Origin of the sequence: Streptomyces polygonati (genome assembly GCF_042650325.1) — a bacterium.
GTDB lineage: Bacteria > Actinomycetota > Actinomycetes > Streptomycetales > Streptomycetaceae > Actinacidiphila > Actinacidiphila polygonati.
The window spans coordinates 745,828-928,719 of the sequence record NZ_JBHSBB010000010.1; the positions used below are offsets into that span (position 1 = coordinate 745,828).

163 protein-coding genes, 4 tRNA genes, 1 rRNA gene and 5 pseudogenes are annotated in these 182,892 nt (G+C 71.0%); 57 read left to right on the forward strand and 116 right to left on the reverse strand.

The window, feature by feature from the left end; translation table 11 throughout:
* Positions 1-77 precede the first annotated feature (77 nt).
* The 9 genes from ACFO3J_RS16040 to ACFO3J_RS16080 form a co-directional block, all read right to left on the reverse strand.
* Positions 78-539: a DUF1707 and DUF4190 domain-containing protein gene (locus ACFO3J_RS16040; RefSeq protein WP_386430053.1), complete on the reverse strand. Its 462-nt coding sequence runs from the start codon at positions 537-539 to the stop codon at positions 78-80.
* A gap of 123 nt (positions 540-662) precedes the next feature.
* Positions 663-4,571, reverse strand: a complete 3,909-nt coding sequence (locus ACFO3J_RS16045; RefSeq protein ID WP_386430054.1) for a DNA-directed RNA polymerase subunit beta' — start codon at positions 4,569-4,571, stop codon at positions 663-665.
* A gap of 127 nt (positions 4,572-4,698) precedes the next feature.
* Entirely contained in the window at positions 4,699-8,184 is a 3,486-nt protein-coding gene (gene rpoB, locus ACFO3J_RS16050; RefSeq protein ID WP_386430055.1) for a DNA-directed RNA polymerase subunit beta, read from the reverse strand.
* Positions 8,185-8,775: 591 nt separating this feature from the next.
* The gene (rplL, locus tag ACFO3J_RS16055; RefSeq protein ID WP_386430056.1) at positions 8,776-9,159 is read right to left on the reverse strand and encodes a 50S ribosomal protein L7/L12; all 384 of its coding nucleotides are present in this window, start codon (positions 9,157-9,159) and stop codon (positions 8,776-8,778) included.
* Positions 9,160-9,243: 84 nt separating this feature from the next.
* Complete coding sequence (gene rplJ / locus ACFO3J_RS16060) at positions 9,244-9,810, reverse strand: 50S ribosomal protein L10 (RefSeq protein WP_386430057.1); 567 nt, start codon at positions 9,808-9,810, stop codon at positions 9,244-9,246.
* Between the two features lie 442 nt (positions 9,811-10,252).
* Entirely contained in the window at positions 10,253-10,978 is a 726-nt protein-coding gene (gene rplA, locus ACFO3J_RS16065; RefSeq protein WP_386430058.1) for a 50S ribosomal protein L1, read from the reverse strand.
* An 85-nt stretch (positions 10,979-11,063) separates the two neighbouring features.
* Positions 11,064-11,498: a 50S ribosomal protein L11 gene (gene rplK, locus ACFO3J_RS16070; RefSeq protein WP_386430059.1), complete on the reverse strand. Its 435-nt coding sequence runs from the start codon at positions 11,496-11,498 to the stop codon at positions 11,064-11,066.
* 87 nt (positions 11,499-11,585) lie between these two features.
* Positions 11,586-11,714 (reverse strand): hypothetical protein, encoded by a 129-nt coding sequence (locus tag ACFO3J_RS16075; protein WP_386430060.1) that lies wholly within the window; start codon positions 11,712-11,714, stop codon positions 11,586-11,588.
* 65 nt (positions 11,715-11,779) lie between these two features.
* Positions 11,780-11,926, reverse strand: a complete 147-nt coding sequence (locus tag ACFO3J_RS16080) for a DUF397 domain-containing protein (protein ID WP_386430061.1) — start codon at positions 11,924-11,926, stop codon at positions 11,780-11,782.
* A 163-nt stretch (positions 11,927-12,089) separates the two neighbouring features.
* Between ACFO3J_RS16080 and ACFO3J_RS16085 the strand changes: the two genes are divergently transcribed.
* The 3 genes from ACFO3J_RS16085 to ACFO3J_RS16095 all read left to right on the forward strand — a co-directional run bounded on the left by ACFO3J_RS16085 (position 12,090) and on the right by ACFO3J_RS16095 (position 14,159).
* Positions 12,090-12,401 carry a 4a-hydroxytetrahydrobiopterin dehydratase gene (locus tag ACFO3J_RS16085; RefSeq protein WP_386430062.1) on the forward strand — a complete coding sequence of 104 codons (312 nt, stop codon included), beginning with the start codon at positions 12,090-12,092 and terminating at the stop codon, positions 12,399-12,401.
* Between the two features lie 52 nt (positions 12,402-12,453).
* Positions 12,454-13,101, forward strand: a complete 648-nt coding sequence (gene tmk / locus ACFO3J_RS16090; RefSeq protein WP_386430063.1) for a dTMP kinase — start codon at positions 12,454-12,456, stop codon at positions 13,099-13,101.
* A 266-nt stretch (positions 13,102-13,367) separates the two neighbouring features.
* The gene (locus ACFO3J_RS16095) at positions 13,368-14,159 is read left to right on the forward strand and encodes an SGNH/GDSL hydrolase family protein (RefSeq protein WP_386430064.1); all 792 of its coding nucleotides are present in this window, start codon (positions 13,368-13,370) and stop codon (positions 14,157-14,159) included.
* 80 nt (positions 14,160-14,239) lie between these two features.
* Here the strand turns inward: ACFO3J_RS16095 and nusG are convergent, their stop codons facing one another.
* The 3 genes from nusG to ACFO3J_RS16110 all read right to left on the reverse strand — a co-directional run bounded on the left by nusG (position 14,240) and on the right by ACFO3J_RS16110 (position 15,700).
* Positions 14,240-15,166 (reverse strand): transcription termination/antitermination protein NusG, encoded by a 927-nt coding sequence (gene nusG, locus ACFO3J_RS16100; protein ID WP_386430065.1) that lies wholly within the window; start codon positions 15,164-15,166, stop codon positions 14,240-14,242.
* A 75-nt stretch (positions 15,167-15,241) separates the two neighbouring features.
* Positions 15,242-15,526, reverse strand: coding sequence for a preprotein translocase subunit SecE (gene secE / locus ACFO3J_RS16105; RefSeq protein ID WP_386430238.1), 285 nt, complete (start codon positions 15,524-15,526; stop codon positions 15,242-15,244).
* Positions 15,527-15,627: 101 nt separating this feature from the next.
* Positions 15,628-15,700, reverse strand: a tRNA-Trp gene (locus tag ACFO3J_RS16110).
* Between the two features lie 215 nt (positions 15,701-15,915).
* Here ACFO3J_RS16110 and ACFO3J_RS16115 point away from each other — a divergent pair.
* Together ACFO3J_RS16115 and ACFO3J_RS16120 are read left to right on the forward strand one after the other, a co-directional pair.
* A complete protein-coding gene (locus tag ACFO3J_RS16115; RefSeq protein ID WP_386430066.1) occupies positions 15,916-17,154 on the forward strand; it encodes a pyridoxal phosphate-dependent aminotransferase in 1,239 nt (412 codons plus the stop codon).
* Between the two features lie 90 nt (positions 17,155-17,244).
* Positions 17,245-18,315, forward strand: coding sequence for an adenosine deaminase (locus ACFO3J_RS16120; protein ID WP_386430067.1), 1,071 nt, complete (start codon positions 17,245-17,247; stop codon positions 18,313-18,315).
* On the opposite strand, the gene ACFO3J_RS16125 is transcribed toward ACFO3J_RS16120, so the two are convergent.
* The 7 genes from ACFO3J_RS16125 to ACFO3J_RS16155 all read right to left on the reverse strand — a co-directional run bounded on the left by ACFO3J_RS16125 (position 18,312) and on the right by ACFO3J_RS16155 (position 22,035).
* The gene (locus tag ACFO3J_RS16125; protein ID WP_386430068.1) at positions 18,312-19,367 is read right to left on the reverse strand and encodes a UDP-N-acetylmuramate dehydrogenase; all 1,056 of its coding nucleotides are present in this window, start codon (positions 19,365-19,367) and stop codon (positions 18,312-18,314) included. The genes ACFO3J_RS16120 and ACFO3J_RS16125 overlap by 4 nt on opposite strands.
* Positions 19,368-19,377: 10 nt before the next feature.
* Positions 19,378-20,190 (reverse strand): hemerythrin domain-containing protein, encoded by an 813-nt coding sequence (locus tag ACFO3J_RS16130; RefSeq protein WP_386430069.1) that lies wholly within the window; start codon positions 20,188-20,190, stop codon positions 19,378-19,380.
* 185 nt (positions 20,191-20,375) lie between these two features.
* Entirely contained in the window at positions 20,376-20,804 is a 429-nt protein-coding gene (locus tag ACFO3J_RS16135) for a MaoC family dehydratase (RefSeq protein ID WP_386430070.1), read from the reverse strand.
* Entirely contained in the window at positions 20,804-21,292 is a 489-nt protein-coding gene (locus tag ACFO3J_RS16140; RefSeq protein ID WP_386430071.1) for an FAS1-like dehydratase domain-containing protein, read from the reverse strand. Before ACFO3J_RS16140 ends, ACFO3J_RS16135 begins: the two co-directional genes overlap by 1 nt.
* 296 nt (positions 21,293-21,588) lie before the next feature.
* The gene (rpmG, locus tag ACFO3J_RS16145) at positions 21,589-21,753 is read right to left on the reverse strand and encodes a 50S ribosomal protein L33 (protein ID WP_004571794.1); all 165 of its coding nucleotides are present in this window, start codon (positions 21,751-21,753) and stop codon (positions 21,589-21,591) included.
* Between the two features lie 89 nt (positions 21,754-21,842).
* Positions 21,843-21,915, reverse strand: a tRNA-Met gene (locus ACFO3J_RS16150).
* Positions 21,916-21,962: 47 nt separating this feature from the next.
* Positions 21,963-22,035, reverse strand: a tRNA-Thr gene (locus tag ACFO3J_RS16155).
* Positions 22,036-22,534: 499 nt separating this feature from the next.
* On the opposite strand from ACFO3J_RS16155, the gene ACFO3J_RS16160 reads away from it, so the two are divergent.
* Both ACFO3J_RS16160 and ACFO3J_RS16165 read left to right on the forward strand, forming a co-directional pair.
* Positions 22,535-23,758, forward strand: a complete 1,224-nt coding sequence (locus ACFO3J_RS16160; protein ID WP_386430072.1) for an amidohydrolase family protein — start codon at positions 22,535-22,537, stop codon at positions 23,756-23,758.
* Positions 23,759-23,768: 10 nt separating this feature from the next.
* A complete protein-coding gene (locus ACFO3J_RS16165) occupies positions 23,769-24,431 on the forward strand; it encodes an NAD(P)H-binding protein (RefSeq protein ID WP_386430073.1) in 663 nt (220 codons plus the stop codon).
* Between the two features lie 22 nt (positions 24,432-24,453).
* Here ACFO3J_RS16165 and ACFO3J_RS16170 read toward each other — a convergent pair whose 3' ends face one another.
* From ACFO3J_RS16170 to ACFO3J_RS16195, 6 genes and pseudogenes are all read right to left on the reverse strand, one after another.
* Positions 24,454-25,623, reverse strand: a complete 1,170-nt coding sequence (locus ACFO3J_RS16170) for a DNA polymerase Y family protein (RefSeq protein WP_386430074.1) — start codon at positions 25,621-25,623, stop codon at positions 24,454-24,456.
* A complete protein-coding gene (locus tag ACFO3J_RS16175) occupies positions 25,620-29,150 on the reverse strand; it encodes a DNA polymerase III subunit alpha (protein WP_386430075.1) in 3,531 nt (1,176 codons plus the stop codon). Before ACFO3J_RS16175 ends, ACFO3J_RS16170 begins: the two co-directional genes overlap by 4 nt.
* 448 nt (positions 29,151-29,598) lie before the next feature.
* A complete protein-coding gene (locus ACFO3J_RS16180; RefSeq protein ID WP_386430076.1) occupies positions 29,599-30,021 on the reverse strand; it encodes a nitroreductase/quinone reductase family protein in 423 nt (140 codons plus the stop codon).
* A gap of 143 nt (positions 30,022-30,164) precedes the next feature.
* Positions 30,165-30,743 carry a hypothetical protein gene (locus ACFO3J_RS16185; protein ID WP_386430077.1) on the reverse strand — a complete coding sequence of 193 codons (579 nt, stop codon included), beginning with the start codon at positions 30,741-30,743 and terminating at the stop codon, positions 30,165-30,167.
* 129 nt (positions 30,744-30,872) lie between these two features.
* Positions 30,873-31,175 (reverse strand): annotated as a pseudogene (locus tag ACFO3J_RS16190) (transglutaminase domain-containing protein); the annotation flags it as partial.
* Between the two features lie 116 nt (positions 31,176-31,291).
* Entirely contained in the window at positions 31,292-32,503 is a 1,212-nt protein-coding gene (locus ACFO3J_RS16195; protein WP_386430078.1) for a helix-turn-helix domain-containing protein, read from the reverse strand.
* A gap of 189 nt (positions 32,504-32,692) precedes the next feature.
* Between ACFO3J_RS16195 and ACFO3J_RS16200 the strand changes: the two are divergent.
* A pseudogene (locus ACFO3J_RS16200) lies at positions 32,693-33,318 on the forward strand (FkbM family methyltransferase).
* A 69-nt stretch (positions 33,319-33,387) separates the two neighbouring features.
* Here the strand turns inward: ACFO3J_RS16200 and ACFO3J_RS16205 are convergent.
* The 3 genes and pseudogenes from ACFO3J_RS16205 to ACFO3J_RS16215 form a co-directional block, all read right to left on the reverse strand.
* Positions 33,388-34,530, reverse strand: a complete 1,143-nt coding sequence (locus tag ACFO3J_RS16205; RefSeq protein WP_386430079.1) for a DUF6236 family protein — start codon at positions 34,528-34,530, stop codon at positions 33,388-33,390.
* A 72-nt stretch (positions 34,531-34,602) separates the two neighbouring features.
* Positions 34,603-35,294, reverse strand: a pseudogene (locus tag ACFO3J_RS16210) (glycosyltransferase family 2 protein).
* Positions 35,295-35,302: 8 nt separating this feature from the next.
* Positions 35,303-36,091, reverse strand: coding sequence for a GntR family transcriptional regulator (locus ACFO3J_RS16215; RefSeq protein ID WP_386430080.1), 789 nt, complete (start codon positions 36,089-36,091; stop codon positions 35,303-35,305).
* A 270-nt stretch (positions 36,092-36,361) separates the two neighbouring features.
* Here ACFO3J_RS16215 and ACFO3J_RS16220 point away from each other — a divergent pair, with 270 nt between their 5' ends.
* Positions 36,362-36,985, forward strand: coding sequence for a DUF6082 family protein (locus ACFO3J_RS16220; RefSeq protein ID WP_386430239.1), 624 nt, complete (start codon positions 36,362-36,364; stop codon positions 36,983-36,985).
* Between the two features lie 104 nt (positions 36,986-37,089).
* Here the strand turns inward: ACFO3J_RS16220 and ACFO3J_RS16225 are convergent.
* The 14 genes from ACFO3J_RS16225 to ACFO3J_RS16290 all read right to left on the reverse strand — a co-directional run bounded on the left by ACFO3J_RS16225 (position 37,090) and on the right by ACFO3J_RS16290 (position 48,867).
* Positions 37,090-37,171, reverse strand: a tRNA-Tyr gene (locus tag ACFO3J_RS16225).
* A gap of 190 nt (positions 37,172-37,361) precedes the next feature.
* Entirely contained in the window at positions 37,362-37,820 is a 459-nt protein-coding gene (locus tag ACFO3J_RS16230) for a peroxiredoxin (RefSeq protein ID WP_386430081.1), read from the reverse strand.
* Positions 37,821-37,967: 147 nt separating this feature from the next.
* Positions 37,968-38,360: a YccF domain-containing protein gene (locus ACFO3J_RS16235; protein ID WP_386430082.1), complete on the reverse strand. Its 393-nt coding sequence runs from the start codon at positions 38,358-38,360 to the stop codon at positions 37,968-37,970.
* Positions 38,357-39,217 carry a zinc metalloprotease HtpX gene (gene htpX, locus ACFO3J_RS16240; protein WP_386430083.1) on the reverse strand — a complete coding sequence of 287 codons (861 nt, stop codon included), beginning with the start codon at positions 39,215-39,217 and terminating at the stop codon, positions 38,357-38,359. The genes ACFO3J_RS16235 and htpX overlap by 4 nt, the downstream gene beginning before the upstream one ends.
* Positions 39,218-39,340: 123 nt before the next feature.
* Positions 39,341-40,960: an NADH-quinone oxidoreductase subunit N gene (locus ACFO3J_RS16245; RefSeq protein WP_386430084.1), complete on the reverse strand. Its 1,620-nt coding sequence runs from the start codon at positions 40,958-40,960 to the stop codon at positions 39,341-39,343.
* Positions 40,960-42,525 carry a complex I subunit 4 family protein gene (locus ACFO3J_RS16250; RefSeq protein WP_386430085.1) on the reverse strand — a complete coding sequence of 522 codons (1,566 nt, stop codon included), beginning with the start codon at positions 42,523-42,525 and terminating at the stop codon, positions 40,960-40,962. Before ACFO3J_RS16250 ends, ACFO3J_RS16245 begins: the two co-directional genes overlap by 1 nt.
* Before the next feature lie 6 nt (positions 42,526-42,531).
* Complete coding sequence (locus ACFO3J_RS16255) at positions 42,532-44,520, reverse strand: NADH-quinone oxidoreductase subunit 5 family protein (protein ID WP_386430086.1); 1,989 nt, start codon at positions 44,518-44,520, stop codon at positions 42,532-42,534.
* Entirely contained in the window at positions 44,517-44,915 is a 399-nt protein-coding gene (gene nuoK / locus ACFO3J_RS16260; RefSeq protein WP_386430087.1) for an NADH-quinone oxidoreductase subunit NuoK, read from the reverse strand. The genes ACFO3J_RS16255 and nuoK (ACFO3J_RS16260) overlap by 4 nt, the downstream gene beginning before the upstream one ends.
* Positions 44,915-45,502, reverse strand: a complete 588-nt coding sequence (locus ACFO3J_RS16265) for an NADH-quinone oxidoreductase subunit J family protein (protein ID WP_386430088.1) — start codon at positions 45,500-45,502, stop codon at positions 44,915-44,917. Before ACFO3J_RS16265 ends, nuoK (ACFO3J_RS16260) begins: the two co-directional genes overlap by 1 nt.
* The gene (locus ACFO3J_RS16270) at positions 45,499-46,122 is read right to left on the reverse strand and encodes a NuoI/complex I 23 kDa subunit family protein (RefSeq protein WP_386430089.1); all 624 of its coding nucleotides are present in this window, start codon (positions 46,120-46,122) and stop codon (positions 45,499-45,501) included. Before ACFO3J_RS16270 ends, ACFO3J_RS16265 begins: the two co-directional genes overlap by 4 nt.
* A gap of 3 nt (positions 46,123-46,125) precedes the next feature.
* The gene (gene nuoH / locus ACFO3J_RS16275; protein WP_386430090.1) at positions 46,126-47,088 is read right to left on the reverse strand and encodes an NADH-quinone oxidoreductase subunit NuoH; all 963 of its coding nucleotides are present in this window, start codon (positions 47,086-47,088) and stop codon (positions 46,126-46,128) included.
* Positions 47,085-47,846 carry an NADH-quinone oxidoreductase subunit C gene (locus tag ACFO3J_RS16280; protein WP_386430091.1) on the reverse strand — a complete coding sequence of 254 codons (762 nt, stop codon included), beginning with the start codon at positions 47,844-47,846 and terminating at the stop codon, positions 47,085-47,087. The genes nuoH (ACFO3J_RS16275) and ACFO3J_RS16280 overlap by 4 nt, the downstream gene beginning before the upstream one ends.
* A complete protein-coding gene (locus tag ACFO3J_RS16285) occupies positions 47,843-48,487 on the reverse strand; it encodes an NADH-quinone oxidoreductase subunit B (protein ID WP_386430092.1) in 645 nt (214 codons plus the stop codon). The genes ACFO3J_RS16280 and ACFO3J_RS16285 overlap by 4 nt, the downstream gene beginning before the upstream one ends.
* Entirely contained in the window at positions 48,478-48,867 is a 390-nt protein-coding gene (locus ACFO3J_RS16290) for an NADH-quinone oxidoreductase subunit A (protein WP_386430093.1), read from the reverse strand. The genes ACFO3J_RS16285 and ACFO3J_RS16290 overlap by 10 nt, the downstream gene beginning before the upstream one ends.
* 314 nt (positions 48,868-49,181) lie before the next feature.
* Here ACFO3J_RS16290 and ACFO3J_RS16295 point away from each other — a divergent pair, with 314 nt between their 5' ends.
* Together ACFO3J_RS16295 and ACFO3J_RS16300 are read left to right on the forward strand one after the other, a co-directional pair.
* Positions 49,182-50,333 carry a sensor histidine kinase gene (locus ACFO3J_RS16295; RefSeq protein WP_386430240.1) on the forward strand — a complete coding sequence of 384 codons (1,152 nt, stop codon included), beginning with the start codon at positions 49,182-49,184 and terminating at the stop codon, positions 50,331-50,333.
* Between the two features lie 124 nt (positions 50,334-50,457).
* Positions 50,458-51,783, forward strand: a complete 1,326-nt coding sequence (locus ACFO3J_RS16300) for a sensor histidine kinase (RefSeq protein WP_386430094.1) — start codon at positions 50,458-50,460, stop codon at positions 51,781-51,783.
* Between the two features lie 66 nt (positions 51,784-51,849).
* Here the strand turns inward: ACFO3J_RS16300 and ACFO3J_RS16305 are convergent, their stop codons facing one another.
* Complete coding sequence (locus ACFO3J_RS16305) at positions 51,850-52,812, reverse strand: quinone oxidoreductase family protein (RefSeq protein ID WP_386430095.1); 963 nt, start codon at positions 52,810-52,812, stop codon at positions 51,850-51,852.
* Between the two features lie 146 nt (positions 52,813-52,958).
* Here ACFO3J_RS16305 and ACFO3J_RS16310 point away from each other — a divergent pair, with 146 nt between their 5' ends.
* The 3 genes from ACFO3J_RS16310 to ACFO3J_RS16320 all read left to right on the forward strand — a co-directional run bounded on the left by ACFO3J_RS16310 (position 52,959) and on the right by ACFO3J_RS16320 (position 56,901).
* Positions 52,959-53,618 (forward strand): LuxR C-terminal-related transcriptional regulator, encoded by a 660-nt coding sequence (locus tag ACFO3J_RS16310; RefSeq protein ID WP_386430096.1) that lies wholly within the window; start codon positions 52,959-52,961, stop codon positions 53,616-53,618.
* A gap of 234 nt (positions 53,619-53,852) precedes the next feature.
* Positions 53,853-55,847 carry a 2-oxoacid:acceptor oxidoreductase subunit alpha gene (locus ACFO3J_RS16315; RefSeq protein WP_386430097.1) on the forward strand — a complete coding sequence of 665 codons (1,995 nt, stop codon included), beginning with the start codon at positions 53,853-53,855 and terminating at the stop codon, positions 55,845-55,847.
* A complete protein-coding gene (locus ACFO3J_RS16320; protein ID WP_386430098.1) occupies positions 55,840-56,901 on the forward strand; it encodes a 2-oxoacid:ferredoxin oxidoreductase subunit beta in 1,062 nt (353 codons plus the stop codon). The genes ACFO3J_RS16315 and ACFO3J_RS16320 overlap by 8 nt, the downstream gene beginning before the upstream one ends.
* Before the next feature lie 91 nt (positions 56,902-56,992).
* On the opposite strand, the gene ACFO3J_RS16325 is transcribed toward ACFO3J_RS16320, so the two are convergent.
* Positions 56,993-57,379: a winged helix-turn-helix transcriptional regulator gene (locus tag ACFO3J_RS16325; RefSeq protein WP_386430099.1), complete on the reverse strand. Its 387-nt coding sequence runs from the start codon at positions 57,377-57,379 to the stop codon at positions 56,993-56,995.
* A 92-nt stretch (positions 57,380-57,471) separates the two neighbouring features.
* Between ACFO3J_RS16325 and ACFO3J_RS16330 the strand changes: the two genes are divergently transcribed.
* Both ACFO3J_RS16330 and rarD read left to right on the forward strand, forming a co-directional pair.
* Positions 57,472-58,332, forward strand: coding sequence for an SDR family oxidoreductase (locus ACFO3J_RS16330; RefSeq protein WP_386430100.1), 861 nt, complete (start codon positions 57,472-57,474; stop codon positions 58,330-58,332).
* Between the two features lie 134 nt (positions 58,333-58,466).
* On the forward strand, positions 58,467-59,474 hold the full coding sequence (gene rarD, locus ACFO3J_RS16335) for an EamA family transporter RarD (protein WP_386430241.1): 1,008 nt from the start codon (positions 58,467-58,469) through the stop codon (positions 59,472-59,474).
* Here the strand turns inward: rarD and ACFO3J_RS16340 are convergent.
* From ACFO3J_RS16340 to ACFO3J_RS16355, 4 genes are all read right to left on the reverse strand, one after another.
* Entirely contained in the window at positions 59,449-60,378 is a 930-nt protein-coding gene (locus ACFO3J_RS16340; RefSeq protein WP_386430101.1) for an ABC transporter permease, read from the reverse strand. The two genes, rarD and ACFO3J_RS16340, sit on opposite strands and share 26 nt — an antisense overlap.
* Positions 60,365-61,312 (reverse strand): ABC transporter ATP-binding protein, encoded by a 948-nt coding sequence (locus ACFO3J_RS16345; protein WP_386430102.1) that lies wholly within the window; start codon positions 61,310-61,312, stop codon positions 60,365-60,367. Before ACFO3J_RS16345 ends, ACFO3J_RS16340 begins: the two co-directional genes overlap by 14 nt.
* Positions 61,313-61,328: 16 nt before the next feature.
* Entirely contained in the window at positions 61,329-62,594 is a 1,266-nt protein-coding gene (locus ACFO3J_RS16350; RefSeq protein ID WP_386430103.1) for a LolA family protein, read from the reverse strand.
* 358 nt (positions 62,595-62,952) lie between these two features.
* Complete coding sequence (locus ACFO3J_RS16355; RefSeq protein ID WP_386430104.1) at positions 62,953-63,972, reverse strand: polyprenyl synthetase family protein; 1,020 nt, start codon at positions 63,970-63,972, stop codon at positions 62,953-62,955.
* A gap of 495 nt (positions 63,973-64,467) precedes the next feature.
* Between ACFO3J_RS16355 and egtA the strand changes: the two genes are divergently transcribed.
* From egtA to egtD, 4 genes and pseudogenes are all read left to right on the forward strand, one after another.
* Positions 64,468-65,712 carry an ergothioneine biosynthesis glutamate--cysteine ligase EgtA gene (gene egtA, locus ACFO3J_RS16360; protein WP_386430105.1) on the forward strand — a complete coding sequence of 415 codons (1,245 nt, stop codon included), beginning with the start codon at positions 64,468-64,470 and terminating at the stop codon, positions 65,710-65,712.
* 117 nt (positions 65,713-65,829) lie between these two features.
* Entirely contained in the window at positions 65,830-67,182 is a 1,353-nt protein-coding gene (egtB, locus tag ACFO3J_RS16365) for an ergothioneine biosynthesis protein EgtB (protein ID WP_386430106.1), read from the forward strand.
* Positions 67,182-67,826 (forward strand): annotated as a pseudogene (locus ACFO3J_RS16370) (hypothetical protein); the annotation flags it as partial. The gene egtB and the pseudogene ACFO3J_RS16370, both read left to right, overlap by 1 nt.
* 336 nt (positions 67,827-68,162) lie before the next feature.
* Positions 68,163-69,140 carry an L-histidine N(alpha)-methyltransferase gene (gene egtD / locus ACFO3J_RS16375; protein ID WP_386430242.1) on the forward strand — a complete coding sequence of 326 codons (978 nt, stop codon included), beginning with the start codon at positions 68,163-68,165 and terminating at the stop codon, positions 69,138-69,140.
* Between the two features lie 82 nt (positions 69,141-69,222).
* Here egtD and nuoN read toward each other — a convergent pair whose 3' ends face one another.
* The 14 genes from nuoN to ACFO3J_RS16445 all read right to left on the reverse strand — a co-directional run bounded on the left by nuoN (position 69,223) and on the right by ACFO3J_RS16445 (position 85,641).
* Positions 69,223-70,890, reverse strand: a complete 1,668-nt coding sequence (gene nuoN, locus ACFO3J_RS16380; protein WP_386430107.1) for an NADH-quinone oxidoreductase subunit NuoN — start codon at positions 70,888-70,890, stop codon at positions 69,223-69,225.
* Positions 70,887-72,482, reverse strand: a complete 1,596-nt coding sequence (locus tag ACFO3J_RS16385; protein WP_386430108.1) for an NADH-quinone oxidoreductase subunit M — start codon at positions 72,480-72,482, stop codon at positions 70,887-70,889. Before ACFO3J_RS16385 ends, nuoN begins: the two co-directional genes overlap by 4 nt.
* Before the next feature lie 6 nt (positions 72,483-72,488).
* Positions 72,489-74,435 (reverse strand): NADH-quinone oxidoreductase subunit L, encoded by a 1,947-nt coding sequence (gene nuoL / locus ACFO3J_RS16390; RefSeq protein ID WP_386430109.1) that lies wholly within the window; start codon positions 74,433-74,435, stop codon positions 72,489-72,491.
* A gap of 13 nt (positions 74,436-74,448) precedes the next feature.
* Positions 74,449-74,748 (reverse strand): NADH-quinone oxidoreductase subunit NuoK, encoded by a 300-nt coding sequence (gene nuoK, locus ACFO3J_RS16395; protein ID WP_386430110.1) that lies wholly within the window; start codon positions 74,746-74,748, stop codon positions 74,449-74,451.
* Positions 74,745-75,638, reverse strand: a complete 894-nt coding sequence (locus tag ACFO3J_RS16400) for an NADH-quinone oxidoreductase subunit J (RefSeq protein WP_386430243.1) — start codon at positions 75,636-75,638, stop codon at positions 74,745-74,747. The genes nuoK (ACFO3J_RS16395) and ACFO3J_RS16400 overlap by 4 nt, the downstream gene beginning before the upstream one ends.
* Complete coding sequence (gene nuoI / locus ACFO3J_RS16405) at positions 75,638-76,339, reverse strand: NADH-quinone oxidoreductase subunit NuoI (RefSeq protein WP_386430111.1); 702 nt, start codon at positions 76,337-76,339, stop codon at positions 75,638-75,640. Before nuoI ends, ACFO3J_RS16400 begins: the two co-directional genes overlap by 1 nt.
* The gene (nuoH, locus tag ACFO3J_RS16410; protein ID WP_386430112.1) at positions 76,332-77,711 is read right to left on the reverse strand and encodes an NADH-quinone oxidoreductase subunit NuoH; all 1,380 of its coding nucleotides are present in this window, start codon (positions 77,709-77,711) and stop codon (positions 76,332-76,334) included. The genes nuoI and nuoH (ACFO3J_RS16410) overlap by 8 nt, the downstream gene beginning before the upstream one ends.
* Before the next feature lie 85 nt (positions 77,712-77,796).
* Positions 77,797-80,271, reverse strand: coding sequence for an NADH-quinone oxidoreductase subunit G (locus ACFO3J_RS16415; protein ID WP_386430113.1), 2,475 nt, complete (start codon positions 80,269-80,271; stop codon positions 77,797-77,799).
* Entirely contained in the window at positions 80,268-81,602 is a 1,335-nt protein-coding gene (gene nuoF, locus ACFO3J_RS16420; protein WP_386430114.1) for an NADH-quinone oxidoreductase subunit NuoF, read from the reverse strand. Before nuoF ends, ACFO3J_RS16415 begins: the two co-directional genes overlap by 4 nt.
* Positions 81,602-82,492 (reverse strand): NADH-quinone oxidoreductase subunit NuoE, encoded by an 891-nt coding sequence (gene nuoE, locus ACFO3J_RS16425; protein WP_386430244.1) that lies wholly within the window; start codon positions 82,490-82,492, stop codon positions 81,602-81,604. The genes nuoF and nuoE overlap by 1 nt, the downstream gene beginning before the upstream one ends.
* 107 nt (positions 82,493-82,599) lie before the next feature.
* Positions 82,600-83,946: an NADH-quinone oxidoreductase subunit D gene (locus ACFO3J_RS16430; protein WP_386430115.1), complete on the reverse strand. Its 1,347-nt coding sequence runs from the start codon at positions 83,944-83,946 to the stop codon at positions 82,600-82,602.
* Positions 83,946-84,689: an NADH-quinone oxidoreductase subunit C gene (locus tag ACFO3J_RS16435; RefSeq protein ID WP_386430116.1), complete on the reverse strand. Its 744-nt coding sequence runs from the start codon at positions 84,687-84,689 to the stop codon at positions 83,946-83,948. The genes ACFO3J_RS16430 and ACFO3J_RS16435 overlap by 1 nt, the downstream gene beginning before the upstream one ends.
* The gene (locus tag ACFO3J_RS16440; protein ID WP_386430117.1) at positions 84,686-85,240 is read right to left on the reverse strand and encodes a NuoB/complex I 20 kDa subunit family protein; all 555 of its coding nucleotides are present in this window, start codon (positions 85,238-85,240) and stop codon (positions 84,686-84,688) included. Before ACFO3J_RS16440 ends, ACFO3J_RS16435 begins: the two co-directional genes overlap by 4 nt.
* 41 nt (positions 85,241-85,281) lie before the next feature.
* Entirely contained in the window at positions 85,282-85,641 is a 360-nt protein-coding gene (locus ACFO3J_RS16445) for an NADH-quinone oxidoreductase subunit A (protein ID WP_386430245.1), read from the reverse strand.
* A 726-nt stretch (positions 85,642-86,367) separates the two neighbouring features.
* On the opposite strand from ACFO3J_RS16445, the gene ACFO3J_RS16450 reads away from it, so the two are divergent.
* Complete coding sequence (locus ACFO3J_RS16450; RefSeq protein WP_386430118.1) at positions 86,368-87,168, forward strand: C40 family peptidase; 801 nt, start codon at positions 86,368-86,370, stop codon at positions 87,166-87,168.
* A 249-nt stretch (positions 87,169-87,417) separates the two neighbouring features.
* Here ACFO3J_RS16450 and ACFO3J_RS16455 read toward each other — a convergent pair whose 3' ends face one another.
* From ACFO3J_RS16455 to ACFO3J_RS16475, 5 genes are all read right to left on the reverse strand, one after another.
* Positions 87,418-88,707: a geranylgeranyl reductase family protein gene (locus ACFO3J_RS16455; protein ID WP_386430119.1), complete on the reverse strand. Its 1,290-nt coding sequence runs from the start codon at positions 88,705-88,707 to the stop codon at positions 87,418-87,420.
* Positions 88,708-88,886: 179 nt separating this feature from the next.
* Entirely contained in the window at positions 88,887-90,317 is a 1,431-nt protein-coding gene (locus tag ACFO3J_RS16460) for a hypothetical protein (RefSeq protein ID WP_386430120.1), read from the reverse strand.
* Between the two features lie 314 nt (positions 90,318-90,631).
* Complete coding sequence (locus ACFO3J_RS16465) at positions 90,632-91,339, reverse strand: demethylmenaquinone methyltransferase (protein ID WP_386430121.1); 708 nt, start codon at positions 91,337-91,339, stop codon at positions 90,632-90,634.
* 115 nt (positions 91,340-91,454) lie between these two features.
* Complete coding sequence (locus ACFO3J_RS16470; protein ID WP_386430122.1) at positions 91,455-92,183, reverse strand: 5-formyltetrahydrofolate cyclo-ligase; 729 nt, start codon at positions 92,181-92,183, stop codon at positions 91,455-91,457.
* Positions 92,184-92,196: 13 nt separating this feature from the next.
* Positions 92,197-93,363 carry a helix-turn-helix transcriptional regulator gene (locus ACFO3J_RS16475; protein WP_386430123.1) on the reverse strand — a complete coding sequence of 389 codons (1,167 nt, stop codon included), beginning with the start codon at positions 93,361-93,363 and terminating at the stop codon, positions 92,197-92,199.
* A 224-nt stretch (positions 93,364-93,587) separates the two neighbouring features.
* On the opposite strand from ACFO3J_RS16475, the gene ACFO3J_RS16480 reads away from it, so the two are divergent.
* Genes ACFO3J_RS16480 through ACFO3J_RS16495 form a run of 4 tightly spaced genes read left to right on the forward strand, consistent with a single transcriptional unit; the run spans position 93,588 to position 95,101 of the window.
* Positions 93,588-93,911 carry a hypothetical protein gene (locus tag ACFO3J_RS16480; RefSeq protein WP_386430124.1) on the forward strand — a complete coding sequence of 108 codons (324 nt, stop codon included), beginning with the start codon at positions 93,588-93,590 and terminating at the stop codon, positions 93,909-93,911.
* Positions 93,908-94,228 (forward strand): hypothetical protein, encoded by a 321-nt coding sequence (locus ACFO3J_RS16485; protein ID WP_386430125.1) that lies wholly within the window; start codon positions 93,908-93,910, stop codon positions 94,226-94,228. Before ACFO3J_RS16480 ends, ACFO3J_RS16485 begins: the two co-directional genes overlap by 4 nt.
* Entirely contained in the window at positions 94,225-94,776 is a 552-nt protein-coding gene (locus ACFO3J_RS16490) for an ATP-binding protein (RefSeq protein ID WP_386430126.1), read from the forward strand. The genes ACFO3J_RS16485 and ACFO3J_RS16490 overlap by 4 nt, the downstream gene beginning before the upstream one ends.
* A 49-nt stretch (positions 94,777-94,825) precedes the next feature.
* The gene (locus ACFO3J_RS16495; protein WP_386430127.1) at positions 94,826-95,101 is read left to right on the forward strand and encodes a hypothetical protein; all 276 of its coding nucleotides are present in this window, start codon (positions 94,826-94,828) and stop codon (positions 95,099-95,101) included.
* Between the two features lie 124 nt (positions 95,102-95,225).
* Here ACFO3J_RS16495 and ACFO3J_RS16500 read toward each other — a convergent pair whose 3' ends face one another.
* On the reverse strand, positions 95,226-95,924 hold the full coding sequence (locus ACFO3J_RS16500) for a hypothetical protein (protein ID WP_386430128.1): 699 nt from the start codon (positions 95,922-95,924) through the stop codon (positions 95,226-95,228).
* Between the two features lie 387 nt (positions 95,925-96,311).
* Between ACFO3J_RS16500 and ACFO3J_RS16505 the strand changes: the two genes are divergently transcribed.
* Entirely contained in the window at positions 96,312-96,587 is a 276-nt protein-coding gene (locus ACFO3J_RS16505) for a hypothetical protein (protein WP_386430129.1), read from the forward strand.
* Between the two features lie 475 nt (positions 96,588-97,062).
* Here ACFO3J_RS16505 and mqnC read toward each other — a convergent pair whose 3' ends face one another.
* The 3 genes from mqnC to ACFO3J_RS16520 form a co-directional block, all read right to left on the reverse strand.
* Positions 97,063-98,274, reverse strand: a complete 1,212-nt coding sequence (mqnC, locus tag ACFO3J_RS16510; protein ID WP_386430130.1) for a cyclic dehypoxanthinyl futalosine synthase — start codon at positions 98,272-98,274, stop codon at positions 97,063-97,065.
* A gap of 110 nt (positions 98,275-98,384) precedes the next feature.
* Entirely contained in the window at positions 98,385-98,681 is a 297-nt protein-coding gene (locus tag ACFO3J_RS16515; RefSeq protein WP_386430131.1) for a WXG100 family type VII secretion target, read from the reverse strand.
* Positions 98,682-98,828: 147 nt separating this feature from the next.
* The gene (locus ACFO3J_RS16520) at positions 98,829-99,722 is read right to left on the reverse strand and encodes a menaquinone biosynthetic enzyme MqnA/MqnD family protein (protein ID WP_386430132.1); all 894 of its coding nucleotides are present in this window, start codon (positions 99,720-99,722) and stop codon (positions 98,829-98,831) included.
* A gap of 403 nt (positions 99,723-100,125) precedes the next feature.
* Here ACFO3J_RS16520 and ACFO3J_RS16525 point away from each other — a divergent pair, with 403 nt between their 5' ends.
* Positions 100,126-100,329 (forward strand): cold-shock protein, encoded by a 204-nt coding sequence (locus tag ACFO3J_RS16525; protein ID WP_033177709.1) that lies wholly within the window; start codon positions 100,126-100,128, stop codon positions 100,327-100,329.
* Between the two features lie 102 nt (positions 100,330-100,431).
* Here the strand turns inward: ACFO3J_RS16525 and ACFO3J_RS16530 are convergent, their stop codons facing one another.
* Positions 100,432-101,727: an acetyl-CoA C-acetyltransferase gene (locus tag ACFO3J_RS16530; protein ID WP_386430133.1), complete on the reverse strand. Its 1,296-nt coding sequence runs from the start codon at positions 101,725-101,727 to the stop codon at positions 100,432-100,434.
* 189 nt (positions 101,728-101,916) lie between these two features.
* Between ACFO3J_RS16530 and ACFO3J_RS16535 the strand changes: the two genes are divergently transcribed.
* Both ACFO3J_RS16535 and ACFO3J_RS16540 read left to right on the forward strand, forming a co-directional pair.
* On the forward strand, positions 101,917-103,224 hold the full coding sequence (locus ACFO3J_RS16535; protein ID WP_386430134.1) for a 3-oxoacyl-ACP reductase: 1,308 nt from the start codon (positions 101,917-101,919) through the stop codon (positions 103,222-103,224).
* Positions 103,224-104,075: a MaoC family dehydratase gene (locus tag ACFO3J_RS16540; protein WP_386430135.1), complete on the forward strand. Its 852-nt coding sequence runs from the start codon at positions 103,224-103,226 to the stop codon at positions 104,073-104,075. Before ACFO3J_RS16535 ends, ACFO3J_RS16540 begins: the two co-directional genes overlap by 1 nt.
* On the opposite strand, the gene ACFO3J_RS16545 is transcribed toward ACFO3J_RS16540, so the two are convergent.
* From ACFO3J_RS16545 to ACFO3J_RS16570, 6 genes are all read right to left on the reverse strand, one after another.
* Complete coding sequence (locus ACFO3J_RS16545) at positions 104,047-104,631, reverse strand: TetR/AcrR family transcriptional regulator (protein WP_386430246.1); 585 nt, start codon at positions 104,629-104,631, stop codon at positions 104,047-104,049. The genes ACFO3J_RS16540 and ACFO3J_RS16545 overlap by 29 nt on opposite strands.
* A 155-nt stretch (positions 104,632-104,786) precedes the next feature.
* Entirely contained in the window at positions 104,787-105,140 is a 354-nt protein-coding gene (locus ACFO3J_RS16550; RefSeq protein WP_386430136.1) for a DUF4229 domain-containing protein, read from the reverse strand.
* Positions 105,141-105,209: 69 nt separating this feature from the next.
* The gene (locus ACFO3J_RS16555; protein WP_386430137.1) at positions 105,210-105,731 is read right to left on the reverse strand and encodes a GNAT family N-acetyltransferase; all 522 of its coding nucleotides are present in this window, start codon (positions 105,729-105,731) and stop codon (positions 105,210-105,212) included.
* Between the two features lie 117 nt (positions 105,732-105,848).
* Positions 105,849-107,012, reverse strand: coding sequence for an aminofutalosine synthase MqnE (gene mqnE / locus ACFO3J_RS16560; RefSeq protein WP_386430138.1), 1,164 nt, complete (start codon positions 107,010-107,012; stop codon positions 105,849-105,851).
* Between the two features lie 86 nt (positions 107,013-107,098).
* Positions 107,099-107,554 carry an Lrp/AsnC family transcriptional regulator gene (locus tag ACFO3J_RS16565; protein WP_386430139.1) on the reverse strand — a complete coding sequence of 152 codons (456 nt, stop codon included), beginning with the start codon at positions 107,552-107,554 and terminating at the stop codon, positions 107,099-107,101.
* 82 nt (positions 107,555-107,636) lie between these two features.
* Positions 107,637-108,380 carry a UbiX family flavin prenyltransferase gene (locus ACFO3J_RS16570; protein WP_386430140.1) on the reverse strand — a complete coding sequence of 248 codons (744 nt, stop codon included), beginning with the start codon at positions 108,378-108,380 and terminating at the stop codon, positions 107,637-107,639.
* Positions 108,381-108,608: 228 nt separating this feature from the next.
* Between ACFO3J_RS16570 and ACFO3J_RS16575 the strand changes: the two genes are divergently transcribed.
* On the forward strand, positions 108,609-109,169 hold the full coding sequence (locus ACFO3J_RS16575; RefSeq protein ID WP_386430247.1) for a rhomboid family intramembrane serine protease: 561 nt from the start codon (positions 108,609-108,611) through the stop codon (positions 109,167-109,169).
* A 208-nt stretch (positions 109,170-109,377) separates the two neighbouring features.
* Entirely contained in the window at positions 109,378-110,562 is a 1,185-nt protein-coding gene (locus tag ACFO3J_RS16580) for a hypothetical protein (protein ID WP_386430141.1), read from the forward strand.
* Between the two features lie 25 nt (positions 110,563-110,587).
* Here the strand turns inward: ACFO3J_RS16580 and mqnP are convergent, their stop codons facing one another.
* Positions 110,588-111,502, reverse strand: a complete 915-nt coding sequence (gene mqnP, locus ACFO3J_RS16585) for a menaquinone biosynthesis prenyltransferase MqnP (protein WP_386430248.1) — start codon at positions 111,500-111,502, stop codon at positions 110,588-110,590.
* Positions 111,502-112,959, reverse strand: a complete 1,458-nt coding sequence (locus ACFO3J_RS16590) for a menaquinone biosynthesis decarboxylase (RefSeq protein WP_386430142.1) — start codon at positions 112,957-112,959, stop codon at positions 111,502-111,504. The genes mqnP and ACFO3J_RS16590 overlap by 1 nt, the downstream gene beginning before the upstream one ends.
* 118 nt (positions 112,960-113,077) lie before the next feature.
* Here ACFO3J_RS16590 and ACFO3J_RS16595 point away from each other — a divergent pair, with 118 nt between their 5' ends.
* Positions 113,078-113,497 carry a PLD nuclease N-terminal domain-containing protein gene (locus ACFO3J_RS16595; protein WP_386430249.1) on the forward strand — a complete coding sequence of 140 codons (420 nt, stop codon included), beginning with the start codon at positions 113,078-113,080 and terminating at the stop codon, positions 113,495-113,497.
* Between the two features lie 50 nt (positions 113,498-113,547).
* On the opposite strand, the gene ccsB is transcribed toward ACFO3J_RS16595, so the two are convergent.
* From ccsB to hemL, 7 genes are all read right to left on the reverse strand, one after another.
* Complete coding sequence (gene ccsB, locus ACFO3J_RS16600; protein WP_386430143.1) at positions 113,548-114,648, reverse strand: c-type cytochrome biogenesis protein CcsB; 1,101 nt, start codon at positions 114,646-114,648, stop codon at positions 113,548-113,550.
* A complete protein-coding gene (gene resB / locus ACFO3J_RS16605; RefSeq protein WP_386430144.1) occupies positions 114,645-116,573 on the reverse strand; it encodes a cytochrome c biogenesis protein ResB in 1,929 nt (642 codons plus the stop codon). The genes ccsB and resB overlap by 4 nt, the downstream gene beginning before the upstream one ends.
* 3 nt (positions 116,574-116,576) lie before the next feature.
* Positions 116,577-117,377: a cytochrome c biogenesis CcdA family protein gene (locus ACFO3J_RS16610; protein WP_386430145.1), complete on the reverse strand. Its 801-nt coding sequence runs from the start codon at positions 117,375-117,377 to the stop codon at positions 116,577-116,579.
* A gap of 1 nt (position 117,378) precedes the next feature.
* Entirely contained in the window at positions 117,379-117,990 is a 612-nt protein-coding gene (locus tag ACFO3J_RS16615) for a TlpA family protein disulfide reductase (protein WP_386430146.1), read from the reverse strand.
* 93 nt (positions 117,991-118,083) lie between these two features.
* Positions 118,084-119,487, reverse strand: a complete 1,404-nt coding sequence (locus ACFO3J_RS16620) for a hypothetical protein (RefSeq protein WP_386430147.1) — start codon at positions 119,485-119,487, stop codon at positions 118,084-118,086.
* Between the two features lie 413 nt (positions 119,488-119,900).
* Entirely contained in the window at positions 119,901-120,596 is a 696-nt protein-coding gene (locus tag ACFO3J_RS16625) for a histidine phosphatase family protein (protein ID WP_386430148.1), read from the reverse strand.
* Complete coding sequence (gene hemL, locus ACFO3J_RS16630) at positions 120,593-121,900, reverse strand: glutamate-1-semialdehyde 2,1-aminomutase (protein ID WP_386430250.1); 1,308 nt, start codon at positions 121,898-121,900, stop codon at positions 120,593-120,595. Before hemL ends, ACFO3J_RS16625 begins: the two co-directional genes overlap by 4 nt.
* 475 nt (positions 121,901-122,375) lie before the next feature.
* Here hemL and ACFO3J_RS16635 point away from each other — a divergent pair.
* From ACFO3J_RS16635 to ACFO3J_RS16660, 6 genes and pseudogenes are all read left to right on the forward strand, one after another.
* Positions 122,376-122,822, forward strand: a pseudogene (locus tag ACFO3J_RS16635) (hypothetical protein); the annotation flags it as partial.
* Between the two features lie 288 nt (positions 122,823-123,110).
* Positions 123,111-123,314 (forward strand): cold-shock protein, encoded by a 204-nt coding sequence (locus tag ACFO3J_RS16640; protein WP_093735938.1) that lies wholly within the window; start codon positions 123,111-123,113, stop codon positions 123,312-123,314.
* 183 nt (positions 123,315-123,497) lie between these two features.
* Entirely contained in the window at positions 123,498-125,126 is a 1,629-nt protein-coding gene (locus ACFO3J_RS16645; RefSeq protein ID WP_386430149.1) for a DEAD/DEAH box helicase, read from the forward strand.
* Positions 125,127-125,329: 203 nt separating this feature from the next.
* Positions 125,330-126,421, forward strand: a complete 1,092-nt coding sequence (locus ACFO3J_RS16650; protein ID WP_386430150.1) for a fatty acid desaturase family protein — start codon at positions 125,330-125,332, stop codon at positions 126,419-126,421.
* A 147-nt stretch (positions 126,422-126,568) separates the two neighbouring features.
* Positions 126,569-126,808 (forward strand): SCO5918 family protein, encoded by a 240-nt coding sequence (locus ACFO3J_RS16655; RefSeq protein ID WP_386430151.1) that lies wholly within the window; start codon positions 126,569-126,571, stop codon positions 126,806-126,808.
* A gap of 209 nt (positions 126,809-127,017) precedes the next feature.
* Positions 127,018-127,281: a hypothetical protein gene (locus ACFO3J_RS16660; RefSeq protein ID WP_386430152.1), complete on the forward strand. Its 264-nt coding sequence runs from the start codon at positions 127,018-127,020 to the stop codon at positions 127,279-127,281.
* Positions 127,282-127,359: 78 nt separating this feature from the next.
* Here the strand turns inward: ACFO3J_RS16660 and ACFO3J_RS16665 are convergent, their stop codons facing one another.
* Positions 127,360-128,577 (reverse strand): acyltransferase family protein, encoded by a 1,218-nt coding sequence (locus ACFO3J_RS16665; protein WP_386430153.1) that lies wholly within the window; start codon positions 128,575-128,577, stop codon positions 127,360-127,362.
* Positions 128,578-129,042: 465 nt separating this feature from the next.
* Here ACFO3J_RS16665 and ACFO3J_RS16670 point away from each other — a divergent pair, with 465 nt between their 5' ends.
* From ACFO3J_RS16670 to ACFO3J_RS16685, 4 genes are all read left to right on the forward strand, one after another.
* Complete coding sequence (locus ACFO3J_RS16670; RefSeq protein WP_386430154.1) at positions 129,043-129,663, forward strand: cyclodeaminase/cyclohydrolase family protein; 621 nt, start codon at positions 129,043-129,045, stop codon at positions 129,661-129,663.
* Entirely contained in the window at positions 129,660-130,640 is a 981-nt protein-coding gene (locus ACFO3J_RS16675) for a bifunctional 5,10-methylenetetrahydrofolate dehydrogenase/5,10-methenyltetrahydrofolate cyclohydrolase (RefSeq protein WP_386430155.1), read from the forward strand. The genes ACFO3J_RS16670 and ACFO3J_RS16675 overlap by 4 nt, the downstream gene beginning before the upstream one ends.
* A 159-nt stretch (positions 130,641-130,799) precedes the next feature.
* Positions 130,800-131,570, forward strand: a complete 771-nt coding sequence (locus ACFO3J_RS16680; RefSeq protein ID WP_386430156.1) for an SDR family NAD(P)-dependent oxidoreductase — start codon at positions 130,800-130,802, stop codon at positions 131,568-131,570.
* Positions 131,571-131,718: 148 nt separating this feature from the next.
* Positions 131,719-132,498: a hypothetical protein gene (locus tag ACFO3J_RS16685; RefSeq protein WP_386430157.1), complete on the forward strand. Its 780-nt coding sequence runs from the start codon at positions 131,719-131,721 to the stop codon at positions 132,496-132,498.
* 15 nt (positions 132,499-132,513) lie between these two features.
* Here ACFO3J_RS16685 and ACFO3J_RS16690 read toward each other — a convergent pair whose 3' ends face one another.
* The 3 genes from ACFO3J_RS16690 to ACFO3J_RS16700 are packed head-to-tail and all read right to left on the reverse strand — an operon-like array spanning position 132,514 to position 135,379.
* The gene (locus ACFO3J_RS16690) at positions 132,514-133,170 is read right to left on the reverse strand and encodes a hypothetical protein (RefSeq protein ID WP_386430158.1); all 657 of its coding nucleotides are present in this window, start codon (positions 133,168-133,170) and stop codon (positions 132,514-132,516) included.
* Positions 133,167-134,693, reverse strand: coding sequence for an ATP-binding protein (locus tag ACFO3J_RS16695; RefSeq protein WP_386430159.1), 1,527 nt, complete (start codon positions 134,691-134,693; stop codon positions 133,167-133,169). Before ACFO3J_RS16695 ends, ACFO3J_RS16690 begins: the two co-directional genes overlap by 4 nt.
* The gene (locus ACFO3J_RS16700) at positions 134,690-135,379 is read right to left on the reverse strand and encodes a response regulator (protein WP_386430160.1); all 690 of its coding nucleotides are present in this window, start codon (positions 135,377-135,379) and stop codon (positions 134,690-134,692) included. The genes ACFO3J_RS16695 and ACFO3J_RS16700 overlap by 4 nt, the downstream gene beginning before the upstream one ends.
* A gap of 163 nt (positions 135,380-135,542) precedes the next feature.
* On the opposite strand from ACFO3J_RS16700, the gene ACFO3J_RS16705 reads away from it, so the two are divergent.
* The gene (locus tag ACFO3J_RS16705) at positions 135,543-136,469 is read left to right on the forward strand and encodes a DUF3152 domain-containing protein (RefSeq protein ID WP_386430161.1); all 927 of its coding nucleotides are present in this window, start codon (positions 135,543-135,545) and stop codon (positions 136,467-136,469) included.
* Positions 136,470-136,498: 29 nt separating this feature from the next.
* Here ACFO3J_RS16705 and ACFO3J_RS16710 read toward each other — a convergent pair whose 3' ends face one another.
* Both ACFO3J_RS16710 and ACFO3J_RS16715 read right to left on the reverse strand, forming a co-directional pair.
* Positions 136,499-137,272: a hypothetical protein gene (locus ACFO3J_RS16710; protein WP_386430162.1), complete on the reverse strand. Its 774-nt coding sequence runs from the start codon at positions 137,270-137,272 to the stop codon at positions 136,499-136,501.
* A gap of 18 nt (positions 137,273-137,290) precedes the next feature.
* Positions 137,291-138,523 (reverse strand): hypothetical protein, encoded by a 1,233-nt coding sequence (locus ACFO3J_RS16715; protein WP_386430163.1) that lies wholly within the window; start codon positions 138,521-138,523, stop codon positions 137,291-137,293.
* 329 nt (positions 138,524-138,852) lie between these two features.
* Here ACFO3J_RS16715 and ACFO3J_RS16720 point away from each other — a divergent pair, with 329 nt between their 5' ends.
* The 3 genes from ACFO3J_RS16720 (at position 138,853) to ACFO3J_RS16730 (ending at position 140,852) form a co-directional block, all read left to right on the forward strand.
* Positions 138,853-139,680, forward strand: coding sequence for a hypothetical protein (locus ACFO3J_RS16720; protein ID WP_386430164.1), 828 nt, complete (start codon positions 138,853-138,855; stop codon positions 139,678-139,680).
* Between the two features lie 317 nt (positions 139,681-139,997).
* A complete protein-coding gene (locus tag ACFO3J_RS16725) occupies positions 139,998-140,504 on the forward strand; it encodes a hypothetical protein (protein ID WP_386430165.1) in 507 nt (168 codons plus the stop codon).
* Positions 140,505-140,696: 192 nt separating this feature from the next.
* Positions 140,697-140,852: a hypothetical protein gene (locus tag ACFO3J_RS16730; protein ID WP_386430166.1), complete on the forward strand. Its 156-nt coding sequence runs from the start codon at positions 140,697-140,699 to the stop codon at positions 140,850-140,852.
* A gap of 25 nt (positions 140,853-140,877) precedes the next feature.
* Here the strand turns inward: ACFO3J_RS16730 and hemC (ACFO3J_RS16735) are convergent, their stop codons facing one another.
* Together hemC (ACFO3J_RS16735) and ACFO3J_RS16740 are read right to left on the reverse strand one after the other, a co-directional pair.
* Positions 140,878-141,849, reverse strand: coding sequence for a hydroxymethylbilane synthase (hemC, locus tag ACFO3J_RS16735; RefSeq protein ID WP_386430167.1), 972 nt, complete (start codon positions 141,847-141,849; stop codon positions 140,878-140,880).
* Positions 141,850-141,988: 139 nt separating this feature from the next.
* Entirely contained in the window at positions 141,989-143,182 is a 1,194-nt protein-coding gene (locus ACFO3J_RS16740) for an RtcB family protein (protein WP_386430168.1), read from the reverse strand.
* Positions 143,183-143,455: 273 nt separating this feature from the next.
* On the opposite strand from ACFO3J_RS16740, the gene ACFO3J_RS16745 reads away from it, so the two are divergent.
* The 3 genes from ACFO3J_RS16745 to ACFO3J_RS16755 all read left to right on the forward strand — a co-directional run bounded on the left by ACFO3J_RS16745 (position 143,456) and on the right by ACFO3J_RS16755 (position 147,167).
* Positions 143,456-144,328 carry a hypothetical protein gene (locus ACFO3J_RS16745; protein WP_386430169.1) on the forward strand — a complete coding sequence of 291 codons (873 nt, stop codon included), beginning with the start codon at positions 143,456-143,458 and terminating at the stop codon, positions 144,326-144,328.
* Positions 144,329-144,532: 204 nt separating this feature from the next.
* Positions 144,533-145,354, forward strand: a complete 822-nt coding sequence (locus tag ACFO3J_RS16750) for a DUF3558 domain-containing protein (RefSeq protein ID WP_386430170.1) — start codon at positions 144,533-144,535, stop codon at positions 145,352-145,354.
* A 214-nt stretch (positions 145,355-145,568) separates the two neighbouring features.
* On the forward strand, positions 145,569-147,167 hold the full coding sequence (locus ACFO3J_RS16755) for a DUF2637 domain-containing protein (protein ID WP_386430171.1): 1,599 nt from the start codon (positions 145,569-145,571) through the stop codon (positions 147,165-147,167).
* A gap of 296 nt (positions 147,168-147,463) precedes the next feature.
* On the opposite strand, the gene ACFO3J_RS16760 is transcribed toward ACFO3J_RS16755, so the two are convergent.
* Complete coding sequence (locus ACFO3J_RS16760) at positions 147,464-147,691, reverse strand: TetR family transcriptional regulator (protein ID WP_386430172.1); 228 nt, start codon at positions 147,689-147,691, stop codon at positions 147,464-147,466.
* A gap of 32 nt (positions 147,692-147,723) precedes the next feature.
* On the opposite strand from ACFO3J_RS16760, the gene ACFO3J_RS16765 reads away from it, so the two are divergent.
* The 3 genes from ACFO3J_RS16765 (at position 147,724) to ACFO3J_RS16775 (ending at position 153,813) form a co-directional block, all read left to right on the forward strand.
* Positions 147,724-148,740, forward strand: a complete 1,017-nt coding sequence (locus ACFO3J_RS16765) for an NAD(P)-dependent oxidoreductase (RefSeq protein ID WP_386430173.1) — start codon at positions 147,724-147,726, stop codon at positions 148,738-148,740.
* Between the two features lie 87 nt (positions 148,741-148,827).
* On the forward strand, positions 148,828-149,547 hold the full coding sequence (locus ACFO3J_RS16770; RefSeq protein WP_386430174.1) for an alpha/beta hydrolase: 720 nt from the start codon (positions 148,828-148,830) through the stop codon (positions 149,545-149,547).
* A 684-nt stretch (positions 149,548-150,231) separates the two neighbouring features.
* A complete protein-coding gene (locus tag ACFO3J_RS16775) occupies positions 150,232-153,813 on the forward strand; it encodes a discoidin domain-containing protein (protein WP_386430175.1) in 3,582 nt (1,193 codons plus the stop codon).
* Positions 153,814-153,942: 129 nt separating this feature from the next.
* Here the strand turns inward: ACFO3J_RS16775 and lysS are convergent, their stop codons facing one another.
* On the reverse strand, positions 153,943-155,703 hold the full coding sequence (gene lysS / locus ACFO3J_RS16780; protein ID WP_386430176.1) for a lysine--tRNA ligase: 1,761 nt from the start codon (positions 155,701-155,703) through the stop codon (positions 153,943-153,945).
* A 151-nt stretch (positions 155,704-155,854) separates the two neighbouring features.
* Between lysS and argS the strand changes: the two genes are divergently transcribed.
* Positions 155,855-157,624 (forward strand): arginine--tRNA ligase, encoded by a 1,770-nt coding sequence (gene argS / locus ACFO3J_RS16785; protein ID WP_386430177.1) that lies wholly within the window; start codon positions 155,855-155,857, stop codon positions 157,622-157,624.
* A gap of 102 nt (positions 157,625-157,726) precedes the next feature.
* On the forward strand, positions 157,727-158,557 hold the full coding sequence (locus tag ACFO3J_RS16790; RefSeq protein ID WP_386430178.1) for a DUF4253 domain-containing protein: 831 nt from the start codon (positions 157,727-157,729) through the stop codon (positions 158,555-158,557).
* A gap of 70 nt (positions 158,558-158,627) precedes the next feature.
* Here ACFO3J_RS16790 and ACFO3J_RS16795 read toward each other — a convergent pair whose 3' ends face one another.
* The 10 genes from ACFO3J_RS16795 to ACFO3J_RS16840 form a co-directional block, all read right to left on the reverse strand.
* A complete protein-coding gene (locus ACFO3J_RS16795) occupies positions 158,628-162,191 on the reverse strand; it encodes a choice-of-anchor D domain-containing protein (protein WP_386430179.1) in 3,564 nt (1,187 codons plus the stop codon).
* A 1,010-nt stretch (positions 162,192-163,201) separates the two neighbouring features.
* Positions 163,202-163,336, reverse strand: coding sequence for a hypothetical protein (locus ACFO3J_RS16800; protein ID WP_386430180.1), 135 nt, complete (start codon positions 163,334-163,336; stop codon positions 163,202-163,204).
* A 50-nt stretch (positions 163,337-163,386) separates the two neighbouring features.
* Entirely contained in the window at positions 163,387-163,935 is a 549-nt protein-coding gene (locus ACFO3J_RS16805; protein WP_386430181.1) for a hypothetical protein, read from the reverse strand.
* Positions 163,936-164,016: 81 nt separating this feature from the next.
* Complete coding sequence (gene hemB, locus ACFO3J_RS16810; protein WP_386430182.1) at positions 164,017-165,000, reverse strand: porphobilinogen synthase; 984 nt, start codon at positions 164,998-165,000, stop codon at positions 164,017-164,019.
* Positions 165,001-165,387: 387 nt separating this feature from the next.
* Positions 165,388-167,115, reverse strand: coding sequence for a bifunctional uroporphyrinogen-III C-methyltransferase/uroporphyrinogen-III synthase (locus ACFO3J_RS16815; RefSeq protein ID WP_386430183.1), 1,728 nt, complete (start codon positions 167,113-167,115; stop codon positions 165,388-165,390).
* The gene (hemC, locus tag ACFO3J_RS16820; protein ID WP_386430184.1) at positions 167,112-168,200 is read right to left on the reverse strand and encodes a hydroxymethylbilane synthase; all 1,089 of its coding nucleotides are present in this window, start codon (positions 168,198-168,200) and stop codon (positions 167,112-167,114) included. Before hemC (ACFO3J_RS16820) ends, ACFO3J_RS16815 begins: the two co-directional genes overlap by 4 nt.
* Positions 168,197-169,555 carry a glutamyl-tRNA reductase gene (locus ACFO3J_RS16825; protein ID WP_386430185.1) on the reverse strand — a complete coding sequence of 453 codons (1,359 nt, stop codon included), beginning with the start codon at positions 169,553-169,555 and terminating at the stop codon, positions 168,197-168,199. Before ACFO3J_RS16825 ends, hemC (ACFO3J_RS16820) begins: the two co-directional genes overlap by 4 nt.
* Complete coding sequence (locus ACFO3J_RS16830; protein ID WP_386430186.1) at positions 169,552-170,262, reverse strand: redox-sensing transcriptional repressor Rex; 711 nt, start codon at positions 170,260-170,262, stop codon at positions 169,552-169,554. Before ACFO3J_RS16830 ends, ACFO3J_RS16825 begins: the two co-directional genes overlap by 4 nt.
* Positions 170,263-170,393: 131 nt before the next feature.
* On the reverse strand, positions 170,394-171,122 hold the full coding sequence (locus tag ACFO3J_RS16835; RefSeq protein WP_386430187.1) for a 3'-5' exonuclease: 729 nt from the start codon (positions 171,120-171,122) through the stop codon (positions 170,394-170,396).
* A gap of 171 nt (positions 171,123-171,293) precedes the next feature.
* A complete protein-coding gene (locus ACFO3J_RS16840) occupies positions 171,294-171,581 on the reverse strand; it encodes a glutaredoxin family protein (protein WP_386430188.1) in 288 nt (95 codons plus the stop codon).
* A 74-nt stretch (positions 171,582-171,655) separates the two neighbouring features.
* Here ACFO3J_RS16840 and ACFO3J_RS16845 point away from each other — a divergent pair, with 74 nt between their 5' ends.
* The 3 genes from ACFO3J_RS16845 (at position 171,656) to ACFO3J_RS16855 (ending at position 175,392) form a co-directional block, all read left to right on the forward strand.
* The gene (locus ACFO3J_RS16845; protein ID WP_386430189.1) at positions 171,656-172,687 is read left to right on the forward strand and encodes an HAD family hydrolase; all 1,032 of its coding nucleotides are present in this window, start codon (positions 171,656-171,658) and stop codon (positions 172,685-172,687) included.
* Positions 172,688-173,043: 356 nt separating this feature from the next.
* Positions 173,044-173,856 (forward strand): ECF subfamily RNA polymerase sigma factor, BldN family, encoded by an 813-nt coding sequence (locus ACFO3J_RS16850; RefSeq protein ID WP_386430190.1) that lies wholly within the window; start codon positions 173,044-173,046, stop codon positions 173,854-173,856.
* A gap of 204 nt (positions 173,857-174,060) precedes the next feature.
* Positions 174,061-175,392 (forward strand): DUF5667 domain-containing protein, encoded by a 1,332-nt coding sequence (locus ACFO3J_RS16855; RefSeq protein WP_386430191.1) that lies wholly within the window; start codon positions 174,061-174,063, stop codon positions 175,390-175,392.
* Between the two features lie 84 nt (positions 175,393-175,476).
* Here ACFO3J_RS16855 and ACFO3J_RS16860 read toward each other — a convergent pair whose 3' ends face one another.
* The 9 genes from ACFO3J_RS16860 to rrf form a co-directional block, all read right to left on the reverse strand.
* Positions 175,477-176,625 carry a lysophospholipid acyltransferase family protein gene (locus ACFO3J_RS16860; RefSeq protein ID WP_386430192.1) on the reverse strand — a complete coding sequence of 383 codons (1,149 nt, stop codon included), beginning with the start codon at positions 176,623-176,625 and terminating at the stop codon, positions 175,477-175,479.
* A 52-nt stretch (positions 176,626-176,677) separates the two neighbouring features.
* On the reverse strand, positions 176,678-177,715 hold the full coding sequence (locus ACFO3J_RS16865; RefSeq protein WP_386430193.1) for an NAD-dependent epimerase/dehydratase family protein: 1,038 nt from the start codon (positions 177,713-177,715) through the stop codon (positions 176,678-176,680).
* A 208-nt stretch (positions 177,716-177,923) separates the two neighbouring features.
* The gene (locus ACFO3J_RS35960) at positions 177,924-178,139 is read right to left on the reverse strand and encodes a 30S ribosomal protein bS22 (RefSeq protein WP_449343646.1); all 216 of its coding nucleotides are present in this window, start codon (positions 178,137-178,139) and stop codon (positions 177,924-177,926) included.
* A gap of 20 nt (positions 178,140-178,159) precedes the next feature.
* On the reverse strand, positions 178,160-178,375 hold the full coding sequence (locus ACFO3J_RS16875; RefSeq protein ID WP_161302236.1) for a helix-turn-helix domain-containing protein: 216 nt from the start codon (positions 178,373-178,375) through the stop codon (positions 178,160-178,162).
* Positions 178,376-178,501: 126 nt separating this feature from the next.
* Complete coding sequence (locus ACFO3J_RS16880; RefSeq protein ID WP_386430194.1) at positions 178,502-179,335, reverse strand: phosphatase; 834 nt, start codon at positions 179,333-179,335, stop codon at positions 178,502-178,504.
* Between the two features lie 133 nt (positions 179,336-179,468).
* The gene (locus tag ACFO3J_RS16885) at positions 179,469-180,641 is read right to left on the reverse strand and encodes an acetoin utilization protein AcuC (protein ID WP_386430195.1); all 1,173 of its coding nucleotides are present in this window, start codon (positions 180,639-180,641) and stop codon (positions 179,469-179,471) included.
* A complete protein-coding gene (locus tag ACFO3J_RS16890; RefSeq protein WP_386430196.1) occupies positions 180,610-181,848 on the reverse strand; it encodes an MFS transporter in 1,239 nt (412 codons plus the stop codon). The genes ACFO3J_RS16885 and ACFO3J_RS16890 overlap by 32 nt, the downstream gene beginning before the upstream one ends.
* A 90-nt stretch (positions 181,849-181,938) precedes the next feature.
* Positions 181,939-182,580: an HAD family hydrolase gene (locus ACFO3J_RS16895; protein ID WP_386430197.1), complete on the reverse strand. Its 642-nt coding sequence runs from the start codon at positions 182,578-182,580 to the stop codon at positions 181,939-181,941.
* A 78-nt stretch (positions 182,581-182,658) separates the two neighbouring features.
* Positions 182,659-182,775, reverse strand: a 5S ribosomal RNA gene (gene rrf / locus ACFO3J_RS16900).
* Between the last annotated feature and the right edge of the window lie 117 nt (positions 182,776-182,892).

The following is a 182,892-nucleotide window of genomic DNA, read 5'->3' on the forward strand; positions in this document are numbered from 1 at the left end:
GGGGTGGCCGCCCGGCGCACCGCACTTCCTCGGACCGGCGGCATCGGACGAGCCGTCGGTGAACCAGCTGTCCGGCGTCACCAGATGGTGCCCACCACGAACGCGAACGCCCAGAAGGCGATCCCCAGATACCCGATCACCAGCCCGGCGGTCGCCGGACCGTCGCCCCGCTCACCGGTCCGCTTGATCTCCCGCTTGGCGATGTGGCCCAGCACGACCCCCACCACCGAACCCGTACCGCACAGGAAGCCGCCGACCAGCGAGGCCACCAGGGACCCGATCGCCTTGCTGTTGGTCTTGGGCGGCGGGGGCAGCGGCGAGGACGGGGGCGGCGGGTAGGGAGGGGCCGGGGAATCGGGCGCCCCGGCCGCCCTGGGGCGCGGGATGTCCCCGGTGAGGAGGTCCAACTCCTTGTACGTACGCGCCTCATAGGCGTGACCGACCCGGTCCTCGTACTCCTCCAGGCTCAAACGCCCTTGGGCGAAGGCGTCCTTGAGGACGCGCACCACCCGCTCACGGTCAGCATCACCGGCCAGCATCCCTTCATCATGCCGCAGGGCGGCCGTTCCCGGAGGGGAACGACCGCCCTGTGCTCACCGGTTGGCTTACCCGGGTCGCATGGTGGCTGAGACGCGCTCAGCCGGTGGCCTCAGCCAGTGACCTCAGCCGTTGTACGGGCCGTAGTCGTAGTCCTCCAGCGGGACCGCCTGGCCGGAGCCGGTGCCGAAGGGGCTGTAGTCGATGTCGTCGTAGCCGACGGCCGAGTACATCGCGGCCTTGGCCTCCTCGGTCGGCTCCACCCGGATGTTGCGGTAGCGGGACAGACCCGTACCGGCCGGGATGAGCTTGCCGATGATGACGTTCTCCTTCAGGCCCAGCAGCGAGTCGGACTTGGCGTGGATCGCCGCGTCCGTCAGCACCCGGGTGGTCTCCTGGAAGGAGGCCGCCGACAGCCACGACTCGGTGGCCAGCGACGCCTTGGTGATACCCATCAGCTGCGGCCGGCCGGAGGCGGGGTGACCGCCCTCGGTGACCACCCGGCGGTTCTCCTGCTCGAACCGGCCGCGCTCGACCAGCTCGCCGGGCAGCAGCTCCGCGTCACCCGACTCGATGATCGTCACCCGGCGCAGCATCTGCCGGATGATGATCTCGATGTGCTTGTCGTGGATCGACACACCCTGCGAGTTGTAGACCTTCTGCACTTCCTGCACCAGGTGGATCTGCACCTGGCGCTGGCCGAGGATCCGCAGCACGTCGTGCGGGTTGGTGGCGCCGTAGGTGAGCTTCTGGCCGACCTCCACGTGGTCGCCCTCGCCCACCTGGAGCTTGACGCGCTTGGAGATCGGGTAGGCGATCTCCTCGGCGCCGTCGTCCGGGGTGACGACGATCTTCTTGGTCTTCTCGGTCTCCTCGATCCGGACCCGGCCGGCCGCCTCGGAGATCGGGGCGACACCCTTCGGGACCCGGGCCTCGAAGAGCTCGACCACACGCGGCAGACCCTGCGTGATGTCGTCACCCGCCACACCACCGGTGTGGAAGGTACGCATGGTCAGCTGGGTGCCGGGCTCACCGATCGACTGGGCCGCGATGATGCCGACGGCCTCGCCGATGTCCACCAGCTTGCCGGTGGCCAGCGAGCGCCCGTAGCAGAAGGCGCAGGTGCCGACGGCCGACTCGCAGGTGAGGATCGAGCGGGTCTTGACCTCCTCGACCCCCAGCCGGACGAGCTGGTCGATCAGCACGTCGCCGAGGTCGACGTTGGCGGGCGCGACGACCTTGCCGTCCACCACCACGTCCTCGGCGAGCATCCGCGCGTACACGCTGGTCTCGACGTCGTCCGTCTTGCGCAGCGTGCCGTCGTCGTCCCGCTTGGCGATCCGCAGCTTCAGACCGCGCTCGGTGCCGCAGTCCTCCTCACGGATGATCACGTCCTGCGAGACGTCCACCAGACGACGGGTCAGGTAACCCGAGTCGGCGGTACGCAGCGCGGTGTCGGCCAGACCCTTACGGGCACCGTGGGTGGAGATGAAGTACTCCAGCACGGACAGGCCCTCACGGAAGGACGCCTTGATCGGCCGCGGGATGGTCTCGTTCTTGGCGTTCGAGACCAGACCGCGCATACCGGCGATCTGCCGCATCTGCATCATGTTTCCGCGGGCGCCCGAGTCGACCATCATGAAGATCGGGTTGGTCCGCGGGAAGTTGGCGTTCATCGCCACGGCGACCTCGTTGGTCGCCTTGGTCCAGATGCCGATCAGCTCGTCCGAGCGCTCCTGCTTGGTGATCAGACCGCGCTCGTACTGCTTCTGCACCTTCTCGTCCTGCGCCTCGTAGGAGGCGATGATCGCCTTCTTGGCCTCGGGCACGACGATGTCGGTGACGGCCACGGTGACACCCGAACGGGTGGCCCAGTGGAAGCCGGCCGCCTTCAGGTTGTCGAGCGTCGCCGCCACGATGACCTTCGGGTACCGCTCGGCGAGGTCGTTGACGATCTCGGAGAGCTGCTTCTTGCCGACCGGCTGGTCCACGAACGGGTAGTCCTCGGGCAGCAGCTCGTTGAAGAGCGCGCGGCCCAGCGTGGTGCGCAGCCGGAAGGAGTCGCCCAGCTGGTACGGGCGGCTGTCGGTGTCGCCCTCGGCGGGCTCCGGCGGGGTCCAGCCGCGCGGCGGCACGGTGCCGACCGGGAAGCGGATGTCGACCGGGGCCTGCATCGACAGCTCGCGGTTGTCGAACGCCATGATCGCCTCGGCGGTGGCGCCGAACGCCCTGCCCTCTCCGACGACCTCGCGCTCCTCGGAGTCCGTGGTCAGGAAGAACAGACCCAGCACCATGTCCTGGGTCGGCATGGTGACCGGACGGCCGTCGGCCGGCTTGAGGATGTTGTTCGAGGACAGCATCAGGATGCGGGCCTCGGCCTGCGCCTCGGCCGACAGCGGCAGGTGCACCGCCATCTGGTCGCCGTCGAAGTCCGCGTTGAAGGCGGTGCAGACCAGCGGGTGGATCTGGATGGCCTTGCCCTCGACCAGCTGCGGCTCGAAGGCCTGGATACCCAGGCGGTGCAGGGTCGGCGCGCGGTTCAGCAGCACCGGGTGCTCGGCGATGACCTCTTCCAGCACGTCGTACACGACCGTGCGGCCGCGCTCGACCATGCGCTTGGCCGACTTGATGTTCTGCGCGTGGTTGAGGTCCACCAGGCGCTTCATCACGAACGGCTTGAAGAGCTCCAGCGCCATCGCCTTGGGCAGACCGCACTGGTGCAGCTTGAGCTGCGGGCCGACCACGATCACCGAACGGGCGGAGTAGTCGACGCGCTTGCCGAGCAGGTTCTGGCGGAAGCGGCCCTGCTTGCCCTTGAGCATGTCGGACAGCGACTTCAGCGGACGGTTGCCGGGGCCCGTGACCGGGCGGCCGCGGCGGCCGTTGTCGAAGAGCGCGTCGACGGCCTCCTGGAGCATCCGCTTCTCGTTGTTCACGATGATCTCGGGCGCGCCGAGGTCCAGCAGCCGCTTCAGGCGGTTGTTGCGGTTGATCACCCGGCGGTACAGGTCGTTCAGGTCGGAGGTCGCGAAGCGGCCACCGTCCAGCTGCACCATCGGACGCAGGTCCGGCGGGATCACGGGTACGCAGTCCAGCACCATGCCACCGGGCTTGTTGGTGGTCTGCAGGAACGCCGAGACGACCTTGAGGCGCTTGAGCGCGCGGGTCTTCTTCTGGCCCTTGCCGGTGCGGATGATCTCGCGGAGGCGCTCGGCCTCCTCGTCCAGGTCGAAGGACTCCAGGCGCTTCTGCAGCGCCGCGGCACCCATCGAACCGGAGAAGTACGTACCGAAGCGGTCGCGCAGCTCGCGGTAGAGCAGCTCGTCGCCCTCCAGGTCCTGGACCTTGAGGTTCTTGAAGCGGGCCCACACCTCGTCGAGGCGGTCCAGCTCGCGCTGGGCGCGGTCGCGCAGCTGCTTCATCTCGCGCTCGGCGCCTTCGCGCACCTTGCGGCGCACATCGGCCTTGGCGCCCTCGTTCTCCAGCTCGCCGAGGTCGGCCTCCAGCTTCTTCTGGCGGGCCTCCACGTCGGAGTCACGGCGCTGCTCGACCTGGCTGCGCTCCACGGAGACCTGGGCCTCCAGCGACGGCAGGTCGCGGGTGCGGCGCTCCTCGTCCACCCAGGTGATCATGTACGCCGCGAAGTAGATGACCTTCTCCAGGTCCTTCGGGGCGAGATCCAGCAGGTAGCCGAGGCGGGACGGGACACCCTTGAAGTACCAGATGTGGGTGACCGGCGCGGCCAGCTCGATGTGGCCCATCCGCTCGCGGCGCACCTTGGCGCGAGTGACCTCGACGCCGCAGCGCTCGCAGATGATGCCCTTGAAGCGGACACGCTTGTACTTACCGCAGTAGCACTCCCAGTCCCGGGTGGGGCCGAAGATCTTCTCGCAGAAGAGCCCGTCCTTTTCCGGCTTGAGGGTGCGGTAGTTGATGGTCTCCGGCTTCTTGACTTCGCCGTGGGACCAGGTCCGGATGTCGTCCGCGGTGGCCAGGCCGATCCGCAGCTCATCGAAGAAGTTGACGTCGAGCACTGTGTCGTCAATCCCTCTCGGGTTGATTCTCAAAATGGTCTGGACGGGTCCTGGGGGTCCCCCCGGGCCGCGTCAGCGGCTCAGGGGGCGAGCGACGCCGGGCCCTGGGAGGCCCGGCGACAACCCGTCAGACCTCTTCGACGCTGCTCGGCTCACGCCGGGACAGGTCGATACCGAGTTCCTCCGCCGCGCGGAACACGTCCTCGTCCGTGTCCCGCATCTCGATGGACATACCGTCCGAGGACAGCACCTCCACATTGAGGCAGAGCGACTGCATTTCCTTGATGAGCACCTTGAAGGACTCGGGAATGCCGGGCTCGGGGATGTTCTCGCCCTTGACGATGGCCTCGTACACCTTCACGCGGCCGAGCACGTCGTCGGACTTGATGGTCAGCAGCTCCTGGAGGGCGTAAGCGGCGCCGTACGCTTCCAGCGCCCACACCTCCATCTCGCCGAACCGCTGTCCGCCGAACTGCGCCTTACCGCCCAGCGGCTGCTGGGTGATCATCGAGTACGGGCCGGTGGACCGGGCGTGCAGCTTGTCGTCCACCAGGTGGTGCAGCTTGAGGATGTACATGTAGCCGACCGAGATCGGCTCCGGGAACGGCTCGCCGGAGCGGCCGTCGAACATCCTGGCCTTGCCCGAGGGCAGCACCATCCGGTCGCCGTCGCGGTTGGGGACCGTGGCCTCGAAGAGGCCGGCGATCTCGTCCTCGCGGGCGCCGTCGAAGACCGGGGTCGCGACGTTGGTGTTGGGTTCGACCCGGCCGGCACCGATGACGTCCAGCCGCCTCGCCCACTCGTCGGCGATACCGGCGACGTCCCAGCCCTGCTTCGCCAGCCAGCCGAGGTGGATCTCCAGCACCTGGCCCGGGTTCATCCGGGACGGGACGCCGAGCGGGTTGAGGATGATGTCGACCGCGGTGCCGTCCTCCAGGAACGGCATGTCCTCGACCGGCAGGATCTTGGAGATGACGCCCTTGTTGCCGTGGCGGCCGGCCAGCTTGTCGCCGTCGGTGATCTTCCGCTTCTGCGCCACGTACACGCGCACCAGCTGGTTGACACCGGGCGGCAGCTCGTCGCCCTCCTCGCGGTCGAAGACGCGGACGCCGATGACCTTGCCGACCTCGCCGTGCGGCACCTTCAGCGAGGTGTCCCGCACTTCGCGGGCCTTCTCGCCGAAGATCGCGCGCAGCAGCCGCTCCTCCGGGGTCAGCTCGGTCTCGCCCTTGGGCGTGACCTTGCCGACCAGGATGTCGCCGGCCACCACATCGGCGCCGATCCGGATGATCCCGCGCTCGTCGAGGTCCGCGAGGACCTCCTCGGAGACGTTCGGGATGTCCCGGGTGATCTCCTCGGGGCCGAGCTTGGTGTCACGGGCGTCGACCTCGTGCTCCTCGATGTGGATCGAGGACAGGACGTCGTCCTGCACGAGGCGCTGCGACAGGATGATCGCGTCCTCGTAGTTGTGGCCCTCCCAGGGCATGAACGCCACCAGGAGGTTCTTGCCGAGGGCCATCTCGCCCTCTTCGGTGGACGGACCGTCGGCGAGCACCTGGGTGGCGACCACGCGGTCGCCCTCGTTCACCACGACCTTCTGGTTGAAGGAGGTGCCCTGGTTGGACCGGGAGAACTTGGCGACCCGGTAGGTGTTGTACGTGCCGTCGTCGTTGGTGACCGTGACGTAGTCCGCGGAGACCTCCTGGACCACACCGTCCTTCTCGGCCTTGATGACGTCACCGGCGTCGACCGCGCAGCGGTACTCCATGCCGGTGCCGACCAGCGGCGCCTCGGACTTGATCAGCGGTACGGCCTGGCGCATCATGTTCGATCCCATGAGCGCGCGGTTGGCGTCGTCGTGCTCCAGGAACGGGATCATCGCGGTGGCGACCGACACCATCTGGCGCGGCGAGACGTCCATGTAGTCCACGTCGTCGCCGGGGATGTAGTCGATCTCGCCGCCGCGGCGGCGGACCAGCACCCGGGACTCGGCGAACCGCAGGTCCTCGGTCAGCGGCGCGTTGGCCTGCGCGATGACGAAGCGGTCCTCCTCGTCGGCGGTCAGGTAGTCCACGTCGTCGGTGACGACACCCTCGATGACCTTGCGGTACGGGGTCTCGACGAAGCCGAACGCGTTGACCCGGCCGTAGGAGGCCAGCGAGCCGATCAGGCCGATGTTCGGGCCTTCCGGGGTCTCGATCGGACACATCCGCCCGTAGTGGGACGGGTGCACGTCGCGGACCTCGAAGCCGGCCCGCTCACGGGACAGACCGCCGGGGCCCAGCGCCGACAGGCGGCGCTTGTGGGTCAGGCCGGACAGCGGGTTCGTCTGGTCCATGAACTGGGACAGCTGGCTGGTGCCGAAGAACTCCTTGATGGAGGCGACGACCGGCCGGATGTTGATCAGGGTCTGCGGCGTGATCGCCTCGACGTCCTGGGTCGTCATCCGCTCGCGGACCACGCGCTCCATCCGGGCCAGGCCGGTACGCACCTGGTTCTGGATGAGCTCGCCGACGTTGCGCAGGCGGCGGTTGCCGAAGTGGTCGATGTCGTCGACCTCGACCACGATCTGCGAGCCGTTGTGGCCCGAGGTCTCGGTCTCCCCGGCGTGCAGCTTGACCAGGTACTTGATGGTGGCGGTGATGTCGTCGGTGGTGAGCACGCCGGCGTCCAGCGGGGCCTCGCCGCCGAGCTTCTTGTTGACCTTGTAGCGGCCGACCTTGGCCAGGTCGTAGCGCTTGGGGTTGAAGTAGAGGTTCTCCAGCAGGGTCTGGGCGGCCTCCTTGGTCGGCGGCTCGCCCGGGCGCAGCTTGCGGTAGATGTCCAGCAGCGCGTCGTCCTGGCCCTGGGTGTGGTCCTTCTCCAGGGTGGCGCGCATCGACTCGTACTCGCCGAACTCCTCCAGGATCTGCTCGGTGCTCCAGCCGAGCGCCTTGAGCAGCACGGTGACCGACTGCTTGCGCTTGCGGTCGATGCGGACACCGACCATGTCGCGCTTGTCGATCTCCATCTCCAGCCAGGCACCCCGGGACGGGATGATCTTGGCGGAGAAGATGTCCTTGTCGGACGTCTTGTCGATCTGGCTGTCGAAGTAGACGCCCGGCGAGCGGACCAGCTGCGACACGACGACACGCTCGGTGCCGTTGATGCAGAAGGTGCCCTTGTTGGTCATCAGGGGGAAGTCGCCCATGAAGACCGTCTGGGACTTGATCTCGCCGGTCTCGTTGTTGGTGAACTCGGCGGTGACGAAGAGCGGCGCACCGTAGGTGAAGTCGCGCTCCTTGCACTCGTCCAGCGAGTTCTTCGGCGGCTCGAAGCGGTGGTCACGGAAAGTGAGCGACATCGACCCGGAGAAGTCCTCGATCGGAGAGATCTCCTCGAAGATCTCCTCCAGACCGGACTTCCTGGGGACATCCTGCCCACTGTCAAGGGCCGCCTCGACCCGGGCCTTCCACGCGGCGTTCCCGAGCAGCCAGTCAAAGCTCTCGGTCTGGAGCGCGAGGAGGTTCGGAACTTCGAGCGGTTCACGGATCTTCGCGAAAGAAATGCGCAGCGGTGCGGTGCTTGCGCCGTTGTTCGAGTTGGTAGTCGAGGCGTTGCGCGAGGCGGCCAAGAGGGGGTCCTTCCGAGGGCTCGGACTCACTACGCGCGTACCGGTCCACCCCTGAGCTGAAGAGAAATCCCTGATGACAGGCCTCTTCAGTGTCGCTCAGATACGGGCATGCTCCTGGTGACGGGCCAGGCAGCAGCTAACAGGCAGCGCAAAGGGTCAGTGTAGCCACTTGGCCCACTGATGTCCAGAGCTGAGATTCGGAGTACCGAATCGTCGCCCCCTCGTCTACCTCGCGGGGTCCGGCCCTCGGAGCCCGGACCCGCTGTCCGTCACGCTGCATAGCCATGCATTCCCGCTTGGGCGTCGATCCATGCATCCGACCCGGATCGATCTCCGGGACACCGCGGGACGCGTACGCCGACGCAGCGGGCGCGTCCTGAGAATTGCGCGATGCGCCGCCCACGTCAAGGCCCCAGCCTCGCGTAGATCGAAAACGGCCGAGGGCGGCCACCCTTTCGAGTGGCCGCCCTCGGCGGGTGGAGCAGAGCCGGCGCGGGCATCCGGACCTGGCGGGGCCGGATGTCGCTGCCGGGCGTCGAGCGGAGTGGAGCCGGGACCGCCCGAGGTGTCGCTTGGGTGCTGTGCGAGGTGTTACTTGACCTCGACGGAGGCGCCGGCCGCCGCGAGGGCGTCCTTGGCCTTCTCCGCGGCTTCCTTGGTGGCCTTCTCCAGAACGGCCTTCGGAGCGCCGTCCACGAGGTCCTTGGCTTCCTTCAGACCCAGCGAGGTCAGCTCACGCACGACCTTGATGACCTGGATCTTCTTCTCGCCGGCACCCGTGAGGATGACGTCGAACTCGTCCTGCTCCTCGGGGGCCTCGACGGCGGCGGCAGCGCCACCGGCGGCGGCGACCGCGACCGGGGCGGCGGCGGTGACGTCGAACTTCTCCTCGAAGGCCTTCAGGAACTCGGAGAGCTCGATGAGGGTGAGGTTCTCGAACTGCTCGAGCAGTTCGGCCTGGCTGAGCTTCGCCATGATGGCGGTCCTTCCACTAATTCGGCTGGTGCCGGATGTACATGTCGGCGGGCGTACTCGGTGCCCGCTGGACCGTCGAGCCGGTTACTCCGACTCGGCAGCCTCGGCGGGAGCCGGCGTACCGGCACCGCCCTGCTCGTCGGCCAACTTGACCCGAAGCGCCTCGGTGGTGCGGGCGAACTTCGAGGGAAGCGCCTGGAAGAGCGCGGCAGCCTGGGACTGCTTGCCCTTTATGGCGCCCGCCAGCTTGGCGAGCAGAACCTCGCGGGACTCGAGGTCCGCGAGCTTCTTGATCTCGTCGGCGGACAGCGCCTTACCGTCAAGGACACCGCCCTTGATGACGAGAGCGGGATTGTCCTTGGCGAAGTCACGCAGACCCTTCGCCGCCTCGACCGGGTCACCGGCGACGAAGGCGACGGCCGACGGACCCGCGAACAGGTCGTCGAGCGTGCTGATCCCGGCCTCGTTGGCCGCGATCTTGGTCAGCGTGTTCTTCACCACGGCGTACGTGACGTTCTCACCGAGTGCACGGCGCAGCGTCTTGAGCTGCGCCACGGTGAGACCGCGGTACTCGGTCAGCATCGCGGCGTTCGAGGTACGGAACTTGTCCGTCAACTCGGCAACCGCGGCAGCCTTGTCGGGCCTCGCCATGAGTCTCGGCCTCCTTCCGGGTGATTGCGGACCGCCCGGCGTTGAAGGAGGAGACATCCGAAAATGATCGAATGGCAGCGAAATGCGAAACGCCCCGGCGCGGGCGCACGGGGCGGAGCTCGACGGACGCGTTCGCACGCTTCCGGAGATCGTTCTCGGTCACCTGCGCGGGCCGTCCGCAGTCAGCGGATCCTTCGGCCACCCCACCCCCTGCGGGGCACGGCGACAACCAGCGGTCTATGGCTTCTCCGGCAGCGTACGGGACCGGTCCCCCACCGGGCAAATCGCCTCCGGCGGGGCGGGCGGCGGCGCGGGCGGCCGCGAAGCCGCTCGCGAACGGCGAGGACCCCGCCCCCGGTTCGCGGGGCGGGGTCCTGAACCATACGACCGCGGGTATGACCAGTCGGACGGACAGGTCGGACGGCCGGGTCGGACGGGTGGGTCAGACGGACGCCGGGTCTTCTTCGACCAGGAGGTTACGGGTGCGGTTGGGGTCGACCTGGATGCCGGGGCCCATGGTGGTGGAGACCGCCGCCTTCCGTACGTAACGGCCCTTCGACGCGGACGGCTTGATCCGCAGGATCTCGTCCAGCGCCGCCGCGTAGTTCTCCACCAGCTGGGTCTCGTCGAACGACACCTTGCCGATGATGAAGTGCAGGTTCGAGTGCTTGTCGACGCGGAACTCGATCTTGCCGCCCTTGATCTCGGTGACCGCCTTCGCCACGTCGGGCGTCACGGTGCCGGTCTTCGGGTTCGGCATCAGACCACGCGGGCCGAGCACGCGGCCGAGGCGGCCGACCTTGCCCATCAGGTCCGGGGTGGCGACGACGGCGTCGAAGTCCAGCCGGCCCTTCGCCACCTCGTCGATCAGTTCGTCGGAGCCGACGATGTCGGCTCCCGCGGCTTCCGCGGCCGCGGCACGGTCACCGGTCGCGAAGACCAGGACCCGGGCGGTCTTGCCGGTGCCGTGCGGGAGGTTCACGGTGCCACGGACCATCTGGTCGGCCTTGCGCGGGTCGACACCCAGGCGGAAGGCGACCTCGACGGTCGAGTCGAACTTGGTGGTCGCGGTCTCCTTGGCGATGCGAACGGCCTCCAGGGGCGCGTACAGGCGCTCCTGGTCGATCTTGGCGTCCGCAGCGCGGAGGGATTTGCTGCGCTTGCTCACGTTCTGCTCCTGTAAGTGGATGGAGTCGTGGTGCGGGCCGAGCAGGCCCTGCCACAGGGGGTGCCGCAGGGGCTGGTACGGGGCGTCAGCCCTCGACCGTGATGCCCATCGAACGAGCCGTACCCGCGATGATCTTCTCCGCGGCGTCCAGGTCGTTCGCGTTCAGGTCGGGGAGCTTCGTGGTGGCGATGTCCCGCACCTGGGCGCGCGTCAGCTTCGCGACCTTCTTGACGTGCGGCTCGCCGGAGCCCTTGTCCACACCCGCGGCCTTCAGGATCAGCTTGGCGGCCGGCGGCGTCTTGGTGATGAAGGTGAAGCTGCGGTCGTCGTAGACCGTGATCTCCACCGGGATCACCATGCCGCGCTGCGACTCGGTGGCCGCGTTGTACGCCTTGCAGAATTCCATGATGTTCACGCCGTGCTGACCCAGCGCGGGTCCGACCGGCGGAGCCGGGTTGGCCGCACCGGCGTTGATCTGGAGCTTGATCAGCCCCGTGATCTTCTTCTTCTTGGGAGGCATTGCTCTCTCCGGGTCCTGTTGAGAGTGTTCGTGCCTGCGAGCAGGCATACCGCACCACTTTAGCGGGTATCGCGCCCCGGGCCGAAATCAGTGGGCCGAGCCCTCCGGCCGGCTGATGCGCTTGGCGGGAGCGAGCGAGCCGGCCACGGCGTCGATGGTGTGCGGGATGGGGCGGACCCGCGGACCCGGCGTCGGATGTTCGGGCTGGGCTGTCACAGTGCTCTCCCTCTCGGCTTGAAGGGTTCGGATGTCCTCGCCCGATACTGCCGGCCGCAGCGGGATCACACGGCGAAGCGTCCTTCGCGGACGGCGGCCACGAACGCGGCGAACGACTCCGCCGGGATCACCAGGGCCGGGCCGGAGCCCCGCTTCGTCCGCTCCCGCAAGCCCCGCGTCCGGGGCGTCCACGGCGATGCCTTCACTCCCACGGGCCAGCTCATCCCGTCCGGCAGCGGAAACCACCTCCCCTACGGGCATCCGGCCACCTCGTGGTTCCCCGCCGCGCGGAGCGTGGTCGAACCGACCCGTCGCTCCCCGGTCACCCTTAGTGTCGTACGTGCCTGACCAGCCCGCCGACAAGGAGATCCCCGCATGGCCACCGCGCCGCTCACCCGCGCCGAACTCGACCAGGCGCTGACCGGACTACCCGGCTGGACGGTCAAGGAAGGCTTCCTCACCGCCAACTTCAAGGCCGCCCGCGCCGACCTCCCGGGCCTCTACGCCGCCGTCGCCGCCGCCGAGGACGAAGCCGACCATCACGCCGCCATCCGCATCCTCTACGGCACGATCAGCTTCGCCCTCAACACCCACGACGCCGACGGCGCGATCACCGCCGAGGACACCGCCCTGGCCACCCGCATCACCACCCTCGCCACCACCCACGGCGCCCGACCGGCCGGCTGACGGCAGCGTGCGCGACGCCCTGCGGTCCGCGGGAGCAGCGGGGGCGGCGGCATTGAACCGGCGGGGTCGCTTCATCACCCTCGACGGGCCGGGCGGTGTCGGCAAGTCCAGCACGGTCGCGGCCCTGGCCGCCCTGCTCGCCGACGAGGGTGAAGCGGTCCTCCCCACGGCCGAACCCACCGACTCCGATCTCGGCCAATTCGTGCGCGGCCACGCCGACCGGATCGGTGGCCGGGCACTGGCCTGCCTGATCGCCGCCGACCGGTACGACCACCTGGAGCGTGAGATCCTGCCGCAGCTCGCGGCCGGCCGCACCGTGGTGTGCGACCGCTATCTGGCGTCCAGCCTTGTGGTCCAGCGGCTCGACGGTGTGCCGGAGGAGTACCTGCTGGATCTCCATGCCGGCGTCCTGCTTCCGGACCTGGCCGTGGTGCTCACCGCCGCCCCGGAAACGATCGCGGCGCGCATCGCCCGCCGGGGCGCCCGTCACCGGTTCGAGCGAGATCCCGACATCCCGCGCCGGGAGACCGCACTGTACGAACGGGCCGTGGTGATCCTGCGTGGGTGGGGCGTGGAGGTCCTGGTCGTCGACGCCGAGGTGTCACCACCGCAGGTGATCGCCGACCGGATCGCCGCGTACCGGCCGGGTGGAGCCGGTCAGGTCCCCCCGCGGGTCGTGCCCGGGAGGGGGAATTCGTGACGCCGCCAATCCGCGGAAGGGTTCCTGACCCCGGTGGTGGCGCTGCGGACGCTCAATCCCGACGCGGCGAAGGTGCTTGACGAGCGGGTCTCGGTCGTGACCGGGCGGTCGCTGGCCTGAGTGCGGTCCCGGGGCGCCCGCGAAGGGCCAGACCCGAAGAAAAATCTACACGCGTTGTTCCTGGCATGGACACCACCTCTTGGTGATGCTACGTAATCAACTGGTCACAATTCAGTGGCAGCGATCCTGCCCGACCAGGAGGTTCCGTGAGACTCACCAGGTCACTGTCAGCGCTCGGCGCGCTGGTGTCCGCCTTCGCCCTCGCCGTCGTCGCCACCGGCCCGGCCCAAGCGGCCGGGGTGTCGTACGTCGCGCTCGGGGATTCGTACTCGGCCGGGAACGGCGCCGGGAACTACATCAGTTCGAGTGGCGACTGCCACCGCAGCAACAGCGCGTACCCCGCACTGTGGGCCGCCGCCCACGGGCCCTCGTCGTTCGCCTTCGCCGCCTGTTCGGGGGCCGTGACGACCGATGTCACCAACAGCCAGCTCGGCTCGCTGAGCGCGTCCACCACCCTGGTCACCGTGACCATCGGCGGCAACGACGCGGGCTTCACGGATGTGATCACCACATGCGTGACCGGTTCCGACAGCACCTGCGTCAACCGGGTCAACACCGCCGAGAACTACGTACGCAGCACCCTGCCCGGCCGGCTCGACACGGTCTACAACGCGATCCGCGCCAAGGCCCCGTCAGCGCGGGTCGTGGTCCTGGGGTATCCGGACCTCTACACCCTGAATGTCTTCTGCATCGGCATGAGCGCCACCAAGCACCAGAAGATCGATGAGGCCGCCGACCTGATCGACACCACCACCGCCGCCCGCGCCTCGGCCCACGGCTTCGTCTTCGGCGACGTCCGCAGCACCTTCCGCGGTCATGAACTCTGCTCCGGCGACGACTACCTCCACGACCTCGCCCTCCCCACCTGGGAGTCCTACCACCCCACCGCCCTCGGCCACTCGGCCGGCTACCTCCCCGTCCTGAACGCCGACGACTGACCGGCCGCCGATCAGGCATGAACACGCGAAAGCCCCCGCCGTCGGCGGGGGCTTTCGCGACACCTGGAAGGCGGAAGGGCTCAGTTCTTCTGGATCTGGTCGAAGCTGAGCTCGACCGGGGTCTCGCGGCCGAAGATCTCCACCAGGCCCTTGACCTTCTTGGAGTCCGGGTTGATCTCGTTGATCGTCGCCTGGAGGGTGGCGAAGGGGCCGTCGGTGACGGTGACCGAGTCGCCGACCTCGAAGTCCAGCACCTGGACCTCGACCTTGCGCGGCTGGGCCGTGCCGTCGGCGATCGCGGCCGCCTCGGCCGCGGCTTCCACCTCGGGGGCGAGCATCTTGACGATCTCGTCCAGGGTCAGCGGGTACGGGTCGTAGGCGTTGCCGACGAAGCCGGTGACACCGGGGGTGTTGCGGACGACGCCCCAGGACTCGTTGGTCAGATCCATGCGGACCAGGACGTAACCGGGCAGTTTGTTCTGCCGGATCGTCTTGCGGTCGCCGTTCTTGATCTGGACGACTTCTTCCTGGGGGACCTCGGCCTGGTAGACGTACTCCTCGACGTTCAGCGAGACGGCGCGCTGCTCCAGATTGGACTTCACGCGGTTCTCGTAGCCGGCGTAGGTGTGGATCACATACCACTCGCCGGGCAGGGTCCGCAGCTCCTCGCGGAAGGCGGCCACCGCGTCGACCGGCTCGGCCACGGCGGCTTCTTCGCCGACCTCGCCGGCCTCGCCCGTCTCGGCGTCCTCGACGTCGTCCTCGGAGGCGGCGGCGACAACGGCAGCAGCGGCCTCTTCATCCGATTCGTCTTCGTCAGCAGCCGCCGCGGAAGCCTCGTCCTCGGACTGAACGGCCTCCTCCTCGGAGGACTCGCCCGCGGCCAGGTCGGCAGCCTCTGCCTGGTCGATGTCGGCGTCGGCACCCTCGACGATGTCGAGCGCGGTGTCGTCGCCCTCGGCAGAATCGTCTTCGGCGGCGGCGTCGTACACGTTCGGGTCGGACACGGTGGCTGCTCTTCCTGACTATTCAGAGGGTGGGACACAGGCGGGCGCGCAGAAGATCCGCACCCGCCGCGGGGATCAGCCGAAGACGTTCGCGACGAGCTTCGAGAAACCCCAGTCAACCACGCTCACGAACGCGATGATGACCACGACGAAGACAATCACCACAGTGGTGTACGTCGTCAGGTCATTGCGGTTCGGCCAGACGACCTTGCGCAGCTCAGCCACGATCTGGCGGTAGAACAACGCCAGACGTCCGAGAGGACCCTTCTTTCCGCGCTTACCGCCGCGGCGGGACTTCTTCTCGGTCTCCTGGTCGTCCTGAGTCGTGCCAGGCTCAGGAACACCGATGGAGTCCGTGATCTCGGTCACTCGTCATCACCTGACTCCGGTCGTGTGCCATTCCGCGCCCGTCGCGCGGTACGGCGAGTGCTTACAGCCCACGCCCTGACGGACGTGTGGAGCAGGGCCGGAGGGACTTGAACCCGCAACCGCTGGTTTTGGAGACCAGTGCTCTACCAATTGAGCTACGACCCTATGCTGACACTCCCAACGTACCTCAGTCCTGCTGCCGGGAGGGCCACCGGACGTTGAGTGTACGTGGTTCGGCGCTCCCCGTCGAACGTCTTGCACAGGGTGACCGGCCGACGGCCCGCCGGCGGCCCACCAGCCGCGCAACGGCTCGGCAATCCGCCGGTAATCCCCGGCAAACACCAGTGCCGGTGCCGCCCCCGGTCTGGGAGCATGCAGTCATGAGCGCAGCTACTCCCTCCGTACCGTCTGCCACCGAGCGGCGGGTGTCGGCCCGCGTCGGGTCGATCTCCGAGTCCGCGACCCTGGCCGTGGACGCCAAGGCCAAGGCCCTGAAGGCCGCCGGGCGTCCGGTGATCGGCTTCGGCGCCGGCGAGCCCGACTTCCCGACGCCCGACTACATCGTCGAGGCCGCTGTCGAGGCCTGCCGCAACCCGAAGTACCACCGCTACACGCCGGCCGGCGGCCTGCCGGAGCTGAAGGCGGCCATCGCGGCCAAGACGCTCCGCGACTCCGGCTACGAGGTGGACGCCTCCCAGGTGCTGGTGACCAACGGCGGCAAGCAGGCGATCTACGAGGCCTTCGCCGCGATCCTCGACCCGGGCGACGAGGTGATCGTCCCGGCCCCGTACTGGACCACCTACCCCGAGTCGATCCGGCTGGCGGGCGGGGTCCCGGTCGAGGTGGTGGCCGACGAGACCACCGGCTACCGGGTGTCGGTCGCGCAGCTGGAGGCGGCCCGCACCGAGCGCACCAAGGTCCTGCTCTTCGTCTCGCCGTCCAACCCGACCGGCGCGGTCTACAGCGAGGCCGACACCGAGGCGATCGGCCGCTGGGCGGTCGAGCACGGCCTGTGGGTGCTCACCGACGAGATCTACGAGCACCTGGTCTACGGCGACGCGACGTTCACCTCGCTGCCGGCGATCATCCCCGAGCTGCGGGACAAGTGCGTGGTGGTCAACGGCGTCGCCAAGACCTACGCGATGACCGGCTGGCGGGTGGGGTGGATCGTCGGCCCGAAGGACGTGGTGAAGGCCGCGACCAACCTCCAGTCGCACGCCACCTCGAACGTCTCCAATGTGGCGCAGGTAGCCGCGCTGGCCGCCGTCTCCGGGGATCTGGCGGCCGTCGCCGAGATGCGCGCCGCCTTCGACCGCCGCCGGCAGACCATCGTGCGGATGCTCAACGAGATCGAGGGCGTCGTCTGCCCGGTCCCCGAGGGCGCGTTCTACGTCTACCCGTCGGTGAAGGCGCTGCTCGGCAAGGAGATCCGCGGCAAGCGCCCGGCGGACTCGGTGGAGCTGGCCGCGCTGATCCTGGACGAGGCCGAGGTCGCGGTGGTGCCCGGTGAGGCGTTCGGCACACCCGGCTATCTGCGGCTGAGCTACGCGCTGGGTGACGACGACCTGGTGGAAGGCGTCGCGCGGCTGCAGAAGCTGCTCGGCGAGGCCACCGCGTAAGGCGTTCCGGCGCCCGTTCGCGTATTCGGGCAAGCCCCCGTTCGGAGAAACTGGTACCGGACGGGGGCCGTCGTATAGCAGGATCCTGGAATGGCACGAGAAGTACCCGAGGTACGCGGCCCGGCGCGGGAGATCCGCCGGCTGCCCAAGGCACATCTGCATCTGCACTTCACCGGCTCCATGCGTCCCAGCACCTTGCTGGAGCTGGCCGACAGACACGGAGTGCATCTGCCCGAAGCGCTGACCTCGGGCGAGCCCCCGAAACTCCGGGCCACCGACGAGCGCGGCTGGTTCCGCTTCCAGCGGCTCTACGACATCGCCCGGTCCTGCCTGCGCACCCCGGAGGACATCCAGCGGCTGGTCCGCGAGGCCGCCGAGGAAGAGGCGGCGGACGGCTCCGGCTGGCTGGAGATCCAGGTCGACCCGACCTCCTACGCGCCCCGGCTCGGCGGTCTGATCCCGACGCTGGAGATCATCCTGGACGCGGTGCGCAGCGCCTCCCGGGACACCGGGGTGGGCATGGCCGTGGTGGTGGCCGCCAACCGGATGAAGCACCCGCTGGACGCCCGTACGCTGGCCCGGCTCGCGGTCCGCTACGCCGACCAGGGCGTGGTCGGCTTCGGGCTGTCCAACGACGAACGCCGGGGCCTGGCACGGGACTTCGACCGGGCTTTCGCCATCGCCCGGGAGGGCGGCCTGCTCGCCGCCCCGCACGGCGGTGAACTCGCCGGCCCGGCCAGCGTCCGCGACTGCCTGGACGACCTGCACGCCGAAAGGGTCGGCCACGGCGTACGCGCCGCCGAGGACCCGCGCCTGCTGCGCCGGCTGGCCGAGTCCGGGGTGACCTGCGAGGTCTGCCCGGCCTCCAATGTCGCCCTCGGCGTCTACGACAAGCCCGAGGACGTCCCGCTGCGCACCCTCTACGAGGCCGGCGTCCCGATGGCCCTGGGCGCCGACGACCCGCTGCTCTTCGGCTCGCGGCTGGCCGCCCAGTACGAGATCGCCCGCCGCGTCCACGCCTTCACCGACCCCGAACTGGCCGAACTGGCCCGCCAGTCAGTCCGCGGCTCCCGGGCCCCGGCGGAGCTGCGCGAGCGGATGCTGGACGGGATCGACGCGTGGGTGTCGTCCGACGGGACTGCCGGGCAGCCCGCCGCCTAGAGCTCGACGCCGACCATCACCGGCTCGTTGACCAGTGTCACCCCGAAGGCCTCGTACACCCCGTCGCGCACCTCGCGCGCCAGGGTCAGCAGATCCTCGGTGGTGGCGCGGCCCCGGTTGGTCAGCGCCAGCGTGTGCTTGGTGGAGATCCGGGCCGGGCCGGTGCCGTAGCCCTTGCCGAAGCCGGCCTTGTCGATCAGCCAGGCGGCCGACGTCTTCGTACGGTCCTGGCCGGCCGGATACGCGGGCGGCTCCGTCCCCGCGCCGAGCCGGGTCCGCACCCGGCCCAGGAAGGCGTCGTACTCGGCGGCGGTCAGCACCGGGTTGGTGAAGAAGGAGCCGGCCGACCAGGTGTCGTGATCGCTCTCGTCCAGCACCATGCCCTTGCCGCGCCGCAGCGCCAGCACCGTGTCGCGGGCCCGGCCCAGCGGCACCCGGTCGCCGGGCTCCACTCCCAGGGCGCGGGCGGTCTCGCCGTACTTCACCGGTCCGGACAGCCCCCCGGCGTCCTCCAGCTCGAAGCGGACCCGCAGCACCACGAAGCGGCCGGCCACCTCCTTGAAGCGGCTGCTGCGGTAGGAGAACCCGCAGTCGGCGTTGCCGAGGGTGACGACCTCGTCCCGCTCCCGGTCGTACGCGACGACCTCGGTGATCGTGCCCGCCACTTCCTGCCCGTAGGCCCCCACGTTCTGGATCGGCGTGGCCCCGGCCGACCCCGGGATCCCGGCCAGGCACTCGACCCCGGCCAGCCCGGCGCCCACCGTCGCGGCGACCACCCGGGCCCAGGTCTCGCCCGCCGCCACCTCGACCCGGGCGCCGTCCAGCGTGATGCCCCGGCTGGCCACGCGTACGGCGGTGCCTTCGAACCCCTGGTCGGCGACCACCAGATTGCTTCCCCCGCCGACCACCAGCACGGGCTCGCCCCGGCCTTGGGCCTGCCGCACCGCGGCCACCACTTCGTCGTCCGTCCCGGCGGTCACCAGCCGCCGCGCGGGGCCCCCGAGGCGGAAGGTGGTCAGCGGCGCGAGGGGGGCGTTCTCCAGTACATCCACAGGCGTCAGCCTACGTTTCCCGCCCGCCCCGGCCGCGCCCGGTGGCGCCCCGCCGGCGTACGGCGGGTGCCGCCTCCCGGTCGTCCGTGCTTCCAGCGGCGGCGTCCGGCGGTACGGAGTGGGGTCTGTACGGGCGCGCCGCCGTCAGTTCGCTGCTGCGGGGCGGGGTCGGGGTGCCGTGGACCCGCTCGGCGTGCGCCGCGTAGACCTGCGGGGCCTGCTCCCGGACGGCCGACCGGAGCTCCGGCGGCAGACGGACCAGGGCGATCTCCACCACCTCGGGATCGCCCTCGTACATCAGCATGCCGAAGCCGAGCGGCATGCGTTCCGCGTCGGCCTCGGCCACGCCCTTGCGGACGATCTCGCTCCACTCCGCGGCCGGGATGTTCCGTTCCATCAGCGGGACGAGGTGGGCCTCCTCGGTGCCCAGGTGCTCCTGCAGCGCCGGGACCAGCTGATCGAGGACCCGGGCCAGCGCCTTGCCGGAGTCCGCGGTGGGGCCGCGGCGCCAGGTCGCCAGCGCCGCGTCCAGTTCCTGCGAGAGGCGGTCGACCTCGTCGTTCTGGCCTTCCATCACCTGGACCACGGGGATGACGTCGTCGGCGCAGCGGTCGAGGAGCAGCGGCCAGACGAACGTGTCCTGGCCGGCCCGGTGGAGGCGCAGGTCGGTGTTCAGCCCGGCGATATGGCCGCCGACGATCTCCGCCCGCTCCCGGTCGCCCTCGGCGGTGCCGCGCACCAGCCCGGGCATGAGGGCGAACTCCCGCCAGAACATGTCGTGCAGCATGTACAGCTCACGGCCGTCGAACATCGCTTCAGCCATCGTCCATTGCCCTCTGCTACGGCCCGGTGCGTCCTGTGCGTCCTGTGCGTCTGACAGGACACCCTATGCCGGTCGTGCCGACAAACCGGGACAGAACGCAGCGGTCGGGCGAGCGGGATTCTTACGTACCGTGATGGACGACGGCTCTGGGCGAGGAGGCTTTCAGCCGGGCGGCGGCCGCCGGGTCAGGCCAGTTGGACGACCGCGCGGGCCATGCCCAGGACCTTCTGTCCCTCACTGGTCGCGATGAGGTCCACCCGGACGCGGTTGTCGTCCAGCAGGGCGGCGATCTTGGCGGTCACCTCGATGAGCGCACCCTGATCATCGTTCGGTACGACCACCGGCTTGGTGAAGCGGACGCCGTACTCCACGACCGCGGCCGGATCGCCCGCCCAGTCGGTGACGACCCGGATCGCGGAGGCCATGGTGAACATGCCGTGCGCGATGACGTCGGGCAGGCCGACCTCGCGGGCGAACTTCTCGTTCCAGTGAATCGGGTTGAAGTCGCCGGAGGCACCCGCGTACTGGACGAGGGTGGCGCGGGTCACCGGGAAGGAGCGCGGCGGCAGTTGGGTGCCGGGCTGGACGTCCTCGTAAGCGATCGTGGCCGCCATCACGCTTCTCCCTCTGCTGCCGCGACGGGTTCGGGGGCCGGCTCGTCCGCCGCGCGGGCGACCAGCTTCGTCATGGCGGTGACCACGTGCTCGCCGGACACGTCGTGGACCTCGCCGCGGATCTCCAGCACGTCGTTGCCGGCCAGTGACTTGATCGTCTGGATCGTGGAGGTCACGGTGAGCCGGTCGCCGGCCCGTACCGGGCGGGTGTACGCGAACTTCTGGTCGCCGTGCACCACCCGGCTGTAGTCCAGGCCCAGTTCCGGGTCGGAGATCACCACACCGGCCGCTTTGTAGGTGATCGTAAAAGCGAAGGTGGGCGGCGCGATCACATCCGGGTAACCCAGTGCCTTGGCGGCGTCGGGATCCGTATACACGGGGTTGTCGTCACCGATCGCCTCGGCGAATTCGCGGATCTTCTCCCGGCCCACCTCATAGGGGTCGGTGGGCGGATAACTCCGCCCCACGAAGGACTGGTCCAGGGCCATCGGCACCTCCGGTGCGGAAACGACTGCGGTACGGAAACGTCGGAACGGCGGGTCGGATCTTAACGCTTCCGGGCCTACGGGGACCTGCCGGGCCGCTGACGCAGCGCTGACCCGCGGGGGCGGGGCCACCCCGGACATGCCGAGAGGCCGCCCCCGGCGGTGACACGGGAACGGCCTCACGGCATGTCGGAATTCGGCCTGTCTACGGCCCTGTGCGTACGGTCACGGCGGTCACGGCGTGGTGCTGTGCTGTGGGCTGTGACGTACGGCTTTGGCTTGCGTGGGGACGGGGAGCGTCAGCGCGTCTCGCGGTGCGCGGTGTGCGCGTTGCAACGCGGGCAGTGCTTCTTCATCTCAAGACGGTCCGGGTCGTTACGCCGGTTCTTCTTGGTGATGTAGTTCCGCTCCTTGCACTCCACGCAGGCCAGCGTGATCTTCGGGCGGACGTCGGTGGCGGCCACGTGAGTGCTCCTTGACGAACGGGACGGGTGTTATGAACACATGGATAGTAGCCGACTGAGGGACCGATCCCACAATCGGCTACGGAGAGTAGCGGCGACCGGACTTGAACCGGTGACACAGCGATTATGAGCCGCTTGCTCTACCGACTGAGCTACGCCGCTGCGATGAACAGGCCCCCGCCGTGAACGGCGGGGAACCGATCCATCAGAGCCCCAATACGGAATCGAACCGTAGACCTTCTCCTTACCATGGAGACGCTCTACCGACTGAGCTATTGGGGCGAGCGAGGAAGACATTACACGCTTCGCTGCCATACGTGAAATCCGTTCCCCCCACCCAAGAGGGCGCCCGGGGCGGCCTCTTCCCCCCTCCCCCGGGCTCCGCCCGGCCCCGACCCGGGGCCTCCCCGCGCCTCTCCCGCCCTGACGGCCGACCCACGGCTCCGGCACCGCCTCGCCCCCGTACGGCAGTCCTCCCCGCCACCCCTGCCGGGCAGCGGCCGGGAGCCTCGCGGCGGCCTGCGGGCAGTTCGGCACCGCCGACATCCGCCGTCGTGCCTCCCGGCGCCGCGGCGGAAAACGGGGACCCGGGCCGCGTCCCCCGAGACCGGGGGCAGATGCGGACCCGGCGGGTCCTGCGGGCGGGCGCGTCGGGAGGGCGAAACCCGGGCGGTACTACTAATTGGGGGTAGCGGGTCAGGCGGGGTGGGGAGCCGTAGGCTCTGACGTGCGAGATCTTGGCTCCCCCCAGCGTCCGCCTTGCCCGCATCGGAGGAGCGCGATGACCGACAGCCCTCGGGAGACCGCCGCGGAGACCGCCACGTTGCTGCTGTGCGGCGCGCGGCTGATCGATGGGCGGGTCGTGGACGTGCGGTTGAGCGGGCCGCGGATCGAGGCGGTCGGGACCGCGGGGAGCCTGGCCGCGGGGGTGGCGGCCGGGGACGGGACACGGATCGACCTGCGGGGCTATCTGCTGCTGCCCGCGCCCGCCGAGCCGCACGCGCATCTCGACCAGGCGCTGACCGCGGGCGGGCCGCCCTCCGGGGACGTGGAGGACGTCCAGCGCCGCGCCACCGAGGGCGCGCTGCTCCAACTCGGCCACGGGGCCACCGTGGTGCGCAGCCATGTGCGGATCGGCGACGTACAGGGACTGCGCTCGCTGGAAGCGGTCCTCCAGGCCCGGCGCGCGCTGCGCGGCCTGGTGGAGGTGCAGACCGTCGCCGTACCGCGCCTGCTGACCGGCGTCGCGGGCGCCGACGGTTCGGCGATGCTGCGGGACGCGCTGAAGATGGGCGCCGGCGCGGTCGGCGGGTGCCCGGAGCTGGACCCGGACCCGAGCGGCTATACGGAAGTGGCCCTCTCGCTGGCCGCCGAGTTCGGCGTCCCCGTCGACCTGCACACCGCCGCCGACGACCCGGCCCGGCTGGCCCGGCTGGCCGCGATGGCGGGCGGGATGCGGCCGGGCGTCGCCCTCGGCCCCTGCCACGGCCTGCGCTCGCTGCCCGCGACCGCCGCCGCCTCGGCCGCGGCGCGACTGGCCGCGGCCGGCATCTCGGTGGTGGCGCTGCCGCAGGGCGGCTGCTGCGTACTGGACCGGGGCGGCACGGCGCCGGTGCGCGCGCTGCGTTCGGCCGGTGTGCGGGTCGCGGCCGGCAGCGGCGCGCTCGGCGACCTCACCAACCCGGTGGGCCGGGGCGACCCGCTGGAGGCCGCCTTCCTGCTGGCCTCGCACGGCGAGTGCTGCCCCCTGCGGGCGTACGACCTGATCAGCTGCGAGGCACGCGCGGTGATGGGCCTGCCGGAGGTCCGGGTCGAGGCCGGCTTCCCGGCCGAACTGCTCGCCGTGCGCGGCGAGAGCCTGCCCGGCGTGCTGTCCCTCGCGTACAGCCGGATCGTGATCCACCGCGGCCGGGTGGTGTCCCGGACCAGCGCGGTGCGCGAGTACTGCGACTCCGCCACCGAAGCCGTCCTCGACCTCCCACGCCAGTCGCCCCGCGAGGCGTAGCGTCACCCGTATGCGTACGGTTATCGCGGGCGGACACGGACAGATCGCGCTACGGCTGGAGCGGTTGCTCGCCGGGCGCGGTGACGAAGCGGTCGGGCTGATCCGGAACCCGGCACAGGCCGACGACGTGCGGGCGGTGGGCGCCGAGCCCGTCGTCCTCGACCTGGAGGCCGCGTCGGTCGACGAGGTGGCGTCGGTGCTGCGCGGCGCGGACGCGGCGGTCTTCGCGGCCGGCGCGGGTCCGGGCAGCGGCGCGGAGCGCAAGATCACTGTGGACCGCGACGCGGCCGTACTGCTCGCGGACGCCGCCGAGCTGGCGGCCGTACGGCGTTTCCTGATCGTCTCCTCCAGGGGAGCCGACGCCGACGCCACCGGCCCCGACGAGGTCTACACCGCCTACCGCCGGGCCAAGGGCGCGGCTGACGACGCGATCCGGGCCCGTAGCGCCGGCCTGGACTGGACGATCCTGCGCCCGGGCGCCCTCACCGACGCCGCCGGCACCGGCCGGGTCGATCTCGCGCCCGACACCGGCCGCGGCTCGGTCCCCCGCGAGGACGTGGCCGCCGTCCTGGTGGCCCTGCTCGACGCCCCCGGCACCGCCGGCCTCGTGCTCGAACTCGTCTCGGGCGACATCACGGTCGACGAGGCCGTCCAGCGCGCGGGCGTGCGGTAACGGGGCGCGGGACCAAGAGGGTTCACCGCTGCGTCCCCTCCTCGGCGGGCCGGGCGGCGGCCAGCGTCGCGGGATGGACGGCGTCCGGGCCGAAGCGGCGGCGGGCGCGGTCGGCGGCTGCTTCGGCGGCGCGGGCGCGGGCGTCATCGGGGTCGAGGCGGAGTTGGTGGTGGGCGTCGGCGACCGGCCTCAATTCGTCGGCGCGGAGCGTGTAGGCGCGTACGCGGGCCCGTTGCAGCCCCAGCGCGGTCAGCAGGCCGAGCGCGGTGGCGGCGAGCACGGGTGAGTGGCCGGTGGCTTCGGCCAGCGCGCGGGTGCGGGTGCTGGAACTGCGGTCGGCGTAGCGGACGGTGAGGGTGAGCCGGCCGGTGACCTGCCCCTCGGTCCGCAGGCGTTGACCGATCCGCTCGGCCAGGCCCAGGACGGCGCGGTGGTGCTGCTCCGGGTCCAGGCAGTCCCGGTCGAGTACGAGATCGGCGGTCGTATGGGCCGCGGGTGCCCGCGGGGTGACCGGGCGGGGGTCGTGGCCGCGGGCGCGTTCGGCCAGCAGCCGGGCCGGGCCGACGCCGAGCAGGCGCTGGAGGGTCGCCGCGGGGAGGTCGGCGACCTGGCCGATGGTGTGCAGACCGTATGTGCTGAGGATGGTGGCGGTGGCCCGGCCGATCCCGGGCAGCGCGGTGACCGGCCGGGGCCGCAGCCAGGCGGCCATGTCAGCCGGTTCGGTGGGGATCCGGGTGGTCTCCCCCGGGGCGGAACTGGCCGCGGCCATGGCGGCCAGCATCCGGTTGCCCGCGAGCCCCGCGCTGCTGTCGATGCCGTACAGGGCCATCAGCCGCATCTTCGCCGTCTGGACCAGGTCGTAGGGACCGAGGTCGAAGTAGCGGAGCGCCGAGGTCAGGTCGAGCTGAACCGCGTCGGGCGGAAAGGCCTGGACGTGCGGGGTGATGCCGCCCAGCAGCTCCAGCGCGTCGGCGTACCGCTCGCCGCCGAGGGCACCGCGCACTCCGGGGGAGCCGGGCGGGCCACCGCGCAGGTGCAGGTGCAGATGCGCGATGTGCCGCGGGCGGGTGCCGGCGTTCCGAGCGCCGGTGCCGGTGCCGGTGCCGGTCAGGCTGCCGGACCCGGACCCGGACCCGGTCGAGGCTCCGGTCGGGCTCCCGGCCCCGGCCCCGGTCCGGCCCCCGGGCGTCATCCCGCGCTCCCCTGGCTGCGATGCCCGAGCTTCTTCAGGTCGGCGGCGCGGGTGCCGGCCGGCTGGAGGTCGGCGTACGGGTGGAGGCGGGCGCCGCTGGTGCCGTTTTCGAGGGTGCGGTGCGGCGGCTGGGCCGGGGTCGGGTGCGGGTGGCCGGCGCCGAGCAGTTTCAGCGCGGCCTCGGGGCCGTCGTCGCGGCGAGCGGCGGCGATCTCGTCCAGGTCCCAGGCCATGCTGCCGACGACGGTCCGCCGGGTGCCACGGACCTGGACGGTGCCGCGGACCAGCAGCAGCCCGGAGTGGAAGACCGTATGCGCGCAGTTCTCGTGCGAATCCTCGAAGAACGCCAGGTCCACCATGCCCGAGCCGTCCTCCAGGGTGACGAAGATGACGCGCTTGCCGCTGGCGATCGGCGGGGTCTGGGTCGAGGCGCGCACCCCGGCCACCAGCACCTGCTGCCCGGCGTTGAAGGCGCCCAGGTGGGCGGCGTCGATCGCGCCGATCTCCCGCAGCAGCCGGTGGTGGTGCTCCATGAGATGGCGGGAGACATCGATGCCGAGGGTGTTCAGCTCCGCGCTGAGGCCTTCGCGGCCGGTCATCTCCGGCAGCCCGCTCGGCTCCGCCCCGCCCACCGCGCCCGCCTCGATGGGCAGTTGGCCGCGGCCCGCGCTACGGACCCGGGACTGGCGATGCAGCTCGGCGATCTGCAGCAGCAGGTCCCGCCGGGTCAGCCGGCCGTCGTGCAACTGCGCCATCGCGCCGATCTGGGCGAGGCGTTCGGCGATCGGCCGGCTGGGACGGGCCCGCTGCCAGAAGTCCGACAGCGATCCGTACGGCTGCCCGGCCTCGATCCGCGCGCACTCGTCCTCGCTGATGCCGTGCACCCCGGCCAGCGCCAGCCGTACCCCCCACTGGTCCCCGTCGGCCCGTTCCACGATGTGCTCGGTCCTCGAGCGGTTGACGTCCACCGGCAGCAGGGGGACCCCGCGCCGCCGGGCGTCGGAGACGATGACCCGCTTGGGCCACATCCCCGGGTCGTGCTCCAGCAGTCCGGCCAGCAGGAAAGCCGGGAAGTGCGCCTTCAGCCAGGCCGACTGGAGGGCCGGGACGGCGAAGGCGACCGCGTGCGCCCGGCAGAAGCCGTACGCGCCGAAGGACTCCACCGTCGCCCACACCTCGTCGCGGACCCGCTGGTCGTAGCCGCGGGCGGCGGTCGCGCGATGGAACCAGGCCTTGATCTCCGGCAGCTTCCCCCGGTCGCCGAGCAGCCGCCGGCCGACCTCGGCCCGGTCCCGGTCGCACCCGGTCATCACATGCAGCGTCTCGATGATCTGCTCGTGCCAGATGGTGACCCCGTAGGTGTCGAACAGCACCGGCGCCAGGTCCGGATGCGCGTAGTGCGGATCGCCGCCGTGCCGGGCCGCGATATAGCGCTCGGGCATGCCGCCCGCCACCGGGCCGGGGCGGAAGAGGCTGATGTCGGCGATGACGTCCTGCACGTCCCGGGGCTGCATCCGCGACAGCAGATCCTGCTGGCCGGGCGATTCCAGCTGGAACATGCCGATCGTCTGGCTCTCCTGGATGAGCTTGAACGCGAACACGTCGTCCAGCGGCACCTGCTGTCCGTCGTCCAGGTCGATACGGTCGCCGGTCACCCGTTCGATCTCGGCGACGGCGTGGGCCATCGCGGACTGCATCCGTACCGCCAGCACGTCCAGTTTGATGTTGCCCAGCGCCTCGATCTCCTCCTTGGCCGCCATCGCCATCGGGTAGTCGCCCTGGGGGGTGGGCTGCACCGGCAGGCGGTCCAGCAGGGTCGCGTCGCTGATGACCACACCGCAGGGGTGCATGGCCATGCCGTGGACGAGGGAGTCGAGCCCTTCGGCCAGCTCCCACAGCGGGCCGTACTTCCCGGCCTCGGCGGCGAGCTGCTTGAGTTCGGGCAGTTCGGCGAGCGCGCCGGTGATGTCGCAGGCCCGCAGGTGCGGGAAGCTCTTGGCGATCCGGTCCACCTCGTCCGGCGCGATGCCCAGTGCCAGGCCGGTGTCGCGCAGCGCCCTGCGGGCCCGGTACGTCTCCGGCATCGCGGTGACCGCGACCCGCTCCTTGCCGAACCGGCGGAAGATCGCGTCGTAGCACTCCAGCCGCCGGGCCGACTCCACATCGATGTCGATGTCCGGCAGGCTCTTGCGCAGCGGGCTGAGGAAGCGTTCGAACAGCAGGCGGTGGTCGAGCGGGTTGGCGGTGGCGATGCCCAGCGCGTGGCAGACCATCGAGCCGGCGCCGGAGCCGCGGGCCGCGACCCGGATGCCCAGCTCCCGGATGTCGGCGACGACCTGGCCGACGGCGAGGAAGTACGAGTCGTAGTCCAGTCCGGAGATGACCTTCAGCTCGTCCGCCAGCCGGTCCTGGGCGCTCCGGTCGCCGTCCAGACCGCGCCGGACCAGGCCGGCCGCGCACCGCTCCCGCAGCAGCCGCGCGGCCCCGCCCGGCGCGGCGCCGACGACCTCCGGCTCCGGGAAGTGCCGGGTGCCCAGGCCGAGGTCGGCCGCCGGGTCGAGGCGGCAGCCGGCCGCGGTGGCGGCGGTGTCGGCGAGCAGCCGGGCGGCCCTTCGCCGGTCCGCTCCGGCGCATTCAGCGACCTCCTGGGCGACCAGGGCCATGTCCTGCCCGGGTTTGAGCCAGCGCTGCCCGCTGTCCAGCCGGCGCGGGTCGATCGGCCGCAGCAGCCGGGCGGCGTCCAGCACGTCGGCGAGCCGGTGCTGGCCGGGGTCGGCGTAGCGGACGGCGTTGGTCAGTACGGCGGTGGTACGGGTCCGGTCGGCCAGCGCGAGGGTACGGGCGGCGAGGCGGAGGGAGCCGGGGGTGGTGCCGGTGGGGGTGGCGGGGCTGGTGCCGGGGGCGGGGCGGGTGCTTGGGGCTGGGCCTGGGCTTGAGTCGGGGCCGGAGCCGGGCTGACCGTGGCGGACCACCTCCAGCCGTACCCCGTCACCGAAGATCTCCCGCCAGGGGGCGAGGAGCCGGACCGCGAGGTCCTCCCGGCCGGCCGCCAGCGCCCGTACCGGCTCCGAGAGCGGGCCGAGCAGTACGGTCAGCCCGCGGCCGCCGTGCTCGCGCAGCGCCTGCCACGGCACCTGGACGGGGGCGGCGTTGCTCGCGGTGCCCACATGGGCGGCGCTGGTGATCCGGCACAGCCGCGCCCAGCCCTCCCGGTCCTGGGCGAGCAGCACGAACCGCAGCGGCGGCTCGACGACATACGCGCCGCCGCGTACCGGCGTCTTCAACCGCTGCTCCGGCGGCAGCGGCGCCAGCGCCTCGACCGCCAGATCGATGCCGAAGACCGGGCGTACCCCTGTCTCCGCGCACGCCTGCGCGAACCGCACGGCCCCGGTGACGGTGTCCCGGTCGGTGAGCGCCAGCGCTTCCATCCCCCGCTCGGCGGCCCGCCGCGCGAGCTGCTCGGGGTGCGCGGCGCCGTACCGCTCGGAGTAACCGGACGCGACATGCAGATGGGCGAAGCCCGCCATGCCGCACCTCCATCACTCCACCCCGATCCGCCGTGCTCCGGCCTGTTCCGGCCCGTTCCAGCCAGCCGCCCGATACGTTTCCTCGTACGTTCGTTCGATTAGCTTAGCGCGGTAGACGCAGGTCAGCGAGCTGATAGCGGGCGCGTCCCCTCGCGCGAGGCGTCGAACGGGCGACCCGGACAGGTGCTTACCGGCCATCTCCGTGGCCGCACAGCGGACTTGGTTCCGGGAGGGGTCACGGGCTCGTCGCGATGAGATGCGTCACGTCGCGGAGGGGCGCGGGAGGGGGTGTGCGGGGGCGCGGGAGGGGTCGCGGCCGGGCCGAGGGCGCCGCATCCAGACGGGCTGCCGACGCGGGCGCGGAACGTCCGGGGCATACGTCGGGGACATACGTCGGGGGCGCACGCCTGAGACGTACGCCCCCGGGAAAAACCGGGAAAAAGAGCGCTCAGCTGTCCACACGGGTCAGCACGATGACCGGGACACGACGCTGCCCGGCGCGCCGCTGGAAGTCCGCGAGGTACGGCATACGCCCCAGCTGCTCGGCCCAGAGCCGCTCCCGCTCCGCGCCCTCGGATTCCGCCGCCGTCACCGCGTACGCCTCGGTCCCCACCTCGACCTGGGCCGACGGATCGGCCAGCAGGTTGTAATACCACCCCGGATGGTTCTCCCTGCCGCCATTGGCCGCGAAGACCACCAACCGCGCCCCGTCTTCGAGATACGTCATCGGCATTGTGCGCGATTCGCCGCTACGCGCACCGGTCGTGGTGAGCAACAGCAGGGGCGTGCCCTCGAAGTCCCCGCCCACGACACCGCCGGCCGAGCGGAACTCGTCTATCACTAACTGATTGCGTCGCAGTCGCTCCGACATGTCCTCAATCCTCCCAAAATTTGCCAACTCCCCCTGTGTGCAGGGGAGTCGGCTCCCTGCTCAGGCTCCGGTACGGCGAACGTACCGGGCCGCGACGAGAGCGTGGAGATAGAAGGGGAGCGCGGACCGGCCCGCAGCGGAACCTAGGCCGCCTGCCCGTGGGCACGTCCGTGGGCCTGCCCGTGGTCGAGGCCGTTCAGCCGACGGTCCACCCGGGTCAGCCGGGCCTGGCTGCGGCGGCGGTTCCACAGCAGGAAGGCCAGGAACGCCAGGCCACCGACCAGCCAGCACAGACCGGCGACCGGATGACCGGCGACGAACCACAGAACCGCGCTGCCCACGACGATCACGAACAGCGCCGCGAAGGCCATGACCGCGCGCCGCACATCGTGGAGCTTGCCGAGCTGCCACCGCACCAACTGCCCCATCAGCCGCCGCTGTTCTGGATCCTCGGGCACCTCGCCGCGCCGCGCCTGCCGCGACAGCCTCGGCAGATCCTTGGCGTCCACCCCGGTGGACCGGCTCACCCGCCGCCGTCCCATCACGGCGGCGAGGGCCATGAACCCCCCGTAGAAGACCGCCGAAATCACCGCCGCCACCACACCGTCATGCGCGAGCAGCCGGAACCCCAGCCACAACACCCCGGCGAACAGGGCCGTCACCCACCACGAGTTCAGTAACCGCCGTCCCTTGCCCGCCTGCTCTTCCTCACCCGTGCCCATACCGTCATCTCCCACCGGTCAAGGGCATCCGGTCGACGCCCTCCCGAATCGGCTACCCGGCCCCGGTCCAACAACTCGATGGGCTCGGCCTGTTGGCGTGGGTGCCGGATTCCGTGCCGGCCGGGAGCTCTAGCGGCCCGCCGAGCGACGCCCGAGAACCGGCTCGGCCAGCAGCCGGGCCGTCCCGCAGAGCGTCTGGCCATGGCGGGCGAAGAGTTCGTCGCGCGAGCCGAAGTGGCCCAGATCGGCCAGGACATAGGCGGACAGATCGCAGGGGGCACCCCCGGCGGCACAGACCGTCGCCCCGTCCCAGTCGACCGCCGTCCTGGCCAGCGCCTCGAACAGCGTCTCCGCACCGGCATTGGTGAAGCCCCCGCCGGGCGCCTCGCTCAACTCATCAAGCCCACCGAAGAGTTCCGAGACCGACACCCACGGTGCCACAGCGTTGGCCACGCCCCGGGCCGTCGCTACGGCGCCGGGGTCCTACTGGCCAGACTTACGAAGCGCTGAGTGCGACAACAGTGACGCAGCGTCCCACTTTCGCGACGCTAATCGGCGACGCCCAGGAACTCGGCCAACGGCCGCAGCCCCGGCGGGTGGTTGGGGAGCGCCCACAGGTCGCGCACGATGGCGACGGCCAGGGTGTCGTGCTGCATCCAGGCGGGCGCGACCCGGCGCAGTGATTCCAGCGTCTTGACGGCCCCGAGCGCGTCCCCGATGTCCGAGTGCGCGCGCGCCACGTCGAGCAGCAGCCACGTACGCCACGAGGGCGGTGTGTCCTTGGACAGCCGCATGCCCTTGGCCAGGGTCAAGGCGTCGGCGGAGTGGCCGTACTGGACGGCCAGGCGGACGCGTTCGATGCGGACCGAGGACGGGCTGAAGACGCTGATCATGCGGTTGTCGCTGCCGGCAGGCAGCTTGGAGACCCGGGCGGCCTCCGCCTCGGCCGTTTCCATCATCGCCGCCGCCCGGTCGTAGTCGCCGCTTCTCGCGGCTGACGTGGCGGCGCTCATGGTCAGGCCGCCCCACACCTTGAGCCCGTCGGCCGTGGCCGTGTGATCGGCTTTCCTCATGTCGTCGGCAGCAGTGAGCGCGATGGCCAGCGCGTCGTCCAGGCGGCCCTGCCGTTGGTAAGTCCACGCCATCGAATTGACGATCATGGGCACGAGCAGCGGATCGGCGGACTCTTCGGCAACGCTTATCGCGCGCTCCAGGCTTGTCAGCGCCAGGTCCGTCTTGCCCATGCGCACGGCAACGTGCCCACCGAGCTGCAGTGCCTTCCCCAGGGCCGCGAAACCGGCTTCACGCTCGTCGTCGCCGCCGGAGACCGAGGCGGAACGGGCCTGGGAGATCAGATCGGGCAGCGCCTTCATCACGGCGTCGAACTCGGCCGCGTGATACTGCGTCCAGCCGTCCGCGATCCGATCCCGCAGACCACCCAGGGAGAAGTCCTGACCGGTGGAAGCTGGCAGCGGCCCCCAGAGCACAGGCATGATCGCTCGACGCACGGCGACGAAACGCGGCCCGTCGTTCTCACCCGAGGCGACGGCCGGCGGATCACCGAGAAGCGTAGTCAGCTCCACGCCCAGTCCGTTCGCCAACGCGTGCAGGGTGGGCAGCCGCGCCGAATGCTTCCGCCCCTGCTCAAGCTGACGGATCACGTCAACGGACACATCCGAACGCTCCGCCAGTTCCTCTTGCGTGAGGTCGGCCAAGCGACGCAACCGCCGCAGCGTCCGCCCCAGATGTTCGCTTGCCACGTCATCACCGTACGCCCCGGTCCATACGCCGAGTGTGCGGCGAACACCGGCGGACGGGACCGGATCATCTCCGCTGTCCCGCTTTCGGCGAGGGGCCGACAGGCTCAGGCTCGGGAAACGCGCGGTGTTACGGTGCGCGTGGCGGCGGGCAGAGAGGTGGTCGGATGGGCAACCCTCGGGCGGTGGTATGTGCGGAGCGCGCCGGGCGCGTTCGCCAGGGCGCCCTTGGCCGACCTCCTGAACTCGCGCCTACGGGACAAGCCGCGCCGCCTGGTCACCGAGTCGGCCGTCGGGCCCCGGTTCGCTGTCGATACGCAAGACCTGATCCAGCGGTACGTGTACCTGTTCGGCGTGTGGGAACCGCGGATGACGCAGTGGCTACGGCGACGGCTGCGGCCCGGAGACACCTTCATTGACGTCGGGGCGAACATCGGATACCTCAGCGTGCTGGCCTCACAGCTCGTCGGCCCGAGGGCAGGGTCGTCGCGAAGGCGCGGGTCATCAAAGTCGACGGCGAAGGCGCCTAGGGCAGTGTCGTACGGGGCATAGCACCGCTGCTCGGCAGGCTGCGGTCGGACGCGGAGATCACCGTAGAGGTGACACCGGAACGTATCACCCAATTGGGCGACTCGGTGGACGAGTTGCTGGACACCATGCGCGGCGTCGGCTTCCACCTCTACCGGCTCGCCGATGAATACGCCGCCGCGAGCAACCCCACCGCGCTGAACGGCACCTCAGCCCCCCGCTGGTGTGGCCCGGCCACCGGCGAGAGCGACCTCATCTTCTCGCGGATCGACGCCGAGACGCTGCCGTAAGCCTCCATCGGTGCCCAGACACGCCGTAAGGCCGCACACAGGGCTGAGCCTTCGATTCCTGCACAGTACTCAGGGACGAAATCCTGCACGGTTGAACTCTTTACTCGCGGAGAGCAAATAGGCCGCGGGCGAATTGGCGCGCCGCCCACGGCGCTCTCTGACCGCATGATAGAGATACGGTACGACGGTCAGGACCGTTGCAGCAGTGGCGAGTTCGAGGTGTCCTCCTGCCGCCGCGGCAGCTCCGAGGGCCGTGCCGGACGCAGTTCCCAGGTCCACCTTCACCTGCAGTACGCCGACCGTCGACTCAATGCCGAAAGCGCGCAGCGCACCGCGCAATTCGTCGAGGTGGCGCTTGGTGGTCCTCTCGTACAGCGCTTGCAGATGCGCCTGGGCAACAACAGGGTTCTCCACCTCCGCGACCTGCGCCAGCTCGGCGGCCAAGGATTCCACATGTTCTTGGAAGGCCGCGAGTTCGGCCGAGTGCCGTCTTCTGAATTCGAGGAGGCGCGAGACAGGAACGGCGGCGATCCCTTGCGGTCGGATGGCCGCAGCGAGTGCCAGGTGCATGTACGCGGACTGCGCTTCCTGGATGGGGAGGTAAGGACTCCGCCCATGCAGCAAGCTCGCGAGGCGATCCAGGGCTCCGACGGCATAATGCATCGACGGCTCATCGGTGACCGGCGACATCGCATTGCTTCGCGCCATGGCATCGGCCAATGCCGCCATATAGACGGAGCCAACCTTCGGATGCATTCCCAGCCATGGGCCCGCATCGCGTCGCTCGACGGCAAGTCCCGCCCGGACGAGATCCTCCCGCAGGGCCTGGCTAATTTTGCTGAAACTACCAGCATATACCCAAAACAGAGAGCTGTGCGGAAAGGGTGAATGCCAATTCGGTGGCATCCGGTAGAGCCCGACGTCAGGGTCAGAACCGAGAAACCTAGCTGCGTCATAGACACTGCGAAGGGGAGCCAATTCGCCGAATTCGCCGGCATCCGCGCCCGGCCCGACCAGAATCCGAGAGAAGGCATTCGCGACGGTGTCCAAATCGGCTCTGCTCGGCTGTATATCCAACAGCAGATCGGACTCCTCGCGGACTTGCCGCACCAACTCGCCGTCGAGATCCCCGACTCCCTTGGGACGAACCCGCGCGATCCTGTCCCAGGTCAGCAGTGCGAGCTTGAACCAATCGTCATCCTGAAAATGCATCCAGGGGTAGTACAAAGCTATGCGCGACATTTCTCCTCCGCCCGTCGAGTCGGCAACATCGGGCTCGCACGCTCATCCTGGCAGGGAAGGGCCTGCCGGGGTGCTGGCTAGCGGAAGCCCGAGATCGGTGACTCGGGTCAAGAAGGTCGGTGCCGCCTGCCGCGGCGCCTCTGCACGAGCTTCGATTATCGCCATACGGGCCACCCGTTCGGCTTGGTCGATGTGGTCGGACTGGGCGGTCGCCTGGCCCTCCCACTTCCGGTACAGGAGGCCGTATTCGCGGGTGAAGTAGCCCCGCGCGACGGCGTTGAGGGCCAGGAGGAGGCCGGTGTCCTCCGAAGCTGGCAGGGCCATCCAGCCGCCGAGGGCGAGGAGGAGGTCGCGGCGGACGAAGAGGGTGGCCGGGTGGACCTGGGCGCGGAAGTTGTTGGCCTTCCAGAAGGCGACGACCGCTCCCTTCTAGATCGGGCCGTCCTGCGGGTCCTGGTCGAAGCTCGCCGTGGAGCCGTCCGGGAGCAAATCCAGGACGCGGGAGGTCGCCCACCCGAGGGCGGGGTCGGCTTCCAGGAGGGCCAGGTCGCGGGCGAGGGCGCCCGGGGTCAACTGGTCGTCGGCGTCGAGGACTTTGATGTAGGGGCCGGCCGCGTACGCGAGGGCCATCGTGCGGGCTCCTGCGCGTAGAGGGACTTGTACGCGTCCGCGAGGAAGGGCGCGGCGGGCGGGTGGACGGCGGTGATGACGTCGATGCGGCGCGGGGCCGGTATGCCGGAGGTCACCACCTGTCGAGCCGGGTGGTGTAGAGCATCTCGGTGCGGTCGCCCGGCAGGATCAACACGGAATGCTCGACCGGGCGGTCGTCGGTGTCGTACGCGGTCTTGCGGACCACTAGGACCGCCGAGCCGGCCGGCATCGCCAGTTCCTCCGCCTCCTCCACGGTCGGCGGGCGGGCAGCGACGAATTCCTCCATGCGGTCCAACTCGATGCCGATGGAGAAGAGTTGGCTCTGCGTACCGCCGGGGTACGGCTCCTTGCCCTCGTCCAGGAGGTCCGGATTCACGGCGACCATCTCGCGGACGAGGTAGGACCGTACAAGGGTGAAGGGCGCCGGCTCCGCGCGGTAGCGGGTGCGGTAGACCCGCTCCACCAGAGCCGTACCGACCGGGACGCCGAGCGCCTTCGCGACCTCCGGCTCGGCAGCCACCTCACGATAGGCGGCACGGAAGACGAGGTCGCTCTGGTCCAGCCCGCTGTCGTGCTCGGCGGCCCCGGTCCGCGCCCGGTCCGACTCGGCATCGCGCGCCCGGCCCTTCTCCCACTGATGGCGCAGGTTGGTACGCAGCACAGGAGTACGCGGCCGGCGGACGAAATTGCCGCGCCCGTGCAGCTTCTCGATCAACCGCTCCGCCTGCAAGACACCCAGCGCCTGGCGGATCGTCGGCAGACTCTTGGCGTACTCCTCCACCAGCGTCGTCTCGGCCGGCAGACGGTCGCCCGGGCTCAACTCACCCGCACTGACGCGCCGCCGCAGATCGTCAGCGATACGTTCGTACGCCTTGGCCATCGGGGCTCACCATCCTGATCATCGGGCGACCCCAGCGTACAAGTCCTCAAGAGGACCGAACGAGCACGGACGCCCTGCCGCATCGGCGAGTCGCGCCCAGGCGGTATTGGCAACGGTTGAGGCCACCTGTGGACAAGGCCGAGCCGAACACCGGAACGGGTCGAAGCGAGTTCCGCGTCGATACGGTCGAGAGCCGTAGCGACGCGGAGTGGGGGCCAGGTGTTACGAACAGCGAGGGCAAGGATCGGCAAGGTCGGGGTCTACGTGGCAGTGAGCGGGCTGCTCTTCGCCGCGCTGATCGTCGCCACTCCCTTTCTCCTCCAGGCGGTCAGTCCTGGAGATGCCAACTGGGGGAAGCTCAGCGAAATCAGTCAGGCTTACGGCGCCGTGTCAGTACCGCTGTCAGCAGCGGCACTGGCGGGTGTAGTCGCCTCATTGGCGTACCAAGCCCGTCAGACGCGCATAGCCCAGGAGGATGCCCATCGCAGCACCCACAGGGAGTTGATCCTGCTCGCACTCGCCAGTCCGGCCCTACGCCCCTGCTGGGAGCCCCCATTCGTCCCCATGACGTCCGCGGAGTGGGAACGCATCGCCTTCACCAACCTGATCATGAGCGGCTGGGAGAACGCCTTCCGACTTGGTTCGCTCAGCGACGACCAACTCCGTCTCACCCTGAGGGGGCACTTCTCGGGAGCGCCGGCCCGTATGCACTGGGCCAACGCACGCGACTCATGGATCGAGCTGGTTGAGCACGGCACCGACCGTCGCGCACGTGACTTCGCGAGGATCACCGAGGAGTGCTTCCAAGCCGCCGTACTGGCGGGTCCAGGAGTGCAAGCCGCCGACTACTTCATCCCGGAACCGACCAACGGTGCCGGAGGAGGGGGAAGCTGAGGCGCTCGGCGCCGGATCAAGTCCCGCGCGCAGCCTTCCGCCCAAAACAACCGAAGAGGGCCCCTGACCCGCGCGAGCGCGGGTCAGGGGCCCTCTTCGAGGTGTGGCGGCACGTGGATTCGAACCACGGTAGGCAGAGCCGACGGATTTACAGTCCGTTCCCATTGGCCACTCGGGCATACCGCCATGGGGTTGACGCCGGGAGGCCCCGCTGGGGGCGGGGGGTCTTGGCGACGGGGTAAACGATACCTGATCCGGAGGGGTGGTTCGCCACTGGATTGATCAGAGGTGATCAGGGTTGAGGGCGGCGGGGGAACTCCGGGGGCCGCGTCCGGAGGGGGCGGAGGCGCCCCGGGGTTCCCCGGCCGTCCGGGGGTTACGCGCTCTGCAGTTCCTTCACCACCGACAGCGCCTGGTCCACGTGGTCGTTGAACTTGAGCATCGCGGAGAAGGTGTGCCGGATGACGCCCTCCTGGTCGATGACGAAGGTGATCCGGCCGGGGACCACGCCGAGCGTGGTGGCGCCGTACTGCTTGCGCACGGCCTTGTCGGTGTCGGCCAGCAGGATGAAAGGCAGTTCGTGGCGGCCGGCGAACTTCTCGTGGGAGGCGACCGTGTCCGAGCTGACGCCGATCACCTCCGCGCCGGCCTCGGTGAAGGTCTCATAGCTGTCGCGGAAGCTGCACGCTTCGATGGTGCAGCCCTTGGTGTTGTCCTTGGGGTAGAAGTAGAGGACTACTACCTTTTGTGTCAGTCTGTCGCTGAGTGTCACGGGTGCCCCCGACTGATCGGGGAGCGTGAAGTCCGGTGCCTTGTCGCCAACCTGCAGGCTCATCGCCATCTCCTTGGCTCGACTCACGTGTGGACTGCCCACGTCGTCGGCCATCCTGCCGCACCACCGCTGACCAGAGGCGGACAGGCACCTCTCAGTGCTCTCAACGGGCAGTTGAAGCAAGGCTGTTGCTCAGCGGAGGAAGGACCCTCAGCGGACCGCGAACGGCTCGTCCGTCGGCACGATCTCCTTGCCCAGCGGCATCAGCGACAGCGGGATCAGCTTGAAGTTCGCGATGCCGAAGGGGATGCCGATGATCGTCAGGCACATCAGGACGCCGGTGACGATGTGGCCCAGCGCCAGCCACCAGCCGGCCAGCACCACCCAGAGCACATTGCCGATGAAGGAGCCGGTGCCCGCGTCCGGGCGGTCGACCGCCCGGTAACCGAAGGGCCAGAGCGCGTAGATCCCGATCCGGAAGGCGGCGATGCCGAACGGGATGCCGATGATGGTGATGCACAGCAGCGCGCCGGCGAAGAAGTACGCCAGGCACAGCCACAGACCGCTCAGCAGCAGCCAGATGACGTTCAGGATCGTTCTCATCGTGAACCGCCTGCCATCTCTTGAAGGCGCGAGATGCGCTCCGCCATGGGGGGGTGGGTCGAGAACAGTTTGGACACGTCGCCGGCCCGGAAGGGGTTGACGATCATCATATGGCTGGCGGTCTCCAGCTGCGGCTTGGGCTCCAGCGGCAGCTGCCTGCTGCCGGCGTCGAGCTTGTGCAGCGCGGAGGCCAGGGCCAGCGGGTCACCGGTGAGGCGGGCTCCTGAGGCGTCGGCCTCGTACTCGCGGGAGCGGGAGACGGCGAGCTGGATGAGGGAGGCGGCCAGCGGGCCGAGGATCAGCAGCATGAGCACGCCGATGATGCCGGGGCCGTCGTCGTCGTCGGAACGGCCGATCGGGATCAGCCAGGCGAAGTTCGCCAGGAAGACGATCACCGAGGCGAGCGCGCCGGCCACCGAGGAGATCAGGATGTCGCGGTTGTAGACGTGGCTCAGCTCGTGGCCCAGCACACCGCGCAGCTCGCGTTCGTCGAGTATGCCCAGGATGCCCTGGGTGCAGCAGACGGCGGCGTTGCGCGGGTTGCGGCCGGTCGCGAAGGCGTTGGGCGCGTCGGTGGGCGAGATGTAGAGCCGGGGCATGGGCTGCCGGGCGGCGGTCGACAGCTCGCGCACGATCCGGTAGAGGACGGGCGCCTCGAACTCGCTGACCGGGCGGGCGTGCATCGCGCGCAGGGCCAGCTTGTCGCTGTTCCAGTACGCGTACGCGTTGGTGCCCAGGGCGATGACGAGCGCCACGATGAGCCCGGTCCGGCCGAAGAAACTGCCGATGAGCAGGATGAGTGCCGACAGCCCGCCGAGGAGTACGGCGGTCTTCAGCCCGTTGTGCCGGCGGTGCACGGTGCGCCCTCCAAAGTGTGCGTCAGGGGGAACCTCCCCCTTCAGGAGAACCTCCTACCCAGGGCAACGCCACCTGAGCGCCCCTGGTTCCCTGCCGCGCACGCAGCGCGACCGTCCCTGTCGTTACAGCAGCGTGCCCTGGGCATAGCGCAGCACGATCTGGGGCGCCCCGGACAGCGCGATGCCCGCCACGGCGGTGAGCGCGATGGCCGCTGCCAGGCCGATGGGCGTACGGACCGGCGCCACGATCCCCGCGGGTGCGCCCGCGACGACCCGGGCCCCGCCCCCGCCGGCCGCCGCCCCGCTGCCCTCGCCGCGGGCGAACAGCAGCGCGGTCCACCGCAGGTAGTACACGAGGGCGATGACGACGTTGACCGCCATGATCACCGCGAGCCACCCGTGCCGCGCCCCGACCGCCGACGAGAAGACCGCGACCTTGGCGAACAGCCCGATCACGCCGGGCGGCAGCCCGGCCAGGCAGAGCAGGAAGAAGCCGAGCGCGAGCGCGGACAGCGGGCGGGACGCGTACAGGCCGCGGTAGTCGGTGATACGGCCGCGGGGGGCGGTACGGGTCACGAGCGCGGCCACCGCGAAGGCGCCGAGGTTCACCACGCCGTACATCAGGGCGTACGCCACGGTGGTGCCGATGGTGTGCGCCGGGTCGTCGGTGGAGGACGCGGCGGCCAGCGGGACGAGCAGATAGCCGGCCTGGCCGACGGAGGACCAGGCGAGCAGGCGTACGGCGCCGCGGTCGCTGTCCGGCCGCTGGCGTAGTGCCCCTACGTTACCGACGGTCATCGTCAGCGCGGCCAGGACACCCGTCACCGGGCCCCATACGTCCTGGTACGGCCGGAAGGCGATGACGGTGATCAGGATCAGCCCGGAGAAGCCGGCCGCCTTGCCGACCACCGACAGATAGGCGGCGACCGGCAGCGGCGCGCCCGCGTAGGTGTCGGGCACCCAGAAGTGGAAGGGGGCGGCGGCCAGCTTGAAGGCGAAGCCGACCAGGGTGAGGGCGACCCCGACCTTGGCGAGGTGGTCGAGCTGGCCGGCGGGGATGCCGCCGCCGAGGCCGGGGGGCGGGTGAGCCAGGCCCGCGGCGACCCCGGACAGGTTCAGGGTGCCGGTGGCGGCGTACACGAAGCTGATGCCGAGCAGGGAGACGGCGGTCGCGGTCACGGAGGACAGGAAGAACTTCAGCGAGGCTTCGCCGGCCAGCTTGTCACCGCGGCGCAGGGCGACCAGCGCGAAGGCGGGCAGGGTGGTGACCTCCAGCGCGACGAGGAGGGTGGCCAGGTCGCGGGAGGCGGGCAGCAGGGCGGCGCCGGCGGCCGAGGACAGCAGCAGGAACCAGTACTCACCGGACGGCGGGCCCTCGCCGCTGTCGGCGGTCTCCCCGGTCCCGGCCCTCTCGGCGGTCTCGGCGGTCTCGCTGGCGAGCGACAGCAGCGCGGTGAGCAGTGCCCCGCCGAGCACCAGCACCTGGATGACGAGCGCGAAGTGATCGGCGGCGTAGGAACAGTGTGTACCGCCGGTCTGACAGAAGGTGGCGCGGTGACCGTCCCGCAGCGGGATCAGGGTCAGGCCGGCGGCCAGGAAGCCGGCGACGGTGATCCAGCCGAGCAGGGCCTTGCGGCCTTGCGGCAGGAAGAGGTCGGCGATCAGCACCGCCACCGCCAGCGCGGCCGGGATCACCACCGGGGTCAGGGCCGTCCAGTCGACGGACTGCACGAGGGACGGCATCAATTGCCTCCGAGCAGGGAGCGTACGGCCGGGTCGGTGAGCCCGAGCAGGACGGCGGGCCACAGGCCGGCCACGACGGTGAGCGCCGCCAGCGGCGTCCAGGCGACGAATTCGTAGCCGCGTACGTCCACGAGCTGGGCTTGGGCGTGGACGCCGGCCCGGTCGCCCATGCAGACCCGGCGCACGACGGTGAGCAGATAGCCGGCGGTGAGCAGGGTGCCGAAGGCCGCGACGGCGGTGAAGACGAGGAAGGGCGCCCGGGACAGGCCGTCCGCGGGTTTGAACGCGCCGAACATCGCCAGCATCTCGCCCCAGAACCCGGCCAGGCCGGGCAGGCCGAGCGAGGCGACGGCGCCGAAGGCGATCAGGCCGCCCAGGCGCGGGGCTCGGCCGTAGAGGGCGGCGCCGGTGCGGCCGGCCAGCTGGTCGAGGTCGGTGGAGCCGTGGCGGTCCTTGACCGCGCCGACCAGGAAGAAGAGCAGGCCGGTGATCAGGCCGTGGGCGATGTTGGCGAACAGGGCGCCGTTGACCCCGGTGGGGCTCATGGAGGCGATGCCGAGCAGCACGAAGCCCATGTGGCCGACCGAGGAGTAGGCGATGAGGCGCTTCAGGTCGCCGCCGTTGCCCTGCCGGGCGAGCGCGAGGCAGGCCAGCGAGCCATAGACGATGCCGACGACGGCGAGGGCGCCGAGATACGGGGCGAAGGCGTGCATGCCCTCCGGCGCCATCGGGAGCGCGATCCGGACCAGGCCGTACGTGCCCATCTTCAGCAGTACCCCGGCCAGCAGGACCGATCCGACGGTCGGGGCGGCGGTGTGGGCGTCCGGCAGCCAGCTGTGCAGCGGCCACATCGGGGCCTTCACCGCCAGGCCGAGACCGATGGCCAGCACCGCGATGATCTGCGTGGAGTGACCGAGCGATGACCCATTGTCAGTGGCGAGTGTCACCATGTCGAATGTGCCCGCTTTCACCCCGATGAGCAGCAGGCCGAGCAGCATGATCACCGAACCGAGGACGGTGTAAACGATGAAGCGCAGCGCCGACCGCTCGCGGTCCCCGCCGCCCCAGCGGGCGATGAGGAAGTACATCGGGATGAGGACCATCTCGAAGGCCAGGAAGAACAGCATCAGGTCGAGCACGGAGAAGGTGGCCAGCGTGCCCGATTCCAGCAGCAGGAGCAGGGCGACGAAGGCCTTGGGGCTGGGGCCCGCAGGCATCCGGAAGTAGGAGTAGAGCGCGCACAGGAAGGTCAGCAGCGCGCTCAGTACGAGAAGGGGGAGCGAGATGCCGTCGATGCCGAGGTGGAGGTGGATCCGCAGCGCGGGGATCCAGTTGAGGTCGGTGGTGGCCTGCATCTTCGCCGGGTGGTCGTGGTCGAAGCCGGCCGCGAGCGCGATCGCGAGGATCAGTACGGCGCCGGTGACGGTCACTCCGTGGCGGAGTACGGCCTGGTCGGGGTCGCGCCCGCGCAGGCCGGGAGGGGGCGGCAGCAGGGCGCCGACCGCGCCGAGCAGCGGCAGCACCACGATCGCCGCCAGGATGTACTGGAGTGCGGTGTCGTTCACGGGATCTCACGCTCCGACGGCGACGAGGACGGCGAGTACGACCGCACCGGCCAGCAGCGCGCTGAGGTAGGTCTGGACGTTTCCGGTCTGGGCCTTGCGGACGGCCGCGCCGAGCAGCCGCGGCACTCCGGCCACGCCGCGCACCGAGTTCTCCACGACCTCGCGGTCCAGCAGCCGGACCAGCTCGGCGGCGGCCAGCACCGGGCGGACGAACAGCGCGCCGTAGAGGGCGTCGAGGTGGAAGCCGCGGGCGGCGTGCCGGTGCAGTGGGCCGAGCAGCAGCCGGCCGGGGTCGCCCGGGTCGTCGGCGTCGGCGATGTCGCCGTAGACGGCCTGGTGGCTGGCCATGGCCTCGATCTCGACGAGTTCGGGTTCGGCTCCGGCGGGTTCGGCGGAGACCGCGCCCATGGGGACGGCCCGGCGGGTGGCGGTGGCCGCCTTCCAGGCGCCGTAGGTGATCAGCACGCCCACCAGGGCGAGTCCGCCACCGAGTACGGAGGTGATGAGGGTCGGCGCGAGCGGCGCGTGGCCGAACCAGTCGGGGAGCCGGCGGTAGGCGAGGCCGCCGAAGGCGATGGTGGGGACGGCCAGCACCCACAGCACGGCGGTCATCGCGGCGGGCTGCCGGCCGTGGTCGGCGACCTCGGGGCCGCTGCCGCGGAAGGCGAGCAGGAACAGGCGGGCGGCGTAGGCCGCGGTGAGGAGGGCGGCGGCCAGACCGGACACGAGGACGGTCCAGCCGACACCGGGCGGGATGTGGGCGGCGTGCCCGGCCGAGGCGTGCTCGGCGGCGCGCAGCACGGACTCCTTGGAGAAGAAGCCGGACAGCGGGGGGAGGGCGGCCAGCGCGGCCAGCGCGATGCCCATCGTCCACATGGCGTCGGGCGCGCGCTTGCCGAGCGAGCCCATGCGGGACATGGCGGTCAGTGAGTTGGTGCCCGAGGCGTGGATGACGACGCCGGCGCCCAGGAAGAGCAGTGCCTTGAAGGCGCCGTGGGACAGGAGGTGGAAGACGGCGGCGTCGCGGTTGCCGACAGCCAGCGCGCCGGCCATGTAGCCGAGTTGGCCGATGGTGGAGTACGCCAGCACCCGCTTGATGTCGTCCTGCGCGAGGGCGGCCAGCGCCGAGCCGATCATGGTGACGGCGGCCATCGCGGCGAGGACGGTGAGGGCGGCGGCGGACGCGGTGAACACCGGCAGCAGCCTGGCCACCAGGTAGATGCCGGCCGCGACCATCGTGGCGGCGTGGATCAGCGCGGAGACCGGGGTGGGGCCGGCCATCGCGTCCGGCAGCCAGCTGTGCAGCGGGAACTGCGCGGACTTGCCGGCCACTCCGGCGAGCAGCAGCAGGGCGATGAGGGTGGGGTGGTGGAGTCGGCCGTGTCCGGCGGCGGTGAGGATGCCGCTGATCCGGAAGGTGTGGGCGTCGGCGGCGAGGGCGAACACACCGATCAGGAAGGGGACGTCGCCGAGCTTGGTGACCAGGAACGCCTTGATGGAGGCCGCCCGGGCGACCTCGTTCTCCCACTCGTGCCCGACCAGGAAGTAGGAGCAGATGCCCATCACCTCCCAGCCGACCAGCAGCACCATCAGGTCGCCGGAGTAGACCACCAGGAACATCGCGGCGGTGAACAGGGAGACCAGCGCCGCGTAGGACGGATAGCGGGGGTCGTGGCGCAGATAGGAGAGCGAGTAGAGCTGCACACAGGTGGCGACGAGGCCGACGAGGACGGCGATCAGGACCGAGAAGCCGTCCAGGTGCAGGGCGAGGTCGATGGGCACCGAGCCGGTGGGGGTGAGCCGGTGGGCGGCGTCGGTGGGCGCTCCGGTGCCCTGCCGGGCGGCGACGATCGCGGCCAGCGCGAAGGCGGTGGCGGTGGGCAGGACGGCCAGCGGTCGTACGAAGCCGGGTGCGCGCCGGCCGAGCAGCAGGCCGGCCGCCGCGCCCAGGAACGGCAGGAGGGGTACGAGCACGGCCAGGGCGGTCAGGGTCACGCGGTGGCCTCTGCCTTCTCGTCGTCGGCCGCCGGGCGGGGCACGCGGGCGGTCCCGGCCGGGGCTTCGGGTGCGCCGCCGGACTCCCCGGGGTCGGCCAGGCCGGTGAGGCGGTCGATGTCGGAGCTGCCGCGGTTGCGGTACACGAGCAGCACGATCGCCAGGCCGAGCCCGATCTCGGCGGCGGCGATGGTGATGGTGAACAAGGTGAGCGCCTGGCCGGCGTGCAGGCTGTCGCGCAGCCAGACGTCGAAGGCCACCAGGTTGAGGTTGACGGCGTTGAGCATCAGCTCGACGGACATCAGGACGAGGATCGCGTTGCGGCGGGCGAGGACGCCGTAGACGCCGACGCAGAACAGGAGGGCGGCGAGGACGGCGGGGTAGGCGAGGTGCATCAGTTCTCCTTGCCGGTGCCGGGACCCGTCGTGGCCGCGGACCTGGTGTCGTCGCGGCGCGAGAGGACGATCGCGCCGACCAGGGCGGCCAGCAGCAGCACCGACAGGGCCTCGAAGGGCAGCACCCAGTGCCGGAAGAGGCTCTCGCCGGTGACGCGGGAGGAGCCCTGGACCACGCCGTGCAGATCGATCCAGGTGGACCGGAAGGCGTCCACGACCACCCACACCAAGGTGGCCGCGGCGACGACCGCCACCGCGAGGGCGACCGGGCGGTTCTCCGAATTCGCGTCCGGCGAGCGGCCGATGGGCGCCTTGGTCAGCATCAGGCCGAACAGCAGCAGGACGACGACCGAGCCGACGTAGATCAGCACCTGCACCCACGCGATGAACTCGGCGGTGAGCAGCAGGTATTCGACCGCCAGGCCGCCGAGCGCGACGACCAGCCACAGGGCGGCGTGCACCAGTTGGCGGGTGGTGACGGTCAGGATCGCGGCGCCGAGGATGGCGAGGCCGATCAGCACGAAGGTGATCTCGACCCCGGTCGGGGAGAGGAAGCCGGGATGGTGGGCGGCGGCACCGAGGTTCATGCCTGGCCCTCCCCCGGCCCGCCGGACTCCCCCGGCCCACCCGGGCCGCCCGGGCCGCCCGGCTCAGCGGACTCCCCCGGCTCGGCCGGCGCCTCCGCGCGGGCCGCCAGCGTCTTCTGGGCGGACTTGCGGGCCGCCGCGATCTCCTTGGGCTCCTCCGCCGCCGGGTCGAGCGCCGGCGGGGCGGGCACCGTCCACATCCAGTCGCGCAGCTTGTCGCGTTCGTGGGTCAGGTCGAGGATGTCGGTCTCGGCGTACTCGAACTCCGGTGACCAGAAGAGCGCGTCGAAGGGGCACACCTCGATGCAGATACCGCAGTACATGCACAGCGAGAAGTCGATCGCGAAGCGGTCCAGCACATTGCGGCTGCGCTCGCGCCCGCCGGCAGCGGCGGCCGGCACGGTCTCCTTGTGGGAGTCGATGTAAATGCACCAGTCGGGGCACTCGCGGGCACACAGCATGCAGACCGTGCAGTTCTCCTCGAACAGCGCGATCACCCCGCGGGTACGCGGCGCGAGGTCGGGCTGCGCCTGCGGGTACTGCGCGGTGACGGAACGCTTCGTCATCGTGCGCAGCGTGACGGCCAGGCCCTTGGCCAGACCGGATCCGGGGATGGCCATGGCTTAGGAGATCACCACCTTGACGACGCCGGTCAGGGCGATCTGGGCGAGGGAGATCGGGATGAGCACGGTCCAGGCGAGTTTCATCAACTGGTCCTCACGCAGCCGCGGATAGCTGACCCGCAGCCAGATCACCACGAAGGCGAGCGCGGCGGCCTTCAGCAGCGTCCACAGCCAGCCGACGCTGCCGGACCACGGTCCGTGCCAGCCGCCGAGGAAGAGCACGGTGGTCAGCCCGCACAGCACCACGATCCCGGCGTATTCGGAGAGCAGGAAGAGCGCGAAGCGCAGCCCGGTGTACTCGGTGTAGGCGCCGAAGATGATCTCGGAGTCGGCCACCGGCATGTCGAACGGCGGGCGTTGGAGCTCGGCGAGCCCGGCGGTGAAGAAGACCAGGGCGCCCATCAGCTGCCACAGCGTCCACCACCAGTGGTATTCGCGGACGATCCCGGGCAGCGAGAGCGTGCCGGCCGCCATCGCCACCGAGGCGGCGGCGAGCAGCATCGGCAGTTCGTACGCCATCAGTTGGGCCGCGGTGCGCAGTCCGCCGAGCAGCGAGAACTTGTTGGCCGACGCCCAGCCGGCCATCAGCGAGCCGAGGACGCCGACGCCCATCACGGCCAGCACGAAGATCAGTCCGGCGTCCAGCGCCTCGCCGACGAAGCCGTGCGGGCCGACCGGGATGGCGATCAGTACCAGCAGATACGGCAGCAGGGCGACGGCGGGCGCGAGTTGGAAGATCCGGCGGTCGGCGTCCGCCGGGACGATGTCCTCCTTCTGGGCGAACTTCACCCCGTCCGCGACGAGTTGGGCCCAGCCGTGGAAGCCGCCGGCGTACATCGGCCCGAGCCGGCCCTGCATGTGGGCCATCACCTTGTGCTCGGCCTGCCCCACCAGCAGCGGCAGCACCAGGAACGCGACGAGGACGGCGACCAGCCGCAGCAGGATGTCGAAGGTGTCGCTCACGGGGTGTCGCCTCCCTCGGCGGGCGATTCGGGCGGTCCGGCCGATTCGGACGGTCCGGCCGGTTCGGACGGGTCGGTGGTCTTCTCCCAGGGCGCGTCGGCGGTGGTCCCGCGCGGGGCGCGGGCCGGGCGGGCGGGCCGCTCCGTCCGGTCCGGGCGGGCGGCTCGGGACGGGCGGGCCGGCGCCGGTGCCAACTGGCCCTTGAGCGGCCCCCATTCATTGGGGCCGGGCACGCCCGGCGGCAGCATCTGGCGCCGCTTGGGGCCGCCGTCGTGCGACTCGCCCGGCTCCTTCGCGCCCGGCCACGCCTTGGCGACCCGGGCGGCCAGCACGAAGTCCTTCCGCAGCGGATGGCCCTCGAACTCGTCGGGCAGCAGCAGCGGCGCCAAGTGCGGGTGGCCGGTGAAGCCGACGCCGAACATCTCGTACGTCTCCCGCTCGTGCCAGGCCGCGCCCGCGAACACCCCGGTGGCGGTGGGCAGTTCGGCGGCGTCGTATGGCACCGTGGTCCGCAGCAGCAGCCGGCGCGGCCCGCCGTCCAGCCGCGCCACATGGGCGCACACCTGGAAGCCGGTGCCGGGTTCGTCGACCGCGCTCAGCCAGTCGAAGAAGGTGCAGCCCAGCTCGTCGCGGGCGGTGGTCAGCGCCGCGATCCAGGAAGCCGGCGGCACATCGACGGTCAGCAGGTCGTACGCCTCCAGCGCGACCGCGCCCGTACCGAAGAGCGTCTCCGCCTCGTCCGGCAGCCATCCGGTCACGGCCGGGCCTCCGGCGGCGGGACGAGTCCGCTGGTCAGCGCGGCGGCGGACGGACGGCCCGCGGCGGCCCCGGTACCGGCCGGCGCGGTGGCGTAGCGCTCCCCCAGCGACTCCCTGGCGATCTTCTCCTGGAGCTTGAGGATGCCCTGGAGCAGTGCCTCGGGGCGCGGCGGGCAGCCGGGGACGTAGACGTCGACCGGGATGATCTGGTCGACGCCCTTGGTCACCGAGTACGAGTCCCAGTAGGGGCCGCCGCAGTTGGAGCAGGCGCCGAAGGAGATGACGTACTTCGGCTCGGGCATCTGCTCGTAGAGGCGCTTGACGGCGGGCGCCATCTTGTCGGTGACGGTGCCGGAGACCACCATCAGGTCGGCCTGCCGGGGTCCGGGGGCGAAGGGGATCACGCCGAGCCGGATGAAGTCGTGCCGGGACATGGACGCGGCGATGAACTCGATGGCGCAGCACGCCAGTCCGAAGTTGAAGACCCACAGGCTGTAGCGGCGGCCCCAGTTGAGGACCACCTTCATCGGCTCCGGCGCCAGCCTGGCCAGCGGACCCAGCCGGCGTGGCTCGGGCAGCAGTTGGGAGCCGCCGGCATCGGAGCCGGCGCCCTGGCCGGTCCCCGCGGTGGTCAGGTCCATTCGAGTACGCCCTTCTTCCAGGCGTAGAGCAGTCCGACCGCCAGGAATCCGATGAAGACGAACATCTCCACCAGCGTGGTGCCGCCGAAGCCCGGCGCGGCGAAGATCGTGGCCCACGGGAAGAGATAGATCGCGTCGACGGCGAAGATCACATAGAGGAAGGAGTACACGTAGTAGCGGACCTGGGTGTGCGCCCAGCCCTCGCCGACCGGGTCGACCCCGCACTCGTAGGTGAGCATCTTCTCCCGCGTCGGCACGACGGGCCGCAGCAGCCGGCCGGCCGCGAAGGCGACCGTTACGAAGAGCACACCGACGACCGCGACCAGGCCGACGACCGAGTAGCCGTGGAAGTAGTCCACGTCCGTCCGCCCCTCATTCATCGTTGACCGGTGGTGTCCAGCGACCCGGGAGGATCTTTAGACGATTTATACGGAGGGAGTCTAGGCCCTGGCTTCACCCACGCATCCCCTGTCCCCTCCCTGTTCGCGGACCCGCGGGCATACCGGGGGATAACCCCACCCCACCCCGACAGCCCACCCCATGGCGGACCCCGCCCCGGGCCCGGCAGGCTGGGAGGATGAACACCACGCCCGCGCCCGGCTCCCCCGGCTCCCCCGGCTCGACCGGTTCCCCAGGCTCCCCCGGCTCCCCCGTCACCGCGGCGCCCGAACCGCTGCCGCCCGCCCGGTTCGCGATGTTCAGCGCGGTGACCTGGAAGGAGATCGCCCATCTGCTGCTGAATCTGGTCGAGGCGATCGTCGGCTTCGTCTACGTCGTGACCACGGTGAGCCTGGGAGCGGGCCTGTCGGTGACCGTGATCGGCCTGCCGCTGCTGGCGCTGGGGCTGATGGGCTGCCGCGGGCTGGGCCGCCTGGAGCGGCGGCGGGCCCGGGCGCTGCTAGGGGTCCAGGTGGACGATCCGCGCCCGCCGCGGCCGGTCGGACCGGGCTTCCTGCCGTGGCTGTGGGCGGGGGTGAAGGACCCGGTGGCCTGGCGGCACGCGCTGTACTTCGCGATCCGGCTGCCGTGGGGAATCGTGACCTTCACGGTGACTTTGGTCTCGCTGTTCGTGCTGTGGCCGGTGCTGCCGTATCTGTCCCGGGGCATGGCGAACGTGGACCGGTCGATGGTGCGCGGCCTGCTCCAGCCGTCCGACGAGCTGGAACTGCGGATCGCGGAGCTGGAGTCGGACCGCGGGGTGGTGGTGGACACCGCCGCCGCCGACCTGCGCCGGATCGAGCGCGATCTGCACGACGGCGCGCAGGCCCGGCTGGTGGCCCTCGCAATGGATCTCGGGCTGGCCAGGGAGAAGCTGCTGGAGGACCCGGAGGCGGCGGCCAGGATGGTCGGCGAGGCGCACGGCGAGGTGAAGGTCGCCCTCCAGGAGCTGCGCGACCTGGCCCGGGGCATCCATCCGGCGATCCTCACCGACCGGGGCCTGGACGCGGCCCTGTCGTCGGTGGCCGCGCGCTGCACGGTGCCGGTCGCGGTGACCGTGGAGCTGCCGGCCCGGCCGGCCGAGGCGATCGAGGGGATCGCCTACTTCACCGTCTCCGAGCTGCTGCAGAACGTCAGCAAGCACAGCGGGGCCCGGCGGGCCTCGGTGGACGTCTGGCGGGCCGGGGACCGGCTGATGATCCAGGTGGAGGACGACGGCCGGGGCGGCGCGGACCTCGCCACGGGGTCTGGGCTGGCGGGGCTGGCGGAGCGGCTGGACTCGGTGGACGGGCTGTTCGTGGTCAGCTCCCCGGTCGGTGGCCCGACCACGGTGACGGCCGAACTCCCCTGGCGCGACCGGGACTTCCGCAAGGCCGACCCCGTGAAGCAGAGGCAGAGGCGGCGGTAGAGGTAGGGGTAACCCCACCCCAGGGACGCCGATCCGCACCATGGGATCCCCCGCGCCGGGGCGCCACGCTGTCGGTAGGACGAGCGGTGCGGAGACGAGCAGTGCGGAAAGGACGGTCCCGACCATGGCGTACGGCATTCCGATCGAGGAGCGCGCGCACCGGCTGCCGACGGCGCTGCGTGCGCCGTTCCAGGCGCGCACCTGGCGCGAGTTGGCCTATCTGCTGCTGAATCTGCCGATGGGCATCGCCGGCTTCGTATGGACGGTGACGACGCTGTCGCTCGGCGCCGGGCTGCTGATCACCTTCGTCGGGCTGCCGGTGCTGGTGCTCGCGCTCGGCGGCTGCCGGGCGGTCGGCTCCGTGGAGCGGTCCAGGGCCCGGGCGCTGCTGTGGCTGGAGATCGAGGACCCGGCCCCGGTCCGCGGCGGCGGTGGCCGGGGACCGCTCGCCCGGCTGGGCGGCCAGCTCGGCAGCGGCGTCAACTGGCGGCACGCCGTCTACTGCCTGCTGCACTTCCCGTGGGGCGTCTTCAGCTTCAGCGTGGCGGTGAGCTTCTTCACCTACGGCTGGGGTCTGCTGACCTACCCGCTGTGGCGGTGGGTCTTCCCGGTCTACGCCGGGCAGCCGGGCCTGCAGATCTACGGAAGCGGCAGCGGCGCCGACCGGCACGGCTGGTGGCTGCACACCCCGCAGGACATGGCGCTGTCCGTCGTGGTCGGCGCGCTGCTGGTGCTGGCGCTGCCCTGGGTCGTACGCGGCATGGCGCAGGTGGACCGGCTGCTGGTCTCCGGGCTGCTGGGCCCGTCGCCGCTGGACACCCGGGTCACCGAGCTGGAGTCGGACCGCGGGGTGGTGGTGGACACCGCCGCCGCCAACCTGCGCCGGATCGAGCGCGATCTGCACGACGGCGCGCAGGCCCGGCTGGTGGCCCTCGCGATGGACCTCGGCATGGCGAAGGAGAAGCTGCTGGAGGACCCGGAGGTGGGCGCGGCGATGGTGGAGGAGGCGCACGGCGAGGTGAAGATCGCGCTCCAGGAGCTGCGCGACCTGGCCCGGGGCATCCATCCGGCGATCCTCACCGACCGGGGCCTGGACGCGGCCCTGTCCGCGGTGGCGGCACGCTGCACCGTACCGGTGTCGGTGACCGTCGAGCTGCCGGCCCGGCCGGTGCCGGCCATCGAGGGGATCGCCTACTTCACCGTCTCCGAGCTGCTGCAGAACATCAGCAAGCACAGTGGCGCTTCGCGCGCGGCGGTGGACGTGTGGCGGGTGGAGGACCGCATGATGCTGCATGTCTCCGACAACGGCCGGGGCGGCGCGTCGCTGGCGGCGGGTTCCGGCCTGGCGGGCCTGGCCGAACGCCTCGACTCGGTCGACGGCGTCCTCGTCCTGGACTCCCCGCTGGGCGGCCCCACCCGCGTCTCGGCGGAACTCCCCTGGCGCGCGTAGGGCCCCGCGGGCCCCGCCCCCGGGTGCGGGCGGGCCGACGCGCCGCGCGGGCCCGCCGCCCCGGCGCTACTCCTGGTCGACGCGCAGCAGCGTCTTTCCGATGTTGAGGCCCGCCTGGAGCGTCTCGTGTGCCTCGGCGGCGGCGGCGAGGGGGAGTTCCGTGGTGATGTCGAGGCGGATCGCTCCGGAGGCCAGCAGGGACAGGGCGGACAGGGCGTGCGAGCGGACCAGGGAGGGGGCGCGGCAGGCGAGGTCGGCGATGTCGTAGCCGGTCAGGGAGCGGTTGTGGGCGCGGAAGGAGAGGACGGGCAGGCTCAGATCGGGTCGGCGGGCGGCCTCGCCGTAGACCGCGAGGCGGCCGAAGGGGGCCAGCACGGACAGACTGGCCTGCCGGACCGGCCCGCCGATCGGGTCGAGGACGACATCGACCTCGGAGACATGGGCGGCGAAGCCGTCCCGCAGATGGACCGCGTCGTAGCCGAAGCGCTTGGCGTAGTCGGCCTTGGCGGCCGAGCTGATCGTGCCGTGCACGGCGGCGGCGCCCAGCGCGCGGGCGATCTGGGCGGCCACCGAGCCGACCCCGCCGGCCGCCGCGTGGATGAGGACGGTGTCACCGGGGGTCAGCCGGGCCGCCCCGGCGAGTACGCCGTAGGCGGTGGTCAGGGTGAGCGCCGCGCCGCCGCCGTCGCGTACGGAGATCCCGTCCAGCGGGTAGGCGAAGGCGGCGGGCGCGACCGCGTACTGCGCGTAGCCGCCGCCGTCCGGCAGATACGCGGCCACCGGATCGCCGTGGGTCAGGCCGGTGACGCCCGGTCCGATCCCGGCCACCTCGCCGGAGACCTCCAGTCCCGGCACCTCGATACCGTCCACCGCGCCGAGGTCGCCGAGCCGGTGCTGCATCTCACCGTGGTTCACGCCGGCGTAGGCGACGCGGATCAGGATCTGGCCGGGCCCCGGCTCCGGCACCGCGAGCTCCACCGGCCGCAGCACCTCGGGGCCGCCGTTGACGTCGAAACCGACCGCGCGCACACGTTCTCCTCTTCCCCGGGGCGCCCACCTCGACCGGCGGGCGCAACCTTGCCCACCGGCACCGTATTCCCCATTCCCCCGCCGATGCTGGAATGCTGGGGAGGACGAACAGCGAAATCGGGGGCTGCGGAACGGTGGAGGACAGCGTGCGGGTGGTCATCGCCGAGGACTCGGTACTGCTTCGGGACGGCCTGACCCGGCTGCTGACCGACCGGGGCCACGACGTGGTGGCCGGGGTGGGCGACGCGGTGGGCCTGCTGAAGGCGGTCGACGAGCTGGCGGCCCAGGGGGCACCGCCGGACGTGGTGGTGGCCGATGTGCGGATGCCGCCGACGCACACCGACGAGGGCGTGCGCGCGGCCGTACAGCTGCGGCGCGACCATCCGGCGGTCGGCGTGCTCGTGCTGTCGCAGTACGTGGAGGAGCAGTACGCCACCGAGCTGCTGGCCGGCTCCAGCCGCGGCGTCGGCTATCTGCTCAAGGACCGGGTGGCCGATGTCCGGGAGTTCGTGGACGCGGTGGTGCGGGTCGCCCAGGGCGGCACCGCGCTGGACCCCGAGGTCGTCGCCCAGCTGCTGGGCCGCAGCCGCAAGCAGGACGTGCTGGCCGGGCTGACCCCGCGCGAGCGCGAGGTGCTGGGGCTGATGGCGGAGGGCCGGACGAACTCGGCGGTGGCCAAGCAGCTGGTGGTCAGCGACGGCGCGGTCGAGAAGCACGTGAGCAACATCTTCCTGAAGCTGGGCCTGGCCCCGAGTGACGGGGATCACCGCCGTGTGCTGGCGGTACTGACGTACCTGAACTCGTAGCGCGGCCGACGGCTCGTCCCTCGTCCCGTCCCACGTCCCGTCCCGCTGCTGTCCCGCTGCCGCCGGCGGGCCGTCCGCGCAGGTCGGCGGCCTGCTCCGGGGGACCTCGCGGCGGGTCCGGAGGCGGGGCTTCCGCACGGCCACGGACATCCACATTCCGGGACGTACGGGGAAGGCCACCCTTACCGACGTACCATGACCGGTGAGTCGCCGCCCCGAGGGAGGTCCGTTTCCGTGACCAGCCAGGTCAGCAGCCCCACCAGCGCGGACGCAGGTCAGCCGCCTGTCACCGCAGACGTTCAGGGCGAACAGCGCAATCCGGCCAAGGAGACGAAACGGCTCGACCGGGTGATCATCCGGTTCGCCGGTGACTCCGGTGACGGGATGCAGTTGACCGGGGACCGCTTCACCTCGGAGACCGCGTCGTTCGGCAACGATCTGTCCACCCTCCCGAACTTCCCGGCCGAGATCCGCGCACCCGCGGGGACCCTGCCCGGGGTGTCGTCCTTCCAGCTGCACTTCGCCGACCACGACATCCTCACGCCCGGCGACGCCCCGGACGTGCTGGTGGCGATGAATCCGGCGGCGCTGAAGGCGAATCTCGGGGACATGCCCCGGGGCGCGGAGATCATCGTCAACACCGACGAGTTCACCAAGCGCGCCATGGCGAAGGTGGGCTGGTCGGCCAGTCCCCTGGAGGACGGGGCGCTGGCCGCGTACGCGGTGCACCCGGTGCCGCTGACGACGCTGACGGTGGAGGCGCTCAAGGACTCCGGGCTGGCCCGCAAGGACGCCGAGCGGGCGAAGAACATGTTCGCGCTCGGCCTGCTGTCCTGGATGTACCACCGGCCCACGGACGGCACCGAGGCCTTCCTGCGCAAGAAGTTCGCCAAGAAGCCGGACATCGCCGAGGCGAACATCATCGCCTTCCGGGCCGGCTGGAACTTCGGCGAGACCACCGAGGACTTCGCGGTCTCCTACGAGGTACGGCCGGCCTCGTCCGCCTTCCCGGCCGGCCGCTACCGGAACATCTCGGGGAATCTGGCCCTGTCCTACGGCCTGATCGCCGCGGCCACCCAGAGCGAGCTGCCGCTGTTCCTGGGCTCCTACCCGATCACCCCGGCCTCCGACATCCTGCACGAACTGTCGAAGCACAAGAACTTCGGCGTCCGCACCTTCCAGGCTGAGGACGAGATCGCCGCGATCGGCGCCGCCCTGGGAGCCGCCTTCGGCGGCTCGCTGGCGGTGACGACCACCTCGGGACCCGGGCTGGCGCTGAAGTCGGAGACGATCGGTCTGGCGGTCAGCCTGGAGCTGCCGCTGCTGATCGTGGACATCCAGCGCGGCGGGCCGTCCACCGGTCTGCCGACGAAGACCGAGCAGGCCGACCTGCTCCAGGCGATGTACGGGCGCAACGGCGAGTCGCCGGTGCCGGTCGTCGCGCCGGCCACCGCCGCCGACTGCTTCACCGTCGCGCTGGAGGCGGCCCGGATCGCGGTGACCTACCGCACCCCGGTGCTGCTGCTGTCGGACGGCTATCTGGCGAACGGCTCCGAGCCGTGGCGGATCCCGGACACCTCGGAGCTGCCGGACCTGCGGGTGAGTTTCGCCTCAGGTCCCAACCACACCGCCGAGGACGGCACCGAGTCCTTCTGGCCCTATCTGCGCGACCCGCAGACGCTGGCGCGGCCGTGGGCGGTGCCGGGCACCGCGGGTCTCGAACACCGGATCGGCGGGATCGAGAAGCAGGACGGCACCGGCAACATCAGCTACGACCCGGCCAACCACGACTTCATGGTCCGCACCCGGCAGGCCAAGATCGACGGCATCGAGGTGCCGGACCTGGCGGTGGACGACCCGGACGGATCGGCCGGCACCCTGGTGCTGGGCTGGGGTTCGACCTACGGCCCGATCGCCGCGGCCGTACGGCGGATCAGGGGCGAGGGCGGCAAGGTCGCGCAGGCGCACCTGCGGCATCTGAACCCCTTCCCCGCCAACCTCGGCACCGTGCTGGCGGCCTACGACCGGGTGATCGTGCCGGAGATGAACCTCGGGCAACTCGCCCAATTGCTGCGGGCCAGATATCTGGTGGACGCTGTCTCGTACAACCAGGTCACCGGACTGCCGTTCAAGGCCGAGCAGTTGGCCACGGCCATCACCGAACTGAGCGCGGGCGTCGGCGAAGACGTCCCTGGTGTGGGAGGGGTTGAGGATCGTGGGGATGTCTGAGGCGCTCGCTCTGGTGCCGAAAGCGACGGCCCAGCAGAGCATGAAGGACTTCAAGTCCGACCAGGAGGTGCGCTGGTGTCCGGGCTGCGGGGACTACGCGGTGCTCGCCGCCGTCCAGTCCTTCATGCCCGAGCTCGGACTGGCCCGGGAGAACGTGGTGTTCGTCTCGGGGATCGGCTGCTCCAGCCGCTTCCCGTACTACATGAACACCTACGGCATGCACTCCATCCACGGCCGCGCCCCGGCGATCGCCACCGGACTCGCCGCGTCGCGGCGGGACTTGAGCGTGTGGGTGGTCACCGGCGACGGTGACGCGCTGTCCATCGGCGGCAACCACCTGATCCACGCGCTGCGCCGCAACGTCAACTTGAAGATCCTGCTGTTCAACAACCGGATCTACGGGCTGACCAAGGGTCAGTACAGCCCCACGTCCGAGATCGGCAAGATCACCAAGTCCACGCCGATGGGCTCGCTGGACGCGCCCTTCAACCCGATCTCGCTGGCGCTGGGCGCGGAGGCGTCCTTCGTGGCCCGCACCATCGACTCGGACCGCAAGCACCTGCAGAGCGTGCTGCGGGCCGCGGCGGCCCACGAGGGCACCGCGCTGGTGGAGATCTACCAGAACTGCAACATCTTCAACGACGGCGCCTTCGACACCCTGAAGGACAAGGACACCGCGCTGGAGGCGCTGATCCGGCTGGAGCACGGGCAGCCGATCCGCTTCGGCGCGCCGGCCGACGACGGGCTGGGCGGCAAGGGCGTCGTCCGCGACCCGGCCACCGGCGATCTGGTGGTCGTCGACATCGCGACCGAGGGCACCGACGGTGTCCTCGTCCACGACGCGCACGCCGCCAGCCCGACCAACGCCTTCGCCCTGTCCCGGCTCGCCGACGCCGACACGCTCCACCACACGCCGATCGGCGTGCTGCGGGACGTGGCGCGGCCGGTCTACGACACGGACATGGCCGAGCAGCTGGAGCAGGCCGCGGCGCGGCAGGGCAAGGGCGACCTGGGGTCGCTGCTGGCCGGCAGCGACACCTGGACGGTGGACTGAGCCGCAGCCCTCGCAGCGGTAGCGGTAGCGGTGCCCGGCCCGGGCTTCCCGGACCGGGCACCGGCGCGTCCGGGACCTCTACCAGGGCAGGCTAGCCAGGCGTCCGCGCGTCGTACTCCTCGCGGGCGGCCAGCACCTGCGGTACGTGCTCCTCGGTCCAGCCGGCCAGCGCCCGGACCTGGCGGGCGGCCTGCTCGCCGAGCGGAGTGAGGTCGTAGTCGACATGCGGCGGGATGACCGGGCGGGCATGGCGGCCCACGAAACCGTCCCGCTCCAGGGTGCGGAGCGTCTGGGTGAGCATCTTCTCGCTCACCGCGATCTCGCTGACCTCGCTGATCTCCCGGCGCAGCTCGCCGAACCGGCGGCCGCCCTCCAGCAGCGCGGACAGGACGAGCACGCCCCAGCGGCTGGTCAGATGCTCCAGGACGGCCCGCTCCGGGCAGCTCACCCTCGGGGCGGCCTGCGTGCTTACCTTCATGTACGTACCCTACTCGAAGGTGGGTACTATCCTCTGGTTAGTGTGCGGGTTACGGTGGCAAGCCGTAGACCACCGCACCGTATGGAGCAGATATGAGCATCGTCGTCACCGGAGCCACCGGGCAGCTGGGCCGCCTGGTCATCGCGGACCTGCTGGCCCGCGGGACCGCGCCCGCGGAGATCGCCGCGGTGGTGCGGGACGCCGGCAAGGCCGCCGACCTCGCCGCCTCGGGCGTCGAACTGCGGGAGGCCGACTACAGCCGGCCGGAGACGCTGAAGGACGCCTTCCGGGCCGGTGACCGGGTGCTGTTCGTCTCGGGCAACGAGGTGGGCCTGCGGATCCCGCAGCACACCGCGGTGGTGGAGGCGGCCACCGCCGCCCAGGTCGCGCTGATCGTGTACACCGGGATCCTCGGCGGGCCGGACGCTGATCTCATACTGGCCGAGGAGCACAAGGCGACGGAGAAGCTGATCCTCGCCTCGAAGCTGCCCCATGTCTTCCTGCGCAACGGCTGGTACACCGAGGTCTACACCCAGAGTCTCGGCACGGTGCTGGAGCACGGCGCGGTGGTCGGCGCCGCGGGCGACGGCCGGATCGCCTCGGCCGCCCGCGCCGACTACGCCGCCGCGGCCGCGGCCGTGCTGACCTCGGAGGGCCACGAGGGCCGGGCCTACGAACTGAGCGGCGACGTGGCCTGGAGTCTGGCCGAGTACGCGGCGGTCGTCGGCGAGCTGACCGGCCGGGAGATCGCGTACCGCAATGTGAGCCCGCAGGAATACCTGGCGGTGCTGCTCGGCGCCGGCCTGCCGGAGGACTTCGCCGCCGTGCTGGTGGACGTGGACCGGGCCATCGGGCAGGGCCTGCTGGCCGGGACCAGCGGCGACCTCGCCCGGCTGATCGGCCGTCCGACCACGCCGGTGCGGGAGACGGTGGCCGCCGCGCTCAAGGGCTGACGGGGGTCGACTCCCCGGTCGCTCCGGCCGGCCTGTCATGACTGTCCTGTGGAACGGACATGACAGGCCGACCGGACCCCGCTACCGTCGGACCGGTCAGGGCACGGCCGGCGGTGGGCGAGGGGGGACCGGGGATGGGCGAGGAGCGCAGGGGTCTGGTGTACGGCTTCGCGGCCTACGGCCTGTGGGGCGCGTTCCCGCTCTACTGGCCGCTGTTGAAGCCGGCCGGCGCGATGGAGATCCTGGCCCACCGGATGGTGTGGTCGCTGATCGTGGTCGCCGTGATCCTGCTGGTGCGGCGGCGCTGGGCCTGGCTGGGCGAGCTGGTCCGGCAGCCGAAGCGCCTCGGCCTGGTCGCGACGGCGGCGGCCCTGGTGTCGGTCAACTGGGGCATGTACATATGGGGCGTCAATTCCGGCCATGTGGTCGAGACCGCCCTCGGTTACTTCATCAACCCGCTGGTGACGATCGCGCTGGGCGTCCTGGTGCTGCACGAGCGGCTGCGCCCCGTGCAGTGGGTGGCGGTGGGCATCGGCGCCGTCTCGGTGGCGGTGCTCACCATCGGCTACGGCCGGCTGCCCTGGATCGCGCTCACCCTCGCCTTCTCCTTCGGCGGCTACGGCCTGGTCAAGAAGAAGATCGCGATGGGCGGCCTGGAATCACTGGCCGCCGAGACCTCGGTGCAGTTCCTCCCGGCCCTGGCCTTCCTCCTCGTCCTCGGCGCCCGCGGTGACTCCACCTTCACCCACCACGGCCCCGGCCACGCCGCCCTGCTCGCCGCCTGCGGCCTGGTCACCGCCATCCCGCTGATCTTCTTCGGCATGGCCGCGACCCGCCTCCCGCTCAGCACCATCGGCCTGATGCAGTACACCGCCCCGATCCTCCAGTTCCTGCTCGGCATCCTCTACTTCCACGAGCACATGCCCGCCGAACGCTGGGCCGGCTTCCTCCTGGTCTGGTCCGCCCTCGTCCTCCTCACCTGGGACGCCCTCCGCACCGCCCACCGCACCCACGCCGCCCTGGCAGCGGCGGCGGCGACCCCCGCGCCGGAGTCACCGCCGGCGGCGCCCGGACCAGCAGCGACCGAGGCGGCGGCGGCCGACGCGGCGCCCTCGCTTACGCCCCGACGTCCCGGGTGGTGAAGCGGGCCCAGGCGGCGGAGCCGAAGACGGCCGCGTAGGTGGCCTGGAGGGCGAGGTTCTTGGTGATGGCGGGCCATGGGACGGGGTCGCGGAGGATGTCGGCGAAGCTCAGCCAGTAGTGGGTGAAGAGGTAGGGCTGGACGGCGTGGAGCTGGGGGATGTTGTCGATGATCTGGAGGGTGATGAGGAGGCCGACCGTGGCGGCCATCGCGCCGATCGCGCTGTCGGTGAGGGTGGAGACGAAAAGGCCGAGGGCGGCCAGGCCGATGAGGGAGGCGGCGACCAGGAGGGCGATGAGCAGGGCGCGGAGGATGCCGGCGGACAGCGGGATGGTGGTGCCGGACAGGGTGGTGACGGGGCCGACGGGGAAGAGGGCGGAGCCCACGACGAGGCCGGACAGGGCCACCACGAGGGTGCCGGCCAGGCAGAAGACGAGGACCGCGGCGAATTTGGCCAGCAGCAGGCGGGTGCGGCCGGCCGGGGCGACCAGGAGATAGCGCAGGGTGCCGGTGGCGGCCTCGCCGGCCACCGCGTCGCCGGCCACGACGCCGATCGCCATCGGCAGGAAGAACGGCAGGGTGGCGGCGAGCGAGGCGAAGGTCAGGAACAGGCCATTGTTGCTGACCTGTTGGAGGAAGGCGGGGCCGTCACCGCCGCGGCCGGCCGAGCCGCCGTCGCCGGTCTCGACGCGGACCGCGACGCCGACCAGCAGCGGGACGCAGGCCAGGACCGCCAGCAGCGCCAGGGTGCGCCAGCGGCGGAAGACGGTGACCAGCTCGGACCGGAACAGGCCGAGCGTCCACCACAGCCGCGGGGTCCGTGCGGCGGTGCCGGCCCCGGCGGTACGGGGCTGTTCGCCGTCCGGCGCGGCGGCCGCGGCCGGTTCGAGTTCAGCCCGCGACATCGAAGCCCTCCCCGGTCAGGGCGACGAACGCGTCCTCCAGCGAGGCCCGTTCGAGGCCGAAGGCCCGGACCCGCACCCCGGCCGCGACCAGGGCCGCGTTCAGCTCGGCCAGGTCCGGCGGGTCCTCGGGCAGGGCGCCGGAAACGCGTTCGCCGACCGTGCTCAGATCCCGTACGCCGTGGGCCGCCAGCACCTGGGCCGCCCGCTCCGGGTCCGGGGTGCCGACCGCGAGCCGGCCGCGGGCGCCGGTGGACAGCTCGGCGACCGGGCCCTGGGTGATCAGCCGGCCGCGGGCCATCACGGCCGCGTGCGTGCAGACCTGCTCGATCTCGTCCAGCAGGTGCGAGGACAGGAAGACCGTGGTGCCGTCGGCGGCCAGTTCCCGGACCAGCGCGCGGATCTCCCGCATGCCCTGCGGGTCGAGGCCGTTGGTCGGCTCGTCCAGCACCAGCAGCTCGCGGGGCTGGAGCAGGGCGGCGGCCAGGCCGAGCCGCTGCTTCATGCCCAGCGAGTACGCCTTCGCCTTCTTGGCCGCGGCCCCCGTCAGTCCCACCCGGTCCAGCGCCGCCCCCACCCGGGCCTGCCGGGTGCGGGGGTCGGCGGTGGGGTCGGCGGAGTCGTAGCGCACCAGATTGTCGCGGCCGGACAGGAAGCCGTAGAGCGCCGGGCCCTCGATGAGCGCGCCGACCCTGGGGAGCACGGACCGGGCCGCGCCCGGCATCGGGAGGCCGAGCACGCGCGCGCTGCCCGCGGTCGGCGTGATCAGGCCCATCAGCATCCGGATCGTGGTCGTCTTCCCCGAGCCATTGGGTCCGAGGAAGCCAAAGACGCTGCCGCGCGGCACCCGCAGGTCCAGACCGTCCACGGCGGGAGTGCCGCGATAGCGCTTGGCCAGCCCGCGGGTCTCGATCACCACCTCGCCGTGCGTGTCCATCCGGCTCGCGTGCCCCCTACTTGGCGGTGTCGGCGGCGTTGGCCGCGTCGGTCAGCGCGGATTCCGTGACCGCGCCCGCGTAGAGCGTGCCGTCGTCGGTCAGCAGGGCGTTGACCAGGCGGGTGTGGAAGAGCGTGCCGGTGCCGTAGGAGCCGCTCACCTTGGTGCCGAAGCTGTCGAGCATCGACTGGGCGTCGGAGTCCTCGCCGCCCTTGGCGGGGAAGGACTTCGCGGTCGGGGACTTCGCGGCGCCGGACGGCAGGCCGCTCCCGGTCCTGATCACCGCGATCGAGTCCCAGCCCTTGCCGATGACATCGGGCGCGACATCGGGCGCGGCCTCGGCGAAGCCGGTGCCATGGCCGGATTGCGCCTTGCCGTTCGTCCCGCCTTCCGTCACCTTCACGCCCTTGCCGGGGGTGAAGGCGAAGGTGCTCGCGGCCGGCGCGGCGAAGCTCACCTTGGTGAAGCCGATGTCGAAGATGGCCTTGCCGCCGCCCTTGGGGCTGAGGGTGAACCGCAGCGGCACCCCCGTCCCGGCGTCCACCGCGATCCGGATGGCGCCGACGGTGGTGGTGTCCGCGTGCTGCGGGGTGATCAGCAGCTGATAGGCGCTGTGCCCGGCGACCCGGGCGGTGCCGTCCACGGTGATCGAGGCGGTGCCCTCGGCGGCCTTGAGGGCCTGCTGGGCGGCGGCCTGCGGGGTGGCGGGGAAGTCCTGCGGCTTTACGGTCCCGGCACCGGACCGCTGCGGGAGCGTCTGGTGATACGCCTGGTCGGACTCGCTGTCGTAGGCCCACAGCTGGTTTCCGTTGTGGATGACGCTGTATTCGGCGGCCGGCTCGATCAGGGACAGCTTCTGCCGGTCGGGGCCGTCGGCCGCCACATGCAGCTGGTGCGAGCCGATGAGCAGTTGGGTGATCTGGCTCTGCGGCGCGGCCGGTGAGCCGCCGGAGCCGAGGCCGGGCACACCGGAGGGCGCGGCGCCGCCGAGCAGACTGCCGCCGCCGGACAGCGCCGAGGGCAGACCGAGGTCGGCGGTGACCTTGACCGATCCGTCCACCGTCCGGGTGTCGGAGCCGGCGATCTTCGTCAGCAGCTGCTGCGCAGTGATCGAGGGGAGGGACGGGTCACCGGCGTCGGCCAGCGCCGGTACGAGGCTGATGGTGGCCACGGCGACGCCCGCCACCGCGACCGGCACGGCGTAACGTGCGGCCCTGCGCCTGCGGCCGGGTCCGCGCCCGGGCTCGTCGGCTTCCGGTCGTGCCGGTTGGATCGGTGCCATTGCGTTTCCTCCGTCATCAGCGGCGGTCGGCTGCCTCGCACGTGTCCACTCTCCGGGCCCATTGTCGCCCGGTCCGCCGTGGAGTGGTGTCCCCCATCCCATCAAACCGGCCGGTGCGGCACATCAGCCGACGGACCCAACCGAATGTACGCCCGGGGGATGACAGACCCCGAGGCCGTACGCGCCCGGGAGCAGGGTCGGGGCAGGGTTCCGCCCCGGATGCCCCCCGAGCGGGGCACGGCGGCCCCCCACCGGGTCTCAGGGCGTCCCGTGGAGGCTCGGTCGAGCCGTACGGCGTCACGGGGCTTCAGGGCGCTTCACGGCGTCTCACGGCGCGTCAGGAACCCCGGACGCCGGCTCAGGCGGTGCGGTGCACCACCGCGTCGCAGAGCCCGGCCAGCGCGTACTTGGCCGGATTGTCCGGCAGCGGCGCCAGTGCCGCCCGGGCCTCGTCGGCGTAGCGCACGGTGTCGCGGCGGGCCTGCTCCAGGGCGGGGTGGGCGCGCAGCAGTTCCAGCGCCTCGGCGTGCAGCGCGTCGTCGGTGAGATCGCCGTCCAGCAGCTCGTTGAGGCGGCGGTGGTCGGCCGGCACGCCGCCGGCGGCCTGCGCGTACAGGCGGCGGACGTGCAGCACCGGCAGGGTGGGGATGCCCTCCCGCAGGTCGGTGCCGGGCGTCTTGCCGGTCTCGTGGCCGTCGCCGGCGATGTCGAGTACGTCGTCGGCGAGTTGGAAGGCGGCGCCGATCCGCTCGCCGTACTGGGTGAGGATGTCGACCACCGGCTCGCCGGCGCCGGACATCATCGCGCCGAACCGCCCGGAGACCGCCATCAGCGAGCTGGTCTTGCCCGCGATGACCTCCAGGTAGTGGTCCAGCGGGTCGCGGCCGTCGCGCGGGCCGACGGTTTCCATGATCTGCCCGGTGACCAGCCGCTCGAAGGACTCGGCCTGGACCCGCACCGCCTCCGGCCCGAGGTCGGCCAGGATGTGCGAGGCGCGGGAGAAGAGGAAGTCGCCGGTCAGCACGGCCACCGAGTTGCCCCAGCGGGAGTTGGCGCTGGGGACGCCGCGGCGTACGTCGGCCTCGTCCATCACGTCGTCGTGGTAGAGGGTCGCCAGGTGCGTCAGCTCGACCACCACGGCGGAGGGCACGATCTTGGGCGCGTGCGGGTCGCCGAACTGGGCCCCGAGCATCACCAGGAGCGGCCGGAAGCGCTTGCCGCCGGCCTTGAGCAGATGCCGGGCCGTCTCGGTGATGAAGGGCACGTCGCTCTTGGTGGCCTCCAGCAGACCTTCCTCCACGGCCGCGAGACCGGCCTGGATGTCGGCCTCGAGGGCCTCGTCCCACACGCTCAGCCCGAAGGGCCCGACGACGGTCACGAGGGGTACTCCTGTCGCTGATCTGGCATCTGGCGAGGTTCATGCGCGTTCATATGACGATCCGGACGACGATCCTGCTGGCGATCCCGCCGGCCGTCCCGCTGACGATCCGGCGAAGATCTGGTGGCTCTGAGCTGTGTACGGAGGTCGCGCGGCTTACACCGGCAGCGTAGCCGGTCGACTGTGGATCACCGCCGGGGCATCGCCCTACACCAGGCCGTGGACGATCACCCCGCGTATAATCCCGATTACCTTATTTACCCGCTATGTCTCAGCCGAAAGGATGGCAGATGCGCCAGAACGGACGGCAGGGGATTGACCGCCGGAAGCGCGGGAATGATCCGGCTGGTTCGAACGCTTGACCCAGAACCGTTCACTATTCCGTAAGACCTTCCCGTAAGGGCGCCAACTAGACTCACCCCCGCACGATGTGACATGTCCTCGTTTCGGGAACGGAGACCCCGGGTCCCGAGCAGCCAGAGAGGAGGTGGACCGATGGCAGCGAACCTGCTGGAGGATGAGGCCGAAGCCCATGTGCGCGGCGTCTGTTTCAAGACCGGCCCGCCCGAACGGACGGGCGTGGAGTTGGAGTGGCTGGTCCAGGACCGCTCCGACCCGCATGAACTGATCTCCGTCGACCGGCTGGACGCGGCTCTCGCGCCGGTCGAGGCCCCGGGCGCACTGCCCCGGGGAGGCAGGCTCACCCGTGAGCCGGGCGGCCAGGTGGAGCTGAGCTCCCCGCCCGCCCCCACCCTCGCCGCATGTGTGGCGGCGACGGCGGAGGACCTCGCCGTACTGCGGCGGGCCGTGGAAAGCGCCGGTCTGGTCCTTGTCGGCCACGGTCTCGACCCCTATCGCGAACCGCCCCGTGTGCTCGACCATCCCCGCTACCGGGCGATGGAGCGCTTCTTCGACCGCGCTGGCCCCTGGGGCCGCACCATGATGCGGCGTACCGCCTCCCTCCAGGTCAATCTGGACTGCGGCGACGACACCGACGGCGTATCCGGCCACCGCTACCGCTGGGACCTGGTCCACCGGCTGGGCCCGGTGCTGGTCGCCGCCTTCGCCAACTCCCCGCTGAGCTTCGGCGGGCCCACCGGCTGGGTGTCCACCCGGCAGGCCAACTGGGCGCGGATGGACCCCGGGCGCACCCGCCAGCCCGGCTACGACCCCGACCCCGGCGCCTCCTGGGCGCGGTACGCGCTGGACGCCGAGCTGCTGTGCGTGCCGGGCGAGGAGTCCGAGGACTGGACCGCGCCGCCGGGGCTGACCTTCCGCGGCTGGCTGCGGGGGGCACCGGGGCTGCGGGCGCCCACCGCCGCGGATCTGGACTACCACCTGAGCACGCTGTTCCCGCCGGTGCGACCACGCGGCTGGCTGGAACTGCGGATGATCGACGCGCAGAACGACGACGACTGGATCGTGGTGACCGCCCTGACGGCGGCCCTGCTGGACGACCCGGTCGCCGCCGACGCGGCCTACGCGGCGACCGAGCCGCTGTGCCAGGACGGGGAGCCGATCCCCTCCGACGAGATATGGCGGCGCGCCGCCCGGATCGGCCCCGCCGACCCGGATCTCGCCAAGGCCGCCCGGACCTGCTTCGCCGCGGCCGAGAGCGCGCTGGCGCGCTCCGGAGCGCCCGCGGCCCTGACCGGTGCGCTGACCGATTTCGCCGACCGCTATCCCGACCGCGGCCGATGCCCGGCCCATGACCTGTTGGACGCGCTCAGCCGCGCTTGATCCTCCGGAAGGCATGTCGTGAACCACCCTCACAGCCTGAGCAACAGTGCTGCCCCGAATGGCGCCACTTCTGACGCTTCCGTCCCTTCAGCATCCCCCGACTCCTCAGCCCCGGCCGTGACCGGTCCGGCCGGCCACCCGTTCGACGCGCCGACCGCCGCCCGGGCGGCGCTGGAGACCGCCCGGCGCCGGACCATGGCGCTGACCGATCCGGTCACCGACGCCGATCTGATCGCCCAGCACTCCCCGCTGATGTCCCCGCTGGTCTGGGACCTGGCCCACATAGGCAACCAGGAGGAGCTGTGGCTGGTCCGCGAGGCCGGCCGCCGCCCGGGGCTGCGTCCCGACCTCGACACCCTCTACGACGCCTTCCAGCACCCGCGCGCCGACCGCCCCGCGCTGCCGCTGCTCGGCCCGGCCGAGGCGCGCGACTACGTCAAGGCGGTCCGCGCCGAGACCTGGGAGGTGCTCGACGCCACCGACACCTCCGCCGACCGGCCGGAGCGCCTGCTGGCCGACGGCTTCGTGTTCGGCATGCTCGCCCAGCACGAGCAGCAGCACGACGAGACGATGCTGGCCACCCATCAGCTCCGCACCGGCCCGGCCGTGCTGGACGCGCCCGCGCCGCCGCCCGCGCCGGCCGACGCGGCCACGCTGCCGCGCGAGGTCCTGGTCCCGGCCGGCCGCTTCACCATGGGCACCAGCACCGAGCCGTGGGCGCTGGACAATGAGCGGCCGGGGCATGAGGTGGACGTCGCCGCCTTCTGGCTGGACACCGTGCCGGTCACCAACGGCGCCTACCAGGAGTTCATAGCCGCCGGGGGCTACCGCGACCCGCGCTGGTGGACGCCCGAGGGGTGGCGGCACGTCCAGCAGACCGGTCTGGAGGCCCCGCTGTTCTGGTCCCGGGACACCGGGGGCGGCTGGACCCGGCGGCGTTTCGGCCATGTCGAAGCGGTGCCCGCCGAGGAGCCGGTGCTGCACGTGTGCTGGTACGAGGCGGACGCGTACGCCCGCTGGGCCGGCCGGCGGCTGCCGACCGAGGCGGAATGGGAGAAGGCGGCCCGGTACGACCCGGCGACCGGCCGGTCCCGGCGCTATCCCTGGGGCGACGCCGAGCCCGGCCCCGAGCACGCCAACCTCGGCTCGCGCCACCTCCAGCCCTCCCCCGCGGGCAGCTACCCGGCCGGTGCGGCGCCCAGCGGGGCCCGGCAGCTGATCGGCGACGTCTGGGAGTGGACGTCCTCGGACTTCGACCCCTACCCGGGCTTCGCCCCCTTCCCCTACAAGGAGTACTCCGACGTCTTCTTCGGCCCGGACTACAAGGTGCTGCGCGGCGGCGCCTTCGGGGTCGACCCGGTGGCATGCCGGGGCACCTTCCGCAACTGGGACTACCCCATCCGGCGGCAGATCTTCGCCGGCTTCCGCACCGCGCGGGACGCCTCCGGCGAGGACGGCGGTCGGGCCTGATGTGCCGCCACCTCGCCTATCTGGGCCCGCCGGTGCCGCTGAGCCGGGTGCTCACCGAGCCGGCCCACAGCCTGTACGAGCAGTCGTGGCGGCCGGCCAGGCAGCGGTACGGGACGGTGAACGCGGACGGCTTCGGGGTCGGCTGGTACCCGGAGGAGGCGCCGCCGGACACCACAGCGGCTGCGGGCACGGGCGCGGGAGCGGCGGCCCCGGAGCACGTCGCGGACCGGGCCCCGGCCCCCCTCCCGGACGAGGGCGAGGCCGGGTTCCCGCTGCCCGGCCGCTACCGCCGGGCGGTCCCCATCTGGGCGGACGCCAACTTCCCCGAGCTGGCCCGGACGATCCGCAGCGGCGCGGTGCTGGCCGCCGTCCGCTCGGCCACCGCCGGCACCACCCAGGACGAGTCGGCGGCGGCCCCCTTCCGGGACGGCCGCTGGCTGTTCAGCCACAACGGCGCGGTCCCGGACTGGACACGGCTGCCCACCGCCCTCACCGCAGCCGAGGTGCTGGACCTGGAGACGCACAGTGACTCCGCGCTGCTGTGGGCGTTGATCACCCGGCGGCTGCGGCAGGGCGAGTCACCGGGCGGCGCCCTGTCCGCGGTGGTCCGCGAGGTCGCGGCGGCCCGGCCGGCCGCGCGGCTGAATCTGCTGCTCACCGACGGCCGTACGATCGCCGCCACCGCGTGGGGGGACACCTTGTGGTATCGGACCGGGCCCGGTACGACGCTGGTCGCCTCCGAGCCGGACGGTGCCGCCGACCGGGTGACGGCCCCGGCGACCGATCGCGCGGCGGACGACGCGACGGCCGCCGAAACGACGGGCACCATGACCAGGGGGGTGGCCGGTGACCTGACCGACCCCGCGTCCCAGGGCGTGTGGCGGGAAGTCCCCGACCACTCGCTGCTGCTGGCCACCACGGCCGGCGTACGGATCATCCCGCTGCGCTCCCCGCGCCCCCACCGCAAGGAACCGCGCCCCATGAACGAGAGCCGCCTCACCCTCGACGACCGACTGCCCGCCGACTACTTCAGCAGCACGCTGCGCGCCGATGTGCTGCGCGGCCTGACCACCACCCCGCGCACCCTGCCGCCGAAGTGGTTCTACGACAAGCGCGGCAGCGACCTCTTCGAGCAGATCACCCGGTTGCCGGAGTACTACCCGACCCGGGCCGAACAGGAGATCCTCACCCGCCGCGCCCCGGAGATCGCCACCCTCACCCGGGCGGCCACCCTGATCGAGCTGGGCTCCGGCTCCTCGCGCAAGACCCGGCTGCTGCTCGACGCCCTCACCGCCGGCGGCACACTGCGCCGGTACGCGCCCCTCGACGTCAGCGCCAGCGCCCTGGCGGAGGCCGGGCGGGCGATCTGCCGCGACTACCCGGACCTGGAGGTCGCGGCCACCGTCGCCGACTTCGAGACCGACCTCGCGCTGTCCGACGAACCCGGCCCGCGCCTGCTGGCCTTCCTCGGCAGCACGATCGGCAACTTCGACGCCGATCAGCGCATCGCCTTCTACCGCACCCTGTCGCGCGCCCTCAGCGGCGACGACATGCTGCTGCTCGGCGCCGACCTGGTCAAGGACCGGGACGTCCTGGTCCGCGCCTACGACGACGCGGCCGGTGTCACCGCCGAGTTCAACAAGAACGTCCTGCACGTGCTCAACCGCGAACTCGGCGCCGACTTCGACCCGGACGCCTTCGACCATGTGGCCGTATGGAACGCCGACTTCGAACGCGTCGAGATGCGGCTGCGCGCCCGCGCCGCCCAGACCGCCAAGATCCGCGACCTCGACCTCACCGTCGACTTCGCCCCCGGCGAGGATCTGCGCACCGAGATCTCCTGCAAATTCCGCCGCGAAACCCTCACCGCCGAACTCCGCGAGGGCGGCTTCACCCTCCGCCACTGGTGGACCGACCCCGCCACCCGCTTCGCCCTCCTGCTGGCGGTGCCCAACTAGACGGACTGCCCGGGGCCTCCTCCGGGAAGGGAGGAGGCCCCGGGCAGTGCGGTCGTGCGCGGGAGGGACCGGCGGACACCGCCTAGCGGACGAAGACGCTCGCCTTGTCCGCCAGGTCGAGGAAATACTGCGGGGCCAGGCCCAGCACCAGGGTGACGGCGACGCCTATGGCGATGGCCGTCGAGGTGAGGGGGCTGGGGACCGCGACCGAGGGGCCGTCGGCCTTCGGCTCGCTGAAGAACATCAGGACGATCACGCGGATGTAGAAGAAGGCCGCGACCGCCGAGGAGATCACGCCGACGATGACCAGCGGCATCGCCCCGCCCTGCGCCGCCGCCTTGAAGACCGCGAACTTCCCGGCGAAGCCGGAGGTCAGCGGGATACCGGCGAAGGCCAGCAGGAAGACCGCGAAGACCGCGGCGACCAGCGGGGAGCGGCGGCCGAGGCCCGCCCAGCGGGACAGGTGGGTGGCCTCGCCGTTCGCGTCGCGGACCAGTGTCACCACCGCGAAGGCGCCCAGCGTCACGAAGGAGTACGCCGCCAGGTAGAACAGCACAGACGAGACGCCGTCCGGGCTGGTGGCGATGACACCCGCCAGGATGAAGCCGGCGTGGGCGATCGAGGAGTACGCCAGCAGCCGCTTGACGTCGGTCTGGGTCACCGCGATGATCGCGCCGGCCAGCATGGTGAGGATGGCGACCGCCCACATGACGGGCCGCCAGTCCCAGCGCATGCCGGGCAGCACCACGTACAGCAGCCGCAGCAGCGCGCCGAACGCGGCGACCTTGGTGGCGGCGGCCATGAAGCCGGTCACCGGAGTCGGGGCGCCCTGGTAGACGTCGGGCGTCCACATGTGGAAGGGGACCGCGCCGACCTTGAAGAGCAGGCCCATCACGACCATCGCCAGGCCGATCAGCAGCAGCGCGTCGTTGCCGGTGGTGTTGCTCAGGGCCGGCGTCATCTTGGCGGTGCCGTCGATCACCGAGGAGATGGTGGAGTACGACACCGAGCCGGCGTAGCCGTAGAGCAGCGCGATGCCGAACAGCAGGAACGCCGAGGAGAAGGCGCCGAGCAGGAAGTACTTGACGGCCGCTTCCTGGGACATCAGCCGGTTGCGCCGGGCCAGCGCGCACAGGATGTAGAGCGGCAGCGAGAAGACCTCAAGGGCGACGAAGAGGGTCAGCAGGTCGTTCGCGGCCGGGAAGACCAGCATGCCGCCGACCGCGAAGAGCAGCAGCGGGAAGACCTCGGTGGACGCGAAACCGGCCCGGACGGCCGCCTTCTCGTGCTCACCGCCGGGTACCGCCGAGCCCTGCGCGGCGAAGGAGTCGACGTGCCGGCCGTGCGCCTTCGGGTCGAGCCGGCGCTCGGCGAAGGTGAAGACCGCCACGATCGCCACCAGCAGGATCGTGCCCTGGAGGAAGAGCGCGGGCCCGTCCACCGCGACCGCGCCCATCGCCGCGATGTGCGCCTTGGTGGTGCCGTAGCCCTTCTCGGCCAGCGCGACCACCGCCGCGAAGGCGGCGGCCAGGCCGACCACCGCGAGCACCACCTGGGCGGTGTAGCGGGACTTCCTCGGCAGGAACGCCTCGAAGAGGATGCCGAGCATGGCCACCCCGAGGACGATCAGGACCGGGGAGAGCTGGGCGTACTCGATCTTCGGAGCCGGGATCTTGTCCGTCACGGGGGCCGCCGTCGTCCACAGGCTGTGGACGACGCTCCCCGGGGCGGCGGATGCGGGTGCGCTCACTTCTTCGCCTCCAGCGCGGGCTTGGGGTCGGTCTTGTGCACGTCGGAGAGCGTGTGCTGGACGGACGGGTTGACGATGTCCGTCACCGGTTTCGGGTACACGCCGAGGAAGAACAGCAGCGCGATCAGCGGTGCCACCACCAGGACTTCACGTGCCCTGAGGTCCGCCATGCCCTCGATGCCGGCCTTTATCGGACCGGTCATCGTCCGCTGGTAGAGCACCAGGACGTACAGGGCGGCCAGCACGATGCCGAGCGTGGCGATGATGCCCAGCACCGGATAGCGGCTGAAGGTGCCGACCAGGACGAGGAACTCACTGACGAACGGCGCCAGTCCCGGCAGCGACAAGGTCGCCAGACCGCCGATCATGAAGGTGCCGGCCAGCACCGGGGCCACCTTCTGCACACCGCCGAAGTCCGCGATGAGCCGCGAACCGCGCCGGGTGATCAGGAAGCCGGCCACCAGCATCAGCGCGGCCGTGGAGATGCCGTGGTTGACCATGTAGAGCGTGGCGCCGCTCTGGCCCTGGCTGGTCATCGCGAAGATGCCCAGCACGATGAAGCCGAAGTGCGACACCGACGCGTAGGCGATCAGCCGCTTGATGTCCCGCTGGCCGACGGCGAGCAGCGCTCCGTAGACGATGCTGATCACCGCCAGCACCAGGATCACCGGTGTCGCCCACTTGGACGCCTCCGGGAAGAGCTGGAGGCAGAAGCGCAGCATCGCGAAGGTGCCGACCTTGTCGACCACCGCGGTGATCAGTACGGCCACCGGCGCCGTCGACTCGCCCATCGCGTTGGGCAGCCAGGTGTGCAGCGGCCACAGCGGGGCCTTCACCGCGAAGGCGAAGAAGAAGCCCAGGAACAGCCAGCGTTCGGTGGAGGTCGCGAGCGTCAGCTTGCCCGAGGCTCGCGCCGACAGGATCTCCTGGAGGGAGAAGGTGCCGGTGCCGAGCTGCTTGGCGGTGGCGGCGTAGAGGCCGATGATCGCGGCCAGCATGATCAGACCGCCGGCCAGGTTGTACAGCAGGAACTTGACCGCCGCGTACGACCGCTGCCGGGCCGCCTCCTCCTCGCCGCCCGCGTGCGCGCGGTCGCCGAAGCCGCCGATGAGGAAGTACATCGGGATCAGCATGGCTTCGAAGAAGATGTAGAAGAGGAAGACGTCGGTGGACTCGAAGGAGAGCACCACCATCGCCTCGACCAGCAGGATCAGCGCGAAGAAGCCCTGGGTGGGGCGCCAGCGGCGGTTCGGGTCGACGTCCTCCAGCGGGTCGGCGTCATGCCAGCCGGCCAGCATCACGAACGGGATGAGCAGCGCGGTGAGCGCGACCATCACGACCGCGATGCCGTCGACCCCGAGGTCGTAGCGCAGACCGAAGCTCTTCACCCAGGCGTGCGACTCGGCGAACTGGTAGCGGTCGCCGCCGGGGTGGAAGCGGATCATGGTGACGACCGCCAGCACCAGGGTGCCCAGCGAGAACAGCAGCGCCGTGTACTTGGCGGCGCCCCGCCGTGCGGCCGGCACCGCCGCGGTGACGACCGCGCCGACCGCCGGGAGGGCGGCCGTCACAGTGAGGATGGGGAACGACATGAGCTATCAGACCGCCCTCATGAGAAGAGTCGCGGCGACCAGCACCGCGGTGCCGCCGAGCATCGAGACGGCGTACGACCGTACGTAGCCGTTCTGCAGCTTGCGGAGGCGGCCGGAGAGGCCGCCGACCGTGGCGGCGGTGCCGTTGACGACGCCGTCGACCAGGGAGTGGTCGAGGTAGACCAGCGAGCGGGTGAGGTGCTCGCCGCCGCGGACCAGCACGACGTGGTTGAAGTCGTCCTGGAGCAGGTCCTTGCGGGCGGCCCGGGTGAGCAGGCTGCCGCGCGGCGCGACCGCGGGGACGGCCCGTCGCCCGTACATCAGCCAGGCGATCCCGACCCCGACGACCAGCACCACCATGGTGGCGGCGGTGACCGTGCCGGCGCTGACCGGCGAGTCGCCCTCGGTGTGCCCGGTGACCGGCTCCAGCCACTTCACGAAGGAGCTGTTGACGCTGAACAGGGCGCCGGCGAAGACCGATCCGAGGGCCAGCACGATCATCGGGATCGTCATCGAGGCGGGCGACTCGTGCGGGTGCGGGGCGCTGTGGGCGTCGCCGGCCGCGGCCGGTTCGGCGCCGGGTGCGTCGGGCGACGGCGTCTCGGCCCAGCGCTCCTTGCCGAAGAACGTCATCAGCATCACCCGGGTCATGTAGAACGCGGTGATCGCCGCGCCCAGCAGGCCCGCCGCGCCGAGGATCCAGCCCTCGGTGCCGCCCTTGGCGAAGGCGGCCTCGATGATCTTGTCCTTGGAGAAGAAGCCCGACAGGCCGGGGAAGCCGATGATCGCCAGATAGCCGAGGCCGAAGGTGATGAAGGTGACCGGCATGTACTTGCGCAGGCCGCCGTACCGCCGCATGTCGACCTCGTCGTTCATGCCGTGCATCACCGAGCCGGCGCCGAGGAACAGCCCGGCCTTGAAGAAGCCGTGGGTGACCAGGTGCATGATCGCGAAGACATAGCCGATCGGGCCGAGCCCGGCCGCCATGATCATGTAGCCGATCTGCGACATCGTCGAGCCGGCCAGCGCCTTCTTGATGTCGTCCTTGGCGCAACCGACGATGGCACCGTAGAGGAGCGTGACCGCGCCGACGGTGACGACCGCGGTCTGCGCGTCCGGCGCCGCGTTGAAGATCGCGCCGGACCTGGTGATGAGGTAGACGCCCGCGGTCACCATGGTGGCGGCGTGGATCAGGGCCGAGACCGGGGTCGGGCCCTCCATCGCGTCGCCGAGCCAGGACTGCAGCGGCACCTGCGCCGACTTGCCGCAGGCGGCGAGCAGCAGCATGAAGCCGATACCGGTGATGGTCGCGTGCTGCGAGCCGGCCGCGTCGGCCGCCCGCGGCAGTACGTCCCCGAAGGCGAACGAGCCGAAGGTGGTGAACATCAGCATGATGGCCACCGACAGCCCGATGTCGCCGACCCGGTTGACCAGGAAGGCCTTCTTCGCCGCGGTCGCCGCGCTGGGCTTGTGCTGCCAGAAGCCGATCAGCAGGTACGAGGCCAGGCCGACACCCTCCCAGCCCGCGTACAGCAGCAGGTAGTTGTCGGCCAGCACCAGCAGCAGCATCGCCGCGAGGAAGAGGTTGAGGTAGCCGAAGAACCGGCGGCGCCGCTCGTCCTCCTTCATGTAGCCGATCGAGTAGATGTGGATCAGCGTGCCCACACCGGTGATCAGCAGCACGAACGTCATCGACAGCTGGTCCAGCTGGAAGCCGACGTCGGCCCGGAAGCCCTCCACGGGCACCCAGGTGAACAGGTGCGCGTGCAGGGCGCGGGCGTCGGTGGCCTTGCCGAGCATGTCGGTGAACAGGATGGCGCCGAACACGAAGGACAGCAGGGCCAGCGCGGTGCCGAGCAGATGGCCGACGCGGTCGAGACGGCGACCGCCGGTCAGCAGCACGGCCGCGCCCAGCAGCGGTGCCGCGACCACCAGTCCGATCAGGGTTTCCACTGTCGCAGCCCCTCTACAGCTTCATCAGATTGGCGTCGTCGACCGAGGCCGAGTGGCGCGAACGGAAGATCGACACGATGATCGCCAGCCCCACCACGACCTCGGCCGCGGCGACCACCATCGTGAAGAAGGCGATCACCTGGCCGTCGAGGTTGCCGTGCAGCCGGGAGAAGGTGACGAACGCCAGGTTGCAGGCGTTCAGCATCAACTCGATGCACATGAAGACCACGATCGCGTTCTTCCGGATCAGTACTCCGGCCGCGCCGATGGTGAACAGCAGCGCTGCCAGGTAGAGATAGTTGGCCGGATTCACTTGGCACCCTCCTCGGCCCGTTCGGCGGCCCGTGAAGCGGCCCGTTCGGCGGCCCGTGCGTCCAGGTCGAGCGCCGGGTGGTCCGGCTCCCGCTCCAGCCACTCGCCGGAGCGCTGCTCCAGGGCGGCCAGCCGGCGCATCGCGTCGCCGGACACATCGCGGATCTGGCCGCGGCCGCGCAGCGTGGAGCTGACCGACAGCTCGGAGATCGAGCCGTCCGGCAGTAGCGCCGGGATGTCGACCGCGTTGTGCCGGGCGTAGGTGCCGGGCGCGGGCAGCGGGGTGACCTGCTGGCCGGACCGCACCCGGGCCTCGGACAGCTCGCGCTGGGTGCTGCGCTCCTCGGTGCGTTCCCGGTGGGTGAGCACCATCGCGCCGACCGCCGCGGTGATCAGCAGGGCGCCGGTGATCTCGAACGCCCAGACGTACTGGGTGAAGATCAGCTTGGCGAGTCCCTGCACATTGCCGCCGGCCGCGGCGTCCGCCTGGCCGGTCCCGGTGAAGGAGTGCAGCGAGGCGTTGGAGATACCGGCGATCAGCAGGATGCCGAAGCCGAGGCCGCACAGCGCGGCCATCCAGCGCTGCCCCTTGAGGGTCTCCTTGAGGGAGTCGGCCGCGGTGATGCCGACCAGCATGACCACGAACAGGAACAGCATCATGATCGCGCCGGTGTAGACGACGATCTGGACGATGCCCAGGAAGTAGGCGCCCTGGGCGAGGTAGAACACCGCCAGCACGATCATCGTGCCGGCCAGCGACAGCGCGCTGTGCACCGACTTCTTCATCAGTACGGTGCCGAGCGCGCCGATGACGGCGACCGTGCCGAGCACCCAGAACTGGACGGCTTCTCCGGTGGAGGTCTGCGAGGCGGCCGCGGCCGCGAGCTGCATCATGCCTCCACCCCCGATCCGGCGGGAACGGAGCCGCCGGGGGCGACCGGCCCGGCCGGCTCCGACCGCCCGTCCGGGCCGGCGGGCACCTGGGCGTCACCGTCGGCACCGGGCACCGGAACCGCGAAGGCGGCCGCGGCTTCCTCCGGCTGCTCGCCCTTGGACAGCGCCACCTGCCGCACCGTGCCCGGCGCCGCCTCGGTGACCGCGCCGCGGTAGTAGTCGCCGTCGTCCATGCCCGGGAAGATCGAGTGCGGCGAGTCGACCATGCCCTCTTCGAGCCCGGAGAGCAGCTGCTCCTTGGTGAAGATCAGCGACTCGCGGCTGCTGTCGGCGAGTTCGTACTCATTGGTCATCGTGAGCGCCCGGGTCGGGCACGCCTCGATGCACAGGCCGCACAGGATGCAGCGGGCGTAGTTGATCTGGTAGACGCGGCCGTAGCGCTCACCCGGGGAGTAGCGCTCCTCCTCGGTGTTGTCCGCGCCCTCCACGTAGATCGCGTCGGCCGGGCAGGCCCAGGCGCACAACTCGCAGCCGATGCACTTCTCCAGGCCGTCCGGGTGCCGGTTGAGCTGGTGGCGCCCGTGGAAGCGTGGTGCGGTCGGCTTCTTGTACTCCGGGTACTGCTCGGTGAGCCGCTTCTTGAACATGGCCTTGAAGGTCACGCCGAAGCCTGCGACCGGGCCGAGGAACTCAGGCATCGCCGTCCTCCTTCTTCTCCGTCTGGGCGGCATCCGGGTCGGATGGACCGGCCGCGCCCACGAGTTGGGGCTGCGCCCGGCTGGGGCGCCGGGGCACCCGCTCCGCCTCCTGTCCCGGCAGCGGCGGTACGGGGTAGCCGCCGGCCATCGGGTCGAACCGCTCCGGGGGCGCGAGCGCGCCGCCTTCGGCCCTCCGCTTCTGCTCGCCGTCCCGGAACAGGTCCACGAGCAGCGAGATCAGCAGCAGCGCGAGGACCGCGCCGCCGATGTAGAGGACGATCCTGGTGAAGTCGTAATTCTCGTTGCGCATCGCGCGGACGGCGGCGACCAGCATCAGCCAGACCATCGAGACCGGGATGAGCACCTTCCAGCCGAGCTTCATCAGCTGGTCGTAGCGGACCCGGGGCAGGGTGCCGCGCAGCCAGATGAAGAAGAACAGCAGCAGCTGGACCTTGATGACGAACCAGAGCATCGGCCACCAGCCGTGGTTCGCGCCCTCCCAGAAGGTGGACACCGGCCAGGGCGCGCGCCAGCCGCCGAGGAAGAGGGTGGTGGCGACCGCCGAGACGGTCACCATGTTGACGTACTCGGCGAGCATGAACAGCGCGAACTTGATCGAGCTGTACTCGGTGTTGAAGCCGCCGACCAGGTCGCCCTCGGACTCGGGCATGTCGAAGGGGGCGCGGTTGGTCTCGCCGATCATCGTGAAGATGTAGACCAGGAACGACACCGGCAGCAGGATGACGTACCAGCGGTCGTGCTGCGCCGCGACGATGGTCGAGGTCGACATCGAGCCGGAGTAGAGGAACACCGCCGCGAAGGACAGGCCCATCGCGATCTCGTAGGAGATCATCTGCGCCGACGCGCGCAGGCCGCCGAGCAGCGGGTACGTGGAGCCGGACGACCAGCCGGCCAGCACGATGCCGTAGATGCCGACCGAGGCCGTGGCCAGGATGAAGAGGATGCCGATCGGCAGGTCGGTGAGCTGCAAGGCGGTGCGCTGGCCGAAGATGGAGACCTCGTTGTCGGCCGGGCCGAACGGGATGACCGCGAAGGACATGAAGGCGGGGATCGCCGCGATGACCGGCGCGAGGATGAACACCACCTTGTCCGCGCGCTTGACGGTGAGGTCTTCCTTGAGCATCAGCTTGATGCCGTCGGCCAGCGACTGGAGCATGCCCCAGGGGCCGTGCCGGTTGGGGCCGATGCGCAGCTGCATCCAGGCGACGACCTTGCGCTCCCACACGATGGAGAACAGCACGGTCAGCATCGCGAAGGCGAAGCAGAAGACGGCCTTGATGACGATCAGCCACCAGGTGTCGTTCCCGAAGAACGACAGGTTCTCGGTGGTGGCCGCGAGCGATGCGCTCATGACTGTGCCTCCGCACCCTTTTCCGCCGTAGCGGAGATCAACCGCGCCGGAGCGGTCCGGCGCTGCCGGACCGGCGTCAGGCCGTTCATTCGGCCCCCTCCGAGCTGATCGTGACGACCTGCCCGGAGCGGACGCCGGTGTCCGAGGTGACGCCGCCGCCAACGGAGTTGAGCGGCACCCAGACCACCCGGTCCGGCATCGGGGTGACCGCCAGCGGCAGCGTGACCGTGCCGGCCGGGCCGGTGACCCGCACCCGCTCGCCGTCGGAGACGCCCGCCTCGGCGGCGGTCGCGGCCGACAGCCGGGCCACCGCGGCGTGCCGGGTGGCGGTCAGCGCGTCGTCGCCCTCCTGGAGCCGGCCCTGGTCGAGCAGCAGCCGGTGGCCGGCGAGCACCGCCTGACCGGACTCGGGCCGCGGCAGGGGCACGGAACTCCCGGCCGGCCCGCCGGCGTACGTGCCCGACCAGCCGGACAGCCGGTCGAGTTCGGCGCGGGCCTGCCGTACGTCGGACAGGCCGAGCGATACGTCGAGGGCGTCGGCGAGCATCGTCAGCACCCGGGCGTCCGGCAGCTGGTGCCGGGTGGTGGCCTGGTCCGGCTTGATGGCGGCGTCGAACGGCCGCATCCTGCCCTCCCAGTTGAGGAAGGCGCCGGACTTCTCGGCGACCGCGGCGACCGGGAGCACCACGTCGGCGCGCTCGGTGACCTCGCTGGGCCGCTGCTCCAGGCTGACCAGGAAGCCCACCGCGTCCAGCGCCCGGCGGGCCAGGGCCGGGTCGGGCAGGTCGGCGACCTCGACACCGCCGACGACCAGCGCGGACAGCTCACCGGACGCCGCCGCCTCGATGATCTGGCCGGTGTCGCGGCCGGACCGGACCGGCAGCGCGGCCAGGCCCCAGACCCGGGCCACCTCGTCGCGGGCCCGCGGGTCGGTGATCGGCCGGCCGCCGGGCAGCAGCCCGGGCAGCGCGCCGGCCTCGACCGCGCCGCGTTCGCCGGCCCGGCGCGGAATCCAGGCCAGCCGGGCGCCGGTGGCGGTCGCCAGCCGGACCGCGGCGGTCAGTCCGCCGGGTACGGCGGCCAGCCGCTCGCCGACCAGGATGACCGAGCCTTCGGCGCGCAGCGCCTCGGCGGCCAGCCGGCCGGCCTCGTCCAGGCCGACTCCGCCGGCCAGCGCGTCCAGCCACTCCGGTTCGGTGCCGGGGGCGGCGGGCAGCAGGATGCCGCCCGCCTTGTCCAGGCCGCGGCTGGCGTGAGTGGCGAGCGCGTAGGTCTGCTGCTTGAACTTGCGGTTCGCCTTGCGCAGCCGCAGGAAGACCCCGGGGGCCTCCTCCTCGGCCTCGAGTCCGGCCAGCAGCACGGTCGGTGCCTTCTCCAGCAGCCGGTTGGTCACCCCCGAACCATCCAAGTCCACGCCGCGGCCGGCCACCCTGGCGGCCAGGAAGTCGGCCTCCTCGGCGGAGTGGGCGCGGGCGCGGAAGTCCACGTCGTTGGTGCCGAGCACCACCCGGGCGAACTTGGCGTAGGCGTAGGAGTCCTCGACGATGAGCCGGCCACCGGTCAGCACCGCGGCCCGGCCCCGCGCCGCGGCCAGCCCGGCCGCGGCGGCGGCCAGCGCCTCCGGCCAGGAGGCGGCGACCAGGTCACCGTCGGCGTCGCGGATCAGCGGGTGGCTGATCCGCTCCGGGCGCTGGGCGTAGCGGAAACCGAAGCGGCCCTTGTCGCACAGCCACTCCTCGTTGACCTCCGGGTCGTTGCCCGCCAGCCGGCGCAGCACCTTGCCGCGGCGGTGGTCGGTCCGGGTGGCGCAGCCGCCGGCGCAGTGCTCGCACACCGACGGCGAGGAGACCAGGTCGAACGGCCGGGAGCGGAACCGGTAGGCGGCGGAGGTGAGCGCGCCGACCGGGCAGATCTGGATGGTGTTGCCGGAGAAGTACGACTCGAAGGGGTCGCCCTCACCGATGCCGACCTGCTGCAGGGTCCCGCGCTCCAGCAACTCGATCATCGGGTCCCCGGCCACCTGGTTGCTGAACCGGGTGCAGCGCGCGCACAGCACGCACCGCTCGCGGTCCAGCAGCACCTGCGCCGAGATCGGCACCGGCTTCTCGTAGGTGCGCTTGCGGCCCTCGAACCGGGAGTCGGGGTCGCCGACCTGCATCGCCTGGTTCTGCAGCGGGCATTCGCCGCCCTTGTCGCAGACCGGGCAGTCCAGCGGATGGTTGATCAGCAGCAGCTCCATCACGCCGCGCTGCGCCTTCTCGGCGACCGGCGAGGAGAGCTGGGTGGAGATCACCATGCCGTCGGTGCAGGTGATGGTGCAGGAGGCGACGGGCTTGCGCTGCCCCTCGATCTCGACGATGCACTGGCGGCAGGCGCCCACCGGGTCGAGCAGCGGGTGGTCGCAGAACCGCGGCACTTCGATGCCGAGCATCTCGGCGGCCCGGATGACCAGGGTGCCCTTGGGGACGGAGATCGCGATGCCGTCGATGGTGACCGCGATCAGGTCTTCCGGGGGGACCGCCGCTCCCCCCGAGGAGGGTGCGTCCGTAGTGATGGTCACGCGTGGGCCTCCGTACGGGACTTGTCGGCCCAGACGGTGGAGCGGGCCGGGTCGAAGGGGCAGCCCTTGCCCTCGATGTGCTCCTCGTACTCCGCGCGGAAGTACTTCAGGGAGGAGAAGATCGGTGCGGCGGCGCCGTCGCCCAGCGCGCAGAAGGACTTGCCGTTGATGTTGTCGGCGATGTCGTTGAGCTTGTCGAGATCCTCGGGCCGGCCCTTGCCGGCCTCGATGTCGCGGAGCAACTGGACCAGCCAGTAGGTGCCTTCACGGCAGGGTGTGCACTTGCCGCACGACTCGTGGGCGTAGAACTCGGTCCAGCGGGTGACGGCCCGCACCACGCAGGTCGTCTCGTCGAAGCACTGGAGCGCCTTGGTGCCGAGCATCGAGCCGGCCGCGCCGACCCCCTCGTAGTCCAGCGGTACGTCGAGGTGCTCGTCGGTGAACATCGGGGTGGAGGAGCCGCCGGGTGTCCAGAACTTCAGCCGGTGGCCGGGGCGCATCCCGCCGCTGAGGTCGAGGAGCTGCCGCAACGTGATGCCGAGCGGGCCCTCGTACTGGCCGGGGCTGGCGACATGGCCGGACAGCGAGTAGAGCGTGAACCCCGGGGACTTCTCGCTGCCCATCGACTTGAACCAGTCCTTGCCGCGCTGGATGATCGCGGGAACCGAGGCGATGGATTCGACGTTGTTCACCACGGTGGGGCAGGCGTAGAGGCCCTCCACGGCGGGGAAGGGCGGCCGGAGCCTCGGCTGGCCGCGCCGGCCCTCCAGGGAGTCCAGCAGCGCGGTCTCCTCACCGCAGATGTACGCGCCGGCCCCGGCGTGCACGGTGAGTTCGAGGTCGAAGCCGCTGCCCTGGATGTTCTTGCCGAGGTAGCCGGCTTCGTAGGCCTCGCGCACCGCTTCGTGCAGCCGGCGCAGCACGGGCACGACCTCACCGCGGAGGTAGATGAAGGCATGGCTGGAGCGGATCGCGTAGCAGGCGATCACCATGCCCTCGATCAGCGCGTGCGGGTTGGCGAAGAGCAGCGGGATGTCCTTGCAGGTCCCGGGCTCGGACTCGTCGGCGTTGACCACCAGGTAGTGCGGCTTGCCGTCGCCCTGCGGGATGAACTGCCACTTCATCCCGGTGGGGAAGCCCGCGCCGCCGCGACCGCGCAGCCCGGAGTCCTTCACATACGCGATCAGGTCGTCGGGGGCCATCGCGAGGGCCTTGGTCAGGCCCTCATAGCCCTCGTGCCTGCGGTAGGTGTCCAGCGTCCATGACTTCGGGTCGTCCCAGAACGCCGACAGTACGGGCGCGAGCAGCTTCTCGGCCGGTTCGACGGTCATCACTCGCCCTTCCCCTCATTGGCGTTGCCACCGGCGGTGCCCTGCGCGTTGTCGGCGACCGGGTCGGCCGGGTGGGCCGGGTCGGACACGGCGGTCTGCGCCGGTGCGTCGTGCGAGCTGGCGTGCTGCGCCGGGGACGGCGAGGTCGGGGTGTCGTACGTCCCCGGGCCGTCGTCGTGCGGGCCCTGCCGGTCGGATTCGGCGCGCTGGCCGACCACCCGGCCCGAGGCCGTCTCGGCGCGGTGCAGCTTCAGGCCCGCCAGCGAGGCCGGTCCGGCGCCGCCGGTCGCCTCGACCGCGCCCTCGCGCCGGTCCGGGAAGCCGGCCAGGATGCGGGAGGTCTCCTTGTACGTGCACAGCGGCGCGCCCCGGGTGGGACGGACCTCCTGACCGGCGATCAGGTCGTCCACCAGCTGCCGGGCCGACTGCGGGGTCTGGTTGTCGAAGAACTCCCAGTTGACCATCACCACGGGGGCGTAGTCGCAGGCCGCGTTGCACTCGATGTGTTCGAGGGTGACCTTGCCGTCCTCGGTGGTCTCGTTGTTGCCGACGCCGAGGTGCTGCTTGAGCTCGTCGAAGATCGCGTCGCCGCCCATGACCGCGCACAGCGTGTTGGTGCAGACCCCGACCTGGTACTGGCCGGAGGGCTTGCGCCGGTACATCGAGTAGAAGGTCGACACCGCGGTGACCTCGGCGGTGGTGAGGTCCAGCAGCTCGGCGCAGAAGCGGACGCCGGTGCGGGAGACGAAGCCCTCCTCGGACTGCACCAGGTGCAGCAGCGGCAGCAGCGCGCTGCGCGAGCCGGGGTAGCGGGCGATCACCTCCTTGGCGTCGGCCTCCAGCCGGGCCCGCACCTCGGGCGGGAAGTCCGGCGCGGGCAGCGAGGGGATGCCCAGCGCGGTCGGGCCGGCCGGGGTCATCGGGAGCGCCGGAGGCACGGGGCTCACCGGGCTCGCCGGATCCACGGGGGACGTCCCCCGGGCGACAGACGTGTCCGTCATCGGTCGACACCTCCCATCACGGGGTCGATGGACGCCACCGCGACGATGACGTCGGCGATCTGGCCGCCTTCGCACATCGCGGCCATGGTCTGCAGGTTGGTGAAGGAGGGGTCGCGGAAGTGGACCCGGTAGGGCCGGGTGCCGCCGTCGCTGACCGCGTGCACCCCCAGCTCGCCCTTGGCGGATTCCACCGCGACATAGGCCTGGCCGGGCGGCACCCGGAAGCCCTCGGTGACCAGCTTGAAGTGGTGGATCAGGGCCTCCATCGAGGTGCCCATGATCTTCTTGATGTGGTCCAGCGAGTTGCCCAGACCGTCCGGGCCGAGCGCGAGCTGCGCGGGCCAGGCGATCTTCTTGTCCTCGACCATCACCGGGCCGGGCGCCAGCCGGTCCAGGCACTGCTCGACGATCCGCAGGCTCTCGTGCATCTCGGCCAGCCGGACCACGAAGCGGCCGTACGAGTCGCAGGTGTCGGCGGTCGGCACCTCGAACTCGTAGTTCTCGTAGCCGCAGTACGGCTCCGCCTTGCGCAGGTCGTACGGCAGTCCGGCGGCGCGCAGGATCGGTCCGGTGGCGCCCAGCGACATGCAGCCGGTCAGGTCGAGATAACCGACGTCCTGCATGCGGGCCTTGAAGATGGGGTTGCCGGTGGCGAGCTTGTCGTACTCCGGCAGGTTCTTGCGGAACTTCTTCACGAACTCCCGCACCTGGTCGACCGCGCCGGGCGGCAGGTCCTGGGCGAGGCCGCCGACCCGGACATAGGCGTGGTTCATCCGCAGTCCGGTGATCAGCTCGAAGATGTCGAGGATCATCTCGCGGTCGCGGAAGCCGTAGATCATGATCGTGGTGGCGCCCAGCTCCATACCGCCGGTGGCGATGCACACCAGGTGGGAGGAGATCCGGTTGAGCTCCATCAGCAGCACGCGGATGATGGTGGCCCGGTCCGGCACCTGGTCGGTGATGCCGAGCAGCTTCTCGACCGCCAGGCAGTACGCCGTCTCGTTGAACAGCGGCGTCAGGTAGTCCATCCGGGTCACGAAGGTGGAGCCCTGGACCCAGGTCCGGTACTCCATGTTCTTCTCGATGCCGGTGTGCAGATAGCCGATGCCGGAGCGGGCCTCGGTGACCGTCTCGCCGTCGATCTCCAGGATCAGCCGCAGCACGCCGTGCGTGGACGGGTGCTGCGGGCCCATGTTGACGATGATCCGCTCGTCGTCGGCGCGGCCGACCGACTCGGCCAGCTCGTCCCAGTCGCCGCCGGTGACGGTGAAGACCCGGCCCTCGGTGGTCTCCCGCTCCTCGGCCTGGGCGGGTGCGTGGGGAGTGCTCTGTGTGCTGCTCATCAGCTGTACGACCTCCGCTGGTCGGGAGCCGGGATCTGGGCGCCCTTGTACTCGACGGGGATGCCGCCGAGCGGGTAGTCCTTGCGCTGCGGATGGCCGGGCCAGTCGTCCGGCATCATGATCCGGGTCAGTGCCGGGTGGCCGTCGAAGACGATCCCGAAGAAGTCGTACGTCTCGCGCTCGTGCCAGTCGTTGGTCGGGTAGACCGGGACGAGCGAGGGGATGTGCGGGTCGCTGTCGGCGGCGCTGACCTCGATCCGGATCACCCGGGTGTGGGTGATCGAGCGCAGGTGGTAGACGGCGTGCAACTCGCGGCCCTGGTCCGCGGGGTAGTGCACCCCGCTGACCCCGGTACACAGCTCGAAGCGCAGCGCGGGGTCGTCGCGGAGCGTCTTCGCGACCTGGACCAGGTGCTCGCGGGCGATGTGGAAGGTCAGCTCGCCGCGGTCGACGACGGTCTTCTCGATCGCCTCGGCCGGCGGCAGGCCCTGTTCCTCCAGGGCGCCCTCCAGCTCGTCGGCGATCTCGTCGAAGACGCCGCCGTAGGGGCGGCTGCTGGCGCCGGGCAGCCGGACAGTACGGACCAGGCCGCCGTAACCGGAGGTGTCGCCCGCGCCTGACGTGTCGGCGCCGCCGAACATGCCGCGCCGGACGCCGATGACTTCGCCGGCGCTTTCGCTGCGCTGGCCGGGCAGCGTCTCGCCGCCCGGCGCCGCCGGGGTGTCGGGTGTGGACTCGCTCACCGCAGCAGCCCCTTCATCTCAATGGTGGGGAGCGCCTTGAGGGCCGCCTCCTCCGCTTCGCGGGCGGCCTCCACGCGGTTCACGCCGAGCTTGCCGTGCTGGATCTTCTCGTGCAGCTTGAGAATCGCGTCGAGCAGCATCTCCGGCCGCGGCGGACAGCCGGGCAGATAGATGTCGACGGGCACGATGTGGTCGACGCCCTGCACGATCGCGTAGTTGTTGAACATCCCGCCGCTCGACGCGCAGACGCCCATCGAGATGACCCACTTGGGATTCGGCATCTGGTCGTAGACCTGCCGCAGCACCGGGGCCATCTTCTGGCTCACCCGGCCCGCCACGATCATCAGGTCGGCCTGCCGCGGCGAGCCGCGGAAGACCTCCATGCCGAACCGGGCCATGTCGTAGCGCCCGGCGCCGGTGGTCATCATCTCGATGGCGCAGCAGGCGAGGCCGAAGGTGGCCGGAAAGACCGACGCCTTACGTACCCATCCCGCGGCGGTCTCCACCGATGTGAGCAGGAATCCGCTCGGCAGTTTCTCTTCGATACCCATGCGTTGGCTCCTGGTCCCCTTCGGTCCCTAGTCCCAGTCCCCTAGTCCCATTCCAGCCCGCCACGGCGCCATACGTAGGCGTATGCGACGAAGACGGTGAGCACGAAGAGGAGCATCTCCACGAGCCCGAACATCCCCAGGCGGTCGAAGGTGACGGCCCAGGGATAGAGGAAGACGATCTCGATGTCGAAGACGATGAAGAGCATCGCCGTCAGGTAGTACTTGATCGGGAAGCGGCCGCCGCCGGCCGGCTGCGGTGTCGGCTCGATGCCGCACTCGTACGCTTCCAACTTGGCCCGGTTGTACCGTTTCGGCCCGATGATCGAGGCCATGAAAACGGAGAAGATCGCGAAGCCGGCCGCGATGACTCCCAGCACGAGGATGGGCGCGTATGCGTTCACCGTCCCCCGCTCCTTCCAGTCGACAATGACTGACATGTACGGACCGTGATTTGGGAGCTGCCCTGCGCCACGGAAGTGCAAAGATCGCGTTATGTGAGGCAGTTCACAAGCCCAAGTCGCCTGCATCCTATGCCTCCCGGTCTGTGATCTGCGACACGGGGTGCGGCCAGACCTTTGTGATCTCCACCACCCGGGAGACGATCATGTCGTCGGATGAGCGGCGAAGTGGTGGCGGATGCGGCCCATCCGATCACTTCACGCCATAAGCCCAGGTATTACCGCTGGTCAACCGGCCTGTCGCACTATCAAGCGGTGCGGCGCCGAGGCAAATTGGCATCGGACGAATCGTCGTGATAGCGCGCGCCGAGCCGGCCGCGGAAGGCGTTCGAGCCCCTCGGGAGGCGCGTGAAACCGTGCACGAGCGCATAGGTGACCAGGGCCATGAAAACGGCGCAAAGCACCCGCCAAGCAAGATCGTAAAACGGGCAATTGGGCCGTGAGCACGTCAAGTGTGTCGCATCCCACCTTTGTTGAACGGAACCATCCGTTCCTGATAGCCAAGAGCGCATGTCCCAGAACCAGCTCCGGACGCATACGTCCGATTCGCCCAGCCATACCCGCCGCCGACGGCACGCGGCGCCCAGTGGCCCCACATGGGTCCGCCGGGCCGGACTCGTCGGCGGTGTCGTCAGCGCGCTCGCTCTCTGCGGCGCGGCCGCTCCGGCCATGGCCGACAACACGCGCACCTCCACGACCACCGACACGGCGTCGACGGCCTCAGCGGCCCCGGCGTCCACCCGCACGATCGCGGAGGGCGCCCAACAGGCCGCCGCCGCCTTCGAGCAGGACGCCGTCAACGCTTCGCTGACCGCCGCGCGGGAGCAGGCCGCCGCGGACGCGGCCGCCAGCGCCGCCGCGACCAAGAAGGCCGACGACGCCAGGGCGGCGGCCGCCAGGAAGGCCGCCCGGCTCGCCAAGGAGCGTGCCGCGGCCGCGAAGGCCGCCGCGGCGAAGGCAGCGGCCGCGGCGGCGGCCGCGCAGGCGGCGCCCGTCGTGGCGGCCCCGGTCGCCACCGCCACCGCGTCGTCCACCGCCACCGCCACCACGACGGCCGCTCCGGCCGCCCCGGCCGCCACGCCCACGGCGACCCCGTCCGTGACCCCGGCGTCCTCCAGCAAGGCCGACCAGCTGATCGCCTTCCTCAAGGCCCAGATCGGCAAGCCCTACGTCTGGGGCGCCACCGGTCCCGACTCGTACGACTGCTCCGGCCTCACCCAGGCCGCGTTCGCCTCGATCGGCATCACGATCCCGCGGACCTCCGAGGAGCAGTCCACCTTCGGCACCCCGGTGTCCCTCAACGCCCTCCAGCCCGGTGACCTCATCTTCTGGGGCGGCGAGGGCAGCGCCTTCCACGTCGGCGTCTTCATAGGCGACGGCCAGTACCTGGACGCCGCCAACCCCTCCACCCCGGTCGGCATCAAGAACCTGGTCGACTACGAGCCCGACTGGGCGGTCAGGGCCTTCTGAGCCCCGCCCGGCGGGCCACCCCCAGCCCGCCGAGCCCGCCCCGCGGTGCCGAACCGCCTCCGGCGGGCCGGCCCTGAGCCGCCTTCCCGACGCGCAGGCACCGCAATGAGCGGAAGGCCGCCGCCACCCCGACCCGGGGAACGACGGCGGTCTTCCGCCCGATATACGGCTTCCGTGCCCGGTGTCAGGTGTCCGGTGTCCGGCTGGCGGCGCTCGGGCCGGTGCTCGGCCTGGAGTTCAGACCGGCGCTCAGGCCCGCGGGGTGATTTTGGTGAGGCCGTTGATGATGCGGTCCATCGCGTCGCCGCCGGTGGGGTCGGTGAGGTTGGCGAGGAGTTTGAGGGCGAAGCGCATCAGCATGGGGTGGGTGAGGCCGCGCTGGCTGCAGAGTTGGAGGACCTTGGGGTTGCCGATGAGTTTCACGAAGGCGCGGCCGAGGGTGTAGTAGCCGCCGTAGGTGTCCTTGAGGATGCGGGAGTAGTTGGCCAGGGCCAGTTCGCGCTGGGGGGCGGTGGCGCGGGCGTGGGCCTGGGTGATGACGTCGGCGGCGAGCTGGCCGGACTCCATGGCGTAGGCGATGCCCTCGCCGTTGAAGGGGTTGACCAGGCCGCCCGCGTCGCCGACCAGCAGCAGGCCGCGGGTGTAGTGCGGCTGGCGGTTGAAGGCCATCGGGAGGGCGGCGCCGCGGATGGGCTGGGTCATGTTCTCCGGGGTGAAGCCCCAGTCCTCGGGCATCGAGCCGACCCACGCCTTGAGCACCTCGCGCCAGTCCAGCTCGCGGAAGGCCGCGGAGGAGTTGAGGATGCCCAGGCCCACATTGGACGTACCGTCGCCGAGGCCGAAGATCCAGCCGTAGCCGGGCAGTTGGCGTGCCTGCGGGCCTCGCCGGTCCCACAGCTCCAGCCAGGACTCCAGGTAGTCGTCCTCGTGCCGCGGCGAGGTGAAGTACGTCCGGACCGCGACGCCCATCGGCCGGTCCTCCCGGCGGTGGAGGCCCATCGCCAGCGACAGCCGGGTGGAGTTGCCGTCGGCGGCGACCACCAGCGGCGCGTAGAAGGCGGCCGGCGTCTTCTCCTCGCCGAGCTTGGCCTGGACGCCGGTGATCCGGCCGGTGCGCTCCTCGATGATCGGGGCGCCCACGTTGCAGCGCTCGTAGAGCCGCGCGCCCGCCTTCACCGCCTGCTGGGCGAGGAGTTCGTCGAAGTCCTCGCGCCTGCGGACCAGGCCGTAGTTGGGGTAGGCGGCCAGTTCCGGCCAGTCCATCTCCAGGCGCAGCCCGCCGCTGATGATCCGCAGGCCCTTGTTGCGCAGCCAGCCGGCTTCCTCGGAGATGTCGATGCCCATGGAGACGAGCTGCTTGGTGGCGCGCGGCGTGAGGCCGTCCCCGCACACCTTCTCGCGCGGGAACGCGGTCTTCTCCAGCAGCAGGACGTCGAGTCCGGCCTTCGCCAGGTAGTACGCGGTCGTCGAACCGGCGGGCCCGGCGCCGACGACGATCACATCGGCGCTGCGCTCGGACAGGGCGGCGGAGTCGGTCACGGTGGGGCTCTCCCGTTTCGGCGAGGGGGCGGTGCAGTCGCTGGTCCTGGCCGCTGGCGGTGCACAGCGGTGGGACCGAGTCTATGAGGCCGGGGGCGCGGGTGCGGCGGCGGCTCTCGGGAGACATCGGACGGCGCCCGCCGTGCCGGTCCGGGAACGGCCGCGCGGGCGGCCGGCCCTCAGCGCCGCTTGGGCGGTTTGCCCGGCCGGTCCCGCCCGTCCGGCCCGCTCAGCCGGGGCGGCTGGACGATCCCGAGGTCGATGACGGCCGGCTCGGCGGGCAACGCGGGCGGGGCCGGGGGCTGGTGGGGCGGGGGCGCCGGGGGTGGGGTCGGCGGTACGTCGCCGGTCGGCCCCCCGACCGGCGATACGTCAGCTGACCGCCCGCCAGGCACCGCCCGCCACAGATACGGCGCGACGAGCACCCCGCCGAACGACCACAGCGCCCCGAACAGCAGCGCCTCCGGCAGGCCGGACGCCAGCCTCATGTGCCCGACCCCGGCGGCGAGGGCCACCGTGCCGGAGTCGCCGCCCGCCGTGAAGCCGCCGACCGCGACCAGCAGCAGGAACAGCGCGGTGAACGCGCCCGCCACCATGAACCGCTCCCGCCGGTCCCGGGACCGGCGTACCGCCAAAAACCCGATGAGCAGCGCGCACAGCAGCCCGCCCGCCAGCGCCCCGGCCACCGCCCAGCGTCCCCAGACTCGGTCCAGTTCCGACAGGCCGAAGGAGAGGTGGAACGCGTCGCCCGAGGGGAGGTGCTGGGTCATCCTGACGGGCACGCCCCAGCCGAGTCCGAGGCCGGACACCCCCAGGTTGAGCACCATGAGCCCGGCGAGCGCCACATCCCAGCCGGTCAGCTGGCCGTAGTGCGCCAGCACGATCACGAACACGACGGCGCCGGCGAAGGCGACGCACAGCAGCAGGGCCGTCACCGCCGTACGCACCGCCCGTACGACGGTTTCCAGCACCGGCCGCGCGGTCAGCCAGGCCCGCACCTCGGGGCCGCACAGAACGAGCAGCGCGGCGGCCAGGCTGATCAGCAGCGCACCGACGGTCACCGCGAACGGCCCGCTGCCGATGTCGTCCACCCCGATGCTCGGCTGCCCGGACAGCGCGAGCGCGAGCGCGCCGGCCCCGGCGGTCAGCGCGACCCGCACCGCCGCCTCGGGGCCGCGCTGCCGGCGGCGTACGGCGAGCAGCACTACGGTCAGCAGACCGATCCAGAGCAGGGTGACGGTCAGCGGCAGCAGGGTGTAGGTCTCGGTGACGCTGCTGGCCGGCGGGAAGTGCCCGTCGTCGCCGAAGACGGTGCCGCCGCCCGCGTCGTCACCGTCGAAGCCGCCCCCGAAACCGGTGAGATCGAAGTTCTCGCTGATGCTCAGTGAGCCGCCGAGCCCCCGGACGAGCAGCGCGAGCGCCACCCGGGTGCGGATGCCGAAACCGGCGCCGGACCACTGCCCGGCGGCCCCGGTCCAGGCCCCGATCACCAGCGCGAGCGCGGCCACGCCGAGCGCGGGGACGACGGCCGTCCACTCCCAGGGGCCGGTGACGACGCGGCGCGCGAAGAGGACGGCGGACGCCCCGATCGGCTCGGGCGGCGCCGTCAAGTGCACGGTCGGCGGGGCGGATGGCGGGGGCGGCGGCGCGGGGGGCGGAGCGGATTCGGCTGCGAATACGGCTGCGGATACGGCTGCGGATACGGCTGCGGCGCTCGCGGCCGTCGCGCCGATATCGCCTGTCTCACCTGTCTCGCCGACGAGTCGCGCACCGCAGCGCGGACAGGAACGTATGCCCGCCGTCTCGGCGACCTGTTTCCCGCACGCGGGGCAGTGGGACACGGGCACCTCCGGGGCAGGCCGGGGGATGCCGTCCTCCCCTCGGAAACGCAGCTTAGAGCCGTAATTCCCGTACCGTGCCCGCGCTATGCCGGCTTCTGGGCCGGCTTCGTACCCCGGTGCAGGGCGACGATCCCGCCGGTCAGATTCCGCCAGGCCACCGCGGACCAGCCCGCGCCCTGCAACCGGCGGGCCAGCGCCGCCTGGTCGGGCCAGGCACGGATCGACTCGGCGAGGTAGACATACGCGTCCGGGTTGCTGCTCACCTTCTCGGCGAGCGGCGGCAGCGCACGCATCAGGTACTCGGTGTAGACGGTCCGCAGCGGGCGCAGCGTCGGATGGCTGAACTCGCAGATGACCAGCCGCCCGCCGGGCTTGGCGACCCGCCGCATCTCGCGCATCGCGGCGTCGGTGTCGTGGACGTTGCGCAGCGCGAAGGAGATGGTCACCGCGTCGAACACGCCGTCCGCGAACGGCAGTCGCGTCGCGTCCCCGGCGGTCAGCGGCAGCTCGGGGTGGCGCTTCTTGCCCTCCTTGAGCATGCCGAGCGAGAAGTCGCACGGCACGACCTCGGCGCCGGCCGCCGCGAACGGCAGCGAGGAGGTCCCGGTGCCCGCCCCCAGATCCAGCACCCGCTCCCCCGCCCGCACATCCAGCGCCTGCGCGACGGCCCGCCGCCACAGCCGCGCCTGCCCCAGCGACAGCACGTCGTTCGTCAGGTCGTACTTCGCCGCCACGCCGTCGAACATCGCGGCGACATCCTGCGGCTGCTTTTCCAATGAGGCCCGGGTCACGCCCTCACCCTATGCGTCGCCCGGACGCGCCCGCACCGGGACGCCGCGCCGCATTCTCCGTGCGGCCGCCGCCGCGTGGGCGCGATCGGCCGCGGCTCGGCGGACCGTGCATGTCCTACGAGCGTCTCCGCGACGCCTGCCGCGCCGCCAGTACCGGAATAGCGGCGATCTTCTCCGCCGTGAGATCGCTCCACACCAAGCCCCGCGGGCGGCGCCGGCCGGTGCACAGGATCACCTCGTCGGGAGTGACGATGACATCCACGCTGAAGTCGTGCTCGGTCTCGGGGATGTCTTCATCGACGACCTGGAGGCCGTGAACCGGTGCGACGATCACCGTGTCGTCCGTCACCAGGCCGGCCTCGATCAGCAGCGCCACCTCAAGGTCGGAGTATCCGGCCCCCTTGCCGATGCGGACGCCCGATCGGTTCACGGCGACGCTGCCGCACACCACCACGTCGACAGGTCGCATCGTCCCGACACCGAGCCGACGGGCGACCTGAGCCGCGCCCCTCTTGTCGGCGGCCTCCTCGGCGGACACGGTCAACGTATTCGGGTCGATCTCGTAGAACGGCTCCATGCTCGCCATCCTCGGCACGGCCATGTAGAGGAGTTTGCCGTCCTCCAGAGCGCGGATACGTACGGGAAGCTGCGCCCAGTCGGGGTTGGCCTTGACCGTGGCTGCCCGCTGCCAGAGGTCGAGCCCGGCCAGCCGCTCTGCCGCCCGGTCGTTGCCGTAGAAACCGGGGATCTTGCCGTAGGAGTCGTCGGGCGCGCCGCCTCCCGCTATGAGACGCCGCCAGACGCGGTCGCGGACAGCCTGCTTGGCCTCATCGATGTCGCTCACGTATCCACCCGTCCTAGATCGCTGCCATCAGGGCGAGCAGACGATCGTTGATGTCCTGCGCCCACGGTTCGTTACGCCACTGCCGAAGCGCCCGACCAGCGGAGAAGGCCAGGTTGAGTCCGCCGCCCCCGCGTGTCAGTTCCACCGCGTCGATGGTGCGGTGCATGGTGCTGGCCGCTTCGTCGAGCTTGCCCTGCCGGATGAGGGCCAGTGTCAGGTTGCCGAGCGCGATGGCCTGACTCTTCTTCTTGGATGCCAGTGCTCGAGTGGTCACGCGCAGGATCGGCTCGGCCCGCTCCGGTAGGTCAAGGAACAGGTAACACGATCCCACCAGCCGGTTGTACTCATTGACCGTGTAGTACGGCGCGGCCACATCGTCCGTGCTCACCCGGTCGAACTGCGCCTCCGCCTTCCTGAGGGCGTCCTCGCACTCCTTGACCGCCCCGGTCATGGCGTGCCCCTCGGCAACGTGGAGCAGGGACAAACCGGTGAGTGACGGGCTGGCGAGCTTGGCCAGTCCGGCTGCCTGCTCGGCGAGCATGACACCGCGGGCCGGGTTCTTCTCGCCGTAGAGCGCCACGTAGCTCATCCGCAGGGTGGCGTAGGACGCCGTCGACGGGTCACGGGCATGGTGCGCGGCGCCGACCGCTTCCGCGAAGTAGGAGAGTGGTGCCTGGTGGTCGCGTCTTTGGCTGACATCCCAGATCAATTGGCCCATGATCGTCGCCGAGTCGGCCTCTACGTCGTAGAGCGCTCGACGGACACGCGGGTCGGAGGCGTTCTCCCGGAGGAACTTCACCTGACCGTGGACGTGTCCGGCTGGGCCGAGCAGGCTGGTGGACGACGCTCGGTCATAGGACTCGTCGAGCTGGCGGAGCCGCTCGTGAAGGTAGGCGACCACCACCAGATCGACCGAGCCGGGGTGTTCCAGCGCATAGTTCACACGTTCGCTCTGCTGCGCCTGGATGATCGTCACGTCATCGAGGACGGCTTGGAGTTCCTCGCCACTGATTCTCAGAGCACGGGCGAGCTTCGGTCGTAACCAGGCCTGCGGTTCGGTCTCGGCGCTTTCCCAGCGGCCGACGGTGGAACGCTCGACGCCAAGGTGTTCGGCCAAGCCCTCCTGTGTGAAGCCTGCCGACTTTCGCCGCTTGGTGAACCGCATGCGCTTGGCGGGCATCGCCCATCCCTCCGACTGACATGGGGGCGGGAATCAGCCTAGTGGCTGCGGCAACGCTCGCGCAGGCCAGGCAATCGAATGCGGCACAGATGCGTCATCCGTGCCGCACTCCTGCTGTGGGTTTTCGAAGATCGAGGCGCTTACCTGCTTACCGGACCCACTGGCGACTCCAGGTGCGGTCGCTCGTCATCGGTCGACCCGCGAGGGCTCAAGAGGAGGAATGGATGCCATCTGGAATGTACGGCTACATGAGGCTGGCTGCCGATAGCGGTGGGAGCGACGAAGGCGCGGCGATCAAAGAGGAGTTGACCGCGTACGCCACACGTGAGGGTTTCACGCTGACTCAACTGTTCGTCGAACAAGTGCGAGCCGGCGCACCGGCGTTCGACTGTTTGGCGACCGCTCTCCAGCGGGGCGGTGTGCACGACGTCATCGTGCCGTCCCTATGGCACTTCGCTCAGCTGCCCGGCCTGCAAATGGCTATGCGTGACCACATCGAGAAGGAGATCGGGGCGCGGATCTGGATCGTCCAAGGGGTGCAGCCGTGACCATCGGAAAACCCTTGATCTATGGATACATGCGCGCGTACGACGTGACACCGGATGTGGAGGTCATGCGGGAAGAGCTGCACCTGTTCCGCTGGGCACAGGCCCGGGGCTACGACCTCGTAGCCGTCTACCAGGAGGTCGAGGAAGGCAGTATCGATGTCCTGACCGAACTGGTCGAAGAGCTGAGGCGCACCGGCAGTCGGGCCGTACTGGTGCCGTCCATCGAGCATTTCGGCACCAGCCACCCGCTCCAGGACAACTTGTGGGCACACGTCGTGCACAACGCCCGCGCCGAGGTGCACGAGGTGAACCAGTGAAGACACCGCCGCCCCCGAGAACCCGCGTCGTCTCCGGCATCCGCCTGGCCGCGGTCCTCACCGCAGTCGGTCTGTCCCGGTCCTTCATCCGGCACACCCTCACCAACTGGCAGCTCGGCGAACAGATCGACGTTGCCGAACTGGTGGTCTCGGAGCTCGTCACCAACGCCGTCAAGAGCACAGGCAATACAGACCAACAACGGCAGCGGGAGGACATCAGCGCGCACCAACTCATCGGGGTGCAGCTACGCATGATGAACACCTGTCTCTACGTCGAAGTCTGGGACAGCGCTGATGGCTCACCCGTCATCCCGGAGCAGAGCCCGGATTCCGAAGGTGGCCGCGGACTCTTCCTGGTGGAATCGCTCTGCACGCGATGGGACATCTCCCGTCCCGCGGCCGGCGGAAAAATCGTCTGGGCCGAACTCCCCCTGACGGCGCCAGTGGCCTGCAACGAATTGGAACCGGTGGACATCGCGCTCATGCAACAAGTTTTGGACGCAACCTGCTTGGCGCATCGCGACAGGATCGAGACGGTAGCGGTATGACGATCCGCAGCAGCAGTGAAACAGCCCGCACCCACATCGCATCGACGGGGTGCTGAAGGGCATGATCTGCCTGGACTACGGCGGCAAGGCAACGGCACCGTTCCCGCGGCGTCTGGTGGGACTGACCGACCCGAAGCTCGGTGGCAACGTGCTGAGCCGTATGGGCTACGACCAACTCGTCCACCAGACGCTGGAGGGACGAAGGTCCGAGGAACTGAGCGCCGAACTCCACGGCGTCCTCCGAGCACTGAAGACTCCGAGCCACCAACCTGAAACGAAGGCCGGTCGATGCCGGGAAGGCGAGCGTCCACGGAGACCCGGATGAGGTCGGCCAAAGCCAGGCCGTCGAGGGCCTACGCGCGAAGGGGCTTCCCGATGGAGAGGGGAGCCCCCGGGTTTTACTGGAGGTAGCAGACCGGCCAACTGATGCATACGATATTGCCCTGCGGTCACATTGCTAAAGCCGATCCTAATAACTGCCCTAATACCTCGATGATTTTCTTATCACCCTCCTGCAAATCACCCGGGGCCATTGCGTCTATTGCCAATATCCCGTAGGCTTCGTGGTTGATCGAAGGCGCGACAGCAGCCGCAATGAAAGTTTTGTATGTGTTACTGTCTGGTTGAAGTGCGGGCGCCTCGCTAGTCAGATCAGCTACGAAGAGCGGTCTACGAGAATCCATGTGACCTAGGAGCCGATCGCCTCGCTGCGTTCCCTCTTCAAACTTTGTCTGCGGCGTCTCCTGGCGCCCGATCCACATACCAGGACGACATTTCAATACACGACTTCCTGCCGCACCCTCAAGTTCCAAGAAACAGACACGCGAGGCGGCGGGCCCGACGAGGCGAGCCGCAGTAATGACGACATGCGTCATCTGCTTCTTTAACTCTTTGCGTTCCTGGATAGCCGTAGTTACGGTGATCGCACCGAGTACCTCGATGATCGGGACCAGCATCTCCTGCAAGAGATTGCGCTGGGAGGCGGCAGCCGCGTCCACGAGTCGCTTCCCGACGAGGGCACCACGCGCCGACATGAAGATCAGCGTCAAGGTTGCTCCTGCGCCGATGGTCATCACGACCCAGAAGACCCACCCCAGTTCGTACTCCCCGGCCATCGCGGCCGCAGCGTAGGCCAGGACGTTTAACACGCCTGCGGCTGCCGTACCTCGGCTGATCCCCCACCCACGTATCGCCATGACGGCGCAGGTTAGCACTCGGTGAACTGCTTAGAAAATAATCCGACCAAAAGTTGCATAACGATGTTGTAAGAAGGGAACTTCTTCCAAGTTGGCCCGAAGTCCCGCCTGCCCGTGATAGCCATAGCCGCAGCCACGTTCGTGATCAAGGAACGCAAGATCGTTTACCCTGGCGCCGGGATCCGTCTCGGCCGCCCCGAGCAAGGCCAGATTCGGCCAACTGTAGAATTGGTTGACTAAATGTCCACCTTCGCGTTACGATGGAATAGTTTTTGGGAATAATAAACGAAGTACGAGAAAGGCAAATAGATAGCCGAAAGTACACCAAGGGGGAATGCAATGGAACGCAAAGGATTGCCTGAAATCGTTACCGATACACGTGACGACGGGCCAACGGACGTCGAGGTCTTAATGGCCGAGTTCAGGCAAGACCCGCAGGCCTACATGGAGAAGCGAGCCCAGCTCTTACGCGGCGACAGGTTATACGAGCAAGCACGTGAGCAAGTTCTCGCTGAGCAAAAAGAGGCCGTTCGTGCCTACGGCAGGCGGGCACTTCAACTTGTCTTACATCCGTTTTCTCACGGGCGAGAGAACGACAATACCTCGGCAACCTAGGAAATCGTCGCGCGAGTGACTCTCCGCGCGCAGGCTAGGGCACTACCAGAAGCTCTTGGGCTGACCCGAGGGCTTCTTGGTGTCTTTGACGCTTATATGTATGCCAGCGCGCTAATCGAGATAAATCTCGCAGCTCTCCTCCGTCGGCATTGCCACGATTCTCAAGAGCTCCAATGGAACGTTCAATCCCCAGCCAGCTAAGGTCGATGAGTCGTCCATCCAGCACCACGCGCCTTCCGCGGGGCGGGACTCAGTCAGGCAGACTAAAGAAGGTAACTCGAAATTGAAGGCGGGCCACCAGCCGCAGGTGAGCTCGGCCACCAGCGCATCAATGTCGACCAGCGTGGGCCGGAACCGGCCCACGCTCACATTGCTCGCGACGGCAATGGGGTGGACCGATGTCGGCCGAGCCGGCGCAGGTGCTCACGAGGTACCACCGCACGCCAAGTTGGCCGTTGGCCGCCAGCAGTGGCGGTCAGCGGGCTTCGAGGATCTTCAGCTCCGGGTGCGCCGTGCCGCCCTCGATCGCGGTTGAGGAGAGGTGGGAGACGACGTGGTCGTCGACCGGGTCGTTGGCCGGGTCGTCGTGGACGATCAGGTGTTCGTAGGTGGTCGCCCGCTGGGCGGGGACGCGGCCGGCCGCGCGGATGAGGTGGATGAGTTCCATCCGGTTGGAGCGGTGTCTGGCGCCGGCCGAGGAGACGACGTTCTCCTCCAGCATGACGGAGCCGAGGTCGTCCGCGCCGTAGTGGAGGGAGAGTTGGCCGACCTCCTTGCCGGTGGTCAGCCAGGAGCCCTGGATGTGGGCGACGTTGTCGAGGAAGAGGCGGGCGATGGCGATCAGCCGCAGGTACTCGAAGAGGGTGGCCTGGGTCTGGCCCTTGAGGTGGTTGTTCTCGGGCTGGTAGGTGTACGGGATGAACGCCCGGAAGCCGCCGGTGCGGTCCTGTACGTCGCGGATCATCCGCAGGTGCTCGATCCGCTCGGCGTTGGTCTCGCCGGTGCCCATCAGCATGGTGGAGGTGGACTCGACACCGAGGCCGTGCGCGGTCTCCATGATCTCCAGCCAGCGCTCGCCGGACTCCTTGAGCGGCGCGATGGCCTTGCGGGGCCTGGCCGGCAGCAGCTCGGCGCCGGCGCCGGCGAAGGAGTCGAGCCCGGCCGCGTGGATCCGGCGGATCGCCTCCTCCGCGCTCACCCCGGAGATCCGCGACATGTGCTCGACCTCGGACGCGCCCAGCGAGTGGATCACCAGCTGCGGAAACTCCCGCTTGATCGCGGCGAAGTGCTCTTCGTAGTACTCGACGCCGTAGTCCGGGTGGTGCCCGCCCTGGAACATGATCTGGGTGCCGCCCAGTTCGACCGTCTCGGCGCAGCGCCGCAGAATGTCGTCGAGGCCGCGGCTCCAGCCCTTGTCGGTGTCCTTGGGGGCGGCGTAGAACGCGCAGAACTTGCACGCCGTCACACAGACGTTCGTGTAGTTGATGTTGCGTTCGATGATGTACGTGGCGATGTGCTCGGTGCCGGCGTAGCGGCGGCGGCGCACCGCGTCGGCGGCGGCGCCCAGCGCGTGCAGCGGGGCCGAGCGGTAGAGGTCCAGCGCCTCCTCCGGGGTCACCCGGCCGCCGTGGGCGGCGCGTTCGAGGACGGTTGCGATGTCGCTCGACGGGGAGGTCGGGGAAGTCACCGGGGCGGTCCCTTCGGAGGGGTCAGGTCGGACTCGGCCAGCCTACGCCTGCCGGTCCGCCGCCCCGGGGAAGGGACCGCCCCGGTGCCGCGCGCCCGAGGACGTGCGGATCAGCCGCCGAGGCCCTTGGCCAGCTGCTCGTCCGCCTGCTGGAAGGCGTCGGCCGCGGCCTCCAGGAAGTGGGCCATGCCGTCGATGCCCTCGATGGTCTTGGTGGCACCGGCGTTGAACTCGGTGTACGACTGGTCGAACTGCTTCGACGAGCGGTCCGTCACATAGCCGCCGTTCACCAGGTCCTGCACGAACTTCTGCAGCGTGTGCAGCTTCTCGGTGATCTCGTGCTGGCCGGTGCGCAGCTTGGTGGCCGCGTCCCTCATGTCCTGGTACGTGACGTTGACATTAGCCATGGCGGCTCAAGCCTCCCGTTGAACATGCCGCAGGGCCGACCCCCGTGGCGCCTGAGTTGCAGCCGGCTGCGACGGTCTGCAGACCCCTCAACCTACCGGGCCCGGCACCCTCGGGTCAGCCCGAGGCCGGGAGCGGGTGACGGGACGTCAGGCGACCGGTCGCGGCGGGAGCAGGTCCACGCGGGCCGGAGGGGGGAAGCCGACGCGGCGGGCGAATTCGGCGATGCCGGTGAGTTGGTCGGGGCCGAGGGAGAAGTCGAGGGTGGTGAAGTAGCGGCGCAGCAGGTCCTCGTCGAAGGCCTCCCAGCGGGCCGCCTGCTCGGCGACCTTGGCGACCTCTTCGAGGGAGAGGTCGCGGGAGGCGAGGAAGGCGCGGTGGACGTCGTGGACGGCTTCGGGGTGGGCGGCGAGGTAGTCGCGGCGCACCGCCCAGATGGCGAAGACGAAGGGGAGGCCGGTCCAGTCCTTCCACATCTGGCCGAGGTCGTGGACCTCCAGGCCGAGGCGGGGGGCCTCGTGCAGGGACGCGCGCAGGGCCGCGTCGCCGATCAGGACGGCGGCCTGGGCCTCCTGCATCATCAGCGAGAGGTCGGGCGGGCAGCGGTAGTAGTCCGGCGAGACACCGTAGCGCTCGGTGAGCAGCAGTTCCGCCAGCCGGACCGAGGTGCGGCTGGTGGAGCCGAGGGCGACGCGCTGGCCGTCGAGCTGCTTCAGCGGGACCTGGCTGACGATCACGCAGGACATCACCGGGCCGTCGCAGCCCACCGCGATGTCCGGCAGGGCAACCAGTTCGTCGGCGTGCTTCAGGTACTCCATGAGGGTGACCGGGCCGATGTCCAGGTCACCGTCCACCAGCTGGGCACTGAGCTTCTCCGGGGTGTCCTTGGTGAGCTCCAGGTCGAGCAGCGCGCCGGTTCTGGCAAGGCCCCAGTAGAGGGGGACGCAGTTCAGGAACTGGATGTGGCCCACCCGGGGGCGGACCGGGCCGCTTACCTCTCCGCTTACGCCGCCGATAACGTCACCACGCGCAGATGTGTCCATATGCCGGACGCTACTCCTGGGTTCGGCCGAAGCCGCGCCGGGGTGGCGGTGGCACGCCGTATGGCCTTTATCACCCGATGTCCACGCCTGTCCCGCGCGGGTTCACCACCAGGTCCGCCGGCGGGCCCGCCGGACACGCCCCCGCGGCCCCCCGCCTGCGCGGCGACCGTCCGGGCGGCGGTCGGGAGGCGGTCCGGCAGGCCGTGGCGCGACCCGGGAAAGAGAGATCTTCATGCCCTTCCCCGGCCCAGACCGCACATGCTAGGCTCATCGCAAGTTGCAGTTTGGTTTCCTTGCAGTACTAAAGCCTGCGGAGCATGTAACCCGCAGGCTTTTGTAATTTTCAGACTTCGCAGTTGCAGGTTCTGGAGCAGGGCAACCCTTTGGGCCCAAGGAGGGCTTTATGGCTACCGGAACCGTGAAGTGGTTCAACGCTGAAAAGGGCTTCGGCTTCATCGCCCAGGACGGCGGCGGCCCGGATGTCTTCGTTCACTACTCCGCGATCAACGCCTCCGGCTTCCGCTCCCTTGAGGAGAACCAGCCGGTGACCTTCGACGTCACCCAGGGCCCGAAGGGCCCCCAGGCGGAGAACGTCACCCCGAACTAGTTCCCGCTAGTCCGGTTTTCCACGGCGCGGTCGCGCCCAGAACCTGCAGTACCAAGGGGCCCCGCACACCTAGCGGGGCCCCTGCCTCTTTGTCCCCCCTGCTCAGAAGCGTTCGAGCACCGCGGTCACGCCCTGGCCGCCCGCCGCGCAGATGGAGATCAGGCCCCGGCCCGGCGCGTCCCGCTCCGCCAGCAGGTGGGCGAGGGTCGCCACGATCCGGGCGCCGGTGGCGGCGAAGGGGTGGCCGGTGGCGAGTGAGGAGCCGGCCACATTGAGCCGGGTCCGGTCGATGACGCCCAGCGGGGCGTCCAGGCCGAGGCGCCGGGCGCAGTAGTCCTTGTCCTCCCAGGCCGCGAGGGTGGCCAGCACCTGGGACGCGAACGCCTCGTGGATCTCGTAGAGGTCGAAGCGGGACACGTCCGGGGGCAGGCCGGCGCGGGCCAGCATCCGGGGTACGGCGTAGGCGGGCGCCATCAGCAGGCCGTCGGAGCGGGGGCCGCCGGACACATAGTCGACGGCGGCGGTCTCGTACGCGGTCAGGAACGCCAGCGGGGTCAGACCGCGGGCGGCGGCCCACTCCTCGCTCGCCAGCAGGACGACAGCGGCGCCGTCGGTGAGCGGGGTGGAGTTGCCGGCCGTCATGGTGCCGTCCGGGCCGCCGTAGACGGGGGCCAGCCGGGCCAGCTGGTCGGCCGTCGAGTCCGGCCGGAGGTTCTGGTCGCGCTCCAGGCCGCGGTAGGGGGTGACCAGCGGGGCGAAGAAGCCGCGGTCGTAGGCGGCGCCGAGGCGCTGGTGGCTGGCGGCGGCCAGTTCGTCCTGGGCCCGGCGGGTGATGCCCCACTCGGCGGCGGTGAGGGCCGCGTGCTCGCCCATGGACAGGCCGGTACGCGGTTCGGCGTTGCGCGGGATGTCCGGCACCAGGTGCCGGGGCCGTACGGCGGCCAGCGCGCGCAGCCGGGCGCCCGGCGATTTGGCACGGCGGGCGGCCAGCAGGGTGCGGCGCAGTTCGTCGTTGACGCCGAGCGGCGCGTCGCTGGTGGTGTCGGCGCCGCCCGCGACACCGCAGTCGATGACGCCGAGCGCGATCTTGGCGGCGACCGCGAAGACCGACTGGAGACCGGTGGCGCAGGCCTGCTGAAGGTCGTAGGCCGGGGTGGCCGGGTCCAGTACGGAGCCGAGCACGGTCTCGCGGGCGAGGTTGAAGTCGCGGCTGTGCTTGAGGACCGCCCCGGCCACGAACTCGCCGACGGTCTCCCCCGCCAGCCCGGTCCGCGCGGCCAGGCCGTCCAGCGCGGCGGTGAGCATGTCCTGGTTGGACGCGGTGGCGTAGGGCCCGTCGGAGCGTGCGAAGGGAATCCGGTTCCCGGCGATGACGGCGACACGGCGGACAGACTGCATGCGGTTCCCTCCGGGGGAGTTGCGGTGACGGCGGGCCGGACGACGGGCGGGAGCGGGAGCAGGGGCGGTGGCCAACCCCGGGGCCGGGCCCCGAGCCAAGCCCCGGGCCGTGGCCGGGTCTTGGCCGGAACCGCACCGCACCAGTAGCCTTACCGCCGGTAAACTTACTCCAGGGTAAGGAGAAGGCCAATGGCCGATCGCTACCTGCGCCTCACCGGCACGGCCCCCGGCCGCTTCCTCACCCGGCGGCTCGGACTGCCCCAGCCCGCCCCACTGCGCCGCTGGTCGGCCGAACGGCCCTCACTCGACGGGCCGGTCCTGCGGCTGACGGCGGGCGAGCCGGCACCGGACCGGCCGGACTCACCGCACTCACCGGCGCCGTACGCGGCGGTCGTGCTGGACGCGACCGGCATCGCGGAGCCGGCCGGGCTGCGGGCCGTGCACACCTCGCTGCACCCGCTGACAGCCGGGCTCGCGCCGTCCGGCCGGGTGGTGGTGCTCGGGACCCGGCCGGGCGACGGCGACCTGCACCGGGCCGCCGCCCAGCAGGCATTGGAGGGCTTCGTCCGCTCGCTCGGCAAAAAGATCGGCCGGGGCAGGACCGTACAGCTCGTACGGCTCGCGCCGGGGGCCGCGCCGGATTCGACGCTCGACTTCCTGCTGTCGCCGAAGTCGGCCTATGTGTCCGGGCAGGTCATCGAGGTGGGTCCGGCGCCCGGGCAGCCGCCACCGGGCGACCGGCGGCGTACCGCGCTGGTCACCGGGGCCGCGCGCGGCATCGGGGAGGCGGTGGCCGCCGCCCTCGCCAGGGACGGGGCGCATGTGGTGTGCCTGGACGTCCCGTCGGCCGGGGACGCGCTCGGCGCGGTCGCCGCCCGGCTCGGCGGCACCGCCCTGGCGCTGGACATCACGGCGGCGGACGCCGGCGAGCGGATCGCGGCGGCCGTGGCGGGGCTCGGCAGGGGTCACGACAGCGGTCTCGGCGGGGGCCTCGACGTGCTGGTGCACAACGCCGGCATCACCCGCGACCGCCGGCTGTCCCGGATGGACGGCGACCGCTGGGACGCGGTGCTGGAGGTCAACCTCGGCAGTGTGCTGCGCACCACCGGGCACCTGCTCGCGGCCGGAGCGCTCAACGACCACGGGCGGATCGTGGCCACCGCGTCCATCGCCGGCATCGCGGGCAACGCCGGACAGACCAACTACGCGGCTTCCAAGGCCGGGATCATCGGCTTCGTACGGGCCCTCGCGGCGGACGAGGCGCTGCGCGAGCGCGGTGTCACCGTCAACGCGGTCGCGCCCGGCTTCATCGAGACGGACATGACGGCGGCGGTCCCGCTGTTCATCCGCGAGGCGGGCCGGCGGCTGAACTCACTCGGGCAGGGCGGCCTGCCGGTGGACGTGGCCGAGACGGTGGCGTGGCTGGCCTCACCGGCGTCCGGCGGGATCAGCGGGCAGGTCGTCCGGGTGTGCGGCCAGTCGCTGCTGGGGGCGTGATGGCGCTTCTCCTCACGCTGGCCCGGGGCGCGGTGGCCGGGGTCGGCAAGCGGCCCGCCGCCTTCCGGGGCGAGTTGCCGGAGCTGCGGCTGTCCCGGCCGGGGGTGCGGATCGACGCGGCGCGGCTGGCGGCCTACGCGGAGGTGTGCGGCTTCGCCGATCCGGGGAGCGGCGTGCTCCCGCTGACCTATCCGCACATCCTCGGCTTTCCGCTGGCCGCGCGGATCATGGCCGCCCGGGCGTTTCCGCTGCCGCTGGCCGGGCTGGTGCACACCGGGACCACCATCTCCGCCCGGGGGGCGCTGCGGGTCACCGACCGGCCCGAACTGAGCGTCCGCACCGAGGGGTTGCGGGCGCACCGGCGCGGTACGGAAGTGGTGCTGGTGACGCGCGCCCGGCTGGGCGGCGAGGTGGTGTGGGAGGACCGCAGTACGTATCTGGCCCGGCACCGGGTGGCGGACGGGGCCGGGGCGCGGGCAGCGGAACGGCCGGCGGGCGGGGAAACCGCCGGGGAGCTGCCCGAACGCGAGGTGTGGCCGCTGCCCGCCGATCTCGGGCGGCGCCACGCCCGGGTCTCCGGCGACTGGAACCCGATCCACCTCTACGCCTGGACGGCCCGCCCGCTGGGTTTCCGCCGTCCCATCGTGCACGGCATGTGGACGCTGGCGCGCTGCGTCGCGGTGCGGCCCGAGGTCAGGTATGTCTCCGTCGAGTTCCGCCGCCCGGTGCCGCTGCCCGCCACCGTGCACTACGCCGCGCAGGGGCCGGACTTCGCGCTGCGCGGGCCGGACGGGGTGGTCCATCTCGTCGGGCGGGCGGGTCTCACGGCGTCCAGTGCTCGCCGCGCATGAGGTTGGCCAGGCCGGACCAGGCGAAGTTCATCAGCGTCGCGGCGTTCTCCCGCCCCGACCGCTCCGACCCGCTCCCCCACCCCGCCAGCGACTCCGCCGCCCCCACCAGCGCGTGTGCCAGCGCGGCCACCTCGCAGCCCGCCGGTATCGGATCGGCGCGGTCCGTGTCCCGCGCCGCCGCGGCGATCTGCGCGGTGACGAACTCCACGATCTCGGCCCGCATCAGCGCGACCTCGGCGGCGAAGGGCTCGCCGACCGTTCGGGCCTGGGTGTGCAGGAGGGTCCAGCCGTCGGGGTGGGCGGCGGTGTGCTCGAAGAAGCCGAGCAGGCCGCTCCACAGCTGGCGGTCGGCGGGGGCGCCGGGCTCGACGGCGGCCCGGATCGCGGCGGTCAGCGCGTCGGCCTCACGCCGGATGCAGGCGGTGAAGAGCTCGTCCTTGGAGTTCAGATAGAGGTAGACCAGCGGTTTGCTGACCCCGGCGGCCTCCGCGATCTCGTCCATGGACGCCGACCGGTAACCGCGCCGGGCGAACGTCGCCACCGCCGCGTCCAGCATCTGCCGCTCGCGTACCGCCCGCGGCACCCTCTTCGTCTGCGCCTTCACCGGCTGTGCTCCCCTCGTCCCCCAGCACAACGCCCCGCACGGGAAGGGGCGTTCCCGTGCGGGGCGTCGAGCTGCGACCGGAACAGGGGCCGGGACCGGGCCGCCGGTCAGGCGGTGTGCGGCTCGCTCTCCTGGACGGAGGCGGGGGCGGAGGCCGCGGCAGAGGTGGAAGCGGCGGCTGCGCGGGCCGCGTCGTCCGCCTCGTCCTCCTGGCCGACGCTCTCCGCGAAGTTCAGCCGGGTGCGGTCCACCCGCGCCGACACCTTGGCGGCGGCCTCCTCGCGGGCTCCCCGCAGCAGCACCCAGCTCAGCGGCGCGGAGACGATCAGCGCGAGCAGCGCGACCCACAGGTAGTTGGAGTCACCGAGCCCGGCCGGCAGGAGGTGCAGCCGTACCAGTCCCCAGATGACACCGAAGCAGGCGACGATGAGGCCGAAGCGCAGTGCGGTGTAACGGAACATGGATCCAGTGAAGCACGCGCCGAAGTGGATCTGTCGGCCACCCCTGCCACGCCCCGGGCCCGCCGGACGTCAGAGCGTGAGCAGCATATGGATGTCGTCGCGGTCGTCGCCGGGTGACACCCGGATCGCGCCGGGCACCCGGCCGACCTCTTTGTAGCCGCAGGTGGCGTAGAAGAGATCCACGCCCGTGCCGCCCCGGCAGGTCAGCCGGATCGCCTCGATGCCGTGAAAGGTGCGGGCCGCCTGCTCGACGGCGGCCATGAGCGTCCGGCCGTAGCCGCGGCCCTGGCGGCCGGGGTGCACCATCACCGTGTAGAGCCACAGCCAGTGGGTCATCAGCCGGTGGGTGTTGTACGTGAGGAAGGCGGTCGCGGCGATCCGTCCGTCCTCGTCCCGCCCGACCAGCAGCCGGCGCCGCCCGGCCCGGACGGCCGCGAGGGCCTCGTCCAGGTCGGGGCGGATGTCGTCGACATCGACCGGCGGCACGAAGCCGACGGCACCCCCCGCGTTGGACACATCGGTCCACAACGCGAGGATGCCGTCCCTCAACTCGTCGTCGAGCACCGGGTCCAGCTGGCAGGTAAGACTCATATGTCCATGTTAGCCATTACCCAGCCGCTGGGTGGAGTAACGAGTATCGCACCCGGTGTCACCCTTGTCACACCGGTGACTCATCACACCAGTGTCTCGTCGCACCGGCGACCCCCATCACACCCGCATCGGCTGCGGCGACTCCCGCCGGTTCTCGTCCGGGCCCCGGTACTCGCGGATGATCTCGTACCGGGTGTTCCGCTCGACCGGCCGGAAGCCCGCGTCGCGGATCAGGTCCAGGATGTCGTCCCTGGTGAGCTTGTTGGGCGTGCCGTAGTCGTCGGCGTCGTGGGTGATCTTGTACTCGACCACCGAGCCGTCCATGTCGTCGGCGCCGTGGTTGAGCGCGAGCTGCGCGGTGGACAGGCCGTGCATCACCCAGAACACCTTCACATGCGGCACGTTGTCGAACAGCAGCCGGGAGACCGCGAAGGTCTTCAGCGCCTCGGCGCCGGTCGCCATGGTCGTCCGCGCCTGGAGGGTGTTGCGGATCTTGCCGTCCTTCATGTCCACGAAGTCGTGCTGGTAGCGCAGCGGGATGAAGACCTGGAAACCGCCGGTCTCGTCCTGGAGTTCGCGCAGCCGCAGCACGTGGTCCACCCGGTGCCGGGGCTCCTCGATGTGGCCGTAGAGCATGGTGCAGGGCGTCTTGAGGCCCTTCTCGTGCGCCAGCCGGTGGATCCGGGACCAGTCCTCCCAGTGGGTGCGGTGGTCCACGATGTGCTGCCGGACCTCCCAGTCGAAGATCTCCGCGCCGCCGCCGGTCAGCGATTCCAGGCCCGCGTCGATCAGCTCGTCCAGGATCTCGGAGGCGGACAGCCCGGAGATGGTCTCGAAGTGGTGGATCTCGGTGGCGGTGAAGGCCTTGAGCGAGACCTGCGGCAGCGCCTCCTTGAGCGCCTTCAGCGAGCGCGGGTAGTAGCGCCACGGCAGGCTCGGGTGCAGGCCGTTGACGATGTGCAGCTCGGTGAGGCTGTCCGCCTCCATCGCCTGGGCCAGCTTGACGGCCTCCTCGATGCGCATGGTGTACGCGTCCTTCTCGCCCGGCTTGCGCTGGAAGGAGCAGTACGCGCACGACGCCGTGCACACATTCGTCATGTTCAGGTGCCGGTTGACGTTGAAGTGGACGACGTCACCGTTCTTCCGGGTGCGCACCAGGTGGGCGAGGCCGCCCAGCCATGCCAGGTCGTCGGAGTCGTAGAGGGCGATGCCGTCCTCCCGGGTCAGCCGCTCGCCGGCGTGGACCTTCTCCTCCAGCTCGCGCTTGAGCCCAGCGTCCATGTGTCTCCTCCTACGAGTCCTGCGCGTCCTACGCGTCCTACGCGGTTCCTACGCGGTGGTCCTGCGAGGGCCGTTCGACCTTACGCTCAGGCCTCTTCCGGGAGCTGGCCGACCCGGTTCTCCCACTTGGTGGACAGCACGATCGTGGTGCGCGTCCTGGCCACGCCCATGGTCCCGGACAGCCGGCGGATGGTGTGCTCCAGGCCGTCCACGTCACCGACCCGCACCTTGAGCATGTACGAGTCGTCGCCCGCGATGAACCAGCAGTCCTCGATCTCGTCCAGGTCGCGCAGCCGGTGGGCCACTTCCTCGTGGTCGGCGGCGTCGGACAACTGGAGGCCGACCAGGGCGGTGACGCCCAGGCCGAGGGCGGCGGGCGCGACGGTGGCGCGGTAGCCGGTGATCACTCCGGCCTGTTCCAGACGGTTGATGCGGTCGGTGACGCTCGGGCCCGACAGACCCACCAGCCGGCCCAGCTCCGCGTACGAGGCGCGGCCGTTCTCCCGCAACGCCTGGATGAGCTGTCTGTCCACCGCGTCCATCAGAATGGACCCTCCCGTTCGTGCCGTGACTGCGCTGTCCGGACAAGAATCTAAGGCATGAACGGGCCCGCGCCCTGCGCATCTACTCTTCCGGCGCCGGATCGGTCCCTTCCCGGGTCTCCCGTGCGGCCTCCGGCGGGGTCTCGCGCGCCGCCCCGCCCAGCTCGCCCCGCCAGCGCCGGTAGAGCTTGTGCGGCACCCCGGCCGCGTCCAGTGCCCGGCCGGCCACGAAGTCCACCAGGTCCTGGATGTGGGCGGCGCCGGCGTAGAAGGCGGGCGAGGCCGGCAGCACCACCGCCCCCGCGTCGTCCAGCGCGACCAGGTGCCGCAGGGTCTGCCCGCTCAGCGGCGTCTCGCGCACCGCGACCACCAGCGGGCGGCGCTCCTTGAGCGTCACCGAGGCCGCCCGTTGCAGCAAATCCTTGGACAGCCCGAGGGCCACCCCGGCCACGCACGCGGTGCTGGCCGGGACGATCAGCATGCCCTTGGCCGGATACGAGCCCGACGAAGGCCCGGCGGCCAGGTCGCCGGCCGCCCAGTGCCGTACCGCCGACAGGTCGAGCAGGCCCGGCTGGAAGGCGTCGGGGCTGCCGTCTGCGCCGCGGGCCAGCCAGCGGGTGAGGTCGGCCCGCCAGTGCGCGTCGCGGAAGGGGGCGCCGGTCTCGTCCAGCAGGGTCAGCCGGGCGGCCCGGCTGACCACCAGGTCCACCTGCTCGCCGGCGTGCAGCAGGGCGCGCAGCACCGAGGCGGCGTAGGGGGTGCCCGAGGCACCGGACACGCCCACGATCCACGGCCTGCGCTGGCTCCGTTCCGGGGTCCCGTTCACGCGGTCGAGCGTAACCGCAGCCCTGGTGGGTAGCGTGACCAGGCAGTCCGCGCGGGAACCGGCACGGGCGCCGGACACGTTGTCCACCATGGAGGACCACGGGACCACAGGGGGGTTTCGGTGACGTACGGATCGGCCGAGCGGCGGGCCGCGCGGCCCAGGACGGGCCTGTCGGACACTTTGCTGACGCCGCTGCGCAGCGGACTGCGCAGCGGGAGCCGGGTGACCATGGCCGCGGCGCTGATGGTGTCGTGGGTCGCGCTGCTGTGGCTGCTGGAGGCGATCGACGTCCTGACCGGGCGCAGCCTGGACTCGCTGGGCATCGTGCCGCGCCAGCCGAGCCAGCTGCTGGACATCGTGCCGTCGGCGTTCACCCACTTCGGGTTCGCGCATGTGGCCTCCAACAGCCTGCCGCTGCTGGTGCTGGGCTTCATAGCCGCCCTGCGCGGCATAGGCCGCTTCCTCGCGGTCGCCTTCACCGTCATCGTCATCGCGGGGCTCGGCGTGTGGCTGATCGCCCCGGCGCACACCAACACCGCGGGCGCGTCCGGCCTGATCTTCGGACTGTTCGGCTATCTGCTGGTCCGCGGTTTCGTCGACCGGCGGGCGATGGACATCGTGGTCGGGCTGATCGTCGGGGTGCTCTACGGGTCGATCCTGTGGGGCGTGCTGCCCACCGCGACCGGTGTGTCCTGGCAGGGCCATCTCTTCGGTCTGGTGGGCGGCGTGGCGGCGGCCTTCCTGTTCCGCGAGCGGCAGCGGACGGCGGCGATCTCCCCGGGGCCCTGACCGGCCGCCCCGTCGTACGGACGAACGACCCAGCGAGAAGGTTGCTTCCGGGTTCCGGCAGTCAAGGCCGGGCGAACTGGCCATGAAATCACGGCGAGTTCATACAACCCTCACAGCTATTCTCACGTCATAGGTCATATCGTCTTGCTTTTCATACGACAGGGGAGTCGTCATCATCACCAAGCGCAAGGGCCTCGCCGCCGCCGGAGTGCTGGCCCTGATCACCGCCGGCTCCGCCGCCTGCGGAGTCGCCCAGGCCACCCCCGCGGGCAAGGTCCAGAACGCCTTCACCAAGCTGTCCGACCAGAAGTCGTTGACGCTCGGTGTCTCCTTCGGTGGCTCCGCCGACCAGATCTACACCTACTTCAAGGGTGAGGACGACTTCACCCGGGCCGACGCGCAGCTGCTGGCGAACCTGCGCGCGACGTACGCCTTCAGCTCCGACCAGCCGATCGGCCACCTCAAGTCCGGTGACAAGAGCGCCACGTTCGGCTTCGCGGTGTCCGACGACGCCGCCGCCAAGCAGCAGCTGATCGAGGTCCGCTCGATCGGCGGCAAACTGTATCTGCGGGCCGATCTCAAGGCGGTCTCCAAGCTGGCCTCCTCCGCCGACAGCGGCAGTGGCGACAGCGGCGACTCGCTGGGCCTGAACGAACTGCTGGACGAGGGCGACCAGCTGCCCGCCTCGATGGGAGCGTTCAAGGCCGCCCTCAAGGGCGACTGGATCAGCATCGACCCGACCGCGTTCGAGAGCCTCGCCAAGACCTTCGGCGCCGACGCCGGCCTCCCCACCAGCAACCCGCAGCTGGACGCCAAGACGCAGACCCAGGTGCTGACCGGGCTGCGGAACGCGGTCGCGCACAACGCGAAGTTCAAGGACCTCGGCAACCGCGACGGCGCCGACCACATCCAGCTGACCGTCCCGGCCCGGCCGTTCGCCAAGGAACTGACCACCAGTCTGGCCCCGGTGCTCAAGAAGGTCCCCGGCTACAAGCAGTCCGACGTGGACAAGGGGCTCAAGGACGTACCGAACCGTACGGTCAGCGCCGACCTGGCCATCAAGGACGGCACGATCTCCGCCGTCACCGTCGACCTGGCCCAGTTGGACGACCAGCCGCACACCGGCCAGCTCCCGCTCACACTGAGCCTGGCCGGCGGCACCGCCGCGGTGGCGGTGCCGTCCGGAGCGGTGGAACTCAAGCCGAAGGATCTGCTCGGCCTGATCACCGCCGACATGCCGAAGCTGGGCAGCGCCGATTCGTCGTCCGGTTCCGGCACCGATTCGTCCGGCTCCGGCGGTGACTCCTCGTCCAGCTCCTCCGCCGCGCCGAGCCTGACCGATCTGCAGAAGAGCCTGAAGACCCAGAAGCAGTTCGTCCCCAGCGGTCAGTAGCCCGGCCGCGGGCGCGGCCCGGGGCTCAGGCCCCGAGGCCGCGCTGGATCAGGTCGCACAGCGCGAAGACAAAGAGCGTGATGCCGATCACGCCGTTCACCGTGAAGAACGCCCGGTTCAGCCGGCTCAGGTCGTGCGGCTTGACGATCGAGTGCTCGTAGAGGAAGGCGCCGGCCACCACGGCCAGGCCCACCCACCAGAACACCCCGGTGTGCGTGGCCAGCCCGTACCAGACCAGCAGCCCGGTGGTGATCGCGTGGCAGACCCGGGCGCCGTAGAGCGCGGCGGGGATGCCGAAGCGGGCCGGCACCGAGCGGACGCCGTGCGCCCGGTCGGCGGCGACATCCTGGCAGCCGAAGATCAGGTCGAAGCCGCCGATCCACACCCCGACCGCCACACCCAGGATCACCGCGTCCCACGACCAGGAGCCGGTGACGGCCAGCCAGGCCCCGATCGGGCCCATCGCCTGCGCCAGCCCGAGGATGGCGTGCGGGAAGTGGGTGAACCGCTTGCCGTACGGATAGACCACCATCGGCACCACCGCGACCGGCGCCAGCGCCAGGCACAGCGGGTTGAGCAGCGCGGCGGCCCCCAGGAACACCACCACGGCGACCAGCGCGCCGGTCCACGCCGACCGTACCGACAGCGCCCCGGTGACGAGTTCACGCTTGGCGGTGCGCGGATTGCGGGCGTCGATCTCCCGGTCGATGATGCGGTTGCAGGCCATCGCGAAGGTCCGCAGGCCGACCATCGCCACCGTGATCAGCAGCAGTTCGACCCAGCGCACATCTCCGTCGTGCCGGAACATCGCGGTCAGCGCGGCGATGTACGCGAAGGGCAGCGCGAAGACCGAGTGCTCGATCATCACCAGCCGCAGGAAGGCCCGCACCCGGCTGTCGGGCCGGGGCTCGGACTCGAAAAGGTCCGCCGTCGTGGCGATCACAGGCCGTACTCCTTCCAGCGCTTCGTCACCAGATCATGCGTTTCCGGGTCGGAGAGCACCATCTCCGGCCAGCCGCCGTCGCGGGTGTAGCCCTCCTCGGGCAGCTTACGGGTCGCGTCGATCCCGGCCTTGCCGCCCCAGAACTGCTGGTACGACGAGTGGTCCAGGTGGTCGACCGGGCCCTCCACGACGGTCAGGTCACGGGCGTAGTCGGTGTTGCCCAGCGCCCGCCAGGCGACCTCGTGCAGGTCGTGCACATCGCAGTCGGCGTCGACCACCACGACCAGCTTGGTCAGCGACATCATGTGCGCGCCCCAGACCGCGTGCATGGTCTTCTGCGCGTGCTTGGGGTACTTCTTGTCGATCGAGACGATCGCGCAGTTGTGGAAGCCGCCGGCCTCGGGCAGGTGGTAGTCCACGATGTCCGGCACGATGACCTTCAGCAGCGGCAGGAAGAACCGCTCGGTGGCCCGGCCCAGCGGCCCGTCCTCGGTCGGCGGCCGGCCCACCACGATGGACTGGAACAGCGGGCGCCGGCGCATCGTCACGCAGTCGATGGTGAGGGCCGGGAAGGGCTCCTGCGGGGTGTAGAAGCCGGTGTGGTCGCCGAACGGCCCCTCCGGCAGCATCGTGCCCGGCTCCAGCCAGCCCTCCAGCACCACTTCGGCGGCGGCCGGGACCTGGAGCGGCACCGTCCGGCAGTCCACCATCTCCACCCGCTTGCCCTGGATGAAACCGGCGAACAGATACTCGTCGATGTCGCCGGGCAGCGGCGCGGTGGAGGCGTACGTCACGGCGGGCGGGCAGCCGAAGGCGATCGCGACCGGCAGCCGTTCGCCGCGCCGCTGGGCCACCTGGTAGTGGTTGCGGCTGTCCTTGTGGATCTGCCAGTGCATGCCGATGGTGCGGCGGTCGTGCCGCTGCAACCGGTAGAGGCCGAGGTTGCGCACGCCGCTCTCGGGGTCCTTGGTGTGGGTCAGCCCCAGGTTGAAGAAGGACCCGCCGTCCTGCGGCCAGGTGAACAGCGCCGGCAGCCGGTCCAGGTCGACATCGTCCCCGGTGAGCACGACCTCGTGGACCGGCGCGTCGCCGGACTTCACCTTCTTCGGCGGCAGGTGCGTCATCCCGGCGAGCTTGCCGAAGGCCTCCCGCACACCGACGAAGCCGTGCGGCAGCTCCGGCTTGAGCAGCCCGGCGATCTTGTCGCTGATGTCGCCGTACGAACGCAGGCCCAGCGACTTGAGCAGGCGGCGGTCGGTGCCGTAGACGTTCATCGCCAGCGGGGCGATCGAGCCGCGGACGTTCTCGAAGAGCAGCGCGGGGCCGCCGGCCTTGTTGACCCGGTCGGTGATCTCACCGACCTCCAGATACGGGTCCACCTCGGCGGTGACCCGCCGCAGGTCGCCGTCCTTCTCCAGGGCCCGCAGGAACGAGCGGAGATCGTCGTAAGCCATGGGCCCCAGTGTTCCATCCCGAGGTCCCCGATCCAGCCCTCGGGGCCCGCGCCTCGGCGGCGCTGGATAACCTGGACGGGGTCAAGAGTTGGTGAACGCGGGGGACGTGGGGGAACTGATGCTGCACTATCTGCTGTACCTGGTGCTCATCGCACTGTGGATCTACACCTTCGTGGACTGCCTGGGCACTCCGGAGCGCGAGGTACGGGGTCCGAAGGTGGTGTGGGTGCTGATCATCCTGTTCTTCGGGGAGATCATGGTCGGCCCGATCGCCTGGCTGGTGGCGGGCAAGCGGCGGGTCGCGCTCTCCTACCCGCAGTCGGCGTACGGGCGCACCGGCGAGCCGGGAGCCGCCGCCGCTCCCGCCGGAGCCGGGGCGGGCGCGGGCGCCGGAGCGGGTCCGGGGGCCGGGGCCGAACCGCCGGAGCCGCCGCGGAAGTTCGTCGCCCCGGACGACAACCCGGAGTTCCTGCGCTCGCTGAGCGAGCTGATCAAGCAGAAGCGCGAGGACGGCACCGCGCCGTCCGACGGCGAGTAGGCCCCGGGGACCGGTGCGCGCGGCCCCCGGGCCCCCGGGCTCCTTCGGGGTCAGACCCCGGCGTAGGAGTGCTTGCCGGTGACGAAGATGTTCACGCCGTAGTAGTTGAACAGGAAGCACGCGAAGGCGATCAGCGCCAGATACGCGGCCTTGCGGCCCTTCCAGCCGGCGGTGGCGCGGGCGTGCAGATAACCGGCGTACGCGACCCAGGTGATGAACGACCAGGTCTCCTTGGGGTCCCACTCCCAGTAGTGGCCCCACGCCGCCTGCGCCCAGATGGCGCCGGCGATGATGGTGAACGTCCACAGCGGGAAGACCAGCGCGTTCATCCGGTAGGCGAACTTGTCCAGGCTCGCCGCTGACGGCAGCCGCCGCATGACGTCGCCCCAGCGGTTGTCCTGCGCGCGGCCGGCGGTCAGCGCCAGCTCGTAGTGGTCGCGGAACAGGTAGAGCAGGGTGCCGACGGCGGCCAGGTAGAAGATCGCACCGGAGATGATCGCGCAGGAGACGTGGATCCACAGCCAGTACGAGTGCAGCGCGGGCACCAGCTGCTCGCTGGAGGTGTAGAGCACCGACAGGGCCAGGCCCAGGTCGAGCAGCACCGTGGTGGTGAGGAACAGCCCGATCCAGCGGACGTCCTTCTTCAGCGCCAGCAGCAGCAGGTACACACCGACGGCGACCGCGCCGAAGGTGGTGGAGAACTCGTACATGTTGCCCCACGGGGCGCGTCCCACCGACGCGGCGCGGAAGACCACGCCGGCCACGTGCAGCACCCAGGCCAGCGCGGTGAAGGAGACCGCGATCCGGCCGTACAGGTCGCCCTTCTCGGTGCCGCCGGCCGCGCCGGGGCCGTCCGCGATGCCCCGGTCACTGGCCGAGGCGCGGGTGATGACGGCTGGGCGCTCGATGGTGGTGGTGCCGCCGTCGCGCCGGGTGACCTGCACGGTCACCGGGGCGGCGCCGGCCGCCCCGGTCCGCTCGGCGGCCTCGGCGATGAGGGCGGCGGACTGCACGGCGACCTTGCTGCGCCCGCCGAAGACCCACTCCGCCAGGTGGGCGAGGAAGGCCAGCGCGTAGACGAACATCGCCGAACGGACCAGGTAGTTGCTGTAGTTCGCGAAGTTCTCGTTGACCGCGGCCGCGATGTTCACGCGCGGGCTCCTTCGTCGTCTGTCTGATGCCTGGGTGCTTCGGAATCTTCGGGTGCCGCCGGGGCGGCGGGTGCCCCGGGATCGCCGGGCGTGGCGAGGGTATCGGGCGTCCCGGACGGATCGGACACCGCGGGGTCCCCGGAGTGCTCGGCGTGCTCGGAGTCCTCGGGGTGCTCGGAGTCCTCGGGGTGCTCGGCGTCCGCAGGTTCTGCCGTAGTGGCCGCGTCCGGCTCCGGCTCCGGCTCCGGCTTAGGCGGGTCGCTCGGCTTGGCGGGGGCGTCCGGCTGGAGCTGCATGCCGAGGTCGCCCAGCTCGTCGGCGATCCGGGCGGACTCGCTGCGGCCGAGGCCGCCCAGCTCCACCAGCGTGCTGCCGTCGGCGGCGGTGGCCGCGCGGACCCAGATCCGGCGCCGCTGGATGAACAGCGAGCCCATCAGGCCGAGGATCGCGCAGAAGGCACTGACCAGGGCCAGCTCATTGCCCGACTGGTGGGAGATGGAGAAGCTGGCCCAGGTCTTGACGCCGTCGAAGGTGAGGGTGCCCGCGCCCCCCGGCAGGTCGAAGGAGGCGCCCGGCTTGAGGACGACGCCGTTGACGCCGGTCCCGGTGTTCAGCTGGTACTGCTTCATGTGCGCCGTGTCGAGCTGGTAGACGTTCTGCGGGATGCCGGAGTCGAGGCCGAGGTCGCCGTGGTAAGCGTTCAGCCACAGCAGCGGCTGCACCAGCTCGGGGAAGACGGAGAACGGACCGCGGGTGGTGTCGCCGGTCGGTGTGAAGTAGCCCTTGAAGGCGAGCTGGTCCGGCTTGCCGTTCTTGCCGACGGCGTCCGGGACCTTGACCACGCCGGTGGAGGTCAGGTTGGTGTCCTGCGGCAGGAAGGGCACCGGCCCCTGGTAAGCGACATTGCCCTGGCCGTCCTTGACGGTGACCACCGGCGCGTAGCCGTGCGAGATCAGGTAGATCTTCTCGCCGCCCAGGTTCAGCGGGTGGTTGACCGAGATGGAGCCCTTGACCGGCTTGCCCTCGGCGCCGTTCCAGTAGGTGATGTTCGCCTGGAACTTCAGCGCGGTGCCCTTCTCCGGCCCGGAGGTCGAGTACTGCTGGTCGAAGCTGTTCAGGGTGAAGCCGAACGGCTTGAGGTCGTCGGCGCCGTAGAGGGTGCCGCCGCTGAAGTCGTCGTACTGCGTCAGATTGTTGGTGAAGCCGTCGCCCTGGACGATCAGCTTGCCGCCCTCGGCCTTCTCCAGCGAGGTCAGCGCGAAGCCGATCAGCAGCCCGAACAGCGCCACATGGAAGAGCAGGTTGCCGGTCTCGCGCAGATAGCCCTTCTCGCCGGCCACCGAGGTGCCAGTGACGCTGGTACGGAACCGGCGGCCGCGCAGCGCCTTGCGGGCCGCCTCGGTCACCTGCTCGGGGCTCGCGTCGGTGCGCCAGGTGCTGTACGCCGGCAGCCGGGTCAGATGGCGCGGGGCGGCCGGCGGCTTGGACCGCAGCTGCCCGACGAACTGCCAGCTGCGCGGGATGATGCAGCCCGACAGCGAGACGAACAGCAGGATGTAGATCGCCGAGAACCACGGCGAGCTGTAGACGTGGAACATGCCCAGCCGCTCGTACAGCGGGCTGACCGTCGGGTGCGCCTTGGTGAAGGCGGCGACCTTCAGCTCGTCGGAACGCTGCGGGATCAGCGAGCCGGGGATCGCGGCCAGCGACAGCAGGAAGAGCAGGATCAGGGCGACCCGCATCGAGGTGAGCTGCCGCCACATCCAGCGCAGCCAGCCGAGTACGCCCATCGCGGGGACCCGGGACAGGCTGTCCACCGGCTGGGTGCTCAACTGCGCGCCGGCCGCGCCGAGTCCCTCTTCGGTACGGTCCGGCTCCGCTTCGGCGGTACGGACGTCGCCGTCCGTCTTCTGGGTGGTGCTCATGGGTCAGACCCCTGGGGTGAAGCTGCTCGACCAGATCTGCATCTGGTAGGTGATGTGGTCCCATACGCCGGTGACGAGCAGTACGCCGACCGCGACGAGCATGCCGCCGCCGACCCGCACGACCCACGCGTAGTGGCGTTTGACCCACGTGAAGGCGCCCAGCGTACGGCGGAAGGCTATGGCCACCACGATGAAGGGGACGCCCAGACCGAAGCAGTAGAAGGCCATCAGCAGGGCGCCGCGCCCGGCGCTGGCGTCGCTGACCGCCAGCGAGTTCACCGCGGCGAGGGTCGGCCCCATGCAGGGCGTCCAGCCGAGCCCGAACAGCACGCCCAGCAGCGGCGCCCCGGCCAGGCCCATGGCCGGTTTGAAGTGGAAGCGGAACTCGCGGTTGGTGACACCGCCGACCAGACCCATGAAGGCCAGGCCCAGCACGATGGTGAGGCTGCCGAAGATCTTGGTGAGGAGTTGCCGGTGGACCTGGAGCTCCCAGCCGAAGCTGCCGAACAGGGCGCCGGTGGAGACGAACACGGCGCTGAAGCCGAGTACGAACAGCGAGGCGCCGACCACCATCCGGCCGCGTTTGGCGTCCCCCAGGTCGGTCCCGGTGACGCCGGTCACATACGACATGTAGCCGGGGACCAGCGGCAGCACGCACGGGGAGAAGAAGGAGATCAGGCCGGCGAACATCGCGATCGGTATGGCGGCCAGCAGCGCTCCGGTGAGCACGGTCTGGTTGGCGTCCACCGCGAGGAGGGTCTGGCTGGGGTCGGCCGCGAGGACGGCCAGCGGGCCGGCTGCCACGTCACTTCTCCGCGGCGACCGGGTCGACGATCTCGTGCAGCTCGCTCTCGCTGAGCGCCTTCAGCGCGCGCACCGCGACCCGGCCCTGGCGGTCGATGACCAGGGTGGCCGGCAGGCTCTGCGGGTTCAGACTGCCCTTGGGGAAGCGCAGGATCAGCTTGCCGTACGGGTCGAACAGGCTCGGGTAGGTGATGTGGAAGGTCTTGTCGAACCGGGCGGCGTTGGAGACGTCCAGGTCGCGGGTGTTGATACCGAGGAACTGCACGCCCTTGGCCTGGTCGGCTGCGGCGACCGCGGCCAGGTTGGGGGCCTCGGCGCGGCAGGGCGCGCACCAGGAGCCCCAGATGTTGACCACGACGACCTTGCCCTTGTACTGCGCGAGGCTGACCTGGCTGCCGGCCACCGTCTTGCCCGAGATGTCCGGGGCGGCCTGGCGGTCGGCGGCCTTCACCGCGGTGATCTCGCCATTGCCGCCGACGAAGTTGGAACTCCCCGAGGAGGATCCGGATGAGCTGGCGGAGCAGGCGGCGGCCGCCAGCGCCAGGGCCACCGTTCCGGCCAGTACCGCGGCGGTGCGGAACGGGCGGCGTCGGAGGGCGCGCGTAGGACTCATGTGAAAAGTTTCGCATGGGCCTTCCGGCGATCTTTCCCGCCCCCCGACGCCCACACCAAAAGCGGCAATCGCCCCAAGTAAGGACCAGCGGGGTCAGGTGGTGGAGCCGACGGTGCCGAGGGCGGGGCTGATGCCGGTGTCGCCGCCGGTGCCGCCGCCGGTGCCGGTGCCGGTGCCCGGGTCGCCGCCGGTGCCGGGAGCGGGATCGGGAGCGGTGTCGCCGGCCCCGGCTCCGGCGGCCGCCGGGTCCGGCGCGAGGAACTCGCTCCAGCCGCCGGGCGGCTGCTCGCCGACCTGGAGCTGGCGCAGCCGGTCCAGCACCGCCGGGTCCTGCGCGTCCAACCAGTCCACGAACTGGCGGAAGCTGACCAGCCGCACGTCTTTCTGGCCGAGCGAGGCGATGTGCTTGAACGCCTCCTCGACGGCGTCCATGTAGATCCCGCCGTTCCACTGCTCGAAGTGGTTGCCGATGAACAGCGGCGCCCGGTTGGTCTCGTAGGCCCGCTGGAAGCCGGCGATGTAGGAGGCGGCGGCCTGGCTGCGCCAGTACGGGTAGTTGCGGGGGTCGGAGGAGGTGGCGCTGTGCGACTGGTTGGCCAGCATGTTGTAGTCCATCGACAGCACCTCGAAGCGGTGGCCGGGGAACGGGATGAGCTGGAGCGGCAGGTCCCAGATGTCGTCGCGCTTGGCCGGCCAGGTCTGGTTGCCGCCCGGCGAGCTGGCGTCGTAGCGCCAGCCGAGCGCTTTGGCGGTGGGCAGCAGGTTGTCCTGGCCGAGCAGGCAGGGGGTGCGGCCGCCGACCAGTTCCCGCTCGTAGTCGAAGGGCAGCGGGTCGTGCTCGTACCAGCCGGTAGTGGTCTTCCAGGAGGTGACGAAACGTTTCGCCTGGTCGATCTCGCTCTGCCAGTCGGCGGGGGTCCAGCGGGCGACGCTGCCGGGGCCGGTGCAGAAGTGGCCGTTGAAGTGGGTGCCGATCTCGTGGCCGTCGAGCCAGGCGTGGCGGATGCTGTCCAGGGTCATCTTGAGGTGTTCGTCGGCGAGGTAGCCGATGTCGCTGGCGCCGGGGGCGCCGTGCGGCGGGTTGTACGACAGCTTCTTGGCCTCCGGCAGCAGGTAGAGGCCGGACAGGAAGAAGGTCATATGGGCGCCGTGGTCGGCGGCGAGCTTGAGGAAGCGGGGGAACAGGCCGGTGCCGACCTCGCCGGCGCCGTCCCAGGAGAAGATCACGAACTGTGGGGGCGCCTGGCCCGGCTCCAGCCGGTCGACGACCGGCTGGTTCGGCTGGGTGCCGGTGTCGGCGGTGGAGCCGTCCCCGATCAGGGTGACCATCCGCTCCGGTTCGCGGTGGGCGCTGCCCCCCGACTTCTCCCCGGTCTTCCGCGCCCGGGGAGGCGGCTCCGCCTTGACCCCGCCGTCCGCCCCGCACCCGGCCACCGCGACCCCGGCGGCAGCCCCGGCGGCGGTGGTCAGCAGGGTCCTTCGGCTCACGGCGCTCATATCTGGTCCCCGTCCTTCGGCGTCCCCGGAACTCACCTGCGGATGAGGGCAACCCGGGCGAAAACGGCCACCCACCTCGCGGTTCAGAGGTTCCTCGCTGCCGCTGGCCTACCGGGGATCTCCGGCGAACGCCCCCTGAACGGCCCATAAGTATCACTGGTTCGGTGGGCTCCCGCTCCGCGCGGCCCCTGCCCCCGAGCCGCCCCGCCCAGCCCCTCCCGGCCGTCCCCCGGCCACCGGCCGGTGGCCGGCTGAGCGCGCAGTTCCCCGCGCCCCTACGGGGCTCGGTTCCCCTGCCGCCCGAGCGGAACCATGCCCCGAAAGGGGCGCGGGGAACTGCGCGACCAGCCACGACGCACCCGCAGCCCGGCGACCGGCGGGGCGCCCCGGGGAATCGGTTGGGCGCCGCGGGCTTACGCTCCGAAGGACCCCGGCGACGGCTTCGTCCCCGCCCGCAAGTGCGCCGGGACGAGGTCGATCGCCGGCTCGGTGTAGGCGATGGAGACGATGCGGTCACCCTCGTAGGTGAAAGACGTGAGGCTCGCCAGGGTGCACTGGCGCTTGCGGGGGTCGTGCCAGAGGCGCCGGTGCTCGGCGAAGGACCGCATGATCCAGATCGGGAGCTGGTGGCTGACGCAGACCGCCTCGTGACCGCGGGCGGCGTCGCGGGCCGCGGCCAGGGCGGCCGACATCCGGACGACCTGGTCGACGTAGGGCTCGCCCCAGCTCGGCCGGAAGGGGTTTACCAGGTACTTCCAGTTCGCCGGCTTGCGCAGCGCCCCGTCGCCGACCCCGAAGGTCTTGCCCTGGAAGACGTTCGCCGCCTCGATCAGGCGCTCGTCGGTGGCCAGCTCCAGGCCGTGGGACGCGGCGATCGGCGTCGCCGTCTCCTGCGCCCGCTCCAGCGGCGACGCGACCACGTAGCGGATGTCCCGCCCGGCCAGGTGTCCGGCCACCCGGTCGGCCATCTCCCGGCCCAGCTCGGACAGGTGGAATCCGGGGCTGCGCCCGTACAGCACCCCCTCGGGGTTGTGCACCTCGCCGTGCCGCATCACATGCACCACGGTCAGTTCCGTACCGGCCGCAGCGCCGGAGGTCTCCTCGCTCATGCCTGGGCCTCCGCCGCGGCGCGGGCGGCGGCGGGCAGGGCGGCGGCGATCCGCGCCACCGCCCGCTCGTCGTGGGCGGTGGAGACGAACCAGGACTCGAAGGCGGACGGCGGCAGATAGACGCCCTGCGCCAGCATCGCGTGGAAGAAGCCGGTGAAGCGGTACGCCTCCTGCCGGCGTGCCCCGTCGAAGTCGTGGACCGGCTCGTCGGTGAAGAAGACCGAGAACATGTTGCCCGCCGCCTGGACCCGGTGAGCGACGCCCTCCTTGGTGAGCGCCTCCGCGACCAGCCCCTGGATCTCCGCCGAGACGGCGTTCACCTTCGCGTACGCGTCGTGGTCCAGCAGCCGCAGCTGCGCGAGTCCCGCCGCGGTGGCGACCGGGTTCCCGGACAGCGTGCCGGCCTGGTAGACGGGGCCGACCGGGGCCAGCAGCCCCATCACGTCGGCCCGGCCGCCGAACGCGGCGGCCGGGAAGCCGCCGCCCATCACCTTGCCGAAGGTCATCAGATCGGGGCGCACCCCGTCGATCCCGTACCAACCCGACGCGCTGACCCGGAAGCCGGTCATCACCTCGTCGGAGATGTAGAGCGCGCCGTCCTCCCGGCACAGCCGGGCGAGTTCGGCGTTGAAGCCCTCGCGGGGCGGGACGACGCCCATGTTGCCGGGCGAGGCCTCGGTGATGAGGCAGGCGATCTGGCCGGGGTGCGCCCGGAACGCCGCGCGCACCGCCTCGATGTCGTTGTACGGCAGCACGATCGTGTCGCCGGCCTGCGCGCCCGTCACCCCAGGGGTGTCCGGCAACCCGAACGTGGCCACCCCGGAACCCGCCGCCACCAGAAGGGCGTCCACATGGCCGTGGTAACACCCCGCGAACTTCACCACTTTGGCCCGGCCGGTGAAGCCGCGGGCCAGCCGGATCGCCGACATGGTGGCCTCGGTGCCGGAGGACACCAGCCGTACCCGCTCCAGGGGTTCGACCCTGGCCACCATCTCCTCAGCCAGCGCCACCTCGCCTTCGCCGGGCGTACCGAAGGACGTGCCGCGGGACACCGCCGACTGGACGGCCGCGATCACCTCGGGGTGCGCGTGCCCGAGGATCATCGGCCCCCAGGAGCAGACGAGATCGACATACTCACGTCCGTCCGCGTCGGTCAGATACGCACCGGCACCGGACACCATGAACCGGGGCGTACCACCCACGGCGCGGAACGCGCGCACCGGAGAGTTCACCCCTCCTGGTGTCACGGCCGCCGCGCGGTCGAAGAGTTCCTGGGACACTGGTGCCTCGTACGCATAGCTCACGGGATCGCTCACACACACATGCTCTCAAACAGCGGGCGTTGCGCCGCAACGTCTCAACACCGCATCTGACACGATGATCGGGTTGCATGGTTGGGGCAGCGGATGGTCGGGTAGTGGAATGCAGCAGCGTGGTGGCGAACCGGGCGACAGCCCGGGCGATCACGACCCCGAACGCGCCCGCCCCACCGGCAGACGCCGCCGCTCGCCGCATGATCCACTCACACCTGAACACCGCAGTCCGGAAGAACGCGATCAAGAACACCACGAGCAACACGAACCTCGCGCGGAGCGCGAAAGCCCGGCGGACGACCGCACGCCGGACCAGCGGGGTTCACCGCAGCACCGACCGGAACAGCACGGTCCGGAGCACCGCAGTACCGAACAACACCGCACCACCGAGCAGCACCGCAGCACCGGGCAGCACCGTCCGGAACACCGCAGACCAGAACACCGATCGACCGCAGAGGGCAGGAGCAGGGGTGGCCGAGTGGGGGTGACCTACAAGTACTTCGGTGCGCCCGACGGTGCCACCGCGGCGCGCGTCCCGATCTCCATGCGGCCCGAGGAACTGGGTGGCGACGAACTCGGTCAGGGCATGTACACCAAGGTCAAGCCGGAGACGATGGCCGCCATGGTGCTGACCGGCATCGAGGGCATAGCCCCTTCCAAGGTCCCCCCGCTGGAGCTCGTCGTGCTGCATCCCGACTACGCGGTCGTCCGGCTGCCCGCCTCGGTGGTGGAGCCGCTGCGCACCGCCGACGAGGAGTCGCTCGGCGCGGCCGCGTTCATCTGGTCCACCGTGCCGGACCGCCGCGGCCCGCGCGACGCCTTCGTGATCTACCGGATGCTCCACGAGTGGCAGGATTTCGCCCGCCGCTGCGAGGAGTCGGGCCACCAGCTCTACTGCCTGGTCTGGCCCTGACGGACGGCCGGCCCCGCCGCGCGCCGGGGCCTTTTCGCCCGGTTTACGTATGGCGGATCACCGCAACGTCGGGTACACGCAGATCAGCCACCGCCGGCCCGTCCCGTGGTGCCATGTGCTAAAGTTGCATGAGTTGCAGTTTTGGTACCCATGAACTCTGTGTGCGCCTGACGGGATGTGACCCTCGGGCGCATTTTTGTTTTTCCGGCTTCCGGATGGGGTCAAGGCAGCGACGCCATACCCGTAAAGTGCGGGCTTGGAATCTGCCCCTATCAAGAGGAGTCACATATGGCTACTGGCACCGTGAAATGGTTCAACGCGGAAAAGGGTTTCGGCTTCATCGAGCAGGACGGCGGCGGCGCTGACGTCTTCGCCCACTACTCGAACATAGCCACCCAGGGCTACCGCGAGCTCCAGGAAGGCCAGAAGGTGACGTTCGACGTCACGCAGGGCCAGAAGGGCCCGCAGGCGGAGAACATCGTCCCCTCCTGATCCTGGGGAAGCACGACCGGCTGGGTCCCGCACTCTCGGGCGCGGGGCCCGGCTTTTCTGCTGCTCCCAGTGAATTGGTTTTCCCTTCATTCATCTGTCCGGCTCGTTCTGCGAGTCTCCGCCCCAGCTGCACGCTGCGGAGTCTTTTCCGGCACGCGCCGCCTTCGAGGAAAGACTCCGCACATGAATGGCAAAGGCCGACGCACCTCATCGCGTCAATTCCCCCGTTCGACGTCGGCGTCGGGTTCCCCCCGCCGCCCGGCGCCCGCTCGCGGCGGCCGGCCGGCCGCCCAGCAGGGCGAATTCGCGCTGCCGGTGAGTACGACGCCGTCACTGCCCGCGGTCGAGTCCTTCGCGGACCTCGACATGCCCGCGCCGCTGCTGGCCGAGCTGACCCGCCAGGGCGTCACCGTGCCGTTCCCGATCCAGGGGGCCACGCTGCCGAACTCGCTGGCGGGACGGGACGTGCTGGGCCGCGGCCGTACCGGCTCCGGCAAGACGCTCGCCTTCGGGCTGGCCATGCTGGCCCGGACCGCCGGGCAGCGCGCCGAGCCCCGGCAGCCGCTGGCGCTGGTGCTGGTCCCCACCCGGGAACTGGCCCAGCAGGTCACCGACGCCCTGACGCCGTACGCCAGGCCGCTGCGGCTGCGGATGACCACCGTCGTCGGCGGTATGTCGATCGGCCGCCAGGCGGGCGCGCTGCGCGAGGGCGTCGAAGTGGTCGTCGCCACTCCGGGCCGGCTGCGCGACCTGGTCGAGCGCGGCGACTGCCGGCTGGACCAGGTGGCCATCACGGTGCTGGACGAGGCCGACCAGATGGCCGACATGGGCTTCATGCCGCAGGTCACCGCCGTGCTCAAGCAGGTGCTTCCCGGCGGCCAGCGGATGCTGTTCTCGGCCACCTTGGACCGCAACGTCGACAAGCTGGTCCGGCTGTTCCTCACCGACCCGGTGGTCCACTCGGTGGACCCGTCGGCCGGCACCATCACGACCATGGAGCACCACGTGCTGCATGTGTCCAACGACGACAAGCGCGCCGCCACCATCCGTATCGCCGCCCGGGACGGCCGGGTGATCCTGTTCATGGACAGCAAGCGCGCGGTGGACCGGCTGACCCGCGATCTGCTGGCCGGCGGGGTCCGCGCGGCGGCGCTGCACGGCGGGAAGTCCCAGCCGCAGCGCAACCGCACCCTGGCGCAGTTCAAGAGCGGCGATGTGACGGCGCTGGTGGCCACCAATGTGGCGGCCCGCGGCATCCACATCGACGACCTCGACCTGGTGGTGAACGTCGATCCGCCGGCCGACCACAAGGACTACCTGCACCGCGGCGGCCGTACCGCCCGCGCCGGGGCGTCCGGCAGCGTCGTGACGCTGGTGCTGCCCGATCAGCGCCGTGACATGGACCGGCTGATGGTCGACGCCGGGATCGCCCCGCGTACCGCCCAGGTGCACTCGGCGGACCCGGAGCTGGCCCGGATCACCGGCGCCCGGGTGCCTTCGGGCATCCCGGTCACCATCGCGGTGCCGGTACCGGCCGCGCACCCCGGAACCGGGACGCCGGCGGCCGGCCGCGGCAGGCGCGGACGGCGGCGTGCCGCGGCGCCCGGCACCGGCGGACCGCGCGTACCGGGCTCGGGTTCCGGCTCGGGTACGGGCGGCGGCACCGGCAAGGGTTCCGGCGCGGGCTCGGGTTCGAGCGCCGGCCGCGGCGGTTCGGGCGGCCGGACGGCCGGATCGGGCAGCGGCAGCGGCAGCGGCGGCGGCCGGGCGGCCCGCCCGGAGCGCTCGCCGTACCGCAGGCACGCCGCATAAGGGGCAACGGGGGAAAGATCATTCCCAGCGGCGAGTCTCTTCAAACGAGACTCACGCAGATCACACCCCGTGCCAGGTACGCTGGCAGCGCCGAGGACATCTAGCATGCCGGACCATAGACGGTGTCATCCTGCGGCGAGTGGATACACCGGGTCCACGCGCCCGGGGACGGGCCCAGTGCCATGACCAGTGACTCCGCGATCATGCCCGCATCATCCCCGCCAACGCCCGGGTCGCTGCCCGCGGCGTTGGTGGACTCCTGCGACGGAACTCTCGCCGGGACACCGGCCGACGCCGGCAGCGACTTCGCGCGACTGGCCAAGCGAGTGGCCACCTCCGGACTGCTGAAGCGGCGGCCCGGCTACTACACGGCGCGGATCGGCGGCATAGCTTTCCTGTACGCCGCCACCTGGGCCGGATTCGCGCTGATCGGCAGCTCCTGGTGGCAGCTGATCACCGCGGGCGTGCTGGGCGTGCTCTTCGCCCAGATCGCGCTCGTCGCGCACGACATCGCGCACCGGCAGGTCTTCCGGCTGCGCCGCCCCAGCGAGATGGCCGGCCGGATCGCCGGAAACCTCTGCGTGGGCATGAGCTACGGCTGGTGGCAGGACAAGCACACCCGGCACCACGCCAACCCGAACCACGAAGAGCTGGACCCCGACGTCAACCCCGACATCCTGCTCTGGTCGACCGATCAGGCGCGGGAGGCGCGCGGCGTCGCGAAGTTCATCGGCGGCAGCCAGGCGTACCTCTTCTTCCCGCTGCTGACGCTGGAAGGCATGAATCTGCACGTGGCCGGCGTCCGGGCGCTGTTCCGCCCGGCGTTCAAGCAGCGCGGCCTGGAAGCGGCCCTGCTGGGCCTCCATGTCGCCGGGTACCTGACGATCCTGCTGCTGGTGCTCTCCCCCCTCCAGGCGCTGGTCTTCATAGCCGTGCACCAGGGACTGTTCGGCGTCTACATGGGCTGCACCTTCGCGCCGAACCACAAGGGCATGCCCACCATGAAGGGCGACGACCGTCCGGACTTCCTGCGCCGGCAGGTGCTGACCTCCCGCAACGTCCGCGGCGGCCTGTTCACCGACCTCGCGCTGGGCGGCCTCAACTACCAGATCGAGCACCACCTGTTCCCGAGCATGCCCACCCCGCACCTGCGCCGCGCCCGCCCGATCGTGCAGGCGTACTGCGCCGAGCTGGGAATCTCGTACGCCGAGTCCAGCCTGATCTCCTCCTACGCCCAGGCGCTGCGCCACCTGCACCGCGTGGGCGCACCGCTGCGCGCGGCTCCGTCGGCCTGATTCCGACCTGAGCCCGGCTGCGGCTCCACCGGCCCGGACCCCGCCGGGAGCCGCCCCGCCCGCGCCCTTTCCGGCTGTCACCACCGCCGCGAACGTGAGAGTGTGGCACCTCCGGCTCCACCCCTCCGTCCCCCTTGCTGAGGCATGATGCGCGTCACCATCGCTCGCCGACACTTCTACTTCCACCGGAACGAGGTGGAGGAGGCGATGAACGGTGTCACTCCCGAGCCCGTCACGGGGGTATCGGTTGAGATCGGTGGTGTGAGCTACCCGATCATGCAGGTGGGCGCGGTGATCACCCGCCAGGACCGTCGGGACTTCAGCTCGGGTGAAGTGCAGCGGGCGATGGCGGCGCTGGGGTTCCCCTGCCGGACGACCGTGGAGTGAGCGGGCGGGTGGCCGGTTGAGCCTGGGGTGCCGCGTTCTCGCCGGAACGAGCCCCGCACCCCGGCCACCCGGGTCCCGCCCGCCCGCCGTGCGACGGGAGTACGGTGGCCCCACCGATGGCTTCCCGCACCCCGGTGTCCCTGCCGGGGTCGCCCTCGGTGAAGCACCGACGCCGGGCGGCTACCGACCGCCCGGGAAGAGACCGCGTGATGACCGAGAAGACACCGTTCCCCGAATCGCTGCCCTCTCCCGGGCTGGCCGAGGTCCGTATCACCGCCGACTCCCCGGAGACCGCGCGCCAGGTCGCCGCGGCTCTCGGCCGCCTCTTCGACGCGCCCGAGCAGAGCAGCCAGCCCGCCGGCCCCGACGGCAGCGGCACCTGCCTGCTCATCACGGTGGACACCACCCGCGCCGCGGGCCAGCAGCAGCCCTTCCGCCCCCACTTGGTGCCCGACGCCCGCCACAGCCCCTGACGAGGCTCCTCCGCCGTACGAGTACGACGGCCGCGTCAGAGGTCGTCCGCGTCAGGTCTCCGCGTTGCCGGCCCTGCCCTACGAGGCCGCTTTCTCCTTGTGCGACGGCATCGGGCCGAGCTGGACGAAGGCCTTGGTGAGGCCGCGCTTGAGCAGCTGGGACACCGGCCGCTCGATCAGCCGGTGGATCAGGTAGGCGATCAGCAGTCCCGAGGCGAGCAGCCCGGCGACGAGCACCCGCGCGTCGAAGCGGTCGCGCAGCTCATGGATGGCGATCGTGCCGGCGACGTAGTGGATCAGGTAGAAGGGGTACGTGAGGGATCCGGCGGTGGCCAGCCACTTCCACTGGAAGCGGTCGGTGAAGCCGAGCGCGACGCACACCATGAAGACGATGAACAGGCTGTAGATCACCACCGCGCCGCGATAGCTGGAGACGTGCTCCACCTGGTCGATCCGGCGGCCGAGTTCGTCCTGCGCCATCAGCCAGGACAGCGCGAGTATGCCGAACAGCAGCAGGTCGGGACCGAAGCGGTACATCAGGAACAGCGCCAGTCCGGCGATGAAGTACCAGGCGCCGTCCGGGTCGGCGAGCGTCACCAGGAACGGGAAGCCGGACACCGGGGCGATCATCGCGAGCGCCCCCCACACACAGCAGAAGAGCACGACCCTGCGGTAGGTGAGCCCGACGGCGACGACCACCAGGAAGATCAGGTAGAAGCGCAGCTCGGACCACAGTGTCCAGTAGACGCCGTCCACGTTGGGTATGTTCGAACCGGACTGCAGCATCGAGAGGTTGAAGAGCGCCTCGCGCGTCTTGGGCTTCGCCCACACCCCGGGGAAGGCGGTCACCACCGCGGTGGTGAACACCACGCCGACCCAGTACGCGGGGTAGAGCCGGATCACCCGGGAGACGAAGAAGTCGCGCGGCCGGCGTCCCCAGCAGGACATGCAGATCACGAAGCCGCTGATGACGAAGAAGATCTCGACGCCTATCCAGCCGTAGGCGGCGAACCGGAAGACGCTCGGCATGATGTGGGACACCGGGCGGTCCCATATGAGGTTGTGCGGCGAGTTCACCCGGTGGGTGCCCGCGTAGTGGTGCAGGGCGACCAGGACCGCGGCGAACAGCCGCAGCGCGTCGATGATGTACAGCCGCGCGCGCTTGGGCCGGGCGGGCGCCGGGGACACCGGGTCCGCCGCCACCGGCTCGGGGAGCGCCGCGGCCGGCGGTGCGATGGTGGGCGCGGACGCCTCCCAGGACGCCGTCCTGACCGCCGCGCGTTCGGTGACCGTCACCGGGGCTCCCGCCCCGCTCACGGTCTCCCGGGCCGGCGCGGCCGCCGGAGTCGAGGGGAGAAGTCCGCTGCCCCCGGGTATGGATACGGGGCCGACCGGCCAGTCGTCCGCCCCGCCCCTCTCCGCATGCCTCATGTGCCGTCCTCGTCAGTAAGCGGCGGTGCGGGCCTGCTGTGTCTCCCCCGACGGAGCCGCCATCCCCCAAGAAAGCATCAAACTACGGTAATCGTTCGAGAGCGAACCGGACAGAAGCCCGCATTCGAACAGGGTTAACGGAGACTTGACCTTAGGAACACTTTTTCCGCGCGTCAAGTTCATCCGGAGTTCACCCGCGCTCCATCGCGAACGTCGGTTTTCGGCCAGCGGGGCGCCTGCGTGACCGGGACCGATCGCCCCTAGGATCGGGGCGGACACGGGGCCGCCGCGAGCCGGCGCCCCGCAGGGACACGGCACGGAAGGCAGCCTGTGCACGACCACACGATCAGCGGCTATCTGGAACGTCTCGCGGCCCGCGAACCCGCTCCCGGCGGCGGCGCGGCGGCGGCCCTGCACGCGGCCCAGGGCGCCGCCCTGGTCGGCATGGTCGCCCGCTACACCACCGGCGAGAAGTACGCCGAGCAGGCCGGGGAGGTCGCCGAGATCATCGTCGAGAGCGATCAACTGCGCTGGCGGGCGGTGGAGTTGGCAGCCGATGACGCGCTGGCCTTCACCGCGGTGACCGACGCGTACCGGCTGCCGCGCGCCGACGACGAGCAGAAGGCGGCCCGCTCCCTGGCCATCGCGAGGGCACTGGCCGGCGCGGCCCGCCCGCCGGCCGCGGTGATCACCGTGGCGACCCGGGTCGTCGCGCTGGCCGAGACCCTGCTGCCCTACGGCAACCCCAATGTGGTCACCGACATCGCCGCCGCCACCGAGGCGGCCCGCGCGGCGGCCACCACCGCCAGAATCAATGTCGAGATCAACCTCGGCGGCATCAAGGACGAGGCGGTACGCACCGAATTGACCGCCTCGGTCGCCGGTGTGGACGAGCTGGCGGCCCGGGCCGAAGCGGTCACCGCCGCGGTACGGACGAGGATCGCGCGATGACCGGAGACGGGATCGCCTCCGGCGTCGCGGCCTCCGGGCCGTCCGGACACCTGGGCGGTACGGCCGGCGCCGGCGCCGCTCCTCCCCCGGCCCGCGCCCTCACCGGCGCCGCCCGCGCCGCCGAACTGCGCGCCGAGGTCGCCGCGTTGGCCGCCTCTCTCACCGAACGCGGGACGACGCCCCGGCTGGCGGTGCTCGTCGCGACCGAGGACGAGTCGACGGCCTGGTACGTACGGTCCATCGCCCGCGCCGCCACGAAGACCGGGATCGTCTGCGACACCGTGACGCTGCCGCCGACCGCGTCGCCGGACCGGATCGCGGAACTGCTCGCCGAGCTGAGCGCCGACCCGGCCGTGCACGGGGTGATCCTCCAGACACCGCTGCCGCCGGGCGCGGTCGCCGCCGAACTGGCCGCCGCCATCGCGCCGGACAAGGACGTGGACGGCGCGAACCCGCTGAGCCTGGGCCGGCTGGCCGCCGGACGGCCGGCCTTCGCCCCGGCCACGGCGGCGGCCGTGGTGGAACTGCTGGACGCCCACGGGATCGAGCTGCTCGGCCGTACGGTCGCGGTCGTCGGCCGGTCCACGGTGGTCGGCAAGCCGCTGGCCCATCTGCTGCTGGACCGGGACGCCACCGTCACCGTCTGCCATTCCCGTACGGCCGACCTGGCCGCCGCCACCCGGCACGCGGACATCGTGGTCGCCGCCGCCGGGCGGCCCGGGCTGATCACCGCGGCGCACATCGGGGAGGGCGCGGTGGTGGTGGACGTCGGCACCAACCCGACACCGGAGGGCGGGCTGACCGGCGACGTGGACGCGGAATCGGTGGCCCCGAAGGCGGGCGCGCTGTCGCCGGTGCCGGGCGGGGTGGGGCCGATCACCACGGCGCTGCTGCTGCGGCACACGGTACGGGCGGCCGAGCGGGCGGCGGGCGCGGCCACTGGACCGGAACCGGGAGCGGGACCGGGCCTGACCTGACCTGACCTGACCTGACCTGAGCTGACCTGACGGAGCACCGGAACCGGACACCGGGCGGGCGCACCGGCCGCATATGCTGCACCGAGCGTCTCGTCAGCAGTCACGTCAGCCCGAGGACCGGCCGGTCACCGCAGGTCCCGCCACGAAAGGCAGCCGCGCATGAGCCCCCGCCCCCGTACCGCAGTGGTCACCGGAGCGAGCAGCGGCATCGGCGCCGCGACCGCCCGCCGGCTGGCCGACGCCGGCTTCCATGTGATCCTCGCCGCCCGCCGGGTGGAGCGGCTCGACGCGCTGGCCAAGGAACTCACCGCCGCGGGCGGCACCGTGACGGTGTATCCGCTGGACGTCACCGACCGCGCCGCCGTGGACGCCTTCGCCGCCGCGCTCGACGTGCACTCGCCGATCCATGTCCTGGTCAACAACGCGGGCGGCGCGCTGGGCACCGACCCGGTCGCCATCGCCGACCCGGCCGACTGGCGGACGATGTACGAGGTCAACGTCATCGGTGTCCTCAATGTCACCCAGGCCCTGCTCCCCGCGCTGACCGCCTCCGGCGACGGCACGGTCGTGGTGCTCTCGTCCACCGCGGGGCTCGGCACCTACGAAGGCGGAGGCGGCTATGTGGCGGCCAAGCACGGCGCCCACGCCATCGCCGAGACGCTGCGCCTGGAACTCAACGGCCAGCCGGTGCGGATCATCGAGATCGCGCCCGGCATGGTGCGGACCGACGAGTTCTCGCTCAACCGCTTCCACGGCGACGCCGAGCGCGCCGCCGCCGTCTACGCGGGCGTGGCCGAACCGCTGACCGCCGACGACGTCGCCGACACCGTCTCCTGGGCCGTCACCCGGCCCTCCCACGTCAATGTGGACCTGCTGGTGCTGCGCCCGCGCGCCCAGGCCAGCAACACCAAGGTCCACCGCGAGCTGTGAACGGTCGCCCGGCGCGGACCCTCCCCGTCACCCGGGACCGGCCGGGCGCCGCGGAGCCGGCGGATAGCCGCCCGCGCTTCCCGCACGCCCGCGACGGGCGGCCGACCTCGCCGTAAGGTGTTCGCACGATACGGCGGGGGGAGCCAGGGTGATCACCGAACCGGAGATGTGGGACGAGCCCGGGGCGGTCGGTCCCGGTGGGCCGCTGGGCGGCTCCGAACACCCGCTCCCAATCGAGGGGTTGGCCGGGGGGTTCACCGAACGCCGGCCGTGGTGGTGGGCACTCGGCGGGGTCCTCGGCGCCTCCGCGGTCTGGGCCGCCGTCCTGCACGGCACCGGCTACGGCCACCGTCCGGCTCCCGACCTGCACGGCTACCACCTGATCGACAGCCCCTGCGGCGGCTTCAACCTCAAGGCCCTCACCGACGCGGTGCACAGCACCAGTTACCAGGCGTCCCCCACGGACCTGCGCCGGGGCCCCGCGCTGGACTCGGCCGCCTGCACCCTGACCACCGTCGCCTCCGCGGGCAACGGCTGGACGAGCACGTACACCGTCACCGTCGGCGTCGAACTGCACAAGAAGACCGATCCCCGGGTCGAGTTCGAGGACCGCAACCACCTGGAGTCGGCCAGTCTGAGCGCCGAGGAGCCGGGCACCCTCGTCGTCGGCACGTCCCCGCCCGACAAGGTCACGTCGGTGGCCGGTCTGGGCGACAGCGCGTATCTGCTCACGGCCGGCAACAGCGACCAGACCCTCACGGTGCTGCACGGCGGCGCGGTCTTCTCCCTCCAGCTCAGCCGGTACAGCAACTGGAACGGCCCCGGCATCCCGCCGACCGACGCCGAGCTCTTCCGGCCCACGCCTGTCGACCTCGGTCCGGCCCTGCGGGCCGCCATGCGGCACCTGATGGGCGTGCTGTCGTCCTGAGTCGGGGGCGGGTCCTCACCCGGGAGGGCAGTCCAGGGCCATCTGGGTCCGGGCCCACCCGGCGCCGCTGATCCGGACCACCAGCACACCGGCGCCGCCGCCGGGATACGGAGCGCCGGGGGACGAGCCGGACACCTCGGGCGGCACGGTCGGCACGGGCCCGGCCGGCACGGACCGACCGATGCCGGACCGCTTGGCGGCCAGTCTTTTGGCCGTCGACGGCTCCGCGCGGTACGCCGCCGCGACCGTGCAGGTCAGCTGCCGGACGGCCAGTGGAGTGAGCGGGGCGACGCCCGCGGGGAGTTCGACCAGCACGGTGCCCGAGACGTCCTTCACCGCCGGTGGGGACGGCAGCCGGGGCAGCTGGGTGCGGACGTCGGCCACCTCGGTCGCGGTGGGGCCCTTGAACACCTGGTCGACGGCGAGGGCGACATCGGGCGCGCCGCCGCGCGGCACCGCCACCAGGGCGCCGTCGCCGGACAGGAAGTAGAGGAGCGTCCCCGGCGGCATCCCGGTCGCCGGTTCACCGGCCTGGATGACGTCGGAGGGCGGCACCCCGCAGGCCGACAGCGCGCATACGGCCAGCAGACCCGCGAGCAGAGCCGGTCGGCGCCCGCCCTTCACCACCATGTTCACCAGCGCCTTCACCAGCGCCTTCACCACCGTGTTCACGACCGGCCCCCCGGGTCGGCCCGCCGGCCCGCGCCGGATTCGCCGTGGTGGCGCAGCGGGAACTCGACGGTGAAGACCGAGCCGCCCCCGGGCCGGTTCCGGGCCCGGATCAGCCCCCCGTGCAGCGCCACGTTCTCGGCGGTGATGGCGAGCCCCAGTCCGCTGCTCTCGCTGCGGGTCCGGGTGGTGTCCGCCTTGTAGAAGCGCTCGAAGATGTGCGGCATGTCCGCCTCCGTGATCCCGGGGCCGCTGTCGGCCACCTCGATGACGGCCCAGGCCCCCCTTCCCCGTCCGCCGGCCGCGCCGACCGACACCAGCACCGGCGGCGCGCCGTGCCGCAGCGCGTTGCCCACCAGATTGGCCACGACCACGTCGAGCCGGCGCGGGTCCACCCGGGCCCGCAGCGCGCCGGGCGGCGGCAGGTCGGTCTCCACCCGGTCCAGCCAGCCGCGCGAGGCCAGGGTGCGTTGGACGCACTCGGCCATGTCGATCTCGTCGAGGTTGAGTTCGGCGGCGCCCGCGTCGAAGCGCGATATCTCCATCAGGTCGTTCACCAGCGTGGTCAGCCGGACGGTCTCCTCGCTGATCAGCCTCACCGCGTCGGCGGTCACCCGGTCCAGGTGCGGCGCCTCGTCGTCGAGGACGTCGGTGACCGCCGACATCGCGGCCAGCGGCGTCCGCAGTTCGTGGGAGACGTCCGCGACGAAGCGCCGGGCCTGGGCCTCCAGCCGGCGCAGTTCCGTCACCGACCGCTCCAGCGCGGCCGCCGTCTCGTTGAACGACCGGGACAGATCGGCCAGTTCGTCGGAGCCGTTGACGGCGAGCCGGATGTCCAGGTGCCCTTCGGCCATCCGCCGGGTCGCGCGGCGCAGCGCCCGTACCGGACGCAGCACACCGCTGGCGGCGAGCAGTGCCAGCAGCACCGCGACGCACAGCGCCGACAAGGTGGCGTGCTCGATGGCGGTGATCATCGCCCGGACGTACGCCTGCTCGGTGCTCTGCGGCACCACCAGATAGAGGGCGAGCCCGGACAGCGGGAAGTACGAGCCGTCCCCGGTCCGGTAGGTGACCGGCAGCCCGACGACGAGGACCGGGCGGCCGCCGCTGTTCACCCGCTGGAAGACGGCGGCGGGCTGGGTGCCGACCGCGTGGAGCAGCGCCGGGGTCAGCTCGGGGAAGGTGTCGCGCGGGGTGGAGCTGGCACGCCGGCCGCCGTAGGTCGCCAGCACCCGCCAGCCCTGCGACTGGCTGGAGCGCGCCACCTGGTCCACGAGCTGTTGCAATGCGGCCTGGTCCGGCTCCGGGGCGACGCTCTGCGCGAGGGTGTCGACGCTGCTGCGGAATTCCTTGATCACCGCGTCCTGGCTCTGCTGGAGTACCCCGGTCCTGGCCTCCCGGAAGGCCAGGGCGCCGGTGCTCAGCGCGCTGACCATGGCGACGAGGGCGAAGGCGACGACGAGGCGGAAGCGCAGGCCGCGCAGGGCGAGCAGGGCCTTGGCCAGGAAGGCGGAGCGGGGCTTCACGAGGAATGGAAGCGGTAACCGAAGCCGCGTACGGTCTGGATGTAGCGGGGGTCCCCGCCCAGTTCCCCGAGCTTGCCCCGCAGCCGCTTCACGCAGGCGTCCACCAGGCGGATGTCGCCGTGGTAGCTGTGCTCCCAGACCGCCTCCAGCAGTTGCTGGCGGCTCAGCACCCGGCCCGGGGCGGCCGACAGCGTCAGCAGCAGCCGGAGTTCGGAGGGCGCGAGGGCGACCCTCTCGCCGCGGTGGGTCACCAGCAGGCCGGCCCGGTCGATGGTCAGCTCGCCGTGCGACTCCGCGCGGGGCCGGGCGACATCGGAGGCCGCCGGTTGCAGCCTGCGCAGCACCGCCCTTATGCGGGCGTCGAGCACCCGGGCCTGCACCGGCTTGACCACGTAGTCGTCCGCCCCGGCCTCCAGCCCGACGACCACGTCGATGTCGTCGCCCCTGGCGGTGACCATGATGATCGGGACCTGGTCCCGCTCCCTGATCCGCCGGCACACGTCGAGGCCGGCTATGCCGGGCAGCATCAGATCGAGCACGACGACGTCCGGCTGGAAGGAACGCAGCCGTTCCAGCCCCTCCTCGCCGGTGGCCGCCGCCGCGACCTCGTGCCCCTGGTGCCGCAACGCCATCTCGACACCCCTGCGTATCGCGGGGTCGTCTTCGACGAGCAGGACTCGGGACATGGGGTCAGTATGCGCGAGGGGTCCGCGTGGGCGGCCCGAGGACCGCGGCCGGCCGGCAGCCGTTACAGAAGGATCACACAAGGGCTGGTGAGCGGGCCGCCGTTACGGTTTCGTGATCTCGCGGGCCAGCGGCGATCACCTGGGGAACGCAGCCTGAGCTGCCATGCACTCGGCCAAGAAGCGAAAATCCGTACGGGCTGCCCATGCCGGAACCGGCCGCGGCCCAGCCTCCCGGTCCTCCCACCGCGAGGACCGCCCACGCGCCCGGTACCGGGCGCTGCTGATCGCAGCGCTGGCGGTGGCCGGCCTGCTCGGCTCGGTGCTCGTCTTCCTGAACGGCGGCACGACCGGCGCGTCGAGCGGCGCCGGCGACGCCATGACGCGGATGGAGGTGCGGGCGCCGGCCGGGACACCGGCGGGGACGGGGACGCCGACGCGCGTACCGGACGGGAAGCCGAGCGTGACGCCGGGCGGGAAGCCGCACGCGGCCCCGACGCCCGGCGTCACCAAACCGGGTACGGGCTCGGCGGCGGCCGGCACCGGCCGCTTCATCACGGCCGCCGCGTCCGGCAAACCCGTGGGCACCGGCGCGATCCGCCGCTACAAGGTCCAGGTCGAGCAGGGCAGCGGTGTCCCGGCCACCACCGCCGCCGACGAGATCTCCGGCATCCTCGCCGACCCGCGCGGCTGGACCGCCGACGGCCACGACGCCTTCCAGCTGGTCTCGTCCGGGCCCTACGACTTCGAGATCAAGATCGCCACCCCGCCGACCGTGGACCGTATCTGCGGAGCCGCCGGCCTCCACACCCACGGCGAGGTCAACTGCGACGTCGGTGACCAGGTGATCGTCAACCTCAAGCGCTGGAACACCGGTTCACCCGAATTCCCCGGCCCCCTGCACGACTACCGCGCCCTCATCATCAATCACGAGGTCGGCCACCGCATCGGCCACGGCCACGAGGGCTGCCCCGGCCCCGGCCGCCCGGCCCCCGCGATGATGCAGCAGATCGACGGCCTCCACGGCTGCACCGCCAACGCCTGGCCGTACGACTCCCACGGCACCTACCTCGGCGGCCCTCCGGTGCCGTGAGCGCGTGTCCGCACCGCGCCCGGCCGACGCTAGGTGAAGATCGCCAGCGGCCGGATGTCGAGCGTCTCGCTCTCCGGGTGCCAGGCGCCGACCTTGCCCAGGCACAGCGCCGGGAAGGCGTCGACCGGCTCGCGCAGGCCGGCGGTGCGGCAGGACACCCGGACGCGGGCGGTGGCCTGGGGGCCGTAGGGCGTGGTGAAGACGGTGAGGTCCGAGGCCGGGGTTGGGGCGGGGTGCGGGCCGGCCTCGCGGACGAAGTCCGCGGTGAGCAGCACGAACCACTCGCCGGTGCCGCTGAGCCGGGTGGGCCGCCCTCGGTCGTGCTGGGCGCGGACCTTGTCCAGGGCCGCGTTGCGCCGTACGGTCCCGCGCCGCAGGTTCGCGTGCACGATCGCGTCGGCCCGCTCCAGACCGTCCACGAGCAGGCCGATCACGGTGATCGGCTCGTCGGCCGCCTCGATGTACTTGGTGACGACCTCACGGCTGCTGTCGAAGGTCGCCTCGGGTGAGACGAGCGGCAGCGTCGCCAGGATCCGCCCGGTCAGACCAGTCCTGGTGCGCTGCTCGACCTCCTTGCGCAGCGCCACCTCGTACCGGTTCATCTGGAACTGGTCCATGATCGTCCGGTCGTCGAGATAGAGGCAGGTGCGGCCGTTCACCAGCATCTCGGAGGGCCGGGTGCGGCGGCGGCGCCCGGCGATCCGCAGCCCGAGCAGCCAGAGGGCGGCCAGCGCGGTCGCCAGCCACACCGTCATCCAGGGCCAGTTGACGGCCCACCACAGGCGGTCGCTCAGGACAGGCACGGATCACACCTCGCGGGATCAGTCGGCCACGGTCGGGCACGGTTTGACGGCGGCGATCATGTCCTCCAGCACGCCCCAGGGCGGCATCTTCGCCTCCGTCAAGTCGTTGACGTACGTGTTGGGAGAGGGGATGTGCCGGCTGTCGAGATACCGGTCCAGCGCCTGGGAATTGTCGTCGGGCAGGATCTGGTATCCCAGTTCGGTCGCCCGGCGGCGCAGCTCGGGGTCCTTCCCGAGCAGCGTTCCGAGCCGGTCGGCCTTGCGGTCCAGTGCGATGAAGTGGGGTTGCGACCGGCTCGGGGACTTCGGATAGAGCAGGACGCGTTCGGTGTCGACACCGCCGTGCGCGGCCTGGTAGCCGGCCTGATAGGCGAGGTACTGGTGCTCGTAGAGCACGGCGATCGGGTCGGTGCTGGGCCCGTGCGCGCTGGTGTAGGAGCTGTACAGGTCGTCGCTCGGGCTCTGCTGGAGCAGCAGCCCTTTGATACGCCTCGCCACGTCCGGGACCTCGTCCTCGGTCGGCGGGCGGTTGTCGTTGGCGGCGAAGGCGACCAGACTCAGGTAGCTGTCGGCCGAGTTGGAGTCGCAGATGTCGGAGGTCTGCGCCACCACGGCGTTGCCGTTGGGCAGTCCGTGGCGGGCGACGCCGAGATCGTTCCAACTCGGGCTGTCCGCGGTCCGTTTGAGGAACTTCGACATGTCGATGGTGTAGTAGAGCTGCGGCTGCCCGGGGGCGGCGGGCTGGGGGACGGCGATCCCCTGGTCGACGAGCGTTTCGGCGTACTCGCGGAAGCTGGCGAGCACCAGCGGGCTCTCGAAGGGCTGGGAGCTGTTCTCGTACAGGCCCTGGTGGTGCCGGTGGTCCCAGATCAGATCCGAGGCGGGCTTGCCCGAGGGGAAGACGAAGTCGAGGCCTTCGAGGCTGCCGGTCGCCACCTGGCGTGAGCCGGCCAAGGACACCTCCACCCGCAGTCCGTGCTTGCGCAGGATCCGGACGACCTGCGGGTCCTCGAAGAAGTCGCCGATCGAGGCGAGGCGTCCGTGCAGGGTGGTGACCTGCTGGAAGGGCAGCAGCAGCTTCCCGCTCACCGCGATCACCGTGCCGGACGCGAGTACGGCGAGTACGGCCGTGATGGTGCTGGCCCGCCGAAGCAGCGACCTGAGCCAGTGGCGCGGGCGAACGGCTCTCAGGATGGGCTCGCTCGTCCCCCTCGGGACCGGACCGCCGCGCGCCGTTTCCGGGTCGCTCACGCGTCCCCTCCCCCCTGGGCCTCGCACGTCGAACGGACAGAGTGCCGCAGCCGGATGGAGCGGGAGTGGACGGGGTGGAGAGGTTCGGTGAATCCGTCGCGAGCCTCGACCGCGCGGGCCGCGCGACCCGCCAACGGCTCGCGGCCGGCGGGACTTTGCGGTCCGCGAGCGGCCCCGGAACACTGGTCCGAAGCCGTCCGGCGGGGGGCCGGGCAGACCCCTGGTCCGGCCTCCCCGTACCGCACCCTGGACAAGCTCCGGTACGGCGACTCCCGTAGGACAACCCCCTGGGCAACTCCCGCAGGGCAACGAACTCCGGAGGACCACGGATGCCTTCCCCACCTGACGACGCCACAGCCGAGCGGATGCGCCGGGCGCACCGGAAGGCGGAATCCGCTCTCCTGGTCGGCGTGGAAGGCGCCGCCGAGACCTGGGGCCGGGGCGGGCGCAGCCTCAGCCGCCCGGCGGCCGGGGACCAGTGGCTCCGCGTGCTGGCGGCGTCGGGCCCGTCGGACAACGAGGACACCGCGTACTGGGACGGCTCCGAGGCCGCGGAGAGCGCGATCCCGGCCAGTGTCCCGCGCCCCCGGCTGAAGAGTTCCTACGACTGGCTGGAGGAGGACTTCGCCTACCGGGCCGAACTGTACGAACGCGTCCACGAACACCCGCTGAGCGGTGGCGCGTTGCCGCCCGCCGACCTGCGCCTCCCCGACAGCTGGTGGACCTCGCTGCGCACCGCCCTGTCCGAGGTCGCGGCGACACCGACCGAACGCGTGGCCATCCGCCAGCCGCGCCTCGACCGGGCGATGCCCAAGTACCTCGGGGCCGAGCTGGACACCTGGGCCCCCGAGTGGTCCACCGCGCACGCCGACATCCAGTGGTCCCACCTCACCGGCCCCGGCCTGTGCATCCTCGGCTGGGAGCGCTGGGGCCTGGCGCCGGCCGGATACGACGCGGCCTGCCTCTACATCTCCAGCCTCACCGTCCCCCGGCTCGCCGAGCGCGTCCGGCGGACCTTCGCCGACGTACTCGACTCGCCAGCCGGCCGCTTCTCCCAACTCGCGGCGGCCAGCGAGTACTTGCAGGGTATGGAACGCGGCAACAACCTGGAACTGCGCGGGCCGCTGCGCCGCCAGGTCGCCCTGCTTCTCAGCTAGGCCCTGACCGGGGGGTGGGCGCCCGGGCGGGCCCCGCGCGTCGGGGCGGGGCGTCGGATGGGGTGCACCGCGAGGCGGCGGGGGCGCCGGTTGCCGCGGGGGCCGGTGGTCCCTGGTCGTCGCGGACCCGGGAGGACCGCCCGCCCCGCGCCCGCGCCGTTTCCGGGGCGAAGTCCGCCGAGCGCGCCCGGTTCCGGTCCGGCGGGGCGGGATTCTCCCTGTGCCTCGACCCTGACCAGCCGCGGCCGAGGGTCCGTACGGACACGGACTTCGAGACGACGACCGCACCCTTCACGATCGGCGAACCCGTCCTACGCGTGGCCGTCATCGAACTGCCGGACGGCGCCCACCAGTTCGTCCTCACCATCCACCACGCCATCGCGGACGGCACCAGCGCGATGGCCCTGCTCGCGCAGGTGTGGGAGAGCTGCGCCGCCCGGACCACCGGCCGCCGGCCGGACCTTCCACCGCCGGCCCAGGGGCTCCCCGACCCGGTGGAGGACCACTTCCTGGCCCGGCTCGCGCCGGCCGACATCGACTCCTACCTGGCCCGGCGTGCCACCCGGATGCGGGCCCTGTCCCCGCTGGGCGTCCCCGCCCGGGAAGCCGGTCGGGAGGGCGACCGCCCGGAGACCGGGGTGCACCTCCTCGGGATCGAACTGACCAGCGCTCAGAGCCCGCGGCTCATGCTGATCCCGGGCGTGCCGGGTCCGGGCTGCTTTTCCCCATCGCCGACGGCGGTGCGCGGACCGGCGGCAGCCTGTTCAGGCCGTTCGATTGCCCGTCGGACTTGCGCTACCGATCGGATGATTACTTATCGGTAAGGCTGGCGGAAGCCTCCGGGCGTCCTATCGTGATGTCATCATTCTGAAATTATCAGAATGATCTGATCACTCAGGCGCCGGTTCACCCGGGCCGTTCCGCCTGACGAGCGGCCAGCAGGAGATGTCGTTCACATGGGCATGTCTGACAATGATCGAAAACCTGCGCACCATCCGGAAGACCCACCGTCCCCGTTGCCCCTCCCATCACCTCCCGAGCAGCTCCGTCCCGCCATCGAAGTCCACGTCCAGGGCATGCTGCACCTCAGCATCGACTACTTACCGCCCTGGCTCGTCTATCTGGCATCCAACGCGGTCTCGGCGCTCGGAGCCTGGCTGCTGAGCCGCTAGCCCGCCCGGCGGCCGCCCCCGCGTGTCAGTGCGGGATGCCCGCGATGATCTCGCGTGCGCCCTGGCGCAACAGCTCGGCGGAGACCCGCGCCCCCAGGGTCTCCGGGCCGTCGCTGCCCTCGTCCCGAAGCTGGGCGCGGACGAGTGCGGAACCGTCGTGGGAGAAGACCATGCCCCGCAGGCTGAGCCGGCCGTCCGGGTCGGTCACGCAGTAGCCGGCGATCGGGCTGTTGCAGTGCCCCCGCAGACCCCGGAGCATCACGCGCTCGGCGGTGACCTCGGTCGTCGTCCGCTCGTGGTCCAGCCGGCCGAGCAGCTCCACCACCGGGCCGTCGTCCTGCCGGCACTCCAGACCGAGAACACCGGCGCCGACCGCCGGAAGCATCTCGTCGACGGTGAAGACCTGGCGGCCGCGGTGGGACAGCTCCAGTCGCTCCAGACCGGAGGTCGCCAGGATCATGGCGTCCAGCCTGGTGTCGACCTGCTTCCTGCCGTCCAGCTTCTCGATCCGCGTGCCCACCGCTCCGCGTACCCGAACGATGTCGAGGTCCGGACGCACCCGGTTGACCTGGGCCTTGCGGCGGACCGCCGAGGTGGCCACCACGGCGCCGGACGAGAGGTCATCGAGCGTGCGCAGCTCGGAACCCTCGGGGAACAACAGCACGTCCCGCACGTCGTCGCGCGGCAGATGAGCGGCGAAGACCAGTCCCTGCGGCACAGGAATGTCGCCGGGGACGTCCTTGACGCAGTGGACGGCCATGTCCACATCGCCGCGCTGGACCATGGCGTCGATCTGCTTGACGAACAGGCCCTTGCCGCCGAGCCGGGACAGGTCCCCCTGCCACAGGTCGGCCTCGGTGGTGACCGGTACCAGTTCGACCTGGAGGCCGGGCTGCTCCGCGCGCAGCAGGCCCGCCACCATGGTGGCCTGGGCGAGCGCCATCGGCGAGCTGCGGGTGCCGATCCGTACGGTCCGGCCGGCCGGGAAGTTGCTCATGGGGTCCTCTCGTTCCAGGCCTTACGGTAGAGCGTCGATCCGGGACGCCGGAAAACGGCCCCCGGCCGGCTAGCGGTGACGAGCCGCGCCGGGAACCCCCGGCGCGGCACCCGTAAGGCCGCCAACACCGCCCGCCCGCTCACCCCTTGACGCAGACGACCTGCTTGAGCTTGGCGACGACCTCCACCAAGTCCTGCTGCTGCTCGATCACCTTGCCGATCGGCTTGTACGCGCCCGGGATCTCGTCCACCACGCCCGCGTCCTTGCGGCACTCGACGCCGCGGGTCTGGTCCTCCAGGTCGCGGACACCGAACTTGCGCTTGGCCGCGGACCGCGACATCTTGCGGCCGGCGCCGTGGGAGGCGGAGTTGAAAGCCGAGGCGTTGCCCAGGCCGCGGACGATGTAGGACTCCGTGCCCATGGAGCCGGGGATGATGCCCAGTTCTCCCGAGCCCGCGCTGATCGCGCCCTTGCGGGTCACCAGCAGGTCCATGTCGTCGTAGCGCTCCTCGGAGACGTAGTTGTGGTGGCAGGAGATGACCGGGTCGAACGCTGGGCGGGCCTTGGGGAGTTCATGGCGGACGACGTTCTGGAGGAGGGCCATCATGATGGCGCGGTTGTGCTTGGCGTACTCCTGGGCCCAGAAGAGGTCGTTGCGGTAGGCGGCCATCTGGGGGGTGTCGGAGATGAAGACGGCCAGGTCGCGGTCGACCAGGCCCTGGTTGTGCGGGAGCTTCTGGGCCTGGCCGATGTGGTGGTCGGCGAGTTCCTTGCCGATGTTGCGCGAGCCGGAGTGCAGCATCAGCCAGACGGAGTCGTCCGTGTCGAGGCAGACCTCCACGAAGTGGTTGCCGGAGCCGAGGGTGCCCATCTGCTGGGCGGCGCGATCCTCGCGCCACTTCACGGACTCGGCCAGGCCGTCGAAGCGGGACCAGAAGTCGGTCCAGGCGGCCGTCGGGAAGCCGTGCAGGCGGGCGGCGTCCACTGGGTCGTCGTGGCGGCCGCGGCCGACCGGGATGGCCTGCTCGATCTTCGAACGGAGCCGGGAGAGATCGGCCGGCAGATCGTCGGCGCGCAGCGAGGTCCGCACCGCGCTCATACCGCAGCCGATGTCGACGCCGACCGCGGCCGGGCAGACCGCGCCGTGCATGGCGATGACCGAGCCGACCGTGGCGCCCTTCCCGTAATGGACGTCGGGCATGACGGCCAGGCCCTTGATCCAGGGCAGCGAGGAGACATTGCGGAGCTGCCGCATCGCCTCGCCCTCGACCGTGGCCGGGTCGGCCCACATGCGGATCGGCACCCGGACGCCGGGCACCTCGGTGTACGACATGACGATCCCCCGAAGATCGGAACAAATGGAAAGAAGAGGAAGAAGGGGAAGCAGGGAAAACGCGGACCGCGGGACGCCGGAACGACCGTGCGGGCCGAACGGCGGCCCGGTCACCCGTTAATCCGCCCCGGCGGGCGGTTTCCACCGGACGTGCGGTAGACATTGTGTCCAGGGCTCGCTCACACGCGCCAAGGGTTTACCGGCGGACCGCCACGTCCGGGTGAATCCGGCCCATGAGCAGGCAAAGCACAGGACGAGGAAGGGGCCCGCCCAGTGCGGTCTACGCGAAGGCTGCCCGTCTCCGTCGGTGCGGCGGCCGGCGTTGTCGCGCTCACTCTCGCCGCGCTCGGCGGCTGCACGGCCGACAACGCGGACCACGGCCTGGTGACCGAGAGCAAGTCGGCGTCGGTCGACGACGGGACCGCCTCCCCGATGCCCCCGGGCAAGTACCAGACGCTGCCGCAGCCCTGCGTCGCGGTGAGTTCGGACGAGCTGAAGAAGCTGATCCCGGGCGCGACGGACTACGCGGGCAAGGAGTCGCTGACCTACGACACCGGCCGCCGGGTGGGCTGCACCTGGCAGGGCGCGACCTCCGACGGCACCACCCGCAAGCTGAGCATCGACATCGAACGCGTGGTGTCGTACGACCCCGGGATGAGCGACGAGGAGCAGGCCGAGAAGGACTTCGACCAGCGGGCGGCGGCGGCCGCGATCCAGCTGATGCCGACCGGTACGCCCGGCGGTACGGCCACGACGCCGCCGGCGCCCCCGAACTCGCCGACCGCGCCGACCCCCAACGCCGAGGGCCCCAGCGCCTCGGCGAGCGGCACCGCCACGATCACCGGCGGCGGCACCGCGACGGGCACCGGCTCGGACGGCAACAGCCCGGACGTACGGCCCCGCGAACTCGGAAACCTGGGCGACGACGCCTTCATCAACGACGTGCTCAAGACCCCGGCGAGCCCGGCCACCTCGGCGACCGGGCCGCGCCGGGACGTGACCCTGGTCTTCCGCACCGCGAACGTGGTGGTGAGCGTCACGTACACCCAGTCCAGCCCCCGTGGCGGCGGCGACCCGGACAGCTCCGACCTGCAAAAAGACGCCCAGCAGGTGGCCGGCCAGCTGGAGAGCAGGATCGAGAACTAGGGCCGGGCCCGTGCCGGGGACCCCGTAGGGTGGATGGCCGGTCCGTACGGCCGGAGCCGTACGGAGGGGATGACCGGGTTCGCACGGACTCACACGGACTCGTACGAACCCGCGCGGGCCGCGCCGCCGCCCGCGACCGCCGGCCCCCGCACCCGCACCCGAATACCGCTGAACAGACAACCCGACCAAAGGATCCCGGGACCCATGGAACGACGTCGACGCACCGCCCCGCGCCTGGCCGGGCTGATCGCCTGCGCGGCCGTGCCCGCGATGCTGCTCGCCGGATGCTCTTCGGGCTCCGGCGGCGGCTCCGGCTCGGGCAGCGCCTCGCAGGACGGAGCCGGCGGCTCCGCGAGTACGACACGGGGCACGCCCACCCCGACTCTCGCCCCCGCGAGGTTCGGCACGCTGCCCGCCTCCTGCAAGACGCTGACGAAGGCGACCGTCACCGCCCTCGTACCCAAGGCGAAGGCCTCCGGCGGCACCGAGTCGCAGTCCTCCGAAGCGGGCCTGCGCGGCGGCTGCTCCTGGACCGGGAACGGCAAGGACGGCTATCAGTACCGCTGGCTGTCGGTCACCCTGCAGCGCTTCGCGTCCTCCACCGAGTTGGGCGGCGCCGAGGACCAGGCGAAGAAGCGGTACACCGAACAGGTCGCCCAACTGGGGGCGGCCAAGGGCTTCACCACCGCCGACGTCGCCGGCCTGGGCGACCAGGCGAGCTCGGTGGCCGGCAAGGCGACCGCCGCCCAGGTGACCTCGCAGAACGACACGGTGGTGGCCCGTACCGGCAATGTCGTCCTCATCGTCGAGTTCGACGGCGCCGGCTTCGAGGGCAAGAAGAACCCGACCGCGTCCGTGATGGCCAGCGGCGCGCTGCGGGCCGCGAAGGACGCGGTGGCCTCGGTCGGGGCGGCGAACGCCACCGCGGGCGCCGCGCCCGGCCCGACCGGCGGCCCCGCCACGAAGGGCACGACCAGCGGCTCGACCAAGGCTGCCTCCAGCGGCTCGGGCGGCCTGTCCGGATAGCATGGCCCCGTCGAACACGCTCGAACAGGGTCGAACGGGACCGAGTGGACACCCCGGCCCGCGCAACTCATAAATAACTGCCGGGACTTCCGGCCCTCCCACCCGCTATCCGTACATATGTCCGACGAACAGGTGCCCACGGCTTCACCGCCGTGTGGCAGTCTGGGGCGGCCAGTTACCGGGGGCAGGAGCAGAGCGGCAGGAGGGGTCGCGGGTGGCCGCGATACAATTGACCCGGACGCACCGGATATTGATCGCCATCGTCGTAGCGGGCGCGGTGGTCATCGCGGGGATCGGCTTCGCCGGTTCTTACGCGGCCGTGCGCGCGCTGGCGCTGCACAAGGGGTTCGGCTGGTTCGCGAACGTCTTCCCGATCGGCGTGGACGCCGGCATCGTCGTGCTGCTCGCGCTCGACCTGCTGCTGACCTGGCTGCGCATCCCCTTCCCGCTGCTGCGGCAGACCGCGTGGCTGCTGACCGCGGCCACCATCGCCTTCAACGGCGCCGCCGCCTGGCCGGACCCGCTCGGCGTGGGCATGCACGCGATCATCCCGGTGCTCTTCGTGGTCGCGGTCGAGGCCGCCCGGCACGCCATCGGCCGCATCGCCGACCTCACCGCCGACAAGCACATGGAAGGCGTCCGCCTCACCCGCTGGCTGCTGGCTCCGGTGCCGACCTTCAAGCTGTGGCGGCGGATGAAGCTGTGGGAACTGCGGTCGTACGAGGAGGTCATCCGGCGCGAGCAGGACCGGCTGGTCTATCGGGCACGGCTGCGGGCGCGCTACGGCGTCGCGTGGCGCCGCAGGGCCCCGATCGAGGCGATCATGCCGTTGCGGCTGGCCAAGTACGGGGTGCCGTTGTCGGAGACGGCGGACGCGGGGCTTGAGGCGGCCGGGATCGAGATCGGCTCGCCCGTGAAGCAGTTGGAGGCGGTGACCGCCGAGCCGATCGTGGCGGCCGCACCGGGCGCACCGGCCGAGGTGGCGAACGCGGCCGAGGCGGAGCCGGAACCGGCGGCGGAGGCCGCGCCGACGCCCGCCCCCGCACCGGCACCGGCACCGGCCCCCGCGCCCGTAGCGGCGCCGGAACCCGAATCCGCCCCGGTCCCCACCCACCAGCAGGGCTTCGACCCCGCGTTCCTCCAGCAACAGCAGGCCTACGAGCAGCAGTTGTACGAACGCCGGGTCTATGAGCAGCAGCTGTACGAGCAGCAGCCGCCGTACGAGGAGCCCGGACAGGAAACCGTCAGCCCCTGGTTCGCGGCGCAGCAGGTCCAGCAGGCCCAGTCCCACCCGTACTTCCCGCAGCAGCAGTTCGAGCCCGAGCCGCAGCAGCAGCAGGTGCCGGTGCAGCAGGTACAGCAACAACCGCAGCGGCAGGAGCCGTTGAGGGTCCCCACCGGCCCCAACCGCAGCCGCCCGCTGGGCACCGCCGGCCTGAACGGCACCGCCCCGAACGGCTTCAACACCCGCCCCGCCCAGCAGTTCCGCGAGCCCCCGCAGGCGGCGCAGCCGGAGCCGCAGCAGCCCCAGGCGCCGACCCAAGTCGCTTCCCCCGCGCCGGACTTCGAGTCCGAGACCTACCCCGCCGCCGGCCTCAACCTCCCCGACGGCATCTCGGTGGACGAGGCCTACTTCGCCGCCTACCGCCAATACGTCCGCGAACGCGGCGACTTCCCGGGCGTCCGCCAACTCGCCCGCGCCCTCCAGGACGCGTACGGGGGCACCGCCCCCGAGGAACGCCAACTGATCACCGCAATCCGCGAGTTGCGCTACCGCTTCAACTCCGAGCAGGAGTCCGAGCACATCCCCTAGCCGGGAAGGCACCCGGAAGGCGACGGACGCGCCGTGACGGGCCCGGCCGACCCCGGGCCGCGCGTGCGCTGTGGCCGATCGTGCGGTTCCCCGCGCCCCTTGGGGCGTGTGCCCTCGTGCCCAAAAGTAGTTGGGCGGAGGCGGCGGGGCTGCTGGCTGGTCGGGCGCCGCACGGGAGGGGGGTGCGCACCGCTCATCGCGGAACGATGCCGTTGGGCGCCCTTGAGGGATCGTTCCGGGCCGGACAATCAGAAGACGGGCGCCCCGCCGCGGGCCGTTACGGTGGGGCAGGCCGGTCATGGCGCCGTACCTTCAGCGCGGTACAGCGTGGCCAAGCCGACTTTCGCCTCGCGCGCGATCGCCACCATAGGAATGTCGATGCCCTTCGCCGCGAAGAGGTGCCGCGCCGTGTCGAGGATACGGTGACGGTTTTCCCGGGCATCGGCGCGCAGGAACGTCTCCGCCGGCGAAAGCCGAGTGCGACCCCCCCCCATACCAGGAGTGCGGAATTCAGCGATGCCCACAGCAGTCTTTATCGGAGCCGGTCCCGGCCTCGGTGCCGACGGGTCCCTCGTCCGCAGGCCGGGAGCCGACCGGATCGCCCGCGCCGTTTCCGCATTCTGCCCACCTCCCGGAAAGCAGCACGGTCCGCATCGACGTACAGTGGTCGAGGAGCGTCGAGGAGGAGGAAACCCCACCCGGTGTCCGACCCCAGGAGTTCGCTATGGCCAAAGTAGGTTTCGTAGGTCTTGGGGACATGGGTTCCCGTATGGTGCCCCATCTGTTGCGCGCCGGTCATGAGGCGGTCGTCTTCGACATTCTGCCGGAACGCATTCACGACATGGCCGCTTTGGGGGCTGTCGCGGCGGACAGCCCGGCTGCCGTCGCACGCGAGACGGATGTGGTGATCAGTTCGGTCATGTCGGACGACATACCGGCGGCGCACTGGGAACAGGACGGCATTCTCGCCGGAATGCGTCCCGGTTCGGTCCTCGCGGTCCTGTCGACGACGACTCCGGAGATGCTGCGCGCTGTCGCGTCGCGCCTGCCCGACGGGGCCGGTCTGGTGGACGCTCCCCTGATCGGCGGGGTGCGCTACGCGTCGGAAGCCAAGCTGACCGTGCTGCTCGCGGGCCCCGACGACGCGATGAACCTGACCGAACCGGTCCTCGCGACGTTCGGGGACGTGGTGCGGGTGGGGCCCCTCGGATCCGGCGTGGCCTACAAGCTGATCACCAATGTGATCGTCATGGCGGCCGAGGCCGGGTTGCGTGAAGCCCTCGACCTGGCCGACACGCTCAACTGCTCGTACGACACCACGCTCGACCTGCTCGCCCGGGGCCCGATGGCCGCCGTCGTGAAGCGCGCCGCGGACCGGGACAACCCGCGCGCCATCCGGGCATCGGCCGTTGACTTCGATGTGCTGCTCTCCGCGGGCGGAGAGGACCTGCTGCCGATCTCGGCAGCCGGACGCCGTCGCCTCTGGGCGGCGGTCGAAGCGGCTTCCCCGCCCCCCGTCTTCTTCGACCTGACCACCCACGCCACCGCCCTTCCCCCGTACCGCGCCGCGTGACAGTGCCGCTCGGCGGTGCGGGCGTGCCCCCGCAGGCCGGGCGGCGGTTGTCGGCGTGATCGCCACATAATCCCAGGAGGTAGTGCGATGTCCGCAGCGGACCGACCCACCGTCGTACTGGTACACGGCGCGTTCGCGGACGCGTCCGGCTTCGCCGGCGTCATCCGCGAACTGACCGCGACCGGCGTCAAAGTCATGGCGGCGCCGAACCCGCTGCGCGGCCTGGCCAGTGACGCGGCCGCGGTGCGCGCGGTGGCGGGCGCGGTCGACGGACCCGTGGTGCTGGTGGGCCACTCCTACGGTGGCGCCGTCATCGGCCAGGCGTCGGTCGGCCTCGACAACGCTGTGGGGCTGGTCCACCTCGCGGCGTTCAGCCTTGACGTGGACGACAGCTGTGCCTCTGTGCAGGCCCCCTTCCCGGACTCCCTGCTGGCCGAGACCGCGCAGCCCACCCCGTACGACGCCCCCGGCGCGGCGGGCGGTCCCGACCTCTTCATCGAGGCCGAGCGGTTCCGTGAGACGTTCTGCGGTGATGTCCCCGTCGACCTGGCACACGTCCTGTGCGCGTCCCAGCGACCCCTCGCGGCCGTCGCGTTCACCGAGAAGGCGACGGGTGCGGGCTGGCGGACGCTGCCGTGCTGGTACCAGCTCTCGCGGCACGACATGGCCATCAATCCCGAGGCACAGCGCTTCATGGCCGACCGGATGGGGGCGGTCACCGAGGAGATCGACGGCTCCCACACGGCCTTCATCGCGCAACCGGTACGCACCGCGCAGTTCATCCGGGCCGCGCTCGCCAAGGTGTAGCTCCGCTGCGGTTCCCCCGCCGAAGCGGCCGGCCGGGGAACCGTTCGATGCCCCGGGGCGGCGTGTCCTCCTGGCCCGCGGGGAAGACGTCGGGGCGGCGGTGGTCCAAAGCCGCCGCCCCTCGGTCATTCCGGCGGACGCCGGACACCCCGGACAGACGCGATGCGAGCCGGCGTGGCGGCATCCCGGCGCGGTGCCGTGCCGACGCCGCGAGACGGGTGCAGGTCACAACCGGGTGGACGTGCGTCCCGGCGGTCCGCTGCCGCGGGTCTCGGCGGGAACGGACCCGAGGCCGGAGGACTCACCCCCTGACGCGTCTTCCCGGACGCGGCTCGCTCCTCCGCCCCGCTGATCGGCACCAGCGGTTCCCCGGCTGCGTCCAACCGGCCACGGCGCCGACCACGAGCGCCGCCGGGCCGCGCCGGACGCGGCCGTACGCCGGGCCTTCCGGCCCCTTGCCCCCGGGCGCAAAGCACCGCCCCGCCGCCGCTGCCCGCCCCCCGGCGGTGCGTCCGCCGGGCCCCGGAAAAGCCCGACCGCCGCCGCACGGCGACACCCAGCAAACGCACAGGAACCTGCCGCAGACGGATTGACAGCACTCACAGCATCCAACAGACTCCCGGGAGAGCGCTCTCCCAATGTGATCCCGCGTGATCTCACACACCCCCCACCGTGGAGATGCCCATGAGCCTGTTGTCTCTGCTGCTCCGCAACACCCGAAGGCGCAGACCACTCGTCGCCGCGGGTGTCGCGGCGGCCCTTGTCCTCGGCGGTGCCATCGGTTCCACCTCCGGCACCGCGCACGCGGCCGACACCCTGCTGTCGCAGGGCAAGACGGCCACCGCTTCCTCCGTGGAGAACGCCGGGACCCCGGCCTCCGCGGCGGTGGACGGCGACGCCGGCACCCGCTGGTCCAGTGCCGCCGCCGATCCGCAGTGGCTCCAGGTCGACCTCGGGGCGACCGACACCATCAGCTCGGTCACCCTCAACTGGGAGACCGCGTACGGCACCGCTTTCAAGATCCAGACCTCCACCAACGCCACGACCTGGACCGACATTTACTCCACCACCACCGGCACCGGCGGCGTACAGAACCTTTCCGTAAACGGTTCCGGGCGCTATGTCCGGTTGTATGGCACCGCCCGGGGCACCGGATACGGCTACTCGCTGTGGGAGTTCCAGGTCTACGGCTCCACAGCCGGGTCAACCGCCGGCGGTACGACGGGCGGTACGAGCCCCGGCGCCTGCGGGACGACCAACGCGGCGCTGAACAAGACCGCCACCGCCTCCTCCGTGGAGAACGCCGGGACCCCGGCCTCCGCGGCCGTGGACGGCAACGCCGGCACCCGCTGGTCCAGCGCGGCCACCGACCCGCAGTGGCTCCAGGTCGACCTCGGCAGCGCGCAGACCATCTGCCAGGTGGGCCTGACCTGGGAGGCCGCCTACGGCACGGCGTTCAAGATCCAGACGTCCAACGACGCCGCGGCCTGGACCGACATCTACTCCACCACCACCGGCACCGGCGGCACCCAGAACCTCACCGTCACCGGCACCGGCCGCTACATCCGGCTGTACGGCACCGCCCGGGCCAACGGCTACGGCTACTCGCTGTGGGAGTTCCAGGTCTTCACCACCGGCACCACCACCGGCGGCGGTAGCGGCGGCACCACCGGCGGCACCACCACCCCGCCGCCCGGCGGCGGCGACTTCTCCGGCACGGTGATCTCGGCGTACAAGCAGGTGTCCGCGTCCTCCTACGAAGGCGCCAACGCACCCGCCGCCGCGCTGGACGGCCGTACCAACACCCGCTGGTCCAGCCTCTACACGGACAACCAGTGGATCCAGGTGGACCTGGGCAACATCGGGACCATCAGCGGCATCGTGCTCAACTGGGAGTCGGCGTACGGCAGCGGCTACCACATCGACGTCTCCGACAACGGCACCGCCTGGACGCCGATCTACACCACCACGACCGGCAAGGGCGGCATCGAGAAGCTGCCCGCGACCGGCAAGGGCCGCTATGTCCGGCTGACCGGCACCGCCCGGGCCAGCGGCTACGGCTACTCGCTGTGGGAGTTCCAGGTCTACGGCACGGTGGACACCAGCACCGCGACGCCGCCGATGCTCTCCGGCCCGACCAAGGCACCGGCCACGCTGAACCAGTTCCAGCTGTCCGCGCCCGCCGACAAGGCGATGGTCACCAACACCCGGCGTCCCGCGCTGTCCTGGGCGGCCGTCGCGGGAGCCGCGCACTACGAGGTGTGGCTCAACATCAGCCGCACCGACTACGACTTCACCGCCTCGGGCAATCTCCTCGACCTCTACACCAAGGTCGCCGAGCCCACCGGCACCACCTACACGCCGAGTTGGGACATCACCGACCGGTGGACGTACAAGTGGTTCGTGGTCTCGGTGAGCGGATCGGGCGCCAAGACCACCTCCAACATCCGTACGTTCAGCCTCTACCTGCCCGATGTCGAGCAGGTGGCCGACGGCGTCAACGTCATCAACGGCGCCCGGGACCTGAACAAGGACGGTTCGATCGAGCCGTACGAGGACTGGCGGCTGCCGGTCGACACACGGGTGAGCGATCTCCTCGGGCGGATGACGCTGGAGGAGAAGGCCTACCAGATGTTCTACAACGTCCAGCAATACCCCATGTCCGGCTGGCACTTCGGACCGGCGCAGCCCGCCGACCTGAACAATGTGCTGCTGTCCACCGCGGCCACCCGGCTGGGCATCCCGCCGGTCTCCGCGGGTGACACCACGGCCGGCTACCAGACGACCTATCCGCTGCAGAGCACCCTGGCGGCGGGCAAGGACTACCCGCTGGACTACAAGCTGGGCAACATGCAGCGCCAGGAGGAGCTGGAGGTCGGTGCCCGCGGCACCCTCTCCCCGCTCGCGGAGGTCGGCACCAAGGTGCTCTACCCCCGGATCCAGGAGGGCGGCGGTGAGAACGCCGATGTGGCCGCGGCCCAACTGCGCGCGCTGGTATCCGGGTTGCAGGGCGGCCCGGAGCTGAACCCGGGTTCGGTGCTGGCGACCGTCAAGCACTGGCCGGGCGAGGGCGCCGGCGGCGAGGCGGGCATCGTCTACGACGGGGTGACGATCAAGTACCACATGATCCCGTTCAAGGCGGCGATGGAGGCCGGCGCGGTCAACATCATGCCGGGCTACGCGGGCAGTTCGTATCTCGACCCGGGCGGCCCCGGCGCCGGTGACAGCGCCAAGATCCTCACCTACCTGCGGCAGAACCTCGGTTACACCGGTCTGATCACCACCGACTGGCTGCCGTCGAGCGCCTGGATCAACGCGGCCAACGCGGGCTCCGACGTGATGGGCGGCGCCGACCCGGGCGCGGTCGGCTTCACGATGGCGAGCTTCGAGAGCGGGGTGCCGCTGGCCCGGATCAACGACGCGGTGACCCGGATCCTGAAGCTCAAGTTCGAGCTGGGCATCTTCGACCACCCGTACGGCGACCCGGTGAACGGTCCCTACCGCTTCCACCAGCCCAGCTACACGCAGCTCGCCAACCAGGCGTCGCGCGAGTCCAACACCCTGCTGAAGAACAACGGGGTGCTGCCGGTCAAGCTCAACGCCGGCGACAACATCGTGGTGGCCGGCGACCGGTCCACCGACGGCGCGTCCTGCTGCATCTGGTCCAGCTACTTCCACCCGGACTACGGCTCGCTCGACGAGTTCGACGCGCTGAAGGCGAGAGCCGCGCAGGCCGGGGTGAATGTCTACCAAGGCACCGGCCCGACGCCGAAGTTGGCGGTGGTGGATGTCGGCGAACCGTCGTACACCCACGCGACCTCCTGGCCGGACACCCAGCCCTATCTGCCGGCCGACCAGGTGGCCCTGATCCAGAACTTCAAGAACCAGGGCATACCGGTGGTGGTCGTCCTCACGCTGCCACGGCCGATCGTGATCAGCGACTGGGCGAATCTGGCCGACGCCATCGTGGTGGTCTACCGCGGCGGCGAGGAAGTCGGGCCGGCCGCGGCCAGCCTGCTCTTCGGGGACTACACCCCGCACGGCACGCTGCCCTGGCAGCTCCCGCGCAGCCTGGACCAGATCCTCAAACCGGGCGGCGGCGACAACCAGGCCGACGCGAACGAGGCGTGGGACCTGCCCTACGACCTCGGCGCGACGGCCGCCGAACGCGCCGACATCCGGGCGAAGATCGACGCGGGCCAGACCGTGCCGCCGACGTACGGCAACCCGCTCTACCAGTACGGCTCCGGGCTGAACCACTTCTAGCCCGGGCGCCCACGGACGTACGAGCGCGATGACGAAACGGGCGGGCCGGGGTCGAAAGACCCCGGCCCGCCCGCCGCGTGTCCGGCGCCATCCGCCGCGCGTCCGGTCGCCGCACCGCCGGCCCGGTGGTTACGCCGCCGCGCCGCCCAGCAGCTCCCGTACCCGGTCCTGCCCCACCGCCAGCAGCAGCGTCGGCAGCCGGGGGCCGGTGTCGCGGCCTACCAGCAGTTCGTAGAGCAGCGCGAAGAACCTCCGCTGGGCGACCTTGAGTTCGGGCGTCGGCTTGGCGTCCGGAGCGAGTCCGGCCTGCACCTTGGGGACCGCGTAGACCAGCGTGGTCAGCCCGTCCAGCGACCAGTGCGAGTCCAGGCCCTCCAGCAGCAGCTTGATCGCGCCCCGGTCGTCGTCCTCCAGCGCGCCGAGCCGCTCGGCGTCCGGCGACGACCGGACCACGGTGCGCTGCTCGGCCGGCACCTGGGTCAGGGTCCAGCTGACCGCCCGGTCGAGCCGGGGCCGCAGCTCGTCAAGGCCGGTCAGCGGGTGCTCCGGGTCCAGCTCGGACAGGATGCGCAGGGTCTGCGCCCGCGCGCCCGCGGTGATGTCGGCGACCGAGGCCAGGGTGCGGTACGACAGCGGGCGCGGGGTGCGCGGCAGCTCGCCGGCCGCGGTCGCGGCGGCGCGGCGGTAGGCGGCGAGGTCACCGGGCAGCGCCGAGCCGTCCTCGACCTTGCGGGTCAGGGCGTCCCACTCGTCGTAGAGCCGCTGGATCTCCTGGTCGAAGGCGATCTTGAAGGACTGGTTGGGCCGCCGGCGGGCGTACAGCCAGCGCAGCAGCTGCGGCTCCATGATCTTCAGGGCGTCGCCGGGGGTGGGTACGCCGCCCTTGGAGGAGGACATCTTGGCCATGCCGGAGATGCCGACGAAGGCGTACATCGGCCCGATCGGCTGCTCGCCGCCGAAGATCGGCCCGACGATCTGCCCGCCGACCTGGAAGGACGACCCGGGCGAGGAGTGGTCGACGCCGGACGGCTCGAAGACGACGCCCTCGTAGGCCCAGCGCATCGGCCAGTCGACCTTCCACACCAGCTTGCCGCGGTCGAACTCGCTCAGCCGCACCGTCTCGCCGTGCCCGCAGGCGCAGGTGTACGTCAGCTCGGTGGTCTCGTCGTCGTAGGCGGTGACGGTGGTCAGGTCCTTGCCGCACTCGGCGCAGTACGGCTTGTACGGGTAGTAGCCCGCCCCGCCGCCGCTGCCGTCGTCCTCCTCGGCGGCGCCCGAGCCCTCCTCGGCCTCCAGCTCGGCGGCGTCCACCGGCTTCTGCGACTGCTTGGCGGGGCCGCCGGGGGCCTTCTTGGTGCGGTAGCGGGCCAGGATCGCGTCGATGTCGGCGCGGTGCCGCATGGCGTGCAGGATCTGCTCGCGGTAGGTGCCCGCGGTGTACTGGGCGGTCTGGCTGATCCCGTCGTACTCCACCCCGAGCTCGGCCAGCGCCTCGGTCATCTGCGCCTTGAAGTGCTCGGCCCAGTTCGGGTACGGGGAGCCCTCGGGGGCGGGCACCGAGGTCAGCGGCTTGCCGATGTGCTCGGCCCAGGAGTCGTCCACGCCGGGGACGCCGGCCGGGACCTTGCGGAAGCGGTCGTAGTCGTCCCAGGAGATCAGGTGCCGGACCTGGTGGCCGCGCCGCCGGATCTCGTCGGCGACCAGGTGCGGGGTCATCACCTCGCGCAGGTTGCCCAGGTGGATCGGCCCGGACGGACTGAGCCCGGAGGCGACCACGACGACCGGAGCGCCAGCGACCGACGATTTCGCCCCGGGCGCGCGACGCTCCGACTCGGCGATCACATCGTCCGCGAAACGGGAGACCCAGTCGGCCTCGGTGCTGCCAGCCACGGCGCTTCCTTCTTCCTGGTCGGCGGGGCGACTACGGACAGCCCCGGCGTTCCCATTCTCCCAGACGGAAAACCGGTCGCGCCCCGTGAAATAATTGCCCTGTCGGCAGCTTCCCGCCGTCAAGGCAGCCCCTCCCACGGAACGGCATCCCATGGCCTCGGTCCCTTCCCTCTCCGCCTCGCTCCAGCAGCGCGTCACCTCCGCCCTGACGGCCGCCGTGCCGTCGGCCGAAGGTGTCGACCCGCTGCTGCGACGCAGCGACCGGGCCGACTTCCAGGCCAACGGCGTGCTGGGCCTGGCCAAGCGGGCGAAGGCCAATCCGAAGGAGCTGGCGGCGCAGGTGCTCGCCGCGCTGCCGCTGGACGGGCTGATCGCCGAGGTCGAGGTCTCCGGGCCCGGCTTCCTCAACATCACCGTCGCGGACGCGGCCATCACCGCCAACCTCGCCCGGCGGCTGGACGACGACCGGCTCGGCGTGCCGGCCAAGCCCGACCCGGGCATCACGGTGATCGACTACGCCCAGCCGAACGTGGCCAAGGAGATGCACGTCGGCCATCTGCGGTCCTCGGTGATCGGCGACGCCCTGGCGAAGATCCTGCGGTTCGCCGGCGAGACGGTGATCGCGCGCCACCACATCGGCGACTGGGGCACCAACTTCGGCATGCTCGTCCAGTACCTGGTGGAGCACCCGCACGAGCTGGACCACGCCCCGGACGACGCGGACGGCGAGGCATCGATGTCCCGGCTCAACCGGGTCTACAAAGCCTCCCGGGCGGTCTTCGACGCCGACGAGGAGTTCAAGGAGCGGGCCAGGCGCCGGGTGGTGGAGCTGCAGGCCGGCGACAAGGAGACGCTGGAGCTGTGGCAGCGGCTGGTGGACGAGTCGAAGATCTACTTCTACTCGGTCTACGACAAGCTGGACATCCGGATCCGCGACGAGGACATCGTCGGTGAGTCGGGCTACAACGACATGCTGGTGGAGACCTGCCGGCTGCTGGAAGAGTCCGGCGTCGCGGTGCGGTCCAACGGCGCGCTGTGCGTGTTCTTCGACGACATCAAGGGCAAGGACGGCGAGCCGGTCCCGCTGATCGTGCAGAAGGCGGACGGCGGCTTCGGCTACCCGGCCACCGACCTGTCCGCGGTGCGCGACCGGACCGGGAAGCTGCACGCCACCACGCTGCTGTACGTGGTGGACGCCCGGCAGGCGCTCCACTTCCGGATGGTCTTCGAGACCGCCCGGCGGGCCGGCTGGCTCACCGAGGAGGTCGTCGTCAAGCATGTGCCGTTCGGCACCGTGCTGGGCAAGGACGGCCGGCCGTTCAAGACCCGGGACGGCGAGAGCGTCCGGCTGGAGGACCTGCTGGACGAGGCGGTCGACCGCGCCACCGCGGTGGTCCGGGAGAAGGGCGACAAGCTCGGTCTGTCCGAGGAGGAGATCACCGCCAACGGCGTCCAGGTCGGCATCGGCGCGGTCAAGTACGCCGACCTGTCCACCTCGCTGGGCCGGGACTACGTCTTCGACCTGGACCGGATGGTCTCCCTCAACGGCGACACCAGCGTCTACATCCAGTACGCCTACGCCCGTACCCGGTCCATCTTCCGCCGGGCCGCGGCCGACCAGCGCCCGGTCGCCCACCCGGAACTGGAACTCGCCCCGGCCGAGCGCGCGCTGGGCCTCCACCTGGACGCCTTCGCCGACACCCTCGCCGAGGTCTCCGTCTCCTACGAGCCCCACCGGCTGGCCTCCTACCTCTTCCAGCTCGCCTCCCTCTTCACCACCTTCTACGAGCAGTCCCCGGTCCTCACCGCCGAGGGCGGCCCCACCCAGGTGGAGAACCGCCTCTTCCTGTGCGAGCTGACCGCCCGCACCCTCCACCAGGGCCTGGAGCTGCTCGGCATCCGCACGCCCGAGCGGCTCTGACGGCCGATGACGCCTGGTCAGGTGCTGTGCGGGTACGGCATCTGACGGGCCGTCCGTCACCCCGGGAGCCGATTGTCAGTGCGAAGCCCTAGAGTCCCGGTCATGGCGATGCTTCCGAACCCACTCCCCCGACTCGCGGACGATCCGACCGGTGCCGCACTCGGCCTGCGGCTGCCGGCGGGCAGGCTGGTGGACACGACGTATGACGGGCCGTGGCATGAACCGCTGCTGTGGTATGCCGACGGGGAGGCCGCGCCGGAGACCTGGGCGGAGCTGCTGGCCGGCCGCGCGGTGGGGCTGCTGCCGGTGCTGATCGAGGACGACAAGGCGCCGGGCAGGAAACTGGCCGACTGGTATCTCGACCCCGAGCGGATGTCGTATCCCGGCGATCACGACCCGGAGGAGTTCCTGGCCGAATCCTGGGTCGCCTACACCTCCGACGAGGACTACGACCAGCAGGAGCTCCGGGAGCTGGTCGCTCCGCACGAGCTGGCCTGGCCGGGGCTGGCCGCCGCCCGGGACTTCGAGGAGGACCCGGACGAGACAGCGGCCGGGGTCACCGCCGGGCTGGTCGCGACGGGGTGGCTGGACCACCCCCGGGCGGCCCTGGTGCACGCCCGCCGCAGCGCCGACATACCGGCGGCGATGGGGTGGACCGGGCCGGTCAACTACGAGGACGACATCGCGGTGCTGTCCGCCGTGCTGCGCTCCTGGGAGGACCGCTTCGGGCTGCGCGTCGTCGCGCTGGGCTTCGACACGCTGACGGCCACCGTCGCCGCCCCGCCCCGGACGCTGGAGGAGGCGGAGGCGATAGCCGCCGAGCACTTCGGCTTCTGCCCGGACAACATCACCCAGGGCAAGCACCGGACGCTGCGCGAATACGCCGAGAAGGCGCTGCTCGGCAAGCCGACCTGGCACTTCTGGTGGGACTGACCGCTCCGGACGCGGCGGTGCCGCCGAGTACGGGTGTACTCGGCGGCACCGCTGTTCGGATCGGTTTGGGTCAGCTGTTCCAGACCTGGAACTCGGAGATCTGTCCGGCCGGCCAGCCGGTGTTCGCCGTGACGGTCACCCGGAAGTAGCGCTGGGTGGTCGCGGGGAAGGTGATGGTCACCGAGTCACCGGAGTTGGGGTCGAAGGTGTACGTGGCGGACGCCTTGACCGTGGTGAAGGTGCTGCCGTTGGTGCTGCCCGACACCGACAGCGTCTGGTTGCGGGCACCCCAGCTGGCAGGAAGCTGGAGGACGACCCGGCTCGCACTCTGCGCCGAGCCGAGGTCCACCTGCACCCACTGCGGGAAGGCGTTGTTGGCACTCTCCCAGTAGCTGCCCTGGTTGCCGTCCGTCACATTGCCCGAGGCGTAGACGTCGGCGTGGCTGGACTCGCTGGTGGCCTTGCCGGCCGCCAGGTTGGTGCTCACCGTGCCGGCGCCGGTACCGGTCAGCGCGACCGTGACCGGGTTGTTGGACGCGTTGCTGGCGATGGTGAGGCTGCCGCTGCGGGTCCCGGACGCGGTCGGGGTGAATTTCACCGCGACCGTGCAGGAGGCGCCGACCGCGATCGAGGTCCCGCAGGTGTTGGTCTGCGAGAAGTCACCCGAGGTGCTGACACCGGACACCGTCGCGGCGGCGGTGCCGGTGTTGGTCACCGTGACCGACTGCGCGGAGCTGGCGGTGTTGAGCGCCTGGGTGGCGAAGGTGAGCGAGGACGGGGCGACCGACAGCGTGGCGGAGGTGGTGCCGCCGCCACCACCGCTCGGGTACACCGCGAAGTCGGACAGCTGGGCCGCGGTCCAACCGGTGTTGGCGGTGATGTTCACCCGGATGTACCGCTCGGTCGCGGCGTTGAAGTTGATGGTGACGGTGTTGTTGTTGGCGCTCGGGTCGAAGGTGTAACCGGCCGAGCCGACCAGGGTGGAGAAGGTGGAGCCGTCCGTGGACCCCTGGACCGACAGGGTCTCGGTGCGGGCCGCCCACGCGGCGGCCGGCGGCAGCTTGAGGGAGATCTTGCCGACGCTGTAGTTCTTGCCGAGGTCGACCTGGGCCCACTGCGGGAAGGAGCCGTTGGCGCTCTCCCAGTAGGTCGAGGTGTCCGAGTCGGTGAGGTTGGCGGCGACGTACGGGCTGCTGCTGGAGCTGGCCGACGCCGGCTGACCGGCCGCGACATTGGTGGTGCTGTCGATGCCGCTGCCGCTCAGGCCGACCGTGGTCGGGCTGTTGTTGGCGTTGCTGGTGACGGTCAGGTTGCCGCTGCGGGTACCGCCGGCCGTCGGCTTGAAGGAGACGGTCACCGCGCAGGACGCGCCGACCGCGATGGTCGAGCAGTTGTTGGTCTGGCTGAAGTCACCGGTCACCGCGACGTTGGAGACGGTCGCGGAGGTGGTGCCCGAGTTGGTCACGGTCACCGTCTGCGCGGCGGCGGTCGAGCCGACCACGGTGCCGCCGAAGGAGAGACCGCCGGGGGTTGCGTTCAGCACCGGACCCGGCGCGGTGCCGGTGCCGGAGAGGGTGACGGTGTTGGTGATCCCGCCGGCGTTGACCGTCAGGGTCCCGGTGCGGGCACCGGTGGCGGTCGGCTTGAAGGTCACATTGACCGTGCACGAGCCGTTCGCCGCGATGGACGAGCCGCAGGTGTTGGTCTGGGCGAAGTCACCGGCCGCGGCGATCGAGGAGACCGCAGCCGCCGCGTTGGTCGGGTTGGTGACCGTCACGGTCTGCGCGGCGCTGGTGGCACCGGTGGCGACCGAACCGAAGTTCAGCGCGCCCGGGGTCGCCGACACACCGGTGACCGGGTAGGGCGGGAAGACCGGAGTCGGCCACGGACCGCAGATCGGGGTGCCGGTGATGCCGGAGTTGCCGCCGCCGTCGGTGACGACGAAGTTCCCGCCCTCGCAGCTGTACACCGGGGAGGGCGCGCCGACCCCGGTCGCCGTGACGTTGGTGAACTTGGCCGCGCCGCCGGTCTGCTCCTGCAGGGCGAAGGTGCCGGTGCCGGCGATGGTCACATTGTTGAGGCTGACACCGCTGACGGTGCCCTCGACCCACTGGACCGCTTCGTACGGGCTCTGCTCGATCAGCGCGTTGCTCACGTTGATCGGGCCGGTGATCGCGCCCTGGCTGCCGTCGAACCACAGCGCGCCGACGCCGAACTGCCAGTTCGGGTCGAGGCTGCCGTCACGGATCAGGGTGTTGTTGGAGATCGTGGTGGTGCCGACCGGGGTGGAGGTGAAGCGCTGTCCGACGTGGATGCCGCCGCCCTGGGCCAGACCGGTGTCCTGCACCAGGTTGCCGCTGACGGTGTTGTCGTGACCGCCGTAGATCGCGATGCCGTTGGCGAGGATCTGGTCCTGCACGGTGTTGTCGGAGATGGTGTCGTTGGCGTCGGCCCCGAGGCCGGAGTCGGCCCAGGTCGCGATGCCGTCGTCACCGGTGTTGCGGATGTCGCTGTTGGTGACCGTCGAGTTGGTCACGCCGCCGTGGAAGTTGATGCCGTCCGCGGTGGTGTCCCGGATGCGCACCCCGCTGAAGGTCAGCTTGTCCATCGGCCCGTCCATCCAGGCGCCGACCTTCATGTGGTCGATCCACACACTGGAGACGGTGGAGTTGCTCAGCGCGCCGCCGATGCCGTTGACCTGCGCACTGTCGTTGCGCTCCTGGACGTTGCCGAAGATCGCGAAGTTCTGCAGGTGCACGTTCTGGCTCGCCGACGGCGCGGAGTTGCCGTAGAAGCCGGGCGCCGTGCCGGTGACGGTCGAGTACCACATGCCGGCGCCGGCCACCGTCACGTTGTTGACGCTGATGTGGCCGGGGATGTTGTACGTGCCCGGCGGGATCCACACCGTGCCGCCCGAACCGGCGGCGCTGATCGCGGCGTTGAAGGCGCTGGTCGCGTCGGCCGAGCCGCTGGCGTCGGCGCCCTTGCTGGTCACCGACACCGAACCGGCGGGCTGGGTCAGCGCGGCGCCGACCTGCTCGAAGTCCGCGAAGTCCAGCGTGTAGGAGGACGCGTTGTCGCCCGCGTCGACCTGCAGCTTGAAGGTCGTACCGGCCGGATACGTGGTCGGGAAGAGCCGGTGCGCCTCGTCGAAGAAGTGGTGCGGGTTGCTGCCCGGCGAGTTGGTGAACGGGTAGCTGCCGTAGTACCAGCTGTAGGCATTCGTCAGGTTGAAGTCGGACTGCTTGGTGCCATTGACATACAGCGACAGCGGGGCGTTGTAGACCGCGCCGCCGGCGCCGTCCGGGATGCTGTACCGGAAGTCGATCGAGTTGGTCGCCACCGGGGTGGTGAAGCTGACGTACTGGCCCGTGCCCTGGAGGGTCACGGCCTTGCGGTACGACGCCTCGTCGGCCAGCTGGCCCGCGGCGTAACTCGGGCCGATGGTCGTCCCGTTGGTGGCGGAGTTCTCCGCCTGCACCTCCACGTACGGCAGGCTCGCGCCGCTGCCGCCGGTGGCGGTGGCCGCCGACGCGGGCGGGGCCGCGATGGCCAGGAGGCCCGCGGAAACCAGCGATGCGGTGCTGACCGTTACGACGAGCGCTCGTCTCAGATCTCGGATGGACTGGAACACCTACTGCTCCTTTCGACACGAAATGTCGGAACTGCACACCGTGGTGACCGCCAGACAGGTGGAGCGGGTGGAACGGGTGGAGCTGAGAAGCGAGAACGCAAGGCCTTGACGCGGTACGGACACAGCAAGAGCTCGCCAAACCTGTGAACGGTTGATGGCGAGGTGGTTCCTGGGTCGGGGTGGACACTGAGAGACGGGTGACGGCGCAAGTGGGACCGTAACGTCCTCGACTTCCTCGCGCAATATCCAGACACATCAATGCCGAATCTATACTTTTACTTGCAAGATCCAATGTGACGTGCTGGGGCCCTCACCGGGGATGATCTCCGCGCGTAGCGGACCGACCGGACGCCGGGGCTCCGCGCGGGGGCGCCAGGAGGGTTCGGCGGGGACGTGACGGGGACGCCGCCGGCACGCCGAGGGGGCCGGCGGGCCGCGGCGGAGGTCCGGAAAACCGTGATCACCTTCGGCGGATATTCGGGCGCCGGACGAGTGACGGACCGTCAGCAGGCGGTAAGTGCCGTGCCACCGAGGTCAATTGGCGAGATCACCACGAGACCGCCAGCAGACCGGTGGAAGATCCGCCGGGGAGGTCATTTCTCCGCCACCGCAAGCGGCTGACCTGGTCGGACACGATACGTCGCCGGGCGGCCGGGCAGACCCGCGGCTATCGCGCCTATCGCCCGCGGAGTCGTTTCCCCTCCGCGGCGGCGCCGTATTCCCACCCGCAAAGCACCGCCAATGAATAGCCGGGCCGACCGATGGGTGAATACGCGATCAACGAACGCCCCGCACCCGGTGGGCCAGCAGCGGATACGCCTCGCCGTGCGACTCGATGGTGCCGCCGAGCGAGTCGACGGCCTCGCTGAGCCCCTGCTGGAGGGCGGCCAGCCGGCCGGGTTCCAGGCGCTGGTGGGTGCTGTAGGTGCCGACCGTAAGCGGGCGAACACCCCACCCGGGCGCAGCAGTCGGGCGACCTTCTCCGTACCCGCCACCGGGTCGATCCAGTGTCAGGCGTCCGCGCAGGTCACCAGGTCGAAGCGCCGCCCGGCGTCGTCCCACGTCTCGAAGGCGCCCACCTCCACCTCGACGCCGTGGCTCCGCGCCACCTCGGCCATCCGCTCGTCCCCTTCGACCCCGAGCACCGCGAGGCCCCGCCCGGGCCGCGGCGATCGCGCCGAAGCCCGGCGAAGCGCTATTTGAGGACGACGACCGTGGACCCGTTGACCGTGTTGTTCCAGATCTTGGCGATGTTCGCCCGGCTGGCGCGGATGGCGCCGGTGCGGATCGACGGGGCGGGCTTGGTGACCTTGTCGTCGACCGGGGCCGAGAAGGCGACCCAGGTCTCCGCGGTGAACTCGACGTACACCACGTGCTCGACCTTCACTCCGTCACTGCCGGTGAGGGCCGGTTTTCTGCCCTGCACGAAGTAGGTGCCGGGCTGGGCCGGGACCGTGCCGGGGGTGACCGTGAAGGTCGAGACCGGCCTGCCGTCGGGCGGGACGACCCAGACCCGCTGCTGCGAGAGCGAGTAGACGATCCGCTTGCCGGTGTCGGAGTTGGGCGGGACCGGCGGCGGGGGCGCGGGAGTCGTCGGCTTCACGACGGTGGGGTGCGGCTTGGGGGCGGCGGGGGCGTGCGACGCGACGGGGCTGCCGCTGGCCTGTATCGCCAGGACGGAGACGATGGCCAGCGCGCCCGCGGTCAGACCGCTCACGGTGGCCCACGAGGGTATGCCGCTCATGTACGTCCCTCCCCGTCGTCGACGTTCCGCCGAGTCCTCGAACAAGTCCCCGAAAGCGTACCGGCGCGGGAGCCGGACAACCTACAGCCGCCCGGCGACCTCGGTCGCCCAGTAGGTGAGGATCATGTTCGCGCCCGCCCGCCGGATCGACGTGAGCGTCTCCAGGATCGCACGGTCCCGGTCGATCCAGCCGTTGGCCGCGGCGGCCTCGACCATCGCGTACTCGCCGGAGATCTGGTACGCGGCCACCGGTACGTCCACCGCGTCGGCGACCTTGCACAGCACGTCGAGGTAGGGCAGGGCCGGCTTGACCATCACGATGTCGGCGCCCTCCGACAGGTCGAGGGCCAGTTCGCGCATCGACTCGTGGAAGTTGGCCGGGTCCTGCTGGTAGGTCTTGCGGTCGCCGGTGAGCGAGGAGTTGACCGCCTCGCGGAAGGGGCCGTAGAAGGCGGAGGCGTACTTCACGGTGTAGGCGAGGATCGCCACGTCCTGGGCGCCGATCTCGTCCAGCGCGTCCCGGACCACGCCGACCTGGCCGTCCATCATCCCGGAGGGGCCGACCACATGGACGCCGGCGTCGGCCTGGACCTGGGCCATCTCGGCGTAGCGCTCCAGCGTCGCGTCGTTGTCGACCCGCCCCTGGTCGTCCAGGACGCCGCAGTGGCCGTGGTCGGTGAACTCGTCCAGGCACAGGTCGGACATGACGACGAGCGCGTCGCCGACCTCGGAGACCACGTCCCGGATGGCGAGTTGCATGATGCCGTCGGGGTCGGTGCCCTGGCTGCCCACCGCGTCCTTCACCTCGGGCACCCCGAAGAGCATGACCCCGCCGACACCGGCCGCGGCGGCCTCGGTGACCGCCTTGCGCAGGCTGTCGCGGGTGTGCTGGAGGACGCCGGGCATCGAGGAGATCGCGGCGGGCTCGGTGAGGCCCTCGCGGACAAACATCGGCAGGATGAGTTCGGCGGGGCTCAGTCGGGTCTCGGCGACGAGGCGGCGCATCGCGGGGGTGGTACGGAGGCGGCGTGGCCGCGTACCGGGGAACTCGCCGTATCGGCTCATGGCTGGCGCCGCCTTCCGCTGGGCCCGGGGGCCCTGGGCGCTCCCAGGACCCCTTCCACGGTACGCCCGCGGCGCACCTGCTCTTCCCGACGCATCGTCGGCGACCGCCTCCGCCACCGGCCCGCCCCGCGACCACCGGCCGGTGGGGGCGCTGCGGGGCACGACCCGATGGGTCCGGCCGGCTTCCGGGCGCGGGTCCGTCGTGGCTCGTCGCGCAGTTCCCCGCGCCCCTTTCGGAGCACGGTTCCGCTCGGGCGGCAGGTGACCCGAGCCCCGAAGGGGCGCGGGGAACTGCGCGAGGAACCCACCACCGGCCGGTGGTCCGGGGGCCGGCCGCAAGGGGCTGGGCGGACGGCACCCCGCGGGAAGCAGCCCGCTGCGGCTCCGCTAGACCCGGGTGCGGCGCCGCGCGCCCGGGCGGCGTTCGCTCGGGCGGGTGACCGTGTCGCCCGCCTCCTCCGCCGCCTCGCGCCGCGCCGTGCCGAAGTCCGCCAGCGCCTGGGCCAGCGCCAGCACCGACGGCTCCGGGGCCATGACGTCGACCCGGAGCCCGTGCTCCTCCGCGGTCTTGGCCGTCGCCGGCCCGATGCAGGCGATGACCGTGACGTTGTGCGGCTTGCCGGCGATGCCGACCAGATTCCGCACCGTCGACGACGAGGTGAACAGCACCGCGTCGAAGCCGCCCCCCTTGATCGCCTCCCGGGTGTCGGCCGGCGGCGGCGACGCGCGGACCGTGCGGTAGGCGGTGACGTCGTCCACCTCCCAGCCCAGCTCGACCAGCCCCGCGACCAGCGTCTCGGTCGCGATGTCGGCGCGCGGCAGGAACACCCGGTCGATCGGGTCGAAGACCGGGTCGTACGGCGGCCAGTCCTCCAGCAGCCCGGCCGCGGACTGCTCGCCGCTGGGCACCAGATCCGGCTTGACGCCGAACTCGATCAGCGCCCGCGCGGTCTGCTCCCCGACGGAGGCGACCTTGATCCCGGCGAACGCCCGCGCGTCCAGCCCGTACTCCTCGAACTTCTCCCGGACCGCCTTGACCGCGTTCACCGAGGTGAAGGCGATCCACTCGTAGCGCCCGGTGACCAGGCCCTTGACGGCCCGCTCCATCTGCTGCGGAGTGCGCGGCGGTTCGACCGCGATGGTCGGCACCTCGTGCGGGACCGCGCCGTACGACCGGAGCTGGTCGGAGAGGGACGCGGCCTGCTCCTTGGTGCGCGGTACGAGCACCCGCCAGCCGAACAGCGGCTTCGTCTCGAACCACGACAGGTGCTGCCGGTGGGCGGTCCGCTCGCCGACCACGGCTATCGCGGCGATCGGCCCCTCGGGAGTCGGCAGCGCCTTGGTCGCCTTCAGCTCGGCGGCGATCGTGCCGAGGGTGGCGGTCCAGGTGCGCTGCCGGGTGGTGGTGCCGGCCACCGTGACGGTCAGCTGGGTGTCGGGCTTGCGCCCGGCGGCGACCAGTTCGGCAGCGGCGGCGGCGACGGTCTGGAGCGTGGTGGAGACCACCAGTGTGGCGTCGCTCACCCCCAGCTCGCTCCAGCAGCTGTCCGGGGCGCTGCTCGCGTCCAGGAACCGTACGTTGCCGCTGAGCGGCACTCCGGCGTAGGCGGGCACGCCGAGGGCTGCGGCGACACCGGGGACGACTTCGAAGGGGATGCCGGCCTGCGCGCAGGCGAGCATCTCGGCGGCGGCGCCGGAGTCGAATCCGGGATCGCCGGTGACCGCACGTACCACCCGCTTGCCGGTCCGCGCGGACGCCATGACAAGCTGTGCGGCAGCAGCGGAACGTTCCGCGACGGAGTCCAACACCTCACCGTCGGCGGCCGGTTGGGCCGTGCCCACATCCGGGCGGGCATGCGTGCGGACGACGTCGAGGACCAGGGCCTCGCCGACCAGCAGATCGGCGCGGGCCAGCGCCTCCACGGCGCGCAGGGTCAGCAGCCCGGGGTCACCGGGCCCGGCACCGAGGAAGGTGACGTGACCGGTGACGGCGGTGGGCCCGCTTTTCGGCGGGCCGGCGGCGCCGGGGCGGTCCGCGGTGCCCGGAAGACCGGCCGGGCCGGCGGCACCGGCCGAACCGGCGGGGTTGGTTGTTGCGACGGCGGCGGGGTTCAAGGTGTGCGCTCCCCCATAAGACCGGCCGCACCCTTGGCGAGCATCTGCACGGCGAGTTCGCGGCCCAGGGATCGCGCTTCGTCGTCCGATGCCGGTACGGGACCGGTGATGGACATCTGCACCAGCGTGTTGCCGTCGGTGGTGCCGACGACGCCGCGCAGACGCAGTTCGGAATTCTGCCCGTCGGCCACAAGGTCGGCCAGCGCGCCCACAGGGGCGGAGCAGCCGGCCTCGAGGGCGGCGAGCAGGGATCGCTCGGCGGTCACGGCGACCCGGGTGAAGGGGTCGTCCAGCTCGCCCAGCTGTGCGGCCAGCTCCGGGTTGGAGGCGGCGCATTCGACAGCCAGCGCCCCTTGCCCGGGAGCCGGCAGTACGACGTCGGCGTCGATCAGCTCGCTCGCCTCCGCGAGCCTGCCGATACGGTTCAGCCCGGCGGCGGCCAGCACGACCGCGTCGAGCTTGCCGGAAGTAACGTACCCGATGCGGGTGTCAACGTTGCCACGGATCGGGACGGTCTCGATCACCAGCCGGTGTGACCGTGCCCACGCGTTGAGCTGCGCCATCCTGCGCGGCGAGCCGGTGCCGACCTTGGCGCCGGGCGGCAGCGACCCGAAGGTGAGGCCGTCCCGGGCGACCAGCGCGTCGCGCGGGTCCTCGCGGTCCGGGATCGCGGCGAGCACGAGCCCCTGCGGGGCCGCGGTGGGCAGGTCCTTCAGGCTGTGCACCGCGAAGTCGATCTCGCCGGACAGCAGCGCGTCCCGCAGCGCGGAGACGAAGACCCCGGTGCCGCCGATCTGCGCCAGGCTCTCCTTGGAGACGTCGCCGTAGGTGGTGATCTCGACCAGTTCCACGGGGCGTCCGGTGATTTCGGTCACGCGTGCGGCGACCGTCCCGGACTGGGCCATGGCGAGTTTGCTGCGGCGGGTGCCCAGGCGCAGCGCACGCCCGAAGCCGAGTGGGTCGCCCGCGCGGCCGGCCCCCGCTGCCGGGCCGCCGCCGGTCGCCGCGGCGGAGCCCGCCGGGCCGGTGGATCGCGTCTGGTCCGGGCCGTGATCGTTGGGTTCGCGGCCGGTGGGGGTGTTCATGCCCGCCCTCGATTCGGTTCTGCGGTGCCCTGGGCGGCGGCGCCCGGGGTGTCGGCCCGGCTGACGGCGGCGACCGCCAGCGGGTCGAGGTCGAAGAGTTCCCGCAGCGCGTCGGCGTACCCGGCGCCGCCGGGCTCACCCGCGAGCTGCTTGACCCGCACGGTGGGCGCGTGCAGGAGCTTGTCGACGACGCGGCGCACGGTCTGGGTGATCTCCGCGCGCTGCTTGTCGTTCAGATCGGGCAGCCTACCGTCGAGCCGGGAAAGTTCACCCGCTACGACATCGGCGGCCATGGCCCGCAGCGCCACCACGGTGGGGGTGATCCGGGCCGCCCGCTGGGCCGCGCCGAAGGCGGCCACCTCGGCGGAGACGATGGCCCGCACCTGGTCCACGTCGGCGGCCATCGGCGCGTCCGCCGAGGCGGCGGCCAGTGCCTCTATGTCCACCAGCGTCACGCCGTCCAGCTCGTGCGCGGCGCCGTCGATGTCCCGCGGCATCGCCAGGTCGAGCACGGCCAGCGGCGTGGCCGCCGTACGCGCCGCTATGGCGCCGCGCAGATCCTCGGCGGTCAGCACCAGACCGGTGGCGCCGGTACAGGACACCACCAGGTCGGCCTCGCGCAGCGCCGCCGCCACCTCGGGCATGGTGATCGCCCGCGCGGGGGTGCCCTGCTCGGTCAGCGCGCGGGCCAGCCGCTCGGCGCGCTCCACCGTGCGGTTGGCGACGGTGAGTTCGGCCACCCCGGCCCTGGCCAGGGTGGCGGCGGCCAGCGAGGACATCGATCCGGCGCCGACCACCAGCGCCCGCTTGCCGCGCGCCTCGCCGGCCGCGGGGGTGAGCTGGGCCAGACCGAAGGTGACCAGGGACTGCCCGGCCCGGTCGATGCCGGTCTCGGAGTGGGCCCGCTTGCCGACCCGCAGCGCCTGCTGGAAGAGGTCGTTGAGCTGCCGGCCGGCGGTGTGCAGCTCCTGGCCGATGGCCAGGGCGTCCTTTATCTGGCCGAGGATCTGGCCCTCGCCGACCACCATGGAGTCCAGCCCGCAGGCCACCGTCAGCAGATGGTGGACGGCGCGGTCCTCGTAGTGCACGTACAGATAGGGGGTGAGCTCTTCCAGGCCGACGCCGCTGTGCTGGGCGAGGAGGGTGGACAGCTCGGCGACGCCCGCGTGGAACTTGTCGACGTCCGCGTACAGCTCGATACGGTTGCAGGTGGCCAGTGCCACCGCCTCGCTGGCGGGTTCGGCGGCCAGCGCGTCCTGCAGCAGCTTGGCCCGGGCCCCCTGGTCGAGGGTGGCGCGCTCCAGCACGCTGACGGGCGCGGTGCGGTGACTGAGGCCGACGACCAGGACGCTCATGCCGGCATCACGGCGGGTACGTCCCCGTCCGGGTCCTGGCGTCCTTCACCGGCCTTGCGCTGCTCGTGGAAGGCGAGGATCTGCAGCTCGATCGACAGGTCGACCTTGCGTACATCGACCCCGTCCGGCACCGACAGCACGGTGGGAGCGAAGTTGAGGATGGAGGTGACCCCGGCGGCGACCAGCCGGTCGGTGACCTCCTGGGCGGCGCCCGCGGGGGTGGCGATCACTCCGATCGACACCTGGTTGTCGTCGACGATCGCCTCCAGCTCATCGATGTGCCGCACCGGCAGGCCCGCCACCAGCCGCCCGGCCAGCGCGGTGTCGGCGTCGAGCAGCGCGGCGACCCGGAAGCCGCGCGAGGCGAACCCTCCGTAGTTGGCCAGCGCCGCGCCCAGATTGCCGATCCCGACGATGACGACCGGCCAGTCCTGGGTGAGCCCGAGTTCACGGCTGATCTGGTAGACGAGGTATTCGACGTCGTAGCCGACACCCCGCGTCCCGTACGAGCCGAGATAGGAGAAGTCCTTGCGCAGCTTGGCCGAGTTGACCCCCGCCGCCGCGGCGAGCTCCTCCGATGACACGGTGGGTACCGACCGCTCCGACAGAGCCGTCAGCGCCCGCAGGTAGAGCGGTAGTCGGGCGACAGTGGCCTCGGGAATCCCTCGGCTCCGGGTCGCCGGTCGGTGAGATCGGCCAGTTGCCACGATGCTCCTGCTGGTAGAGCTGGGCTGAGGACGGCCACGGTCTTTGGGGACGCCCCGTGCGGGCCAGGCTATGTCTTTGTGAACGCGTGCACAAAGATGGTGTCCGATTTGTACGGCGGAAGTGACCGGCATCACGCACGCCCAGGACGGACATTGGGCACGGATCGCCGGGGGGATTCGTTGCCGCGGCCCACCCACAGCGCGTCCGCCGCGGCCAGCACTCCGGCCGGCTCCGGCCAGCGCAGCGCGGCCGCGATTCCCAGCTCCTCGGCGAAGGACGTGCCGTCGGCGGCATAGGCCGTGAACAGCGCCGCGGTGGCCCGCGCGTCACCGAGCGCGGTGTGCGGACTCCAGTCGGTGATCCCGATCTCCGCGGCGCAGGCCCGCAGACTCAGCCCGTAGGCCGGCGGCCGGTCCGCGCCGCGCTCGGCCGCCATCCGCATCGTGCACAGCTCGGGAACGGACGGCGGCCGCAGTCCGATCCGCGCGAATTCGGCCACCAGGAACGCCCGGTCGCAGCCCACATTGTGGCCGACCAGCACCCGGCCGCGCAGCAGCCCCAGCAGCCGTACCGCGATCCCGGCGAAGCGCGGCGCCCCACCCAGGTGCCGGGCCTCGATGCCGTGGATATGGGTGGGCCCGACCGGGCCCTGCGGGTCGACCAGCGTGGTGAACTCGCCCTGCGGCACCAGCTCGGCGTCCAGCAGCACCACGGCCAGCTCGATCACCCGGTGCCGGCGCGAGGACGAGCCGGTCGCCTCCAGGTCCACCACCGCGTAGCCGGTGCCGGACGGGCCGGCGGGCCGGCCGCCGGACTGCTGGCCGGCCGGAGCGCGGGACGGGCTGCGGCCCGAGAGCACGTGGTCACACTCCTCACGCTTCGCCCCCGGGTGTACAAATCGACCCCGATGCTAATCGAATGCGTGCGACTGCGGGTAACGCTCCCAAAACGGTCGCCGGTTCGTGCGCGGTTTCACGTACGGTTACCGGCGGTCGGGCGCCCGACCGGGCAGACCGGGCGGAGCTGGCGGTCAGCCGGCCAGCGCCGACCGCAGCCGCCGCTCGTCCACCCGCCAGAAGGTGTGCTGTTCACCGTCCACCAGCACCACCGGGATCTGCTCCCAGTAGCGTTCGTACAACTCCGGCTCCCGGGTGATGTCCCGCTCCTCCACCACCGCGCCGGTCTCCGCCGCCACCTTCCCGATCACCGTCCGTGCCTCGTCGCACAGGTGGCAGCCGGGCTTGCCGATCAGCGTCACGGTCCTCGTCACGGTCCTCGAACTCCTCGGTACGGCGCAGGAAGTGGTCCCGCCCGCCATTGTGACGCGTGGCGTTCAGGCGCTCGCAAAGTGGGCGCACCGAAGGGGCCGCCGCGGGTGGTTATGCTCGCGCCATGGCCGCACCCAGATGGCTCACTACACGTAGGCAATCCGCTACCGAGCGGAGCGTGCTGGCAGGCGAGGCGGCGGCGAAGGCCGCGCTGGCGACGAAATCCCGGCCCGGGACCGTGCTGCCCCGGACCCTGCCGCCGGAAGCACTGGACGCGCTGGGCGCGCTGGAAACGGCGGACACGGCGGAAGCACTGGACACGCTGGACGCCGTCGCGGTGCCGGACCCGGCCGCCGACGCCGAGTCGCGGTTCCCGGTGGCCGGCGACCCGCGCGCCGCCGCCTTCTTCGACCTCGACAACACCGTGATGCAGGGCGCCGCGCTCTTCCACTTCGGCCGCGGCCTGTACAAGCGGAAGTTCTTCGACAAGCGCGACCTGGTCCGCTTCGCCTGGCAGCAGGCGTACTTCAGGATGGCCGGCTCCGAGGACCCCGAGCACATGCAGGAGGCCCGCGACAGCGCGCTGTCCATCGTCAAGGGCCACCGCGTCGAGGAACTGATGTCCATCGGCGAGGAGATCTACGACGAGTACATGGCGGGCAAGATCTGGCCCGGCACCCGCGCGCTGGCCCAGGCCCACCTGGACGCCGGGCAGCGGGTCTGGCTGGTGACCGCCGCCCCGGTGGAGACCGCCACCATCATCGCCCGCCGACTCGGCCTGACCGGCGCCCTCGGCACGGTCGCCGAGTCCGTCGGCGGCGTCTACACCGGCCGGCTGGTCGGCGAGCCGCTGCACGGCCCGGCGAAGGCCGAGGCGGTACGGGCGCTGGCCGTCGCCGAGGACCTGGACCTGTCCCGGTGCGCCGCCTACAGCGACTCCGCCAACGACATCCCGATCCTGTCGCTGGTCGGCCACCCCTACGCGATCAACCCCGACAGCCGGCTGCGCAAGCATGCGCGCGCCGAGGGCTGGCGGCTGCGCGACTACCGCACCGGCCGCAAAGCGGTCCGGATCGGTCTTCCGGCCGCCGCGGGCATGGGCGCGGTCGCCGGCGGCGTACTGGCCGGCGTGGCGATCCGGCGCCGGCACCGCTGAGCGCGGCCGGACCCGTACGAAACCGCTGCGGGGCCCGGCCCGCGGCCGGTACGAGCCCGGTCTCGCCGGGCGTCCGCCGCGCCGCGGGGCCCGCGCGCCCCGTTCGGCACACGGCCACAACACGCACTCTCCGCGACCACTTCACGAACCGAATTGGTCAACTGTCGCCGTGCGTTCGATAATTGACCGGTCGCCATTCCGTACGAGAAGCAACGGAAACCGCGATTTGGGCAACTCGGTGTAGCGTCGCCTGTACGAAGCGTTATTCTCCTCAGACGCAATCCGGTACCCACACGTCGCTACGACGGGTGAAGTCCCGTACTGCACGTGATGGAAGTTCTGCCTCTGGGAGTCCCGTGTACCCACACGACGGGGTTGACACCTCTGGCCTGGCTGCGTTGCGCGCACTGGTGATTGACCGCCTGATGCGCACAGTCCCCGCGTACGCCATGCCCACCCTCGCCACGTCCGGTCCCATCGTCCCCGGCCCGGCCCACGCCCTTGCCGAAGTCAGCACAGCCGCAGGCAGACGCACCCGCAACAGCTCCGCCCACTCCGACCGCAACGGCACCGCCGCCACCGCCCAGGGCGCCCACGCCCGCCGGCCCGCCTCGGACACCGACAGCGGCCGGATGATGGACCTGGTCGAACGCGCCCAGGACGGCGAGACGGAGGCGTTCGGGCGGCTCTACGACCACTACAGCGACACCGTCTACCGGTACATCTACTACCGGGTCGGTTCCAAGGCGACCGCCGAGGACCTGACCAGCGAGACGTTTCTGCGGGCCCTGCGCCGGATCGGCACCTTCACCTGGCAGGGGCGCGATTTCGGCGCCTGGCTGGTCACCATCGCCCGCAATCTGGTCGCCGACCACTTCAAATCGAGCCGTTTCCGCCTCGAAGTGACCACCGGCGAAATGCTCGACGCCAATGAGGTCGAGCGCAGCCCCGAGGACTCGGTGCTGGAGCGGCTGTCCAACGAGGCGCTGCTGACCGCCGTCCGCAAGCTCAATCCCCAGCAGCAGGAGTGTGTGACGCTGCGCTTCCTGCAGGGGCTCTCGGTGGCCGAGACGGCCCGGGTGATGGGCAAGAACGAGGGCGCCATCAAGACCTTGCAGTACCGGGCGGTACGAACGCTCGCGCGACTGCTGCCGGAAGACGCGCGGTAGGGATCTCTTGTCCCCCGGATGGCCCTGGGCCGATCATCAGACCTGCGTAACCCAACCGGATCGGCGATCGTTGCATCACATGCAGACACTTCTGTGCCGCGCGCCGCTTATCGCCTTTCACCCGATCGGGTGGACAGGTGGTGCGGGCGCAACTTCTGGACGGCACAGGGAGTCGAGTGTGGATGACGAGAGGAGGTGCCGCCCGTGATCGGACAGGCAACGGCACATCGCCGGGCGAACGCCTTCGCCCAGGCCGTTGAGGACGCTGCCGTCACCGAGGGGGCCGACGGCGGTCAGGAGGCCGGCGACGCCGCCGGGGAACCCGGCGGTGCGCGCGGCCCCGCCGGGCGCGGCGGGCACGGCGGTTCGGGTACGCACGGCGGCGCCCATGCCGCCGCCCGGCACGCCGACCCCGAGCAGGCCGCCATGCTGGCGCTGGCCGCGTCCCTCAGCTCGCGGCCCCGACCGGTCATGGACGCCGAGCGCAAGACCGTTCAGCGCGCCCAGCTGATCGCCGCGATGGAGCAGGCGCTCGCGGACGGCAGCTTCACCGCGACCGGCCGGGTGCCGGAGCAGCGCACCGAGAGCGGCGGCCCCGGCAGCCACCGGACCCGCAAGCTCGGCACGCGCTCCCGGCTGACCCGGCGGATCGCGGTCGGCGGCCTCACGGTCGGCGTCGCGGCCGGCGCCCTGGGCGGGGTGGCCGCCGCGAGTACCAACGCGCTGCCGGGCGACCACCTCTACGGCCTGAAGCGCGGCATGGAGGACCTGAAGCTGGACATGGCGGGCGGCGACGCCTCCCGCGGCGAGGTCTATCTCGACATGGCCTCCACCCGGATGCAGGAGGCCCGCCGGCTGATGGACCGCGGGCGCGGCGGCACCGGTCTCGACGACGAGTCGGTCGGCGAGGTGCGCAAGGCGCTGTCCGGCATGCATCAGGAGGCCGCCGAGGGCCACCGGCTGCTCACCCAGGCCTACAAGGAGGACGGCTCGCTCCAGCCGATCGAGCTGCTCAACTCCTTCTCGCAGGCCCACCGGCAGAGCTGGACGGATCTGCGCGGCAAGCTGCCCAGCCAGCTCACCGACGTCTCCGACCAGGTGAGCTCGATCTTCGCGGCCATAGACCAAGAGGTCGCCCCGCTCCAGTCGCTGCTTCCCCCGGCCCCGGACACCGGCTCCCCGTCACCGTCCCAGGGCGGCGGCAGCGGCGGCACGGGCTCGGAAAGCCCCGGCAGCACCCCCACGGGCACGAGCACGGGGACGGCGAGTCCGTCCGCTTCGGCGACAGCCGGCACCCAGTCCGGCCGCCCCGGCACGGGCGACAGCCCCAGCCCGTCCCCGTCCGACACCGAGCCCCATGGGCTGATCGGCGGCTCCGGCGACCTCCTCAACCCGAGCGTCCCCACCCCGACCGCGCCCAGCGGCTCCCCGACCGACACCCCCACCCCGACCCACCACTCGGTGGTCCTCCCACCCCTCCTCCCCGGCCTCCTCCCCGACCTGGGCCTGGGCGGCGAGGACGAGCCCCCGCAGTAGCCGACGCGACAGCGGCCGGTCCGCCTCCGGCACCCCTCGGAAGCCAACCGGCCGCCCTCGCACTGCTCGGCCCCAGGGGGCCGCTCAGAAAAACACCGACCGCCGCTGCACCAGCAGCTCGTACAGCGTGTGCTGGATCGTTTCCCTGACCTGGTCCGTCAGGTTGAAGACCAGCATCGGGTCCTCCGCCGCCTCCGGCGGGTAGCCGTCCGTCGGGATGGGCTCGCCGAACTGGATGGTCCACTTGGTCGGGAGCGGGATGGTGCCGAGGGGGCCCAGCCAGGGGAAGGTCGGGGTGAGGGGGAAGTAGGGGAAGCCGAGGACGCGGGCGAGGGTGCGGGAGTTGCCCAGCATCGGGTAGATCTCCTCCGCGCCCACCACCGAGCACGGCACGATCGGCACCTTCGTCTTCAGCGCCGTCGCCACGAAACCGCCCCGCCCGAAGCGCTGCAGCTTGTAGCGCTCGGCGAAGGGCTTGCCCAGGCCCTTGAAGCCCTCCGGCATCACCCCGACCACCTCGCCCCGCTCCAGCAGCGCCTGCGCGTCCTCCGTGCAGGCCAGCGTGTGGCCCAGCTTCCGGGCCAGTTCGTTGACCAGCGGCAGCACGAACACCAGGTCGGCGGCGAGCAGCCGCAGATGCCGCCCGGCGGGATGGTGGTCGTGCACGGCCACCTGCGCCATCAGCCCGTCCAGCGGCAGCGTCCCGGAGTGGTTGCACACCACCAGCGCGCCGCCCTCGGCCGGGATGTTCTCGATGCCCTTGACCTCGACCCGGAAGTAGTTCTGGAACATCGGCCGCAGCAGCGACATCAGCACCTGGTCGGTCAGCTCGGCGTCGTAGCCGAACTCGTCCACCTCGTATTCACCGGTGACGCGCCGCCGCAGGAACGCCAGCCCGGAGGCCACCTTCCGCTCCCAGGGCCCGCCGAGCAGCCGGTCCGCGACCCCGCTGAGCGTGTCGGCGATCCCGGGAGCGGTCGGCGGTGCGGGATCCGGATCAGGGTCCACCTGCGGTACCTGTGCCTTACGGTCTCGCGGCCGGCCGTCGCCTGCCGCCTGCGCGGGGATCTCCGGCACCTCGGGCACCGGCGTCAAGGGGGGCTGCGGCTGGGCGGCGGACGCGGCCGGTCCGGCGGCCGGACCCTTGCGGCTCCGCGCCCGCGACCGGCCGCCACCGCCACCGCGCCGCGCCCGCGAGTCCTCGTCGAACGGGATGACCTTGGCGTCCGCCATGGTTCCTGCTCCTTCCGCCGCCACGGGCTGCTCGTCGTGCGTCATACGGCCGTCATGCGCGATCGGCCGGGATCGTCCCCGCCAGCGCGTCCACCGCGCGCCCCACCCGGTCCGGCGGCAGCAGCCCGAAGCCGCGGCCCCGGGCGAAGTCGTAGAACGTCTCAGCCGTGCTGTACGTAGCCACGAAACCGAGCGTCTCACGCATCTGCCGGGTGTCCACCACCCTGCCGTGTGTCAGCAGCCTGATCTGTTCGGCCGAGAAGTCGGTGACACCCGCCGTCCGCAGCAGCCGCCCCACCCAGGTGACGGCCGGCAGCAGTACGGGCACGGTCGGCTTGCCCAGCCGGCGCGCGGTCTGCGACAGCAGCAGCACCCCGTCCCCGGCGATGTTGAACGTGCCGTTGTTGTACGTACCGCGCCGGGCCTCGGTGGAGGCCACCACCAGGACCTCGTTGACGTCGTCCTCGTGCACGAACTGCAGCCGCGGGTCGTAGCCGAAGACGGTCGGCAGCACCGGCAGCCCGAAGTACTCCGCCAGCGGCGTGTCCGCGCCGGGCCCGAGGATGTTGGCGAACCGCAGCACCGCGACCGCCACATCGGGCCGCCGGCGCGCGAAGCCCCGGACATACCCCTCGACCTCCACCGCGTCCTTGGCGAAGCCGCCGCTGGGCAGCGACTTCACCGGGGTGGTCTCGCTGAAGATCCCCGGATCGCGCGGCGCGGCGCCGTAGACGCTGGTGGTGGACTTGACCACCAGCCGCCGTACGGTCGGCGCCTTCTGGCACGCGCCGAGCAGCTGCATGGTGCCGATGACATTGGTCTCCTTGGCCTGCGTACGGCCGCCGGAGCCCAGCGGGGTACCGCTGACGTCCAGGTGCACCACGGTGTCCACCGAGTGCCGCGCCAGCACCTTGCCGATCATCGGCTGCCGGATGTCGGCCCGGACGAACTCCGCGTCCCCCAGGTCGTGCTCCGGCGCCACCGCGTCGACCGCGATCACCCGCTCCACCTCGGGCTCGCGCTGCACCCGCCGTACGAACCGGCCACCGAGCTGCCGCGCGGCTCCGGTGACGAGGACCACCTTGCCCACGATCAGCGCCTCCTAGGGGATTGGGGTCACCGTACCGTCGCGGTGTTGCGGACCGGTGACGCCCCGCCCGGGCCCGCCGGCCGCCGAGGGCCGGCCCCCGGATCACGCCGGCCCCCGGACATGCCACTGCCCCTCTCCGGCGCCGTCAAGGCTGTTGGGCCTTCACGACTGTGGAGAGGGGCAGTGGGAGCGGCGGCGAACGGCCCGCTTACTTCTTGTTGCGGCGCTGAACGCGCGTCCGCTTCAGAAGCTTGCGGTGCTTCTTCTTGGCCATACGCTTACGCCGCTTCTTGATGACAGAGCCCACGACTACCCTCGCTTCGGTTTCACTCGGTGCGGGGCGTCCGAGCCCACACGACCTACGTCGGCCAAGCCTACCCGTCCCGGAGGGGCGGGAGTGACCGAGGCCGGCGCTGTCGGTCATCAGCCCGTTACCGGGCCCTCTCAGGCAGATTCCACCCCCACGTAGGACTCGCGGAGGTAGTCGTGGACGGCCTGCTCCGGAACCCGGAACGACCGGCCCACGCGGATCGCCGGCAGATGACCGCTGTGCACCAACCGGTACACCGTCATCTTGGAGACCCGCATGACCGAAGCGACTTCGGCGACGGTCAGGAACACGACCTCGTTCAGAGGCCGACTTTCAGCAGCAACAGACATGACACACCTGAACCTTCCGCACATGCGCCACCGGCTTCCCCTCCGGCGACTTAAAAAGGCATGTGCGCTCCCCCACAGATTAGGGGCGGATGATGCAAGTGGGGAAGAGGAGTTGCGAATGGTTGACTACTGTGAGAGCCACGCTCGATTGAGTACGTAACGCGTCAGCGGCCGGTAGTAATCGGACCGGACGGTGTCGTCCAGGGGCACCGCGACGGAGATCCGACCCTCGGCTTCGGCCACGAACACCGCGGGGTCGTCGGAGTCCCCCAGACCGATCGCCTCAATGCCCAACTGCCCTGCTCCGCAAATGAATCCGTGGTCCCCCACCACCAGTCCCGGCAGCACGCCACCATGCTCCGCGGCCCCCGCCAGCGCCGCTCTGACGGGCAGCGGCGAGTGGGTGTGAACCCCCTGCCCGTCCTCCCCGTCGCTCCCCGGATCCGGACCCGCGGCTTCCGCCGGACGCACCACGGCCACACCGCCGACATACCGAAGATTGTGCCGGCGTACGCCGAACTGTGTCGGCATGTCCACGCCTGGAGCGTACGCCGGGGTGAGGACGACGCAGCCCGCCGCCGACAGAGCCGAGGCCAAAGATGCGTAGAAGCCGAGGAGGCGGTGTGGATGTCCTGTGCCCAACAGCACCGGAACCCGCTCGTGCGCGGCCCTTCCCAGCCGCTCCGCGAACGCGTCCAGCGCCGCCACCGTACAATCCGGGTCGATCATGTCCTGCCCCGAGGTCTCCGCCGGGTCCGCCGACACCCCGCAGCGGTCCGCCATCAGCCGCAGCAGCTCGCTCACCCCCCACTCGCCGTCCGGGTCCAGCCCCAGCGTCTGCCGCGGATCACGCGCCGCGAAGAGCCGATAGCTCCGCAGACTCACCTCTCTGGACGTCGTCACCCGCCCGGCCAGCCTCGCCGCCACCAAATGCGCCCGCAACGCCCCGACACTCAGCACGTTCCGATAGTCCCTAGCTCAGCCCCTCCACGATGCCCAAATCACGAAATACACCCCTTGCGAGTGACGCGACAAAAAACGACACGCCCTCCACCGCCATCACGACAGAACCCGACAGCGCTCGGCGGAAGCATCAGGGCAGCAGCCCGTGCGACGGGAAGACCGCCCGCCGGGTGGACAGAATCGCCTGGTCCAGCCGCGACGCCGGGTCGTAGCCCGCGTCCTCGAAACCGGAGAAGACCGGCTCGCGCCCGTCCGTCATCCGCGAAGGCGCCGTCGCCCGGGTCCTGGCATAGACCTCGTGCCGCCAGTCCTCCGGCACCAGGGTCCGCGGCGCGATCGGAACGCCCGCCGCGATGGCCACCAGATGCGTCCAGGTCCGCGGTACGACATCGGTGACCGCGTAACCGCCACCGCCCAGCGCCACCCACCGCCCCGCCGCGTGCTCGTGCGCCAGCGCGTGGCACGCCTCGGCCACCAGCCGCTGGGCGTCCAGCGACACCGCCAGATGCGCCAGCGGGTCCTCGAAGTGCGTGTCCGCGCCGTGCTGCGAGACGACCACCTGCGGCCGGAACGCGGCCACCAGCTCCGGCACCACCGCGTGGAAGGCCCGCAGCCACCCGGCGTCCCCCGTGCCCGCCGGAAGGGCCACGTTCACCGCGCAGCCCTCCGCCTTCGGCCCGCCGCACTCCTCCGGCCAGCCCGTCTGCGGGAACAGCGTGCTCGGATGCTCGTGCAGCGAGATCGTCAGCACCCGGGGATCGTCCCAGAACACCTCCTGGACGCCGTCCCCGTGGTGGACGTCCACATCGATGTAGACCACCCGCTCCGCGCCCAGCTCCAGCAGCCGCGCCACCGCCAGCGCCGCGTCGTTGTAGACGCAGAAACCGGCCGCTGAGGCCGGCATCGCGTGATGCAGCCCGCCGGCGAAGTTCACCGCGTGCTCCACCTCGCCGTGCCACACCGCCTCAGCGGCCCCCACCGACTGCCCCGCGATCAGCGCCGCGGCCTCGTGCATCCCGGCGAACGCCGGATTGTCCACCGTCCCGATGCCGAACGACTGCTCCGCCGCCCGCGGATCGGCCGACGCCCGCCGCACCGCGGCCACGTACTCCGGCCGGTGCACCAGCGCCAGCGTCGACTCCCCGGCGGCCGGCGCCGCCACCACCGGCAGCGCCCCGTCCAGGCCGAACGCCCGCACCAGGCTCCTGGTGAGCGCCAGCCGCACCGGGTCCATCGGGTGCCCCTGACCGAAGTCGTACTGCGTTACCTGCTCATCCCACATCAGCTTCGCGCGGCCGGTCATGCCCGACACCGTACCCAACGGGACCCGCCTCGAAGGACTGGGCGTAGAGCAGGGTCGCCCCCACCAGCACCATCGGCACCACCATCGCACCGCGGAAACTCCACACATCGCCGAGCGCCCCCACCAGCGGGGAGCCGGCCAGGAACCCGACGTAGTTGAAGATGTTCAGCCGGGCGATCGCCGAGTCCGACACCCCGGGGAATATCCGCCCCGCCGCCGCGAAGGTCTGCGGCACGATCACGCACAGCCCGAAGCCCACCAGGGTGAAGCCGAGAATGCCCACCCACGCCCCGGGCGCCGCGGCCACCACCGCGAAACCGGCCACCGCCACCACCGTGCCCAGCCGTACCACCGGCGCCGCGCCGAACCGCCGCACCCCGAAGTCGCCCACCGAGCGGCCCATCAGCGTCGTCACCATGTACACCGCGTACGGGACGGTCGACAGCTCGTCCGAGCTGTGCAGGGTGTCCTGCAAGTACTTCGCGCTCCAGTTGGAGACCGTCGAGTCGCCGATGTACGCGAACGCCATCACCAGGCACAGCGGCAGCAGCAGCTTCATCACCACCTGCTGCGGGCCCGCCCCCGAACTCGCCGCCCGCTCCAGCTCGGTGCCGTCCCCCGGCCGCTGGTCCCGGTACCAGCGGCTGGCGGTCAGCGTCAGCGGCACCAGGACCAGCACGGCCGGCCCGTAGACCGTGAACAGCGCCAGGTGCCAGTGCGCCCCCGACCACGCCAGCGAGGCCCCGGCGATGCCGCCCAGGCTGTACGTGGCGTGGAAGCCCAGCATGATGCTCTTGCCGTACGCCCGCTGGAGGCTCACCCCGAGCATGTTCATCGACGCGTCCAGCCCGCCGACGCACACCCCGAACAGCGCCAGCGTCACCGCGGCCACCCACAGCTGGTCCCCGGCGCCGAGACCGGCCAGCACCAGGGCGACCACCGGCTGCACCCAGCGCAGCACCACACTGGGCCGCACCCGCTTGACCAGCTGCTCGGTCACCACACTGCCGACCCCGGCCAGGATCGGCACCGCGGCCAGGAAGACCGGCAGCAGCGCGTCACTGATCCCGTAGCGGTCCTGAATCGCCGGGATACGGGTGACGAGCAGGGCGAAGAGCGCGCCCTGCGCGAAGAAGCTGACCGCGAGCGCGGCGCGGCCGTGGCGCAACTCCGGCGCCGGCGCGTTGATCAGACGAGCGTCGTCCATGAGCGAGCAGCGTAAAGGGACGGGCTACGGATGAGTAGGCGATTGACGACACCGCGAGGCCCAGTCCGCAGAGCCGACTCCGCAGCGGAGTCAGAGGAGGTCGAGCAGGGCCGGCATGCCGTCGAACAGCGCGGTCGCGCCGTGCAGCCCGGCCGCCGGGGTCATCGCGGTGAAGCCGAGGACATCCATACCGGCCGCGCGGGCCGCCTGGACGCCGAGCGGGCTGTCCTCGACCACCACACACCGCCGCGGGGCCACTCCCATCGCGCCGGCCGCGTGCAGGAACAGATCCGGCGCCGGCTTGCCCCGCCCCACATCCTGCGCGGAGAAGATCCGCTGCTCCCCGAACCGCTCATAGAGCCCGGTCTTCCGCAGCGCCACCCGAATCCGCTCATGCGAACCGGACGACGCCACGCAGTACGGCACCCCGTCCGCGGCGAGCTTGTCCAGTACGGCACCCACGCCATCGACCGGCTCCAGCTCCCGCTCGAAAGCCGCGAACACCCGTGCGTGATAGGCCGCGTTGAACCCGTCGGGCAGGCGCTGCCCGGACCGCTCAAGGACCACATCATGGATCCGGTGCACGGCGGCGCCCATGAAGTCCCGGATCGAGTCCTCATAGCTGGTGGGATGGCCGAGTTCGGTGAGGTAGTCGGCCAGAATCCGGTTGGACAGCGGCTCGCTGTCCACGAGGACGCCGTCGTTGTCGAAGATCACCAGTTCATACCGCACACCCGCACGATAGCGGGTGGGGAACGCAGAAAAGCCCCCGCCCCCGAGGCAAACCTCGGGGGCGGGGGCTGAATTATTGTTCGGCGGTGTCCTACTCTCCCACAGGGTCCCCCCTGCAGTACCATCGGCGCTGAAAGGCTTAGCTTCCGGGTTCGGAATGTAACCGGGCGTTTCCCTAACGCTATGACCACCGAAACACTGTGAAACACACACCACCCCGCACACCGGGAGAGACTCATCCCCTCGGCAGGGTTCGGTGGCTGATTGTTTCAGAACCACACAGTGGACGCGAGCACACATGGACAAGCCCTC

Excerpts from the sequence above, each read along its gene's own strand:
- ACFO3J_RS16520 (WP_386430132.1), bottom strand. The coding sequence starts at position 99,722 with ATGGACACATCTGCGCGTGGTGACGTTATCGGCGGCGTAAGCGGAGAG.
- ACFO3J_RS16140 (WP_386430071.1), bottom strand. The coding sequence starts at position 21,292 with ATGGCCCTGGACCAGTCCTTCGTGGGGCGGAGTTATCCGCCCACCGAC.
- ACFO3J_RS16740 (WP_386430168.1), bottom strand. The coding sequence starts at position 143,182 with ATGTCGTACACCGAGGTGCCCGGCGTCCGGGTGCCGATCCGCATGTGG.
- ACFO3J_RS16875 (WP_161302236.1), bottom strand. The coding sequence starts at position 178,375 with ATGTCTGTTGCTGCTGAAAGTCGGCCTCTGAACGAGGTCGTGTTCCTG.
- ACFO3J_RS16290 (WP_386430093.1), bottom strand. The coding sequence starts at position 48,867 with ATGAATGAGGGGCGGACGGACGTGGACTACTTCCACGGCTACTCGGTC.
- ACFO3J_RS16825 (WP_386430185.1), bottom strand. The coding sequence starts at position 169,555 with ATGAGCGTCCTGGTCGTCGGCCTCAGTCACCGCACCGCGCCCGTCAGC.
- ACFO3J_RS16845 (WP_386430189.1), top strand. The coding sequence starts at position 171,656 with ATGGCCGCACCCAGATGGCTCACTACACGTAGGCAATCCGCTACCGAG.
- nuoK (WP_386430087.1), bottom strand. The coding sequence starts at position 44,915 with ATGCACCTCGCCTACCCCGCCGTCCTCGCCGCCCTCCTGTTCTGCGTC.
- ACFO3J_RS16430 (WP_386430115.1), bottom strand. The coding sequence starts at position 83,946 with ATGAGCAGCACACAGAGCACTCCCCACGCACCCGCCCAGGCCGAGGAG.
- ACFO3J_RS16180 (WP_386430076.1), bottom strand. The coding sequence starts at position 30,021 with ATGTCGGAGCGACTGCGACGCAATCAGTTAGTGATAGACGAGTTCCGC.
- ACFO3J_RS16675 (WP_386430155.1), top strand. The coding sequence starts at position 129,660 with ATGACCGGAGACGGGATCGCCTCCGGCGTCGCGGCCTCCGGGCCGTCC.
- ACFO3J_RS16565 (WP_386430139.1), bottom strand. The coding sequence starts at position 107,554 with ATGGACGCGGTGGACAGACAGCTCATCCAGGCGTTGCGGGAGAACGGC.
- ACFO3J_RS16720 (WP_386430164.1), top strand. The coding sequence starts at position 138,853 with ATGCCTTCCCCACCTGACGACGCCACAGCCGAGCGGATGCGCCGGGCG.
- ACFO3J_RS16160 (WP_386430072.1), top strand. The coding sequence starts at position 22,535 with ATGACCGACAGCCCTCGGGAGACCGCCGCGGAGACCGCCACGTTGCTG.
- ACFO3J_RS16525 (WP_033177709.1), top strand. The coding sequence starts at position 100,126 with ATGGCTACCGGAACCGTGAAGTGGTTCAACGCTGAAAAGGGCTTCGGC.
- ACFO3J_RS16350 (WP_386430103.1), bottom strand. The coding sequence starts at position 62,594 with ATGGCACCGATCCAACCGGCACGACCGGAAGCCGACGAGCCCGGGCGC.
- ACFO3J_RS16270 (WP_386430089.1), bottom strand. The coding sequence starts at position 46,122 with ATGGCCATCCCCGGATCCGGTCTGGCCAAGGGCCTGGCCGTCACGCTG.
- ACFO3J_RS16650 (WP_386430150.1), top strand. The coding sequence starts at position 125,330 with ATGCCCGCATCATCCCCGCCAACGCCCGGGTCGCTGCCCGCGGCGTTG.
- ACFO3J_RS16645 (WP_386430149.1), top strand. The coding sequence starts at position 123,498 with ATGAATGGCAAAGGCCGACGCACCTCATCGCGTCAATTCCCCCGTTCG.
- ACFO3J_RS16235 (WP_386430082.1), bottom strand. The coding sequence starts at position 38,360 with ATGAGAACGATCCTGAACGTCATCTGGCTGCTGCTGAGCGGTCTGTGG.
- nuoI (WP_386430111.1), bottom strand. The coding sequence starts at position 76,339 with ATGCCTGAGTTCCTCGGCCCGGTCGCAGGCTTCGGCGTGACCTTCAAG.
- rplL (WP_386430056.1), bottom strand. The coding sequence starts at position 9,159 with ATGGCGAAGCTCAGCCAGGCCGAACTGCTCGAGCAGTTCGAGAACCTC.
- ACFO3J_RS16295 (WP_386430240.1), top strand. The coding sequence starts at position 49,182 with ATGTTCAGCGCGGTGACCTGGAAGGAGATCGCCCATCTGCTGCTGAAT.
- ACFO3J_RS16655 (WP_386430151.1), top strand. The coding sequence starts at position 126,569 with ATGCGCGTCACCATCGCTCGCCGACACTTCTACTTCCACCGGAACGAG.
- ACFO3J_RS16640 (WP_093735938.1), top strand. The coding sequence starts at position 123,111 with ATGGCTACTGGCACCGTGAAATGGTTCAACGCGGAAAAGGGTTTCGGC.
- ACFO3J_RS16885 (WP_386430195.1), bottom strand. The coding sequence starts at position 180,641 with ATGACCGGCCGCGCGAAGCTGATGTGGGATGAGCAGGTAACGCAGTAC.
- rplJ (WP_386430057.1), bottom strand. The coding sequence starts at position 9,810 with ATGGCGAGGCCCGACAAGGCTGCCGCGGTTGCCGAGTTGACGGACAAG.
- ACFO3J_RS16450 (WP_386430118.1), top strand. The coding sequence starts at position 86,368 with ATGGCCGACAACACGCGCACCTCCACGACCACCGACACGGCGTCGACG.
- ACFO3J_RS16620 (WP_386430147.1), bottom strand. The coding sequence starts at position 119,487 with ATGAGCGCCGTGAGCCGAAGGACCCTGCTGACCACCGCCGCCGGGGCT.
- rarD (WP_386430241.1), top strand. The coding sequence starts at position 58,467 with ATGGGCGAGGAGCGCAGGGGTCTGGTGTACGGCTTCGCGGCCTACGGC.
- egtA (WP_386430105.1), top strand. The coding sequence starts at position 64,468 with ATGGCAGCGAACCTGCTGGAGGATGAGGCCGAAGCCCATGTGCGCGGC.
- ACFO3J_RS16330 (WP_386430100.1), top strand. The coding sequence starts at position 57,472 with ATGAGCATCGTCGTCACCGGAGCCACCGGGCAGCTGGGCCGCCTGGTC.
- ACFO3J_RS16790 (WP_386430178.1), top strand. The coding sequence starts at position 157,727 with ATGGCGATGCTTCCGAACCCACTCCCCCGACTCGCGGACGATCCGACC.
- hemC (WP_386430167.1), bottom strand. The coding sequence starts at position 141,849 with ATGAGCAACTTCCCGGCCGGCCGGACCGTACGGATCGGCACCCGCAGC.
- ACFO3J_RS35960 (WP_449343646.1), bottom strand. The coding sequence starts at position 178,139 with ATGACCGACAGCGCCGGCCTCGGTCACTCCCGCCCCTCCGGGACGGGT.
- ACFO3J_RS16385 (WP_386430108.1), bottom strand. The coding sequence starts at position 72,482 with ATGTCGTTCCCCATCCTCACTGTGACGGCCGCCCTCCCGGCGGTCGGC.
- ACFO3J_RS16480 (WP_386430124.1), top strand. The coding sequence starts at position 93,588 with ATGCCATCTGGAATGTACGGCTACATGAGGCTGGCTGCCGATAGCGGT.
- ACFO3J_RS16540 (WP_386430135.1), top strand. The coding sequence starts at position 103,224 with ATGGCGCTTCTCCTCACGCTGGCCCGGGGCGCGGTGGCCGGGGTCGGC.
- egtD (WP_386430242.1), top strand. The coding sequence starts at position 68,163 with ATGAACGAGAGCCGCCTCACCCTCGACGACCGACTGCCCGCCGACTAC.
- ACFO3J_RS16505 (WP_386430129.1), top strand. The coding sequence starts at position 96,312 with ATGGAACGCAAAGGATTGCCTGAAATCGTTACCGATACACGTGACGAC.
- ACFO3J_RS16535 (WP_386430134.1), top strand. The coding sequence starts at position 101,917 with ATGGCCGATCGCTACCTGCGCCTCACCGGCACGGCCCCCGGCCGCTTC.
- ACFO3J_RS16680 (WP_386430156.1), top strand. The coding sequence starts at position 130,800 with ATGAGCCCCCGCCCCCGTACCGCAGTGGTCACCGGAGCGAGCAGCGGC.
- ACFO3J_RS16770 (WP_386430174.1), top strand. The coding sequence starts at position 148,828 with ATGTCCGCAGCGGACCGACCCACCGTCGTACTGGTACACGGCGCGTTC.
- ACFO3J_RS16700 (WP_386430160.1), bottom strand. The coding sequence starts at position 135,379 with ATGTCCCGAGTCCTGCTCGTCGAAGACGACCCCGCGATACGCAGGGGT.
- ACFO3J_RS16185 (WP_386430077.1), bottom strand. The coding sequence starts at position 30,743 with ATGGGCACGGGTGAGGAAGAGCAGGCGGGCAAGGGACGGCGGTTACTG.
- ACFO3J_RS16340 (WP_386430101.1), bottom strand. The coding sequence starts at position 60,378 with ATGTCGCGGGCTGAACTCGAACCGGCCGCGGCCGCCGCGCCGGACGGC.
- ACFO3J_RS16345 (WP_386430102.1), bottom strand. The coding sequence starts at position 61,312 with ATGGACACGCACGGCGAGGTGGTGATCGAGACCCGCGGGCTGGCCAAG.
- ACFO3J_RS16165 (WP_386430073.1), top strand. The coding sequence starts at position 23,769 with ATGCGTACGGTTATCGCGGGCGGACACGGACAGATCGCGCTACGGCTG.
- ACFO3J_RS16555 (WP_386430137.1), bottom strand. The coding sequence starts at position 105,731 with ATGAGTCTTACCTGCCAGCTGGACCCGGTGCTCGACGACGAGTTGAGG.
- ACFO3J_RS16230 (WP_386430081.1), bottom strand. The coding sequence starts at position 37,820 with ATGAGCCTGCAGGTTGGCGACAAGGCACCGGACTTCACGCTCCCCGAT.
- ACFO3J_RS16575 (WP_386430247.1), top strand. The coding sequence starts at position 108,609 with ATGGCCGCGGCGCTGATGGTGTCGTGGGTCGCGCTGCTGTGGCTGCTG.
- ACFO3J_RS16320 (WP_386430098.1), top strand. The coding sequence starts at position 55,840 with ATGTCTGAGGCGCTCGCTCTGGTGCCGAAAGCGACGGCCCAGCAGAGC.
- ACFO3J_RS16840 (WP_386430188.1), bottom strand. The coding sequence starts at position 171,581 with ATGGCGGGCGGGACCACTTCCTGCGCCGTACCGAGGAGTTCGAGGACC.
- hemC (WP_386430184.1), bottom strand. The coding sequence starts at position 168,200 with ATGAACACCCCCACCGGCCGCGAACCCAACGATCACGGCCCGGACCAG.
- ACFO3J_RS16400 (WP_386430243.1), bottom strand. The coding sequence starts at position 75,638 with ATGCAGCTCGCGGCCGCGGCCGCCTCGCAGACCTCCACCGGAGAAGCC.
- ACFO3J_RS16590 (WP_386430142.1), bottom strand. The coding sequence starts at position 112,959 with ATGGCTTACGACGATCTCCGCTCGTTCCTGCGGGCCCTGGAGAAGGAC.
- mqnE (WP_386430138.1), bottom strand. The coding sequence starts at position 107,012 with ATGGACGCTGGGCTCAAGCGCGAGCTGGAGGAGAAGGTCCACGCCGGC.
- ACFO3J_RS16890 (WP_386430196.1), bottom strand. The coding sequence starts at position 181,848 with ATGGACGACGCTCGTCTGATCAACGCGCCGGCGCCGGAGTTGCGCCAC.
- nuoH (WP_386430112.1), bottom strand. The coding sequence starts at position 77,711 with ATGAGCGCATCGCTCGCGGCCACCACCGAGAACCTGTCGTTCTTCGGG.
- ACFO3J_RS16550 (WP_386430136.1), bottom strand. The coding sequence starts at position 105,140 with ATGTTCCGTTACACCGCACTGCGCTTCGGCCTCATCGTCGCCTGCTTC.
- resB (WP_386430144.1), bottom strand. The coding sequence starts at position 116,573 with ATGAGCACCACCCAGAAGACGGACGGCGACGTCCGTACCGCCGAAGCG.
- ACFO3J_RS16130 (WP_386430069.1), bottom strand. The coding sequence starts at position 20,190 with ATGGCTGAAGCGATGTTCGACGGCCGTGAGCTGTACATGCTGCACGAC.
- rplK (WP_386430059.1), bottom strand. The coding sequence starts at position 11,498 with ATGCCTCCCAAGAAGAAGAAGATCACGGGGCTGATCAAGCTCCAGATC.
- ACFO3J_RS16860 (WP_386430192.1), bottom strand. The coding sequence starts at position 176,625 with ATGGCGGACGCCAAGGTCATCCCGTTCGACGAGGACTCGCGGGCGCGG.
- ACFO3J_RS16325 (WP_386430099.1), bottom strand. The coding sequence starts at position 57,379 with ATGAAGGTAAGCACGCAGGCCGCCCCGAGGGTGAGCTGCCCGGAGCGG.
- ACFO3J_RS16245 (WP_386430084.1), bottom strand. The coding sequence starts at position 40,960 with ATGCCGTCCCTCGTGCAGTCCGTCGACTGGACGGCCCTGACCCCGGTG.
- ACFO3J_RS16040 (WP_386430053.1), bottom strand. The coding sequence starts at position 539 with ATGCTGGCCGGTGATGCTGACCGTGAGCGGGTGGTGCGCGTCCTCAAG.
- hemB (WP_386430182.1), bottom strand. The coding sequence starts at position 165,000 with ATGAGCCGATACGGCGAGTTCCCCGGTACGCGGCCACGCCGCCTCCGT.
- ACFO3J_RS16215 (WP_386430080.1), bottom strand. The coding sequence starts at position 36,091 with ATGGCCAAGGCGTACGAACGTATCGCTGACGATCTGCGGCGGCGCGTC.
- ACFO3J_RS16175 (WP_386430075.1), bottom strand. The coding sequence starts at position 29,150 with ATGGCGGGCTTCGCCCATCTGCATGTCGCGTCCGGTTACTCCGAGCGG.
- ACFO3J_RS16805 (WP_386430181.1), bottom strand. The coding sequence starts at position 163,935 with ATGAGCGGCATACCCTCGTGGGCCACCGTGAGCGGTCTGACCGCGGGC.
- ACFO3J_RS16120 (WP_386430067.1), top strand. The coding sequence starts at position 17,245 with ATGGCACGAGAAGTACCCGAGGTACGCGGCCCGGCGCGGGAGATCCGC.
- ACFO3J_RS16170 (WP_386430074.1), bottom strand. The coding sequence starts at position 25,623 with ATGACGCCCGGGGGCCGGACCGGGGCCGGGGCCGGGAGCCCGACCGGA.
- ACFO3J_RS16775 (WP_386430175.1), top strand. The coding sequence starts at position 150,232 with ATGAGCCTGTTGTCTCTGCTGCTCCGCAACACCCGAAGGCGCAGACCA.
- ACFO3J_RS16545 (WP_386430246.1), bottom strand. The coding sequence starts at position 104,631 with ATGCTGGACGCGGCGGTGGCGACGTTCGCCCGGCGCGGTTACCGGTCG.
- ACFO3J_RS16530 (WP_386430133.1), bottom strand. The coding sequence starts at position 101,727 with ATGCAGTCTGTCCGCCGTGTCGCCGTCATCGCCGGGAACCGGATTCCC.
- ACFO3J_RS16205 (WP_386430079.1), bottom strand. The coding sequence starts at position 34,530 with ATGCATTTTCAGGATGACGATTGGTTCAAGCTCGCACTGCTGACCTGG.
- ACFO3J_RS16705 (WP_386430161.1), top strand. The coding sequence starts at position 135,543 with ATGCACTCGGCCAAGAAGCGAAAATCCGTACGGGCTGCCCATGCCGGA.
- ACFO3J_RS16515 (WP_386430131.1), bottom strand. The coding sequence starts at position 98,681 with ATGGCTAATGTCAACGTCACGTACCAGGACATGAGGGACGCGGCCACC.
- ACFO3J_RS16595 (WP_386430249.1), top strand. The coding sequence starts at position 113,078 with ATGCTGCACTATCTGCTGTACCTGGTGCTCATCGCACTGTGGATCTAC.
- ACFO3J_RS16625 (WP_386430148.1), bottom strand. The coding sequence starts at position 120,596 with ATGAGCGAGGAGACCTCCGGCGCTGCGGCCGGTACGGAACTGACCGTG.
- ACFO3J_RS16750 (WP_386430170.1), top strand. The coding sequence starts at position 144,533 with ATGGAACGACGTCGACGCACCGCCCCGCGCCTGGCCGGGCTGATCGCC.
- ACFO3J_RS16135 (WP_386430070.1), bottom strand. The coding sequence starts at position 20,804 with ATGGCGGCCACGATCGCTTACGAGGACGTCCAGCCCGGCACCCAACTG.
- ACFO3J_RS16085 (WP_386430062.1), top strand. The coding sequence starts at position 12,090 with ATGGCCACCGCGCCGCTCACCCGCGCCGAACTCGACCAGGCGCTGACC.
- argS (WP_386430177.1), top strand. The coding sequence starts at position 155,855 with ATGGCCTCGGTCCCTTCCCTCTCCGCCTCGCTCCAGCAGCGCGTCACC.
- ACFO3J_RS16285 (WP_386430092.1), bottom strand. The coding sequence starts at position 48,487 with ATGGACCTGACCACCGCGGGGACCGGCCAGGGCGCCGGCTCCGATGCC.
- ACFO3J_RS16440 (WP_386430117.1), bottom strand. The coding sequence starts at position 85,240 with ATGGGTATCGAAGAGAAACTGCCGAGCGGATTCCTGCTCACATCGGTG.
- ACFO3J_RS16265 (WP_386430088.1), bottom strand. The coding sequence starts at position 45,502 with ATGAACCTCGGTGCCGCCGCCCACCATCCCGGCTTCCTCTCCCCGACC.
- nuoF (WP_386430114.1), bottom strand. The coding sequence starts at position 81,602 with ATGACCGTCGAACCGGCCGAGAAGCTGCTCGCGCCCGTACTGTCGGCG.
- ACFO3J_RS16660 (WP_386430152.1), top strand. The coding sequence starts at position 127,018 with ATGACCGAGAAGACACCGTTCCCCGAATCGCTGCCCTCTCCCGGGCTG.
- ACFO3J_RS16115 (WP_386430066.1), top strand. The coding sequence starts at position 15,916 with ATGAGCGCAGCTACTCCCTCCGTACCGTCTGCCACCGAGCGGCGGGTG.
- ACFO3J_RS16475 (WP_386430123.1), bottom strand. The coding sequence starts at position 93,363 with ATGCCCGCCAAGCGCATGCGGTTCACCAAGCGGCGAAAGTCGGCAGGC.
- ACFO3J_RS16300 (WP_386430094.1), top strand. The coding sequence starts at position 50,458 with ATGGCGTACGGCATTCCGATCGAGGAGCGCGCGCACCGGCTGCCGACG.
- ACFO3J_RS16615 (WP_386430146.1), bottom strand. The coding sequence starts at position 117,990 with ATGAGTCCTACGCGCGCCCTCCGACGCCGCCCGTTCCGCACCGCCGCG.